Below are 174,801 nucleotides of genomic sequence, written 5' to 3'. Positions count from 1 at the left end.
GGTCAGTTGCGACAGCAGCGCGCGACGCCTGGCGTCGATCTCGTCGGGCGCGTCGGCCAGCGTCTCGCGCTCTGCCTCGGCTTCGGCCCTGCGCTCACCGAGCGAGGCGATCTGCGTCGAGGCGTTTTCGGCACGCTGCAGCCAGCTACTGCGCTCGGCGCCGATGGCATCAAGCCGGCGCGCGCGCGCCTCGGCCTCGCGGCGCAGGCCCTCATGCACGGCGCGCGCGTCGGCAAGGGTTGCGCGATCCCTGCCGACATTGGCGGCGGACTGTTCGAGCTGCAATTGCAGGTCGCCGAGATCGGGCGCGTCCTGCAGCAGCATTTCGGCCTCGGCAAAGGCAGCGGCCGTCTCTTCATGGCTGTCGACGATGCGCGCGCGCGCTTCGTCCAGGGCGGCGCGACGGCTTGCCAGTTCGCCGCCGGCCTTTTCGGCCTCGGCCAGCGCGTTGCGCGCGGCGTCCAGCCCGTGTTGGGCATCGCGGCCGGCCTGGCGGGCGTTTCGTTCGGCCTCGCTTGCCTGGCGCAGCGCCTGTTCGGCCTGGGCAAGGGCAGCTTCGGCCTCGCGCACGATCTGCGTCGCCTGCACCGCCTCGGCATCGAGTTCGGCCAGCCGGTTTTTCTGCGCCAGCCGCTGAGCGGCCGCGGTCGGCGCATCGGCGCTGGCGGTAAGCCCGTCCCAGCGCCACAGCGCGCCGTCGCGGCTGACCAGCCGCTGGCCGGGCGCAAGCAGGGCCTGCAGCCGGCGGCCGTCAGTGGCGTCGACAATGCCGATCTGCGCCAGCCGGCGGGCAAGCTGCGATGGCGCGCGCACCACGCTGGCGAGGCTCTTGATGCCTTCCGGCAAAGCCGCATCGCTTGGCTGGACCTGGCTTTCGCCCCAATGCACCGGCGCGCTGCGGTCGAGCGGCACGTCGAGGTCTTCGCCAAGGGCAGCACCCAGGGCTGTCTCATAGCCGCGTTCGACGCTGAGCTGTTCGAGCACCGAGGGGAAAAGATCGCCGCTGGCGGCATTGAGGATCTTGGCCAGCGTGCGCGCTTCGGTCTCGATCCCAGCGAGTTCTGACCTGGCGTCCTGCAGCGGCGGTCGGGCGGCACTCTCAGCCGCGCGCGCCTCGGCGACCGCCTGTTCGGCTGATATGGCGCCGGCCTCGGTCTCCTCCAGCCGGGCGAGCGCATCCTCGACCAGAGCACGCTTCTCGGCAGGGTCAGGCAAGCCCGCGACCTTGGACAGGATCTCGGACAATTCGCGATCGACGTCGGTGAGCTGCCGGCCAAAACGGTCGCGGCGTTCGGCGGTTTCGCGCAGCGTGCGCTCGATCTGGTTGCGCGAGGCGGCGGCCTCGGCCCGTTCGGCGGTCAGCGCCGCGAGTTTTGCTTCACTTTGGACGAGCGTCGCGCCGGCCTGCTCGAAAGCGGCCCGCGTGGTGGCTTCGCGTTCGGCAGCACCCGCATTTTCGGAATTGAGCGTGGCTTCTTCCTCGCGCAGGCGCTCGAGAATATCCGCATTGTCGCGCACCATGCGCTCTTCGCGGGCGATGTCGCCGTCGAGTTGCTGCAGGCGGCGCTCGAGCTCGGCCTGGCGGGCGCGGATGCGGCCGGCCTCCTCCTCGATGTGCGCCTTGGCAATCGACAGGCGCTGGAAGGCGGCGGCAGCGGCGGCTTCGGCATCGCGCAGATCGGGCAGCCGATGCGCGCCGATGCCTTGCTCACGGGCGGCGCTCATCTGCGCCGAAGCGCGGTCGCCGACCAGTGCGGTGGCAACGGCCAGCGCCGAGCGCGCCTCGCCTTCCTGGGTCTTGGCCAGCGTCCAGCGCAAATGCAAAAGCGTGGCTTCCGCCTTGCGGATATCGGCCGACAGGTTCTTGAAGCGCGAGGCCTGGCGCGCCTGGCGCTTCAGGCTTTCGATCTGGCTCTCCAGCTCGCCGACGACGTCGTCCAACCGCTCCAGATTCTGCTCGGCCGCCTTCAGCCGAAGCTCGGCCTCGTGACGGCGCGTATGAAGGCCGGAAATGCCGGCGGCTTCTTCGAGCAGCGCGCGGCGCGCCTGGGGCTTGGCCTGGATCAGCTCGCCGATGCGGCCCTGACCGACCATCGAGGGCGAGCGCGCGCCGGTCGACTGGTCGGCGAACAGAAGCTGCACGTCCTTGGCGCGGGCTTCCTTGCCGTTGATGCGGTAGAGCGAGCCGGCCTCTCGCTCGATGCGGCGCGACACCTGCAACTCATCGGCGTCGTTGAAAGCGGCGGGCGCCGTGCGGTCGCTATTGTCGAGGAACAGCGTGACTTCGGCGGTGTTGCGCGCGGGGCGCGTTCCCGAACCGGAAAAGATCACGTCGTCCATGCCGGACGCGCGCATATTCTTGTAGGAGCTTTCGCCCATCACCCAGCGCATCGCCTCGACAAGGTTCGACTTGCCGCAGCCATTCGGCCCGACAATGCCGGTCAGGCCGCGTTCGATGACGAACTCGCCGGGTTCGACGAAGGACTTGAAGCCAAGGAGACGAAGGCGCGAAAACTTCATTCGCGCCTGCCTACAGGTCGCAGAGGTGCGCAGTCGCCAAAGCGCAGTCGCTCCGGCGCCGCCTGGACGTCAGAGCAGAGGATCGATGATGGCCGATATTTCCTCAATCGACATCGCACCTTTGTAGGTCTTTCCGTTGATGAAGAAGGTCGGCGTCGAGTCGACCTTGAATTCATCGGCGCCGCGCTTCTGGACCGATCTCACATCGTCCAGAAGTTTCTGGTCCGTCAAGCAGGCCTCGAAGGACTCCTGTGTAAAACCGGCGAGCTTGGAGATCTGAAGCAGGGCATCCTTGGTGTTGTTGACGCCGACCCAGTTGGCCTGCTGCTTGAACAGCACGTCCACCATCGGGAAATAATTGTCCTTTGAACAGCGCGCCAGCATGAAACCGGCCTCGGCGCTCGGATCGAACGGGAATTCGCGCAGGATGTAGCGGGCCTTGCCGGTGTCGATGTACTTGGTCTTCAACTCAGGGAAGGTGGTCGCGGCGAAATGCGCGCAATGCGGGCAAGTCATCGAGGCATATTCGACGATGGTGACCTTGGCGTCGTCCTTGCCGAGCTGCTTGTCGGGCAGAGCGCCGGGCTTCAGCAGTTCGGCCATGTTGACGTCGCCCGTCGAGTCCGGCGCCTTGGCGGCGGCCGGCGTGGCAGGCGTCGCGGCTGGCACGGCAGGCGTTGCAGGCTTGACGTCCGCTGCCTTGGCGTCCTCGCTGGAGTCGCTGCATGCGGCGAGCAGTGCCACTGCCGGAATAACGGCCAGCGAAGACAGGAGGTTTCTGCGGGACAAGCTACGGTTCATGCGAATCACCTGACTATGGTTGGATTTTGCAATGCAAAGGCTAGAAAAGGCGAGAGTTGGCGGGAATTAAGGCATCGCTGTCCCCATTCCAATCGCCTAACTCTATATGCATCATCACGAATGCGCGAGATTGGTGACGGGTTCATGACCGGCTGACTACCCTGGCCGCTTCCTCTCGCCGAGAATGGTGGCGCCCAGCCGCTCCAGCGAGGCGCGCAAGCCTTCATCCTCAATCTTGCCGACCGTATCGGACAATTTGGCTTTTTCGACCGATGTCAGAGGCCTGGGAGCCGGTTTCGGCCGGGCTTTCTCCGATAGCACCGGCTTCTGCACGATCCTGATGCGGCCGATCGCGTTGAAGCCGAGGAAGGCGTTGACCCGATTGATGATTTCGCCGGTCTCGTGCTGCAGATGCAGTGCCGCCATGCCTTCGCAGGCGATAACCAGCGTCGCCGGCTCGAACGGATCATCTTCGTGCATGCGGCGCGGCCACTGGATTTTTTCAGGGCGCGAATGGCCGGCAAGCCTGGGGCCTGCGATCTCTTCCCACGACTGCACCAGCCCGATCGAAATGCCGGCCCGCTTGCGCAGCACCGGATCGAGAATCTGGGTCGCGAGATCGCTCACCGGAACGGGATTGCCGTAAGGCGTTCTCCCTGCCATGTACGTTCTCCAGCCACGCTCCTCACCAGCCTAGAGCCAGCCCGCGATCAATGGCACTGCACGAACAGACCCGCAAGGCCGCATCCGAGGACGGAGACGTCGCTTCGCGCCTGCTCGCTTGGTACGACGCACACCATCGCGAGTTGCCGTGGCGGATCACGCCGCGTGCGGCGGCCGGCGGCGCCCGGGCGGATCCCTATCGCATCTGGCTGTCGGAAGTGATGCTGCAGCAGACCACGGTCGAAGCGGTAAAATCCTATTTTCGCGCTTTCGTCGAGAAATGGCCCGATGTCGAGGCGCTGGCCGCGGCGCCGACCGAGGATGTGATGAAGGCCTGGGCCGGGCTCGGTTATTATTCGCGAGCCCGCAACCTTAAGGCCTGCGCCGATCTCGTCGCGAGCCAAGGCGGGCATTTTCCCGACAATGAAGCCGGATTGAGGGAATTGCCGGGCATCGGCGCCTATACGGCGGCGGCGATCGCGGCTATCGCCTTCGACCGCCCGGCGGCGGTCGTCGACGGCAATGTCGAACGCGTCATCTCGCGGCTTTATTCGATCGCAACGCCGCTTAGCGAGGCAAAGCCCGAAATTCGCGCGCTGGTCGAAGGACTGCTTCCGCAGACCAGGCCGGGCGACTTTGCCCAGGCGATGATGGACCTTGGCGCCACGATCTGCACGCCGAAGCGGCCGCGCTGCATGCTGTGCCCGCTGCGCGAGGATTGCACCGCCATCCTGTCGGGCGACCCCGAGCGCTTTCCGGTCCGCCTGCCGAAGACCGACAAGCCGCTGAGGCGCGGCGCCGCCTTTGTCGCCGAGCGCAGCGACGGCGCCATCCTGTTGCGCAAACGGCCGGACAAGGGCCTGCTCGGCGGCATGACCGAAGTGCCGACCACCGGATGGACCGCTCGGGTGGATGGCGCGACGACTGCGGAAGCGGCGCCCTTCCCCGCCGACTGGCGGCGCGCCGGTGAGATCGCGCATGTTTTCACCCACTTCGCGCTCGAGCTCGAAGTCTTTCATGCGCAGGTGAAAGGTGATGCTCCAGAAGGACATTTCTGGTCGCTGGCCCATGACATTTCCGGGGAAGCGCTGCCGACCGTCATGAAAAAGGTAATCGAAGCGGCGATACCGGGCGCGACGAAAGCGCGTCGCGCGTGACGCGATCGTACGCGACGCGCTTTGGATTCTTTGTTTTGTGCATGTCGTTTTCCTAAAACCGCCGCACACTTTTGGGCGACATGCAGGGAAAAGCAGCGTCCGCATTGAAGGGATAAAAATGACTGAAATCCGTCACATCGTGTTCGATATCGGCCGCGTGCTGATCCATTACGATCCGAGCATTCCGTTCAGCCGCCTCATCCCCGACGCGCAGGAGCGCAAGTGGTTCTTCGACAATGTCTGCACGCATGACTGGAACATCGAGCAGGACCGTGGCCGGACATGGCAAGAGGCGGAAGCGTTGCTGATTGCCGAGCACCCCGATCACGCTGAAAACATCCGCAATTTCCGCCGCTGCTGGCATGAGATGGTGCCGCATGCCTATGAGGACAGCGTCGCCATCATGCTCGGGCTGATCGAGAGCGGCCACGATGTGACCATGCTGACCAACTTCGCCGCCGACACGCTTGCCGAGGCGCGGCTGCGCTTCGACTTCCTCAGCCGCCCGCGCGGCGTCACCGTGTCGGCCGACATCCGTGAGATCAAACCCGACCGCGCCATCTACGACCACCACGTCGCCGCGTTCGGCCTTGAACCGTCAGCCACGCTGTTCATCGATGACAGCCCGAAAAATGTCGACGGCGCCAAAGCGGCCGGCTGGCAGGCTGTGCTGTTCACGGATGCCAAGACGCTTCGTGCAGATCTTGAGCGGTACGGCATCGCGGTGTGAACTGAACCGCCCGCGGTAGGCAATGGTCATCGAACGATTGTGTAATGTTGGCGCAGCCCCTCATTGTCCTGCCGGACATTTCTCCCCGTATAGTGACGGGGAGAAAGGGGCAGCCGAAACCCCGGCGCGTTCATCGCTAACGTTCGCGATTGGCGAAGTCGCTGACAACAGCGGCCCTCTCCCCGTCCTTAAACGGGGAGAGGATGCCGGCAGGCAGGTGAGGGGCAGCGCTGACGCGTTATAATTGTCAATTGCCGCTTTGATTGAATACGCTTGCGATCAGGCCCCTGCCCGCTCCATGCCGAGCCTGGCGATGCGGCGCAATTCGTCGATCGGAGTCAGGCCGCCAGAGCGCTCATAGTGCCAGAAGGTCCAGCCGTTGCAGGCGTCCAGCCCCTGCACTTCGGCGCCGATCTTGTGGATCGAGCCGGCGCTGTCGCCGATCGCCACCGTGCCGTCGGCGCGCACTTTTGCCGCCCAGCGCTTCTTGGAATCGTAAAGCGTGGCGCCGGGCTGCATCAGTCCGGTGTCGAGGAGGCTGACAAAGGCGACGCGCGGCTCGGCACGCTTGCCGGTGAGCACGGTGAGATCGGCGCCGTCCAGCGGCCGCACCGCATCGATGCGCTCATTGGCGGCGTCGATATAGGCCTGCTCGCGCTCGATGCCGACGAAATGGCGGCCCAAGCGCTTGGCGACGGCGCCGGTGGTGCCGGAACCGAAGAACGGGTCGAGCACGATGTCGCCCGGCTTGGTCGAGGCCATCATGATGCGGGCAAGCAGCGCTTCCGGCTTCTGCGTCGGATGCAATTTGTCGCCATTGTCGTTCTTCAGCCGTTCGCCGCCGGTGCAGATCGGGAACAGCCAGTCGGAACGCATCTGGATGTCGTCGTTGGAGGCCTTCATGGCTTCGTAGTTGAAGGTGTAGCCCTTGCCCTTCTGGTCGCGCGAGGCCCAGATCATGGTCTCATGCGCATTCTGGAAGCGGCGGCCGCGGAAATTCGGCATCGGATTGGTCTTGCGCCAGACGACATCGTTGAGGATCCAGAAGCCGAGGTCCTGCATCTTGGCGCCGACGCGGAAGATGTTGTGATAGGAGCCGATGACCCAGATGGTGCCATTCGGCTTCAGGACGCGGCGGGCCGCCAGCAGCCAGGCGCGGGTGAAGGCGTCATAGGCCTCGAAACTCTCGAACTGGTCCCAGTCATCGTCGACGGCATCGACCTTGGACTGGTCGGGCCGGTGCAAATCGCCGTCGAGCTGCAGATTGTAGGGCGGATCGGCGAAGATGACGTCGATGGATTTTTCCGGCAGCCGGTCGAGTGCGGCGACGCAATCGCCCTTGAGGATCGTATCCAGCCACTCGGATTGCTGGGGAGCGTGAGAGAGGTCGGCGAGAAGACGCACGGCAGACATTTTTACACCCAAAGCACGCGTTACTGTTTACTCCCCGTTATGGTTACCGATCAGCGTAAATATTCGGTGAAGGACGCAACCGACCCGGCAGCCCTGATGTCGTTAATTTGCGCAGCCCGGCCCGTTGGTGTATGTCGCGCCGCTTCAGCCCTGCCGGGCCTCCATCACCCTCGTTCCGGATTGCCATGCCCCAGCCAGATCTTGTCATCTTCGATTGCGACGGCGTGCTCGTCGATTCCGAAATCATAGCAGCCCGCGTCGAGGCCGAATTGCTGACGCTCGCCGGCTTCGAAATATCGGCCGAGGAGATCGCCGAAAGCTACGCCGGGCTGACCTTCAAGGACATCATGATGCGGGTCGAGGCGAAGTCGGCGATCCCGTTCCAGGCGTCGATGATCGACCGCGCCGAAGAATTGGTCGACCGCAAATTGCGCAGCGACGTGCGCGCCATTGACGGCGCGCGCGAGGCGGTGGCTGCGGTGACAGCGCCACGTTGCGTCTGCTCGAATTCACGCTCGGAGCGGATCGAATTCATGCTGGAGAAGGTTGGCCTGTTGCCGTTCTTCGCCGGCCGGATTTTTTCAGGCCTGGAGATACCGAGCAAGAAGACCAAGCCCGCCCCGGACGTGTTCCTGGTCGCAGCGGAAAAACTCAACGCCAATCCGGCAAACACCTTCGTCATCGAGGATTCGGTGCATGGCGTCGCCGGCGCCAGGGCTGCGGGCATGCGCGTGATCGGCTTCACCGGCGCCGCGCACAGCTATCCCGGCCAAGCCGACGCGCTGACCGAGGCCGGCGCCGAAACGGTCATCCGCCGCTGGGCCGAGCTAGGCGGCACGATTGCGGCGCTGTCGGAGTGGTCGGCCGACGCCTGAGAGCTCAGCCTTTGGCTTTGGCCGGTTTGGCTCGCGCCGGTTTCTTCTTTGCCCTGTTATAGGCGATCGCGGCGCGGACGAGCGCTTTCAGCGCATTCGCATCGATCTCCTCGCCCTCGGACACATCGATGGCTCGCCACACCTTGCCGTTGAGGCCGTTGTTGAACAGCTTGTCGGGATCCGGCAGGCTGGCGCCGTGCGAAAAGGTCAGCTTCACCTTGTCCTTGTGGGCGTTGCCGACGGCGATCATGCCGTCACGCGACCATACCGGGCTGCCCATCCACTTCCACTCCTCGATGATTTCAGGATCGGCGTCGAGGATGGTCTTGCGCAGGCTGGTGAGCGTCTTGCCGCGCCAATCGTCCAGCTCGCGGATTCGGGCATCTATCCGCTCGGAGGCAGAGGCGCCCGCTTCTGACTTGTTCGCACCGCTGGTCTTCATGGTCTCCTCCGTTCACATCTTCTCGCCGGGCAATTTACTGGCCTGTTTCACCCAGTTGGCAAACCTGGCCTCGTCGATCTCGTCGCCTTCACGAATGTCGAGATAGCGCACGTCCTTCTGTTTCGATCCGCCGGGAGGGACGGGATCCAGCGAGGCGCCGCGGAAGAAAGCGACTTTGACGTATCTGGTGAAGCAATGCAGGCTGAGGAACCAGCCCTCGGCCTCGATGCCATAGAACGGTGAGTTCCACTTCACCGCCTTGTAGACGGCGGGAACGGCGCCGACGATGAGCGCGTCGAGGCGGCGCCCGACATCGCTTTTCCAGCCCGGCATGGCCGCGATGTAGGCCTGCACGGGAGCATCCCCATAGGCCTTGGCGATCTGCGGGTTGCCGCCTGAAAGCAGGACCGGCTTGGCCGTGACCGGCTTTGCGGCCTTCGATTGTCCGGGCGTTTTGGCCATCGTCCCTACCCTTGCGCGCGCTGCTCGCCGTGCGGCCGGGCGACATAGGGCAGCACGAACATATAGAGCCCGCTGAACAGCAGCAGGAAGAGCGGCAGCAGCGGCGAATAGACCACCCATGCCGGAGGCTGCCCGAATGCCATTGTGATGAAATTGGCTGCCACGGTCAGCGTGAAAATGATCGACAGCCAACGATGGGTTTGGCGTATCCATTTGCTCAGGTTCATTGCCACCTCCTCTTGAAAACGAGCGCTTACCAGCGTGCCAGCTGGGTGATCTGGATGAGATTGCCGCAGCTGTCGTTGAGCTGGGCGATGGTCGAGCCGGTCACTTCGGTCGGCGCCATGGCGAACGCACCGCCGCGCCCCTTGATGCGCTCATAGTCGCCCTTGATGTCGTCGGTGAACAGCATAAGCGCGGGCTGGCCCTGCTTGAAGATTGCCTGCTGGTAGGTTTTGGCGGCCGGGTTGTCGTTGAGCGCCAGTTGCAGTTCGGTTCCCTCGGGTTCATCGGGTGAGGTTACGGTCAGCCAGCGAAAAGGCCCGTTGCTGAAATCGGCCTTCACGGCAAAGCCCAGCACGTCGGTGTAAAAACGCAGGGCGTTGTCCTGATTGTCCACGTAGACGCTGGTCAGCTTGATCTTCATCGATTTCTCCTTTGTTGCTTTCGGCGCCCTCGACGATCAGGGCATGGCGCTGACTTGTACCGGCAGGCTCAATCTGGCTTCGCCAGAAGCTGCTCCAGCTTGGTGAGGAATTGCTGCCACCCTGCCCTGGCGCCGCCATAGGCCTGTTTCTGATCGGGACGGAAGCCGGACTGCTCGACGCGCAGATGGGTCCCGGTGCTCGTGGGCGTGAGCGTGAACGTCACCACGCTTTTCAGATTGTAGGCGGCATCCTCGTGCGCAAAATCCCAGCTGTACGACAGCGTCCTGTTTGGTTCGATGGCCAGCACCTCGCAGTCGAGCACGCCGCCCCAGTCGCCGCGAAGATTGAAACTGTGGCCCACAGCGGGCTTGAAATCGTTTTTCATGAGCCACTCCTCGATCAGATGCGGCTGCGTCAACGCGCGCCAGATCTTTTCCGCCGGCCAGGATATTTCGCGTTCGACGACGACGGTGCGCGGTTCCGGCTTGCTCACTGGTCCATCCTTTTCAGCAGATCCTCGAGATGGTCGAAGCGGCTCTCCCAAAACCCGGTCATCTCACTCGTCCAGTCAGTCAGCGGACCAAGTGCTGCGGGCTGGGCGCTGTAGTGGGTCTGGCGTCCGGCGTGGCGGTCGCGCACCAGGCCGGCATGCTTCAGGACGCCCAGATGCTTCGACACCGCCGGCTGCGAGACTCCAGACTGCGCCGTCAGCGCTCCCACTGTCTGCTCACCCTGGCGGCACAGGCGCTCGAATATGGCCCGCCGGGTCGGGTCGGCAAGCGTTCTGAACAGAGTGTCGTGGGCGTCTGGCATCTGGATCAATAACCTGCGAGCTATTGATTGACGTATAACCGCCGAGATATGAATGAGTCAAGTGCGCCGGCGCAATGGACCAGGATCCAAAGCGCACACGCCCCCCCCTGCAGACGCATTCCTGCAGGGTCATGGTCAGATCGTTTGATCTTTCAAAGAGTTGACAGCCACCGCCGCAACAGCGACGACGCCCAAGTGCGGCTTAGTTCGCCGCCGGAGCTCGCTTCTTTTTCTTGCCGGACTTCTTGTCCGCCGCCGCCGGCGCGGTTTCGTCATAGCCGGCATATACCTGGTAGTCCTTGGCAGAGGGCTCGGGCACGACGACGTTGGAATCGGTGAAGACGAACTGGGTGGCGGTCGAGGGATCGCTGACCTGGATCTGATAGGGGTGGATCTGCGAATAAAGCACGTCGGTGCCATGCATGACGGCGATGCGGATAGGCATGGTGATGGTGCCGGGGGTGAACATCGGTCCCGGCACGACCTTGCCGGCAACGCCAACCTTCATCGTCAGCTGACCGTTGGCACGGCTGCAATCGCGGCTCACATCGCTGATCGAGGCCTGGTAGATGATCTTGGTCGGATCCTTGTTCGGGTCGACGATGGTGCCATCCGGCGCCGTCTGCGCGGCGGCAGCGGCCTCGGCATCCTGCGCGGCGTCGACCTTTTTCTTTTTCGGCTGCGACGCGCCCTTGGCGTAGGTGTTGAAATAGGCGGTGCCGTCACGCAACGTCACTTTCGGACAATAGGCCTGCAACTGGCTGGCGAGCACCTTGGGATCCTGCGGCGGGATTGGCGCATTCGGGTCGGTCTTCTTGCCCAATCCGAGGTTGAGGATGCCATTGTCGCTCGATTGGCAGCCGGCGGCGGCAAGCATAAAGCCGGTGAGCGCCAGACCCGCGACAAGGCGACGGTTGAACGAATAGAACGCCATGAAACTGCACTTCCCTCTCGCAAAGCTGGTGACGTATAGCAATGGCGCGGCAAAAATGCGACTGAGCCAGCGCAGAAATTAACCACTCTGTGGTGAACGGAAACGCCAAGCGGCAACGGGTCTGTGACATGCAATATGTGAGTACTCGCGGGGAAGCGCCCGCGCTGGGATTTTCCGACGCGGTGCTGGCCGGACTGGCACGCGACGGTGGGCTCTATGTGCCGCGAGAGTGGCCGCAATTTTCGGCAGCCGAGATCCGCGCCATGCGCGGCCTGCCCTATGCCGACCTCGCCATCCGCGTGCTGACGCCGTTCCTCGGCGGCGAGATCGCCGCACCCGTTTTCGAACGCCTGGTGCGCGAAGCCTATGCCACCTTTCGCCACCAGGCGGTCTGCCCGCTGGTGCAGACCGGTCCGAACACTTTCATCCTCGAGCTCTTCCACGGCCCGACGCTGGCTTTCAAGGACGTCGCCATGCAGCTGCTTGCCCGGCTGATGGACCATGTGCTGGCTGAGCGCGGCCAGCGCGCCACGATCGTCGGCGCCACCTCGGGCGACACCGGCGGTGCGGCCATCGACGCCTTTGCCGGCCGCGACCGCACCGATATCTTCGTTTTGTTCCCGCATGGCCGCGTCTCGCCGGTGCAGCAGCGGCAGATGACGACATCGACGGCGGCCAACGTCCAGGCGCTGGCCATCGAAGGCAATTTCGACGATTGCCAGGGCTTGCTGAAGGACATGTTCAACGATCATGCCTTCCGTGATGGCGTATCGCTGTCGGGCGTCAATTCGATCAACTGGGCCCGCATCATGGCCCAGATCGTCTATTATTTTTCCTCGGCGCTTTCGCTCGGCGCGCCAGACAGGCCTGTTTCCTTCACCGTGCCGACAGGCAACTTCGGCGACATTTTCGCCGGTTACGCCGCCAAGAAGATGGGCCTGCCGATCGAGCGGCTGATCGTCGCAACCAACGACAACGACATATTGGCGCGCACCTTCGCGACCGGCGAATACCGCACCAAAGGTGTGTTTGCGACGACCTCGCCATCGATGGACATCCAGGTGTCGTCGAATTTCGAGCGGCTGTTGTTCGAGACCTCCGACCGCAATGCCGAGACGGTGCGGCGCTATATGGCGGGGCTGAAACAGTCCGGCGCGTTCACCATCGAAACGGCTGAAATGGCCAGGATGCGGGCCGAATTCGACGCCGGCCGGGCTGATATGGATGAGGTCGCGGCCACCATCCGTTCGACGCTGGAATCAAGCAACTACCTGCTTGACCCGCACACCGCCGCGGCCGTGCATGTCGCCGCCGGCAAGGCTGACGGCGCCGTGCCGATGGTGGTGCTGGGCACCGCCCACCCGGCCAAGTTCCCGGCGGCTGTCGAAGCCGCCTGCGGCGTGTCGCCGGCCCTGCCTGCATGGCTGGGGTCCTTGATGTCAGCCGACGAAAAATACACGGTACTTCCATCCGACCTGAAAATGGTGGAAGATTACGTGAGCCGCCACTCAAGGGCAGCGCGTTAGGGAGTACTTGCCATATGGGTGTTGAGGTAAGCCGTCTGTCGAACGGCCTGACAGTCGCCACCGAAACCCTTCCAAGCCTCGAATCCGTTGCCCTTGGTGCCTGGGTCAAGTCGGGCGCTCGCAATGAGCGTGACGAAGAACACGGAATGGCCCATCTGCTCGAGCATATGGCCTTCAAGGGCACGAAAAGGCGTAGCGCCTTCGAAATCGCCTCGGAAATCGAGGATGTCGGCGGTGAAATCAACGCCGCCACCAGCGTCGAAACGACATCCTACTATGCCAGGGTGCTGTCCAACGACGTGCCGCTGGCGGTCGATATTCTTGCCGACATCCTGCAGGAGTCCGAGTTCGACCCGCAGGAGCTGGAGCGCGAGCAGCATGTGATCCTGCAGGAGATCGGCGCCGCGCACGACACGCCCGACGACATCGTCTTCGACCGTTTCACCGAGACCGCGTTCCGCCATCAGACGATCGGCCGCTCGATCCTCGGCACGCCGGAAACCGTCAAATCCTTCACCTCCAAACAGCTGCACGATTTCATCGAGCGCCAATATGGCGCCGAGCGGATGGTGGTCGTTGCGGCCGGCGACATCAAGCACGACAATTTCGTGCGCGAGGTGGAAAAGCAGCTCGGCGGCTTCCGCAGCAAGGCCGACAGCACCATGCCGCAATATGCGCAGTATGTCGGCGGCGATTTCCGTGAGGATCGCGACCTGATGGACGCGCAGATCGTGCTCGGCTTCGAAGGCCGCGCCTATCATGTGCGCGACTTCTACGCCTCGCAGGTGCTGTCGATGATCCTCGGCGGCGGCATGTCGTCCCGACTGTTCCAGGAAGTGCGCGAAAAGCGCGGCCTGTGCTATTCCGTCTATGCCTTCCACTGGGGCTTTTCCGACACCGGCATTTTCGGCGTGCATGCCGCGACCGGACAGAGCGACATTGCCGAACTGGTGCCCGTCATCATCGACGAACTGCAGAAGGCCGGCGAAAACATCCTGCAGGAAGAACTCGACCGGGCGCGCGCGCAATACCGCGCCGGACTGATCATGTCTGCGGAAAGCCCGGCCAGCCGCGCCTCGCAGATCGCCAGGCAGCTGCTTTTGTTCGGCCGGCCGATCGGCAAGGAGGAGTTGATGGAACGACTGTCGGCGCTGACCGTCGAGCGGCTGACCGACCTGTCGTCACGGCTGTTTTCGACCAAGCCGACGCTGACCGCCGTCGGCCCCGTGGGTACGCTCGCGCCCTATGAGGCGATCCTCGATTCGCTTGCGGGCACGCAGACCACGGCCCGCAAGCTCGCCGTCTAAGTCCCCTCAAGGCACGCCCCGTGTTCGCGCTCCCTTTCTTTCGCCGTGACCTGCCGGCACTGAAGGGCGACCGGGTCACGCTGCGCGTTCCCTACACCAACGACTATCGCGAATGGTCGGCGTTGCGCGGCGAAAGCCGCGGCTTCCTCGAACCGTGGGAGCCGCGCTGGACGCCCGATGAGCTCGACCGCACGGCCTGGCGGCTGCGCATCGGCCGCTACCGCGAAGATTATGCACAGGGCACCGCCATCGCCTTCTTCATCTTCGAGAAGGCGAGCGGCAAGCTCGCCGGCGGCATTACGCTGGGCAACATCCGCCACGGCGTCTCGCAGAGCGGCCATGTCGGCTACTGGATCGGCGAGCGTTTCGGCGGTCGCGGCCTGATGACCGACGCAGTCAAGGTGGTCTGCCGCTTTGCCTTCGATACGCTGAGGTTGCACCGGATCGAAGCTGCCTGTATTCCCGACAATGCCCGGTCGATCCGCGTGCTTGAAAAAGCCGGATTCCGGCGCGAAGGACTTTTGCGATCCTACCTCAGGATCAACGGCATCTGGCAGGACCATTACCTCTACGCCCGGATCGCGGACGATCCGCCGGGCGCTGGAACGAAGGACTGATTTTGACGAATTTCCTGCGAAACGGGTCGCTGTTGGCCTTTGTTCTGGCGGCTGTCGTCACGCTCTGCGCGGCGCTCCCGGCCTTCGCCGTCGAACCGATCAAGATTGCCCGCGACGATATCGCGCTCGACCTGTCGCGCGCCGTCGAGATCTACGTCAACCAGGGCGAAAACTTCCAGGTGTCGACCGCGCCCGGCCCCGACGGCATCGTGCGGCGCATCGAGGTCGAGGCCAATGACGCGCGCTCGAGCGGTGACTGGGCGGTGTTTGCGCTCGCCAACACCACCGACCAGCAGCTCGACCGCCTGATCGTGGCGCCGCATTTCCGGCTGGTGAATTCGGGCATCTTCTGGCCCGATCTCGGCGCCACCCGCATCGCCGCGATCACACCCAGCGAGGGCTTCGCGCTCGACCGCCAGTCAAGCTCCGACGCCGACGTGTTCCGGGTGACGCTGAACCCAGGAACGGTGATCACCTTCATCGCCGAACTCGCCTCGCCCAAGCTGCCGCAGGTCTATCTCTGGGAGCCGGAAGCCTACAAGGACTCGGTCAATTCCTACACGCTGTTTCGCGGCATCGTCATCGGCATTGCCGGCCTTTTGGCGTTGTTCCTGACCATCCTGTTCGTCGTCAAGGGAACCTCGATGTTCCCGGCGACAGCTGCCTTAGCCTGGGCGGTACTTGCCTATATCTGTGTCGATTTCGGCTTTTTAAACAAGATCATAGAGATATCGCCCGGCAATGAGCAGATGTGGCGGGCGGGAACGGAGGTGGCGCTTGCAGCGACCTTTGTGGTGTTCCTGTTCGCCTATCTCAACCTTAACCGATGGCACGGCCATTTCAGCTATGGCGCGGTGGTCTGGATCCTCGGCCTGCTGCTGATCGCCGGTGTCGCCATCGTCGATCCGGCCGTCGCCGCCGGCATTGCCAGGCTGTCCTTCGCCGCCACGGCACTGACCGGGCTCGGCCTGATCATCCTGCTCGGTATTCGTGGTTACGATCGTGCGATCATGCTGGTGCCGAGTTGGGTGATGGTGCTGCTCTGGCTATGCGGATCGTGGATGGCGATCACCGGCATGCTCGACAACGACATCGCCCAGCCGGCACTGGGCGGCGGGCTGATCCTGATCATCCTTTTGATCGGCTTCACCGTCATGCAGCATGCCTTTGCCGGCGGCGCGCTGCATCAGGGCTTGTTCTCCGACCTCGAGCGCCAGGCGCTGGCGGTGGCCGGCTCCGGCGACACGGTGTGGGACTGGGACGTGCTGCGCGACCGCGTCGTCACCAAGCCCGACGTCAGCATCCAGCTTGGCCTTGCGCCCAACAGCCTGGGGGGTGCGGCCCGCAACTGGCTGCCGGTGCTGCATGCTGACGACCGCGACACGTTCCGCACCACGCTCGACGTGGTGCTGGAACACCGGCGTGGCCGGGTGTCGCAGAATTTCCGCCTGCGCGGGGCCGACGGCCACTACCACTGGTTCTCGCTCAGGGCGCGGCCGGTGATCGGCTCGGACGGCGAAGTGATTCGCTGCGTCGGCACCATGGTCGACGTCACCGAGCAGAAAAAGTCCGAGGAAAGGCTGCTGCACGACGCCGTTCACGACAATCTTACCGGCCTGCCCAACCGCGAACTTCTGATGAACCGGCTTGAAGCCATCATCTCGATCGCGCGCACCGAAGAGAAGGTGCGCCCGACCGTCTTCGTCATCGACATCGACCGTTTCAAACAGGTCAATGACGGGCTTGGCATCTCGGCCGGCGACACCATCCTGCTCACCATAGCGCGCCGGCTGCACCGGCTGCTGAAGCCGAAGGATTCGCTGTCGCGCTTTGCCGGCGACCAGTTCGCGCTGATGCTGCTGTCCGAACAGGACCCGTCCCGCATCGCGGCGGTGGCGGACGCCATCAAACACGCGATCAACAATCCGATCACCTTCGCCAAGCGCGAGATCGTGCTGACTGCCTCGATCGGCCTGATCACCTGGACTTCGGCGCAGACTTCGGCCGAGGACATGGTCAAGGACGCCGAGCTTGCCATGCACCAGGCCAAGCGCTTCGGCGGCGACAGGATCGAGCCGTTCCGGCCGGCCTTCCGCACCGTCGGCACAGACCGTCTGCAGTTCGAATCCGATCTGCGCCGCGCCATCGAGCGGCGCGAATTCACCCTTGCCTACCAGCCGATCGTGCGGCTCGAGGACGGCAGCATTGCCGGCTTCGAAGCGCTGCTCAGGTGGGACCATCCGCGCCGCGGCATGATCCCGCCGGGCGATTTCATTCCGGTCGCCGAGAGCTGCGGCCTGATCGTGCAGCTCGGCCTGTTTGCCATGCAACAGGCGGCCGAGGACCTCGCCGGCTGGCAAAAGCAGATCGGCGACACGCCGCTGTCGGTGTCGGTCAATCTGTCCAGCCGCCAGTTAATCCGCCGCGACCTGGTCAGCGATGTCCGCTCGGTCATCGCGCGCGCCAATCTCAAGCCGCGCTGCTTCCGGCTCGAACTGACCGAATCGCTGGTGATGGACAATCCCGAGCAGACATCGCATGTGCTGACCAAGCTGAAGCAGCTCGGCATCGGCCTGTCGCTCGACGATTTCGGCACCGGCTATTCGTCGCTCGCCTATCTGACGCGCTTCCCCTTCGACACCATCAAGATCGACAAGAGTTTTGTCGACGACGCGACGCCGAAGCGTGCGGTGCTGCTCAAATCCATGGTCAATATGGCGCATGAGCTTGGCCTGTCGGTGGTGGCCGAGGGTATCTCGGACGAAAGCGATGCGCTGGAACTGCGCCAGATGGGCTGCGAATACGTCCAGAGCTTCATGTTCGGCGCACCGATGCCCGGCGACCAGGTGCTGAAGGCACTGAAGGAGCAGTATCCGATGACGCAGGCTTAGAGGCCGTTTGGCCTCTGGGTGGCTGCCAGGTCAGGCGTGCCCGGCCGCCAGGCTCAAATGCGCCAGGTCGATGCCGATGGACGCCAGGATGCGGTCGTATTTGCGTTCGATGTCGGCGTCGAACAGAAGCTCCGGCGTGGCCGGGCAGGTCAGCCAGCCATTCTCGGCGATCTCGGTTTCCAGCTGGCCAGCGCCCCAGCCGGAATAGCCGAGCGCCATCAGCGCGCGGCGCGGGCCGCGGCCGGACGAGATGGCGCGCAAGATGTCGACGGTGGCGGTCAGGCAGATATCATCGGAGACGGTTAGCGAGGATTCCACCCGGTAGTCGCCCGAATGCAGCACGAAGCCGCGGCTGCGGTCGACCGGGCCGCCATTGCGCACGACGAAGTCGCGCGCCTGCGCCGGCAGCCTGATCGCCTCCTGCTCGTTCATGATGCCGAGCTGCACCAGGAGGTCGGGAAACAGCATCTGCTGCGTCTGGTTGATGATCAGGCCCATGGCGCCTTCGTCGCTATGCGCGCAGATATAGATGACCGAGCGCGTGAAGCGGTCGTCCTTCATGCCGGGCATGGCAATCAGGAACTGGTCGTCGAGAAAGCCGCGTCCGCCGGCCGTCTTTTTGTGGCGCAACAAGTCCATGGAGCGGAGCGTAACGCGTTTCCGGAGCGCCGAAAAGGTGCGCCGCGCGCGATTCGCCCAAAGCCCAACAGCTGGAACAACGGATTCCTGACTACCAATTTCCCCCGACGGAATGCTTGAACTCGACTGTTCCTCGCCCAAAAGTCACGCAAATATGATACGCAGAGCGCCATGAAAACATTGCGCGGCCATGAACGGACGATCAAATCACCACCATGCAAAGCTTGAAAATCCTGCTGCTCGGCGCCGCCATCGGATGCGGAGCCGCCCTTCCCGCCGCGGCTTCCTCTTCGGACTGGTACAACAGCGAAGGCGGCAAGGTGCGGCTGGTGACATCAGGCAAGGCGGACGAGGCAGGCCGCATCCATGGCGTGCTCGACATTGCGCTCAAGCCCGGCTGGAAGACCTATTGGCGCGACCCGGGCGATGCCGGCGTGCCACCGCAGATCGATGTTTCGGCCAGCACCAACATCACCGATGCGGCGTTTTCCTTCCCGCCGCCGCAGCGCCATGACGACGGCTACGGCAAATGGGCCGGCTACAACCATCCGGTTTCGCTGCCGGTGACATTCACCCTGTCATCGCCTGGGGATGCGGCCGTCATCGATGCCGACATCTTTCTCGGCATTTGCGAGACGATCTGCATTCCGGTGCAGACGCGGTTGAGCGTCGATCCCGCCGCCGATCCCGACAATGCCGAGGATGCGGCCCTGGTGAAGGCGGCCCTCGCCACCTTGCCCGCCCCTGCCAAAGCCGATTTCGGCATCAAGATCCTGCCTGGCGACCACGAGACGCTGGTCGTCGAGGCGACCTTTCCCGGCGATCCGGAGGCGGCGGATTTCTTCGTCGCCGGCGAGCGCGACTACATGTTCGGGGCGCCTGCGCGCAGCGAAAAGGACGGCCGGCTGGTGTTTACCATACCGATCCTCGACCGACCGTCGGCGATACCGACCGATGGCGGGTTGTATTACACCCTGACAAGTGCGGAAGGCGCGGTCGAGGGCGTTCTGCCGTTCCCCTGATACAAGTCCCGATCCAGGCTTTCCCTTGATCCAGGCCTTGTCGGCGGTTGCGGGAGATGCCTGATTTCGCTATCGCAAGAAACCTTCCCTGCTTTCACACGAGAACCATCATGACCATTGCCGTTGGCGACAAACTGCCCGATGCGACCTTCAAGGAAATGACCGCCGACGGCGCCAAGGTGATCACCTCGGCCGAGATTTTTGCGGGCAAGAAGGTGGTGCTGTTCGGCGTTCCCGGCGCCTTCACGCCGACCTGCAGCAACAACCATCTGCCGGGCTATCTCGAGAACCACGACGCCATCCTGGCGCGCGGCGTCGACACCATCGCCGTCGTCTCGGTCAACGACGTCCATGTGATGGGCGCCTGGGCCAATTTCACCGGCGGTCAAGGCAAGATCCTCTATCTGGCCGATGGGACTGGCGACTTCGCCAAGTCGATCGGCCTCGATTTCATAAGCAACGATATGGGGTTGCGCGCGAGACGCTTTTCGATGATCGTCGACAATGGCAAGGTCACCGCGCTCAATGTTGAGACCAAGCCAGGTGTCGACACTTCAGGTGCGGCTCACATTCTGAGCCAGCTCTAACTTTTGGTGGCTGAGTCGGGTCATGAACGCATGGCCTGACCACGGCGCGCGTCCTGCCGGATTGCCTGCTTTTGGGGGACATCGACGATGTTTGACGTCATCTGGCGCAGTGTTGCGATCGGCATAGGCGCCACGGTGCTGATGGACCTGTGGGCGCTGTTCCTGCATCTGGCGCTCAGTCAGCCACGGCCGAACTGGGGGCCGCCCGGCCGCTGGGTCTGGCATCTCCGGGACGGCAAGGTTTTCCATGACGACATCGCCCACGCCGCGCCCTACGCGCATGAGACGGCGCTGGGCTGGGCCTTCCACTATTTCACCGGCATCGTCTACGGCATCATCCTGGTGGCGCTGGTGGGCAAGGCGTGGCTGGACGCACCGACCTTCCTGCCGGCCTTCATTCTCGGCATGGTCACTATTGGCGCCGGCTGGTTCCTGCTGGCGCCCGGCATGGGCGCCGGCTGGGCCGCTTCAAGACGCCCCAACCCGATGCAGATCCGCGCCTTCAACGTGATTTCGCACACGGTGTTCGCGCTCGGCCTCTACGGCACGGCCCTGCTGATCCGCTAACCCTATTCGCTGACGGTGCGTGGCTTCATCGCGGCGACAGTGCCGATGATTTCCTGACGCAGCGCATCTTTCTCCGCCTCGAATTGTTCCCGCGTGATGCTGCGCCCGCCGGTGGCGGTGACGCCGAATTCCTCCAGCACGGATTCATAGCGCGCCTTCCATCGGATCACGTGCCCGGTCATCGCCTGGGTGAGCGCCGGCACCGAGCCGGGATGCGCCGGCAGGCCGCAGGATTGCGTGGTCCGCGCATCCGCCGCCAGCATGACGACGTTCCAATCGTCGAAGCCGATGAGATCCATCTGGGCATAGAGGAACGCGCCATGCTCACCGTCCCAGGTCGGCTGGTCGATGACCAGAAAGGGCATGGCGCGGCAATAGCCATGGCGCGCCGCCATCTCGCTGTTGAAGGTCCCCGTGCGCACCTGAAGCCGGTATCTGGCCGCGGCGAAAAGAGCGATGTAGTCGTCCGCCGTGCGCATGATGTTGCGCTGATCGTCCGGCGCGAAGCCGGCTTCGCGCAGGAAGGCGCCGATCTTCGGATCGTCCCAGAGTTCCTTCGAGAAAACGCGCGTCACGCCATCGGCATCCGGCGTCGGGCGCATCATTTTCTTGAGATCGGCAAAGCTGTGCTGCTGCTTGCCGAAAGTCCTGCGTCCGAACATCGCCGCGCCTCATCGCCAAGGTCGATTGCGCCGTTCTATCACCCAGGGATGAAATCGACTTTAAGCCAAAGCCTAGAATTGCTGGCTTCTGGTCAGAACAGATGGCGCAAGTCTCTTCGCCCGTCCACGACGCGCACTATCTCGACGCACTCGACTAAGCCGTCGTCTGTATCCGGGATCGTTTCGTAAAGCAGCAGGAACGGCGCCTCGACCAGCATTCGGGTTGAGGGACGGATGTCGGGTCGCCTCACGCCCATGCGTGGCTGATCGGCCAATTGCATGGCCCGCGTCTCCAGCCGGTCGTAGTAGCGGTCGGCTTCTCGAAGGCTTTCGCCGCCTATTGTCAGATAGATGTCAATCAGGTCAGCTCTGGCCGCTGGCGACCAGACTACCCTAGCGGCCATTCGACGAGGCTTTCACCAGCCGCTGTCGAGCTTCCTTTCTCAGCGCGTCAAAGTCTACAGGCTCCGGCTTCCCGCTTGCCTTGCCTTCATCCCATAGCTGACGCAGCCGGCGCACGTCCTCTTGTCGAAGCTCGCGCTTGGTGAGCCAATCACGCATCGCCTCGCGCACGATCTCACTCGTGGTGGCGTATTCACCCGCTTCCACTGCCTCGCGCATGGTCGCCGCCTGTTGCGGCGTCACGGCCACGCTTATCTTTTCCACGTTTGCCATAGGATCTTACTCTTCCTCTAAGGTAGTAAATAATACTCCTTTTGCTCCTCCCCAACAATCCGATTGCTGCACTGCGGATTGCCGCTTCTGGCCGTATCAGCGGCCGTCGATCGGTCGCCATCCGTGGAGGATGCTGCGCGCGCCGATATCATAGGCGAAATAGTTGCCGCCGCCGGCCGGCTGATCCGCCTCGCGGCTGATCTGGCGATTGCTGAGTGAAAGCAGCAGCAGCGTTCCGACGCCACCATGGCCGACGAAAGCAATGTCGCCGCCAACGGCGGCGTCTAGTACAGCCTCGACCTCGCTCACAATGCGCTGCTGGGCATCGATGGCACGCTCCCAACCGCGAATGCTTTTGTGCGGATTGGCGAAGAACCGGTCGGCGACTGCCTCAAACTCCGGCGGTGGCAGGAAGCCGGTTGCCGAGCGGTCGTTCTCATGCATGCGTTCGCGCACCTCGACCGTGAGGCCAAGCTGCCTGGCCAGTATCTCAGCGGTTTCTATCGCCTTGCGCTCCGCCGACGAGACGACACGCCGGATCGAGCCGACCCATGGCTGCTCGAGCATGGCCAACGCCCTCGCCCGTCCGATCTCGGACAGTCCCCATTCCGGCACGGGAACGTTGGCATCGATCTGAACCTGGGGATGGGTGATGTAGTATGCAATCGGCACGGGTGAGGTTTCCTGCCGGGAAGCCTAAACTCAATAGCTCTGGGTCGAGCGCCGCGCTCTTGGGGTCGCCGGCTGCTTGGCCGGCGCGGCCGGCCTCAGCGCGGCTGCAGGCTTCGGGGTTGCAGATGCGGCCGAGCCCTTCTTGAACGGCGCCATGCCTTCCCTTGCGAGTTCGTCGGCGCGTTCGTTCTCGGTGTGGCCGGCATGGCCCTTGACCCAGTTCCAGGTCACCTTGTGACGCCGGTTGGCCTCGTCCAGCGCCTGCCAGAGCTCACCGTTCTTGACCGGCTTCTTGTCGGCGGTCTTCCAGCCGTTCTTCTTCCAGCCATGGATCCACTTCGAGATGCCGTCCATGACATATTTGCTGTCGGTGTGAAGCTCGACGGCGCACGGCTCCTTCAGCGCATTCAGTGCCGAAATGGCGGCCAGCAGTTCCATGCGGTTGTTGGTGGTCTCAGCCTCGCCGCCCGACAATTCCTTGGTCTTGCCGTTGAAGCGCAGGATGGCGCCCCAGCCGCCGGGACCGGGATTGCCCGAGCAGGCGCCGTCGGTGAAGATTTCAACCTGCTTGGTCATGTCAGTCCATATTCCGAAGGTGACCTGATGGCGCGGTGGAAGCGCATGCGGCGGATATATTCGGTCGGATCGCGCTTCATGACCAGCCCGCCATCGGGAACGGTCAGCCAGTCATAGAGCCGGGTCAGCATGAAGCGCAGCGCCGAGCCGCGCGCCAGCATCGGCAGCGCCGCCTTCTCACCATCGCTCAAGGGCCGCACGCTCTGATAGCCGGCCAGCAGCGCCGTGCCCTTGGTCAGATTGAAGGAGAAATCCTTCTCGAAACACCAGGCGTTGAGGCAGGTGGCGACGTCATAGGCGTAGAGGTCGTTGCAGGCGAAATAGAAGTCGATCAGGCCCGACAGTTTTTCGCCGAGGAAGAAGACATTGTCCGGGAACAGGTCGGCATGGATGATGCCCGCCGGCAGGCCCTGCGGCCAATGGCGTTCGAGATCGGTGAAATCGGCGTCCACCTCGGCGGCCAGTCCCGGCTCGACCTCATCGGCGCGCTCGCGTGAGGCGTTCCAGAGCTTGCGCCAGCCGTCGATGGCCAGCGCGTTGTCGCGCGTCATCGCAAAATCCTGGCCGGCGAGATGCAGGGCGGCCAGTGCCTTGCCGACTTCGCCGCAATGCGCCGCTGTCGGCCGCCGCAGCGACAGGCCTTCGAGAAAGGTGATGATGACCGCCGGGCGGCCAGCCAGCGTGCCGATGACAGTGCCGTCATGCGCGGTTACCGGCAGCGGGCAGGAAATGCCTTTGCGGGCGAGATGGCCCATCAGACCGAGGAAGAACGGCAGGTCGGCCTTGTCGACGCGCTTTTCGTAGAGCGTGAGGATGTAGGAGCCGCTCGATGTGTGCAGCAGAAAATTCGAATTCTCGGTGCCTTCGGCAATGCCCTTGTAGGACAAGAGTTCGCCGACCGGATAAGCCCTGAGGAACGCGCCGAGTTCGCCCTCGTTGACATCGGTGTAGACCGCCATGGGCTGTTCACGCGGCTCCGTTGACGAAGGCCATATCGGCCCGCGTCAGTTCGACATCGCGCAGAACCCGCATGACTGGAAAATCCTCCGTTTCGGTCGCGGTGATCGCAAGATCGATGGTCACCTCGAAGCGCTGGCGGAAAGCGTCGATGATCTCGTCGACGATGATCTCCGGCGCCGACGCGCCGGCCGACAGGCCGAGCGTCGAGATGTCAGCGATGTCATTCCACGGAATTTCGGAAGCGCGCTGTACGAGAAGCGACATGGTGGCGCCGGCGCGCTCCGCCACTTCGACAAGTCGGCGCGAATTGGAAGAATTCGGCGCGCCGACGATCAGATAGAGATCGGCGCCGGCGGCGGTGTCCTTGACCGCTTCCTGGCGGTTGGTGGTGGCGTAGCAGATCGATTCGGCGGCCGGCGCATGCAATTGCGGGAAACGCTCCTGCAGCGCCCGGATGATGCCGGCGGTGTCTTCGACCGACAGCGTCGTCTGGGTGACGAAGCCGAGCGCCTCAGGGTTGGCCGGCGCAAAGGTAGCGGCGTCGGCTTCTGTCTCGATCAGCGTCACGGCGCCTTCCGCCAGCTGGCCCATCGTGCCGATCACCTCGGGATGGCCGGCATGGCCGATCAGAAGCACATGGCGGCCGAGTCGCTGGTGGCGCATCGCCTGCTTGTGCACCTTCGACACCAGCGGACAGGTGGCGTCGAGATAGAAGAGTTCGCGCGCCTGGGCGTCGGCCGGCACCGATTTCGGCACGCCATGGGCCGAAAACACCACAGGCGACTTGCGATGCTCGGGCGGGATCTCCGACAGTTCCTCGATGAACACCGCGCCGAGGCTTTGCAGGCCTTCGACGACATAGCGGTTATGCACGATCTCGTGGCGGACATAGACCGGCGCGCCGTATTTCTTCAGCGCCAGCACGACGATCTGGATGGCGCGGTCGACGCCGGCGCAAAAGCCGCGCGGCTGGCAGAGCCGGATCGTCAAAGGAGGCTTGGTCTTGGTGTGAAGCATCTAATCCGGGCCGGTTGTTCAGAGGCGAAATGAGGTGTGCACCCCTGCCCTGTCAAGGGCAGCAGCGCATGACCCCGAAAATCGGAATCGATTTTCGGAAAGGATCATGCGCCAAACCAAAAGTGTTACAGCGTCCTTTGCGCGTCCAAAAGGACGCGCGGCGCTGTAATATCATTCAGGCTTTGCCGGGCGGCGCAACCTGATGACGAGAACCGCGGCAAGGGCGGCGGCAAGGCCATACCAAGTGAACGCATATTGCAAATGCGAGTTCGGCAGATCGATGATGGTGATGCCGCCGACCGGCAGCCCACCGGGGTTCGGCGTCTTGTCGGCGTCGATGAAGATCGGCACCAGCACGGCACCCGCGGGCAGGCCGGCGCTTGCCGCCATGACGTCGCGGTCCTTCCAGTAGAAGATGTTCTTGGCCACATCGTTGTCGGGCAGCATCATCGACGGCTTTGCCGGCAGCGGATTGCGCGCCAAGCCGGTGACCGTCACCTTGCCCGTCACCTGCCCTTGCGGGCGTTTGGCGGCGTCCTTGAGATCGTAGGGCACGAAGCCGCGGTTGATCAGCACGAAGCGGCCATCGTCGAGCGTCAGCGGCGTGTAGACATTGAAGCCGGCGTCACCGTCCCAGGTGGCGTAGAAATGCCGCTCGCCGGAATGCAGGAACGTCCCGCTGACGGTGACCGGCGTGTAGTCGACATCGCCGGTGGCGGCGAATTCCTTCTCGACGTCCGCCAGTGGCCGTGGCGCCGAGTGGGTGCGCTGGTCGATGGTCGCCAGCAGGCCTTCCTTCCAGTGCAGGCGCTGCACCTGCCAGGTGCCTAGCCCCAGCAGGATGACGAACAGCACCAGGCCGAGGCCGAGCAGCAACGCCGTCTTCGGCCGCGAACGGCCGGTGGTTTTGGCCAGCGCCTCGCTCATTGCTCGTGGTCCAGCCGGCCTTCAGCAGCCTTGTTGGTGTATTGCAGCGTCAGCAGCACGCCTTTGATCAGCCTCAGCGCCGTCAGACAAAGCGCCACCGCCAGCGGTATCCAGATGATGAAATGCAGCCAGAGCGGCGGGCTCAGCGTCACTTCCACCCACAGCGCCAGCCCAACGATGATGAAGCCGATGATCAGGATGACGAACACGGCCGGGCCATCGCCGGCATCGGCATAGGAATAGTCGAGGCCGCAATTCATGCAGCGCTTGCCGACGGTCAGGAAGCCGAAGAACAGCCGCCCTTCGCCGCAACGCGGACACCGGCCGTGCAGGCCGGCCGAAATCGGCTCGATGGGTGGCCAGATCGCCCTATCTTCACTCATGGATAGTGTCTTCGCTCATGTTCTACGGCTCAATTTCGATCGGCGTTCCATCCGGCACCATAGCCCAGATTTCATCCAGTCGAAGTCGGTAACCCCAATGCAGCCATCGGTCCAGTCGACCAATTGAAGCAGCCAGCCCAGCCAGCCGAAACCGCAGACCATGGATGGGCGCCAAAAAGAAGAAAGGCGGCCGCATTGCCGCGGCCGCCTTTCTGATTCCTTGGGATTGATTCCCCGATGAAAGCCGTCAGTGGCCTTCGATCAGCGCGCCGGCCGATCCCCAGACATAGATCGCGCTGAACAGGAACAGCCAGACCACGTCGACGAAGTGCCAGTACCAGGCAGCCGCCTCGAAGCCGAAATGCTGCTTCGGCGTGAAGTCACCCTTCATGGCGCGGATCAGGCAGACCAGCAGGAAGATGGTGCCGATGATCACATGGAAGCCGTGGAAGCCGGTCGCCATGAAGAAGGTGGCGCCATAGATGGAATCCTTGAAGCCGAACGGCGCGTGAATGTACTCGTAAGCCTGCACCATGGTGAACAGCATGCCGAGGCCGACGGTCAGCACCAGGCCGTTAATCAGGCCTTTGCGGTCGCCATGGATCAGCGAGTGGTGCGCCCAGGTCACCGTCGTGCCCGACAAAAGCAGGATGATGGTGTTGTAAAGCGGCAGATGGAAGGGATCGAGGACCTCGAGACCCTTCGGCGGCCAGACGCCGCCGGTAAAGGCGGTGCGGGCATATTGCTGCACCTCGCCCGGAAACAGGCTGGCATCGAAATAAGCCCAGAACCAGGCGACGAAGAACATCACTTCCGAAGCGATGAACATGATCATGCCGTAGCGCAGATGCAGCGACACGACGCGCGTGTGATGCCCTTCATGCGCTTCCTTGATCGTGTCCGACCACCAGGCGAACATGGTGTAGAGGACGATGACCAGGCCGATGAAGAACAGCCACGGATTGGCGATGTTGTGGCCGAAGACCGGGAAATCGCCATTCTTGAGATACTGCATCAGGGCAACGCCGCCGACGGCTGTGACCAGCGCGCCGATGGAGCCCAGGAAGGGCCACGGGCTCGGGTTGACGAGATGGTAGTCGTGTTGTGGTTTTGCGTGCGCGTCTGCCATATCAACCCCCGAGATTTGCTTCGGTATCTGAAACTTTGGTGGTGCTGTCCGGCGCCGATGAAGCGACCGGTTTGTTCTTTTCGACCGGGAACATGGTGTAGGACAGGGTGATCGTCTTCAAGTCCTTCAGTTCCGGCACGTTGACGATGTCTGGATCCACATAGAACACGACCGGCATGTCCAGCGTCTCGCCGGGCTTCAGTGTCGTGTCGGTGAAGCAGAAACACTCGACCTTGTTGAAGTAAGGGCCTGCCAGCTCCGGCTGCACGTTGAAGGTGGCGCGGCCGGTGACGGCGCGGTCGAACTTGTTGGTGGCGCTGTAATGCGCCTGCGTGGTCTCGCCGATCTTGATGGTGACCGAGCGGGCGACCGGCTGGAACTGCCAGGGAATGCCATTGGTGTTGGCGTCGAAGCGTACAGTGATGTCGCGGTCGAGGATGCGGCCGGCATATTGCTTCTCGGCGCGCTGCGTGGTGCCGCCATAGCCGGTGGCCTGGCAGAACATCTTGTAGAGCGGCACCGCGGCGTAGGCCATGCCGATCATGCCGCCGAAGAAGGCGACGCAGACGGCGGCGACCACGCGGTTGGTGTTTTTCTTCCCGGGGTCGGTCATGGTCTGGCGGGTCATCGTCGGCCTCACATCGATCCGGTATGGCCGAATTTGACGATGGTGATGACGTAGAAAACGACAACCAGCGCCGCCAGCGCCAGGCCGATCGCGGCCGAACGGTTGCGCCGCGCCTTCTGCTGGCGCTCGGTCAGCGTGACCAGTTCAAGCTTCTTGTCGATCATGGTCATGCTCCACCGATGGCCAGAGCGCGACCGACGACGCAGTCGGCCAGATAGATGGCGAAGATCGCAAACAGGTAGAGCAGCGAATAGGCAAACAGCGCCTTGGCCGGCTTCATGACGCGGTCGTCATCGGTCATGCGCAGCACTTTCCAGGCATACCAGACAAAGCCGGCGCCGAGCGCCAGCGAAGCCATGCCGTAGCCCGCGGTGGTGAAACCGAGCACCCAGGGCAGCACGCCGATCGGCGCAAGGATCAGCGCATAGGCAAAGATCTGGCGGCGTGTCGAGGCCTGGCCGGCGACATTGGGCATCATCGGAATGCCGGCCTTGGCGTAGTCGTCGGACTTGAACAGCGCCAGCGCCCAGAAATGCGGCGGCGTCCACAGGAAGATGATCAGGAACAGGACGAGGCTTTCGAAGCTGACCGTTCCGGTTACCGCCGCCCAGCCGATCACCGGCGGAATGGCGCCGGCGGCACCGCCAATGACGATGTTCTGCGGCGTCGAGCGCTTCAGCCACATCGTGTAGACGACGGCGTAGAAGAAGATGGTGAAGGCGAGCAGTGCCGCCGACAGCCAATTGACCAGCACGCCAAGCGTCATCACCGACAACGCCGACAGCACAAGGCCGAAACTCAGGGCTTCACCGGGCAGGATGCGGCCGGACGGGACCGGGCGGCCGGCGGTCCGGCTCATCACGGCATCGATGTCAGCGTCGTACCACATGTTGAGCGCGCCCGAGGCGCCGGCGCCAATGGCGATCGCCAGGATTGCGACCATCGCTATCAGCGGGTTGACGGTCACGGGCGCCGCCACCATGCCGACAAAGGCCGTGAACACCACCAGCGACATGACGCGCGGCTTCAAGAGGGCGAAAAAGTCGCCCGCCGTGGCTTCCGAAATTCGAAAGCCCGCTTCGTCAATCAATGGGTCGTCGACCAGGGCCATGCGTAGTTGAGTCCAATCATTCCGTTGGCCGAAACCGCCGGCGGGCCGGCGGTTTCGTATTCGGGCTGCCTTACTTGATCTTCGGCAGCTGTTCCCACTGGTGGAAGGGCGGCGGCGAAGGCAGCTGCCATTCGAGCGTGGTTGCACCCTCGCCCCATGGATTGGCGCCGGCCACCCGCTTCTTCTGGAAGGCTTCGAAGACGCCATAGAGGAAGATCACCACGCCGACGGCCGAGATATAGGAACCGTAGGACGACACCATGTTCCAGCCGGCAAACGCGTCGGGATAGTCGATGGTGCGGCGCGGCATGCCGGCGAGGCCGAGGAAATGCTGCGGGAAGAAGATCAGGTTGACGCCGACGAAGGTGACCCAGAAGTGGGTGTTGGCGATCACCGGCGAGTACATGTAGCCGGTCATCTTCGGGAACCAGTAGTACCAGCCGGCGAAGATGGCGAACACCGCGCCCAGCGAAAGCACGTAGTGGAAGTGAGCGATGACGAAATAGGTGTCATGCAGCGAGCGGTCGAGGCCGGCATTGGCGAGCTGGACGCCGGTGACGCCGCCGACCGTGAACAGGAAGATGAAGCCGAGCGCCCACAGCATCGGCGTCTTGAACGAGATCGACCCGCCCCACATCGTCGCGATCCAGGAGAATATCTTCACGCCCGTCGGCACCGCGATGACCATGGTGGCGAAGACGAAGTAGCGCTGCGTATCGAGCGACAGGCCGGTCGTGTACATGTGGTGCGCCCAGACGATGAAGCCGACGGCGCCGATCGCGACCATGGCGTAAGCCATGCCGAGATAGCCGAACACCGGCTTCTTCGAGAAGGTCGAGACGATGTGGCTGATGATGCCGAAGCCCGGCAGGATCAGGATGTACACCTCGGGGTGGCCGAAGAACCAGAACAGGTGCTGGAACAGCAGCGGGTCGCCGCCGCCATCCGGGGTGAAGAAGGTGGTGCCGAAATTGCGGTCGGTGAGCAGCATGGTGATGCCGCCGGCCAGCACCGGAAGCGACAACAGCAGCAGGAAGGCGGTGATCAGCACCGACCAGGCAAACAGCGGCATCTTGTGCAGCGTCATGCCCGGCGCGCGCATGTTGAAGATGGTGGTGATGAAGTTGATGGCGCCGAGGATCGACGAGGCGCCGGCAATGTGGATCGACAGGATCGCCAGATCCATGGCCGGTCCGGGCTGGCCGGAGGTCGACAGCGGCGGATAAAGCGTCCAGCCGCCACCGACGCCGTAGGCGCCGGGCGCGCTCGGCATGAAGGCCGAGGCGATGAGCAGGATGAAGGCCGGCGGAAGCAGCCAGAACGAGATGTTGTTCATGCGCGGGAAGGCCATATCGGGGGCGCCGATCATGATCGGCACCATCCAGTTGGCGAAGCCGCCGATCAGCGCCGGCATGACCATGAAGAAGATCATGATCAGCGCGTGCGCGGTGCCGAAGGCGTTGTACATGCTCTTGCCGCCGTCGATGGCGGCATCGCCGTTCATGCCGTAGACCATCTGCGCCAGGCCGGTGAAGATCTGGATGCCGGGCTCCTGCAGCTCCATGCGGATGACGACCGAAAGCGCCCCGCCGACGATGCCCGCGAAGATCGCGAAGATCAGATAGAGCGTGCCGATGTCCTTGTGGTTGGTGGAGTACACCCACCGGACCCAGCCATGATAGGGCTTGTGGTCGTGGTCGTCGTGAGCTGCAGCTTCTGCCATGGTCGGCTCCGTTCCCTAATTCTTGCTAACCCGCGGCATCAATTGCCGGCGGCCGCTACCTTGTTGGTACCGTCGACCTCGGCCATCAGCGCCTTGTTGGCGCCGGGAAGGTCGGTCTTGGCTGCTGCCAGCCAGGTCTTGTACTGCGCGTCGGAGACGACGCGGATGGCGATCGGCATGAAGGCGTGGTCCTTGCCGCAGAGCTGCGAGCACTGGCCGTAATAGAGGCCTTCCTTCTCCGCCTTGAACCAGGTCTCGTTGGTGCGGCCGGGGACAGCGTCCATCTTGATGCCGAAAGCCGGCATGGCGAAGGAGTGGATGACGTCGGTCGCGGTGACCAGGACACGGGTCATGGTGTTGACCGGCACCACCAGCTCGTTGTCGACCGCCAGGAGACGCGGATAGACCTTGCGGTCTTCCTTGCCGATCGCCGCGCGATCGGCATCCTGAAGGATGGCCGAGTTGAAGGAGAGCGTGTTCTCGGTCTGGTACTCATAGTCCCAGTTCCACTGATTGCCCGTCGCCTTGACGGTCAGCTTGGCCTCTTCCGGCGGCGTGTACTGCGCGGTCAGAAGTTGGAACGAGGGAATGGCGATGAAGAGCAGGATCACGACCGGCCCGACGGTCCAGATAACCTCGATCAGCGTGTTGTGGCTGGTCCTGGACGGAACCGGGTTCGCGCTGGCGCGGAACCTGAAGATGCACCAGGCAAGCAGAGCCAGAACCAGCACGGTGATCGGGACGACGAACCACATCGTGTAGTTCCCGAACCACTCGATCTGCCGCATCATGTCGGTCGCAGGCGGCTGAAAACTCATTTCCCATGGCTGCGGCTGGGCCGCATGAGCGGAGGCACCGGCGAAAAATGCGGCGGCAGCGCCTGCTGTTGCCATCAATTTGGCGCTTGTTGGGAATTTTCTCATCGCCGTCATCATCTCCCGGTTCCCTGCCGTCGTGGCGCAGGAATATCGTACATCGCCGGGATGGGAATCCCGGACAGTCCCAAGGCTGGTTCAAACCATACTCTATTTCCCTCCGCAAGAAAGGAGCGGCCAAAACCGTGCGGCATTTTTGCGCGCAAGCGCGAGCGCGCCGTTTCAACGGCCTCGCGGCTTGCGCGGATCGTCGACAGATGGGCTATGCGGGCTTGTGGCCGGAATGCGCCCGACGGTCGCAATTCGGGCGAATTTGCTAGGGAAAAGCGCATTATTGCGCTTGCCGGGGCTGACCGGCGGTCGCCCTATCCTTTACTTGGCCTTGGCGCGGCTTAAAGTGCCGTGATTCGCTAATGGAGCCGTCATGACCTCTTGGCTTTCGAGAAACTCCTGGCTTTCGAGAAGCGGGGCGAAGGTCATCTTTCTCGCCGCCCTGATCGGTATCGGCTCGTCCGCAACCGGCATCGCCAATGCAGCGCAGCCGAGCGGCACGGTCAAGTCGACGCATGGCGCGTGGTCGATCATCTGCGACACGCCGGCCGGCGCCACCTCGGAACAGTGCGTGATGATGCAAAACGTCGTCGCCGAGGATCGCCCGGAAATGGGACTTTCGGTCGTGGTGCTGCGCACCGCCGACAACAAGGCCGAGATCCTGCGCGTGCTGGCGCCGCTCGGCGTGCTGCTGCCCAACGGGCTCGGCCTCAATGTCGACGGCAAGGATATCGGCCGCGCCTATTTCGTGCGCTGCTTCCAGGACGGCTGCTATGCCGAGGTCATTCTTGAAAAGCCGCTGCTCGACACGCTGAAGACCGGGACGTCGGCCACCTTCATCGTCTTCCAGACGCCGGAAGAAGGCATCGGCATCCCCGTCGACCTCAAAGGCTTCGCCGACGGTTTTGCCGCCCTGCCGTGAGCCCAATTGTCCGTGGCCCTGAAGCTGCTCGCTCCCAACGATTTCGAGACCTTCAAGCGAATTCGCCTGGAGGCTTTGCGTGTTTGCCCCGAGGCCTTCGCCAGCAGGCTTGCGGATTGGGAAAGTCTGCCGGATGAGGAATGGCGGCAGCGCCTAACGAACAACCCGGTTGTCGTCAGCCTCAGCGGCGATGAACCCGTCGGCATAATGGGCCTGATGCGGCAGCAGGCCAGCAAGATGGCGCACCGCGCCACCATCATCATGGTTTATGTGCGCGACACAGAGCGCGGCGGCGGGCGTGCCGTTGCGATGCTCGATTTTTTGCTCGACCATGCCCGGAGATTGGGTATCAGGCAGGTCGAACTGGCGGTAAGCGCGGAAAATCCGGCGGCAACGCGATTTTATCAACGCGAAGGTTTTCATGAAATCGGCCGCATCCCCGCCGGCTTTCTTTACGAAGGCCGGGAGATTGACGAAATCATGATGGCGCGGCGGCTGACTTAGGGGCTTCTGTGTTTCCGTCGCGGAGATTGCCGAACAGCGCCCCGGCGCCTACATGCGGTGAAACCGTTGTTGAAGGATCCACCATGAACAGCCTGATCGGCCAATTCGACATTTCAGACGATCGCATCAAGCGGATCGTCGCCGACACCCTTAACGGCGCCGATGACGGTGAGCTGTTCCTCGAATACAGCGAGAGCGAAGCGCTGATGTTCGACAACGGCAAACTGAAGACCGCCAATTTCAACACCGACCAGGGTTTTGGCCTGCGCGCCGTGGCCGGCGAGGCCAGCGGCTACGCCCATTCCAGCGACCTCTCCGAAGCGTCGCTGCTGCGCGCGGCGGACGCGGTGTCGACCGTCAAGGGCGGCTATTCCGGCACCCTTGCCGCGGCACCCGCCCGCACCAACCGCCATCTCTACGGCGACGAGAACCCGATCCCCTCGCCTTCCTTCGAGGTCAAGGCCAAGCTGTTGCAGGAAATCGACGCCTGGCTGCGGGCCGAGGATCCGCGCGTACGCCAGGTGACGGCCTCGCTCGCCGCGTCCTGGCAGCATGTCGAGATCGTCCGCGCCGACGGCCAGATGGTGCGCGATATCCGCCCGCTGGTCCGCATCAACGTCTCCGTCGTGGTCGGCGATGGCGACCGCCAGGAAAGCGGCTCCTACGGCATGGGCGGGCGCAAGGCGTTCGGCGAGTTCCTGGTCGAGGACAGCTGGAAGCATGCGGCACGAGAGGCGCTCAGGCAGGCGCTGGTCAATCTCGAAGCCATCCCGGCGCCGGCCGGCACGTTCGACATCGTATTGTCCAGCGGCTGGCCGGGCGTCATGCTGCACGAGGCCGTCGGCCACGGGCTGGAAGGCGATTTCAACCGCAAGAAGACGTCGGCCTTCGCTGGCCTGCTCGGCCAGCAGGTGGCGGCCAAGGGCGTCACCGTCGTCGATGACGGCACCATGCCCGAGCGGCGCGGTTCGCTCACCGTCGACGATGAAGGCACGCCGTCCGCCCGCAACGTGCTGATCGAAGACGGCAAGCTCGTCGGCTACATGCAAGACCGCCAGAACGCCCGGCTGATGGGCATGAAGCCGACCGGCAACGGCCGGCGCGAAGGCTATGCGCACCAGCCGATGCCGCGCATGACCAACACCTACATGACGGCGGGCGACATGGAGCCGGACGAGATCATCGCCTCGGTCAAGAACGGCATCTATGCCGTCTCCTTCGGCGGCGGCCAGGTCGACATCACCTCAGGCAAGTTCGTGTTCGGCTGCACCGAGGCCTACATGATCGAGAACGGCAAGGTGACGCAGCCGATCAAGGGCGCCATGCTGATCGGCAACGGGCCGGACGCCATGCACCGTGTGTCGATGATCGGCAACGACATGAAGCTCGACAACGGCATCGGCATGTGCGGCAAGGCCGGCCAGGGCGTGCCGGTCGGCGTCGGCCAGCCGCATCTCAGGATGAACCAGATGACGGTGGGCGGCACCAGGGTTTGAGGTGCCAATCCGCCAGGCTGGAACAGCTGACGCAATAAGGATATCTTACCTTTGTCTTACACAAAGGCGTGCGCGATGGCTGCTACAGAAAAACTTACAACGACCGTCTCCACCAAGGGACAGGTAATCCTGCCCAGCGCGATCCGGAAGCGCAAAGATTGGGGTGCGGGCACACGCCTGCAGGTCGAAGATACGCCGGACGGAGTGCTTTTGAAATTGGCGCCGGCCTTTGCCCCGACGCGACCAGAAGATGTCTTCGGTGTCCTACCGCACAGTGGCAGGCCGAAGACTCTGGAGGAGATGGACGCGGCCGTCCTTGCGGAAGCCCGGCGGCGCAATGCTCGCGATTGATACCAACGTTATCGTCAGGTATTTGACGAACGACGATCCGGAGCAGTCCCCGCGAGCCCGGCGGCTGATCGATGGTCAACCCGTCTTTGTCGCCGTCACGGTAGTCCTGGAGGCCGAATGGGTGCTGCGCAGCGCCTATGGCTATGGCCAAGCCGCGATCGTGGGCGCGCTGCGACGGTTCGGCGGGTTGCCCACGGTTGAACTGGAAGACGCTGCGATTGTCTCCTCTGCGCTCGATCTGTCCGAAGCGGGAATGGATTTTGCAGATGCGCTGCATCTGGGGAAAGCAGCTCATTGTGCTGGCTTTGCAACCTTTGACCGCAGTTTCCTGAAGGCTGCAAAGGCGGCCGGACATGATGGCGTGCAGGAAGCATAGCAAAGATGCGCGCCGGTAGCGGCCTGCCGCTCGACGTCACCCTGAATGCGCGGGCTATTTTCCAACTTCAAATCTCAGCCGGCACCTTGAAGCGAACACAATTCACATTAGGAAATTAGTAACTGTTGAACTGCCTGGGTACGGCGTTTGTGCACAAACGCCGTACCCAGCTTCTCGTTGCGGTGTTGGTGATGGCAATGCGGCCCGGCGTCCTGGCTCTCCTCCTTGGCTTCGTTTCGTTGATTGGCGCGACAGCGCTGCATGCCGGCACGGCGGCGGCACAGTCGACATGGTTCAAGGCACGGTCGACGCAATCCGCCGCCGCCGTGGGCGGAAGCACCAGCGTCCCCTACGGCTGGGTCGATTTCTGCCATCGCCGGCCAAAAGAGTGCAAGGTGCCCGCTCTGCCGGCCGCCGACGTCAAGCTGACCGCGCAGAAGCTGAGCATCCTCAAGCGGGTCAATCAGAAGGCGAACAGGTCCATCAAGCCCATCAGCAATTTCGATCACTGGGGCACCATGGAAGACCACTGGGACTATCCTGTGGACGGCAAGGGCGACTGCAAGATCTACGCGCTCTACAAGCGCAAGCTTCTTCTGCAGGCAGGTTTCCCCCGGCAGGCGCTGTTGATGACGGTGGTGCGCGACCTCAACAATGAAGGCCACACCATCCTGACGGTGAAGACCGACAAGGGCGATCTTGTCCTGGACAATCTGGTCGATGAGATCAGGCCCTGGAACGCGACGGGCTATTATTTCCTGAAACGCCAGTCGCGGCAGAACCCAAACAATTGGGTGTCGATCAACCAACGCGGCGGCACGCCGAAGCGGATGTCGCCAAGCTAGGCTGCGGCTACCGCCGTCTCTTTGGCTTCTCCAGCAGCGCCACCGCCTCGACATGCGGCGACCAGAGGAACTGGTCGATCGGCGTGACGCTTTTCAGCACGTAGCCGCCATCCATGAGGATGCGTAAATCCCGGGCCAGCGTCACCGGGTTGCAGGAGACGGCGGCGACGAACGGCACGTCGGAGCGGGCGATCTGCTTCGACTGGTCTTCGGCGCCGGCGCGCGGTGGGTCGAAGACGACACCGTCGAAGGCGTTCAGCTCCTTGAACGTCAGCGGGCGCCGAAACAGGTCGCGGCGTTCGCCGGTTACCCGCTTCAGGCCGGTGGCGAAGCGTGATCCGCGGTCGAGAGCCGACAGGGCGGCCGCATCGCCTTCGACCGCATGCACCTCGGATTTCGCCGCCAGCCGAAGCGCAAAGCTGCCGCAGCCGGCGAACAGATCAGCGACTTTCTTGGCGCGTTTCAGATGTCCGCCAACGATATCGGCCATCGCCTGTTCGGCGGCTTCGGTTGCCTGCAGGAAGGCGCCGGGCGGTACGGCGACAGCGACTGTGCCGAACACGACCACCGGTTTTTTCGGCTCGATGACGATCTCGTCGTCGATCGAAAGCCGGGCAAAACCGTTGGCCATGACGAAGTTGGAGGCGACCCGGCGCTGGTTCTCACCCAGCTTGCCTGACTCATAGACCGCGACGTCGAGGCCCGAACCCGTCACCGTGACCACCATGCGGAACGACTTGGTGGTGGCACAAACCAGGTCGGCGACCGATCGCAAGCGATCGAGTGCTGCGACGATCTCCGGCAGCGAGATCGGGCATTCCTCGATGGGGATGATTTCCGGCGACAGATGGCGATGGAAGCCAAGCAGCATGCCGGTGTCGGTGCGCCGGGCGGCAAGCACAACGCGGCGGCGTGTGTGTGGTGCACACGGCACCAATGCGCCGATGTCGCCGGCAATGCCTTTCAAGGCGTGCACGACTTTGTCGCGTTTCCACTGGTGGTAGGCGTCGGCCTCGAGATGCTGGACGGCGCAGCCGCCGCATTCGGTGAAGTGCCGGCAGGCCGGGTCGATGCGCCGCGGCGAGGCTTCCAGCACCGCCATCAGCGTGGCGCGATCCCTCTCGCGCGCCGCGGTGACGGTTTCGCCGGGCAGCGTGAAGGGAATGAACAGCTCGCCGGTTTCCGTCTCGGCGACGCCATCGCCTTGCGAGCCCAGTCTCTTGATGGTGAAGCGCGTGCTCATCGGTCCTTGATCCCACCGAGCAGGAATTCGCGGTTGCCGTCGCCGCCTTCGATCGGCGACATGTGCAGACCCAGTGTGCGCCAGCCAGGGACGCCTTCGAGCCATTCCTGCAGCAGGCCGGCAACGCGGGCGGCGTCATAAGGGTCTTTCAACAGGCCGCCCTTGCCGATCGCCTCGCGGCCGGCCTCGAATTGCGGCTTGACCAGGAACACGGCACGCGCTCCCGGCCTGGCGATGGCAAGCGCCGGCGGCATCGCCAGTTTCAGCGAAATGAAGCTGACGTCGGAAACGATGAAATCCGGGATACGGCCGCCGAGATCGGCGGCCGTGAGCTCGCGGGCGTTCAAGCCCTCGATCACGGTGACGCGCGGGTCGGACGAGACATCGCGATGCATCTGGCCGTGGCCGACATCGATGGCCGTAACGTGGACCGCACCGCGCTCGAGCAGCACCTGCGTGAAGCCGCCGGTCGAGGCGCCGATATCAAGGGCTTCCGAGCCCGAGGGATCAAGACTGAAATGGTCGAGCCCCGCAATCAGCTTCAGCGCCGCGCGCGAGACATAGCCTTGCGCGGGATCGTCGATGACGATGAGGCATTGCGGCAGGACGGTCTGGCCGGGCTTGCGGGCGACCACGCCGTCGACTGAGACAGTTCCACGCTCGACCGCGTCGCGGGCGCGCGAGCGGCTTGCAAACAGGCCGCGCTGGACGAGCAATTCGTCGAGCCGCTGGCGTGTGCTGGCTGGCAGAGGGGAGTTCATCGGCCTTCATGGCGAAAGCCGGTCACGAAGGCAAGGACATTGGATGAGAGAGGCGAGAGAAGCTGGCCGGCCCGCCGCCGGTTGATAATCGCACCCAGTCCGGCAAGATGCCTGCTCGGGATGGCCCGGGCAATGCGGAGGAGGAGGAATGCTGACGGGAACCTGCCATTGCGGCGCCGCCCACTGGACCCTGGAGGGCGACCCCGGCCCGATCACCGCTTGCAACTGCACGCTTTGCCGCCGCTACGGCACGCTGTGGGCCTATGATTTTGTCGACGAGCGCATCCGCGTTGCGGGACCTCTGCGTTCCTATACGCGGGCCGGCAAGGAGACGCCGTCTTTCGAGATCCTGTTTTGCCCGACCTGTGCCTGTGTGCTTGCCTGGCGCGGCTTGCGCAGCAGCGACAGCGGCCGCACGCGGATCGCCGTCAATGTCAGGCTGGCGCCGCCCGAGGCGGTCGCGGACCTGCCGATCGATCATTTCGACGGGCTGGACACTTTTGACGATCTGCCGCGCGATGGGCGCTGTGCGCGATATGTGGTTCTAGAAAATGGTGCGCGAAACCTCACGCTCGACGGCGGGCGTCAGCCCGTCACCGGCGTCGCCGAAAGCCTGCTTGGGCGAGCTCTCGACGGGCGCAGCCGGTACGTCCGGCACGACGACGAGCTGCGGCACCTGCTTGTAGGAGAAGCCGCCCCTGATGTTGCCCATCTTGCCGGCGACGATCTCGACCACCGCCTGTTCGAGCTTGCGGTCATAGCGGGTTTCGGCCACGGCCGGCGCGGCGATGACAGCCAAAAGGGCCGCGCCGCACAGAAGCGTTCGCATTGTTTTTTAACTCCCTGCCTTGGTCGGGTTCTAGCAGGGCGGCGTTGAAAAACGGCCAAAAGACACGGTAAGCGAAACGCCAAACAGAAGCGTTAACAGAGCGTTACGGCTAGAGCGCTTGACGCAATTCCGGACGGAAAACCGCTTCACACTTTTCCTGGAATTGCTTTAGAAGCCGGCAAACCGCTTCAAAGGCGTGAGATTTTGATTCAGGCGCGCTGCGCGCGCGCGGAATGGCCGAGCGCAACGAACACGGTGCGCACAATGCCGGCGGCATCGAGCCCGGCGTCGGCATACATTTTTTCCGGCTTGGCGTGGTCGGTGAACTCGTCCGGCAGCACCAGCGGGCGCACTTTCAGGCCGCTTTCCAGCAGGCCTTCATGGGCGAGGAACTGCAGCACATGGCTGGCGAAGCCGCCGACAGCGCCCTCTTCCACCGTCACCAGCACTTCGTGCGAACGGGCGAGCCGGCGGATCAGATCCTCATCGAGCGGCTTGGCGAAACGGGCGTCGGCAACCGTCGTCGACAGCCCAGCAGCACCGAGTTCCTCGGCGGCGATCAGGCAATCCTGCAGCCTGGTGCCGAAGGACAGGAGCGCCACCTTGGTGCCTTCCTTGACGATGCGGCCCTTGCCGATTTCGAGCACCGAGCCGCGCTCCGGCATGTCGACGCCGACACCGTTGCCACGCGGATAACGGAAGGCAATGGGGCCTTCGTCGTAATAGGCGGCGGTGCGCACCATGTGGCGAAGCTCCGCCTCATCGGCGGCCGCCATGACGACGAAGCCCGGCAGCGTCGCCAGGAAGGTGGTGTCGAAGGCGCCGCAATGGGTGGCGCCGTCGGCGCCGACAAAGCCGGCCCGGTCGATCGGGAAACGCACCGGCAGTTTCTGGATCGCCACGTCGTGGACGACTTGGTCATAGGCGCGCTGCAGGAAGGTCGAATAGATGGCGGCGAAGGGTTTGTAGCCTTCGGTGGCGAGGCCGGCGGCAAAGGTCACCGCATGTTGCTCGGCGATGCCGACATCGAAGGTCCGGGCGGGAAACGCCTCGCCGAACAGGTCGAGGCCGGTGCCGTTCGGCATGGCGGCGGTGACGGCGACGATGCGGTCGTCGGCACGGGCTTCCTGGATCAGGCTTTCGGCGAACACCTTGGTGTAGGCCGGCGCATTGGCCGGCGCCTTGGTCTGCGCGCCGGTGATGACGTCGAACTTGTTGACGCCATGATATTTGTCGGGCGCGGCCTCGGCCGGGCCGTAGCCCTTGCCCTTCTGAGTCACGACATGGATCAGCACCGGGCCGTCGGCATTGTCGCGGACATTCTTCAAGACCGGGATCAGATGTTCGAGATTGTGCCCGTCGATCGGCCCGATATGGTAGAAGCCGAGCTCCTCGAACAGCGTGCCGCCGGTGACGTAGCCGCGCGCATGTTCGACCGCCCGCGTGATGGCGCGATCGGCGCGCTTGCCGAGATAGGAGGTCAGTTTCTTGCCGAAATCGCGCAGGCCGAGATAGGTCTTGCCCGACGCGAGCCGCGCCAGATAGGCGCTCATGGCGCCGGTCGGCGGGGCGATCGACATGTCATTGTCGTTGAGGATGACGATCAGCCGGGCATCGAGCGCGCCGGCATTGTTCAGCGCCTCGAAGGCCATGCCGGCAGACATCGCGCCGTCGCCGATGACGGCAATGACATTGTTGTGGCCGCCCGAGAGGTCGCGCGCCATGGCCATGCCGAGGCCGGCGGAAATCGAGGTCGAGGAATGCGCGGCGCCGAACGGATCGTATTCGCTCTCGGCGCGCCGGGTGAAGCCGGACAGGCCGCCCTCCTGGCGCAGCGTGCGGATGCGGTCGCGGCGGCCGGTCAGGATCTTGTGCGGATAGGCCTGGTGGCCGACATCCCAGATCACGCGGTCTTCCGGCGTGTTGAAAACATAGTGCAGCGCCACGGTCAGTTCGACGACACCGAGGCCGGCGCCGAGATGCCCCCCCGTATGCGAGACGGCATCGATCAGCTCGGCACGCAGCTCCGAGGCCAGCTGCGGCAGCTCGCTTTCGTCAAGCTTCTTCAGGTCGGCTGGAATGCGGACCTTGTCGAGAAGCGGCGTATGCAGCGTTGCGTTCACTGTTTAGGAGCCTGCCCAGCTATTTTCGTTCATGCGCGTTGATCATGGGCGAAATATGCCTCCGCCCGCCGAATGTAAATGCGTGTCAGTGACGCGGGTGTTGCTGGCGTTAATTGTCCGGTAACGGAATGAACTCTTCCTCATCTCCAGGAACGATATCGAAGCGGCCCGTCTTCCATTCCTGCTTGGCCTGTTCGATGCGCTCCTTCGACGATGAGACGAAGTTCCACCAGATGTGGCGTGGCGACCCCAGCGAAGCCCCACCAAACAGCATGAAATGGGCGCCGCGTTCGGATGAGACGACGATTTCGTCGCCGGGCCGGAACACCAGCAGCCGCTCGGCCGGAAAACGGTCGCCCGAGATCGAGACATCGCCATCCAGCGTGTAGATGGCGCGTTCCTCGGCGTCGGCTGGAATTTTCACGCTGGCGCCGGGCGCGAGGCGCAGATCGGCGTAGAGTGTCTCGGTGTCGGCTCTTACCGGCGAGCGCAAACCCTGGAAATCGCCGATCACCACGCGGCCGCTGACGCCTTCGGCGTCGATTTCGGGCAGAAGCAGCGCCGCGGTGTTCTCGAACACCGGCGCCACCTCCTCCTTGCCGTCGGGCAGCGCCAGCCAGGTCTGCAGGCCGGAGACCGACATCGGCGCGCCGCGCAGTTCTTCGGGCGTGCGCTCGGAATGAACGATGCCGCGGCCGGCGGTCATCAAATTCACGTCGCGCGGCTGGATGACCATCTCGTTGCCGAGCGAGTCGCGGTGCCTGATCTTGCCGTCGAACAGATAGGTGACGGTGGAAAGCCCGATATGCGGGTGCGGCCGGACATCGAGCGCCTGGCCGGCGCGCAATATGGCCGGACCCATGCGATCGAAGAAGATGAAGGGACCGACCAGCCGCCGCCTTGCCGTCGGTAGAGCGCGGCGAACCTGAAAACCGTCAATGTCCTTGGCGTTCGGAATGACCATCAGCTCAATCTGGTCGCTGGCGAAGGCGTCGCCAGGCTCAGGGTCCCGGCCGGGGAAAAAACTCATCTGGATATCCTCAGGCGAAGCGCAGCGCCGATTTGGCTTTTGCCTTGGCTGCCACCTCTTCGCGATTGCGCGGATGGTGTGTGGTTTCCAGCGAATGCAGCAATTCATGCGCCGATTCAGCAATCGCCTCGACGGCGCGGTCGAAGGCCGCCTGGTTGCGCTGCGAAGGGCGCGTCGTTCCGCTCAATTTGCGCACGAACTGAAGGGCGGCGTCGCGGATCTCGTCATGGGTTGCCGGCGGATCGAAGTTGAACAGGGTCTTGATGTTTCTGCACATGCTTGAACTCCTTACCTGCTTTCTCTGCCCGCCCCGTTTGACAAATTACTCCGCGTCGAGCGGCTCGGTTCCCACCGGCTTGCCGTCACGCGACAGCCTGATCTTCTCGACCTTGTCTTCGGCCGACTTCAGCAACCGGTCGCAATGGGCCTTCAGCGCCTCGCCGCGTTCATAGATCCTGATCGACTGATCGAGCGGCACGTCGCCGCGTTCGAGATCATCGACGATCTTTTCGAGCGCGTCGAGTGCCTGCTCGAAGCTCATCGCCTTGACGTCTTCATTTGCTTCGCCAGCCATACTCTATCCCTTCATCAGCCGCCCGACATGGGCGGCGACCGAAAATGCCAATCCCTGCAGATCGTAGCCGCCCTCGAGCAGGCTGACGAGCCGGTTGCCGCTGTGGCGCCCGGCGCGTTCCAGCAACTGGCCGGTCGCCCAGTCGAAATCGTCCTCGCCGAGATTGATCTCGGCCAGCGGGTCGCGATGGTGGGCGTCGAAGCCGGCGGAAATAATGATCAGGTCAGGCGCAAAATTGTCGAGCGCCGGCAGGACACGCGACAGCAAGGCATCGCGGAACATGTCCGAGCCGGTCTGTGGCGCCAGCGGCGCGTTGACGATGTTGCCGGCGCCGGTTTCGGTCTTGGCGCCGGTGCCGGGATAGAGCGGCATCTGGTGCGTCGAGCAGTAAAGCACCGACGGATCGTCCCAGAAAATGTCCTGCGTGCCGTTGCCGTGGTGGACGTCCCAGTCGACGATGGCGACGCGCTCGGCGCCGTGTTTCTTCTGCGCATAGCGCGCCGCGATGGCCGCGGTGTTGAACAGGCAGAACCCCATCGCCGTGGTCTTTTCGGCGTGGTGGCCAGGCGGACGCGCGGCCACGAAGGCGTTGGCGACACGACCCTCGAAGACGTCGTCGACGGCGGCATTGGCCGCACCGATGGCGGTGACCACCGCTTGCCAGCTTTTCGGGCTGGCGCTTGTGTCGGCGTCGATCGGGGCAATGCCACTCTCGGGGATCGCGGCGCGGACGCGGGCGACGAAATCCTCGGGGTGGGCATAGAGAATGGTGGCCTCGTCGCCTTGCGGCGCCGTGACCCGGTCGAGCGCCGCAAAGACCTCGTCGTCGAGCACGCGCTCGATGGCGCGCAAGCGGTCGGGCCGCTCCGGATGACCGGGCGGCGTCAGATGTTCGAGGAAGATCGGATGGGTGTAGAGCCTTGTGACCATGACCCGATATAGGCGCGCCCGGCCGCTTTGACCATGGTTTGACGCCGCGCCGCCCCGACGTTCAACAGGGTTTAGGTGCTTGGCTGCGTCCAGCGCGAGCCGCCGAATGAGGCCAGCGCCTTGTCCCTGAGCTCCCGGAACTTGGACGACGCCTCGGCCAGCCGCTGGTCCCATTCGGCGTTCGGCACCTGACCTTCAATGGTCTTGAAATAAACCTGCATCAGGCAGGCGATGGCGAAGGGTTCGATGAATGCCGCCTTGAAGGCCCAGGCCAGCAGGATCGCCAGCACGAAGGCCCAGCCGCCGAGCTGCCCCGGAATGAGCCACATGATGGCGGCGGCCGGCGCCAGCATCAGCAGGAAGATGACGAAGGACACGCCCCACATGATGACCGCCAGCCAGACGGCGTTCTTGACCATGGTCTTGCCGTTCTGGGCATAGAGCACGACGCCTTGCCGCGCCGTCTCGAAGGGCGAGGACGAGTTGATGCGGATGTTGTAGCCGAGGATGATCTCGTCGACATAGGTCAGCGACAGGCGGATGACCGTGTTGATGAAAGCGACCAGGCCGCCGAGACCCGGAATGGGCAGGAAGGTGGCGATGCCGCCGATCAGACCGGTGATGGCGCGGATGGCGCCCTTGACCAGCTGGTCGAGCACGAAAAGGATGTTGGCCTCGGCGAAGCGCTCCTTCACAACATCCTTGGCGTAGGCGATCTGGTCCTGGCCATTGGGAACGTCCCTACCGTCGATCAGATGGACCATGACGGCGATATGGCCGGCCTTGACGACGTAGAGGATGTATTCGCGGATCCAGTAAAGCGCGATCGAAACGACGCCAATGCCGACGATGCCGCCCCAGAGTGCAAAGGACAACGGCCCGTCGGGATCGGTGGAGATGTGGCCGACGCCATAGCCGACGGAGGCGCCGCTGCCGGTCGCCACGATATAGGCCAGCGTGATGCCGAAATAGACGATCATGCGAAAGACGATGAACGGCCATGTCCTGATCATGATGGACACCGACCTGCCGATTTCGAAATCCCACATGCGCCCGAATCTCCCCTCAGAGATGGCTGGGGAGGATGAGCCTGGGCCGAAAATTGTCAATCTCGGCAAATGCCGGGTCTCGGCGGTGAGATTTCAGACCGACTGCGGACCCTGCTTCTTCAGCAACCCTTCGAGCAACTGTTTGAAGGCCGCCACCACGGTCTTCGACGTCGCTTCGGGGTCGTTCGAATTGGCGATCCGCTGTGCTGCCTGACTGCTGGCGCCGTTGATCAGCCGCGCGGCGGTTTCGGGGTCGACGCCGGGGACGACCACCCCCTCCTGCTGCAGACTGGTCAGATGATCGGTCATTGAACCGACGCAGGCGTTGGCATTCGGCCATTGCGCTGGATCGCCGAGCACAGCCGGACCATCGCGGAACATGATGCGCTGGATTTCGGGCTCCAGCGCCATTTCGATATAGGTCGTGCATTCGTCGACGAAATGCTGCCAGCGGGTCGGCGCTTTCGACGCGATTTCATTTATGCGAACCGCCATCTCGCCGTCGATCTCGGCGATGACCGCCTGCAGCAGCCCCTTCTTGTCACCGAAATGATGGTAGAGCGCGCCGCGCGTCAGCCCGGCCGAGGCGGTGAAATCGTCCATCGACGCCTCGGCATAGCCGATCGTACCGAAGGCATTGCGGGCAGCCGTGATCAGCTTGGCGCGCGTTTCGGCGATCATCTCCTTGCGGGGTCTGTGCATGGTTCTGGCCCTATTCACATACGCATCGTATGCCAATTGACATACGTCGCGTATGCGCTATCTTACAATCATACGCATCGTATGTAATTGTTGAATTGGCCTTTGTCGAGGAGCCCGCAATGCAAAACCCCTACGCCGAAATCTTTCGTGCCCCCGGAGCCAAGGGCTTTGCCAGCGCCGGCTTCCTGGCGCGCCTGCCGATCGCCATGGCGCCGATCGGCATTGTGGCGATGCTGTCGCAAACGCATGGCGAATACTGGCTGGCCGGCGCCGTCGCGGCGACGTTCGCGCTGAGCAATGCTTTCGTTGCACCGCAAATCTCACGGCTGGTCGACCGGCTCGGCCAGACGCGTATCGTTGTTCCCACCACCATCGTCACCGTGATCGCCTTTGCGATGCTGATTGCGGCAGCCAATCAGGACTGGCCGCTATGGACATTGTTCGTGTCGGCATTGGCGGCTGCCGCCATGCCCAGCATGCCGGCCATGGTGCGCGCGCGCTGGACCGAGATTTTTCGCGGCCGGCCGCAGATGAACACCGCTTTCGCCTTCGAGTCGGCTGCGGACGAACTCGTCTACATCGCAGGCGCATCGCTGTCGGTGGGCTTGAGCGCCGCCCTCTTCCCCGAAGCTGGTGTTCTGGTGAGCACGCTGTTCCTCGCCATCGGCTCCACAGCTTTCATCCTGCAGCGCTCGACCGAGCCGCAAGTGCGGCCGGTGGATCATGTCACGAGCGGCTCGGCAATCCGGCTGCGGCCGGTGCAGATCATCACCTTTGCCCTGATCTTCGTCGGCGCCACCTTCGCCACGACGGAAGTGAGCACGGTGGCGATTACCAAGGAGCTCGGCCAACCGGGCGCCGCCAGCCTCGTTATCGGGGTCTATGCGCTGGGATCGTTCGTGCTCGGCCTCGTTGTCGGCGCGCTCAATCTGAAAGCACCGCTGCAGCGCCAACTGGCCATCGCGGTCGCTCTTGTCGCGCTCGGCACTTTGCTACCCCTGACGGCCGGCACCGTGCCGCTGCTGGCGCTGACCGTGTTCGTCAGCGGCGTGGCGATTTCGCCGACCTTCATCACCGCTTTCGGCCTGATCGAGCGGCATGTGCCGGAAGCGATGCTGACCGAGGGCATCACCTGGGTGATGACCGGCATCGGCATCGGCATGGCGCTGGGCTCGTTTGCCGCCGGCGCGGTGGTGGACGAGTTCGGCGCCCGGAACGGGTTCTGGGTTTCGGTCGCTGCCGGCACTATCGCTCTGGTCACGGTGCTCGCCGGACAGCGAAGCCTGGCCACCCATGAATGCGAGCTGGACGGATGCGACGCGGCCGCCGTTCCCGCGGAATAATGCGCTCGGTCCCTGTCGGGGCCGGGCGCTCGGCTCTATGCGGCGGGACCTGAAATACGGATCCAGCGCGGTCGTGCCAGCGCAAAAAGCATTGTTGGCGCGCCGTGCAACATCACCTCCTGCTCGAAGGCGAAGCCGCATTTCTCCAGCACCCGCCGCGACGCCGGATTGGCGGCGCGGGCGAGGCCAATGACCCGGTCGGCATGCAGAGGACCGAACGCGGCATGCAGGGCTTCCGTGACGAGTTCCGTGGCATAGCCATATCCCCAGCTTTCCGGATGAAGATGGTAGGACAGGTTCAGGCCGTCGAAATCCGCCGATAGCGTGACGCCGCCGAAGCCGACCAGCTTTCCATCAGCCTCGACCGCCCAGCGGCCATAGCCATGCTTGTCCCAATGGCCGATGTCGCGGGCAAGCCTGGCAGCGCTCTGCTGAGGTGTGTCTGCAACAGGAGCGGGGCGATGAGCGACAACTTCCCAGCGCGAAAAGAGATCGACCAGGAAATCCAGATCAGTCTCCACAGGCCTGCGCAGCAAAAGCCGTCCACTGCGGTGGCTCAGAGGCAATGACGTGTTCATGCCGTCATCTCCGGCAAAGCGCTTGGTTGGCCCTCAGAGAATCTCCGTCTTTGCGATGTGTATGCCAAAGCCTTCGAGGCCGACATAGTGGCGTTCGCGCGAGGCGATCAGATTGATCGACGAAATGCCGAGATCCTTCAGGATTTGCGCGCCGAGGCCGATTTCGCGCCATTCGTTCTCGCGGCGGCGCGCCTCTTCATGGTCCTCGCGGTCGCCGCTCTGCGGCCGCTTGCGCTCCTGATGGGCGACGCCGACGGAGCCTTCTCTGAGGTAGACGATGACGCCGCGCTTGCGCTCGCCCATGGCCTTCATGATGCCGTCGAGCCGGTGGCTGGTGCCGAACACGTCGGTCACCACATCCTCGGAATGCAGCCGCACCGGCACGTCCTCGCCATCGCGGATATCGCCGAAGACGATCGCTACATGGTGCATGGAATCCCAGGGCAATGTGTAAGTGAAGACCTGCGCCTTGCCGCCGAGCGTGTCGATTTCGGAGCAAGCGACGCGCTCGACAAGGGTTTCCTTGCGCTGCCGGTAGGCGATGAGGTCGGCGACCGAAACCTGCTTGAGGCCGTGTTCCTCGGCAAAGCTTGCCACCTGCGGACCGCGCTTGACGGTGCCGTCGTCGTTGACCAGTTCCGAGATCACGCCAACCGGCGGCAGGCCGGCGAGCTTGCACAGGTCGACCGCGGCTTCGGTATGGCCCGAGCGCATCAGCACGCCGCCTTCGCGGGCGATCAGCGGGAAGACGTGGCCGGGACGGACGAAATCCGAACCGCCGACATTGCCGTTGGCGAGGTTGCGCACGGTCAGCGTGCGGTCGTCGGCTGAAATGCCGGTCGTGGTGCCATGTTTGAAATCGACGCTGACGGTAAAGGCGGTGGTGTGGGCGGAATCATTGTCGGCGACCATCGGCGACAGGTTCAGGCGCTTCGCCTCCTCGCGCGGCATCGGCGTGCAGACGATGCCGGAGGTGTGGCGGATGATGAAGGCCATCTTCTCCGGCGTGCAATGCACGGCGGCAACGATCAGGTCGCCCTCATTCTCGCGTCCGTCATCGTCCATGACGACGACGATTTCGCCGCGTTCGAAAGCGCGGAGGGCTTCGACGATTTTCTTCTGGTCGTAAGGCATTGGCTCGCTTCGCTCGCAGGGAATAGGGGTTGGGCAGTAGGGATTAGGGAAGGAAGGTCGGGCTGGCCTATTGCCTATTGCCTAATCCCTACTGCCTACTCCCTTTCCCGTCTGTCCTCGATGCCGCAAATAGTGATCGGCGATCGCGCAGGCAACCATGGCCTCGCCGATCGGCACGGCGCGGATGCCGACGCAGGGGTCGTGGCGGCCTTTGGTCATGACATCGACGTCATTGCCGTCCTTGTCGATGGATTTGCGCGGCGTCAGGATCGACGAGGTCGGCTTGACGGCGAAACGGGCGATAATCGCCTGGCCGGTCGAGATGCCGCCCAAAATGCCGCCGGCATTGTTGGAGAGGAAGACCGGCTTGCCGTCATTGCCCATGCGCATCTCGTCGGCGTTCTGTTCGCCGGTGATACGGGCGGCCTCGAAACCATTGCCGATCTCGACGCCCTTGACGGCGTTGATCGACATCAGGCCCGACGCAATATCCTGGTCGAGCTTGGCGTAGATCGGCGCGCCGAGGCCGGCCGGCACGCCGTCGGCAACGATTTCGATCACCGCGCCCACCGAGGAGCCGGATTTGCGGATGCCGTCGAGATACTGCGTGAAGACCGGAACCGAGGCCGGATCCGGGGTGAAGAACGGGTTTTCGGCGTCGCCAATGAAATTCCAGTTCCAGTTGGCGCGGTCGATGGATTTCTCGCCCATCGAGACCAGCGCGCCGCGCACCACCATGCCGGGCACCACCTTGCGGGCAAGCGCGCCGGCTGCCACGCGCGCTGCCGTCTCGCGCGCCGAGGAACGACCGCCGCCGCGATGGTCGCGCACGCCGTATTTGACGTCATAGGTGTAGTCGGCATGGCCCGGCCGGTACTGGCGGGCGATCTCGCCATAGTCCTTGGAGCGCTGGTCGACATTCTCGATCAGCATCGAGACCGGCGTGCCGGTGGTGATCATCGTCTCGCCGTCGTCGTCGAGGATGAAGCCCGACAGGATCTTCACCTCGTCCGGTTCGCGGCGCTGGGTCACAAAACGTGACTGGCCGGGACGGCGCTTGTCGAGTTCGGCCTGGATTTCGGCCCGCGTGAAGCGGATACCGGGCGGGCAGCCATCGACGACGCAGCCGAGCGACGGGCCATGGCTTTCGCCCCAGGTGGTGACGCGGAAGAGATGGCCGAACGTGTTGTGAGACATGGAATTTTGCCCTGCCCGGCAGCGGAACCGGATCAAGGGTGCCTTCTATTGGCGTTTTTCACAGCGGTCAAACTGTGATCCGGCGGTTTTAGTTTTGACACATTCGGTTGGTTTCTGCTCTCTTCCATCCGCCCGTTGAAAGCTCGCCGCCACCTGTGCAGGCGCAATGACAAAGAGGACGACGATGCGTACCCTGATCGGCGCTGCTGCCGCCATGTTGCTGATTTCCACCGCCGCCTATGCCGGCCAGACCGAAGGCCTGATCAAGAAGGTCGACAAGGACGCGCTGACGCTGACGCTGGAGGACGGAAAGTCCTACAAGCTCAACGCCGAGACCGATCTCGACTCGCTGAAGCCCGGCATGGATATCGTGATCGCCTATGACGTGACGAATGGCGAGAACGTCGTCACCGACATGGAACTGCCTGATACTGAGTAAGGCCGGCACTGAGTAAGGCCGACACCGAATAGGACCAGCATCGAACAGGGTTTTTCGACCTGCGGACAAAACAGGACAGACGTCCTGTTTTGTCCGCAGGTCGATGCTCCGGCTATCTCTTTGATTCACGCAATTCCGGACGGAAAACCGTTTCACACTTTTCCTGGAATTGCGTAGCCTAAAGCCACTCCAGACGCCCGTCCTGCAGCCTAAGCACGCGGTCCTGCGGCACTTCCAGCCTCGCCGCTTCGTCTTCGGAAACACCTTCGACCATCCGAAACAGGGTCCGGACAACGCCGCCATGGGTGACGCAGACCGTCTGGCGGTCCAGCGCTTCGAACCACGGCTTCACCCGTTCGAGCAGCATCTGGTAGCTTTCGGCGCCCTCACCCGGGGGCTGGAAATTCCATTTGTTGCGCCGGCGCGGCTTGACCGAGCCGGGGCTACGCGCCTCGAGTTCGGCAAAGGTGAACCCCTGCCAGTCGCCGAAATGCACCTCGACCAGGCGCGGGTCGGTGCGAAAGGCGTCGGGATCGAGCTGCATTGCCAGGCGTAGCCGCTGCATCGTCTCGCGCGTCCGCTTCATCGGGCTGGCGACAAAGTCGAAATCTTCGGGCTTCTGGATCAGTTCGGCCAGCCGTCGACCGTTGCGGGTCGCCTGCTCGCGGCCGAGTTCATTGAGATCGGTGTCGGCCTGCCCTTGCAGCCGGAACTCGGCATTCCACTGCGTCTGGCCGTGGCGCACGATGTAGACGAGCGGAACCATCAGGTCTTCCGGAAAGCAGGACAGACGGGCAGAGATAGCGGCAGAACTAATCCTTGACGGTCGAAATGTCCGGCGCGTCGACCGCCTTCATGCCGACGACGTGGTAACCGGAATCGACATGGTGCACTTCGCCGGTGACGCCACGCGACAGGTCGGACAGGAAATAAACACCCGAATCGCCGACTTCTTCCTGGGTGACGGTCTGCTTCAGCGGCGAATTGTACTCGTTCCACTTCAGGATGTAGCGGAAATCGCCAATACCCGAAGCAGCCAAGGTCTTGATCGGCCCGGCCGAGATGGCGTTGACGCGGATCTTCTTGCCGCCGAGGTCGACGGCGAGATAGCGCACGCTGGCTTCGAGCGCGGCCTTGGCGACACCCATGACGTTGTAATGCGGCATCACTTTTTCGGCGCCGTAATAGGTCAGCGTCAGCAGCGAGCCGCCATCGGTCATCAGCGCCTCGGCGCGTTTGGCGATGGTGGTGAAGGAATAGACCGAAATGTCCATGGTGCGCAGGAAGTTGTCGCGAGTCGTCTCGACATAGCGGCCGGTCAGCTCGTCCTTGTCGGAAAAAGCGATGGCATGGACGAGGAAGTCGAGCTTGCCACCCCAATGGTTGGCGACATTGGCGAAAACCTCGTCGAGGCTCGCCGGGTCGGTGACATCGCAATGGCCGGCGACAAAGGCGCCCAATTCCGCCGCCAGCGGCTCGACGCGCTTCTTGAACGCCTCGCCCTGGTAGGTCAGCGCGATCTCGGCGCCATGGTCGACGCAGGCCTTTGCGATGCCGTAGGCGATCGATCTGTTGTTGGCGACGCCCAGTATAAGCCCGCGCTTGCCGGCCATAAGGCCCTGTCCACCCGCCATGTCAGCGCTCTCCGAAAGATTTTCTGCTTTGGAGTGCCTATCGCACAGGCAGAAAGGCGCATCAAGCGCAGACGGGGCGCGCGTTCAATTCAGACACTCGGCAAACAGCGATTAGGGGTGTGTAACGTGTTTGTGAGCTTCAATGCCTCACTGCGGCCAGCGCGCCTCGACGGCCCAGGCCCGCGACCGACCAGCGAATCGGCCGGTCGGCATCGGATGCGACCCTATTCCGCGACTTTGCGCCAGGGAATGAGCATGCCCACCTGCTTGCGGTAGAGGCGGTACTGATCGCCGAACATCGCGACGAGATCGCGTTCCTCGAGGAAGATGCCGAGCAGGATGTAGCCCGTGCTGCCCGCCGCAAACAGAAGATGGCCCCATGTCATGGACGGCGTCGCCCAGAAGGCCAGGAGAAAGCCGACATAGATCGGGTGCCGGACCCATTTGTAGAAAAGCGGCGTCCTGAACACCGGCTGCGGCAGTTCGGTCTTGCGCAAAGCCGCGAAAACCTGGCGCAGGCCGAACAGCTCGAAATGGTTGATCAGATAGGTGCTGATCAGCAACACAGCCCAGCCGAGCCAGAACACGCCATGGAGTACGGCGACCCACAACGGGTTTTCGACCGTCCAGACCGGGCTGGGGATCGGCCGCCATTGCCAGTAGAGCAAAAGCAGGATGAGGCTGGCCAAAAGCACATAGGTGCTGCGTTCGGCCGCGTGCGGGACAATCCGCGTCCACCAGCGTTTGAACACCGGCCGCGCCATGATGCTGTGCTGGGCGGCGAAAAGGCCGAGCAGCAGCGCGTTGACTATGACAGCTTCGACCGGGCTTCCCGCGACCCCTGAATCGATCGATTTCGGCACGGCAATGTTGCCGACGAAACCAACTGCATAAAGAAACGAGCCGAGAAATATCAGGTACGCGGCAACGCCGTAGATAAGGGTGATTACGCCCGCCATGACGGCCCCTCCCATGCAAGTATCACAAGTTCGGTCGGTCGACCGAATTTATGATCAAAAAGCACAAATTTAATAGCGAGTCAACTTGATCGGTCGCTCGACCGAGATATGGTGGCGACACGTCCAGCCTCGGACAGGAGAACCGATGACCCATTGTGTCGATTCCAACGGCAGGCACACCGTATGACGGACGCTGTCAAAGCCGTCGCCCCGCCCCAGAACAAGACAAAGCGCGACACGCGTGCCGAACTGATTTCGGCAGCCGAACTATGCCTGTATCGAGGTGGCTATGCCGATCTGTCGACGCGCCGGGTCGCCGAGATCGCCGGCGTTCCGCTCAGCCAGATCCACTATCATTTCGGCTCCAAGGAACGGCTGATCCTGGCCCTGCTCGACCATCTGAACGAAGGCCTGTTAAAGCGCCAGGCGGAGACGTTTGCAGCACCCATGCCGCTGTGGCGGCGTTGGGAGCGCGCCTGCGATTTCCTCGATGATGATCTGGCCTCCGGCTATGTCCGCATCCTGCACGAGATGATCGCTGCAAGCCTGTCGAGCCCCGAAATCGCCAAGGCGGTGCGCCGCGACCTGCGCGGCTGGTTCGAACTGCTGGACGGACTGGCGCAAGAGGCGGAGCGGCGGTTCGGCGGCCTCGGGCCATTCTCCGCCGCCGAAGTGACCAGCCTGGTCAGCGCTGCCTTCCTCGGCAGCGAGACGATGATCCTGCTCGAGATCGAGAGCCCGCATGTCCCGGTGCGCCAGGCCTTGCGCCGCTTCGGCGAAACTATCCGGCGCATGGAGGAAGCGGCCTCGGGCAGCTAGCAGGCGAAATGCAGCCGCGTCAGCCCTTGCGGCCGCGCATCAGCGCTTCGAGCTCGCTGTCGCCACCTACCGGCAGCATGATGCGGACATGGGCGTAGAGATCGCCATGGCCGCCGGTCTTTTCCGGCAAGCCCCTGCCCTTCAGCCGCAGAACCTTGTCCGAACTCGACCAGGCCGGGACATTGACCGCCAGCCTGCCGGTCGGCGTGTCGACCGGCACCTTGGCGCCCAGCACCGCATCGGCCAACGCTACCTCCAGATCGGCATGCAGATCGCGGCCCTCGATGCGATAGCGCGAGTGCCTGCGGATATGGATCTTGACCAGCGCATCGCCCGGCTGCCCCGGTCCCTGCTCGCCCTGGCCCTTCAGCCGGATGGTCTGGCCCTCCTCGACATAGGCCGGCAGCTTGACCGCGATCTTGCGGCCATCGGGGAACATGGCGGTCACCTTTTCGGCGGTCGCCATCTCCTCGATGGTGACGTCGAGCGTCACGTTGAGGTCCGCTGCCTGCACCGGCTGGCGGCGGTCGCCGGCGCCGCGCGCGCCGGAAAAAGCGTCGCCGAAGATCTGGCTGAAAATGTCGCTGTTGCCGTCGAACGGATCGCCACCCGGACGGCCCGAGCGGAATTCGAAGCGCGAGCCGCCGGCGCCCTGCTGGCGGCGAAAGCCGCCAAACGGATCGCCGCCACCAGCAGCACCCTCAAAACCCTGGAATTTCGGCTTGCCGTCGGCGTCGATCTCGCCGCGGTCGAACGCCGCACGGGTCTTCTCGTCGCCAATGACCTCATAGGCCTGGTTGGCGGCGGCAAACCGGTCCTTCGCCTTGGGATCATTCGGGTTCTGGTCCGGATGATGCTTCTTGGCGAGTTTGCGGTAGGCCGATTTTATGTCCTTGGCCGATGCGTTCTTGGCAACGCCCAGCACCTCATAGGGGTCGCGCATTCGTCCTGCTCTGGAAAAAGAGTGAATCCATGTTGCCCCCTATATGCGCTCGCATAGGAAGAAATTCCAGTGGCGGGCCGCCTATCCAACCAGAATACCACCGGCGTCGTTTTGAGCCACTCGTCCGAGTGCGTTTGCGATCTCTCGCAATCGTGACGAGACACCCCGACCATAAGCTGATTTTGCCCGCAAAAAGCCGCGATGGCGGCCATTGGTCTGCAACCGGAGGGCAGCCGGTTCAGCTGACGGAAGGGCATAGCAAACCATGCGCCTGCTTCTGGTTGAGGACGACATAATCCTCGGCTCTTCGCTGAAGAAGGCCCTCGAAAAGCATGCCTATGGCGTTGACTGGATTCAGGATGGCGAGGCCGCGATCGCGGCCCTTGAAAATCTCGTCTTCGAGGTGGTCGTGCTCGACATCAACCTGCCCGAGGTCAACGGGATAGAGGTCTTGCGGTCGGTGCGAAGAAAACGCAACGCCGTACCGATCCTCATGCTCACCGCCCGCGATACATCTCTTCAAAAGGTCGAAGGGCTCGACAACGGAGCCGACGACTATCTGGTAAAGCCGTTCGATCTGGATGAATTGCTGGCACGGCTGCGCGCCCTCATGCGCCGGCGGGAGGGCCGCACCGACATCATTCTGAAAAGCGGCGATGTCGAAATGGATCCGGCGGCAATGGTGGTACGCGGCGCCGAAGGCCAGATCACGATGACCGCCAAGGAATTCCGGCTGCTTAAGCTACTGATGGAGCGGGCAGGCAAATACGTCACCAAAAGCGACATCGAATACGCACTCTACAGCGCGGACAGTGCCGTTGAGAGCAACACGACCGAAGTGATAATCTACAATCTGCGCAGAAAGCTTGGCGCCGAGTTCATCCGGTCCATCCGGGGCGTCGGCTATATGATCGAGCCATGAAGCGCTGGCCCCTGACCTGGAAACTCTTTCTCCGGATAACGCCGACGATCCTCATCGCCATCGCCGTCATTGGGATTTTTGCTTTCCGCAGCGCCAAGCGGGAGATCGACAATATCTACGATGCAAAGCTGATCAATGACGCCAACGTGCTTTGGACGCTGCTGGAACATCAGATCGAAAAACCCGGCAGCCAGCCGCCTATCCAGGTCAAAGACATGGACTTTTCGATGGGCAATCAACTCGCCATAAACGATCAGGCGGACGACTACGCCGACGCGCACATATTCCGCCTGTGGAAAGACGGACAAATCCGGATATTTTCCAACGGGGCCTTCCCCGCGAGCATCCCTATCCAAAGGGCCGGCTTCACCGACCTGAAATATGCAAATGAGGCGTGGCTGGTCTATTCGCTTCCGATCCCGAATACCGGGATCGTTGTCGAGGTGGGAGAAAAGCGAACCCTGCGCGACACGCTTGTGTCGAATATTATGCTCAACCTCTTCTTCCCTCTGTTGGTGCTCGTGCCAGTCATCGGGCTTTTGGTCTGGTATGGAATAAACAACGGTTTGGGGCCCATTCACGGCCTGGTCCGTCAAATCCGCAGTCGCTCGCCCGACGACCTCTCCGTCATTCCGATGGATAAGTTGCCGCGCGACCTCTACCCGCTGGGCATGTCGGTGAACCAGTTGCTCACCAAGCTTGACCGATCGCTGACGGCGGAAAGGCGCTTCGCCGACCAGGCAGCGCATCAGTTGCGAACACCACATGCCGGCATAAAGCTGCTGCTGCAGATACTACGCCATAGCGACAGCGACACCGAACGGGAGACGATCCTTGCTGACCTGATGGCCAGCAACGATAAGGCTACCCGCCTCATCGAGCAGATGCTCCAGGCGGCGCGCATCAGCCATCAGCCGGTCGAGTTGAAAGCGGTGCGGCTCTATGAAGTCACCGCCTCGGTCATGGCCGAGTTCGGTGCGCTCATTACGCTCAAGCGGCACGATGTTTCGCTCGACGGCGACGAGTTGGCCGAGGTCAATGCGGACGAAGCCATGCTTCGCCTGTTGATAGGCAATTTGATCGACAATGCCATCAAGTACACGCCCGCCGGCGGTAAGATCAAAGTTTCGATCTCTCCCGAACCCGGCGCTTGGGGGCTCTCGATCATCGACAATGGTCCAGGCATCGCTGCTCAGCATCGGGAGGCGGTGTTCCAGCGGTTTTATCGCGCGAATACGCCTGAGGTGGAGGGAACCGGACTGGGTCTAGCCATCGTTTCGGGTATCGTCGAGCGTCTTTCCGCGCATCTCGAGCTTAGCCAGCCTTCGCCCGGTGGTGGCCTGCACATCGCGGTGACGTTGCCGCAAGCCTGAAGTCGCGGCCCTGCCCGTCATGCACGGCGCGACGCTTCGATTTCAGTTTCGCTTCATCGCGGCCTAATCGTGCTCTCAGCGACGGCTGGTACGCCTGATCCAATACCCCCTGGATCACGCGAGAGCATCCCATGCGACCAACTGTGTCCGTCCTGATCGCCGCCTACAACGCGACTCCGTTTCTGGAGCGCGCCGTCAATTCCGCCCTGGCGCAGGGTGATTTAGTCCTCGAAATCTTAATCATCGACGATTGCTCGACAGACGCCACCCACGAGGTTGCCGGAGCGCTGTCGCGGAAAGACAAACGCGTCGTCGTTGTTCGCTTGCCGAAAAATGGAGGACCCGCAGAAGCCCGGAATGCCGGCCTGGAAGCCGCGCGTGGAGACTGGGTGGCAATTCTGGATGCAGATGACGCATACGCGCCGGGACGGGTTGAACGACTTGTTGATATGGCTGCCTCGCAGGAAGCTGATATCGTAACCGACAAGTTCGCGTATTACGATCCGGCGAGCGACACGTCCTGGCCCGCGACCATCGGATTTACTAAAGACGTAACACTGATAGACATTGAGACCTTTTTGGCTCACGCGAGGCCCTTCGGCATGGATACGGACTGGGGACTGCTCAAGCCTATCTTCAAGCGGAAGTTCCTGACCGATCGATCACTGCGCTACCCGTCCTATTCTCGCCACGGAGAGGATTTTCTCTTCGTGACGGACGCACTTCTGGAAGGTGCAAGATATGTGGCTGATAACGCGCCTGGTTACATATACACCCACCGCCGATCGGGTTGGAGCAGGACCAAGGTAAACTACGATGGCCAGGTCGACCAATCGCACAGGCTTTTGCTCGATCGACGCCTGTCGGGCAATCTGAAACTCGTTTCGCTGCTGAAGGAGCGCATTAGCGCGATGAAGCGCCTCTCGGCGGAATACAAGGCTCAAGCTCTGATAAGGGAGCGCAAACTGGTGCCCCTTGCGATCGCAGGGATAACGGATTGGCGGATCGCCGCGTCTATCCTGAAAAAAGCCAAAGGCAAGGTTACGATGGCTCAAGCGAATTGAAATGGCGGCTCGCAAAAAATTTTCGTTTTCAGAAAGTCGCATGTCCCGAACGGAGCTGAAGGTCGCCTCGGTAAACGGGGCGGCCGTAAACTTCGTGTCTCAGGGACTCAAGTTCTTGATGCAATTCTGCTATCAAATTCTTATTGCTCGACTTCTCCTGCCTGAGGACTTTGGCATCGTGGCGATGGCGGCGCCATTGTTTGCGTTCGCAGCTCTGTTTACGGATTTTGGTTTGACGCAGGCTACAGTCCAACGGGCCGAGATTACCCAGGACCAGCTAAGCTTCATTTTCTGGATTAACGTCGGGCTGAGTGCGGCCGTCTGTTTAGCTGTGACAGCTCTCGCTCCGGCAGCAGGCGCTTTTTTCAAAGAGCCCCGCCTTGTGCCGATCATATTGGCTCTCAGCGCAACCTTCGTAGTCGGCGGGCTCTGCGCACAGCATATGGCCTTGCTAAATCGTCAACTGCTTTTTTCAAAAATCGCTTTGGTTGAACTGGGGAGTTTTTCGGTTGGAGCGGCGACAGGCCTCCTTTTCGCTTGGCATGGATCTGGCTACTGGGCGTTGGTCTACAGCCAAATCGCCGTGTCGCTGAGCACTCTCTTGCTGACTTGGATCCTTATCAGATGGATTCCCAGCAAACCCGTCCTCAATAGCGAAAATTTCAAGCTTTTGAATTTTGGCGCCAACATAACGTCATTTAATTTCTTGAACTTTTTCGCCAGAAATTTTGATAACATACTAATCGGCCGATATTTAGGTCAATCTCCACTCGGAATATACGACCGAGCATACAAACTTCTACTGATGCCACTGAGCCAGATAACCACACCGATAGCCAAGGTCGCCCTCCCGTCTTTGGCTAGAACGCGGAATGATCCCGACACGTACCGCCGCTTTTACTTCAGAATGTTGGAATTGATTATTCTTGCGACGTATCCCGTAGTCATATTTGCCATCATAAACAGCGAATTGCTCATCGTCACTTTGCTGGGGCAGAAATGGGCGGAGGTTTCGCAGGTGTTTTCGGTTCTTGCTTTTGGCGCAATTTTCGCACCGATCAGCAGCAGCACCGGTTGGCTCTTCATCAGTCAGGACCGGACCAAGGAAATGCGAAACTGGGGGGCCTTGAGCTCCACCTTGTTCGTCGCTTCATTCGTTTGTGGATTGCCTTGGGGAATTACCGGCGTAGCCGCTTTTTACATATGCGTGGGCACCATCCAGGGCCCTGTCCTGTGGTGGGGGGCAACAAGAAGAGGCCCGCTTACCTACAGGCAGCTTCTGGGGACACTGTGGCCGTACTTTTTTGCGGCGATAATAACCGGCGTTTCAGAGTATGGCCTGAAAGCATCATTGCCGGGTAATTTCGCGGCGCTATTCATCTCTCTCGTCGCGTCATATGGGATCTTCTTGGGAGTTGTCATGGTATTCAGCTCAAGCCGAAAAGGCATGGCCGACCTTGCTTTTGAGGGCCTCATATTTGCGGGTCGCTTCTACCGGAAATTCGCTCATTGAGGCCTCAGGGATAGAAAGCTCCCGGCCAACTTGTCATAACCGCCTAGAGCGCCTTGAAATCCTGCATGTGCCAGCCGCCGGCGCCGGCCATGCACAATTCTCCCTTGAACAAAGCGACGCCGTCGAAGCTTTCGCGCGAGGCGGTGAAGCTGCGGCAGGTCTGGCCATTGTCCTGCAACTCGGCGAGTTCCGTGATGGAGCCGCGCGAGCCGGTGCCGGCATTCGCCCACGGCACGGCCTGGCCGCGAAGCTCCTCTATGTCGGCTGAAGAGACCGCATTGCCGATCGTGGTCTGGTCGGAAGCGTTATCGGCGTCCGTCGATGTCGCCTGCGCCGGCGCACTCGAGGTGACGATGGAACGGTCGACCTCGGCTTTCTGCAGGCTGAAGCCGCCGGCGCCGCAGGCGGCAAGCGGCAAGGCGACGATCACGATCACGGCTTTCGAACTGGCCGAAGCGATAGCGCTCCATTGCCCGCTGTCAAAAGCTTGCGCGATACGCGACAATCGGCAACCTCCTGAGATTCGAGACAATTTGAGAAAAACTATGAGTGACACCGAGTTAACAACTGGTGACTTTACCGAGGCCGCCGAGCCGTTCCGGCTCTTTGCCGCCTGGCTGGAGGACGCCAAAAAAAGCGAAATCAACGATGCCAACGGCGTCGCGCTGGCAACCGTCGATGCCGACGGCATGCCGGATGTGCGTATGGTGCTGCTCAAGGGGTTCGATGAAAGCGGTTTTGTCTTCTACACGAATTTCGAGAGCGCCAAGGGCCGCGAGATTCTTGGCAGCATGAAGGCGGCGATGTGCTTTCACTGGAAATCGCTGCGGCGCCAGGTGCGCATCCGCGGGCCGGTGGAGATCGTCAGCGACGCCGAGGCGGACGCCTATTACGCGACGCGGCCGCGTGGCAGCCGCATCGGCGCCTGGGCTTCGAAACAGTCACGCCCGCTGGAAAGCCGCTTCGCGCTGGAGAAAGCGGTAGCCGAATACACCGCGCGCTACCCGATCGGCGAGATCCCGCGGCCAAAGCACTGGTCGGGCTTCCGCATCGTGCCGCAGGCCATCGAATTCTGGCACGACCGGCCGTTCCGGCTGCACGACCGCCTGCTCTTTTCGCGCAATGCCGAAGGCGGCTGGGACAAGACGCGGCTTTACCCCTGACGCTTGTGAAATAGCGCAGCGATCCTAAGCTGATCTGGCTGCAAAGGGAGAATCCAATGAGCCTGTTCCTGGCCTTTCTCGGTGTCTCTTTCATCGTGCTTGCGACGCCCGGTCCCGACACCGCCATCACCATCCGCAACACGCTGCTTGGCGGGCGTGCGGCGAGCGTCTTCACCGCGCTCGGTATCTCCAGCGGCCAGACGATCTGGGCGCTGGCCACCAGCGCCGGCATCGTCGCCCTGCTGGTTGCTTCGGAGCCGCTATTCCTTGCGGTCAAATATGCGGGTGCCGCCTATCTCGTCTATCTCGGCTTCAAGGCGCTGCAGGAGGCACTATGGCCCACCCGTCAGCAGGACATGGCTGAAGTCACGAGGCCGGCACGGCGGCTGACGGCGGCGACCGCCTACCGCCAGGGACTGATCAGCGATCTCGGCAACCCCAAAATGGCGGTGTTCTTCGCCAGCCTGCTGCCGCAATTCGTACCGCCCGGCGGGGAAAGCTTCGCGGCGCTGCTCGGTCTCGGCGTGGTGTTCGCCGTCATGACCTTCGCCTGGCTGGCGCTCTACGCAACGGTCGTCGCCAAAGCGGGGGATTTCCTGCGCCGGCCATCGATCCGCCGCACCATCGAAGGTGTAACCGGAATTGTGCTGATCGGCTTGGGCATCCGCATCGCCGCCGAACACCGGTAGCGGCTCAGCCGTCCAGGCGGCATCAGACGCCTATGACCATGCCACCATCTGCGGCAGGTTGAATGGTGTGATGACTTGCGGCGACAGCGCTGGGATCAGTCCTTCTCCAGCTGGAACAGCAGGAAATGCGGCCGTTCGCTGGCGACGCCGAGCGCCGGCCGTATCGTCTTGGTCGCCGCCTTCGGTCCCCGCCCGCCGGATTTGTGAGATAGGGCGTGAAAACCGCAGTGTACAGATCAAAAAATCGCGTCTGACGCGCGTTTCGCTCGAAGCTGCCACAAGCTGACAGTGCCGTGAGATCAGCTTGCTTTCTTGCGCGTCATGAACGCGGTCAGCGCGGCGCGCGCTTCGTCGGATTTCAGCCGATCGCGGAAATGCGCACTCTCCACCTTGATGCGGGCGAGAAGTTCGTCGCGCGGCGCGCGCATCAGGTCACGGGCGATCTTCAGCGCCTGCGGCGGCTTGGCCGCGATCTCGCCGGCAGCAGCCAGCACCGCGGTTTCCAGCGCGCTCTCCTCGACCACCTCGTAGATCAGGCCGGCAGTCTTGGCGCGCTCGGCGGAAAAGCCTTCGCCGAGGCCAAGCAGCGCGAAGGCGCCCTGACGGCCGAGGATGAGCGGCGCCAGCAGGCTGGAGCCGGCCTCCGGCACAAGGCCGAGATCGACGAAGGGCGTGCGGAACACGGTGCGCGGCGTGGCAAAGGTCAGGTCGCAATGCAGATTGAGCGTGGTGCCGATGCCGACCGCAATGCCATCGACGCCCGAGACCATCGGCTTCTCCGTTTTGGCCAGCGCCATCAGGAAGTCCCAGACTTCGTTGCCGCCCTCGCCGCCGGTGGCGATGACCAGGAAATCGGCGAGATCGTTGCCGGCCGAGAAGGCGCCGGGCACGCCGAGGAAGACATGGACGCGGACCGCCGGATCGGCGTCGCCTTCGGCCAGTGCCCTGGACATCGTCGCGTACATGGCGCGCGTCAGCGCGTTCTTCTTGTCCGGGCGATTCATGCGGATGATCTGAATGGCGCCCTGGCGCTCGACGAGAATATGGTCTGTCACGGTCATTTTTCCCTGGTGAGCGCTTTTTGTATTCAGGCTGATATCAGCGTCTTGCCGGCGGCGGCGAGGCTTTCGGCGCCATCGATGACGCAGTCCTTCAAGGCGCTGACTTCGCCAAGCAGGTTTTCGGCAAAGAAACGGCAAAGGGCGATGCGGTTTTGCTCGGCAAGTCCGCCGCGCGCCAGATAGGCGCCGCCGGCGGCAAGCGAGATCAGCCTGAGATAGGGCGTCGCGCCCGCCTGCGCTTCGTCGAGACGGCCTTCGGCCAGCAGCTTCTGCAGGAAACGCGTCGCTTCGGCGAGATCGTCCAGCGCCCGGTCAAGCGCCTCCGCAGTGCGGCCGAACCCCTCCAGATTCGAGGTGCGTACCTGATCGGCGACCACCTTCAGTTCGCCGATGTAGCCATGCACATGCTCGCCGCCGCCGAGCGGCAATTTGCGCGCTACCAGGTCGATCGCCTGGATGCCGTTGGTGCCCTCATAGATCGGCGCGATGCGGGCATCGCGATAGAGCGCTGCCGCGCCCGTCTCCTCGATGAAGCCCATGCCGCCATGCACCTGGACGCCGAGCGACGCGACGTCGACGCCGACATCGGTGGAGAACGCCTTGGCCAGCGGCGTCAGGAGATTGGCGCGGTCGCGCCAATGCGCTGCTTCCTCGTCCGATGAGACCCGCGCCAGGTCGATGGCATGCGCGCAGGAATAGGAGATTGCGCGGGCGATCTGGGTCAGCGCCTTCATGGTCAAGAGATTGCGCTGCACATCGGGGTGGTGGACGATCGGCGCCATGCCGGAGCCGGCATAGTCCGACGCCTTGCCCTGGCGGCGCTCATTTGCATAGGCGATCGCTTTTTGCGTCGCGGCTTCAGCCACCGCCACGCCCTGCATGCCGACGCAAAGCCGGGCGTTGTTCATCATGGTGAACATGCAGGCAAGCCCCTTGTTCTCCTCACCGATCAGCCAGCCGATGGCGCCCGGCGTCGTGCCGCCAAAACCGTCGCCATAGATCATGGTGCAGGTCGGCGAGGCATGGATGCCGAGCTTGTGCTCGAGGCCCGAACAGAAGACGTCGTTGCGGGCGCCGAGCGACCCGTCATCATTGACGAGGAATTTCGGCACCAGGAACAGCGAAATGCCGCGCGTGCCGGCCGGCGCATCGGGCAGCCTGGCCAGCACCAGATGGACGATGTTGTCGGTGAAATCGTGCTCGCCATAGGTGATGAAGATTTTTTGGCCGAAGATGCGATAGGTACCGTCGCCGGCAGGCTCGGCGCGGCTGCGCAGAGCGGCGAGATCGGAACCGGCTTGCGGCTCGGTCAGGTTCATCGTCCCCATCCACTCGCCGGAGACGAGCTTTGCCAGATATTTGGCCTTGAGCGCTTCGGATGCGTGCTTGTCGAGCGCCTCGACCGCGCCCATGGTCAGCGTCGGGCCGATGCCGAAAGCCATGGCGGCGGAGTTCCACATTTCGAGCGCCGCGACGCCGAGCATGGTGGGCAGGCCCTGGCCGCCGAACTCCTCCGGTCCCGACAACGCGTTCCAGCCGCCGTCGATCCAGTTGCGGTAGAGCGCCCTCCAGCCAGGCGGCGTGGTGACGGCTGCATCCTTTAGCACCGCGCCGTGCTCGTCGCCGATCTTGTAGAGCGGCGCGACCTCTTCGCTGGCGAAGCGGCCGGCCTCGGACAGGATGGCATCGACAAGGTCTTCGCCGAGATCGCCGAAGGCGCCGCTGTTCAGCGCCGGTTTGAGGCCGGCAACATGCTTCAGCGTGAACGAAATATCCTCGACCGGCGCCTTGTACATGCCGCTTCCTCCTCCGCTGTCCGCCCCTCGATCCTAGGACCCGGGACGACGCAAAACCATCCGCCTTTGGGCGGCCTCCGGCCTTCTTTTTACGTAAACGTCAAACTTTGTCACGCGGATTTTGCACTGAATTTCGTCATCCACGGGCGGAGCGGGAGCGAAGCGGACGCGCAGACCCGAGGATCCATGCCGCGACCTCGCGCGCAGGGCGCAGAATTCTGGACCGTGGCAACACCTTGAAGTCGCGGCATGGATTTTATGGTCTGCGCCGCGTCGCTTCGCTCCTTGCTTCGCCATAGAATGACGAAATCGCGAAAGCTTCGGCCAATTTTCAAGACCGGTATTACGCATCAAAATTTCTGCAGCAAGGAATGACATCCTGCTGTTATGATCTTTCCGGGCAGACCATAGACAGATTGGACCGGGCAACATGCTTGCCAGACCCGAGACATACCGTTGCATCGAATGCGGCCTGCCGTATCAGGCAAACGGCTTCTGGTATTATCATGGCGAGCCCGAAAGAGGCCCCGCCTACTGGACCGATCGCGGCATATTGTGCTCGCCCGAATGCTCGCTTGCCCATTACCGCAAGCGCGCCGCCGAAGGCACGCTGCCGCAGGCGCCGGCGCCCGATCCGTTAGAGGTTCAACCAATTGTGCCGTTGAGCACCGGATCAAGGGGTTACCGCAATGCCTAATCGACAGACCCATGCCCATAGCGAAGCGGCCCACGAAACAGAACAGTGCATTATCCAGCTGTCGATCGAGGATCAGCTTGCTTTGGCGACGGCTATTGTTGACCCGCCGGAACCGAATGAAGCGCTACGCAAAGCCTTGGACACCCATAAACGGCTTGTCAGGGAATCCAGATAAATTCGTTTCGATTGACGAGCCGTCTCAGCCGCCTCGCCCTTGCCACGACTGCCTGCAGCACTTCCTTAACCATACCGGTCCACCATCATCCCCTGGTCAGCGGGGACTCCCTGTTTGAAAACGCCGGCGCATCTTCTTCGCCGCTCAGCGATCGCTCTCGCGGCGATGATGGCGCTGGGATCGGCGACAAAAGCCTCGGACTTCTCCGAGCCCTGGCGGGATGGCGACCGCGCGCTCGTCATCGACGCCTATGAATACAATTCCATCGACTGGGCGCAGCTTGCCACCGACAAGCGCATTGTCGGCTTCATCAACAAGGCGTCCGACGGGCTGCCACCGCCCTATTTCTGCTATGGCGACGAAACTACGGTCAAACTCTGCAAGACGTTGTGGAAACGCCATGCGGTGACGCGCGAGTTGTTCCAGACGCGCAAGGTGGTGGCCAAGGCGCTCGGCCTGAAATGGGGCGCCTATCATCTTGCCCGCCCCGGCAATCCGGTCGAGCAGGCCAACAATTTCATCGATTTCGCCGAACCGTCGCCGGACGATCTCATGGCCCTCGATCTCGAAGGCAATGATCCGACACAGTGGATGTCGCTGGAGGATGCCGAGGAATTCGTGCGCCAGGTGCACCGGCGGCTCGGCCGTTTCCCGATACTCTACGCCAACGGCAAGACCGCCCAGTTCATCGCCGACAATCGCTATCAGTACCGTCTGCTGTCGCGGCTGCCGCTCTGGTATGCGCGCTACAAGCCCGACATAGACGTGCATTTTCCGATGGGCAACTGGCAGGGCTATGCGCTGTGGCAGTTTTCGGCGCAGGCCAATTGCGGCCGCCTGCGCTGCCCCTACCGCGTCGCCGGCACGCCCAACGACATCGATGTCAATGTCGCGCCGATGGATGCAGCCACGCTGCGCCAGCAATGGCCCTTTGGCGGCCTGATCGACGTGCCGGCCGACTATCTCGCCTCGATCCCGGTGCCGGTTTCGCGCGCGGCGGGGCTGGCCGGCAAAGTCACCATCACCTATGCCGACGTGGCGACGCCGCCGACAATCGAGGAGATGGTGGCGGTGCTGGGCGCGCGCTGGCAGACGTTTCGTGCCGCCTTCCGCATGCCGGTGGTCAAGACGGTGCCGCGCCGCGCGCGCTTCGGCATTGCCGAGTATGTCGCCTGGAAGCGGACCGCGTATCGCTCGGAGACCCTGCTTGAGGCCGTCTTCTCCCAAGCCGCCGACCCGGTCAGCACCGCTTCGACGGAACTCGTTCGCGAGCGCTGAGGTCTTTGTTTTACGCAATTCCTCAGGGAAAGCGCGCTATGCGCTTTTCCCGGGAAAACCGCTCCACACTTTTCCTGGAATTGCTTAGCTAGCCCCGGCCTTTTCCCGCGCCACCGCCTGCCAACCTATGTCGCGGCGGCAAAAGCCTTGCGGCCAGTCGATGCGGTCGAGCGCGGCGTAGGCGCGGCTTTGCGCTTCGCCGACCGTGTTGCCTGACGCGGTGATGTTGAGCACGCGGCCGCCATTGGCGACCAGCGCACCGCCATTGATGGCGGTGCCGGCATGGAAGATTTCAACGCCATCGCCGGCGGCTTCATCGAGGCCGCGGATGACCGAACCTTTCTCCGGCGTGCCGGGATAACCCCGCGCCGCCATCACCACGGTCAGCGCCGCCTCGTCGCGCCAGCGCACCGAGCTGTGTGCAAGCTGGCCGTCGACGGCGGCGTTAAGCAGCACCAGAAGGTCGTCCTTCAGCCGCATCATCAGCACCTGGCATTCGGGATCGCCGAAGCGGGTGTTGTATTCGATCAGCTTCGGCCCTTTGTCGGTGATCATCAGCCCGGCGAAGAGAATACCGGCAAACGGCGCGCCGAGCTCGGCCATGCCGCGCATGGTCGGCTCGACGATCTCGCGCATGGTGCGCTCGACCATCTCAGGCGTCATCACCGGCGCCGGCGAATAGGCGCCCATGCCGCCGGTGTTGGGGCCGATGTCGCCGTCGCCGACGCGCTTGTGGTCCTGCGCGGTGCCGAAGGGCAATGCTGTGGTGCCGTCGCACAGGCAGAAGAAACTCGCTTCTTCGCCGGTCATGAATTCCTCGACCACCACTTCGGCGCCGGCGTCTCCAAAGGCGCCGTCAAAACAGGCATCGAGCGCGGCGCGGGCCTCGTCCAGCGTCATGGCGATGGTGACGCCCTTGCCGGCGGCGAGCCCATCGGCCTTGATGACGATCGGTGCACCGACCTTTTCGACATAGGCCTTGGCTGCGGTCAGATCGGTGAAGCGGCCATAGGCGGCGGTCGGGATGTCGTATTTCGCGCAGAGGTCCTTGGTGAAGCCTTTCGAGCCTTCGAGCCGCGCTGCCCGCTTCGACGGGCCGAAGACGCGAATGCCCTGATCGCGCAGATCATCGGCAATGCCGGCCACCAGCGGGCCTTCCGGCCCGACAACGACGAGGTCGATCGCGTTGTTCTTGCAGAAGGTAGCGACAGCGGCATGATCGGCGATGTCGAGTTTGACCAGTTCGGCCTCGCGGGCGATGCCCGGATTGCCGGGCGCGGCATAGAGCTTGGTCAAGAGCGGCGAGGCCGCGAGCTTCCAGGCCAGGGCATGTTCGCGGCCGCCGGAGCCGATCAACAAAACGCGCATGCCGATGTCCCTTGTCATTTCACGACAGGGACTGCGCTATTGCGCCAAGCGCAGCGGGTCAAGAGTTTTACCTTGCGCGATGCCGGTTGCGCACGGGAACGTCGCGCTGAGGGCACAACGTTCCCGGCCGGATCAGCTCTGGTAGATGACGGGGAACCAGTCCTCGCGCAGTTTCTGGCCGGGCTTCATGTCATGGCCGGGATAGGGCGGCGAGGTGCGGCCGGGGCGCTCGACATAGCGCGCGTCATCGCCGACCCAGCGCAGCGACAGCGCCCGGCGTCGTGCCGCCGTCGGATTGCCGCGCGCGCCATGAGCAGTTCGGAAATCGAACAATATGGCGTCGCCCGGCTCCATCTCCCATTCCAGCACCTTCACAGACGGGTCCTTGTCGGGGTCGGGCACCGGCAGATAGTCACCTTCGCCGGCATAGAAATTGCTGTCGTCGAGCCAACGCACCGGCAGGATCATCTTGTCCCATTTGTGCGAGCCGGCGATCAGCCTCAGCGTCGCTTCCTTGACCGGATCGATCGGGATCCAGAAGCTGACGGTCTGGCTGCCATCGACGAAATAATACGGGATGTCCTGATGCCAGGGCGTCGGCTTCTGCGTGCCCGGCTCCTTGACCAGCACATGGTCGTGGAAGAACTGGGCGCTGCGCGACTGCATCGCCGCCGCTGCCAGTTCGGCGGCCGGCGAATTGCGCACGACATCGACGAATTCGGGGATGCGCTCCCAGTTGCAATAATCGTCGAAGAAGCTGCCCTTGCCATTGGCGATGTCGGACGCCGTGGCACTGCGATTTTGCATGTTGCGCTCGATGCCGGCGGCGATGGTGCCGACCCAGTCCTTGAAGGCGCCGCGTATGCAGACCGCGCCATCGCGCTGGTAATCGGCAATCGCTGCGGCATCGATATATCTGGCGGCCATCTCATGTCTCCCATGTTGGATGACCGACTATCGCAGCCGCCGCACATCGCGTAAAATAATAACTTCTCATCTCTCTTATAGTTTCGACCTATGAATGTGACTCTCACCCAGTTGCGCTATCTCGTCGCCGTCGCCCGCCACGGCAGCGTCACCGCGGCCGCCCGGATGCTGAACGTCTCACAGCCTTCGATTTCGGTGGCGATCGACAATGTCGAAGCGACGCTCGGCCAGAAACTGTTCGTGCGCCAGCGCGGCAGCGGCATCGCGCTGACCTCGTTCGGCCGCGGCGCGGTGGCGAAGGCGAAGCAGGTGCTGGCCGAGGCGGACGAACTGGTTGGGCTGGGGACGCGCGACGCCGATGTCGGCGGCGAGTTGGTGCTCGGCTGTTTCGAGGATCTCGCGCCCTATTTCGCGCCGGCGCTGATCCGCGCGTTTTCGCAGCGCTGCCCATCCGTCACGGTCGTCGTGCGCGACGAGACCTTCGAGACGCTGGGCCGGCGGCTCGGCGATGCGGCAATAGATCTCGGCCTGACCTATGATCTCGGCCTGCCCGTGCACTTCGCCCGTATCCTGCTGCATGAGCTGCGGCCGCATGCGCTTTTGCCGCAAGGCCACGCGCTGGCCAGCCAGGCGAGCGTCAGCCTGGCGGAGCTGGCGACCCATCCTCTCATCACCACCGACCAGCCGCACAGCTGGCAGCACATGCTGGACCTGTTCCTCAGCCGCGGCCTGTCGCCGGTCTCGCAATCGACGACGAGTTCGTTCGAACTGCAGCGCAGCATGGTCGCCAACGGCTTCGGCGTCGCGGTGAGCTACACCAGGCCCATTGGCGACAGGAGTTATGACGGCCTGCCGCTGGTCTGCAAGCCGCTGTCGGATCCACTGCCGATGCAGCGCATCATCCTCACCCATGACACAAGGCAAAGGCTGTCGAAGGCGGCGCTGGCCTTCATCGAAGTGGCGAAGGAATGGTTCGCCAGCCACGATGTTTTCACCGCCTGAGCGACAATGCGGCCGCTTGACGGCGCTCGCTGCTGCTGCCACTCCAGCACGATGGAAACCATCCAGTCGAAAGCGGCCCAGGGCCGCGTCGCCGACGCGCCGAGCGGCCATTGGGTCTACAAGATATTGCCGCGCTGGCTTTGGCCTTACGCGCAGCTTGCGCGCTGGGACCGGCCGATCGGCTGGCAATTGCTGCTATGGCCCTGCTGGTGGTCGGCAGCGCTTGCGGCCAGCGCCTATCCGCGCCCGACCGACCCGCTGCTGACGCTGCTGCCGTCGCCGTGGTTCCTGTTCCTGTTCTTTGTCGGCGCCGTCGCCATGCGCGGCGCCGGCTGCACCTATAATGACATTGTCGACCAGGACATCGACAACAAGGTCGAGCGCACGCGTTCGCGGCCGCTGCCGGCCGGCAAGGTGACCCGCCGCCAGGCCTGGGTATTCCTGGTCATCCAGGCGTTGCTCGGCCTTGTCGTGCTGTTGCAATTCAACGACTTCGCCATTCCGCTCGGCATCGTCTCTTTGGTGATCGTCGCCGTCTATCCCTTCATGAAGCGCTTCACCAACTGGCCGCAATTCGTGCTTGGGCTGGCCTTCTCCTGGGGCGCATTGATCGGCTGGGCGGTCGAGTTCGGCGATCTCGATGGCCCGGCCATCATGCTCTATATCGGCTCGATCCTGTGGGTGATCGGCTACGACACGATCTACGCGCACCAGGACAAGGAAGACGACGCCATTGTCGGCGTACGCTCGACGGCGCGGCTGTTCGGCGACAACACCAAGACCTGGCTGGTCGGGCTCTATGGCGGCACGCTGGTCTGCTTTGCCATCGCCTTTGCCGCGGCGCAAGCGCCGGTGGTGGCGCTGGCCGGGCTGATCGCCGCCGGCGCGCATATGGCGCGGCAGATTGCGGTTCTGGATATCAACGATCCCGACCAGTGCCTGCGGCTGTTCAAATCGAACAACCAGGTCGGCTGGCTGATCTTCCTGGGCCTGATCGGCGGATCGCTGTGGGTGGCGCTGAAGCCGCTGGTTTAGTCTCCCTTCTCCCCGTCACTATACGGGGAGAAGGTGGCGGCAGCCGGATGAGGGGCAGCGCCAAGCTTCGAGGCAAGGTGAAATTCGTTGAAGTAGAAAACCAGCGTGGTCAGCGCTGCCCCTCATCGCCTTGCCGGGCACTTCTCCCCGTATAGTGACGGGGAGAAGAAGGCTGTCATTGGCGGTTTCGCCAATCGCCGGCGCGTGTGAAGAGAAACTACTCCCGCGAAATGATCTCTTCGCCGTCGATGACCAGTCGCAGGCCGAGATCGCCGGCCCTGCGGCGGGCGAGGAAGCGCGGACGGCGCGTGGTCGAGACCCGGCCCTTGCGGCGATCCTTGGCCGGCAGCGCCTTGATGGCGGCGCCGAGCGATTCTTCGAGCGTGCGGGCAATACCGTCGGATTCGATCAGCAGCATCTGCAGCCGATAGGCATCGGCCCAGGCGCGCCAGTCGGCGGCGACGTCGTCGAGATCGTCGGCCACCAGCAGCGGCACCGACAGCATCGGGTCGTTGTGCAGGAGTTCCAGGGTTACCGTGACATTGCCTTCCGGATCCTCCATCGCGCGGGCAGCGACGCCGCGAAACGCATTGGCGGGCAGTGCGATGATCGCCGGCACGCCGCTCATCTCGAGCGTGCGGCGAATGACGGCGCCTCGTTGGTCGATGGTGAAGGTAACGTCGCCATAGTCGTCGCGCGTGGCATAACTCACCACTTGCGGCAGGCGGAATGGGTCAAGACGCATGTTGCGCCCGGCCCAGACGGGCTTCAGTACACTGTTCATCTACTGCCTTCCTGTGTTTCTCCTGAGAGCCGTTTTGCGGTTCTCACCGGGCCAGTTTTCCCGGCCTCGTTATGGCGAAACAGTAGCGCCGGCTCCTTACCGCTGCGCTTAAGAAAGTCGGTTAAATTTTGCTGATCTCAGTGGATGGTTATCGGAATGAGACCAGCCACAAGATGCTGAAAGGATCAGATAACCTTACCGGGATTCATGATCCCGGCCGGGTCGAAGGCGGCCTTCACCCGGCGCATCAGGTCGATCGCCATTGGCGGCGCGGTGGCGATCAGCTCATCACGCTTCAACTGGCCAATGCCGTGCTCGGCCGAGATCGAACCGTGGAAGGCGCGCACGACATCGTGCACGGCATGGTTCATGGCGTGATAGAGGCCGAGAAACGCTTCATCGTCACCTCCCTCCGGCCGGGAGATGTTGTAGTGGAGATTGCCGTCGCCCATGTGGCCGAAGCAGACGACGCGCGCCTGCGGGCTGACCGAGGCGACAGCGCCGGCAGCCTTGGCGATGAACGCCGGTATGGATGCCACCGGTACCGAAATGTCATGCTTGATCGAAGCGCCTTCGGGCTTTTGCGAATCCGGCAGCACCTCGCGAAAATTCCAGAAGGCGTCGCCCTGCGCCAGGCTTGCGGCGATCACCGCGTCGCCGACAATGCCTTGCTCGAGACCTTCCGACAGCACCTCCTCGATCAGCCCCCTGGCGTCCTCGGCCGAGCGGCCCGACGACACCTGCATCAGCACATACCAGGGCCAGTCCTCGGCCAGTGGCCGGGTGACGCCCTGCGCGTGGCGCAGCGTGAAATCATAAGGACGCTGGCCGATCAGTTCGAAGGCGGTGAGTGCCGCCCCTGCCCGATCCATGGCCAGGCTGAACAATGACAGCGCGGCTTCCGGCGACGACAGGCCGGCAAAGGCGACTTCACGGCCCTTGGGCTTCGGGAACAGTTTCAGCACCGCCGCAGTGATGATGCCGAGCGTGCCTTCGGCGCCGACGAACAGGTTCTTCAGATCGTAGCCGGTGTTGTCCTTCTTCAATTTGCGCAGATCGTCGAACACCTCGCCGGTCGGCAGCACCACTTCAACGCCGAGGCAGAGTTCGCGCGCATTGCCATAGGCAAGCACCCCGGTGCCGCCTGCATTGGACGAGAGATTGCCGCCGATCTGGCAGGAGCCCTGCGCGGCAAGCGACAGCGGAAACAGACGATCGGCGGCGTCGGCCGCTTCCTGCAGCGTCTGCAGGATGACGCCGGCCTCGACGGTCACCGTGTTGGAGAACACGTCGATCTCGCGGATGCGGTTCAGCCTCGACAGCGACAGCACGATCTCGCGACCGGACGCGTCCGGGACCTGGGCGCCGACCAGCCCGGTGTTGCCGCTCTGCGGCACGACGGGCGTTCCCGTATCGCTCGCCAGCCGCATGATCCGGCTGACCTCGTCGACGCTGCCGGGCCGCAGCACGAGCCCTGTCCTGCCGTGCCACAGGCCGCGACGCTCGGTGAGGTAGGGCGCGATATCGGCCTGGTCACGCAGTGCATATTTGTCGCCGACGATTGCGGCGAAGCGGTCGATGAGGGCGGGGTCGAGATCGAAGGGTGCGTCGTTCATGGGCAGAAACTATGGCGCTCAGTCGAGCTTGTCACGTGGGGCGGCGGCACGAATCAGCCGGTCGTTGATCGCCTCGCCCAGCCCATCGACCGGGATCGGCTCGACGGCGATCGTCGCCGCACCACTGCGGTCGAGCTCCTGCAGATGGGCGAAGAGATTGCTTGCGGCTTCGCGCAGGTCGCCTGATGCGGACAGGTTGCGCAAGGCGACGGCCGCTTGCCAGCCCTCGGCGCGGTCACCACCAAAGGCCAACAAGGCCTCGCCTTCGGCCACCTTTTGTGCATTGAGCCGCACCGATGCGCCCGGGGCATAATGCGACGCCAGCATGCCTGGCGCCTCGATGCCTGATATGGCGCCGCGCAGCAACTTGGTACCGACGGCCGTCTCGATGTCGGCGGCGGCGATGCCGCCCGGCCTCAGCAGCCGCACGATGTTGCCTTCGACCTTGACGATGGTCGATTCCAGCCCGACCGGAGTGGCCCCGCCATCGACCACCAGCCGGATTCTCGCACCGAGATCGGCCGCTACGGCTTGCGCCGTGGTGGCGCTGATCTTGCCCGAAGAGTTCGCGCTGGGCGCGGCCAGTGGCCGGCCGAGTCTTGCGATCAGCTCGCCGCCGAACCCCCTGGGCATGCGCAGCGCGATCGTATCCAGCCCGGCGGTGACCAGCGGATGGATGCCGTTACCGGCCTGCTGCGGCAACACCAGCGTCAGCGGCCCCGGCCAGAACATCTCGGCCAGGCGTTTCGACATCGGATCGAAGATCGCAATGCGCTCGGCCATGGCGAGATCGGCGACATGGGCAATCAGCGGGTTGAAGCGCGGCCGGCCCTTGGCTTCGAAGATGCGAGCGACGCCAACGCCATTGGTGGCGTCGCCGGCCAGCCCGTAGACGGTCTCCGTCGGGATGGCGACGACGTCGCCGCCCTCGAGCAGCGCCAGCGCCCGTTCCATCGCTTCGCCGACGGGTAGTATCTCAGCCACTCGCATCACCTCACAGGCGCCGGACCTAATACGGCAGTGATTTTCGGGCAAGCCGGCGTTGGCGAATTATCAATGCCTAAAATGTTATGTTTCCCTGCAAGCCGGCATCAATCCACTGGGGGTAAGGGTTTCTGAGTCAAGGCTGGCGGCTTGTTGGGCAAGGGGATGGTTTCGATGTCGATGCGTGTGCTTGGAGCGCTTGGTTTTACCCTGGCGGCGATGACCGGTGGGGCGCAGGCCTCGTCGATCGTCTTTCTCGGCGTCTCGAAATCCACGCCATCGGTCATCAAGGTCGGCACACCCGAACCGATGAAGATCGCCTCGTCGCCATCGATCGTCGCGCTTGGCGATCCGCAACCCGACGTAACCTATGAAAAGGTCGCGGCGATTCCCGAAAAGCCCAGGCATGGCCAGGCCCCGATGATCATTCGCGGCGGCATCGTCGGCGGCGCGTTCGCCGCGCCGGCACCGGCCAAGGCAACCGCCACCGCTACCGCGGCACCCACAGCGGATACGAAGCCCGCGGCAGAGACCGCACCCGCCGGGACGGCGACGGCGTCGAACGGCAAGCCCGAGTCGCAGCCGGCGGCGCCACAGCCGGCGGCAACGCCGCAGCAGCCGATCCAGGGCGTCGGCAAAGCCGAGTAAGCCATTCGGCCGAAACAGTCGGCCAGTCCGCTTGACGCCGATCGACGCCCCGGCGCACGATCGGCCTGGCGGCGGCGGCCCCAATTTCGCTAATCGGTTTTGGCACGAGCGCGCCGGGTTTCAAGTGAGCAAGGGGGTATCATGAACAAGGCGAAATCATTGACCGTGGCCGGCCTGTTGCTGGCGTCATTTCTGGGCGTCGGCAGCGCGCAGGCCGGTGACGACATGCTGGGGTCCTATGTCGCGCGTATTTCCGATCGCGACCACCATGCCAGCGACGGCTACGAGCTGAGCAGTGCGGCGCAGATGGTGCGGCAGGACCGCGCCAACTGGCACAAGTTTCACCGGCGCGACGCCGACGACCAGGGCGACGACTGGTTCGGGAGCAATGACGACCGCGCGTATCTGGAGCGCATGCTGAAGCGCAGCGGCGCCATGAGTTCCTCGACACGGCGCGCCATCGTCAACGGCGAGCCGCTGATCCAGGTCGACGTCTATTCAGACAGCGTGCATGTCAGCATTTTAGAGGATTGACTTCGTCAACCTCGGGAGGACTGACAAAGTCAGCCTCGGGAGGACTGACAAAGTCAGTTTCAAAAGGACCGACAAGGTCGGCCTCAAGAACAAGAAGGGCGGTGTGTGAACGCCGCCCTTCTTGCTTGATGCCAGTCGCCTGAAAGCTCAGGCAGCTTCCTTCTTGTCGTCGCCGTCTTCGGACTCTTCTTTGTCGTCGTCTTCGTCTTCGTCGTCTTCCTCGTCCTCATCGTCGTCGGAAGAAGCGGTGGTTTCGTCACCTTCTTCATCGTCCGATTCGTCGCTGTCTTCGTCATCGCTTTCCTCGTCATCCGACAGGTCGGCGGCCTCGATCGCCGTGGCGGCGGCATGGTCGAGAATGTTTTCGGAAGCGGATTCAAGCGCCTCGGGAGTGCCCGAGGTTTCTTCTGTCACTTCGATGTCGTGAGCGGAATTCATGGAAGCCTCCGTGGGGGTTGGGAACATGTCCTTTTTGCCACGGAGAGATCATCGCCATATGACTGTAAGCCGGCTCGAACGGCCGGCGGCGGAGAAAATTTTTGGCGTTATTCCCGCGCCTTTAGCCAGCTATTCTGGAGAAATCCGCGACCTGATCGGTGGCCGCGCGGATGCGGGCGAGCAGCGCCAGGCGGTTGGCGCGCATGGCCTGGTCTTCATCATTCACGAGAACGCGTTCAAAGAATGAATCAACGGGTTCACGCAACACGCTAAGCGCCAGCATGGCGGCGGAAAAGTCTTCGTTTTGAATCGCTTCGCCGGCTTGCTTCTCAGCCTGATTCACCGCCGCAAACAACGATTTCTCGGCCTCTTCGCGAAACAGCGTCGGCTCAACGGTTTCGGCGATGGCCGTTTTCTTCTTCTCCTCGGCAGCCAGAATGTTGGCCGCGCGCTTGGTCCCGGCGAGCAGGTTCTTGCCGTCCTCGGTGTCGAGGAAGGAGCCCAGCGCTTCGACGCGGCGCACGATCTGCAAGAGGTCGTCCGACTGCGGCGTGATGACCGCGTCGATAAGATCGTGGCGGGCGCCCTGATCGCGGAGATAGACCTTCAGGCGGTCGTGGAAGAAGGCGAGGAGATCGGAGCGATATATCTGCTCCGCCTTCACTTCCAGCGTTGCAGCAGCATTCTTATTGAGATAATTCGCCCACTCGTAAGCGCTCTCGAAGATGGATGTCAGCGCTAAACGGATACGGTTCTCAATCAATATTCTAACCACGCCCAGCGCCGCCCGTCGCAAAGCGTAGGGGTCCTTCGAACCGGTCGGCTTTTCATCGATCGCCCAGAACCCGACCAGCGTATCGAGCTTGTCTGCGAGTGCGACAGTGATCGAAACCGGATCAGCTGGTACACGGTCTGATGGGCCTTGCGGTTTGTAGTGCTCTTCAATGGCCGCAGCCACCGTCGGATGCTCGCCCTGCAGCAGCGCGTATTTGCGGCCCATGGCGCCTTGCAGTTCGGGGAACTCACCGACCACTTCGGTTGTCAGATCGGCCTTCGACAGCACAGACGCACGCCCGGCGAGCGCGGTAATCTCCCCCCTTGAGGGGGAGATGTCGCCGAAGGCGACAGAGGGGGTCGTCTCGCGTGAAGCGCTGACTCCCTCTTTCTTCGAGAGGCCAGACCGCGTCGCGGCAGCCGAAGCGACCCCCTCTTGCCTGCCGGCCATCTCCCCCTCAAGGGGGGAGATTGACTGCGCCACTGTTGGCGCCAGCTCTTCGGCCAGCCGCTTGATCCGCTCCACCCGCTCGCCTTGCGTGCCGAGCTTGGCGTGGAAAGTCACATTGAGATGGTCGAGGCGGGCCATGCGCTGGTCGAGCGGCTTTTTCAGATCGAGTCCGAACTTCTTCGCCGATGCCTCGAGCTGCTCCAGATCGGGCAGATCGCCCTGGTCCGTCCTCCAGAAATAGAGCGCGTCCGACAGGCGCGCGCGCACCACCTTGCCATTGCCGTGGGCAATCTCCTTGCCGCCATCCTTCGCCTCGATGTTGGCGGTGAGAATGAAGCGGTTGGAGAGGTTTTCGCCATCGCCCTGCGGGCGGGTGACAAAGCATTTCTGGTTGGCGCGGATGGTCAGCCGGACAACTTCAGGCGGAATGGCGAGAAAGGCCTGCTCGAATTCGCCCATCAGCACCACCGGCCATTCGACAAGGCCCGACACTTCTTCCAGCAGCCCTTCGTCCTCGACCAGATCGAGCCCGTTGGCGAAGGCGAGGTTGCGGGCGTCCGCCAGGATGATCTCCTTGCGGCGGTCGCCATCGAGCACGACCTTGGCCGCTTCCAGCTTGGTCACGTAATCGTCGAAGCGGCGCACGGTGATTTCACCGGGCGCCATAAAACGGTGGCCGTAGGTGACGTTGCCCGAGCGGATGCCGTCGATCTCGAAATCGACCACGACCGGCTCCTCGGTCTCGGGACCGAAAGTGCACAGGATCGTCTGCAGCGGCCGCACCCAGCGCAGCGAGCCGGGCTTGGCCGAAGCCGGCCCCCAGCGCATCGATGTCGGCCAGGGGAAGCTGCGGATGATGGCCGGCACCAGTTCGGCGATGATCACTTCCGCCGCCCTGCCCGGCTTCGAAATATGGGCGACGTAGAAATCGCCCTTCTTCGGGTCGGAATGGACATGGGCTTCGGCAACCGAGGCAAGGCCTGCCTTGCGCAGAAATCCCTGCACCGCCTGTTCCGGCGCCGTCGTCGACGGCCCCTTGATCTCTTCGTGGATATCCTTCGAACGCGCGGTCAGCCCCCTGATATCGAGCGTGAGGCGCCGCGGCGTCCAATATTCGCGCGCCGCGTCATAGGTCAGGCCCGCCTCTACCAAACCGTCGGTCAGCATCTTCCTGAGATCGCCCGCCGCCTTGCGCTGCATGCGGGCGGGTATTTCCTCGGAGCGAAGTTCTAAGAGCAAGTCAGGCATGGTTAAGCTCCCACCCTCCCCTTGATGGGGAGGGTCGGCGCGTAGCGCCGGGGTGGGGTGGCGACCTCTCAGCCGCCGATACCTTCGGCACCATCGCGCAAACGCAGGTGTGATTTCCGTTCTTCCACCGCCGCATAGATTGTATCGAGTACGGAATCCAGTTCGTTTTTGATTTCATGGTTCCAGAAGCGGATGACTCTGTAGCCCTGGCTTTCAAACCATCTGGTTCTCGCTTCGTCATGACTCTGTTGATCATCAAAACCGTGGTGGAAACCATCTACCTCGACGATCAGCTATCACCCCCACCCGCCGCTTCGCGGCGACCTCCCCCATCTAGGGGGAGGTAGGGGCGCACAGCAACTCGGCTGGTCGCTGTTTCCAGAAATTCTCAGCACCCTGTCGGGACGTGCCGACCCCGCCCGTCCTTGGATCAAAGATTTCCATGAACCAAATGCAGCGCTGAAGCGACCAACGCTCAGGCAGGGACCTATTGGCTGAACGACCATGAAAACGGCATCGAGACTTCTTCAGATCATCGCGCTCAGCGCCTGTTTCGCCGCGCAGGCCCATGGCGCCTTCTCGATGCCGGGCGTGCGGCAGGCCATGCGGACGATCGATAGCGCAAGCGCTCAAGGCGCAAAGCCGAGCGCCGCCACCATCCAAATCGCAGCCTTGAGCTAGGCCGCCAGTCCGCCGGCTTGAGTCAGCAAAAACGCCTCGCCGCAGGCTTTCGCCAGATTGCGTACGCGCAGGATGTAACTCTGTCGCTCGGTCACCGAAATCACGCCGCGCGCATCGAGCAGGTTGAAGACATGGCTTGCCTTGATGCACTGGTCGTAGGCCGGGAAGACCATGCGGTGCATCGGCAGATTGTCGTTCGAGGCCGGAGCGCCGGCCGCCAGCAGCGCCTTGCATTCGGCTTCGGCGTCCTCGAAATGCCGGAGCAGCATGGCGGTGTTGGCATATTCGAAATTGTGCCTGGAATATTCCTGTTCGGCCTGCAGGAAGACCTCGCCGTAGGTGACTTTTTCAGCACCTTCGCGACCGTTGAAGTTGAGGTCGTAGACATTGTCGACGCCCTGCACATACATGGCCAGCCGCTCCAGGCCGTAGGTCAGTTCTCCGGCCACCGGCGCGCATTCGATGCCGCAGACCTGCTGGAAATAGGTGAATTGCGATACTTCCATGCCGTCGCACCAGCACTCCCAGCCAAGTCCCCAGGCACCCAGCGTCGGGCTTGCCCAGTCGTCCTCGACGAAGCGGATGTCGTGCAGCAGCGGATCGACGCCGATCGCCTCGAGCGAGCCGAGATAGAGCTCCTGCAGATTCGGCGGGTTGGGCTTCAGGATCACCTGATACTGGTAATAATGCTGCAGCCGGTTGGGGTTTTCACCATAGCGGCCGTCCTTCGGCCGGCGAGAGGGCTGGACATAAGCGGCGTTCCAGCCGCGGGGTCCGAGCGCGCGCAACGTGGTTGCCGGATGAAAGGTGCCGGCGCCGACCTCCATGTCATAGGGCTGCAGGATGACGCAACCATAGGCGGCCCAGTAATTGTGCAGGGTCAGGATCAGCCCCTGGAACGAGCGGCTGGGATGCATATGGTCTGACGTCACGGCGGCCTCGCAAAGCGCGAAAAAGAAGACATTCCCTTAAAGCATGATCCCGAAAAGTGGAAACCGGTTTTCGGGATCATGCTCTAAAAAGCAACTGGATCAGGTCGACGATTCAACCGAACGTCGGCCCGATCCAGTTGCCGGGCCGGCAAGCGTCAAGGCAGCGCCTTACGCCGCCTTGCCCGAGAGGTTGAACGCTTTGCTTCTCGCTGGCCCATTGCCGGACGGCGCCGACGGCAGTCTGCTGAGCTCAGTTCCACCGACAAAGGTTCAGCCATGCAAGGCCAGTCCATCGTGCGCCCCGTCACGCGGCAGGATTACGAGCAATGGCTGCCGCTGTGGGACGGATACAACGCTTTTTACGGCCGCTCGGGAGAAACCGCCCTGCCCGGCGACATCACCGCAATGACCTGGTCGCGCTTCTTCGATGCCTATGAGCCAATGCATGCGCTGGTGGCCGAGAGCGAAGGCAAGCTTCTCGGCCTTGTGCACTATCTCTACCACCGCACCACTACGGCGATTTCGCCGAACTGCTATCTGCAGGACCTTTTCACCACCGAAGCGTCGCGCGGCAAAGGCGTTGGCCGGGCGCTGATCGAAGGCGTGTACGAGCGGGCGCAAGCCGCAGGCTCGGGCCGCGTCTACTGGCTGACGCACGAGACCAATCACACGGCGATGAAGCTTTACGACAAGATCGGGGAGCTTTCGGGGTTTGTCGTCTATCGAAAAATGTTCTGAAAATAAAAACGGGGCCTAGCGAGCCCCGTTTAATCAGACGTATGACTTGCCTCACCCCTTCGGCGCAGGCGCCGGTGCGACCGGCTTGACCTTCGGGGTTTCCTGCGCGGTGTTGGATTCGATCGGCGGCAGCCCCTTCATCAGTTTCTGCTGCAAGGTGGCAAGCACATCGGGATCGGGCTTCAAGTCACGCGCCTGGTTCCACTGGAAGGTGGCTTCGAGCTTGCGGCCGACGCGCCAGTAGGCATCGCCGAGATGGTCGTTGAGCACCGGATCTTCCGGCTTCAGCGACACGGCGCGCTCCATTTCGCGCACGGCGTCGTCGAACCGGCCCATGCGGAAATAGGCCCAGCCCAGCGAATCGACGATGTAGCCATCGCTTGGCCTGAGGTCGACGGCCTTCTGGATCATCGCCAGGCCTTCCTTGAGGTTCATGTTCATGTCGACCCAGGAATAGCCGAGATAGTTCAACACCTGCGGCTGGTCGGGGAACAGTTCCAGCGCCTTGCGGAAATTCGGTTCGGCCTTCGGCCATTCCTTCAGCCGCTCATAGGCGATGCCGCGCTGGTAATAGATGTTCCAGTTGGCATTGGTCGGCGTCTTCAGCACCGCGACCGCCTTATCGTAGAGGGTGGCGGCGGAGCGGAAATCCTCCTTCGAGGCATAGACCCCGCCCAGCGCCAGATAGGCGCGCATGTCGTCGGGGTGGGCGTCGACGAAGGCCTTCAGATGGGCGATCGCCTCATCGTGACGGTTAAGATCGGCAAGGTTGAGGCCGAGCTGCAAGTCGGAAAGCTCCTTCAGCGGCGAGGAGGCCGGAATACGGCGATAGAGCGCAATGGCGCCTTCGCCGTCCTTCAGCTGCTCCGCAACGGCGGCAAGCTGTACCAAAGCGGCGTCGCTGTCGGGCTTCAGCGCCAGCGCATATTGCAGATAGAGGCGCACGAAGGGCTCGCCGCCGCCGCGATTGAGCGCGATGGCGAGGTCAAGCAGGATTTCGGAGGCGCCTTCCGACGGGCTGGAGACGAAGGGCTCGATCTTGTCGCCCTTGGTGATCCTGTCGCGAAGCGCCTGGATGTCCAGCTTGCCGGGCGCGAACGCCTCGGCCTTGTCGAGCACGTAGAGCGCCTTGTTCTTGTCGCCCTTGCGGGCCAGGAAAGACGCATAAGCCTGGGCGTTGCGCATCCATGTCTCGGGCGCAGCACCGCCGGCCGTGGTGTCGGTCAGGGTCGCGTCATAGAGCGCATCGGCCTTGTCCGACATGCCTGAGGCATCGGCGATCAGCGCGCGGTGGAAGGACTTGAACAGACCGAACCAGTCAGGCCCCTGCAGCTTGTCGATGGAGGCCATCGCCTCGGTGGCATTGCCGGCGCCCTCTTGTGCCCAGCCAGACATGACGCCGGAAATCAACCGGTCGAGATCGGATTCGAGCGACAGCTTGAGCCAGTACTGCGCCTTGGTGAAATCCTTCTTGTGGAAGGAATCGACCGCCAGCGCCAGCCGCGAGAAGCGCTCGACATCGGGAACTTCCTTGAGCTTGTCGGCATAGACAAGCGATTCCTCGAAGCGCCCCTGCGCGATCAGCGACAGCATCAGGCTCTGCTGCAGCGAGGTGTCGCCGGGATTGAAAGCCAGCGCCTGCTTGTAATAGGCGATGGCATTGTCGAGGTCGTTGTCGCCTTCGGCGATGCGGGCGGCGAGATAGGCGCCCGAGAAGGATGTGATCTTGACCGGGTCGGTCGATTCCTTGGCGTAGGCGGGCAGCGGAGAAATCGCCATCCCTGCCACAATTGCCAGCCCCGCGAGCCAGCGCGCACGTCCTTGCCGCATCGTATCCCTTTCAGCCAGACGCGACCCGCAAACAGGCGGGACCGCCATAGACTCGATGTTTCCGGACAAAGCATGGCCTTTTTGGGGTCAGGCTTCAATCCGGGCCGAATTCACAATCGGGTCACCCGATTAACAAACCATGGCAACGCACACACTGTCGGTTCGGGATAATAGCAGATCAGGGTTGGGAGCTACACCCTGACATCGCGATATCCGCCTGCCGCGACAGTGCTGCACAGGCCGGCCCACTCGCAACCCTGGCAGGCCTCACGCGTCACGCCGGTTGAAAAGGCGGCGCGCAGGCTGGCGAGCGTTGCCGCGTCGAGGCTGAAGCTGGCGCCGGCCTGGATCGGCCGGGCCAGCAGTTTACCGACGTCGCGTGCCGCCAACTCGTCCCGGCCGGCGGCGCTTTCCCCCGAACAGTGGGATTCGGCCTCGCCGAGCATCGGCTGGCAGATGTCGTCTGGGCCGGAGACGATCAGAACATCCTCGCCCCGGCCAAGACGTTTCGCGATCGCGTCATAGTTGGCGATGAAAGCTGCGCTGTACCCTTTGCCGACATAGGTCAGCAGGCAAAGCAGATGATGGGAGCGCAGTCTGACGGTCATCGGTCCTTATGATGCCTTCCCAGCCGGTTCGGTCTTATTGCCGGAGAAGAGCTTGAGTGTCGCGGCGCCGAGCGCCGACTTCAGCAGACCGCCGACGAGGAACGGCAGGAAACCGAAGGTGATGGCCTGTTCGAGGCCGATCATGACGGCGAGCCAGGCGGTGCCGAGAACCAGACAGGCGAGGTTGCCGAGGACCATGGCGGCGAAGGCGAGCAGCACGCGGCTGCCATTCCAGCCACGCTCGGCCAGCCAGCCGACGAGCGCGCCGACAAGCGGGAAGGCGAAGAGATAACCGCCCGTTGGTCCGACGAAATGCGACGCACCCGCAGCCCCTCCGGCCAGAACCGGAAGGCCTACGGCGCCCTCGACGAGCCAGGCCGCAATGGTAATGGCGCCAAGCCGCCAGCCATAGAGCGCGCCGATCAGCGTCACGGCGAAAGTCTGCATGGTTACCGGGACCGGGACCATCGGCACTTCGATGTAGGACGACAGCGCCAGAAACAGCGTGCCGAGGACGACGGCTCCGACCTGCCAGCCAAGCGAGCGGGTCTGCAGGCGCAACGGGCTGAAGGAGGGCTTGGCGGGCGAAAAAGCGATGTCGGTCATGGCGGCTTCCCTGGCTGGTTTCAAATTATAGATAATTTTGTTGTTCGATCTATTATCGAATCCATATTTGCACGGGGATGGCAACCCCTCGCCCTGAAAAAGGCTGGGAGCCCATCCGAAATAGCGTTGATCGTAGATCCGCGTCCCGCGCGGCTAGCCGACGATGGCGAAGGCTTCGCGCATCTTGCCGGAGGCGGTCTTGACCGGCTTCTGGCCGATCCACTGCACGTGCCGGCCAAGGGTGGCAGCGGCCGATTCGATGTTGCCTTGCCTGAGGGCGTTGAGAATTGCGCGGTGATCCTGGTCGGTGCGGATTTCCCATTCCGAGCGCCAGGCGGCGAACAGGAAGCGCGCGCTTGCCGCATGCAAATCGTCGATGGTGGCGATGAGCCGCGGCATGCCGCAGGGCGCCAGGATCAGCCGGTGGAAAGTGCGGTTGGCCTCCTCCCAGGAGCGGACATCGCGGGATTTGTCGCCGGCCTTTGTGGCTTCTTCGGCAAGGTTGAGAATGGCCGCCGTCAGGTGCGGCGCGGCGTTGCGCAGCGCCAGAACTTCGAGCGCCGCCCGCATTTCGGCGACTTCCCTGACCTCGCCGAGGTCGAAAGCAGCGACGCGCACGCCTCGCCTGGGCTCGCCGATTGCCAGCCCCTGCGCCTCCAGACGCCGGAAGGCCTCGCGCACCGGGACATGGCTGGTCTGGAATTCCTCGGCGATGTGATCCTGCCGCAGCCGCGCCCCCGGCTCGATCGCGCCCGATATGATGCGGTCGGCCAGCACCTTGCTGATGCGCACGGCTATGGTGTCGTCTGCGGTCTTTGCCATGTTTTATAGATAATTTGCGGCGTGCCGCTTTGTCGAGCCGGCCGCTGTGCGATTTCGCGGCAAAATCGCTCGGCGCGCCAGGCGCCGGTCAGTTCACCCGGCTGATGCAGAAGTCGATGACGTCGATCAGCGCCGATTTCTGCGGCGTCGCTTCCAGCGGCGCCAGCGCGTCGCGGGCGATCTCGCCGAAATGGCGGGCTCGCCCGATCGTGTCGGCAATCGCGCCATGGCGGGTCATCAGGCCGATCGCCTTTTCCAGCCCGGCATCGTCGGTGACATTGTCCTCGATGGCGCGCTTCCAGAAGGTACGTTCGGCCTTGGTGCCACGCCGGTAGGCGAGGATCACCGGCAGCGTCACCTTGCCCTCGCGGAAATCGTCGCCGACATTCTTGCCCAGCTCCAGGCTGGAGCCGCCATAATCCAGCGCATCGTCGATGAGCTGGAAGGCAAGGCCGAGATTCATGCCGTAGGAGCGTAGTGCGGCGCGATCGTTGCGCGTCGCCAGCGCGATGACTGGGCCAACCTCGGCGGCGGCCGAGAACAGTGCGGCGGTCTTGGCTTTGATGACGGCGAAATGCTCGTCCTCGGTGGTGTCGAGGTTCTTGGCGGCGGCCAGCTGCATCACCTCGCCCTCGGCGATGATGGAGGCGGCGCTGGACAGGATGTCGAGCGCTTCGAGCGAGCCGACATCGACCATCATGCGGAAAGCCTGGCCGAGCAGGAAATCGCCGACCAGCACGCTGGCCTGGTTGCCCCAGATCATGCGGGCGGTCTTCTTGCCGCGGCGCATGCCGCTCTCGTCGACGACATCGTCATGGAGCAGCGTGGCGGTGTGCATGAACTCGACCGAGGTGGCGAGCTTGACGTGGCCCTCGCCGGAATAGCCGAACATCTGGGCGGCGGCGAGCGTGAGCATGGGGCGCAGCCTTTTGCCACCCGACGAGATCAGATGGTTGGCGACCTCCGGAATCATCTCGACGTCGGAGCCGGCCTTGGACAGGATCAATTCGTTGACGCGGCCCATATCGGCTGATGTCAGCTCGATGAGATCCTTGATGGAAGCGGGTTCCCGCTTCCCGTTTTCGATGTTGAGAACGACACCCACCAACAAACACTCCCGTCTTGATCACGTGTGCGACGGCACCCTGGTCCCACCCCGGACTCTAGGGCGGCACATACCGGCACGGCAAGAGGCGAATTGGCGCGGCTGCGGTGACGACGTGTCAACCCCTAGAGCCGCTTCATACTTTTCGGCACCATGCTCCAGCGTTTACATCAACGATGCAACCTGCGAACTTCGTCCGATGATAGAACTCGTCCGCACCAACGATGCCGTGATCATCTCCTTTGTCGAATCGCTGATGCGCGATGCCGGGATTGCCTGCTTCGTCGCCGATCAGAATATGAGCATTCTCGAAGGGTCGATCGGTCTTTTGCAGAAGCGCGTCATGGTCGACGCCGACCAGGCCGATCAGGCGCGGCGTATCCTGAAAGACGCCGGCATCGAGAACGAAATCCGCCAGAAATAATGGCTGAAGCGAGCGCCCTCGCCGGTGACACGCCGGCCCACACGGTCGATGCCTTCCATCGCGGCCGCTTCTGGCTGGTGCAGCCCACGACCGGCCATCGCGCCGGCATGGACGCCATGATGCTGGCGGCGGCGGTGCCGTCCGCCTTTGCCGGGCGGCTTGCCGATTTCGGCGCCGGCGCGGGCGCCGCGGGCCTGGCCGTGCTGTCTCGCTGCCCAGCGGCTGAGGTCGTGCTTGTCGAACGCTCGACCGAGATGGCGGGGTTCGCCGCGACGACACTCGCCCATCCCGGCAATGCACATCTCGGCAACCGCGCCTCGGTGTTGACAGCCGATGTCACGCTGTCGGGCCGGGCGCGCACGCAGGCCGGCCTTGCCGACAATTCCTTCGACTTCGTCATCATGAACCCGCCTTTCAACGGGGCGCAAGACCGCGCCACGCCCGATCCGCTGCGCCGGCAGGCGCATGTGATGGAAGACGGGCTGTTCGAGAACTGGATCAGAAGTGCGGCCGCGGTGGTCAGGCCGCGCGGCGGCCTGGCCGTCATTGCGCGGCCCGAACAGCTCGGCGACCTCCTCGATGCGATGTCGGGCCGCTTCGGCGACGCCGAGATGCTGGCCGTCCATCCGCGGCCGGAAGCAGCCGCGATCCGCATTATCGTCAGGGCAGCGCTCGGCGCGCGCGGCAAATTGTCGATCCGCCCGCCTTTGATGCTGCATGCCACGACAGGCGACGGCCCGTCGGAACGGACCGAGATGATCAACAACGGACTGGCATCGCTGTTCAGCGATTGATTTGGGGCTGAGCATGCCGTTGCCGCAAAGCGGCAGCGCGACATGCATTCGCCCCAAAACCGCGGCATTGCCGTTGGCCAGCAAATCCCTACATGCCCAGAGCAAGATCCGCGCCGCCCGAGGAATTTCTTCCAAAACTGATCTATCTTGCTCTTTTGCCACTGGAGACAGCCACCTCGTGAAACGCCTTTTCAACCGCCTGCTGCCGAAATCCTGGCGCTCCAGTGTCGTCACCATTCCCGTCATCAGGCTGCACGGCACGATCATGGCCGGTGGCGGCCAGTTCCGACCGAGCCTGTCGCTCGCCTCCACAGCCGCCCTCATCGAAAAGGCGTTCCTGTTCGACGCGCCGGCCGTCGCCATCTCGATCAATTCGCCCGGCGGCTCGCCGGTGCAGTCGCGGCTGATCTTCAAGCGCATCCGCGACTTGGCGGTCGAGAAGAACAAAAAGGTACTGGTCTTCGTCGAGGACGTGGCGGCCTCGGGCGGCTACATGATCGCGGTTGCCGGCGACGAGATCTTTGCCGATCCGTCCTCCATCGTCGGTTCGATCGGCGTGGTCTCGGCCTCGTTCGGTTTTCCCGAACTGATGAAGAAGATCGGCGTTGAGCGCCGCGTCCACACCGCCGGTCAGAACAAGGCGGTGCTCGATCCGTTCAAACCGGAGAAGAAGGAAGATATCGAGCGCCTGAAGGCGCTGCAGCTCGAAGTGCACGAGACCTTCATCGACCTGGTCAAGGAGCGCCGCGGCAGCAAGCTGAAGGACGATCCGGACCTGTTCACCGGCCTGTTCTGGACCGGCAAGAAGGGGCTGGAGCTTGGCCTTGTCGATGCGTTGAACGATATGCGAACCGTGCTCAAGACCCGTTTCGGGGCGAAAACCCAGCTTCGGCTGATCACGGCCCCGCGCGGCCTGTTCGGCCGCATCGGCCTGTTCGGCTCGAACTTTTCGGCGCCCGATATTGCTGCCGCTGCCGCCAGCGGCATGATCGATGCGGCGGAAGAGCGCGCATTATGGGCGCGCTTCGGGCTTTGAAAAAGCGGGGAAAGCGTCTAGCATGAGGGCTTGACAGTCTGCCTTGCCGCCTTGCGAGGGAGGAGTTTTGAGATGCCGCAGATCATTTTCTTCGCGATTGTCGGCGCCGCCGCCTATTTCGGCTACCGCACCTTCATCCGCGAGGCCGAGCGCGTGACCGCTAAGGTCCGGCGCACCGAAAAGCAGGCGGCCAACGGCGCCAACGGCACGCTGGTCAAGGATCCCAAGACCGGCGAATACCGCCTGGCCAAGGACTGAGCATCATCCCGTCAACAGCCGACACTGTGGATGCCGCAGCCCGGACATGGCTGGCACCCGCCAAGATAAATCTGGCGCTGCATGTCACCGGCAGGCGTGCCGACGGCTATCATCTGCTTGAGAGCCTGGTCGTTTTCACCCGCTTCGGGGACAGGGTCGAGATCGAACCTGCCGACAGCGACCGGTTCTCCGCAGCGGGCCGCTACGCGACTTCCGTGCCTGTCGACGACAGCAATCTGGTGGTGAGGGCGCGCGAGGCGCTGCGCAGCCGGGCAGGCCAGCAGAGCACGCCGCCGGTTGCCGTCCGGCTGGAAAAGAACCTGCCGGTCGCCTCCGGTGTCGGCGGCGGTTCGAGTGACGCCGCGGCGGCGCTGCGCGGTCTCGTCCGGACATGGGGGCTCGACATCGGCGAGGCCGAACTGGTGCGGATTGGTCTCACGCTCGGCGCCGATGTGCCGATGTGTCTTTCCGCAAAACCGCTTGTCGCGCGCGGTGTCGGCGACGAGCTGTCACTGGTGCCGGATTTTCCCGCGCTCGCTTTGGTGCTGGTCAATCCCGGGGTCGCCGTTTCAACGCCCGACGTCTTCAACGCGCTCGAGAAACGCGACAATGAAGCACTGCCGCCGTTGCCGCGCGGCTTCGACTTCCACAGCATGCGCAACTGGCTGGAGATCACCCGCAACGATCTCGGAGCCCCGGCGCAGGCGATCCAGCCGCCCATCGGCAGAGCGCTTTCCCTGTTGAACCGGGCCGGGTCGGGATTCTCGCGCATGTCGGGGTCCGGCGCGACATGCTTCGGCCTGTTCGAGACCGGCAATGTCGCCAAGCGCGCCGCCGCCGAGATCCGCAGCCGCGAACCGGACTGGTTCGTTGCGGCGACGCGCAGCATCGCTTCGGAGGGAATTGATGGCCAAAATTGACGAGAGCCGCCCCTTCATCCCGGTGCGCATCGCGGTGCTGACGGTTTCCGATACGCGCAGCCTCGCCGACGACAAATCCGGCCAGACGCTGGCCGATCGCATCACCGAGGCCGGCCATGTCCTCGCCGCGCGCGACATCGTCACCGACGATCGTGAAAAGATCCGCGATACGGTCCTGGCATGGTCCCGGGACAAGGAGATCGATGTCGTCATCACCACCGGCGGCACCGGCTTCACCGGCCGCGACGTGACGCCGGAGGCGCTGGAGCCGATCTTCGAAAAGCGCATGGACGGCTTTTCCGAAGTGTTTCATCGCATTTCCTACGACAAGATCGGCACCTCCACCGTCCAGAGCCGGGCGACCGGCGGCGTCGTCAACGCCACCTTCGTCTTCGTGCTGCCCGGCTCGCCCGGCGCCTGCAAGGACGCCTGGGACGGCATCTTGAAGCCGCAGCTCGACTACCGCCACATGCCCTGCAACTTCGTCGAGATCATGCCTCGCCTGGACGAGCATTTGCGGCGCGGCAAGGCCGGCTCGTAAAGCAAGGCGGATAGCGGTTCAGCGCTGCTTTTGTCAGGCGGAATGGCAGCTACGCCTTCGAGAGGTCATTTCCTGCGAGTTGCCGAAGGCGTAGTCTGCGGCCAAGTCACTCAAGGCGGAATGATCCGATGAGAACGTATCACGGCGGCTGCCATTGCGGCGCCATCCACCTGACATTCGAAACTGGCATCGAACCATCCGACATGGAGATCCGCGCCTGCCAATGCGCGTTCTGTGTCCGGCATGGCTCGCGCGCTGCCGCTGACCCGCAGGGACGGTTGATCGTCTCCGTCGAGGATGAAGCCCGACTGCACCGATACCGGTTCGGATTGCGCACCGCCGACTATCTCATCTGCCGCGACTGCGGCGTCTATGTCGCGGCAGTGACCACCGATGGTGGCGACCCGAGGGCGATCGTCATCGTCAATGCGCTGGACGACCGATTGCGGTTCAGCCGCGAGCCGGTTCCAATGGACTATGATGCCGAGAGCCGCGAGGGCCGCATCGCCCGGCGGCAGGCGCGCTGGATGCCGGTGGAGATCAAGGTCAGCGGATGACCGGTTCGCCGTGGAAGCGGCGGCGCGAGGGCGGCGATACGCCGAAGCCGACCTCCATCATCAGCCGCGGCGTGCGTGACGGCACGGTGCCCATGTGGAAGCCAAACGGGTCCTCGACAAAGCCGAGACCTGCCTCGCCGGTCAGCGTGACCGGGCTGTCGTCGCCATAGACCTTGAGCACCTCTTCCGCCGGATGGCCGACCAGCAGCGTCAGCTGGTGCTTGAGGCTGCGCATGTTGTGGCTGCCCCTCACGTACACATGCGGGCCCGTGCCGGCATCGCAAGGCTTCAGGTAGAAGAAGAATTTCAGCATCCGCCAGTCGTCGAGATCGAAATGGTATTTTCCGAGGGAGGCAAGGTTCTTGTCGGCATCGGAGGCCTCGCCGGTCGGAAAGCTCCACCAGACGCGCGTCGTGATCAGCTTTGCCTGCCCGCCGAGATAGTGCTGGGCGATGTCGAGCAGAAGCGGATCGCTCTGGATGGCGAGCGCCGCCTTGCAGCCGAGGATGCGCTCGAAATAGTGGCCGCTGAGCAAGGAGCGGTCGAAACGCTTCTCGGCCTCGCCATGATCCCCAGGCATGAATTCGAGCCGGCGATCGAAATTGCCGAAGCATGGCGTGCTTTGCGCGAAGCTGGCGATCTCCTCATGGATCGCCTGCGGCAGCATCAGACCAGAGAACAACCCATCGCTGCGCAGCGTTTCGACGATCGAGTTGAGCTCGACGCCCTTGAACATCGTAGCTCCGACACTCTGCGCCGGGCGCGCGGCTTTGGCGCCCAGCCAGTGCAGCTTGCGCGCCGGCATGGTGCGGGCAAGCACGAACATTGGCAGCCAGGCCGGGTTCTCGCGCATATCCTTGAGATAGGTCGGGATGCGCACGGCGATGCGGCGGAGCAGGCTGCCATTGCGGGCAATGGCTTCCAGGCTGGCGGCGCCGGATTTGTCAGGGGTCGAAAGGTTCATCGGGGTCCTCAGGTATGAGCGGCAGCCGACGAAAAAACGGTTTCTACCGCTCCCGCATTACCCAAACCCTGATATCCCGCATCGATGGAATGCTAATCCCACGTCAGATTTTGTGCAATGCACAATAGCGGCAGTCGCCGCAAAATTCGGTGTTATTTCTTCGGCGCCACCCAGATTTCGGCGTCCAGCCGCCTGGTGGCAAGACCGCGCGCAAGAGCTTCGGCGCTGTGCGCGTTCTTCGACAGGGAAGCGGCCTGCCGCTTGCTGATGACCAGCCCTTCGGCCAGCGCGCGGTTTCCCTGGAGAACCCGCGCCAGGAACGGTGTGCGGCTGCCGCGCGAACGGGAAAAGCGCGCCGGCATGGTTTGCCGCGCCGTGTGGGCGACAACGTCATCGGTCCAGCCTTCCGAAAGCCGCGCGCCAGGTTCCAGAAACAGCAGCCAGTCGCCTTTCGCCTGCCGGATCCCGGCTGGAATGCCGCCGGCGACGAAGTGACAGCCGGCGTGATCGGCGACACGATGCGTCTGGTCGGTCGAGCCGGTGTCGCAGACGATGACATCGCGCACCACGCCCTCGACCGCACCGCCGATCAGCGAGGCGAGCGTGCGGGCAAGGCCCTCTTCGTCATCTCGGGTTTCGATAAGAACGCTAAGCATATTTAGCCGAATAGCGGAAAGCCTGGCGCAGCGCCAGTTTTGCATTGCACAATAAAAAAGTTCTTGCTTTGTTCTCGTCGGCAAAATAGGATTATTTTCATGAACAGACCGAATCGACAGCCGGCCGACAGTCCCTGGGAGAGGGCGAAAATGGAACATATCGTGCGTGCGGACATTGCAGCCTTCGGGGCAGGAAGAGCCGAGATGGCCAATGCCATGATCGAACAGAGCGGCATGCGCGTCCGTCCGGACCGCAACCGCGGCCGTTCGGCCGGCATCAATCCATCCGGTCGCTTCGAGCCCGTCAGCCGGCATGTGTTCGACGATGGCTGGAATTCGCTGGAGGAACTGCCGCCGTTCAAGACCGAGGTGCAGGTCGAGAAGCCGCGCACGATCATCACCCGCAACGAATCGCCCGACATTTCCTTCGACCGTTCGATCAACCCCTATCGCGGCTGCGAGCATGGCTGTGTCTATTGCTTCGCCCGGCCGACCCATTCCTTCATGGGCCTGTCGCCGGGGCTGGATTTCGAATCGAAGCTGTTTGCCAAGCCGGATGCGGCGCGGCTGCTCGACAAGGAACTGTCTAAGGACGGCTACCAGCCGCGCACCATCGCCATCGGCACCAACACCGATCCCTACCAGCCGATCGAGAAGCAATACCGGATCATGCGCGAGATCCTCGAAGTGCTGGAGGCGCGCGGTCATCCGGTCGGCATCGTCACCAAATCCCATCTGGTGACGCGCGACATCGACATATTGTCACGCATGGCCGAACGCGGGCTTGCCAAGGTGGCGCTGTCGGTGACGACGATGGACCGCATGCTGGCGCGCACCATGGAGCCGCGCGCGTCAACGCCGACCAAGCGGCTGGAGGCGATAAGGCAGCTTTCGGATGCAGGCATTCCGGCCTCGGTCATGGTGGCGCCGATCATCCCCGGCCTGACCGACCAGGAGATGGAGCGCATCCTCGATTCGGCACGCGCCGCCGGCGCCCGCGAGGCCGGCTATGTCATCTTGCGCCTGCCGCTGGAAGTGGCGCCGATCTTCAAGGACTGGCTGCTGCGCCACTATCCCGACCGCTACCGGCACGTGATGTCGCTGATCCGTTCGATGCGCGACGGCAAGGATTACGATTCGGAATGGGGCAAGCGCATGAAAGGCGCCGGACCCTATGCCTGGCAGATCGGCCGACGCTTCGAGATCACTGCCAAGCGGCTCGGCCTCAATGCCGAGCGGCGAACGCTCAGAACCGATCATTTTGTCGCAGCCGCCAATGCAACCGAGCAACTGATGCTGCTCTGAAACCGTCGCCTGCCTGCTCTAGTGGCTGGCAGGAAACAAGAATTCCGTCCGGCCTGTCCCCCGGCCTGCAGACGGTGCCCTCCCGGTCTTGCCCCACCGGACCCTGGAGGGACTTGCGGAGAATCGGAGCCGATGCGAACCTCGCCGCAACATGGCTCGCGCCCGTTCCGATTCTCCGCTTCTTTTCGAAATCGTCGAGAAGCCCGACTTCTCCTTCGAGACGAAGGCGATGGCCGAAGGCCTGTGGCCTGTGGCAGGAATGGATGAGGCCGGCCGCGGTCCGCTGGCCGGGCCGGTGGTGGCGGCAGCGGTGATCCTCGATCCCGCCAACATTCCCGACGGCCTCGACGATTCCAAACGCCTCAACCATTTGCAGCGCGAGGCGCTGTTCCTGAAAATCCTCGGCTCCGCGCTCGGCGTGTCGATGGCCTCGGTGAGCGCCGAAGGCATCGACGGCAGCAACATCCTCAAGGCGAGCCTGGAGGCGATGCGCCGTGCCCTCGCCGGCCTGCCGATCCAGGCGAAGCTGGCGCTGGCCGACGGCCGCGACGTACCGCCGGGTCTCCTCTGCGAGGGCCGCGCGCTGATCAAGGGCGACCAGCGCTCGCAGTCGATCGCCGCCGCCTCGATCGTCGCCAAGGTGATGCGCGACCGCATGATGTGCGGTTGCGGCAGCCACCACGACCGTTACGGCTTCGAGGTCCATATGGGCTACGCCACGGTCCGGCATCGCACGGCGATCGAAGCGCATGGGCCGGTGGCAAGGCTGCACCGCGCGTCGTTCGCGCCGTTCAGGCTGGGCGGGGCTGAGGTGGCGGAAGAAGAGGGTTTTGCCGGGTTGGAATGAAGGTAATCTCCCCCCTTGAGGGGGGAGATGTCGCCAGAGGCGACAGAGGGGGTCGGTCCGACCGGGCGCGACGCCATTTTCAGCAAAGAAGGCCAGCGCTTGACGCGCGGCGACCCCCTCTGGCCTGCCGGCCATCTCCCCCTCAAGGGGGGAGATTACGCGCACAACCGCCTTCGCCAATCTCCTGCGCCGCGCCTCCAAAACAAAAAAGCCGCCAGGTTGCCCGGGCGGCTTCATGTCAGCGAGCTAACCCCGCTCAGTTCAGCTTGGCCTTCACGTCCTGCAGCGCGGACTTGAACAGGTCGGCGCCGGCCTTGGCATCGACCTTGGCCGCAAGCAGCGTGCGGGCTGCCTCGACGGCGATGTCGACGGCGCTGGCGCGTACTTCGGCGACTGCCTCGCGCTCGGCCTGGCCGATCTTTTGCTCGGCAAGCGCGGTGCGCCTGACAACATAGTCCTCGGTCTTCTTGTGCGCTTCGGCGGCAAGCATGTCTGCCTCGCGCCTGGCGGCGGCGACGATTGCCGCGGCCTCCTGCTCGGCTTCCTTGCGCTTCTTCTGGTACTGGCCGAGCAGCTGCTGGGCCTCTTCGCGCAGCTTGCGGGCTTCATCAAGCTCGTTGCTGATCTTGGCGGCACGGGCGTCGAGCGCCTTGGCCATTAGCCCCGGTACCTTGATGTAGGCGGCGATGCCGAGGAAAATGATAAGGGCGACGGTGGCCCAGAGCGTCGCTAGCGATGTGGCGTCCATGATGTGCTCCTCAGCGGGCCACGGATTTGACGGCCGCCGCGATCTCGGCCTTGCCGGTCTTGCCGCCGACAAGCGCTTCTACGATGGCCGAAGCGGTGTCCTCGGCGATCGTGCCGACTTCCTTCATGGCGTTGGCCTTGATGGAAGCAATGCTGGCCTCGGCCTCGCCGAGCTTCTTGTCGAGCGCGGCCTCGACCTTCTTGCGGGCAGCTTCGGCTTCGGCCTTGGCCGCGTCGTTGGCCTGCTGGCCGATCGTATTGGCCTTGGCCTTGGCTTCCGCCAGTTCCTGCTCGTAAGCAGCAACGGCAGCGTCAGCCTCGCCCTTCAGCCTGGCGGCCTGGTCGAGGTCCTGCGTGATGCGATCGCTGCGCACGTCGAGGATGCCGCCGAGGCGCGGCATCACCACCTTCTTCAGGAACAGGTAGAACAGCCCGAACGTGATCGCCAGCCACAGAAGCTGCGACGGGAACGTCGCCGGGTCAAATGGCGGGAACATGCCGTGCGCCTCAGCCGGCACGCCGGTGCCGGAATGCGTGTCGCCTTCCGTGCCGGTGTGGGCGCCTTCGGTGGCGGGTGCGGACTCTTGCGCAAAGGCAGATGTCACGAACATGGACTATCCCCTGATATCGGGCATGGCCGCAGGGCAGCGGCCGGCCTGTCCAATCTTCTCGAGTGCTCAGCCGAACAGGGCGAGAAGCGCGATCAGAAGCGAGAAAATGCCGAGAGCTTCGGTCACGGCGAAGCCGAAAATCAGGCGGCCGAACTGGCCATCGGCGGCCGACGGATTGCGCAGGGCGCCCGCCAGGTAGCTGCCGAAGATGTTGCCGAGGCCAATGCCCGCGCCGCCCATGCCCAGGCAAGCGATGCCGGCGCCGATGTACTTTGCTGCTTCTGCGTCCATTTTAAAACTCCTTTGGATCTGTAATTCCGTTGCAATTCCATCCGGCGAAGATGCCGGAAACTCTCGATTAGTGCCCGGGATGAAGGGCGTCGTTCAGATACATGCAGGTCAGCACGGCAAAGACGTAGGCCTGCAGGAAGGCGACCAGCAATTCCAGGGCGGTCAGCGCGACCGCCATGGCCAGCGGCAGCACCGAACCGGCGACGCCGACGGCGCCCAGCGCGCTGAGGCTGACGACAAAGCCCGAAAACACCTTCAGCGTGATGTGGCCGGCCAGCATGTTGGCGAACAGACGAACCGAAAGGCTGACCGGGCGCGAGACGAAGGAAATCACTTCGATCAGCACCACCAGCGGCAGCAGGAAGACCGGAACGCCATGCGGCACGAACAGCTTGAGGAAGCCCAGGCCGTGTTTCGTGAAGCCGTAGACAACGACGGTTCCGATCACAAGGGCGGCGAGGCCGAAGGTGACGATGATGTGGCTGGTGACGGTGAAGAAGTAGGGGAAAAGGCCAAGCAGGTTGGCGACAAGGACAAACATGAACAGCGAGAACACGAAGGGGAAGAACTTCATCCCTTGCGTTCCGGCGGCGTCGCGCAGCATGTTGGAAACGAACTCGTAGCCCATTTCCGAGACCGACTGCAGGCGCCCGGGAATAAGGCTGCGGCTGGAGGTAGAGAGGTAAAGAAACGCCGATGCGACGAGCACGGTCGCGACCATGAACAGAGCCGAATTGGTGAAGGACAGGTCATAGCCGCCGACGTTGATCGGAATCAGCTTGACGATATGGAACTGGTGGATCGGATCGACCTTGTCAGCAGCCATTTACATCCCCGTCAAAGCCGCGAACGGCCTCAGTGTCCTTATGCGCCATTAACGGCGCCGGTTCATTCTTTCGGATCGCGCGACTTCTCGCTTTTTCCGAATTCCGCCACAACACCTGCCGAACGCAGGACATTGAGCACGCCGGCGCCAAAGCCCAGCAACAAGCCGACGACCAGACCCCATGGCGAGGTTCCCGCCACACGATCCAGAAACCAGCCAAGGCCCACACCCACCACTATTCCGGCGATGAACTCGCTGGACAGTTTGAGCGCCTGGCCATATCCGGCCGTCGCCTTCGCGCCGTCATTCCCCTCTAGCCGATCCGGCCGTCTTGTCGCAAGCGATGCTCCAAGCTCGCGCCGGCGGCGCTCGAGTTCTTCGTCGCGGATGTCGGCTTCATGCTTGCTGCCGCGGCCGGTTTCTCCGGTTCCGTGTGGCCCATTCTTGTCGGCCATCGAACCCCCCTGCCCGGTCAGACCGTTACCGTCCGTCCGCTTCTAAAGTCGCCGGCAACATAGTTAGAGGGTCCGCGCCCGTCAAGCCACGGGCGGGACTTCAAAGTCATGTATTTTTTCTAATGAAATCAATCTCTTGCCGAGGTGCGACATCGTGCCCGGCACTATGGGGTCGGCACATGCCCCGAATCCGTCCGGCGACCGGCGTCCGATTACGGCGCCCGGCGGCTTTTGCGGCTCGTAACAGACGGCAGCCCGAACGGCTCAGCTCCAGCCGCCGCCATAGGTGCGGTAGAAGATATGCAGGCCGATCTTGGTCATCTTCTGCATCGTGCGGGCCCAGCCCGGATGGACGTAGTTGGCGTAGTAATGGGTCGATGAGCCGACTTCCGGAATGAAGATCTTGCCGGCGGTGACCGCCATGGCGACATCCTGCGCCACCTTGTAGTTGGCGGGGCTCTCGATGCGCTTCTTGCGGCCGTCGCAGGCGAAGGAGAACTGGCAGCGGTTCAGCCAGTTGTCGTTCTGGTAGACGACGCCGCAGATCGAATTCGGATAGGCCGGATTGCGGACGCGGTTGAGGATGACCTGCGCGACTGCGGCCTGGCCGCGTACGGATTCGCCGCGCGCCTCGAAATAGATGCCGTTGGCAAGGCAGGCCTGCTCCTTCTCGGAGAAGACGCTGGCCGGCAGCGGGTTCTGGATCCACGAGTGATCGCCCTTGGCCATCGGCGGAATGAAGCGCCCGCTGTTCGGCTCCTCGTCCTGCAGCAACGCCTCGAAGGGCGAGGCCTTGGCGTAGTCGGGTTCGGCCTGGGCATAGGCGGTGGCCAGCACGTCCGGCTTGTCATTGTTGACGAGGGCGGCAAGCATGGCCGGCACGCCGGGATCCGGCTTCTTGTCCACATTGGTATGGAAGGCCTGGGCGATCTGGATTTCCTTGCCCTTGATGCCGGGTTTGGCGAAGGCCAGCTTCAGGCCGCTGTCCATACTCGGCCGCAGCAGCGAAGAGGTGCGCTGGAAGATCGAGCCGGCATTGAAGTTCTTCGGCGGCGCAACCGGCGAGACCTGGATGATGCGGCCTTTCTTGTCGGCGCGCATGATGCGGTCCTCGTCGGGCGTGACGCCGGCGACATTGCCCTTGCCGCGAAACGAGACCTTGCCAACGCCGGGCAGGCGCACGCCCGAGCCCGAAAGCGAACCGGTGGTGACGGAATCGATGAAAGGCATTTCAGCGGCATGGACCGAACCGGCGACGGAACGCTCGACATAGGAATTCCAGCGGCTGCCCGACGCTTCGAGGCCGGAAATCAGGCTGCCCATGTCCTGGTAGGCCACGACGGTCGGAAAGCCGATCCAGATGCCGATCCCGATGACCAATGGCGATACGAACGAACGTTTTTTCTCACCGGCGGCGGCAGCCAGCCGCTTCAAGACACGTCGATGCACGGGGAACTCTCCAGAAACGCCACTGAGCCACTGGAGAGCCAAAATGAAGCATTAACCTTGATGCGGGGTTAACGTTAACGATGGTGTTTTTTCAAACTGCTCCGGAATGGAACGCCGTTCGCGGGTCCGTCAAAGTGGTCAGTTCGGCCGCAGCAGGATTGGCCAGGCGATGAGTGCGCAGAGCGCTCCGACCAGCCAGACGCCTGGCCACGACCAGACGAGCAGCAATGCCGGAATGGCTGTCGGCACCACGAAGAAGGCGATGAAGACGAAGCTGTTGGCAAGGCCGAGCGCGGTTCCGGCGCGGCTGGCGCCGGCCAGCGTGGCGAGCTCGGTGTAGGCGACGCCATGCCAGGCCGAGACCGAGATGCCGGCAACGACCAGCAGCACCGCGATCGCCGGCATCAGCGCAGCGTGCGCGCCCGGCGTGGCAGCAGCCGCCAGGACCAGCAGGCCGAGAGCCGCAAAGCCAAGCGCGCTCGTCATGCTGCAGAGGCGCAGGAACCAGCGGCGGTTGCCATGGCGGTCGGTGAAGCGACCGCTCCAGACGCGCATGACCATGGCGCCGGTCTGCACCGCGGCAAGGCTGGCGCTGATCGTCAGCGTGCCCATGCCGGCGAAGTCGTGCAGGAAGACGGAGGCGAAGGTCAGCACCGCCACCTGCGGAAAGCAAATCAGGCCGATGGCGGTGGCGATGCGCCAGACCTCGACATTGCGCAGCGGCGCCGGGCCGGCCGGCTTTGTCGTCGCAATGCCTCCGGCATTGTCGATCTCCGGGTCGGCTTCCGGCGGTTGATGCAGCCAGCGCCAGGCAAACAGCGCCGAGACTGCGTTCACGGCGGCCAGCAGCCCGAAGACCGCCGAGAAGCCATGGGCTGAGGCCAGCGACGGCAGGACCAGCGCGCCGAGCCCGCCGCCGAGCGGCACCGCCGTCTGCCTGATGCTCATCGCAAAACCACGCTCGCCCTCATGGAGCCAGGCCATGATGGCGCGGCCGCTGGAACCGTTGACGCTGCCGCCGAGCAGGCCGGTGACGAGAAGGCATGCGGCCAGCATCGCAACGCCAGGCAGATAAGTAGCCGACGGCACGATGAACAACGCCATCAGCGCAAGCCAGGCCGCCGTCGCGCCGAGCCCGGTCAACAGCACGCCGCGATCGCCCCAGCGGTCGGTGAGCAGGCCCCAGGGCAGTTCGCTCAAGGCGACGCCCAGGCCGAGGAGGCCGAGGACGAGGCCGAGATTGCCGTTGGAGAGCTGATAGCCCGAGCGCAGAAACACCGCTGCCGCCGGTATGCCGGCGAAGGTGGCGGAGAAACTGGCATTGGCGGCAACGCCGATGCCGAGCACCTTCCAGCGATGATTGGCGCGAAATCGTTCGGCCTTCGAAATGGCGGTGACGGCGGCTGCTCGACCAATCCGGCGTTGCTCACAATTTGCGTCGGCAATCGACATGGTGGAACTCCTGTAATGGCCCTTCCGAACCCTTGACGCCTCGTCTTTACCGCCATAACTTCATCCCGAATATCGGGAAGTTTTTGACTATTATTCCCGAAAAGCAGGATTGTTCCATGCGGCGCGTAACCTTCGACCTCGATGTCCTCAGAAGCTTCGTCACCGGCATGGAACTCGGCAGCTTCGCCAAGGCCGCCGACCGGCTCGGACGCTCGACCTCGGCGGTCAGCGCGCAACTGAAGAAGCTGGAGGAGCAGGCGGCGACGCCGATCTTCCGCAAGTCAGGCCGAGGCCTGGCGCTGACCGAAGCCGGCGAGACCATGCTCGGCTATGCCAGGCGGCTGCTCGAGTTGAACGACGAGGCGGCCTCCGCCATCCACGACGTCGAACTGGAAGGCTGGGTCAGGCTTGGCCTGCAGGAGGATTTTGGCGAGGCGGTGTTGCCGGAGGTGCTCGGGCGCTTCGCCCGCGCGCACCCCAAGGTCAAGATCGAGGCCAGGATTGGACGCAGCTATGAACTTGCCGAGAGGATCACATCAGGCAACCTCGACATTGCGCTGGCCTGGGACAGCGGCCAGGCGCTGCCCTACAGCCGGCATGTCGGCGATGCGCAGTTGCGCTGGATCGGCCCGGCCAAGCTGATCGAGACCAGCCTGCGCGAGGGCGAGGCGCTGCCGCTGGTGGCGCTGGAAGCCCCCTGCCTGTTGCGCACGGTGACGACGGAAACGCTGGACCGCGCCGGTCTGCCGTGGCGGATGGCCTTCTCCAGCCCCAGCCTCGGCGGCATCTGGGCGGCTGTGGCGGCGGGGCTGGGGCTGACGATCCGCACAGATATCGGCCTGCCGGCCAATGTCAGGGCGATGGCGCCGCAGCTGCTCGGTTTGCCCGCGCTGCCGACAATGGCGCTGGTGCTGCACCAGAAGGACGCCGAACTGGATCCGGTTGCGGCGCGGCTGGCGGACATATTGTTGCAGGCGGCGATAGAGGCGCTGCCGCAGGGTGCGCGGCTGAGGGAGGTCGCTTAGGCTCTTGGCCGAAACGCCCATCACTTCGTCATCCACGGGCGAAGCAAGGAGCGTAGCGACGAGGCGCAGACCCGAGGATCCATGCCGCGACTTCTGAACGATGCTGCGGTGAAGAAATTCTACTCCGCTGTATTCTTCGGCAAAGGTAACGGCATGGATCCTAGGGTCTCCGCGACGGAGCTTCGCTCCTGCTCCGCCCTAGGATGACGAAGCTTCGGCCAACCACCATCGCTCACTTGCGCTTGTTCGCTCTCCCCGCGAACGGGTTGTCCGAAGTGCGCAGCGCTATCCTGATCGGCACGCCCGGCATGTCGAAGGCTTCGCGCAGGCTGTTGGAGAGATAGCGGACGTAGGATTGCGGCATCGCGTCGGGCCGCGAGCACTGGACGACAAAGCCCGGCGGCCGCGTCTTGGCTTGCGTCACATATTTGACCTTGAGCCGGCGGCCCGCAACGGCGGGCGGCGGATGATGCGCCAGTATGCCTTCCAGCCAGCGGTTGAGCTTGCCGGTGGAAACGCGGCTGTTCCACACCTTGTGCGTCTTGATGACGGCATCCATCAGCTTGTCGAGGCCGCGCCCGGTCTCGGCCGAAACCGTCACCGCCTGGATGCCGCGTACCTGCGGCAAGAGCCGCCCGGTCTTTTCGCGCAACTCGGCCAGCAGCTCCTGCGGATTGTCGATCAGGTCCCATTTGTTGAAGGCGATGACCGGCGCCCTGCCCTCCCTGATGATCAGGTCGGCGATCTGCAGGTCCTGCTTCTCGAAGGGGATGGTGGCGTCGAGCACGATAATGACGATCTCGGCAAAGCGGATGGCGCGCAGGCCGTCCTGCACCGACATCACTTCCAGCTTTTCGTGGATCCTGGCCTTGCGGCGCATGCCGGCGGTGTCGAACAGCTTCAGCCGCCGACCATGCCAGTCCCAGTCGACAGAGATGGAATCGCGGGTGATGCCGGCTTCCGGGCCGGTCAGCAGCCGTTCCTCGCCGATCAGCGCGTTGATCAGCGTCGACTTGCCGGCATTGGGGCGGCCGACGACGGCGATGCGCATCGGCTTGGTGTCGTCATAGGCGGGCTCGGCATCGGGATCGGTGATGTCCTCGCCGATCAAAACCTCGCTGGCGGCGACCTCTTCCTCGGCGTCGTCCTCTTCCTCGTCGAATGCGCGCTTCTCACCAAGGGCTTCGATGACAGCGTCGCGCAGGTCGGGCATGCCCTGGCCGTGCTCGGCCGAGACCGGGATCGGCTCGCCCAGGCCCAGCTCCCAGGCTTCCAGCATACCGCCCTGGGCGCCCTTGGCCTCGGCCTTGTTGGCGACCAGCACCACCGGCTTGCCGGACTTGCGAACGATCTCGGCAAAGGTGCGGTCGTCAGGCAGCAGGCCGGACTTGGCGTCGATGGTGAAGAAGATCAGGTCGGCTTCGCGGATGGCGATCTCGGTCTGCGCCCGCATGCGGCCGGGCAGTGTCGAGGCGGCCGCGTCCTCGAAACCGGCAGTGTCGATGACATCGAAATGCAGGTCATAGAGTTTGGCCGCGTGGACGCGACGGTCGCGGGTGACGCCCGGCGTGTCGTCGACAAGCGCCAGCTTCCTTCCCACCAGCCGGTTGAAAAGCGTCGATTTGCCGACATTGGGCCGGCCGATAATGGCGACTTTGAAGCTCATCCGGCCCTCGTCATCCATGTCATCGCCCAAACCGCAGCGCACCCTTGGGTCAGGCCCGAGGGCAGGCTTTGGGCGAAGCGTATCATGACGCGCCCGAGCCGCGGATCAGTTCCGACATCAAGGTGGCCCGCTGGCGCGCATTGCGCGGGGCGCCGTCATCGGCCGCGATCTGGTCGAACAGTTTCAGTGCGTCCTGGGTCTTGCCTTCCTTCCAGGCGGCAAGGCCGAGCGCTTCGCGCGCCGTGTGGCGCAGCGTGTTGTTGTCGGCGGTGAGCGCCTCGACGCGGCTGGAGACGTCGGCGAAGGAGCCGTGGTCGACGAGCAGCAGGGCTGCCCGCAGGCGCGCCATGTCGCGAATGCCCTGGGGAATGGCGGTGTCGGCGGCGACGCCGTCGAAATCGGCGACGGCGGCGGCAAAGTCGCCCTTGTCGGCCTTGACGGTTGCCGCGCGCATGCGGGCGAGCAGCGGATAGGCGCCGTAGCCATCCTTTTCCAGCTGCTGAAGCGCGGTCAGCGCATCGTCGCTCTTGCCGTCATTGGCAAGCTTCAGCGCCTGCGAGAAGGCATCGCCGGAGCGGTTGGCGCGGCTCTCGTCCCAATAGCGGTAGCCGACGAAGGCGGCGGTGCCGAGCACCACCAGGATGGCAAGGCCAAGGATCGCCGGACCGAAACGGTCCCACAGCGCCTGCGCCTGCTCGCGACGGATCTCGTCGTTGACTTCGCGGATAAAACTGTCGTCGGACATCAATCAAAACCATTGCTGCCCCAACAGGGGCGCTTCTTGAGCCCGCGTTTTAGCGAAATTTTGTCGGCATGGAAGGGGCTGGGCAGGAAAATCGGCTAATCGCCGGGCAGGCGGCTGGAGCCTGTTCCATCCCGACGGGGTCGGGATGGGGCTCCATTTCCTTTTTTGAGCATGATCTTTTCCGAAAACCGGCCTCCACTTTCGGGATCATGCTCCGGGCACCGACCGCACCCACGCCACATTTTGCCGATAGCCGGCTTTGACTGCCTCCGATCAAGCCCAGAACAGCCGATGCCTCTTCTGTCCCGCGTTGTTGCGTTTTCCACAGCCGTGCTTGCCACGGCGGGCGCTGCTTTCGCCGACCCGCCGGCCGCACCCGTCCCGGCCAAGCCGAAGCAAGTAGTCATCATCTCGTTCGACAGCGCCCGCGAGATCTCGCAATGGCAGCGCAGCCGGGCGCTGGCCAAGCGCACCGGCGCGCATTTCACCTATTTTCTGTCCTGCGTCTTCCTCTTGTCGCAGCAGACGCGCGCCGAATACACGCCGCCGGGCAAATCCGCGGGCAAATCCAACATCGGCTTCGCCGCCTCGAAACAGGAGGTCGCGGACCGGCTGGACCAGATCGGGCTCGCCGCGTCGGAAGGCCACGACATTGCCAGCCATGGCTGCGGCCATTTCGACGGCAAGGACTGGAGCAAGGCCGACTGGCTGAAGGAATTCGCCTCGTTCGAGCGCATTCTGGAGAACGCCTATTCGATCAACGGCATCACGCCGGAACCCAACGGCTGGCACGATATTGCCCATGCCGTTGTCGGCTTTCGCGCGCCCTATTTGTCGACCAGCAAAGGACTCTATGAGGCCCTGCCTGAAGCCGGCTACCACTATGATGCCAGCGGTGTTTCGAAAGGTCCGGTCGAGCCGCCGACCGGCGGCCTCACCCGCTTTTCATTGCCGCAGATCCCGGAAGGCCCGAGTTCAAGGCCGGTGATCGCCATGGACTACAATCTTTATGTCCGCCATTCCGGCGGCTTCGAGCGACCGAGCCAGGCGGCCGAGTTCAGCGAGCGGACCTATCAGGCGTTCCGCGCCGCCTTCGACAAACAATATCAGGGCAAGCGCATTCCGCTGGTGCTCAGCTTCCACTTCACGCTGATGAATGACGGCGCCTACTGGAACGCGCTGGAACGCTTTGCCGGCGAGACCTGCGTCATGTCAGATGTCGAGTGCATCAGTTTTCGCGATTATGTCGCGCGGGAACCTGGCGGCGAGCGGCAGGCGGCGGTGGGCGGCTGAGCCGCCCACGTCCATCCAACGCCCACTTCCTCTCCGAAATGTGATCAGGCTGGATCCGGCTCCTGAGCTTGGCGCTCAGCGAAACGCCGATCGATGTCGGGGAGCGGCTCGCCATGTATCGTTGCCTCGAAGGCGCGCAGACGCTTGTAGATCGAGAGCAACTCGACAATCGTTGGCCAAGAGTTGACCAGATATTGGAACGAGGATCGAACCTGATCAAAGGAATTTAGAATTTGATTTAGAGCGCCAAGCTTAATCTTGCCGGCCACCATCGTTGGAACAAGGACAATGTATGGGAAAATATTGTCAATCTGAAGATAGAATATCCTAGCTACGTTGAAATATACATAGTGGAAGTATAGTCTGAAATAATTCTTTCGAACGTTACGAAACAACTCAACCACTGTTGGTGGCTGAGCGCGATCCATGTCATCCTCACCATATACCAGTTCTTTGCGATAGGCTGCCTCGACACGCTGATTGCGAAACTCAAGTCCCGGCAGCTTGATGCCGACCAATGCTAGGAAAGTTGTTCCGAAAAGTGACCAGAAGATAGCCACAACCACTAGGGAATAAGGCACCGCGCCGACTATCGGCAGCTCCGTGACATTCTCAGAAAGATGCAGCAGCACCGGCAGAAACGCGATCAATGTCATTACAGAGCTGACCAAGCTTACGCCCAAGCCTTCCATTGTAGTCGAGAACCGCATAGTGTCTTCTTGAACACGCTGTGAAGCCCCTTCGATACGCCTCAGTTTCTCCCAGTTAGCCATATAGTAATCATTCATCGCTGTACGCCAGCGAAAGATCCAGTGACTGACGAAAAACCGATTCAGAACTCCGACAGTCACCGCTAGAAGCGCAATCCAGGTAATCGTCAGCAATTGGCTATAAAAATCCCATGGCGTTGTTGAGTATGGCGTACCCAAAGCCTTCTGAATAAGATCATAGAAGGGCCCATACCAATCGTTAAAAGCAACGCTTACCTGAACTTGGTAGTAGGTCACGAATAGAATTAGCGAAGTTCCGAGGATCGACCAATTCAACCAGGGATGAGGTCGGTACCATGCCCAAAACCCATAAAAAATGAAGACGATAGCGGCGAAATATATATAGAACCATATGAAGGGCTTCGACCAAAACAGCGAGACGCCAACGATCTTATCAACCCCTTCGGCGGTGGGCGGCAGCCCGAAAACTGTGCCAAGTTGCTCACCTCCAAAAAACCACAACAGGATCGCGACAAGGCTCCAGAAGACCGCCGAGCTAAAAAATAGCTTCGGCTGCGGGAAGAAGGATACGAACACTGTGGCGATTTCCTCGGTCGATGCGCAAATCAGCGGGGTTGCTGGTTAGCGGGCATAAAGTCACACATTAGGTGCAAAGCAAATGCCCGTGCCCGATGCCCGGCATCGAGCAAGACCACAATCATGGCGATTTTGGCGCAGCCGACCAGGTAATCCCAGCAGATACCAGCAATACGGCAGCAGCTACGATCGAGGCGAGGAAGAAGTTGCCCGAGGCCTGCGCCAGAAGGCCGGCGACGATCGGGCCGACAATCTGGCCGATGCCGAAGGACGCAGTCATCAGCGCGAAGATGCGGCGCGGCGCCTGTGGCACGAGCAGCCTTGCTGTCTGCAGGCCGAGCGCGGTGATGGCGATGAAGGTGCCGCCGAGCAGGACGCCGCCGAGCAGCGGCCCGATGGCGCCGCCCATGGCGACGCTGGCGGTGACGCCGACCACCTCAACCAGGCAGCCCAGGGCATAGGCTGCGTAGAGCCCGATCCGTGCCGATATCTTCTGCCAGAGCCAGACCGAGGGAAAGCCGGCAAGGCCGGTGACCATCCAGACGGTTGCCTCGAAGACGCGGCCGCCGCCACCCTGGCGCACGATGGCGACGAGGAAGGTTGCCGTAACCACATAGCCGAAGCCGAACAGGCCATAGGCGATGATGACCTTCACCAGCGAGCGGTCCTTGGGCAGCGCCGGTTCGCGGCCGGCCACGCCACTGGCGGGCGCGGTGCCGCCAGCGAGCCAGGCGACCAGCGCCAGGCCGCAAGCGGAGATTGCCGCCGACCACAGCCAGCCCGCCGGCCAGCCGGCATGGTCGGTGACCAGAAGAGCCATCAGCGCCGAGGATGCCGCGATGCCGAGGCCAACGCCACCGAAATGCAGCGCCTGCAGATCGCTTCTGTTGGCGGCAGCCAGATGACCAAAGACGATGCTGGCCATGAACACCATGACGAAGGCGCTGGCCAGACCGGCGAGGAAACGGATGACGACAAAGGACGCCATCGTCTCGGTCAGCCCCATCAGGGCGGCGAGCGCAGCACTTGCGGCAAGGCCGCCAAACATCAGCATGCGCTCGCGCCCATGCGCCCAGCCGCCGGCCGCGGCAAGCGCGCCGACGAGGTAGCCGAGATAATTGGCCGACGCGATCCAGCCGGCATCGGGGGGCGACAGATGCAGTTCTTCCATCATGCCCGGCAGGATCGGCGTGTAGACGAAGCGGCCGATGCCCATGGCGACGGCCATGGCAATCATGCCGGCGAGAGCGAGGCGAAGGGGTGACGGCGCGGCATTCATTGCAGCGCACAATAAGGGTAGACGCAGCCGAAACAATGCGCCTGCGTTGGGCCAGCAGAGCGACGCAAGCGCCTCGAATGTCTTGGCCCTATAAGCGCAGAAATTCACAGCGCCTGCGCTGCCCCTCATCGCCCTGCCGGGCACTTCTCCCCGTATAGTGACGGGGAGAAGGGGCTGGCCGCAGCGTTGGCGCAATGCTTGCAACGCTGGAGATTGGCGAAATCGTGGACGAGAGCGCCCCTCTCCCCGTCACTAGACGGGGAGAGGATGCCGGCAGGCAGGTGAGGGGCAGCGCAAAGTTCTGGCAATTGGCCGTTTCAAGCGACCGCGCTCGTCTCATACGCGGTGCGCCGCGCTGTCAGTCGGAACGGAATGTCGCCGAGTTCGCGCTCCGACATGGTGTCGAGCACCGGATGAGACAGCGGATCGGTCGCCCAATTGACGGCATCGCCATTTTGGCGCGGGGCCCGCCGCGCGCCCACGGCCGCAAAGATCTTGAGCAATGACAGGATTGTCACCATCCTCGCCTCCTCGGTCTGACTGTCCCGCTAAAATCTGCCTTGTCGGGCTGTCTTTCAATTGAGATTTCAGCCGTAGCGGTTTAGAAAAACTGAAATGGCTATGCTGAACCGCGTCCATCTCAACGGCTTGCGCGCCGTCGAAACCGTTGCCCGCCTCGGCTCGCTCGCGGCGGCCGCCGGCGAACTCAACGTCTCTGTCAGCGCCGTCAGCCAGCAGATCAACCGCACCGAGAAGCAACTCGGACAGGCGCTGTTCGAACGAACGGCGAGCGGGCTGGTGCTGACCGAATTCGGCAGGGTGTTTTCCGCCAGGCTGGGCGCGGGTTTTCGCGAACTTGCGCAGGCGGTGGCGCTTGCCGACGAGGCAAACCAATGCACGCTGGTGGTTTCGGTAGCGCCAGCCTTCGCCTCGAAATGGCTGCTGCCCAGGCTGTCGCGGCATTTCGATCGGCACCCAAACGTGCTGTTGCGCGTCGACGCCTCGGTGCGGCTCGCCGATCTCGAGCGCTCCGACATCGATCTCGCCATTCGGCTCGGCGACGGCAAATGGCCGGGCGGGCGGGCGGAACTGCTGCTGCCGCAGGAAGTGTTTCCGGTCTGCGCGCCGGTGATCGCCAAGAAGCTGAAGTCGATCGACGACCTGGCGCAGACCTGCGCCATCACCGATGAGCGAGCGATGATCAGCTGGGAGAGCTGGTTCAAAGCCGCAGGGGCCGAACCGGTCACCTTCCGCAAGGGTGCGCGCTTCACCGACCCGATGCTGTGCCTGGAATCGGCGATCGCCGGGCATGGCGTGATGCTTGCGTGGCAGTTGCTGGCCGCTGACGCATTGGCCGATGGCCGGCTGGTCGCGCCTTTCGGCGTGCGGGCGCAGAGTGGCCTCGGCTACTGGCTGGTGACCTCGGCGACCAAAACCGAAAGCCGCAAGGTGCGGGATTTCAAGGTCTGGATCCGCGAGGAGATCGCGCAGACCATGGCGCAGTTCAGTGCGCTGGAGAGTGCGGCGTAAAGCTGGCTGCCGCGACGGTGCTGGAAAGCATAACCGCGCCGCTCTATGTTGGAAGCTTCACCCCAAGACCAAGGCAGGCAGGATCATGACCACACATTCGCGCGGCGTTTCCGCAACGATCGACCCGGTGAAGCTCGACAGGCTGGCGGAAGTCGCCATCAAGGTCGGGCTGCAATTGCAGCCGGGGCAGGATCTGGTGCTGACCTCGTCGATCGCCGCGCTGCCGCTGACCAGGCGCATTGTCGAGCATGCCTACAAGGCCGGCGCCGGGCTGGTGACGCCGATCTTCAACGATGACGAGATCACGCTGGCGCGCTTCCGCTACGGCGCGGACGCCGGCTTCGACCGCGCCGCCGGCTGGATGTATGAGGGAATGGCGAAAGCCTTTTCCAACAATGCGGCACGGCTGGCCGTGCGCGGCGAAGACCCGTCGCTGTTGTCGGCGCAGGACCCGGCCAAGGTGGCGCGCGCCAACAAGGCGAACTCGATGGCCTACCAGCCGGCGCTGGAGAAGATCACCGGCTTCGACATCAACTGGAACATCGTCGCCTATCCCGATCTCGCCTGGGCCAAGCAGGTCTTCCCCGGTGACGCCGACGATGTCGCCGTGGTCAAGCTCGCCGATGCCATCTTTTCGGCATCGCGGGTCGATGTGGAAGATCCGATCGCAAACTGGACGGCGCACAATGCAGCGCTGCGCGGCCGCACCGAGTGGCTGAACGGCCACAATTTCCATGCCTTGCATTTCACCGGCCCTGGCACCGACCTCACAGTCGGGCTGGCCGACGGCCATGAATGGATGGGCGGCGCCTCGACGGCCAAGAACGGCGTCACCTGCAACCCCAACATCCCGACCGAGGAAGTCTTCACCACGCCGCATGCACGGCGCGTCTCCGGACATGTCTCCTCGACCAAGCCGCTGTCCTACCAGGGCACGCTGATCGACGACATTTCGGTTCGTTTCCAGGACGGCAGGATCGTCGAGGCCAAGGCTTCGAAGGGCGAGGACGTGCTGAAGAAGGTGCTCGACACCGACGAGGGTTCGCGCCGTCTCGGCGAAGTGGCGCTGGTGCCGCATTCCTCACCGATCTCGGCCAGCGGCCTGCTGTTCTTCAACACGCTGTTCGACGAGAACGCCGCCTGCCACATCGCGCTCGGACAATGCTATTCGAAATGCTTCGTCAACGGCGCCTCGCTCAGCCAGGACGAGATCGCCCAGCGCGGCGGCAACAAGAGTTTTATCCACATCGACTGGATGATCGGCTCGGACAAGATCGACATCGACGGCGTCCACAAGGACGGCGCTCGCGTGCCGGTGATGCGCAAGGGTGAGTGGGCCTGAGCTTGCGGAGGGTCGGATGACCTTCGAACTGGCGGTTAAACGCGTCTACGAGCCACCCGCGCCCGATGACGGGCAGCGGGTGCTGGTCGATCGTATCTGGCCACGCGGGGTCAGCAAGGAGAGCGCCGCGCTGACGCTGTGGCTGAAGGACATCGCGCCGAGCGATGAATTGCGAAAATGGTTCGGGCATGAGCCGGCTCGGTGGGCGGAGTTTCGGAAGCGGTATGCGGTCGAGCTGGACGGGAACGGCGAGGCGGTGGCGCAGCTGCGCGGCTTGCTCGGCAAGGGCAAGGTGACGCTGCTCTACGGTGCGCATGATGAAGCGCACAACAATGCGGTGGCGCTGGCGGGGTATTTGCGCGGGACAGGCTGAGCCGATCGGAATTCAGAAGCCGGCGGGATAGCGCCCCCCTCTGTCCTGCCGGACATCTCCCCCACATGGGGGGAGATCAGACGTCACGCGAGCTTTCGCCAATCACCAGCGTTGCAGGATAAGCGAGGCGCCAATACCGCCAATCTCCCCCCTCGTGGGGGAGATGTCCGGCAGGACAGAGGGGGGCGCGAAGGATCGCGGCGGTGAAGATCTACTTCCCCACTTCCGCCTCATAAACATCGGCCTTGAACCCAACCAAAATCCGATCCCCCACCTCAAGCACCGGACGCTTGATCATGGTCGGCTTGGCCACCATCAGCTTCTTGGCCTTCTTCTCGTCGAGGCCGGCCTTGTCCTTGTCCGGGAGCTCGCGAAACGTCGTGCTGCCCTTGTTGAGAAGCTTTTCCCAGCCGACCTTGCCGATCCAGCCGTCCAGCTTGCCCGCGTCGATCCCCTCGGCCCGGTAGTCGTGGAACCGGTAGGGCACATCGTGGCCCTCCAGCCAGGTGCGCGCCTTCCTGATCGTGTCGCAGGTGGTGATGCCGTACATGGTGATCGTCAAAACACGCTTCCCAAGGCTGAGTGTCGAATCCGCCAGACAGCCTAAAACCGCCCTTCCCGCTTTGCCAGCATCCCGACCGCTACCAGCGCATTTTTAGGCCTTGCCAATACTAAGGAAATTTCCTAAGTGTTTGCGAAATCGGTAAAGGAAAAGCCATGGCAAGGATCGTTGTGTCGGAATTGATCTCCCTCGATGGCGTGACGGAAGCGCCGGGCGGCGAGCCGGGTTTCCGCCACACCAACTGGGTCGGCAAGCGCCACGAGGCCGGCATGATCGAATACAAATTCCAGGAGGTGCTCGACCACGAAGCGCTGCTCATCGGCCGGGTGACCTATGAAAGCTTCGCCGGCGCCTGGCCGACCTACAAGGGGCCATTCGCCGACCGGATGAACGGTATGGCGAAATATGTCGTCTCCTCGACTCTGAGGAATCCGGCATGGAACAACACCACCCTGCTGCAAGGCGATCCGATCGCCGCGATACGCAAACTCAAGTGGGAGATGAAAGGCGATATCTTGGTTGGCGGCAGCCGCAGGCTGGTCAACGCGCTCAAGCAGCACGATCTCGTCGACGAATATCGGCTGATGGTGTTCCCGGTCATCCTGGGCAGCGGCGCCCAGCTTTTCGACAGGACGGAGGACGCGACCGACCTCAAGCTTGTCGACACGCGTTCCTTCGGCAATGGCGCTGTGGTGCTCACCTATCATGTGGAGCGGGCGTCGTGATGACCAATCTGCAACCTGCTACTACAAGCCCTCCGCCGATCGATGGCATCTTTCGAGCGCTGGCCGACCCGACGCGGCGGCGCGTGGTCGAACGGCTGAACCGCAGCCCGGCCTCGGTCAGCGAACTGGCGCAGCCTTTCGAAATGGCGCTGCCTTCCTTCATCGAGCATCTCAAGGTGCTGGAAGGCTGCGGGCTGGTGCGATCGGAAAAGATCGGTCGCACCAGGACCTATCAGCTGGCGCCCGAGCCGCTGCAGCTCGCCGAAAACTGGCTGGCCGAACAGCGCGCGCTGTGGGAGCGCCGCCTCGACCAGTTCGACGCCTATGTGATGAGCCTCAAGGAGCAGGAAAAGTGAGTTATCCTTTCAAGCCCGACCCCAGACTGGATCTGACCCTTGAGCGCAAGCTCGACGCGCCGCGCGAACTCTTGTGGCGCGCCATGACGGTGCCGGAGCATGTCAAGCAATGGTTCACCCCAAAGCCCTGGCTGATCACCGATTGCGAGATCGATCTCAGGCCAGGCGGGCTGTTCCGGACACGCATGCAGTCGCCCGACGGCACAGAGGTCAACGACCGCCGTTGCTGCTATCTCGACATAGTGGAGAACGAGCGTCTGGTGTGGACGGACGCGCTGCTGCCGGGCTACCGGCCGTCGGGCGAGCCCTTCATCACCGCAGTCATTTCGCTTAAGCCGGACGGCAAGGGCACGCGCTACACCGCAACCGCCATCCACCGCGACGCGGCCACCCGCAACAACCATGAAGAGATGGGCTTCTTCGATGGCTGGGGCACGGTGGCCGATCAGCTGGCGCAATATGTGAAGACGATTTGAGTTTTTCGCCCGGCGGCCAGGACAGTGTCCCGGCCGCCATTCTTAAATCATGCAAGCGAACCGGGAGCCGGCGGCATTCCGGCCCTCAGTAGTAGAAGCGCTCTTCGGTGATCTTGCCGTTCTTGACCGTGTACACACCAACCTCGTCCATGGTGACACGCTCGCCTGTCGCCTTGGGCGTAATGTCAAACTTGAAGCGCACCGCGAACTGGTCGCCGTTGACATAGGGACCCTCGATCGAGCCGCCATGGACCTCATGGTTCGCTTCCCACCATTCGCCCTTCTGCTTAACGGCTTCCTTGCCGTTGCAGACAGCCATCGGCCCTTCCATCGCCTCATAGCTGACGATGTCGTCGGCATTGTATTTCGCGGCAGCGCTGTGGCTGTCGCCCTGCTTGAGGAGTTCGGTGAAATCCTTGGCAAGTTCCGCAGTGGTCATGATGTTCCTCCTGTTCAGACGCATCCCAAGTAGGGGGCCGCATGCCGGCATGCCACCGTTAGGACGCTCGGTAGCTGACAACTGGTGTCAGGACGATTGATATAGCGCGGCTATGTGACGACGAGTTGGGCGGCGGCTCACATGCCGGCCAAGGCATCGTCCTGACCGATCAGTTGCCAGCGCCCACGCTCCTTATAGACACTCTTGCCGATGAGACTGTGGATCAGCACAAAATCCCGGACTGTCCAGCTGACTGGATCAATCGACAGCTCCCGGACGGGGAACACGCGCTTCGTCGCGAAGCAGCGTGACATGCGGCTCAATGGAGTTTGTGAGAAAGCGTTTTAAGGGGCTGTCGGAAATCAGTGCGGTGAGGTTGCGCCAGAATTCTTGCAGCGCCGGATTGCTGCCACTGCCACCGCGAAGAACAAGCGAACCTCCGCCAAAAGCCGACAAGCGATCGAAAGAAACTTCGAACGCTTTCGCAACGATCATCGAACCTATGCGGCAGGCATCTTCTACCAGCGCTTCCGGAAATCCATCATGGTCGCCGAGACCGACGAGCGAGATATGGAGGTGGTCTTCCGGAACAAACCAGCTTTGCAATCCCAGTTCGCGATCCAAAGTGACGGCGTTCCGCGCGAGAGGACCAGCGATCGTCCTTTCGGTAAGGATAGCGAAGAATATTCGGTCCTCGAAATGTCGCTCCAAGTCTTTCCATTCGAAGAAGCGCTGGCCATTTTTGTCAGTCCCGAATGTAGGTAACTCACGCATAACCGATCTCACCCGGCAGATTGGCAAGATCGATCAATCTAGAACATAAAGAGAACAAATCAAGAGGCGAGCCGATTGCCGGAGTCGGCGCAGCCCCTCATCCGCCTGCCGGCACCTTCTCCCCGTATAGTGACGGGGAGAAGGAAGCTGGCCGCGACCTCGGCGCCTTTCCTGCGACGCTAGCGATTGGCGAAATCGCAGACGACAGCGTTTTTCTCCCCGTCACTATACGGGGAGAAATGTCCGGCAGGACAATGAGGGGCGGCGCCAACGCCCGACAGGTTCAAATTGCCTGAACCGTTTGCCGGTCGATACTGGCGTCGTCGAAGCCTACGTAGCCGCGGTTGAGACGCTCCGGCCGGCCGGGGCCACCGGTGACCAGCGTCGCGCCTTCCTTGATGCCGGCTTCGATCAGCCGCTGGATCTTGGGGCGGATCAGCTTGGCAGCATAGGGCAGTTGGCGCCACGGCGCAGACTGATATGCGCCACGTCGCCGACGCTGAATTGAAAGCCTTCGGACTGGCGCGGGGCGTCGATCACCACCGGCAGCCCCTGGCCGAGTTCGGCGTGCAGCCGCAGCGTGCGACCATGGAAGACGATGGAGTTGACGCGCGCCGGCGCGGTGCCGGCGGCGGCGTCGGTGGTGGCCAGCAGATCCTCGGGACGGACGCCGATGGTGCGTTCGGCACCCTCGGCGGGCATATCGCCGGTCTCGGATGTTGCTTCCAGCGAGAGCCCGCCGGCGGCGAAGCGCAGGCGGTCACCGTCGCGGCCGATGAAGCTCGACTTAAGCAAGTTCATCGTGCCGATGAAGCTCGCGACGAATGTCGTCGCCGGCCGGTCGTAGAGCGTCGCCGGAGGCGCGATCTGCTCGACGCGGCCCTTGTTCATGACGACGATGCGGTCGGAGATCGACAGCGCTTCGGTCTGGTCGTGGGTGACCATGACGAAGGTGGTGCCGAGGCGCGACTGCAGCCGCTTCAGCTCGACCTGCATCTGTTCGCGCAGATGCGCGTCGAGCGCCGACAGCGGCTCGTCGAGCAACAGCACGCGCGGCTCGCAGACAATGGCGCGGGCGAGTGCTACCCGCTGGCGCTGGCCGCCCGACAGTTCGGAGACGCGGGCGCCGAGCTTGTCGGCAAGGCCGACCATGTCGAGCGCTTCACGGACGCGCTTGGCCTGTTCGCTGCCTGAAAGCTTGCGCAGCGACAGGCCGAAGCCGACATTTTCGGCGACGTTCATATGCGGGAACAGCGCATAGTCCTGGAACACGGTGTTGACCGGACGGTCGAAGGGCCTGAGCGCGGTGATGTCTCGGCCGTCGAGCAGCACCTTGCCGCTCGACGGACTCTCGAAACCGGCAATGACACGCAGGCTGGTGGTCTTGCCACAGCCCGACGGTCCGAGCAGCGTGATGAACTCGCCGCTGATGATGTCGAGATCGACGGCATCGAGCGCGACAATGCCGCCGGGAAACACCTTCGAGACCTTGTCCAGGCGTACCAGAGCATCAAGCGCCATCGCGAACCTCGGACGGCTTGGTGGTGTTGACCCAGAGGATCTGGCAGCGCTCGGTGCCGGGATTGCGGAAGGCGTGCAGAAGCGTGCTCTTGAAGGCAAAGGAGTCGCCGGTCTTCAGCACATATTTTGTCGAATCCACCACCAGTTCGACCTCGCCCGACAGGACGTAGCCGAACTCATGGCCGATATGCGCATAGGCTTCCGCCGTGCCGCCGTCGGCTTCGACTGTCACCAGGAGCCCGGTCAGCGTCGCGCCCGGCGGCGACAGCAGCGCCTTGGCGATGCCTTCGGACTTGACCAGGAGCTGCCGCCTTTTGTCGGCACGCACGCAATAGAGATCGTTGCCAGCATCCTTGCCGTCGGTGATCAGCGCCGAGGGTTCTATGTCGAGGGCCGAGGCCAGCGGCCAGATCACCTTGACGCGCAAAGAGGACAGGCCGCGCTCGATCTGGCTCAGCGCCCCGATCGACACGCCGGCCTTGGCCGCAAGCTCGGCCAGCGACAGATTGCGCTCCAGCCGCAGCGCCCGCACACGGCGGCCGACGCGGATGTCGGCATCGTCTTTGGGCTTCTCGGTTGTCTCGTCAAGCATGTCCATGCGTGGGTCCTTGTTCTCTTCTCACATCGACGGGGCGCAGCGCCGCTAGGCTCCCCCTTTTCCCCTTGTGGGAGAAGGGGGAGCCGAAGGCGACGGATGAGGGGTGTTCCAGGGAACGCCAGCGTCTCACTCCGCTGGAGCACCCCTCATCCGTCTCGGCGCTGCGCGCCGATCCACCTTCTCCCACAAGGGGAGAAGGTGAGGTCTGCGCTGCTCAACCGCCAGCCTTCACCTTTTCGAACATCTTCGCCACATCGTCATTCTGCTTCATCGGTCCGGTGAAGATTGTCGACTTCAGCATCACTTCCGGATCCGCCGGCAATTGCAGCTTGTCCAGTTCGTCCTTCGCCACGCCGGCGAAGGCGGTGCTCAGCGAGCTGCCATAGCCGTAGGACTGGATCAGGTACTTACCCGAGTCGGCGTCGAGCCGGCTGTTAATGAAGTCGTAGGCGAGGTCGACATTCTTGGCGTCCTTCAGCATGACGAAGCCGCAGGCCCAGGTCAGCATGCCCTCCTTCGGCTTCATGAACTCGACCGGCACGCCTTGCTTCTTCAGCGAAGTGGCCGACGCGTTCCAGGTCATGGCGGCGACCAACTGGCCGCTGGCCAGCGCCTGTTCGACCGAGGTCATGTCGGTGGTGTAGCTGGACAGCAGCGGGCGCTGCTCGCGCAGTTTTTCCGCCACCTTGTCCATTTGCTCAGGCGTCATGTCGAACGGATTGACGCCGGCGAGCAGCGCGGCAACGATCGGCGTGTCATGCACGGCATCGATCGTCGCCATGCGGCCGGCATACTGCTTGTCCCACAGAAGGTTCCAGCTTGCTTCCGGGTTCTTGACCAGATCGGTGCGGTAAAGGATCGAGGTGTTGCCCCAGTCCCACGGCACCATCCAGACCTTGCCGTCGCCGGCCTGGATGTCGGGCAGGTTCTTGAACACCGGGAAAATCGAATCCCAGTTCTTGATGCGCTTGGTGTCGATTGGCTGCAGCAGGCCTTCCTTGTTCCATCGCGCCACCTTGTCGTAGCAGGGATGCGCGATATCGGGGCGAAAGCCGGCCTTGACCTTGGTGAAGGCATCGTCGTCGTCGCCGAAGATCGAGGCTTCGACGCCATCGGGATGCGCCGCGAGGAAGCTCTTGTTGAAGTCGGGCAGTTCATAGCCCGACCAGGTGAAATATTGCAGCTTGTCGGCGGCGAAGGCGACCGTCGACGACAGGACGATTGCAAGGGCGGCAAGCCCGGTGCGGGTTGTCTTTCCGGTGATCGATTTCAGGCCAGATGTCAGGTCGAATGCCATTTCAGTTCTCCTCTCTTGTTTTGTTGTCATCAGGATGGTTTCGCGCCGAGGCCACGGTGGCGCAGCAATTCGGCTGTGCCGGCAATGATGAAGGACGCCGCCAGGATCGCAGTCCCCAGCGCCATCACGGTCGGCAGCGAGCGGGGAAACCGCAACTGGCTCCAGATGTAGAGCGGCAGCGTCGGCTCGGTGCCGGCGAGGAAGAAGACGACTATGAATTCGTCGAAGGAAATCAGAAACGCCAGCATGAAGGCCGAAATGATCGCTGGCAGGCTGAGCGGCAGCATCACCCGCCGGAACGTGGTCCAGTCGGACGCGCCGAGATCGAGCGCCGCCTCGCGAATGGTTTTCGGGATGGCGGCAAAGCGGCTGCGCATGATCACCACTGTTGTCGGCAGCGCCACCAGTATGTGGCCGAGAACGATGGCGATGCGCGACGGGCCGAGGCCGATGAGGTTGACGAGGATGAGCAGCGATATGCCGACGATGACGCCGGGGATCAGGACCGGCAGCCGCGCGATGGCGCTGATGGTGGCGGCCAGCGGCGAGCGGCCATAGAGGTCCATGTAGGACACGGTGATGCCGCAGAGCGTGGCGCCGGCGGCGGCCACGACGCCGATGACGAGGCTGTTCAAAAGCGCGCCGGACAGCGCCGGATTGCCATAGAGCGTGACATACCATTCGAGCGTGAAGCCCTGCAGCGGAAACGCTGCCTGGATGGAGTTGTTGAAGGAAAACAGCGGGATCAAAAGGACCGGCAGGTAGAGAAAGACGAGATAGGCGATGACATAGACGCCAAGCCAGCGACCGCCATTTTCTGTCCGCGCCGCGCTCATGTGCGGCTGCCGAATTTGCGGTCGGCAGAGCGCGTGACCAGCACCACGCAAAGGATGACCAGCATCACGCAGACCGAGAGTGCAGCGCCGAACGGCCAGTCATTGGCCTTGCCGAACTGAGACTGGATCAGCGTGCCGATCATGGTGCTGGCCGGACCGCCGACCATGGCCGGCGTGACATAGTCGCCGACCGTCGGCACGAAGACGACCAGGGCTGCCGCCAGCACGCCCGGCATCGAATTGGGCAAGACAACGCGGCGAAAGGTAGTGAAGGGTCTGGCACCAAGATCGGACGCGGCTTCGAGCAGCGATTTCGGAATGGTGTCGAGTGCCACATAGATCGGCAGGATGGCAAAGGGCGCGTAGGCGTGCGCCAAGGTCACGACGACCGCAGCGGGCGTGTTGAGGAAGGCCAGCGTCGGTTCCGACCAGATGCCGCTTTGGATCAGCGCCGAGTTCAACACGCCGTTGTAGGCTAGCACGATCTTCCAGGCGAAGACGCGCAGGAGATAGCTGGTCCAGAACGGCAGGGTCACCAGGAACAGCAGCAGTCCACGGCGGCGGCCGGCATGGAAGGCGAGATAGTAGGCGACGGGATAGGCGGTGACGACAGTTGCCAGCGTCACCAGGCCGGCAATCACCAGCGAGCGCAACGTCACCGTCCAGTACAGCGGATCAGAGAGCACGGTGATGAAATTGCCTGCCGTAAAACCGGCGCCGAGCAGCGAACCGTCATTGCCGCGCAAGGCGAGGAACAGCACCAGGCCAAGAGCAAACAGGATCAGGAAGAAGGTGACCAGTCCGCCCGGCAGCAACATGGCAAAGCGGAAGCCTCGGGACGACCCGGACCCTGCTGGCGCTTCAGACGCAACGATGCTCGACATCGGACTGCTCAATGGAAATATGAAATCGGCTTAACTTTTTTCATATTCCTGAAACTGTCAAGCTGAATCCGCGGAGCCTGAACGGCCGGCGCACAATCAGCGCTCGAAGGCGTCCAGCATCCGGTACCAGGCAATGGTCGCTGCCACGCCGACCTGCCGGAAGGCATGAAACGGGATCGGCCGGATCGGCGACTGCGGGAACGGCAATTGCGCTGCATCACCGTTCGCCAGGTAGCCCGCCATGCATTTTCCCAGCGCGCTCATCAGGCCGACGCCCCTGCCCTGGCAACCAACCACGGCGAGCAAGCCTTTTTCAGGTTCGTGGATATGCGGCAGATGATCCGGCGTCATCGCCACGCGGCCGAACCAGCGCTTCTCGATTGGGGTATCGGCCAATGCCGGATAGAGCCTCACAAGTGCACGCTGCAGATGCGCCCAGTCCGCTTCGCTGGAGGGCAGCGTCATGCGGCCGCGCCCACCAAGCACCAGTCGGCCGTCGGCTGTCTTGCGATAGTAGACGAGGATGCGCCTGGAGTCGGACACCGCTTGCCCTTCCGGCAAGATCGCCGCTGCAAGGTTGGACGACAGTGGCACGGTCGCGATCTGGAAGGAATGCAACGGCACGATCGTCTCGGCGAGACCAGGCAGCAATTCATCGGAATAGGCATTAGTGGCCAGTACAACCGCCTTGGCCCGCACTTCGGCGCCGTTTGCGCTCGAAACACGCCAAACGCCGGCGTCCCTGGTCAGCTTCATCACCTTCTGCCGCTCGGCAATCCTGGCGCCGGCCGCGGCAGCGATGCGCGCCAGTTCCAGCGTATAAGCGAGCGGATCGATGATGCCGGCGCGGCGGTCGAGCCAGCCGCCGAGATAGCCTTGCGCGCCGGTCATCGCAGCGATCTCGCTTTGGCTGAGAAGCCGGACATCGGCGCCACGTGCCCGCCATTGGCGATCCCGGTTCGCTGCCGCTGTCAAAGCGGTTTCGGTGTGCGCAGCCTGGATCCAGCCATTGCGCGTGAACGGCACCGCCAGTTTTTCGTCACGGATGAGATTGAACACCGTATCCGCCGTCGAGGCGGCGAAATCGACCAATGCCTGGCCACGCTTGGGGCCGAAATGCTCCAGCAGCCATTCGGGATCATATTTCAGTCCGGGAATGACCTGGCCGCCATTGAGGCCCGAGGCGCCCTGGCCGATCTCGCCGGCATCCAGCACCTGAACGCCGAGACCAAGCCGGGCGGCATGCAAGGCCGTCGACAGGCCCATGAAGCCGCCGCCGACGATGACGACATCCACCAGCGTGCGATCCGGGACGAGCGACTGAAAGGTGGATGCGGTCTGCGGCTTTTGCCAGATCGGGACGGAAAACGGCGTGGGCAAGGCTTCACCTGGAGTATGGCGCAAAATGAAAATCCTAGTGCTAGTTTCATTTTTTTGAAAGAGATGGCTTCATGTCAGCACTGACAATTGGCTGCGCCACGGGATAGACCTTTGGCGTGAATCCGGTGAAAGTGCCGCGCCCTTCAGGCCAGCTCCCATTCGCGATCATTCAAAGGACCGTAAGCCATGACGAACCCAACGCAGCTTCCCGCCGACGGGCTCTTTATCGGCCGCGCCAAAGCGAGCGATGCCTCGCATCCGCTGGTGGTCACGGTGCGCGACGGCACTGTCTTCGACATCACCTCAAGCGCCGCGCCAACCGTGCGCGATATCTGCGAGATGGCCGATCCGGCGGGATATGTGCGCTCCGCCAAGGGCAAGCCGATCGGCGCGCTCGAGGCGATTGCCGCCAACAGCTTTCAGGCCACACGCGATCCGGCGCAGCCATATCTCCTTTCGCCCGTCGACCTGCAGGCGGTGAAGGCGTCGGGCGTCACCTTCGTGGTAAGCCTGCTCGAGCGCGTCATCGAGGAGCAGGCGCGCGGCTCGGCCGAAAAGGCCGACGCCATCCGCGCCGACATTGCCGGGCTGATCGGCCATGATCTGTCGAAGCTGAAGCCCGGTTCGCCCGAAGCGATGGAGATCAAGGCGAAGCTGATCCAGCGCGGCGCCTGGTCGCAATATCTGGAAGTCGGCATCGGGCCCGACGCCGAGATCTTCACCAAGTGCCAGCCGATGGCGTCGGTCGGCTTTGGCGCCGATGTCGGCCTGCATCCGGTGTCGACCTGGAACAATCCCGAGCCGGAGATCGCAATGATCGCGGCGAGCAGCGGCAGGATCGTTGGCGCCACCATCGGCAACGACGTCAATCTCAGGGATGTCGAGGGGCGTTCGGCGCTGCTGCTCGGCAAGGCCAAGGACAACAATGCCTCAGCTTCGCTCGGCCCGTTCATCCGGCTGTTCGACGACACCTTCGCCATCGACGACGTGAAGCAGGCCATCGTGCGGCTGAAAGTCGAGGGCGAGGACGGGTTCTCGCTGGAGGGCGCGAGTTCGATGGCCGAGATCAGCCGTTCGCCGGAAGAGCTGGTTGCCGCCGCCATGGGGCCACACCACCAATATCCGGACGGGCTGGCGCTTTATCTCGGCACCATGTTCGTGCCGTCGAAGGACCGCGGCGAAAAGGGCAAGGGGTTCACCCACAAGGTCGGCGACATCGTCACCATCTCGTCGGAGAAATTCGGCGCGCTGGTCAATCGCGTGCTTCTGTCGCCCGATTGCCCGCACTGGACCTACGGCGCCAGCCATCTCATGCGCGACCTCGCCAAAGCCAATCTGATTTAATTTCACGACCGTCTGGACGGCCTGATCTCCAGGCTGATCGGCGCCGTGATGGTGCTGGCGCTCGCGCTCGACCGCCTGATCAAGCTGTTGCGCAACCGCCGGGCCGAGCGCATTCCGGAAAATATGCACGCCTGAGTTCCGGCACCGCCTGCCTGCCCGGAAATATCTGTATCTCTTGATTTGACGCAATTCCCAAGGGAAAGCGCTGCGCGCTTTTCCCGGGAAAACCGCTTCACACTTTTCCTGGAATTGCTCGAACTGATGCGATCTGATGGGATCGCTGATGGCGTGTTGCATCGCGCCACCATCCATTGGGCGAATGGAGGCTTGCCATCTGCTGGAAAAGAAGATGCTCTGAGCATCCGGGCGGCGCTGGCAGGAGGAAATGATCGGGCATGGCCCGGATCATCGCCGGACGTGGAGGTCGTTTTTCAACATGGGAGGAAAGCAAATGCTGACGAGGCTACGATTACTCGTGCTTGGCTTGATTGTGGCGCTGGCCATTCCGGCGGCGGCACAGGCCAAGACGTTCTACTGGATTTCGCATGGCGGCCCGGCCGACCCGGTCTGGACCTACTTCCTGGCCGGCGCCAAGCAATGGGCGAAGGACACCGGCAACACCGTCAACACATCGTTCCACAATGGTGACGTCGCCTCGCAGCAGGAGGCCGTGCGCGCCGCGATCTCGGCCAAGGCCGACGGCATCGTCACCACCAGCCCCGATCCGGGCAGCCTGATCGAGATCACCAAGGAAGCCAACACGGCCAAGATCCCGATCATCAATTTCAACACACCCGATCCCAAGGCGAGCTTCAACGCCTATGTCGGCGGCGACAACGTCACCTTCGGCAAGCACTGGGCACAGTATCTGGTCGACAAGGGCCTGGTGAAGAAGGGCGACTTCGTCTGGATGCCGGTCGAAATCCCCGGCGCCACCTATGGCGTGCAGGAAGAGGAAGGCATCAAGAGCGTCTTCGAACCGCTCGGGATCACCTATGAGATCACCGAAGCGACGCTCGACCAGGCCGAAGCCATCAACCGCATGGTCGACTACCTCACCGCCAACAAGGCCAAGGTCAAGGCGATCATCGGCCTCGGCGACCTGGTCACCGGCTCGATCAAGCGGGTGTTCGACCAGGCCGGCATCAAGCCGGGCGAAATCCCGGTGGTCGGCTGGGGCAACTCACTCGACACCACGCAGGAAGTGCTGACCGGCTACGTCAATGCCGGCCAATGGCAGGACCCGCAGGCGACCAGCTATGTCGCACTGTCGCTCGCCAACATGGCAGCGTCGGGCATTCCTCCGGGCTTCAACGTCATCACCGGCGCGCTCTATGAAAAGGACACCGCGCAGGTCTACGACGACATCCTGTCCGGCAAATAACCTGGATATCCAACAGTCGCGGCCGCAGCCGCGGTCGCGACTGTCTTTTTCGCCGAACCTTTCGCACCATGTGCGGAGGTTCAGCCCTTCCCTTCCTGTCGCGGGTTATCAGTGGAAAACCGTTCGCTCCCCCAACGCCTGATCGCGAGGCCGGAATTCGGGCCCTTCGTGCTGCTCATCATCGAAATCGCGGTGTTCTGGAGCATCAACCGCGATTTCCTGTCGCCGCAGAACATCTCCAACACGCTGGCCTTCACCGTCGAACTCGGGCTGATCGCGCTGGCGATGACGCTGTTGATGACATCGGGCGAATTCGACCTTTCGGTCGGCTCGCTGTTCGGCTTCTCGCCGGTGCTGATGTGGACGCTGTTCAACAGCGGCCTGACCTCGCTGGAAGTCGGCTTCCTCGCCGCCCTGCTGGTCGCCGCCTTCATCGGCCTGGTCAATGGCTGGTTCGTCACGCAGCTCAAGATCCCGTCCTTCCTGGTAACGCTCGGCATGCTGCTGGTGGTGCGCGGCACGGCGCTGTTCGTCACCGACGGCTTTCCGCAACGCACCTGGAGCGCGGAGGGCAGCTGGCTTGCCGAAGCGCTGGTCGGCGATTTCTTCATCGGGCCGTTCCGCATCTACATGTCGCTGTTCTGGTTCATCGCGGCGGCCGCAATACTCGGCTACGTGCTGACGCAGAGCCGCACCGGCAACTGGATCCAGGCAGCCGGCGGCAACCCGAATGCCGCCCGCGCGCGCGGCGTCAACGTCAACGGCGTCAAGATCGGCCTGTTCATCCTGTCCTCGCTGATGGCATCGCTGGCCGGTGTCATCTCCTCGCTGCGCACATCGGCCGCCAACCCCAACAGCGGCACCGGCTACGAGCTCGAAGTCATCGCCATGGTGGTGATCGGCGGCACGGCGCTGACCGGCGGACGCGGCACCATCATCGGCACCGTGCTCGGAATCCTGATCCTGCGCGTCATGCGCAACGGCATCGTGCTGATCGGCGTGCCCGGCCTTGCCTACAACATCTTCATCGGCGCCATCATTCTCGGCATGATGGCGCTCCATTCATGGCTGGAACGCCGGCATCAGGCAGGGACGTGAACCATGGCTGAACCGCTCATCCGCATGACCAACATCAAAAAGTCCTACGGGCGCGTGCAGGCACTCGAGGACGCCAATTTCCACGTCAACGAAAGGGAGATTGTCGGCCTGCTCGGCGACAATGGCGCGGGGAAGTCGACGCTGATCAAGGTGCTGTCGGGCGCGGTGCCACTGACCAGCGGCGACATCTTCATCCGCGGCAAGAAGGTCAATCTGCGCTCGACCAGCGACGCCATCGCGCAGGGCATCGAGACGATCTACCAGGACTCGGCGCTGGTGACGCAACTGTCGATCGCCCGAAACTTGTTCCTCGGGCGCGAGCCCATCAAGCCACCGCGCTTCTTGAACCGCATGGACCAGGAGGCGATGAACGTGGTCGCCCGCGATCTGCTGAAGCAGGTCGGCATCTCCAAGAACATCCCGCCGACCACGCCGATCGGCTCGCTGTCGGGCGGCGAGCGGCAGGCGGTCGCCATCGCCCGCGCCATGCATTTCGACAGCGACCTGATCATACTCGACGAGCCGACCAACAATCTCGGCGTCGCCGAGACGCAAGGCGTGCTGAGCTTCGTGCGCAACGCGCGCGATTCCGGGCATTCCTGCATCTTCATCGCCCACAACATCCACCACGTCTTCCAGGTGGTCGACCGTATCGTCGTCATGCGCCGGGGCAAGGTGGTGGCCGACGACATCGACCCGAAGAAGACCACGGTCGCCGAGGTGGAGCGTGTCATCACCGGCATGTCGGACAAGGAAATCCGCGACGCCATCGTCGAAGGCAGGCCATCGCGCGGCTGAACCGTCTTCCTGCCGTCTGGCACATCAGCTCTAACTCTTTGTGGAGCATGATCTTTGGACAAAAGCGGTTCCCGTTTGTCCGACAAAACCGGTTCCCACTTTTCGGGATCATGCTCTATGACTGTGACCATGAAAGCCACCGTTGCTGACATCGCCAGAAGCTGCGGCCTGTCGACCGCGACTGTCGACCGTGTGCTCAATAACCGGGCCGGCGCCAGTGCCGCCAACCGGCAGCGGGTGATGGAGGCGGCCAAGCAGCTCGGCTATTTGCCGGTGGTCGACCAGGTGACGCTGCCATCGCGGCCGGCGCATCTCGAATTCTTCCTGCCTATCGGCGCCAACGGCTTCATGGTCGATCTGGCCGGGCATATCGAGGACTATGCGGCGCGCCTGCCGCTGGTCGCCTCCTGCCGCATCCACAACCTTGCCGGCATCTCGCCGGCCGCACTCCAGACGGCGGTCGAGAATCTGTCGCTCAAGGCCAACGGCGTCGGCGTCATCGCCGTCGACCATCCGCGAACACGCAACATATTGCGCGACGTCGTCGAGGCCGGCATCCGCCTGGTCACGCTGGTCTCAGACGTTCCGGCGGCCCCGCGCTCGGCCTATGTCGGCATCGACAACCGGGTGGCGGGGCGTACCGCGGCGCTGCTGATGGGGCGCTTCCTCAACGGCCATAAGGGCCATCTGGCGATGGTGGTGGGATCGCGCTCCTATCGCGGGCATGAGGAGCGCGAAATGGGCTTCCGCTCGGTGCTGTCGGAAGAGTTTCCCAATTTGACCGTCACCAGCGCCGTCGAGATCAATGACGAGCCGGAGGGCAGCTATGCCGCCACCATGCAGGCGCTGCACAACGAGCCGGACCTGCTCGGCATCTACTGCGTCGGCGCCGGACGCTCAGGCGTGGCCAGGGCGCTGCTCGAAGCCAGGCCGAAGAAGAAGCCGGTGTTCATCTGCCACGATCTGACGAAGGAAACGCGCGGCTATCTCGTCGACGACCTCGCCGATGTCGTCATCGACCAGAATGCGCGGCTGATCGCCGAGCAATCGGTGATCCGCCTGCTCGGCTCGATCGCGTCTTCCGCGCCCTATCTGACAAAGAAGTTCATCGAGCCGCGGCTGATCTTCAAGGAAAACGTGCCGGTGCAGTGAATTTTGCGCCGTGGCGGCTTTTCCTATTTGTCCGACAAGTCGGGGTAGCTGCCGCAAATCTGCACAGCAGCTATGCATCTTTTATGGTTGCCGAATCATTAAGCAACTCGTAGGTATTGGTGGTCGGCCATCTACTCCTCCCAGATGCGATGCCGGCGTTGAGTGCGGTGCACCTCCTCCCGCGCCGTATTCGAAATCAAGCCCGCTGCCACCTCCTCCCGGCAGCGGGCTTTTTCTTTTTTGCATGGATTCCAAGAGGATGGCCAAGGCCTCGCCAGCCGGGCCGGATGGCAAGTTCCCTCACCCGGATTTCCAACCGAATTGCGAAGGGCAATTCGGGACAATCCGACCTCTCCCCGAGGAGAGAGGAGGTGGTTGGCGCCGACGCTTCCTCTTTTCCCCAGCGGGGGGTGAGGCGCGGTCCGCGTAGCGGACGAAAAGCCAATTGCTTGGCTTTTCGAGCAACGAACGCCCGAAGGGCGGTGGCCGCGGAGCGGCCGGATGAGGGGCTCTTAGTCCAAGCTCAGTGCGCTGGAGCTCAGCGCGCCCTGAAAGAGCTGATCAGGCCTTCCGCCATGCGCACGAACTGTGTGCTGGGGCCCTGGCAGCCCATGGTCTGCACGCTGACACGCGCGCCCTCGAACAGCAGCGACAGCGTATCGGCGAGAAGTTCGGCCTGACCGATGCCAGCATCGCGGCACAGCGCAACGAGGCGATCGCGCTGGGCGCTCTTGAGCTCCTTGATCACGCTCCTCGCCGGATGGTTCGGCTCGGTCAGTTCGACGGCGGCGTTGGCCATGTCGCAGCCGCGACCGTCGGCGGCAAGCATGTCGGCGACCTTGTGGACCCAGGCATGCAATTGCGCCAGCTTGTCGCCGGGGTGCTCCGCCTCGAACTCATCCCATATCGCGGCGCCCTTGGCCGCCGAAGCGCGCAGGCACTGGATGATGAGTTCGTCCTTGGACTCGAAATGACGGTAGAGCGTCATCTTGTTGGTGCCGGCGGCTTCCGTAATGGCGTCGACGCCGACGCCCTTGATGCCATGTTTGTGAAACATGTCCTGCGCCGTCTCCAGGATTCGATCCCGGGGACGCACGCGATCCGTAATGCCGTCTGCCATCGCAGTCTCCTTGTCTCCCTAAATTTTCGGCCCACCTCTTGACTAGGGTGTTACCGGTCTGTAACTATCAGAATGTTACTTACTGGTAACACCTATGTAGCCTTCCGTCAATAACAAGGCCGTGAACTGGTCCTGCCAGATCACAAAGGGTGACAATTGCGGTTCATGCGGCTCCGGCCGGTGAAGAGATGAAAACCGGTTCGCGATCATCCGATGCGAATCGCTGGAATGGAGACGCTCCAATGTCGCAGCGCAAGGATTTGACCATCGATGAAGCCATCCGGGATCCGATGATCCGGCTGGTGATGAAGGCGGACCGCGTCAACCCGCGCGCCTTCGAAGCGATGCTGAGGACCGTGGCCGATGAGCAAGGTCTCAGCGGCGCGGCGCCGTCTTCGTATTTTTTGCAGGACCCGGGTTCGGCGCGCAGCCGGCGGCTGTCCCGGTCTGCCCATTCATTTAAAGAGGCATGCGTGTCGTGGTAAACTTTTTCATCCATCGTCCGATCTTCGCCTCGGCGATCGCCATCATCATGGTGCTCGCCGGGACGATTTGTTATTTCCTTTTGCCGGTCTCGCAGTTTCCCGACATCACGCCGCCGCAGGTGGTGGTCAGCGCCCACTATCCGGGCGCCAGCGCGCAAGTGGTCGCCGATACGGTGACGACGCCGCTGGAGCAGCAGATCAACGGCGTCGAAGGCATGACCTACATGTCGTCGTCGAGCTCCAATGACGGCTCCTCGACAATCACCATCACCTTCGATGTCGGCTACCCGCTGAGCACCGCGGCCGTCGACGTGCAGAACCGCGTCTCGCAAGCCGCCTCGTCGCTGCCGGCGATCGTCAACCAGGGTGGTGTGACGATCAAGAAGCAGAATCCGAATTTCGTCCTCATCGTCAACCTGACCTCGCCCGACAGTTCGGTCGATCCGGTGGCGCTGAGCAACCTTGCCTATCTGCAGGTCGTCGATCCGCTGAAGCGCCTGCCCGGCGTCGGCGATGTGCAGATCTTCGGCGAACGGCGCTATTCGATGCGCGTCTGGCTCGACCCTGACAAACTCGCCAATCTCGGCATCACCGCGGTCGACGTCCAGAATGCCATTTCGGAACAGAACGTCCAGGTGGCGGCCGGCAAGATCGGCCAGTCGCCGGCGCCCGCCGGCACCGCCTTCGAAATGCAGGTCAACGCCGTCGGACGCCTGAGCGACCCGAAGGAATTCGGCGACATCGTCGTGCGCGCCAATACGGACACCGGTTCGCTGGTGCGGCTGCGCGACGTCGCCCGCATCGAACTTGGCGCGCTGCAATATTCGTCGTCGGCCTTCTTCGGCAAGGACCCGACCGTGGTGCTCGCCGTCTACCAGATGCCGGGTTCCAACGCGCTCGATCTGCAGCAGCGCGTCAAGGACAAGATGCAGGAGCTGTCGGCGCGTTTCCCCAAGGGCGTCTCCTACGCCATGCATTACGACACGACGCGCTTCGTGTCGGCCTCGATGCATGACGTGCTGATCACGCTCGGCGAAGCCCTGGTGCTGGTCGTGGCCGTGGTGTTCATCTTCCTGCAAAGCTGGCGCACGACGATCATCCCGACCATCGCCATTCCGGTGTCGCTGGTGGCGACGATGGTCGTCATGGAGATGATGGGCTTCTCGCTCAACATGCTCTCTCTGCTCGGCATGGTGCTGGCCATCGGCCTTGTCGTCGACGACGCCATCGTGGTGGTGGAAAACGTCGAACGACAATTGGAGGCGGGCCTCAAACCGCTGGCGGCGACCAAGGCCGCGATGGCCGAAGTCACCGGACCGATCATCGCCACCACGGCGGTGCTGATGGCGGTCTTTGTTCCGGTGGCCTTTATTCCCGGCGTCTCCGGCAAGCTCTACAACCAGTTCGCGCTGACGGTTGCGATTTCCGTCGGCATCTCAGCCTTCAACTCGCTAACGCTCAGCCCGGCGCTGAGTGCCGCCTTCCTGCGCCATCGCGGCGAGACGCAGTTCGCGCCTTTCCGCTGGTTCAATGCCGGCTTCGACAAACTCTCGCATCTCTACGCCCACGGCGTGCGCATCCTCATCCGGCTGCGCTGGATCATGCTCGGCCTGTTCGCGGCCGGACTGGTCGCCACCTACTTCGTCTGGCAGAAGCTGCCTTCGACCTTCCTTCCGGTCGAGGACCAGGGCTACTTCTTCGTCGTTATTCAGCTGCCCGACGGCGCTTCGCTGGAGCGCACCGACGCGGTGGCGCAAAAGGCGCGCGACATATTGCAAGCGACGCCCGGCGTCGACATCGTCGGCTCGATCAGTGGCCTGAACTTCCTCACCAGTGCAGCGCAGTCGAACTCGGCGGTCGAGTTCGCCATCCTGAAGCCCTGGGAAGAGCGCGGCCCCGACCAGAGTGCGTCGAAGCTGGTCGCCGACGTGCGCGGCAAGCTGATGCAGATTCCGGAAGCCTTCGCGCTGTCTTTCGATCCGCCTTCGATCCCGGGTATCGGCACCACGGGCGGCTTCGAATTCGTCGTCGAAGACCTTACCGGCCGTGGCAGCATGGCCCTCAACGACGCGACGCAAGCCGTGATCGCCGAGGCGCGCAAGCAGCCGGAAATCAATCCGCAACAGCTGTTCTCGCCGTTCTCGACCTCGACGCCGCAGTTCAACTACGACCTCGACCGCAGCAAGGCCAAACTGCTCGGCCTCAACCTGCCCGACGTCTTCAACACGCTGCAGATCTATCTCGGCTCGCTCTACGTCAACGACTTCAACCTGTTCGGCCGCACCTTCCGGGTGACCATCCAGGCCGACAAGGATGCACGTGCGGGTGCGGCCGACATTTCGCGGCTCTATGTGCGCAATGCGTCCGGCGGCATGGTGCCGCTCTCGACGCTGGGCAAGCTGGTGCCGTTCGTCGGCCCGGAAACCGTGCCGCACTACAACAACAACGCCTCGGCCACGATCAATGGCGGTGCTGCCCCCGGCTTCTCGTCGGGCCAGGCGGTCGCCGCGATGGAGCGGGCCGCTGCCACCGCGCTGCCCAGGGATTTCGGTTTCGAATGGACCGGCATCACCTTCCAGGAGCTCAAGGCGGGATCGATCGCGTCGGTCGTGTTCGGCCTCGCCATCGTCTTCGTCTTCCTGATCCTGGCGATGCAGTATGAGAGCTGGGCAATGCCGTTCATGGTGCTGCTGGCGGTGCCACTGGCCCTGTTCGGCGCCTTCGCAGCCCTCTTCCTGCGCGGCATGCAGATCGACGTCTACTCGCAGATCGGCTTCGTCATGCTGATTGGCCTGGCGGCCAAGAACGCGATCCTGATCGTCGAGTTCGCAAGGCGACGGCGCGAGGAAGGCTTGAGCATCGTCGACGCGGCGATGGAAGCCGCGCGGCTCAGGCTGCGGCCGATCCTGATGACGGCCTTCGCCTTCATCCTCGGCGTGCTGCCGCTGATGTTTGCGACGGGTGCTGGTGCAGCAAGCCGGCAGTCGATCGGCACCACCGTCTTCGGCGGCATGGTCGCCGCGACCATCCTGTCGCTGGTGTTCGTGCCGGTCTTCTACGCGGTCATCGAACGGCTGCGCGAAGGCCGCGAGCGCAGCGAACCCGCCGCACATGACCAGGACCACAGTGACCAGGACAACAATGAACCGACTGCCGACCCAGCGCTCGTGCAACTGGCCGAAGCAGCCGAATAGAATTGGAGACCAAAATGCGTAAATGGAAAATAGCTTTGGGAACGGCCGTCGCCCTGGGGGCGATCTCGGTAGCAAGCGTTCACTTCCTCGACATGGGCAATCTCAGCCTCAATGCCGGCACGGCGGCAGCGACGCCCGCGCCAGAGGCATTCGTCATGCCGGTGCCAGTGGCGAGCGTGGTCAAGAAGACCATCCCGATCTATCTCGACTACGCCGCCCGCATCGAGGCGATCCGCAGCGTCACGCTGCAGGCCCGCGTGCCCGGCTATCTCGAGGAGCAGACGGCTGAAGACGGCGCCGATGTGCGTCAGGGCGACCTGCTCTACAAGATCTCGCCCAACGACTTCCAGGCGGCTCTCGACCAGGCCAAGGCCGCAGTGCAGCGCGACCAGGCGAGCCTCGACTATGCGCGCTCCAATCTCGGCCGCGGTTCCGAACTCGCCAAGAGCGGCTATCTGGCCAAGGACGGGTTCGACCAGCGCACCAGCACGTTGCGCCAGGCCGAGGCGTCGCTTGCCGTCAACCAGGCGGCGGTGCGGACCGCCGAGCTCAATTTGAGCTACGCCGAAATCCACGCCCCGTTCGCCGGCCGCGTCGGCCGCAACCAGGCATCCGTCGGCACGCTGGTCAGCGTTGCCGGCACGGTGTTGAACACGCTGGTGCAGCTCGACCCGATCTACGTCACCTTCAATCCGAGCGAGACGGACCTGGCCGAAATCGAGCAGGCCCGCGCGGCCGGCCCGATCGAGGTCGAGGTGCTGCTGCCCGGCGAGACCAAGGCCAGCCAGAAAGGCGAACTCACCTTCATCGACAACACGGTCGACCACTCGACCGGCACGATCACGGCGCGCGCCACCATCGGCAATGCGAAGTTCTCGCTGCTGCCGGGCCAGTATGTCCGCGTGCGGCTGCACATCAGGCAGCAGCCCGATGCACTGATGGTGCCGCAGGTGGCGCTGGGTTCGAGCCAGCTCGGCAAATATGTCTATGTCGTCGGCAAGGGCAACACGGTCGACCAGCGCATCGTCACGCTTGGCGCGAACAGCGGCGATCTGGTGGCCGTGCTGACCGGCGTTGCCGAAGGCGACCAGGTGATAACGGGCAATCTGCAGAAGATCGGACCAGGAATGCCGATCTCGCCGTTGCCTCAGGAAAAACCGGCCAGCTGATAACCCCCATCAGCCCCGGTTCTGTGGCGCCCTCGGCACCCACGCCGAGGGCGCCGTTTTCGTGAGCAGCTCTACCGGGAGTCTAAAATCAATGGTGACTCAAGCGGACTTTCGCCTGGATCGTCAAGAACCGCTCTTCAGGCGATGGCGGTGAGCCGATCGCTGCTGATCAAGCACGCTTTTTGCAGCGCTCGACGCCCTTTGCCGCCAAGATGTCATCAACGGCTGTCGACATCAGAAATTCCGACAGCTGCCTGACGGCTTCTGCGTCCGTTAAATCGGCGCTGATGCCAATAGCGAAGTCAATGTAACTTTGGAGTTCTGCCGGAAACTGACCGACAAGCATGACCTCGGGAGCGGCGGCGAGAATCGAAGTCACGGGAACGACCCCCAACTCGGCTTCCCCACGACCTACGGCCGCTGCTGTCTGCCCCCCTGGTATAGCCACTAGCTTGGGCTTGACCTCATCCGCTATTCCCAAGCGTTCCAGCAAACCGGAGAAATAGCCGCCGCTGGTTCCTTCACTGGCGTAGGCGATTGATCTGGCGCTCTTCAATGCATGTTCGAATGCTTCCACGGATCCAATGTTGAGCGGTCGACCGCCTGCCTTGGCCGCCACCCCCATTGCTACCCGGCCAAACGCCACCTGGCTTCCCGCCTTGACCTTTCCCAAGGCGGCCAGATCCTGAACCAGGTTCGGATTGATGATGACGAGGTCAAAAGGTTCCCCAGCCTCAATCCGCTTCTTTACTGTCGGATTGAGCTCCCACTTGACCGCGACTGTGAATCCTGTGGTCGTTTCGAACTGAGATATGAGAGCAAGGACGGCGGGGCGGACCGCAATGGCGCCAAAAACCCGGATATCTTGAATCATGGCCTAAACCTGAAATCGGTCGAAACGAGCTTCCTTATCATACGCCTGGGGCGCCGTTTTTCGTAAGCAGGTCCACCAGAGCGGCGATATCGGCGCGGTCGGCCTTGGCCGGCGGCATGAACGCGCAATAAGGATGCCCGAGACGCATCGAGACGGACGAGAGTGCGATCAGTTGCGCGGCTTCCAGATCGGCGCGCGCCATGACTCGCTGACGAAGGGCAGTGCCCAGCCCGCGCAGCATGAGGCCGAAAGGCTGACACGCCACCCGCTACAAGAATCCGGAAGGGCCTCTTGTAGGATTGTCGACAATCTGCTTGTCTTGTTCCAGGCTCTCACTGGAGTGGCGACATGGCCAAGCTGGATTTCGGTCCGATCGCGGACACGACACGCCGCGCCGAGATCGTCGCGCTGCTCAGGCGCGCGATCCTGACCGGCCAGCTGGAACCCGGGCAAAAACTCAACGAACTCAGGATCGCCGAGCAGATGCGGGTCAGCCGCGCGCCGCTGCGCGAGGCGATGCGCGAGCTGGTGCAGGAAGGCATTCTCACCAGCATTCCCTATGCCGGCACGTTTGTGATCGATGTCACCGCCAAGGACATTGACGACGCCTATTCGCTGAACAAGGTGCTCGATGAATTCGCCATCGAACGCACCTGGAAGCTGCGCGACCAGCGCTTCTTCGACGAGCTCGACAGCCGCCACGAGGCGGTGAAGCAGGCGACGCGGGCGCTCGACACCACGCGCCAGATCGAAACCGCGCTGCAACTGCACGGGCTGATTTATGAATGGGCCGACAATTCGGTGCTGCTGGAAACCTGGCAGCGGCTGATCAGCCGGCTGCAAATGTACTTTGCCCTGCACCAGCGCGCCCGCAACGAGCCGGTGCCGGCGGAAGATGTCCACGAGACCTATGTGCGGCTCTTGAAAGGCGCCGACATGCGCGCCGCCCAGCGCCATGCCCGTGAGCACATCGACCTCGATTTCGAAGAGCTGCTCGCCTACGCGCGCGGCCTCGAACAGCGCACATCGAAGGGCTGACCCTCCTCAACACCAAGCGACAACGGACAGACAACGTGCAGATCAAAACCATCAAGGCTTATCGCGTCGTGCAGCCCTTCGTGGACGGGCCCTACCGCATGTCCAAGGGGCGCGTCGCCGACTGCTTCGACGCGGTGATCGTCGCCATCACCTCCGACAGCGGCGTGACCGGCTGGGGCGAGATGGCGCCGCTCGGCAATTTCTATTCGGCCGCCTTTCCGGCCGGCACGCGCGCCGGCGTGGTAGAAATCGCGCCGCACCTCATCGGCCAGGATCCACGCGGCCTCGCCGGCATCGGCCGGCTGATGGACACGGTGTTCAAGGGCCATCCCTACATCAAGTCGGCGCTCGACATGGCCTGCTGGGACCTGGCAGCCCGTGCCGCCGACGTACCGCTGGTGACGATGCTTGGCGGCCGCGAGAGCGACATGGCGGAGACCTACCGCGTCGTCACCCACGGCACGCTCGACCAGATGGCGGCATTGGCCAAGAGGATTATCGCCGAGGGTTGCCGCCGCCTGCAGGTCAAGGTCGGCGGTAACGTGCATGACGACATCGACCGGGTGACGGCCGTCGCTTCTGCCGTGCCGAAAGGCACGGTCATTTTCTGCGACGCCAATGCCGGCTGGACGCCCTACCAGGCACGGCAGTTCGCCGATGCCACGCGCGGCATCGACTACACATTCGAGCAGCCCTGCACGACGATCGAGGAGAACATGTCGGTGCGCCGCATGCTCGACAAGCCGATGGTGCTCGACGAGAGCGTCATTTCGCTCGAGGCTATGCTGGATATTTACCGCCTGGGCGCGGCCGACGGGCTGACGCTGAAGATCTCGCGGCTGGGCGGCGTGACCAGGACCCGGCAGATCCGCGACGGCGCCGTCGATCTGGGCTTCATGATCACCGTCGAGGATACGGGCGGCGCCGAGATCGATACCGCGGCGATGGCACATCTGTCGCTGTCGACGCCGGAAGAACGCCGGCTGCACGCCATTGCCTTCCACGAATGGGTGACGGTGCGCACAGCAAAAAACGCCCCGCCGGTCACCGGCAGTCATATGGGCATTCCCGACGGACCCGGCCTCGGCATCGATGTCGACCCGAGCCTGCTTGGCAAACCATTCTTCGAGATCGGCTGAGATGAAGATCAAACGCGTCAAGGCAAGGCAGATCAACTACCGGCTGGAAGCCCTTTACGTCTGGGCGATCGGCTAACTCGACGGGTTCTCGCCGACCCCTCGTCGAGGTCAAGACTGAGGGGCACTTCTCGCCGGCGGTGCGAAATAACCGCCGTAGCGATCCTTCGCGCCCCCTTATTCCCGCCAGCATCAAAGGTTCTCACCACCACGAACCCTTCGTGGGAGATTTTGAGTCCCTGCAGCCATTACCCCATTTGCCGGTTGAAATATTTTTCAAATGGAAATAGGAATGTTCAAAATGATGATTTGACGCTGCGGCGCGTCATGACTGGAGAAAGCGATATGGCCCATCCGCAATTTGCAGCGGAACTTCTGCAGCGCGCTGAAGCCCAAGGGCCAATCACCATCGGTCTCGCCGGCGCCGGTCAGATGGGCACCGACATCGTCGTCCAGGTGGCGTTGATGCCGGGCATGCGGATCGGTGCCATTTCCGAGGTTCGGCCACAGGCGGCGATCGATGCCGCCCTGCTTGCCGGCCATGACCGCTCCGACATCGTCCAGGCGGCCAATGCGTCCGCCATCGACCGCGCCATCGAGGCCGGCAAGATCGCTGTCACCGAGGATTTGCACGCGCTGGCCGCGGCCGGCCGTATCGACGTCATCATCGACGCCACCGGCAATCCCAACATCGGCACGCTGTTTGCCCTCGAAGTGATGAAGAACGGCAAGCACATCGTCATGCTCAATGTCGAAGCCGACATCACCATCGGCCGCTTCCTGAAGGAAGAGGCGCGCAAGGCCGGCGTCGTCTACACCGGTGCTGCCGGCGACGAACCTGCCTGCACGTTGGAGATCATCGGCTTTGCCCGCAGCCTCGGCTTCAACATCATCGCCGCCGGCAAGGGCAAGAACAACCCGCTGAAGTTCGACGCCATGCCGGCCGACTACGCCAAGGAAGCAGCCGAGCGCAACATGAATGCGCGCATGCTGGTCGAGTTCGTCGACGGCTCCAAGACGGCGATCGAGATGGTGGCGATCGCCAACGCCACGGGGCTGGTGCCCGACGTGCCGGGCATGCACGGCCCGACGGCAACGCTGGAGGAACTGGCCAGCGTGCTTTGCCCGCGCGAAGATGGCGGCGTGCTGCACCGCAAGGGCGTGGTCGACTATTCCATCGGCAAGGGCGTAGCGCCCGGCGTGTTCTGCGTCATCGAAACCCGGCATCCGCGCGTCATGGAGCGGATGATCGACCTCAAGGTCGGCAAAGGCCCCTATTTCACGATCTTCCGGCCCTATCATTTGACCAGCCTGGAAGTGCCGCTGTCGGCGGCGCGCGCCGTGGTCTACAAGCGCGCGGATATGGAACCGCTCGACCATCCGGTTGCCGAAGCGGTGGCGGTGGCCAAGAGCGATCTCGGCACGGGCCAATCGCTTGGCATGATCGGCGAGACCGACTATCGCGGCTTCGCCATGACCTGGGAGGACGCGCGCGCCAAGGGGGCGCTGCCGCTCGGGCTTGCCGAACGCGCCAAGGTGGTCAAGCCGATCAGAAAAGGCGACTTCCTCACCTATGAAAATTGTGTACCCGACGATTCGATGGTGATAACGCAGATCCGCCGTCGTCTCGACCAGTCGGACGGACGGTTCGTGACCAACGCTGCCTGAACCTTCGGGAATAGCTGTGATGGACGATGTCGTTATCGGGATCGATGCCTCGACGACGGCGGTGAAGGCGATTGCTTTCGCGCGCGACGGCACGGAGCTTTTCCAGGCGCGCGAAACCTATCCGCTTTCAAATCCGAAGCCCGGCCATTTCGAACAGGATGCCGAACATTGGTGGGCAGCCCTCATCAGTGCGCTGCAGCAGGTCACCGACAAGATAGGAGCGGCGCGCATAGCAGCGATCGCCATCGCTCATCAACGCGAGAGCTTCACCCTGATCGATCATGCCGGCAAGCCGCTCATTCCGGCGATCCTGTGGCTTGACGAGCGCGCGCGGCCGCAGGTCGCTCGACTGTCGGCCGAGCTCGGCCGCGAAGCGATCCGCGACTGGAGCGGCAAGCCGCCGGATCCCACACCGGCGCTCTATGCCATCGCCTGGCTGGCGGAGCACCAGCCGCAGGTGCTCTACAGCGCCGCCGCGCTCGTCGACGTTCACGGCTTCTTCGTCCATCGGCTGACCGGCCATCTCGTCACCAGCACGGCAAGCGCCGATCCGCTCGGCCTGCTCGACGTCGCGACAGGAGAATGGCGCCCTGAACTCACCGCGGCCGCGGGACTCAGACCCGAGCAGTTGCCGGCGCTGATTGGCCCCGGTGAAATTTGCGGCGGACTCGCCGAAAGCATTGCGCAGCTGACTGGCTTGAAGGCCGGTACGCCAATCGTCGCCGGCGCCGGCGACGGCCAGGCTATGGGCCTCGGCATGGGTGTCTATGGCGCCGGCAAGAGCTATCTCTCGCTCGGCTCCGGCGTCGTCAGCGGCTGCTATTCCGGCGCGGTCACCACATCGGACGCGTTTCGCACGCTGGTCTCGCCGACCGGCTCCGGCTTCATGCTGGAGACCGTGCTGCGCTCGGGCATGCAACTGGTCGACTGGATCGTGCGCACCACAGGCGCTTCTTCCGCGGCAGAACTGGAGAAGCTTGCGGTCGATGTCGCGGCCGGCAGTGACGGGCTGCTGGTCATGCCCTATTGGGCCGGCGTGATGAGCCCCTATTGGGATGGCGCGGCGCGAGGCGCTGTCGTCGGCCTGTCGCTCAACCATGAGCCCAGGCATCTCTTCCGCGCGACGTTGGAAGGCATCGCTTTCGAGCAAGCCATTGCCAGCGAGGCGATGGAAGGCGAGAGCGGCGGCAAGCCTACGGAGATGATTGCCGCCGGCGGCGGCACCAATTCGGGGCTGCTGATGCAAATCATGGCCAGCGTGCTCGAGCGGCCGCTTCTCGTGTCGCCGGTCAACGAGGCGGCCGCACTTGGCGCGGCCATGCTGGCGGCTTCGGCGATCGGCTGGTTTGCCTCACCGGAAGACGCGGCCAAGGCGATGGCGGCGGCGCCCGCCAGACGTGTCGATCCGGACATGGCGCTGTTACCGGCTTACCGGGCGCGCAGGGCGATCTATCGCGACCTTTATCACGCGACGCGCGATATTCATGCGCGGCTTGGCGCGATTTGAGGTCGACCTGTCGCTTCCGGGTCGACCTGTCGCTTCCGGGCTGAAGCTACCGGATTTGCGTCTTGTCTGGCCAGTACTAAGCTCAGCGGGCTCATGAAAGCAGCGTTCCACCTTGCGGCCCTGCCCTTGATCGTCGCTGTTGCGACAGCTCCAACGGCGGCGCGCGCAAGACGAACCGTCTCTTGAGGTCTCCGTCGACCTGGACAATGACGGCCGTACGGACCGGGCCGTCATCGCGCAAGATACCAACAGCGGGCAAGCGGATCTCTCGATCTATCTTGCCGCCGGTGACGGCAGGCTCGACCCTTCGCGCAAGCCGAGTTTCGTCAAGAAGGCGCTGACGGAGGACCGGATTCTTGCGCTCGAAGGAAAGGCAAGGGATCGCTTGTCATCACCTCCTGCTTCGGCTGCGGCGCCAGCAAATCTACGGAAGAGACGCTGACCGTCGTTTATCGCCGCGGCAAGTTCCTGGTCGGCGGCTACAGCCGAAGCTGGGACTCGGGCGAGCAGAAAGCCGACGGGACCGTCGAGACCACGCTGGGCGGCTGCGACATCAACTATCTCACCGGCAAGGCCACCGTCTCCAAGGACCTGGAGGCCGGCCGGCCGATCAAGGGCAAGTTCAAACCGGTGCCCTTGAAGGACTGGTCCTACGAGAAGCGCCCCAAGGCTTGCGAATTCTGAAAAGACTTTTTTCTCAGGTTCCTGACGGAAAATCGCTGCCACTGTTCCGGGGCATCGAGGATCAGCGATTGAGCAGGCCCTTGGCGGCGTCCTCGTCGGTGATCAGCACCGCGATCTTGGTGTTGGCCAGCGCGGCGCGCATGATGGCCACCTTTTCCTGCCCCCCCGAGACCAGGATGATGTTCGGGATGTCCGACAGTTCCTGCAGCGGATAGGCGCAGACGCGGCGGTTGACCTCGTGGTCGACCGGGCGGCCCTCGGCGTCGATGAAGTGACAGAGGATGTCACCGACAGCACCCGCCGCCTGCAATTCCTCGAGCTCGCTCGGCTTGATGAAACCGTAATTGGCGATCGGGCTGTCGTTGGAGAACGAGCCGACGCTGAGCACGGCAATGTTGGCCCGACGCGCGCGGAAGACGACGTCCTGGACGCTGCGCTGGCTCATGAAGGCATCGCGCTGCTCGGGCTTGTCGGCATAGACCGGCACCGGCAGCAGGAAACATTCCGCGCCGATCTTTTCGGCGAATTCCCAGGCGCTTTCGGTCGGGTTGAGCGGCTGTGCATGGGTGAGGCCGCCGAGCATCGAGACGACGGTGGTTCTGGCAATCGGTCGCCTCGGCAACTCGTTGATGGCGAATTTCAGCGTGCGGCCCCAGCCCAGAGCAATGACGTCGCCGGCATTGACGTTGTCGGCGAGATAGGCGGCGGCGGCGTGGCCGATCATCAGCGGCGCGTTGCTGCGGTCGGCGGCCGACGGCACCACGACGGCCTGGCTGAGCCCGAAGCGCTGCTTCAGACTTTCCTCAAGCTGCACGCATTCGACGACACTGTCGCGAATGCGGAACTGGACAATGCCCTCCTCGCGGGCGGCGGAGAGAATGCGGTGCACCTTGATGCGGCCGACGCCGAGGATCTCGGATATCCGCTCCTGCGTCAGGCCTTCGACATAGTAATGCCAGGCGGCACGGGCCTTCAGCTCGGCATCGGGGAAGCGCGGGGCCTTCTCGTTTTCGACGGTTGCCATCTTTTTGCCCTCCCACGGCAGATTCGGAATCTTTTCCGCAGAGTGCCGCCCCTGGCCTTCCCTAGGACAAACCCCCAGGTGGCGCAAACCGTCTGCATGGCGCGACGGCACTTGACAATTTTCTAACGAAAAGCTTAGCTGAACAAAATTGCATATCAAAGATAAATTGTTCACAGGGAGGTGCCTGGTGAACAAGAGCGGACGGCAGGCCATCGCCGTTTCGCTGACGGAGGAGACAAAGTGGCCGTGAGCAATGATGCAAGCGAGTCGAAGGCTGGCGAGTTGAAAGCCGCGCCCGGCGCTCAAGGCGCGACGGGTACAAAGCTTTCGGCGCTGTTCGCCGGAACCATGGGACCGTTGATCGGACTCGCGCTGCTTTGCCTGGCGTTGACGCTGACCACCGACACATTCCTCACCGTTCGCAACATCCTCAACGTGCTCGACCAGATCACCGTGCTTGGCATCATGGCGATCGGCATGACGCTGGTCATCCTGATCGGCGGCATCGATCTCTCGGTCGGCTCGGTGCTGGCGCTTGCCGCCATGGTGATGGGCTTCGTCGCCCACCCCGACTATCTCAATCTCGGCCTTGCGGCCGGCGTCATCGCCGGACTGGTCGTCGCCGGCCTTTGCGGACTGGTGTCCGGCCTGCTGGTGACCGTCACCCGGCTGCCGCCCTTCATCGCCACGCTGGCGATGATGTCGGTGGCGCGCGGTCTTGCCAACATGATCACCGACGGCTCGCAGATCGTCGGCTTCCCCGACTGGTTCACCAACTTGTCGATCATCCGCCATTTCGGCTTCCTGTCGGTCACCGTCGGGTTGATGATGGTGCTGGCGATCATCTTCGCCATCTTCCTCAACTACCGCGCCACCGGCCGCAGCCTTTACGCCATCGGCGGCAGCGCCGAGGTGGCGCGGCTCTCCGGCATTCCGGTGAAGTCGCTGACCAACTGGGTCTACGCGATCTGCGGCGTGCTCGCCGGGCTTGCCGGCATCGTGCTGGCGGCGCGGCTCGATTCGGTGCAGCCGAGCTCCGGCCTCGGCTATGAGCTCGACACCATCGCCGCCGTAGTGATCGGTGGCGCCAGCCTGTCGGGCGGCGTCGGCTCGATCGGCGGCACCGCGGTCGGCGTGCTCATCATCGGCGTGCTGCGCAACGGGCTCAATTTGCTCGGTGTCTCGCCCTTCATCCAGCAGGTGGTGATCGGCGTGGTGATCGCGCTGGCGGTCGCGACCGACACCTGGCGTCGGCGAGCTCAATGAGGAATTCGCCCGGAGCGTCCGGGCGATAGACGGATCGGTCGATCCGAAACTGGGATGTTCCAAGGGGCGCGATGCGCTGGCGGGACAGTTTGACTATCAACGGAGGAAACACATGCTGACCAAACGTTCACTGCTGCTTGCCGCGGCCGCAATCATTCCGCTGCTCGGCCTGACTGACATGGCCTCGGCCAAAGAGGCCAAGAAACTCGGCCTCGCTGTCGCCAATTTGCAGGCCGACTTCTTCAACCAGATCAAGCAGTCGGTCGAAGCCTACGGCAAGGAGAAGGGCATCGAGATCGTCACCGTCGACGCCAAGGGCGATTCGGCAACGCAGGTCAGCCAGGTGCAGGATTTGATCACGCAGAACATCGATGCGCTGATCTACATTCCGGCCGGCGCCACCGCCGCCACCGTGCCGACCAAGACCGCCAAGGCCGCCGGCATCCCGGTGATCAATGTCGACCGCAACGCCGACGGCGCGCCGGGCGACACCTTCATCGCCACCAACAGCGTCGCCTCGGCGCAGGCCGTGTGCGACTACATCGCCAAGCAGGCCGACGGCAAAGGCGAGCTGATCATCATCCACGGCCAGAAGGGCACGACGCCGGAAGTCGACCGCTCGAAGGGCTGCGGCGAAGCGCTCAAGGCCTATCCCAACATCAAGGTGGTCGGCGAATTGTGGAGCGAAGGCTGGCACCAGGACGAAGGTTTCAAGCTGACGCAGGACCTTTTGCAGTCGCATCCCGATGTCTCCATCGTCATCGGCCAGGCCGATGCGCTGGCGCTGGGCGCGGCACAGGCGGTCAAGGTCGCCAATCCCGGCCACAAGGTCTGGGTTGCCGGCTTCGACGGTGACGTGGCGGCGCTGAAGGCGCTGAAGGACGGCGTGTTCGACGTCACCGCGACGCAGCAGACGCAAGGCATGGGCAGGCTCGCCGTCGACGCGGCGATCAAGCTGGTGGCTGGCGAAAGCATTCCGGCCGAGCAGTTGCAGGATGCGACGCTGACCACGAAGGACAATGTCGAGCAGTTCATCGCCAAGCACCCCTAACAGCTCGCACCGGTCAAGAGAGCGCCACGATGTCCACTGCCCCTCGCCACAGCGAAAGCCCGCATAACGGGCTCTTCGTCAACGGCCTCTGCAAGAGCTACGGACCGGTCCAGGTCTTGGCCGATGCGAGCTTCGAGGTGCGGCCGGGCGAGGTCGTGGCGCTGCTCGGCGAAAACGGAGCCGGCAAGTCGACGGTGTCCAATATCATCGCCGGCTCGATCAGACCCGATGCCGGCACCATCATCTGGCGGGGGAAACCCTACTCCCCCGCCTCGCCTGCCGCGGCAATCGATGCCGGCGTCGGCATGATCCATCAGGAACTGAAGCTGCTGCCGGATCTGTCGGTGGCGGAAAACGTCTATGTCGGGCGCCTGCCGATGCGCGGCGGCCGCATCGACCGCGCTGAGATGAACGCCAAGGCGTCGGCGCAGTTGAAGCGCCTTGGCCTGGACGTCTCGCCCGAGCGCAAGGTGCGCACGCTGCGCATCGCCGCCCAGCAGCAGGTCGAGATCGCCAAGGCGCTGACGCTGAACGCCGAACTGCTGATCTTCGACGAGCCGACGGCAGCGCTTGGCGGTGAGGAAACGGAGCTTTTGTTCCAGCAGATCCGCAAGCTCAAGGCCGAAGGCATGTCATTCATCTACATCAGCCACCGTCTCGATGAGATCGCGCAGATTGCCGACCGCGTGGTGGTGATGCGCGACGGACGCATCGTCGCCCGCCACGAACGCTCCGACATTCCCGTGCGCACCGTGGTCGAGCAGATGGTCGGCCGCTCGGTCGAGCGGATGTTTCCGCATCTGTCGCCGCCGCGGGAGGAAACACTGCTCGAGGTCGAGAACCTGTCTTCGCCGGAGAGAAGTTTCAACAATGTCTCCTTCACGGTCAAAGCCGGTGAGATTCTCGGCATCGCCGGGCTGATTGGCGCCGGCCGCACGGAACTGGTGCGGGCCATCGCCGGCGCCGATCCGATCTCGTCGGGCTCGGTGCGGGTTGCCGGCAAACCGGTGCATCTCAGCGGGCCGGCGGCGGCGATCAAGGCCGGCGTCGTGCTGGTGCCGGAAGACCGCAAGGCGCAGGGCGTAGTGCTCGACCAGACGATCGGCGAGAATCTGGCGTTCGGCAATTTCGACCATGTCGCGCCGAAGGGCTGGGTGTTTCCGAAGGCGGTGCAGAAATTTGCCGAGGCAGGCATCGCCAGGCTCGGCGTCAAAGGCAAGCCTGGCCAGGCGGTCAGCAAGCTTTCCGGCGGCAACCAGCAGAAGGTGATCATCGCCAAATGGGTGTCGCGGCCGCCAAAAGTGTTCATTCTCGATGAGCCGACGCGCGGCATCGATGTCGGCGCGCGTGCGGCAATCTACGACGTCATTGCCGATCTCGCCCGCTCGGGCATGGCGGTGGTGGTGGTGAGTTCCGACCTCGAGGAAGTGCTGGGACTGTCGCACCGCGTGCTGGTGCTGAGCCGCGGCCGCCAGCGCGGCATTCTCGACCGCAGCGACGCCAGCAATGTCGCGGTGATGGAACTCGCCACGAGCTAGAATAACGCGCAGCAGGTGATATCCTCCCAAGGATCGACCGCGCGGGGCGCCAGCAAGGACTGGCGCCCCTTCATTTCAGACGGCCGGTGGTTGGAGCAGAGGGACCGACGAATGAAACTATTCGATCTTCACGGAGACGTCGCACTGGTGACAGGGGCCGGCAGCGGCATCGGGCAAGCGATCGCAATCGGTCTGGCTGAAGCAGGCGCCGATGTCGTCTGTTTCGGTCACACATCCAAGGGCGGGCTCGACGAGACGGCACACAAGATTTCAGCACTTGGCCGCAAGGCGCTGGTGCTGACCGGCACTGTGACGTCGGAGGAAGACCTGGCGTCGGCGGTCGCGCGCACGGAGAGAGAACTCGGCGCGCTGACCATTGCCGTCAACAATGCCGGCATCGCCGGAGCCGAACCGGCCGAAACGCTGCCGCTGGAAAAATGGCAGAAGATCTACGACGTCAATGTCAGCGGCGTGTTCCTGTCCTGCCAGGCGGAGGCGCGCGCCATGCTGGCCCGGCGCAAGGGCTCGATCATCAACATCGCCTCGATGTCCGGCTCGATCGTCAATCGCGGGCTCACCCAGGCGCATTACAATTCGTCGAAGGCGGCCGTCATCCACATGTCGAAAAGCCTCGCCATGGAGTGGGCCGATCGCGGCCTGCGCGTCAATGTGGTGAGCCCAGGCTACACGCTGACGCCGATGAACAAGCGGCCGGAGGTCGCCGAACAGATCAAGATATTCAAGCGCGATACGCCGATGGGGCGTATGGCGACCCCGGAAGAGATGGTCGGCCCGACCGTGTTCCTGGCCAGTCGCGCCGCGAGTTTCGTCACCGGCATCGACCTGATCGTCGATGGCGGTTTTGTCTGCTGGTAGGAGAACAAAAGTGCCGAAGCGTTTTGAAGGCAAGACGGCTGTCATCACCGGGGCCAGCGGCGGCATCGGCGCGGCAATGGCGAAGCGCTTCGCCGCGGAAGGTGCTGCGGTCGTGGTCAGCGCCATCGATGCCCGCGTCGAAGAGGTCGCCGCCAGCCTTAAAGCAGCGGGCGCCAAGGTCGCATCGATGCGCATGGACGTGACCAAGAAGGATGAGGTCACCGCTCTTTACGACCTCGCCGAGAAGGAGTTCGGCCGCGTCGACATTTCGGTGCAGAATGCCGGCATCATCACCATCGCCCGAATCGAGGCGATGACCGAGGCCGAGTGGGACAAGGTGATGGCAGTCAACACCAAGGGCGTGTTCCTGTGCTGCCAGGAAGCGATCGCCCGGATCCGCAAGCATGGCGATGGCGGCCGGCTGATCAACACGGCATCAGGCCAAGCACGGCAAGGCTTCATCTACACGCCGCATTACGCGGCGTCGAAGTTCGGCGTCGTCGGCATCACCCAGAGCCTGGCCAAGGAAGTGGCCAAGGAAAAGATTACCGTCAACGCGATCTGCCCCGGCATCATCGACACCGACATGTGGGCCTATAACGACGCCGCATGGGGCAAGCTTATGGGCGATTACAAGCCCGGAGAGTTGATGGCCGAGTGGGTGAAGAATATCCCGATGGGCCGCGCCGGCAGCGGCGAGGATGTCTCCGGCCTGGTCAGCTTCCTCGCCAGCAACGACGCCACCTACATCACCGGCCAGACGATCAATGTCGATGGCGGCCTGATCATGTCGTGAAGTCAGCTCTGGCGGTTGGCAATCGACCAGTCTGAAATTCCGCAGTGCACGAGCCGTCAGCCGTTGCGCCGCATGAACGTTGGTATATATAATTTCATCCCATGAAACGGCCTTGGTGGGGATGGGGCTCGCCGGCCGAGATCATGGGACCTTGATGGCTCTGAAGTCACAGAGCGCCGCCGGAGCGGCGATCGATTCGTTGACGATTGCTCGCGCAGCAATCCATGCGATGCCATGACGCGGGCCTATCCAGCACCATACCACCACCAGATTGAGCACCATCTCGCCTGCGCCGGTTGCGGCCATGGAGATGGTATGGCGCAAACGAGCTTGCGTAACGACCCGCCTTTCCAACACAATCAAGAAAAGACGCAAGAAGGGAACGACTAAGAACTTCCACATGGTTTGACAGGAGAACAAGCATGTCATTTCGCAGTGTGATTTCGAGACTATCAATGGGAACCTTCGCACTTGCCTCGGCAAGTGTACTGACACCGGCGGCGCAAGCGGCCGCGCCTGAATCCAACGACCCGATCAAGATCGCGCTGTTCGACTGGACCAGCGTCAACCTCAACGCCAAGATCCTTGGCGGCATTTTGGAAAAACTCGGCTACACCGTCGAATATCCGACCGCCGACTACCTCTCCAGCCTGACTACCGGCCTCACCAATGGCGACATTGATGTCGGCCTGGAATTCTGGGACACGACGGCCGGCGAAGCGATGAAGGCCTCCGACGCCACCGGCCAGACCGAGCGGCTCGGCAAGCTCGGACCGAAGGCCAAGGAAGAATGGTGGTTTCCCGAATACATGAAGGAGAAATGCCCGGGCCTGCCGAATTGGGAAGCGCTGAAGGACCCGAAATGCGCCGAGGCCTTTTCGACAGCGGAGACCGCACCGAAGGGGCGCTATCTCGGCGGCCCGGTGACCTGGGAAGGCTTTGACGACGAGCGCGTCGAGGCGCTGAAGCTGCCCTTCACCGTCATCCATGCCGGCACCGACGCGGCGATGTTCGCCGAACTGGACTCGGCCTATCAGCGCAAGGCGCCGATCATGCTGTGGATCTATTCGCCGCACTGGGCGCCGGCCAAGTACAAGGGCGAATGGGTGCAATTCCCCGAATACACGCCGGAGTGCTACACCGATCCGAAATGGGGCACGAACCCCGACGCCAAATATGATTGCGGCAAGCCGCATGGCGAGATCTGGAAATACTCCTGGTCGGGCATGGAGGACAAATGGCCGGTCGCCTACAAAGTGGCCAAGGCCTACACGGTCGACACCGACGAGCTCAACAAGATGAGCGGCGAGATCGACCTCGGCGGCAAGACGCCTGAAGAAGTCGCCGCCGCCTGGATCGCCGCCCATGAGGCCGACTGGAAAGCCTGGGCGCAGTGATCGTTCCGACTGGAAGCCAGACCCGGCCGTAGCGGCCGGGTCTATTTCCCTATTTTCCAGAAGGACCATTGGATGACGGAAGCGACTGAACCGCAGGCAGTTGGCACGCCAAAGGATGCGCGGCCGATAAAGCTTGCCTGCCGCAATGTCTGGAAGCTGTTCGGATCGAACGCCGCGAACTTCATTCGCGAGCGCGACGGCAAGGCCAGCATGGCCGATGTCACTGCCGCCGGACTGGTCGGCGCGGTCCGCGCCGTCGATCTCGAAATACGCCAGGGCGAGATCTTCATCATCATGGGGCTGTCGGGCTCCGGCAAGTCGACGCTGGTGCGCTGCATGTCGCGGCTGGTCGAGCCGACCCACGGCAAGGTCGAGTTCGAAGGCAACGATCTGCTCAAGATTTCCGATGCCGCGCTGATCGAACTGCGGCGCCATCGCATGGGCATGGTGTTCCAGAATTTCGCGCTGCTGCCGCATCTCAATGTGCTGGAGAACATCGCTTTCCCCTTGAGTATTCAGGGCCAGGATCGGCCGACGCGGGAAGCGCGGGCGCGCGAGGTTATCGAACTGGTCGGCCTGCGTGGCCGCGAGCATTTTTATCCGCGCGAGCTTTCCGGCGGCCAGCAGCAGCGCGTCGGCATTGCCCGCAGTCTCGCGACCAAGCCGGAGATCTGGTTTCTCGACGAACCGTTCTCGGCGCTCGACCCGCTGATCCGCCGCGAGATGCAGGATGAGCTGATGCGGCTGCAAACCATGCTGCACAAGACCATCGTCTTCATCACCCATGATTTCGACGAGGCGATCAGGCTCGCCGACCGCATAGCCATCATGAAGGATGGCGAGGTCATCCAGATCGGCACGCCGGAGCAATTGGTGGTCAATCCGGCGACCGACTATGTCGCCGAATTCACCCGCGACGTCGACCGCGCCAAGGTGATTTCCGCCCGCAGCCTGATGCGTGCCCTGGATGGCGCCGAACATGGCGGGACGGTTTCGCCGGATGCCAAGATCGCCAGCTTCTCGGCCAGCATCGTTGCATCGGGCAAACCGTTCGCCGTGGTCAACGGCACCGGCAAGCCAATCGGCGAAGTGACGCCGCAAGCGGTGATCGGGCTGCTGGCCGGTCTGGACAAACCGAGAGCCGGCGCATGACGGTAACGGCAAGCGCCAGCGAAACGAGGCCGCCGGTTCAGCGCTGGCTGCTGGTCTGGGCGCTCGCGCTTGCCGCCGTGCTGGTGGTGTTCCTGCTGCAGGACCAACTGCCCTGGGCGGTCAATTATCCGGCCGAGGCGGTTGTCCCGGTCGCCGACTGGGTCAGCGCGCTGATGCGCTGGATCAAGTCGAACTTGTCGTGGCTGACCCGCTCGATCACCGCGGTGCTCGGCGTTCCCCTCGATTTCGCGCTCAATCTGCTCGCCAAGAGCTTCAAGATCGGCCACGGCGCCGACGCCTATGTGCTGCCGCGACTGTCCTGGGTCGGCGTCTGTGCTGTCGCCTTCATCGCCGGCCATGCCGTCGGCGGCCGCAAGCTCGGCATTCTGGTCGGCGGCTGTTTCCTCTACATTGCGTTGTTCGGCCAGTGGACGAGCGCCATGCTGACGCTGGCGCTGATTTCCATCGCGGTGCCGTTCTGCATCGTCACCGGCCTGTTTGCCGGCATCTGGGCGTGGCGCAAGCCGTGGGCCGAGAGGCTGATCGTCTCCCCTGCCCTTGATCTGATGCAGACCATCCCGACCTTTGCATACCTCATCCCGATGCTGCTCCTGTTCGGCAATAGCCCGGTGTCGGCGATGATCGCCACCGCCATTTTTGCCACCCCGCCGATGGTGCGGGCGACGATGCTGGGTCTGTCGCGCGTGCCGTCCGAGATCGATGATTTCAGTGAGATGGCCGGTTGCACGGCGCGGCAGAAATTGTGGCGGGTGCTGCTGCCCTCGGCGCGGCCGACGCTGATGGTCGGCGTCAACCAGGTGATCATGCTGGCGCTGAACATGGTGATCATCGCCTCGATGATCGGCGCCGGCGGCCTCGGCTACGACGTGCTGCTCGCGCTGCGCGCGCTGAAGGTCGGCGAAGCGATGGAAGCCGGCCTTGCCATCGTGGCTTTGGCTATCGCGCTCGACCGGCTGAGCCAGGCCATCGCCCACAAGCAGGCGAAAGGCCAGACGCATCAGGCGGTGAGCCCGGTCTTCTGGCGGCGCTATCCCCATCTGACGCTGGCGCTCGCCATCCTTGCCGCCACCACGCTGCTCAGTCTCTATGTGCCTGCCTTCGCGGCGGTGCCGAAGGCGATCACCTTCACCACCGCGCCTTTGTGGAAGGCGGCGGTGAACTGGATAACGATCAACTTCTTCGACGTGATCGAGGCGTTTCGCGTGGCGCTGATCCTCAATGTGCTCAACCCGCTGCGCGCCTTCTGCGAAGGCTTTCCGTGGCTGGGTGCGGTGTTCCTGCTCGGCCTCGCCGGCTATCAGCTCGGCGGCCTGCGTCTGGCGGCTCTCGTCGCTGCGCTGACCGCTTTCTGCGCCATCACCGGTCTCTGGGAAAAGACCATGGCGACGGTCTATCTCTGCGGCATCTCGGCCTTCATCGCCTGCCTGATCGGGATTCCGATTGGCCTGATGGCCGCGCGCAGCGACCGTTTCGAAAAGATCGTCACGCCCATCATCGACACGCTGCAGGTGCTGCCGTCCTTCTGCTTCATCATTCCGGTGGTGATGCTGTTCCGGGTCGGCGACGTCACCGCCATGATCGCCACAATCGCCTTCGCCGTGGTGCCGGCGATCCGCTACACCAATCACGGCATCAGGCAAGTGCCGCCTGCGCTGATCGAAGCGGCGAAGGTTTCGGGCTGCACGCCGCGCCAGACCTTCTTTCGCGTGCAGCTGCCGCTGGCGCTGCCGGAGATCATGCTGGGCGTCAACCAGACCATCCTGATGGCGCTGGCGATGATCATCATCTGCGCCATGGTCGGCACGCGCGATCTCGGCCAGGAGGTGTTCATCGCGCTGTCCAAGGCCGATTCTGGCCGTGGCATTGTCGCCGGTCTCGCCATCGCCTTCATCGGCATCGTCGCCGACCGGCTGTTCAACGCCTGGACGGCGAAGGCGCGGGCGAGGCTGGGATAGGCAGGGCGATACCGCCTCTACTCGGCCGCCACCCCTTTGACCTCGAGATAGCTCTCCATGGAATCGTCCAGCGCCTGCAGCCAGGGCGTATGATGCAGCGGCGCCATGGTGCCGGTCATCAGCGAGCGGTAGGCGTGGTCGCGGAAGCTCATAATGTCTTCGGCCTTGTGGTGCTCCCACTCCATGAAGGTCTGGTTGACAGCCTCGACGTCGAAGCCGGGATAGTCGGTCTGGTCCATCAATTCCTTAGTGTAGTCGCCCTGGAACCAGATCATCTGTTCGGCGTCTTCGAGCGTCTCCTCACGGGCGCGCCATTTTGCGCTGTGCTCGGCCATCGCCTGCGACGACGGCAGCTTGATGCGGCCCATGATGACGTCGCGGGCGAACCACGCCTGGGCGTCGAACATGTTGAAAGTGTAGAACTGGTCCTGCATGCCGATATAGGACAGTTTCGGGTTCTTCTCCCAGACGACGCCCTCATAGAGGTCGAGCGGCCACATGCGATTGGCGGTCTTGAGCTTGAGATCGTCGGTGAGGAAGGGGAAGGAATGCAGATAGCCGGTGCACAGGATGATGGCGTCGACGTCCTTGGTGGTGCCGTCCTTGAAGTGCGCGGTCTTGCCGACGACCTTCTGCAACAGCGGCACCTCTTTCCAGTTCTCCGGCCATTTGAAGCCCATCGGCTTGGAGCGGTAGCTGGAGGTGATCGATTTGGCGCCGTATTTGTAGCATTGCGAGCCGATGTCCTCGGCCGAATACGAACGGCCGATGATCAGGATATCCTTGCCCTTGAACTCCATCGCGTCGCGGAAATCATGGCTGTGCAGGATGCGGCCGTTGAAGGTCGAAAAGCCTTCGAAATAGGGAACGTTGGGGACGGAGAAATGCCCGGAGGCGACGACGACATTGTCGAATTCTTCGGAGTAGGTGACGTCGTTGGTGCGATCATGCGCGGTGACGGTGAATTTCTTCGTCACGTCCGAGAAGGTCACCATGCGCACCGGGCTATTGAAACGCACCCATTTGCGCAGGCCCGATTTCTCGACGCGGCCCTTGATGTAGTCCCACAAAACGGCGCGCGGCGGGTAGGAGCCGATCGGCCGGCCGAAATGCTCCTCGAATGTGTAGTCGGCGAATTCCAGACATTCCTTCGGTCCGTTCGACCAGAGGTAGCGGTACATCGAGCCGTGGACAGGATCGCCGTGTTCGTCGAGGCCGGTGCGCCAGGTGTAGTTCCACAGGCCGCCCCAGTCGGACTGCTTTTCGAAGCAGACGATTTCAGGAATGGTGGCGCCCTTGTCTTCGGCCGACTTGAAGGCCCTGAGCTGGGCCAGGCCGGAGGGCCCGGCTCCAATGACGGCAACGCGAGTGTTCATGGCAGGCCTCCCGGTCTCATTTCAACTTTTGACGCAATTCCTGCGGGAAAACCGTTTCACGCTTTCCCAGGATTGCTCTTACGAAACAAATTTCACTCACAGTGACAGTAATTGCCCCTTCGATGCTGTCAACAGGGCTTGTGGCGAAACCGCGTTTCGTCCCAGCGGATTTTCGGCAAAAACCGATGGCAGCGCAAATCCGGACCCGACACCATTCGACTTAAGGGCTTGCTGTCGCGGTTGCGTTTCTGTATCGGCAGCGAATATGTTCACCTTGAGTGAAATAAATCTGCGATTCCTGGGAGCGGCGACATGGCGAAGACAGCATCCGATCTCAAGCCCGGCGCCGATCCGGCCAAGGCAAAGCCGCTGGCGAAAGTCTCGGTGGACGGGAAGACCATCCGCACGCCGCTGACACAGAATCCGCATGCCGTCCGCGACACACGCGAAAAGGTGCTGGAGGTGGCGATCGGCCGCGAGGTGCGCGCCTTCCGCAAGAAGCTCGGCATCACTGTCGCCGATCTCGCCGTTGCCACCGACATTTCGCTGGGCATGCTGTCGAAGATCGAAAACGGCATCACCTCGCCGTCGCTGACGACGCTGCAGGCGCTGTCCAGAGCGCTTGGCGTTCCCGTCACCGCCTTCTTCCGCCGCTTCGAGGAAGAGCGCAGCGCCGTCTTCGTCAAAGCCGGCGAAGGCCTCGATGTCGAGCGCCGCGGCACGCGCGCCGGCCACCAGTACAATCTCTTGGGGCATATCGGCTCCAACACCAGCGGCGTCGTCGTCGAGCCCTATCTGATCACGCTGACCGAGGATTCGGACGTGTTCCCGACCTTCCAGCATGAAGGCATGGAGTTCCTCTACATGCTGGAGGGTGAAGTGGTTTACCGCCACGGCAGCAACCTCTATCCGATGAAGCCGGGCGACAGCCTGTTCTTCGACGCCGACGCGCCGCATGGACCGGAGCAGCTGACAAAGCTGCCGATGCGGTACCTGTCGATTATTTGTTATCCGCAGAATAGTGCGGGGTAGCGAAGCCCCCCTCACCCGGATTGCCAACCGAATTGCAAGAGCAATTCGGGGCAATCCGACCTCTCCCCGAGGGGAGAGGAGGCGGCGCTGGCGATCTCTTCTCCCCTCGGGGAGAAGGTGGCCGCGAAGCGGCCGGATGAGGGGGTCTTTTAGTCCGGCCCAAACCCCGGGCTCGTCGCGCTGCCATCATCCAGCTTCGACAGCCATTCCACCAGCGTCGGCCTGTACCGCGTCAGGCCCTTGTAGGTGGCGAGCTCTTCCGGCAGGTCGCGGAGGACGCGGTGCAGGCGCCGCGCCCATTTCGGCTGCGTCACCAGCTCGTCCATCTTGATGAGGTAGCAGCGGATCGGGAAGACGATGCCGTTGGAGCGCGGCAGGCGCCAGAAGCTCTGCAATTCGACGCGCAGATGCACCTTGTCGCCGACATTTTCGGGCGTCACCGTGGTGCGGTCCGGTCCCCATTTGTGATAGTTTTCCGGGCTGGTGTCGAGGCGCGGATTGATGGTCATCGTCCAGTTCAGCCGCCGCGCCGGCTTGCCCTGCTGGATGTTGGTGAGGAATTTCAGCGCCCTGACGAAAATCCCCTTCTCATGCGCCAGCGGCACCGGCGCATGCCATTCGAAGAAGTTCATGCCGATGTCGAAATCGAGCGACCAGTCGGCCTGGGTGGTGACCATGCCGGCGTCCATCCACAGATTGCCGTCGCGCTGGTCGAGGATGCAGAAATCGCCCTGGCTCTGGCGGGTGATGTACTCCATCGGCCCGTAGGGCAGCGTCGAGGTGTCGCCGAAGGTGAAGGTGTCGTCGATGCCGAGCGGCCGGTTGATCCAGCGCCAGCGGTCGCCGTCGCGGGTCAGCGTGAAATGCTCGGGATAGCCGAGCGCCTGCTGCTCCATCAGGAGTTCGAGCAGGTCCCAGCCGGCCAGCGTCATATGCGGCAGCGACTGACAGCGCAGCGGGTCCTCGGCCAGCACCAAAGCGCGGTCCTGCATCTCGGCGACATAGTGCTCGTCGACGTCGATCAGGTTTTCCAGCACGCTGCCCTTGGGACCGACGACATGCGGCTCAATGTTGACCGCATACATGTAGCTGTCTTCGTGGAACGGAAACGGAAACCGCCTGATGTGCTCCGGGCTGTTCTTGAAGGTGAAATCGTCGCGAAACGTTTCCTTGCGAAAGGTGATGCCCATGATTTCCTCCTACCGCTCCAAGACCAGCGACTTGCCTTCGAAGCGCGACACGCACGGCATGATCTTGCAGCCGGAGCGATGGTCTTCCTCGCCCAGCCAGTGGTCGTTGTGGATGAACTTGCCGTCATACGAGATGACATTGGTCTCGCACTGGCCGCAGACGCCGCCGCGGCAGAGATAGGGCGGATCGACGCCGGCCGCCTCGATCGCTTCGAGCAGGCTCTGCTGCTCGCCGACGCGGATAGTCTTGCCGCTGACGGCAAGTGTGACGTCGAACGGCAGGCCGGGCTGCGGTGCCGCGAAATGCTCGTAGTGCACGGTCTCCGGCGGCCAGCCCAGTTCTGCCGCGCGGGCTCGTACCCAGTTGATCATGCCGGCCGGGCCGCAGACATAGAGATGCGTTCCAAGCGGCTGGGAGGTCAGCAGCCGGTCGAGCTCGATGCGCTCCTCGCGGTCGTCGTGGTAGAGCCGAATGCGGCGGCCATAGCGCTCCTGCAGCACATCGGCATAGGTGCCGAGCGACGCGGTACGGCATGTATAGTGTAACTCGAAATTGCCGCCCGAGCCCGCGAGCTGCGCGGTCTGCGCCATGAACGGCGTGATGCCGATGCCGCCCGCAAGCATCAGGTGCTTCTTTGCCCGGAGGTCAAGCGAGAACAGATTGACCGGATAGCTGATCACCATCTCCAGGCCGGCGTGGACCCTGCTGTGCATGAACAGCGAGCCGCCACGGCCGGCATCGACGCGGCGCACGCTGATCGTGTATTCGCGCGTGTCGAGCGGCGAGCCCATCAGCGAATAGGGATTGAGCCTGGTGCGGTCGCCGTCGCGCATCTCGACCACGACATGGGCGCCGCCCGAAAAGGTCGGCAACAGCTCGCCGTCACGGCGGCGGAAATGGAAGCGGGTGACCAGATCGTTGACCGGGACGACATCGCTGACCACGACATCGAGCTTGGTGGTGCCGGTGCTCATGGGAAAGCCTCCTCCATCGGAGGAATTTCTGAGCGATCCTCGGCGTTGATGCAGACGCCTTGGAAGGCGGCGAGGCGCCTTGAATAGTGGTCGCGCACCAGAAGCAGCAGGCCGCAATGCGAACAGGTCGCCGGCTGCGTCGTCACGTTTTCGGTGATGCCCTTGCAGTGCACGCACTGCATGCGCCGCGCCAGCGAGCCGCGATGCTCGGTCTGCATGGAGGTGTGGTCAATGCCGGCTTCGAGCGCCACCTGCATGGCCTGGCCGATCAGTCCTTCAGTGCCAGCGAGATAGAGGCGCAGGCCCATATGAGCGTTGGCCAGCGTCTGCTTCAGCCTCGGCAAGAGGCTGGCGAAGGACGGCGCGACGTGAAATTGCGCGGGCTTCAATGCCTCAAGAACGGCAACGTGCTTGCCGTCGGGACCAGGAATGAAGACGATCTCGGCCCCATCGAAGAAACCAAGCGGGGCCGTCTTTGCCATATCAACGATCGCCAGCGCGCCTTCCGCATCCGCCAGAAAAAGATGATGCTTGCCGGGCTGCGGAGACAGGGTTCCGTAAATGGGCCGGCTGATGATCGTCTTGGCTGCCATTCTCTCTTTGTGCCCTAAATCCCCTCGCTGTCGATAATGCCTCAGCCCTTGGCGGTGCGCTTGGTTTTCTTCGGATCGTCGAAGGGCAGCGGCTGCGCCGTCGCCTTGATCGAACCGCTCTTGTTGCGGATTTCGAGCTTGGTGTCCTTGACCGCGCAATCGACGTCGAGGCGAGCGATGCCCATCGATTTCTTGACCAGCGGCGAATACATGGCGCAGGTCACCACGCCGACCTTCTTTCCGTCGCGATAGACCGGCGCGCCCTCGTCGGCCGGCTCCTTGCCGTCGAGCAGAACGCCATAGATCTTGAAGCGTTCCTTGCCTTTCAGCCGATAGTGCTCCTCGGCGCCGCGGAAACCGGTTTTCCCCGGGCTGACGGTGAAGTCGAGGCCAAGTTCCCATAGCGTGTCGCCGGGGCCTTCGTTCTCGAAGGGGTATTTCTGCGAATTGTCGTAGGGATAGAACAAGAGGTAGCTTTCAACGCGCAGCATATCGAGCGTGGTGAAGCGGCAGGGAATGATGCCGGCGCTCTTGCCCTCGTCGAGAATCCTGTCCCAGATCGTGCCGGCATCCTGGCCGCGGCAGAAGATTTCGTAGCCGCGCTCGCCGGTATAGCCGGTGCGCGAGATCATCACCGGAAAGCCGAACAGCTGCGTCTGCATGTGATGGAAGTAGTTGAGATCGCGGATGCCCGGCACGTGCTTGGCGAGGTAATCGACCGCCGTCGGCCCCTGCAGCGACAGATCGTGCAGATTGTCGTCGAAGCGCAGCGAGACGTCGCGGCCGACGGAAGCGCGCTGCAATTCCTCATGGCCGGTGCCCGAGCCGTGCACCACCATCCAGGCGTTCGGGCCGGTGCGGTAGAGGATGCAGTCGTCGGTGAATTTTCCGGCCTCGTTCAGCATGCAGGCATAGGCCGACTTGCCGGGATAGATCTTTTCGACATCGCGCGTGGTGGCGAGATCGATGAGGTGCGAGGCATGCGGCCCGGTGATGTGGACCTTCTTCAGGCCCGACACATCCATCAGCCCGGCTTTGGTGCGGATGGCGGTGTATTCCTCGTCGGCATCCTTGTCGTAGGTCCAGGCGGTACCCATGCCGCTCCAGTCTTCGAGCTTCGAGCCGAGCGCGCGATGGCGATCCGCCAGGGTCGAAAATCTCCAGGATGCCGTCATCCGCTAATCCTCCGTTCGAAAATTCAATTGTGTTCCCTGCCCCCTGCGCTGCGGCGGGAGCTTTGAGCGAATATTGATCGCAAACGTTCGGGCGCTGCAATACCCGTAAGCAAATAATTTCATTGTCAGGCAAAATTTGCCACACCAAATGACCGGTTAACCAAACGTAAATTCGTCTTGACAATTCCGCAAATCGGATTGAATTTATGAAAAAAATTTCACTCTCTTGAAAGAGGGCAACGATCGGCCAATTCGGAAGCCGGCGTTGGAATAAAGGGGAAAACCGATGTCAGACCTGCAGCAGCGCATCGAAGCGCTGTACCGTTCCGACGTGCGCGGATCCGCGCTCCTGATCGTCTGCCTGTGGGCGACGATCCTCTTCGTGCTCATCATGACATGGCCCTACATCCCCGACAGCGGGATCAAGATCGTCGTCGCCGTCGCGGCGGCCGCCGTGCTGATCTTCAACACGGCCGCCATTCTGGCGATGATCAATCACTACAAGGAAGACAAGGACTTCATCTACGGTCTCGACATCAAGAACGCCGACGCGGCCCGCAACCGCAAGTCCTGAAAATAGAACGTCCTGAGGGGTAGAAGACATGTCGCGCTACACGCCGCCGGAACAAGGCAAGGCCGGGCAGATTTTCGATATCGTCGTCGTCGTGGTCGCTATTTTCGTGGCGCTGTGGCTGCCGCTGAAACTGGGCCTCGCCGGTGCTGCAAAATCCATCGACGCGCTCGACGCCAAGACCTGGGAGGCGCTCGGACAGAACCCGACCATGGCCTCGATCTGGGAAAAGCTCGGCTATACGCCCGAGACCGCGCACGACATCATCCAGAACCGCTTCCACTACATCATCGACTGGCCGACGCTGATCATCATGGCGGCGGTGCTGATCGGCTATTTCGTCTTCCTGTTCCGCGCCTCCGACCGCGAATACCGCGACGTCATCAACGAAAAATTCGACGACAAGTAACGCCAGAGATTTTGGGGACGCACCATGTGGATGGCTCTGTCTTATGCATGCTGGGGTATCTCGGTCGTGCTTGCGCTGTGGATGCTCTACGACTGGTTCAAGATCGACACGACCTACTCCGAGGAGGTGCTGACCTCCTCGCGCGAAGGCGAGCTTGAAGCCGTTTCCGAAAAGCACCGGGTCTAGGGGAAAACAATGGCGGTCGCGGCTGAAACGATAATTACGGCAATCCACGGCGACAGGGTTTCGCTGCTCAGGGTGCTCGGCCCGGCCCATGTCTGGGCGCTCGGCGTCGGCATCGTGCTGGTCGGCGAATTCACCGGCTGGAATTTCTCGGCCGACAAGGGCGGCGCGCTGGCAGCACTCATCGTCTGCTGGGTGGTCGGGCTGCTCTACACCTCGGTCGCCATGATCGATTCCGAAGTGACATCGACGGTGGCTGCCGCCGGCGGCCAGTACGCGCAGGCCAAGCACATTGTCGGTCCGCTGATGGCCTTCAACGTCGCGCTGTTCCTGGTCTTTGCCTACACCATGCTGGAGGTCTCGGATGCCATCCTGCTCGGCGACACCATCGTCGCCAAGGCCGGCGTCGAGGGGCTTACTCACAATTCCTTCATCGCCGCCACCATCGTCGTATTGGCGTGGCTGAACTATCGCGGCGTGCTGATGACGCTCAACGTCAATTTCGTCATCACCGCCATCGCCTATGTCTCGATCGTCATCCTGTTCTTCTCGGTCAGCCCGTGGACGCAAGGCGCGGTGCTGAAGCTCAACGAGCTGGTCACACCCGGCAATGCGCTGCCTTACGGCTGGATCGGCGTCATCGCCGCCTTCCAGTTCGGCATCTGGTACTATCTCGGCATCGAAGGCACCACGCAGGCAGCCGAGGAAGTCCGCTCGCCGGCGCGCTCCCTGCCCTACGGTACCATGGCCGGCATGATCACGCTTCTGATCGCCGCCGCCATGACTTGGTATGTCTGCGCCTCGCTGATGCCCTGGGAATATCTCGGCATCACCTATTATCCGCTTTGGGATGCCGGCAAGCTGACGGGGAGTGCGCTGCTCGAAAACCTGCTGTTCATCGCCACGCTGCTGGCGGCACTCGCCTCGGCCAATGGCTGCATCAACGACGCGGCCCGCGCCTGGTTCTCGCTCGGACGCGACCGCTATCTGCCGACCTGGTTCTCCGCCGTGCATCCGAAATACCGCACGCCTTACCGCTCGATCCTGTTCCTGCTGCCGATCGCGCTCGCCTTTGCCTTCATCGCCGACCTCAACCAGGCGATCACCTTCTCGATCCTGTCGGGCGTGCTGCAATACACCTTCATGAGCATCAACATCATGATGTTCCGGAAGAAGTGGCCTCTGGGCACCATCCGCCGCGGCTACACGCATCCCTTCCATCCGCTGCCGGCGATCGTTTTGTTTTGCCTGTGCGTGGTGACCTTCTTTGCGATCTTCCTCGGCTTCGGTTCGCAGTTGATCGCGATGACCATCTTCTATTTCCTGATCTCGCTGTGGTTCCATTTCTACCGCTACCGCTATGTGCGCCGCGGCGACCAGTTCACCATGCCGTGGCCGAAGCCACAGGGTTATTGACAGGAGAGGGCCTGCCGGTTTGGGCAGGCATTGCGTGACGAGTGTCTGACGTGACGACAGCATTGCTGGCCGGGGCGATAGCCTTGGCTCTCGTCCTGCACCTCGCCTGGCTTGCGCGCGCCAGCCGCAACAGGGCCAAGGCTGCTCTTGCCGCCGAGGTTGCAAGCATCCGAACCGTCATCGCAGATGCCGTCGATATTTCAGATGGCACGGTTGGCGTCGTCACGTGGGTGGGTTCGTGGAACGAACGGCGCGTGCAAGTGCGCACCATCGTCGACACGCTGGCGACGCGAAAACTGCCGGCGCGCTGGCTCAGCGTTTCGGTCACCGAACCGGTTGCGGTGCCGGCGACCTTCGACATGATGATGCGGCCGGGATCGCCGACCACCTTCTCCAATTTCGATCATCTTCAGCACACGCTTCCGAAAGCTCCGGGTTTTCCGGCCGAAGCCGTGTTGCGAACAGACTTAAGGGGCGCGCGCTTTCCGCAGAACCTGATCGCCAGTCATCTGGACATCTTTGCCCAAGGCCGCGCCAAGGAACTTTTGATCACGCCGAACGGTGTGCGCATCGTCTGGCTGCTGGCCGAGGCCGAACGCGCCCGCTACGGCGTGTTCCGGCAGGCTGCCTTCGGCACAAGACTCGAACCGGCGCTGGTCGAAAGGTTGCTCGCCTCGGCGTCGACGCTGCGCGATGCCATCAACAGACAGGAAAGGCAGGTGGCATGAGCGCACCCGCACCGACAAATCCTTATCTGGTGCTTGGCGCCGCAATCGTCCTGCCGGCAAGCGGCCATGTCATTCTGGGCGTGCCGGTGCGCGGCCTGCAATTCCTGTTCTTCATGGTGATCCTGGCCTGGGTGACGGCCAAGATCGCGCCGGCCGACGCCAGCTTTGTCGGCCGCCATGCCGGCGGCTTCCTGATCTATGCGCTGTCGATCCTGGATGCCTACAGAATCGCCCGTGTCCGCACCGCCACATGGGTTCACAGCGCCCGCGCGGGCAGCGATAGCGCACAAAGCGGCATTGAGCCGCATACGTAACTAGAGGAAAATTTTTTTCATATGATTGAATTCGGACAACGCATTCGATACATCATCTCTTAGCTGCAAACGCCGGGAGGCTGACATGTGTGGAATCGTCGGACTTTTTTTGAAGGACAAGTCGCTTGAGCCGCAACTCGGCTCGATGCTGTCGCAGATGCTCATCTCGCTCAGCGATCGCGGCCCCGACAGCGCCGGCATCGCCATCTATGGCGCCACTTCCAAAAACGAAGCCAAGATCACCATCCAGTCGGCCAAGCCCGAGCGCGATTTTCACGGCCTGGATGCCGAACTTGCCAAGGCCATCGGCGCACCGGTAAGCATCGCGGTGAAGTCGACGCACGCCGTACTCAGGACCGCGCCCTACAAGGTCGACGCCGCGCGCGAAGCGCTGCAGTCGATCCGGCCCGACGTGCGCATCATGGGCGCCGGCGAAGCGGTGGAGATATACAAGGAAGTCGGCCTGCCGGAGGCGGTGGTCGACCGTTTCGACGTCCGCTCGATGACCGGCACGCATGGCATCGGCCACACCCGCATGGCGACGGAATCGGCCGTCACCACGATGGGCGCGCATCCGTTCTCGACAGGCGCCGACCAGTGCCTGGTGCACAATGGCTCGCTGTCCAACCACAACAATGTGCGGCGCGAATTGCGGCGTGAAGGCATGACCTTCGAGACCGAGAACGACACCGAGGTGGCGGCCGCCTACCTCTCTTCGCAGATGGCGCATGGCAAGAATCTTGGCGAGGCGCTGGAAGGCACGCTTTCCGACCTCGACGGCTTCTTCACCTTCGTCGTCGGCACCAAGAACGGCTTTGGCGTGGTGCGCGACCCGATTGCCTGCAAGCCGGCCGTCATGGCCGAGACCGACCAGTATGTCGCCTTCGGCTCGGAATATCGCGCGCTGACCAAGCTGCCCGGCATAGACAATGCGAGGGTCTGGGAGCCAGAGCCCGCAACCGTCTATTTCTGGGAGCATTGAGCCCATGCCGGCAACCAAACTTTCGAAGGTGGCGCAAGACCAGGCGTCCCGGGTCTTCGATCTCGATGTGTCGTCGCTGCGCGAGCTCAACCAGGCGCTGCACAATCTGACGCCCGGCTCCAACGAGACGGCGTGGGAAGTGCTGCACCCGAAGGGCAGCCATTCGGTCGCCGTCGGCGTCGACCAGCCTGTCACCATCGATGTGCGCGGCAGCGTCGGCTATTACTGCGCCGGCATGAATGACGGCGCCACGATCACCGTGCACGGCTCGGCCGGCCCCGGCGTCGGCGAGAACATGATGTCGGGCTCGATCGTCATCAAGGGCGATGCCAGCCAGTATGCCGGCGCCACCGGCAGGGGTGGACTTCTGGTCATCGAGGGCAACGCATCCTCCCGCTGCGGCATCTCGATGAAAGGCATCGACATCGTCGTGCATGGCAATATCGGCCACATGTCGGCCTTCATGGCGCAATCCGGCAATCTGGTGGTGCTGGGCGATGCCGGCGACGCACTGGGCGATTCCATCTACGAGGCGCGGCTGTTCGTGCGCGGCAAGGTCGAAAGCCTGGGCGCCGACTGCATCGCCAAGGAGATGCGGGCCGAGCACATCGACCTGTTGCAGGGCCTGCTCGACCGCGCCGGCGTGACCGGCGTCAAGCCTTCGGAATTCAAGCGCTACGGCTCTGCGCGCACGCTCTACAATTTCAATATCGACAACGCCGACGCGTATTGAGGCAGCATGACCTACAAGAACCCGCCGACGACGCCGCGCAAATCCGCGACCTTCGACGACTACACGCTTTCCGAAATCCGCCGCGCCGCGGCGACCGGCATCTATGACATCCGTGGCGCCGGGGCCAAGCGCAAGCTGCCGCATTTCGACGACCTTTTGTTCCTCGGCGCCTCGATCTCGCGCTATCCGCTCGAAGGCTATCGCGAGCGCTGCGACACATCGGTGGTGCTGGGTTCGCGCCATGCGAAGAAGCCGATCGAACTGAAGATCCCGATCACCATTGCCGGCATGAGCTTTGGATCGCTCTCCGGTCCCGCCAAGGAAGCATTGGGCCGAGGTGCTTCGCTTTCCGGCACCTCGACGACCACCGGCGACGGCGGCATGACCGAGGAAGAGCGCGGCCATTCGAAGACGTTGGTCTATCAATACCTGCCGTCGCGCTATGGCATGAACCCGCGCGACCTTCGTCGCGCCGACGCCATCGAGGTGGTGGTCGGCCAGGGCGCCAAGCCCGGCGGCGGCGGCATGCTGCTGGGACAGAAGATCTCCGACCGCGTCGCCGAAATGCGCACGCTGCCGAAAGGCATCGACCAGCGCTCGGCCTCGCGTCATCCCGACTGGACGGGACCGGACGATCTCGAGATCAAGATCCTCGAACTGCGCGAAATCACCGACTGGGAAAAGCCGATCTACGTCAAGGTCGGCGGCGCCCGCCCCTACTATGACACGGCACTTGCGGTGAAGGCCGGCGCCGATGTCGTCGTCGTCGACGGCATGCAGGGCGGCACCGCGGCGACCCAGGAAGTGTTCATCGAAAATGTCGGCCAGCCGACGCTTGCCTGCATCAGGCCGGCGGTGCAGGCGCTGCAGGATCTTGGCATGCACCGCAAGGTGCAGCTGATCGTGTCGGGCGGCATCCGCAATGGCGCCGATGTCGCCAAGGCGCTGGCGCTCGGCGTTGACGCGGTTTCGATCGGCACGGCCGCCCTTGTCGCGCTCGGCGACAACGATCCGCGCTGGGAGGCGGAGTACAATGCGCTTGGCACCACCGCCGGCGCCTATGACGACTGGCACGAGGGCCGCGACCCCGCCGGCATCACCACGCAGGACCCCGAACTGATGAAGCGGGTCGATCCGATCGCTGCCGGGCGGCGTCTCGCCAACTATCTCAAGGTGATGACGCTGGAGGCGCAGACGATTGCGCGTGCCTGCGGCAAGAACAGCCTGCACAATCTCGAGCCCGAGGATCTCGTCGCGCTCACCATCGAAGCCGCCGCCATGGCCGGCGTGCCGCTGGCCGGCACCAACTGGATACCGGGGAAGAACGGCTTCTAAGACAGCATCCAAAATACCATAAGCGAGGAACTATAATGGGGAACGATCTCGCCGCATTCGCCAAAGAGAACGGCGTCAAATATTTCATGATTTCCTACACCGACCTGTTCGGTGGCCAGCGCGCCAAGCTGGTGCCGGCGCAGGCGATCGCCGACATGCAGAAGGACGGCGCCGGCTTTGCCGGTTTCGCCACATGGCTCGACCTGACGCCGGCGCATCCCGACATGCTGGCGGTGCCGGATCCGGATTCGGTCATCCAGCTGCCGTGGAAGCCCGATGTCGCCTGGGTCGCCGCCAATTGCATCATGGACGACAAGGAAGTCGAGCAGGCGCCGCGCAACACGCTGCGCCGTCTGATTGCGGAAGCCGCCATCGACGGCATGCATGTCAAGACCGGCGTCGAGGCCGAGTTCTTCCTGATCTCGCCGGACGGCAGCGTCATTTCCGACAAATACGATACGGCCTCGAAGCCCTGCTACGACCAGCAGGCGGTGATGCGTCGCTACGATGTCATCGCCGAGATCTGCGACCATATGCTGGCGCTGGGCTGGAGCCCCTACCAGAACGACCATGAGGACGCCAACGGCCAGTTCGAGATGAACTGGGCGTTCGACGATGTGCTTGCGACCGCCGACAAGCACTCCTTCTTCAAGTTCATGGTCAAGTCTGTCGCCGAAAAGCACGGCCTGCGCGCCACCTTCATGCCAAAGCCCTTCCAAGGCCTGACCGGCAATGGCTGCCACGCCCACATCTCGGTGTGGGACAAGGCGGGGAAGACCAACGTCTTTGCCGACAATGCGATGGAGCTTGGCCTTTCAGCCAAGGGCAAGAATTTCCTCGGCGGCATCATGAAGCATGCCTCGGCCCTAGCAGCTATCACCAACCCGACGGTCAATTCCTACAAGCGCATCAACGCGCCGCGCACCATTTCGGGCGCCACCTGGGCGCCGAACACGGTGACCTGGACCGGCAACAACCGCACCCACATGGTGCGCGTGCCCGGACCCGGCCGCTTCGAGCTGCGCCTGCCGGATGGCGCCGCAAACCCCTATCTGCTGCAGGCCGTCATCATTGCCGCCGGTCTCGACGGCATCCGCTCCAAGGCCGATCCCGGCAAGCGCTACGACATTGACATGTACCAGAACGGCCACACGGTGAAGGGCGCGCCGAAGCTGCCGCTCAATCTGCTCGACGCGCTGCGCGAGTTCGACAAAGACAAATCGCTGAAGGCGGCGCTGGGTGAGGAATTCTCGTCGGCTTACCTAAAGCTGAAGCACCAGGAATGGAATTCCTATGCTTCGCACTTCACGCAATGGGAGCGCGACCACACGTTGGACATCTAACCGTCCTAGCGGTGCGAGCGACCTCGGAATGAACGTATGAAATATTCGATCTTCTCGCTCGCCCGCGCCGCTCTTTCCGGTCACAAGAACTGGCAGCGCACCTGGCGCGATGCCAGCCCGAAAGACCACTACGATGTGGTGATCATCGGCGGCGGCGGCCATGGGCTCGCTACCGCCTGGTTCCTCGCCAGCGAGTTCGGCATCAGAAACGTCGCGGTGCTGGAAAAGGGCTGGATCGGTTCCGGCAATGCCGGCCGCAACACCACCATCATCCGCTCCAATTACGGCCTGCCCGGCAATACCGGCTTCTACGAACTGTCGATGAAGCTGTGGGAGCGGATGGAGCAGGACCTCAACTACAATTCGATGGTCAGCCAGCGCGGCGTCCTCAACCTCTACCATTCCGACGCCCAGCGCGACGCCTACGCGCGGCGCGGCAACACCATGCGCATCAACGGCATCGATGCCGAACTGCTCGACCAGGCGGCGCTGAAGAAGCTGCTGCCGTTCCTGAATTTCGACCATGCGCGCTTTCCCGTGCAGGGTGGCCTTCTGCAGCGGCGTGGCGGCACGGCGCGTCATGACGCGGTGGTGTGGGGCTATGCGCATGCGGCGAGCGAACTCGGCGTCGACATCATCCAGAATTGCGAGGTGACCGGTTTTGTCCGGGACGGTAACGGCAAGGTCACCGGCGTCGAGACGTCGCGCGGCAAGATCGGCGCTGGCAAGGTCGGTATGGCTGTTGCCGGTTCCTCCTCGCGCGTCGCGGCGATGGCGGGCCTGCGCCTGCCGATCGAAAGCCATGTGCTGCAAGCCTTCGTTTCGGAAGCGATCAAGCCGCTCATTCCCGGCGTCATGACCTTCGGCGCCGGCCATTTCTATGTCAGCCAGTCGGACAAGGGCGGGCTGGTCTTCGGCGGCGACATCGACGGCTACAATTCCTACGCCCAGCGCGGCAATCTGCCGGTAATGGAAGATGTCTGCGAGGGCGGCATGGCGCTGATCCCGATGATCGGCCGCGTGCGGCTTTTGCGTCAGTGGGGCGGCATCATGGACATGTCGATGGACGGCTCGCCGATCATCGACAAGACGCCGGTCGACGGGCTCTACCTCAATGCCGGCTGGTGCTATGGCGGCTTCAAGGCGACGCCCGGCTCAGGCTTTGTCTTTGCCCATCTGCTGGCGCGCGACGAGTCGCACAAGGAGGCGGCGCTGTTTCGCCTCGACCGCTTCCAGCGCGGCGCCATGATCGACGAAAAGGGCCAGGGCGCCCAACCGAACCTGCACTGAGGACAGCTCGATGCGTATTGTCTGTCCCTTCTGCGGCGAACGCGAACTCGGGGAGTTCAGCTATCTCGGCGACGCCAAGCCGGTGCGGCCCGCCGCGGACGCCGGCGAAGAGGCCGTCTACGAGTATGTCTATCTGCGCGACAACGTCGCCGGCGTGATGAGTGAGAACTGGTACCATGGCGGCGGCTGCCGATCCTGGCTGAAGGTCACCCGCAACACGCTGACGCACGAGATTTCGGCGGTGGAAGCAGCGGCGGGCGCCGGTGCGAGGCAGGTTGCGAAATGAGCTATTTTGGCCACGTCAGCGCTGCCCCTCACCTGCCTGCCGGCATCCTCTCCCCGTATAGAGATGGGGAGAGGGGCGCTCTCGCCAACGGTTTCGCCAATCATCAGCGCAGCAAGAAGAAGGGCGGCGTTGCGGCCAGCCCCCTTCGCCCCGTCACTATACGGGGAGAAGTGCCCGGCAGGGCGATGAGGGGCAGCGCTACCCTTCGCGATGACATCAAATCGAGAGGCTGGACATCGTGACCTCTCAATCCCATCGCCTCACCTCCGGCGGCCTCATCGACCGGTCCACGCCGCTCAACTTCCGCTTCGACGGCAAGACATTCTCCGGCTTCCAAGGCGACACGCTGGCATCGGCGCTGGTCGCCAATGGCGTCAAGCTGGTCGGCCGCTCGTTCAAATACCATCGCCCGCGCGGCATTCTCACCGCAGGCTCGGAAGAACCCAACGCGTTGGTCGAACTGCGCACCGGCGCAAGGCGCGAGGCCAACACCAAGGCGACTACGGCCGAACTCTATGAGGGGCTCGAAGCGGCCAGCCAGAACCGCTGGCCGTCGCTGCGCCACGATGTGATGTCGGTTAACCAGCTGTTCGCGCCGATCTTCGTCGCCGGCTTCTACTACAAGACCTTCATGTGGCCGGCGAAGTTCTGGGAGATGGTCTACGAGCCGGCGATCCGCCGCGCCGCCGGCCTCGGCCGTGCTGCGGTAGCCCCCGATCCCGACCACTACGACAAAGCCTGGGCGCATTGCGATGTGGTGATCGCCGGCTCCGGCCCGGCAGGTCTCGCCGCCGCGCTCGCAGCTGGTCGCAGCGGCGCCCGCGTCATTCTGTGCGAAGAAGATTTTGCGCTCGGCGGTCGGCTCTTGTCGGATGGCGGCATCATTGACGGCCTGCCGGCGGCCGACTGGATTGCACGCACGCTGGCCGAACTCGGCTCGATGCCCGATGTCCGCATCATGACGCGCACGACGCTGTTCGGCGTCTATGATGGCGGCACCTATGGCGCGATCGAACGCGTCAACGACCATCTGCCGACGCCGCCCGAGCATCAGGTGCGGCAGCGGCTGTGGCGGATCGTGGCCAAGCGTTGCGTCGTCGCGGCCGGCGCGATCGAACGACCCATCGTCTTTGCCGGCAACGACACGCCCGGCGTGATGATGGCCTCGGCGATGCGGACCTATGTCACACGCTATGCCGCCACGCCGGCAAGACGGATCGCACTGTTCACCAACAATGAGGATGGCTGGCGCACGGTCGAGACCGCACTCGCAGCCGGATTGCAGATCGCGGCGGTGATCGACGCACGGCCGGATGTATCGCCGGCGCATCGTTCACTCGCCTCCACGAATGGCTTCACCGTGCTGCACGGTTCGGTCAGCGGCGTCGAGGGCGGCAAGGACGGTGTGCGCAAGATTTCGGTGTCGCTGACCGGCGGTGCACGCGCCGAAGTCGAAGCCGACGGGCTCGCCGTTTCCGGCGGCAGGAACCCAGCGGTCGGGCTCACCTCCTATCATCGCGGCCGGCCGAAATGGCGCAACGACATCGCCGCCTTCGTCCCTGATGGCGCGCCTCCCGGCATGGTCGCCGCAGGTGCGGCCAATGGCGATTTCGGTCTTGGCGCCTGCCTGCGTGACGGTTTTGAAGCCGGTGCGGCCGCCGCGCGTGATGCAGGGCGGATCGGCAATGCGGGATCGACGCCTGTCGCCGACGACGAGGCTTTCTCGCTCACGCCCCTCTGGCATGTCACCGGCAAGGGCAAGGCCTTCGTCGACCAGCAACATGACGTCACCGCGTCCGACATCGAACTGGCACAGCGCGAGGGCTTTGAATCGGTCGAGCATCTGAAGCGCTACACCACGCTCGGCATGGCGACCGACCAGGGCAAGACCTCCAACGTTGCCGGCCTCGCCATCATGGCGGCTGTGACCGGCAAATCCATCCCCGAGACCGGCACGACGATCTACCGGCCGCCTTACGTGCCCGTCGCCATCGGCGCTTTCGCCGGCCATCATCGCGACGAGACTTTTCACTCGACGCGGCTGACGCCCTCGCATCACTGGGCCGCCGAACAGGGCGCGATCTTTGTCGACACCGGCCTGTGGAAGCGCGCGCAGTGGTATCCGCGCGCCGGCGAGAAGGACTGGCTGGAATCCGTGACACGCGAGGTCAAAGCGGTGCGCTCAGGCGTCGGCTTCTGCGATGTCTCCACCCTCGGCAAGATCGACGTGCATGGCCCCGATGCCGGCGTGTTTCTCGACCGCGTCTACATCAACACCTTTTCCAACCTCGCCGTCGGCAAGGCGCGCTACGGGCTGATGCTGCGCGAGGATGGCCTAGTCTATGATGACGGCACCACGTCGCGGCTGGCCGAAGACCATTATTTCCTGACCACCACTACAGCGAAAGCCGGGCTGGTAATACAGCACCTCGAATTCTGCCGCCAGGTGCTGTTCCCAGAACTCGACGTGCAGTTGACCTCGGTCTCCGACCAGTGGGCGCAGTTCTCCATCGCCGGGCCGAAGACACGCGATCTGCTGAAGGAAATCGTCGATCCGGCCGAGGACCTGTCCAACGAAGGTTTTCCGTTCATGGGCGCGCGCGAAGTAGCGCTGCGCGGCGGCATCAAGGCGCGGCTGTTCCGCATCTCTTTCTCCGGCGAGATGGCGTTCGAGATTTCGGTGCCGGCCCGCTACGGCGAGGCGATGGCGCGCAATCTGATGATTGCGGGAAAACCGTTCGGCGTGACGCCCTATGGCACGGAGGCGCTCGGCGTGATGCGCGTCGAAAAAGGCCATGTCGCCGGTCCGGAGCTGAGCGGAACGACAACCGCAGCCGATCTCGGCCTCGGCAAGATGATGTCGACCAAGAAGGATTTTATCGGTCGCGTCATGGCCGGCCGCGAGGCGCTGGTGGCGCCGGACCGGCAGGTCGTGGTCGGCATAAAGCCGGTCGACAAGGCAAGGCGCCTGCGCTCCGGCGCGCACATCATTCCGAAAGGGCAGACACCCGGCCCCGACAATGACCAGGGCTACGTCACCTCGGTCTGCTTCTCGCCGACACTCGACCAGTGGATCGGGCTTGGCCTGGTCGAACGTGGCCGCGAGCGCATCGGCGAGATCGTGCATGCGCACGACCCGCTGCGCGGCGAGGACTATGATGTCGAGCTCTGCAATCCCGTCTTCTACGATCCGGATGGAGGGCGCCAGCGTGGCTGAGTTTTCCTGGGATGTTCGAAGCCCGCTCGACCGGGCGCTTGTTGCCGGCGCTTATGGTGCACGGGGCGATGCCGGCGTGTCACTGACCGAGATCCGCGACTTCGATCTCGTCCAGGTGATGGCGCGGCGCGGCAAGGCGGTCGACATGGCCAAGGCAGCGAAGGCACGCTTCGGTGTGGCGGCTCCGCAAACACCGAAGGCGGTCGAGACGCCCGATGCAACGCTGATCTGGTCGGGACCGGATCAGTTCTTCGTGCTGTCGAAGGGTGGCAAGCATGCGGCGCTTGCCCCAGCCTTCGCGCAATCGGCGTCGCTCTCCGATCAATCGCATGCGCGGGTGCTGATCAGCATCTCCGGCGTCAAGGCGCGGACGATGCTGGCGAAGCTGTCGTCGATCGATTTGCATCCCGATGCATTTCCGGTTGGCGCGGCGGCCGCGACCTCGATGGACCACACCAGTGTCACGCTCTGGCGCGAGAATGATCGGGCGGATGGGCTGGCGGTGTTTAATCTCCTGGCGTTTGCGACTTTTGCCGAGAGCCTTTGGCACACGATGTTGGATTCGGCTGCGGAGTACGGTGTGGCGATTGGCCATTCCGAGGAACTGGCGTAGCGCTTGTGCGCGCCCTTCCCTTCCCCCCTTGTGGGGTGAGAAGCGGTCCGCTTTAGCGGACGAAAAGCCAATTGCTTGGCTTTTCGAGCTTCGAACGCCCTGAGCTTGCGAAGGGCCGGGCGGTGGCCCGATCCACCTGCCGGGTCCCCGCTGCTTCGCAGCGTCCCGACGTTCGCCGGCCTCCATCGTGCCACTGGCACGATGAATTCGCCTTCGGCGAACCGGCTGCTCACCCCACAAGGGGAGAAGGCAAGAAGCACTCCCCCGCCTTGCCAAACCCAACCGCGCTGCTATTCTTACAGCTAAAATAATTTCACACACAGGCAAACTTGTTTCTCGAACCGCAAGGCTGAGATGAGCCAGTCGCCCTACCCCACTATCGCAGCCGGACCGCCCCGACCGAGCCTCATCCTCCGGCCCAGCCAGATCGCGCTGCCGCCCGGCATGGAGCGTTATACGATCCAAGGCAATGGCGCCGTGCTGATCGAGGTCGAGGCTGGGGACACGTTCACCGTCCGCAATGTCGAGGGCGGCCAGGCTTGCGAGCTTTTGGCCTGGGACAAGTCGGGCGCCACCGACCCTTCCATCTTCGGCGAAAAATCCAACAGCAATGCCGCCGGCATCAAGGCGCTATTGGCCGAGGGCGATGACAGCCTCGCCTCCGTGCGCCGCGGCCTCGAGCGCCGCCAGGTGCAGATCGACCAGGCCAAGGCGGTGCGCGTGTTCGGCGGCGCGACGCCTGCCGGCACCGAGCAGGCGTTCACTATCGCGCGCGACGGTGCGATGCTGATTGCCGCCCCCGGCGGTCCGATGCTGGTCGATGGCCACGATACGGCCACGCCGCTCACCGTCATCGTGCGCCGCGCCACGGTGCGCCTGAAAACGAAATCGCAGCTTGCCGATCCGCTCGCCGATCCGGTGCTCGATCTCAGGGTGCATTCAGCGACCGCCGAATCCTACTTCGTCAAGGCCGGCGACTATCTGCAGATCATCGATGTCGACGGCCGCCAGTGCACCGACTTCCAGTGTTTTTCGGCACGCAAGCTGGACAAGGGCCGCGACCACCCGCTCGACGTGACGACGACGCGCACGCTGATGGGATCGAGCTATCCGATGCCCGGCCTGCATTCGAAATATTATGACCAGGACATGGAGCCGCTGGTCGAGGTGGTGCAGGACACATGCGGCCGGCACGACGCCTTCGCGCTCGCCTGTGCCGCCAAATATTACGACGACATCGGCTATCCCGGCCACACCAACTGCTCGGAGAACTTCAATCGCGCGCTGGCCGACAAGGGCGTGACGCCGCGCGCGGGCTGGATGGCGATAAACTTCTTCTTCAACACGGCGATCGACGCGCATGGCGTCATGGTGTCCGATGAGCCGTGGTCGCGTGCCGGCGACTATGTGCTGCTGAGAGCGCTGACCGACATCGTCTGCGTCTCCTCCGCCTGCCCCGACGACACCACGCCGGCCAATGGCTGGGACCTCACTGACATCCATGTGCGGACCTATTCCGGCCAGCACAAATTCTCGCGAGCGATCGCCAGACGCATGACGCCCGATTCGGAACCGAAAATGACCCGCGAGACCGCCTTCCACTCATCCTTCGCCAAGCACACCCGCAACTTCGTGGAGTACAGGGGCTATTGGCTGGCCAACGCCTTCGCCAAAGAGGGGCCGATCGCCGAATACTGGGCCTGCCGGCAGGACGCGGTGATCATGGACCTGTCGCCGCTGCGCAAGTTCGAGGTCACTGGCCCGGATTCCGAAGCGTTGCTGCAATACACGCTGACCCGTGACGTCAAGAAACTCGGCGTTGGCCAGGTGGTCTATTCCGCCATGTGCTACGAGCATGGCGGCATGATCGACGACGGCACGCTGCTGCGGCTCGGCAAGGACAATTTCCGCTGGGTCGGCGGCGACGACCTGTCGGGCGAATGGCTGCGCGAGACCGCATCGAGGCTCGGCCTCAACGTGCTGGTGCGCTCATCGACCGACCAGATGCACAATGTCGCCGTGCAAGGACCGAAGAGCCGCGACATCCTCAGGGAAGTCATCTGGACCTCGCCGCTGCAGCCTTCGATCGACGAACTCGAATGGTTCCGCTTCGCGGTCGCCCGCATCGGCGGCGGCAACGGCATCCCGGTCGTGGTGTCGCGCACCGGCTATACTGGTGAACTCGGCTACGAGATCTGGTGCCATCCGCGCGATGCCGAGAAAGTGTTCGACGCCATCTGGGAGGCCGGCCAGCCGCACGGGCTGAAGCCGATGGGCCTGCAGGCGCTCGACATGGTGCGCATCGAGGCCGGGCTGATCTTCGCCGGTTACGAGTTCTCCGACCAGACCGATCCGTTCGAGGCGGGCATCGGTTTCACCGTGCCTTTGAAGACCAAGACCGACGACTTCATCGGCCGCGAGGCCCTGATCCGGCGCAAGGAACATCCGCAGCACAAACTGGTCGGCCTCGACATCGACAGCAATGTCGCGGTCGGCCATGGCGACTGCGTACATGTCGGCCGCGCCCAGATCGGTGTCGTTACCTCAGGCATGCGTTCGCCGGTGCTGAACAAGAACATCGCGCTGGCGAGACTCGACGTCACCCATGCGGCCATCGGTACTGAGGTCGAAATCGGCAAGCTCGACGGCCACGCCAAGCGCCTGCCGGCGCGGGTCGTGGCCTTCGCCCATTACGATCCGCAGAAGACCAGACCGCGTTCCTGACGAGAGGCAATCGCTCCAGGTTTCGATTTTCCAAGCGTTGGCGCTGCCCCTCACCTGCCTGCCGGCATCCTCTCCCCGTATAGTGACGGGGAGAGGGGCGCTGTCTCGCCGATTTCGTCAACCATCGGCGTCGCAAGAAGAGTGCCAGCGTTGCGGCCAGCCCCCTTCTCCCCGTCACTATACGGGGAGAAGTGCCCGGCAGGGCGATGAGGGGCGCCGACTTTCGATAATTGGTGGCCTCCAACACTGGCCGGAATCTCACCTTCGCGTGATGCGATGCCTTGGCTCATGACGGCGGCCTCAAAGTGATGCTGATACTGGGCCTGCCGCACACGCGCGCAAGCGTGATGTGCACGACATCACAAATCGCTTGACGTGAAAGCGCGTCGGATCAATCTTCACTGTTAAGAAAAAAATACGACTGAGTGGAAACACCGGAGTCGTGAAGGTCGTTTGCCGGGGAACAAGCTTCGCGCAGTCGAGGCATCGCCGGCGGGAACAGCGAAAAAGGGGAATTCACAGACATGAGCTCCATTAGCACGGCCCTCGAGCAGCCTGCCGAAAGCAAGCTGCTCAGGCATATCGACTGGCGCGGCGCCTTCTGGGTGGCGAGCGGCGTTCCGGCCCTGGTCCTGTTTTCGATCGGCGGCATTGCCGGCACGACCGGAACGCTGGCCTTCCTGATCTGGACGGTGTCCATGATCATGGGCTTCCTGCAATCCTTCACCTATGCTGAGATCGCCGGCCTGTTCCCGAACAAGTCGGGCGGCGCCTCGATCTACGGCGCCACCGCCTGGCTGCGCTACTCCAAGTTCATCGCGCCGCTGTCGGTGTGGTGCAACTGGTTCGCCTGGTCGCCAGTGCTGTCGCTCGGCTGCTCGATCGCCGCCGCCTACATCATCAACGCGCTGGCGCCGGTCCCGCTCGTCACCGAGGCCTCGCCCGACGTCGTCGCCTATATTGCGGCGCATGCCGGAACGGCGCCCGCCGACGCCATCGCCGCGGTGACCGCGGCGGCAACGCCGGCGATCCGCACCTGGTCGCTGTGGAGCCACACGCTGGGGCCGGTCTCCTTCACCTTCAATGCCACCTTCTTCATCGGTGCGGTGCTGATGCTGATCATCTTCTCGATCCAGCATCGCGGCATTCTGGGCACCGCCAATGTGCAGAAGTATATCGGCCTGCTGGTCATCATCCCGATGCTTATCGTCGGCGTCGTGCCGATCGTCACCGGCCAGATCAACTGGGCGAATTTCTCGCCGCTGGTGCCGCTGGCCGCAGCCTACGCGCCGGAGCCTGGCTCGTGGAACATTCCCGGCTGGACGTTGGTGCTCGGCGGCATGTTCATCGCGGCGTGGTCGACCTACGGCTTCGAAACGGCTGTCTGCTACACCTCTGAGTTCAAGAACCCGGGCACCGACACCTTCAAGGCGATCTTCTATTCCGGCCTGCTCTGCATGCTCCTGTTCATCCTGGTTCCCTTCACCTTCCAGGGCGTGCTGGGTTTGAACGGCATGCTGGCGACGCCGATCGTCGACGGCTCCGGCGTCGCCGATGCACTGGCCGGCATGGTCGGTGGCGGCGCGCTGATCCACAGCCTCCTGGTGATGCTGATGATCCTGGCACTGGTGCTGTGCATCATGACGGCGATGGCCGGTTCGTCGCGCACGCTCTACCAGGGCTCGGTTGACGGCTGGCTGCCGCGCTATCTCAGCCACGTCAACGAGCATGGCGCGCCGACGCGGGCGATGTGGACCGACCTCGTCTTCAACCTGATCGTGCTGGCCATCGCTTCGGCCGACGCGACGAGCTTCTTCTTCATCCTCGCCGTGTCGAATTGCGGCTACATCATCTTCAACTTCCTCAACCTCAATGCCGGCTGGATCCACCGCATCGACAACGGCCACATCAACCGGCCTTGGAAGGCGCCGAGTTGGCTGCTCGGCGTCGGCGCCATCTTCGCCTATGTCAACGCCATCTTCATGGGCGCCGGCGCCAAGGTGTGGAACCCGATGGCGCTGTGGGCCGGGTTGATCACGGCTGCGTTGATCATTCCGGTGTTCTGCTACCGGCACTACGTCCAGGACAAGGGCAAGTTTCCCGACCACATGCTGGCCGACCTCGGCATGGCGGGCGCCGACCTGTCGGTCAAGAAGGCGGGCATGCTGCCCTACCTGACGCTTGTCGCCGGCGTGGTGGTGATGCTGCTCGCCAACTGGTACTTCGTCATCTGAAAATGACGGCTTGAACAGAAAGGGCGCGCCTCGGCGCGCCCACAGACTGCTGACAAACCCCTGGCATTTGCCGGGGGTTTTTGATTCACTGGGTCATGTTGAAGCGACCCGCCCCTGAACAGACCGCACTTGAGATGGTAACGTTGGATCAGTTGGTTCCGGCTGATCA

At 63.2% G+C, this 174,801-nt stretch carries 181 protein-coding genes and 2 pseudogenes; 88 read left to right on the top strand and 95 right to left on the bottom strand.

Annotation, left to right across the window (positions count from 1 at the left end):
* From JQK88_RS19205 to JQK88_RS19195, 3 genes are all read right to left on the bottom strand, one after another.
* Positions 1 to 2,520, bottom strand: a 2,520-nt coding sequence (locus JQK88_RS19205; RefSeq protein ID WP_203279109.1) for an AAA family ATPase, incomplete at its 3' end; no start/stop codon positions are given.
* Positions 2,521 to 2,589: 69 nt separating this feature from the next.
* A complete protein-coding gene (locus JQK88_RS19200) occupies positions 2,590 to 3,321 on the bottom strand; it encodes a DsbA family protein (protein ID WP_192256385.1) in 732 nt (243 codons plus the stop codon).
* A 156-nt stretch (positions 3,322 to 3,477) separates the two neighbouring features.
* A complete protein-coding gene (locus JQK88_RS19195; protein WP_112563941.1) occupies positions 3,478 to 3,984 on the bottom strand; it encodes a DUF721 domain-containing protein in 507 nt (168 codons plus the stop codon).
* Positions 3,985 to 4,034: 50 nt separating this feature from the next.
* Here JQK88_RS19195 and mutY point away from each other — a divergent pair, with 50 nt between their 5' ends.
* Complete coding sequence (gene mutY, locus JQK88_RS19190; RefSeq protein WP_192256383.1) at positions 4,035 to 5,141, top strand: A/G-specific adenine glycosylase; 1,107 nt, start codon at positions 4,035 to 4,037, stop codon at positions 5,139 to 5,141.
* 118 nt (positions 5,142 to 5,259) lie between these two features.
* Positions 5,260 to 5,871 carry an HAD family hydrolase gene (locus JQK88_RS19185; protein ID WP_192256381.1) on the top strand — a complete coding sequence of 204 codons (612 nt, stop codon included), beginning with the start codon at positions 5,260 to 5,262 and terminating at the stop codon, positions 5,869 to 5,871.
* Positions 5,872 to 6,150: 279 nt separating this feature from the next.
* On the opposite strand, the gene JQK88_RS19180 is transcribed toward JQK88_RS19185, so the two are convergent.
* Positions 6,151 to 7,284, bottom strand: a complete 1,134-nt coding sequence (locus JQK88_RS19180; RefSeq protein WP_203279108.1) for a site-specific DNA-methyltransferase — start codon at positions 7,282 to 7,284, stop codon at positions 6,151 to 6,153.
* A 185-nt stretch (positions 7,285 to 7,469) separates the two neighbouring features.
* Between JQK88_RS19180 and JQK88_RS19175 the strand changes: the two genes are divergently transcribed.
* Entirely contained in the window at positions 7,470 to 8,159 is a 690-nt protein-coding gene (locus JQK88_RS19175; RefSeq protein WP_192256377.1) for an HAD family hydrolase, read from the top strand.
* Between the two features lie 4 nt (positions 8,160 to 8,163).
* Here JQK88_RS19175 and JQK88_RS19170 read toward each other — a convergent pair whose 3' ends face one another.
* The 7 genes from JQK88_RS19170 to JQK88_RS19140 all read right to left on the bottom strand — a co-directional run bounded on the left by JQK88_RS19170 (position 8,164) and on the right by JQK88_RS19140 (position 11,457).
* Positions 8,164 to 8,601 carry a DUF1801 domain-containing protein gene (locus JQK88_RS19170; protein ID WP_192256375.1) on the bottom strand — a complete coding sequence of 146 codons (438 nt, stop codon included), beginning with the start codon at positions 8,599 to 8,601 and terminating at the stop codon, positions 8,164 to 8,166.
* A 12-nt stretch (positions 8,602 to 8,613) separates the two neighbouring features.
* Positions 8,614 to 9,063: a DUF1801 domain-containing protein gene (locus JQK88_RS19165; protein ID WP_192256373.1), complete on the bottom strand. Its 450-nt coding sequence runs from the start codon at positions 9,061 to 9,063 to the stop codon at positions 8,614 to 8,616.
* 5 nt (positions 9,064 to 9,068) lie between these two features.
* A complete protein-coding gene (locus JQK88_RS19160; protein ID WP_192256371.1) occupies positions 9,069 to 9,290 on the bottom strand; it encodes a hypothetical protein in 222 nt (73 codons plus the stop codon).
* Between the two features lie 26 nt (positions 9,291 to 9,316).
* On the bottom strand, positions 9,317 to 9,709 hold the full coding sequence (locus JQK88_RS19155; RefSeq protein WP_112564249.1) for a VOC family protein: 393 nt from the start codon (positions 9,707 to 9,709) through the stop codon (positions 9,317 to 9,319).
* Positions 9,710 to 9,777: 68 nt separating this feature from the next.
* A complete protein-coding gene (locus tag JQK88_RS19150) occupies positions 9,778 to 10,203 on the bottom strand; it encodes an SRPBCC family protein (protein WP_192256369.1) in 426 nt (141 codons plus the stop codon).
* Positions 10,200 to 10,523 (bottom strand): ArsR/SmtB family transcription factor, encoded by a 324-nt coding sequence (locus JQK88_RS19145; protein ID WP_203279107.1) that lies wholly within the window; start codon positions 10,521 to 10,523, stop codon positions 10,200 to 10,202. The genes JQK88_RS19150 and JQK88_RS19145 overlap by 4 nt, the downstream gene beginning before the upstream one ends.
* A gap of 202 nt (positions 10,524 to 10,725) precedes the next feature.
* The gene (locus JQK88_RS19140; RefSeq protein ID WP_203279106.1) at positions 10,726 to 11,457 is read right to left on the bottom strand and encodes a hypothetical protein; all 732 of its coding nucleotides are present in this window, start codon (positions 11,455 to 11,457) and stop codon (positions 10,726 to 10,728) included.
* A gap of 128 nt (positions 11,458 to 11,585) precedes the next feature.
* Here JQK88_RS19140 and thrC point away from each other — a divergent pair, with 128 nt between their 5' ends.
* The 4 genes from thrC to JQK88_RS19120 are packed head-to-tail and all read left to right on the top strand — an operon-like array spanning position 11,586 to position 17,798.
* Positions 11,586 to 12,983, top strand: coding sequence for a threonine synthase (gene thrC / locus JQK88_RS19135; protein WP_192256364.1), 1,398 nt, complete (start codon positions 11,586 to 11,588; stop codon positions 12,981 to 12,983).
* A 14-nt stretch (positions 12,984 to 12,997) separates the two neighbouring features.
* The gene (locus JQK88_RS19130; RefSeq protein ID WP_203279105.1) at positions 12,998 to 14,290 is read left to right on the top strand and encodes a M16 family metallopeptidase; all 1,293 of its coding nucleotides are present in this window, start codon (positions 12,998 to 13,000) and stop codon (positions 14,288 to 14,290) included.
* A 20-nt stretch (positions 14,291 to 14,310) separates the two neighbouring features.
* Entirely contained in the window at positions 14,311 to 14,907 is a 597-nt protein-coding gene (locus tag JQK88_RS19125) for a GNAT family N-acetyltransferase (protein ID WP_192256360.1), read from the top strand.
* A 2-nt stretch (positions 14,908 to 14,909) separates the two neighbouring features.
* Positions 14,910 to 17,798, top strand: coding sequence for an EAL domain-containing protein (locus JQK88_RS19120; RefSeq protein WP_203279104.1), 2,889 nt, complete (start codon positions 14,910 to 14,912; stop codon positions 17,796 to 17,798).
* A gap of 30 nt (positions 17,799 to 17,828) precedes the next feature.
* Here the strand turns inward: JQK88_RS19120 and JQK88_RS19115 are convergent, their stop codons facing one another.
* The gene (locus JQK88_RS19115; protein WP_023668405.1) at positions 17,829 to 18,437 is read right to left on the bottom strand and encodes a YqgE/AlgH family protein; all 609 of its coding nucleotides are present in this window, start codon (positions 18,435 to 18,437) and stop codon (positions 17,829 to 17,831) included.
* 215 nt (positions 18,438 to 18,652) lie between these two features.
* On the opposite strand from JQK88_RS19115, the gene JQK88_RS19110 reads away from it, so the two are divergent.
* The 3 genes from JQK88_RS19110 to JQK88_RS19100 all read left to right on the top strand — a co-directional run bounded on the left by JQK88_RS19110 (position 18,653) and on the right by JQK88_RS19100 (position 20,613).
* Complete coding sequence (locus JQK88_RS19110; protein WP_192256356.1) at positions 18,653 to 19,459, top strand: protein-disulfide reductase DsbD domain-containing protein; 807 nt, start codon at positions 18,653 to 18,655, stop codon at positions 19,457 to 19,459.
* A 110-nt stretch (positions 19,460 to 19,569) separates the two neighbouring features.
* On the top strand, positions 19,570 to 20,046 hold the full coding sequence (locus tag JQK88_RS19105; RefSeq protein ID WP_192256354.1) for a peroxiredoxin: 477 nt from the start codon (positions 19,570 to 19,572) through the stop codon (positions 20,044 to 20,046).
* An 87-nt stretch (positions 20,047 to 20,133) separates the two neighbouring features.
* Positions 20,134 to 20,613 carry a DUF2938 domain-containing protein gene (locus JQK88_RS19100; protein ID WP_192256352.1) on the top strand — a complete coding sequence of 160 codons (480 nt, stop codon included), beginning with the start codon at positions 20,134 to 20,136 and terminating at the stop codon, positions 20,611 to 20,613.
* 2 nt (positions 20,614 to 20,615) lie between these two features.
* Here the strand turns inward: JQK88_RS19100 and JQK88_RS19095 are convergent, their stop codons facing one another.
* The 16 genes and pseudogenes from JQK88_RS19095 to coxB all read right to left on the bottom strand — a co-directional run bounded on the left by JQK88_RS19095 (position 20,616) and on the right by coxB (position 32,011).
* Entirely contained in the window at positions 20,616 to 21,275 is a 660-nt protein-coding gene (locus JQK88_RS19095) for a hypothetical protein (protein ID WP_192256350.1), read from the bottom strand.
* A gap of 92 nt (positions 21,276 to 21,367) precedes the next feature.
* Complete coding sequence (locus JQK88_RS19090) at positions 21,368 to 21,679, bottom strand: type II toxin-antitoxin system RelE/ParE family toxin (RefSeq protein WP_203279103.1); 312 nt, start codon at positions 21,677 to 21,679, stop codon at positions 21,368 to 21,370.
* Positions 21,669 to 21,950 carry a ribbon-helix-helix domain-containing protein gene (locus tag JQK88_RS19085; protein ID WP_112563904.1) on the bottom strand — a complete coding sequence of 94 codons (282 nt, stop codon included), beginning with the start codon at positions 21,948 to 21,950 and terminating at the stop codon, positions 21,669 to 21,671. The genes JQK88_RS19090 and JQK88_RS19085 overlap by 11 nt, the downstream gene beginning before the upstream one ends.
* A gap of 96 nt (positions 21,951 to 22,046) precedes the next feature.
* Positions 22,047 to 22,622, bottom strand: coding sequence for a histidine phosphatase family protein (locus tag JQK88_RS19080; RefSeq protein WP_203279102.1), 576 nt, complete (start codon positions 22,620 to 22,622; stop codon positions 22,047 to 22,049).
* Between the two features lie 30 nt (positions 22,623 to 22,652).
* A complete protein-coding gene (gene rnhA / locus JQK88_RS19075; protein ID WP_203279101.1) occupies positions 22,653 to 23,198 on the bottom strand; it encodes a ribonuclease HI in 546 nt (181 codons plus the stop codon).
* Positions 23,195 to 24,157: a homoserine kinase gene (locus tag JQK88_RS19070; protein WP_192256343.1), complete on the bottom strand. Its 963-nt coding sequence runs from the start codon at positions 24,155 to 24,157 to the stop codon at positions 23,195 to 23,197. Before JQK88_RS19070 ends, rnhA begins: the two co-directional genes overlap by 4 nt.
* Positions 24,158 to 24,164: 7 nt before the next feature.
* Entirely contained in the window at positions 24,165 to 25,175 is a 1,011-nt protein-coding gene (ispH, locus tag JQK88_RS19065) for a 4-hydroxy-3-methylbut-2-enyl diphosphate reductase (protein WP_192256341.1), read from the bottom strand.
* 171 nt (positions 25,176 to 25,346) lie between these two features.
* Positions 25,347 to 26,102 (bottom strand): SURF1 family protein, encoded by a 756-nt coding sequence (locus tag JQK88_RS19060; protein ID WP_192256338.1) that lies wholly within the window; start codon positions 26,100 to 26,102, stop codon positions 25,347 to 25,349.
* On the bottom strand, positions 26,099 to 26,485 hold the full coding sequence (locus tag JQK88_RS19055) for a DUF983 domain-containing protein (RefSeq protein WP_203279100.1): 387 nt from the start codon (positions 26,483 to 26,485) through the stop codon (positions 26,099 to 26,101). Before JQK88_RS19055 ends, JQK88_RS19060 begins: the two co-directional genes overlap by 4 nt.
* 22 nt (positions 26,486 to 26,507) lie before the next feature.
* Positions 26,508 to 26,638 (bottom strand): annotated as a pseudogene (locus JQK88_RS37805) (L,D-transpeptidase family protein); the annotation flags it as partial.
* Between the two features lie 94 nt (positions 26,639 to 26,732).
* Positions 26,733 to 27,614 (bottom strand): cytochrome c oxidase subunit 3, encoded by an 882-nt coding sequence (locus JQK88_RS19050; RefSeq protein WP_142866750.1) that lies wholly within the window; start codon positions 27,612 to 27,614, stop codon positions 26,733 to 26,735.
* A 1-nt stretch (position 27,615) separates the two neighbouring features.
* Complete coding sequence (locus JQK88_RS19045; protein WP_142866751.1) at positions 27,616 to 28,242, bottom strand: cytochrome c oxidase assembly protein; 627 nt, start codon at positions 28,240 to 28,242, stop codon at positions 27,616 to 27,618.
* 8 nt (positions 28,243 to 28,250) lie between these two features.
* On the bottom strand, positions 28,251 to 28,412 hold the full coding sequence (locus JQK88_RS19040) for a cytochrome c oxidase system small membrane protein (RefSeq protein WP_488551028.1): 162 nt from the start codon (positions 28,410 to 28,412) through the stop codon (positions 28,251 to 28,253).
* Positions 28,409 to 29,353 carry a heme o synthase gene (locus JQK88_RS19035; protein ID WP_192256332.1) on the bottom strand — a complete coding sequence of 315 codons (945 nt, stop codon included), beginning with the start codon at positions 29,351 to 29,353 and terminating at the stop codon, positions 28,409 to 28,411. Before JQK88_RS19035 ends, JQK88_RS19040 begins: the two co-directional genes overlap by 4 nt.
* Positions 29,354 to 29,423: 70 nt before the next feature.
* Positions 29,424 to 31,076 carry a cytochrome c oxidase subunit I gene (gene ctaD, locus JQK88_RS19030; protein ID WP_192256330.1) on the bottom strand — a complete coding sequence of 551 codons (1,653 nt, stop codon included), beginning with the start codon at positions 31,074 to 31,076 and terminating at the stop codon, positions 29,424 to 29,426.
* 38 nt (positions 31,077 to 31,114) lie between these two features.
* Positions 31,115 to 32,011, bottom strand: coding sequence for a cytochrome c oxidase subunit II (coxB, locus tag JQK88_RS19025; RefSeq protein WP_203279099.1), 897 nt, complete (start codon positions 32,009 to 32,011; stop codon positions 31,115 to 31,117).
* Between the two features lie 364 nt (positions 32,012 to 32,375).
* On the opposite strand from coxB, the gene JQK88_RS19020 reads away from it, so the two are divergent.
* The 6 genes from JQK88_RS19020 (at position 32,376) to JQK88_RS18995 (ending at position 36,496) form a co-directional block, all read left to right on the top strand.
* The gene (locus tag JQK88_RS19020; protein WP_192256326.1) at positions 32,376 to 32,924 is read left to right on the top strand and encodes an invasion associated locus B family protein; all 549 of its coding nucleotides are present in this window, start codon (positions 32,376 to 32,378) and stop codon (positions 32,922 to 32,924) included.
* A 6-nt stretch (positions 32,925 to 32,930) separates the two neighbouring features.
* Positions 32,931 to 33,428 carry a GNAT family N-acetyltransferase gene (locus JQK88_RS19015; RefSeq protein ID WP_203279098.1) on the top strand — a complete coding sequence of 166 codons (498 nt, stop codon included), beginning with the start codon at positions 32,931 to 32,933 and terminating at the stop codon, positions 33,426 to 33,428.
* Between the two features lie 83 nt (positions 33,429 to 33,511).
* Positions 33,512 to 34,924, top strand: coding sequence for a metalloprotease TldD (gene tldD / locus JQK88_RS19010; RefSeq protein WP_203279097.1), 1,413 nt, complete (start codon positions 33,512 to 33,514; stop codon positions 34,922 to 34,924).
* 75 nt (positions 34,925 to 34,999) lie between these two features.
* Positions 35,000 to 35,275: an AbrB/MazE/SpoVT family DNA-binding domain-containing protein gene (locus JQK88_RS19005; RefSeq protein WP_142866757.1), complete on the top strand. Its 276-nt coding sequence runs from the start codon at positions 35,000 to 35,002 to the stop codon at positions 35,273 to 35,275.
* Positions 35,262 to 35,651, top strand: coding sequence for a type II toxin-antitoxin system VapC family toxin (locus JQK88_RS19000; RefSeq protein ID WP_192256321.1), 390 nt, complete (start codon positions 35,262 to 35,264; stop codon positions 35,649 to 35,651). Before JQK88_RS19005 ends, JQK88_RS19000 begins: the two co-directional genes overlap by 14 nt.
* Positions 35,652 to 35,842: 191 nt before the next feature.
* Positions 35,843 to 36,496 (top strand): transglutaminase-like cysteine peptidase, encoded by a 654-nt coding sequence (locus tag JQK88_RS18995; protein ID WP_376740433.1) that lies wholly within the window; start codon positions 35,843 to 35,845, stop codon positions 36,494 to 36,496.
* A gap of 7 nt (positions 36,497 to 36,503) precedes the next feature.
* On the opposite strand, the gene JQK88_RS18990 is transcribed toward JQK88_RS18995, so the two are convergent.
* Complete coding sequence (locus JQK88_RS18990) at positions 36,504 to 37,739, bottom strand: class I SAM-dependent RNA methyltransferase (protein WP_203279096.1); 1,236 nt, start codon at positions 37,737 to 37,739, stop codon at positions 36,504 to 36,506.
* A complete protein-coding gene (locus tag JQK88_RS18985; RefSeq protein ID WP_203279095.1) occupies positions 37,736 to 38,500 on the bottom strand; it encodes a TlyA family RNA methyltransferase in 765 nt (254 codons plus the stop codon). Before JQK88_RS18985 ends, JQK88_RS18990 begins: the two co-directional genes overlap by 4 nt.
* 148 nt (positions 38,501 to 38,648) lie before the next feature.
* Between JQK88_RS18985 and JQK88_RS36305 the strand changes: the two are divergent.
* Positions 38,649 to 39,048: pseudogene (locus JQK88_RS36305) on the top strand (GFA family protein).
* Here the strand turns inward: JQK88_RS36305 and JQK88_RS18980 are convergent.
* The 8 genes from JQK88_RS18980 to JQK88_RS18945 form a co-directional block, all read right to left on the bottom strand.
* A complete protein-coding gene (locus tag JQK88_RS18980; protein ID WP_203279094.1) occupies positions 39,045 to 39,329 on the bottom strand; it encodes a hypothetical protein in 285 nt (94 codons plus the stop codon). The pseudogene JQK88_RS36305 and the gene JQK88_RS18980 overlap by 4 nt on opposite strands.
* A gap of 209 nt (positions 39,330 to 39,538) precedes the next feature.
* Positions 39,539 to 41,452, bottom strand: a complete 1,914-nt coding sequence (gene dxs / locus JQK88_RS18975) for a 1-deoxy-D-xylulose-5-phosphate synthase (protein WP_203279093.1) — start codon at positions 41,450 to 41,452, stop codon at positions 39,539 to 39,541.
* 109 nt (positions 41,453 to 41,561) lie between these two features.
* Positions 41,562 to 42,482: a pirin family protein gene (locus tag JQK88_RS18970; protein ID WP_203279092.1), complete on the bottom strand. Its 921-nt coding sequence runs from the start codon at positions 42,480 to 42,482 to the stop codon at positions 41,562 to 41,564.
* 10 nt (positions 42,483 to 42,492) lie between these two features.
* A complete protein-coding gene (locus tag JQK88_RS18965) occupies positions 42,493 to 42,759 on the bottom strand; it encodes a DUF2277 domain-containing protein (RefSeq protein WP_181058335.1) in 267 nt (88 codons plus the stop codon).
* A 45-nt stretch (positions 42,760 to 42,804) separates the two neighbouring features.
* On the bottom strand, positions 42,805 to 43,056 hold the full coding sequence (locus JQK88_RS18960) for an exodeoxyribonuclease VII small subunit (protein ID WP_142866766.1): 252 nt from the start codon (positions 43,054 to 43,056) through the stop codon (positions 42,805 to 42,807).
* A gap of 3 nt (positions 43,057 to 43,059) precedes the next feature.
* Positions 43,060 to 43,986: a histone deacetylase family protein gene (locus JQK88_RS18955; protein WP_203279091.1), complete on the bottom strand. Its 927-nt coding sequence runs from the start codon at positions 43,984 to 43,986 to the stop codon at positions 43,060 to 43,062.
* Positions 43,987 to 44,057: 71 nt separating this feature from the next.
* Entirely contained in the window at positions 44,058 to 45,035 is a 978-nt protein-coding gene (locus JQK88_RS18950; protein ID WP_203279090.1) for a hypothetical protein, read from the bottom strand.
* A gap of 93 nt (positions 45,036 to 45,128) precedes the next feature.
* Positions 45,129 to 45,737 carry a TetR/AcrR family transcriptional regulator gene (locus tag JQK88_RS18945; RefSeq protein WP_203279089.1) on the bottom strand — a complete coding sequence of 203 codons (609 nt, stop codon included), beginning with the start codon at positions 45,735 to 45,737 and terminating at the stop codon, positions 45,129 to 45,131.
* A gap of 119 nt (positions 45,738 to 45,856) precedes the next feature.
* On the opposite strand from JQK88_RS18945, the gene JQK88_RS18940 reads away from it, so the two are divergent.
* Entirely contained in the window at positions 45,857 to 47,080 is a 1,224-nt protein-coding gene (locus JQK88_RS18940) for an MFS transporter (protein ID WP_203279088.1), read from the top strand.
* Positions 47,081 to 47,115: 35 nt separating this feature from the next.
* Here JQK88_RS18940 and JQK88_RS18935 read toward each other — a convergent pair whose 3' ends face one another.
* From JQK88_RS18935 to aroC, 3 genes are all read right to left on the bottom strand, one after another.
* Positions 47,116 to 47,658: a GNAT family N-acetyltransferase gene (locus JQK88_RS18935; protein ID WP_203279087.1), complete on the bottom strand. Its 543-nt coding sequence runs from the start codon at positions 47,656 to 47,658 to the stop codon at positions 47,116 to 47,118.
* Positions 47,659 to 47,691: 33 nt separating this feature from the next.
* The gene (gene ribB, locus JQK88_RS18930; protein ID WP_192256299.1) at positions 47,692 to 48,792 is read right to left on the bottom strand and encodes a 3,4-dihydroxy-2-butanone-4-phosphate synthase; all 1,101 of its coding nucleotides are present in this window, start codon (positions 48,790 to 48,792) and stop codon (positions 47,692 to 47,694) included.
* An 81-nt stretch (positions 48,793 to 48,873) separates the two neighbouring features.
* Positions 48,874 to 49,989 (bottom strand): chorismate synthase, encoded by a 1,116-nt coding sequence (gene aroC / locus JQK88_RS18925; protein ID WP_192256297.1) that lies wholly within the window; start codon positions 49,987 to 49,989, stop codon positions 48,874 to 48,876.
* Positions 49,990 to 50,173: 184 nt separating this feature from the next.
* Between aroC and JQK88_RS18920 the strand changes: the two genes are divergently transcribed.
* Complete coding sequence (locus tag JQK88_RS18920; RefSeq protein ID WP_023747552.1) at positions 50,174 to 50,428, top strand: DUF1344 domain-containing protein; 255 nt, start codon at positions 50,174 to 50,176, stop codon at positions 50,426 to 50,428.
* Positions 50,429 to 50,606: 178 nt separating this feature from the next.
* Here the strand turns inward: JQK88_RS18920 and JQK88_RS18915 are convergent, their stop codons facing one another.
* From JQK88_RS18915 to mddA, 3 genes are all read right to left on the bottom strand, one after another.
* A complete protein-coding gene (locus JQK88_RS18915) occupies positions 50,607 to 51,194 on the bottom strand; it encodes a histidine phosphatase family protein (RefSeq protein ID WP_203279086.1) in 588 nt (195 codons plus the stop codon).
* Positions 51,195 to 51,240: 46 nt separating this feature from the next.
* A complete protein-coding gene (gene fabI / locus JQK88_RS18910) occupies positions 51,241 to 52,062 on the bottom strand; it encodes an enoyl-ACP reductase FabI (RefSeq protein ID WP_203279085.1) in 822 nt (273 codons plus the stop codon).
* Between the two features lie 224 nt (positions 52,063 to 52,286).
* Positions 52,287 to 53,021, bottom strand: a complete 735-nt coding sequence (gene mddA, locus JQK88_RS18905) for a methanethiol S-methyltransferase (RefSeq protein ID WP_203279084.1) — start codon at positions 53,019 to 53,021, stop codon at positions 52,287 to 52,289.
* A gap of 183 nt (positions 53,022 to 53,204) precedes the next feature.
* Here mddA and JQK88_RS18900 point away from each other — a divergent pair, with 183 nt between their 5' ends.
* The gene (locus JQK88_RS18900; RefSeq protein WP_203279083.1) at positions 53,205 to 53,840 is read left to right on the top strand and encodes a TetR/AcrR family transcriptional regulator; all 636 of its coding nucleotides are present in this window, start codon (positions 53,205 to 53,207) and stop codon (positions 53,838 to 53,840) included.
* A 19-nt stretch (positions 53,841 to 53,859) separates the two neighbouring features.
* Here JQK88_RS18900 and JQK88_RS18895 read toward each other — a convergent pair whose 3' ends face one another.
* Positions 53,860 to 54,783 carry a DnaJ C-terminal domain-containing protein gene (locus tag JQK88_RS18895; RefSeq protein WP_203279082.1) on the bottom strand — a complete coding sequence of 308 codons (924 nt, stop codon included), beginning with the start codon at positions 54,781 to 54,783 and terminating at the stop codon, positions 53,860 to 53,862.
* Between the two features lie 265 nt (positions 54,784 to 55,048).
* Between JQK88_RS18895 and JQK88_RS18890 the strand changes: the two genes are divergently transcribed.
* The 4 genes from JQK88_RS18890 (at position 55,049) to JQK88_RS18875 (ending at position 59,655) form a co-directional block, all read left to right on the top strand.
* Positions 55,049 to 55,705: a response regulator transcription factor gene (locus JQK88_RS18890; RefSeq protein WP_192256285.1), complete on the top strand. Its 657-nt coding sequence runs from the start codon at positions 55,049 to 55,051 to the stop codon at positions 55,703 to 55,705.
* On the top strand, positions 55,702 to 57,078 hold the full coding sequence (locus JQK88_RS18885) for a sensor histidine kinase (protein ID WP_203279081.1): 1,377 nt from the start codon (positions 55,702 to 55,704) through the stop codon (positions 57,076 to 57,078). The genes JQK88_RS18890 and JQK88_RS18885 overlap by 4 nt, the downstream gene beginning before the upstream one ends.
* A 143-nt stretch (positions 57,079 to 57,221) precedes the next feature.
* Entirely contained in the window at positions 57,222 to 58,142 is a 921-nt protein-coding gene (locus tag JQK88_RS18880; RefSeq protein WP_203279080.1) for a glycosyltransferase family 2 protein, read from the top strand.
* A 1-nt stretch (position 58,143) separates the two neighbouring features.
* Positions 58,144 to 59,655 carry a lipopolysaccharide biosynthesis protein gene (locus JQK88_RS18875; RefSeq protein WP_203279079.1) on the top strand — a complete coding sequence of 504 codons (1,512 nt, stop codon included), beginning with the start codon at positions 58,144 to 58,146 and terminating at the stop codon, positions 59,653 to 59,655.
* Between the two features lie 43 nt (positions 59,656 to 59,698).
* Here the strand turns inward: JQK88_RS18875 and JQK88_RS18870 are convergent, their stop codons facing one another.
* Positions 59,699 to 60,160: an RT0821/Lpp0805 family surface protein gene (locus JQK88_RS18870; protein ID WP_192256277.1), complete on the bottom strand. Its 462-nt coding sequence runs from the start codon at positions 60,158 to 60,160 to the stop codon at positions 59,699 to 59,701.
* A 40-nt stretch (positions 60,161 to 60,200) separates the two neighbouring features.
* On the opposite strand from JQK88_RS18870, the gene pdxH reads away from it, so the two are divergent.
* Both pdxH and JQK88_RS18860 read left to right on the top strand, forming a co-directional pair.
* Positions 60,201 to 60,818: a pyridoxamine 5'-phosphate oxidase gene (gene pdxH, locus JQK88_RS18865; protein WP_192256275.1), complete on the top strand. Its 618-nt coding sequence runs from the start codon at positions 60,201 to 60,203 to the stop codon at positions 60,816 to 60,818.
* Between the two features lie 56 nt (positions 60,819 to 60,874).
* Positions 60,875 to 61,507, top strand: a complete 633-nt coding sequence (locus JQK88_RS18860; RefSeq protein ID WP_203279078.1) for a LysE family translocator — start codon at positions 60,875 to 60,877, stop codon at positions 61,505 to 61,507.
* 299 nt (positions 61,508 to 61,806) lie between these two features.
* Here JQK88_RS18860 and JQK88_RS18855 read toward each other — a convergent pair whose 3' ends face one another.
* Positions 61,807 to 62,562 (bottom strand): crotonase/enoyl-CoA hydratase family protein, encoded by a 756-nt coding sequence (locus JQK88_RS18855; protein WP_192256271.1) that lies wholly within the window; start codon positions 62,560 to 62,562, stop codon positions 61,807 to 61,809.
* Positions 62,563 to 62,594: 32 nt separating this feature from the next.
* Entirely contained in the window at positions 62,595 to 64,364 is a 1,770-nt protein-coding gene (locus JQK88_RS18850) for an acyl-CoA dehydrogenase family protein (RefSeq protein ID WP_203279077.1), read from the bottom strand.
* Positions 64,365 to 64,794: 430 nt separating this feature from the next.
* Between JQK88_RS18850 and JQK88_RS18845 the strand changes: the two genes are divergently transcribed.
* The 3 genes from JQK88_RS18845 (at position 64,795) to JQK88_RS18835 (ending at position 66,514) form a co-directional block, all read left to right on the top strand.
* Positions 64,795 to 65,061: a hypothetical protein gene (locus JQK88_RS18845; protein ID WP_192256267.1), complete on the top strand. Its 267-nt coding sequence runs from the start codon at positions 64,795 to 64,797 to the stop codon at positions 65,059 to 65,061.
* Positions 65,054 to 65,236 carry a type II toxin -antitoxin system TacA 1-like antitoxin gene (locus JQK88_RS36970; RefSeq protein WP_192256265.1) on the top strand — a complete coding sequence of 61 codons (183 nt, stop codon included), beginning with the start codon at positions 65,054 to 65,056 and terminating at the stop codon, positions 65,234 to 65,236. Before JQK88_RS18845 ends, JQK88_RS36970 begins: the two co-directional genes overlap by 8 nt.
* 165 nt (positions 65,237 to 65,401) lie before the next feature.
* On the top strand, positions 65,402 to 66,514 hold the full coding sequence (locus JQK88_RS18835) for a glycoside hydrolase family 25 protein (RefSeq protein WP_203279113.1): 1,113 nt from the start codon (positions 65,402 to 65,404) through the stop codon (positions 66,512 to 66,514).
* 84 nt (positions 66,515 to 66,598) lie between these two features.
* On the opposite strand, the gene purD is transcribed toward JQK88_RS18835, so the two are convergent.
* Complete coding sequence (gene purD, locus JQK88_RS18830) at positions 66,599 to 67,882, bottom strand: phosphoribosylamine--glycine ligase (RefSeq protein ID WP_203279076.1); 1,284 nt, start codon at positions 67,880 to 67,882, stop codon at positions 66,599 to 66,601.
* A gap of 132 nt (positions 67,883 to 68,014) precedes the next feature.
* On the bottom strand, positions 68,015 to 68,809 hold the full coding sequence (locus JQK88_RS18825) for a phytanoyl-CoA dioxygenase family protein (protein ID WP_203279075.1): 795 nt from the start codon (positions 68,807 to 68,809) through the stop codon (positions 68,015 to 68,017).
* A gap of 90 nt (positions 68,810 to 68,899) precedes the next feature.
* Here JQK88_RS18825 and JQK88_RS18820 point away from each other — a divergent pair, with 90 nt between their 5' ends.
* Positions 68,900 to 69,811 (top strand): LysR family transcriptional regulator, encoded by a 912-nt coding sequence (locus tag JQK88_RS18820; RefSeq protein ID WP_203279074.1) that lies wholly within the window; start codon positions 68,900 to 68,902, stop codon positions 69,809 to 69,811.
* 51 nt (positions 69,812 to 69,862) lie between these two features.
* Complete coding sequence (gene ubiA / locus JQK88_RS18815; protein ID WP_203279112.1) at positions 69,863 to 70,846, top strand: 4-hydroxybenzoate octaprenyltransferase; 984 nt, start codon at positions 69,863 to 69,865, stop codon at positions 70,844 to 70,846.
* A 217-nt stretch (positions 70,847 to 71,063) separates the two neighbouring features.
* On the opposite strand, the gene JQK88_RS18810 is transcribed toward ubiA, so the two are convergent.
* The 3 genes from JQK88_RS18810 to JQK88_RS18800 all read right to left on the bottom strand — a co-directional run bounded on the left by JQK88_RS18810 (position 71,064) and on the right by JQK88_RS18800 (position 74,230).
* The gene (locus tag JQK88_RS18810; protein WP_192256257.1) at positions 71,064 to 71,630 is read right to left on the bottom strand and encodes a DUF6101 family protein; all 567 of its coding nucleotides are present in this window, start codon (positions 71,628 to 71,630) and stop codon (positions 71,064 to 71,066) included.
* Between the two features lie 185 nt (positions 71,631 to 71,815).
* Positions 71,816 to 73,246 (bottom strand): FAD-binding oxidoreductase, encoded by a 1,431-nt coding sequence (locus JQK88_RS18805; RefSeq protein ID WP_192256255.1) that lies wholly within the window; start codon positions 73,244 to 73,246, stop codon positions 71,816 to 71,818.
* Positions 73,247 to 73,264: 18 nt separating this feature from the next.
* Positions 73,265 to 74,230 (bottom strand): L-threonylcarbamoyladenylate synthase, encoded by a 966-nt coding sequence (locus JQK88_RS18800; protein WP_312037303.1) that lies wholly within the window; start codon positions 74,228 to 74,230, stop codon positions 73,265 to 73,267.
* Positions 74,231 to 74,404: 174 nt separating this feature from the next.
* Here JQK88_RS18800 and JQK88_RS18795 point away from each other — a divergent pair, with 174 nt between their 5' ends.
* Together JQK88_RS18795 and JQK88_RS18790 are read left to right on the top strand one after the other, a co-directional pair.
* The gene (locus tag JQK88_RS18795) at positions 74,405 to 74,878 is read left to right on the top strand and encodes a hypothetical protein (protein WP_192256253.1); all 474 of its coding nucleotides are present in this window, start codon (positions 74,405 to 74,407) and stop codon (positions 74,876 to 74,878) included.
* 141 nt (positions 74,879 to 75,019) lie between these two features.
* Positions 75,020 to 75,412: a hypothetical protein gene (locus JQK88_RS18790; protein ID WP_192256250.1), complete on the top strand. Its 393-nt coding sequence runs from the start codon at positions 75,020 to 75,022 to the stop codon at positions 75,410 to 75,412.
* 147 nt (positions 75,413 to 75,559) lie between these two features.
* Here JQK88_RS18790 and JQK88_RS18785 read toward each other — a convergent pair whose 3' ends face one another.
* From JQK88_RS18785 to JQK88_RS18770, 4 genes are all read right to left on the bottom strand, one after another.
* On the bottom strand, positions 75,560 to 75,850 hold the full coding sequence (locus tag JQK88_RS18785; protein ID WP_192256248.1) for an ATPase: 291 nt from the start codon (positions 75,848 to 75,850) through the stop codon (positions 75,560 to 75,562).
* 121 nt (positions 75,851 to 75,971) lie between these two features.
* Positions 75,972 to 78,323, bottom strand: coding sequence for a glycine--tRNA ligase subunit beta (gene glyS / locus JQK88_RS18780; protein ID WP_203279073.1), 2,352 nt, complete (start codon positions 78,321 to 78,323; stop codon positions 75,972 to 75,974).
* Between the two features lie 68 nt (positions 78,324 to 78,391).
* Entirely contained in the window at positions 78,392 to 78,613 is a 222-nt protein-coding gene (locus tag JQK88_RS18775; RefSeq protein WP_312037304.1) for an endonuclease domain-containing protein, read from the bottom strand.
* Positions 78,614 to 79,000: 387 nt separating this feature from the next.
* A complete protein-coding gene (locus JQK88_RS18770) occupies positions 79,001 to 79,921 on the bottom strand; it encodes a glycine--tRNA ligase subunit alpha (RefSeq protein ID WP_192256837.1) in 921 nt (306 codons plus the stop codon).
* Between the two features lie 291 nt (positions 79,922 to 80,212).
* Between JQK88_RS18770 and JQK88_RS18765 the strand changes: the two genes are divergently transcribed.
* The gene (locus JQK88_RS18765; protein WP_203279072.1) at positions 80,213 to 80,674 is read left to right on the top strand and encodes a GNAT family N-acetyltransferase; all 462 of its coding nucleotides are present in this window, start codon (positions 80,213 to 80,215) and stop codon (positions 80,672 to 80,674) included.
* A gap of 51 nt (positions 80,675 to 80,725) precedes the next feature.
* On the opposite strand, the gene JQK88_RS18760 is transcribed toward JQK88_RS18765, so the two are convergent.
* The 5 genes from JQK88_RS18760 to JQK88_RS18740 form a co-directional block, all read right to left on the bottom strand.
* Positions 80,726 to 82,504, bottom strand: coding sequence for a tetratricopeptide repeat protein (locus tag JQK88_RS18760; RefSeq protein WP_203279071.1), 1,779 nt, complete (start codon positions 82,502 to 82,504; stop codon positions 80,726 to 80,728).
* 191 nt (positions 82,505 to 82,695) lie between these two features.
* Complete coding sequence (locus JQK88_RS18755; protein ID WP_192256240.1) at positions 82,696 to 83,112, bottom strand: DUF1284 domain-containing protein; 417 nt, start codon at positions 83,110 to 83,112, stop codon at positions 82,696 to 82,698.
* Between the two features lie 6 nt (positions 83,113 to 83,118).
* The gene (locus JQK88_RS18750; protein WP_203279070.1) at positions 83,119 to 83,718 is read right to left on the bottom strand and encodes a biotin transporter BioY; all 600 of its coding nucleotides are present in this window, start codon (positions 83,716 to 83,718) and stop codon (positions 83,119 to 83,121) included.
* Between the two features lie 153 nt (positions 83,719 to 83,871).
* Positions 83,872 to 84,540 carry a GntR family transcriptional regulator gene (locus JQK88_RS18745; protein ID WP_203279069.1) on the bottom strand — a complete coding sequence of 223 codons (669 nt, stop codon included), beginning with the start codon at positions 84,538 to 84,540 and terminating at the stop codon, positions 83,872 to 83,874.
* Between the two features lie 88 nt (positions 84,541 to 84,628).
* On the bottom strand, positions 84,629 to 85,645 hold the full coding sequence (locus JQK88_RS18740) for a polyprenyl synthetase family protein (protein WP_192256836.1): 1,017 nt from the start codon (positions 85,643 to 85,645) through the stop codon (positions 84,629 to 84,631).
* A gap of 199 nt (positions 85,646 to 85,844) precedes the next feature.
* Here JQK88_RS18740 and JQK88_RS18735 point away from each other — a divergent pair, with 199 nt between their 5' ends.
* The 7 genes from JQK88_RS18735 (at position 85,845) to JQK88_RS18705 (ending at position 90,175) form a co-directional block, all read left to right on the top strand.
* Positions 85,845 to 86,069, top strand: coding sequence for a putative signal transducing protein (locus JQK88_RS18735; protein ID WP_112567065.1), 225 nt, complete (start codon positions 85,845 to 85,847; stop codon positions 86,067 to 86,069).
* A complete protein-coding gene (locus JQK88_RS18730; protein WP_192256236.1) occupies positions 86,069 to 86,863 on the top strand; it encodes a tRNA1(Val) (adenine(37)-N6)-methyltransferase in 795 nt (264 codons plus the stop codon). The genes JQK88_RS18735 and JQK88_RS18730 overlap by 1 nt, the downstream gene beginning before the upstream one ends.
* Positions 86,864 to 87,041: 178 nt before the next feature.
* On the top strand, positions 87,042 to 87,899 hold the full coding sequence (locus tag JQK88_RS18725; protein WP_192256234.1) for a S49 family peptidase: 858 nt from the start codon (positions 87,042 to 87,044) through the stop codon (positions 87,897 to 87,899).
* 72 nt (positions 87,900 to 87,971) lie between these two features.
* Positions 87,972 to 88,157 (top strand): hypothetical protein, encoded by a 186-nt coding sequence (locus JQK88_RS18720; protein WP_112567004.1) that lies wholly within the window; start codon positions 87,972 to 87,974, stop codon positions 88,155 to 88,157.
* Between the two features lie 26 nt (positions 88,158 to 88,183).
* A complete protein-coding gene (locus JQK88_RS18715; protein WP_203279068.1) occupies positions 88,184 to 89,077 on the top strand; it encodes a 4-(cytidine 5'-diphospho)-2-C-methyl-D-erythritol kinase in 894 nt (297 codons plus the stop codon).
* Entirely contained in the window at positions 89,064 to 89,618 is a 555-nt protein-coding gene (moaB, locus tag JQK88_RS18710; RefSeq protein WP_112567011.1) for a molybdenum cofactor biosynthesis protein B, read from the top strand. Before JQK88_RS18715 ends, moaB begins: the two co-directional genes overlap by 14 nt.
* Positions 89,619 to 89,746: 128 nt before the next feature.
* Positions 89,747 to 90,175 (top strand): GFA family protein, encoded by a 429-nt coding sequence (locus JQK88_RS18705; RefSeq protein WP_192256228.1) that lies wholly within the window; start codon positions 89,747 to 89,749, stop codon positions 90,173 to 90,175.
* Here JQK88_RS18705 and JQK88_RS18700 read toward each other — a convergent pair.
* Complete coding sequence (locus JQK88_RS18700) at positions 90,165 to 91,139, bottom strand: hypothetical protein (protein ID WP_192256226.1); 975 nt, start codon at positions 91,137 to 91,139, stop codon at positions 90,165 to 90,167. The genes JQK88_RS18705 and JQK88_RS18700 overlap by 11 nt on opposite strands.
* A 152-nt stretch (positions 91,140 to 91,291) precedes the next feature.
* The gene (locus JQK88_RS18695; protein WP_192256224.1) at positions 91,292 to 91,795 is read right to left on the bottom strand and encodes a glycosyltransferase; all 504 of its coding nucleotides are present in this window, start codon (positions 91,793 to 91,795) and stop codon (positions 91,292 to 91,294) included.
* 150 nt (positions 91,796 to 91,945) lie between these two features.
* On the opposite strand from JQK88_RS18695, the gene JQK88_RS18690 reads away from it, so the two are divergent.
* Both JQK88_RS18690 and rnhB read left to right on the top strand, forming a co-directional pair.
* Positions 91,946 to 93,100, top strand: a complete 1,155-nt coding sequence (locus JQK88_RS18690) for a PA0069 family radical SAM protein (protein ID WP_181058382.1) — start codon at positions 91,946 to 91,948, stop codon at positions 93,098 to 93,100.
* 151 nt (positions 93,101 to 93,251) lie between these two features.
* The gene (gene rnhB / locus JQK88_RS18685; protein ID WP_192256222.1) at positions 93,252 to 93,947 is read left to right on the top strand and encodes a ribonuclease HII; all 696 of its coding nucleotides are present in this window, start codon (positions 93,252 to 93,254) and stop codon (positions 93,945 to 93,947) included.
* A 256-nt stretch (positions 93,948 to 94,203) separates the two neighbouring features.
* Here the strand turns inward: rnhB and JQK88_RS18680 are convergent, their stop codons facing one another.
* From JQK88_RS18680 to JQK88_RS18650, 7 genes are all read right to left on the bottom strand, one after another.
* Positions 94,204 to 94,695: a F0F1 ATP synthase subunit B gene (locus JQK88_RS18680; protein ID WP_203279067.1), complete on the bottom strand. Its 492-nt coding sequence runs from the start codon at positions 94,693 to 94,695 to the stop codon at positions 94,204 to 94,206.
* A gap of 10 nt (positions 94,696 to 94,705) precedes the next feature.
* Positions 94,706 to 95,305, bottom strand: coding sequence for a F0F1 ATP synthase subunit B (locus tag JQK88_RS18675; RefSeq protein ID WP_192256218.1), 600 nt, complete (start codon positions 95,303 to 95,305; stop codon positions 94,706 to 94,708).
* 66 nt (positions 95,306 to 95,371) lie between these two features.
* A complete protein-coding gene (locus JQK88_RS18670) occupies positions 95,372 to 95,596 on the bottom strand; it encodes a F0F1 ATP synthase subunit C (RefSeq protein WP_006206606.1) in 225 nt (74 codons plus the stop codon).
* 67 nt (positions 95,597 to 95,663) lie between these two features.
* Positions 95,664 to 96,422, bottom strand: coding sequence for a F0F1 ATP synthase subunit A (locus JQK88_RS18665; protein WP_192256216.1), 759 nt, complete (start codon positions 96,420 to 96,422; stop codon positions 95,664 to 95,666).
* A gap of 62 nt (positions 96,423 to 96,484) precedes the next feature.
* Positions 96,485 to 96,877, bottom strand: coding sequence for an AtpZ/AtpI family protein (locus tag JQK88_RS18660; RefSeq protein WP_112567037.1), 393 nt, complete (start codon positions 96,875 to 96,877; stop codon positions 96,485 to 96,487).
* Between the two features lie 264 nt (positions 96,878 to 97,141).
* Positions 97,142 to 98,326, bottom strand: coding sequence for a cell wall hydrolase (locus JQK88_RS18655; protein ID WP_192256214.1), 1,185 nt, complete (start codon positions 98,324 to 98,326; stop codon positions 97,142 to 97,144).
* A gap of 138 nt (positions 98,327 to 98,464) precedes the next feature.
* On the bottom strand, positions 98,465 to 99,778 hold the full coding sequence (locus JQK88_RS18650; RefSeq protein WP_203279066.1) for an MFS transporter: 1,314 nt from the start codon (positions 99,776 to 99,778) through the stop codon (positions 98,465 to 98,467).
* Between the two features lie 116 nt (positions 99,779 to 99,894).
* Between JQK88_RS18650 and JQK88_RS18645 the strand changes: the two genes are divergently transcribed.
* Complete coding sequence (locus tag JQK88_RS18645; protein ID WP_192256210.1) at positions 99,895 to 100,803, top strand: LysR substrate-binding domain-containing protein; 909 nt, start codon at positions 99,895 to 99,897, stop codon at positions 100,801 to 100,803.
* A 232-nt stretch (positions 100,804 to 101,035) separates the two neighbouring features.
* On the opposite strand, the gene der is transcribed toward JQK88_RS18645, so the two are convergent.
* Together der and JQK88_RS18635 are read right to left on the bottom strand one after the other, a co-directional pair.
* Positions 101,036 to 102,469 (bottom strand): ribosome biogenesis GTPase Der, encoded by a 1,434-nt coding sequence (gene der, locus JQK88_RS18640; protein WP_192256208.1) that lies wholly within the window; start codon positions 102,467 to 102,469, stop codon positions 101,036 to 101,038.
* Between the two features lie 82 nt (positions 102,470 to 102,551).
* Complete coding sequence (locus JQK88_RS18635) at positions 102,552 to 103,214, bottom strand: tetratricopeptide repeat protein (RefSeq protein ID WP_192256206.1); 663 nt, start codon at positions 103,212 to 103,214, stop codon at positions 102,552 to 102,554.
* 291 nt (positions 103,215 to 103,505) lie between these two features.
* Between JQK88_RS18635 and JQK88_RS18630 the strand changes: the two genes are divergently transcribed.
* Positions 103,506 to 104,507 (top strand): polysaccharide deacetylase family protein, encoded by a 1,002-nt coding sequence (locus tag JQK88_RS18630; protein ID WP_192256204.1) that lies wholly within the window; start codon positions 103,506 to 103,508, stop codon positions 104,505 to 104,507.
* Between the two features lie 44 nt (positions 104,508 to 104,551).
* On the opposite strand, the gene sbmA is transcribed toward JQK88_RS18630, so the two are convergent.
* From sbmA to JQK88_RS18615, 3 genes are all read right to left on the bottom strand, one after another.
* A complete protein-coding gene (gene sbmA, locus JQK88_RS18625; protein WP_192256202.1) occupies positions 104,552 to 105,814 on the bottom strand; it encodes a peptide antibiotic transporter SbmA in 1,263 nt (420 codons plus the stop codon).
* Between the two features lie 121 nt (positions 105,815 to 105,935).
* Positions 105,936 to 107,093 carry a YbfB/YjiJ family MFS transporter gene (locus JQK88_RS18620; protein ID WP_246749916.1) on the bottom strand — a complete coding sequence of 386 codons (1,158 nt, stop codon included), beginning with the start codon at positions 107,091 to 107,093 and terminating at the stop codon, positions 105,936 to 105,938.
* Positions 107,094 to 107,410: 317 nt separating this feature from the next.
* Positions 107,411 to 107,614: a hypothetical protein gene (locus JQK88_RS18615; RefSeq protein WP_203279065.1), complete on the bottom strand. Its 204-nt coding sequence runs from the start codon at positions 107,612 to 107,614 to the stop codon at positions 107,411 to 107,413.
* 94 nt (positions 107,615 to 107,708) lie between these two features.
* Between JQK88_RS18615 and JQK88_RS18610 the strand changes: the two genes are divergently transcribed.
* The 3 genes from JQK88_RS18610 to JQK88_RS18600 all read left to right on the top strand — a co-directional run bounded on the left by JQK88_RS18610 (position 107,709) and on the right by JQK88_RS18600 (position 110,338).
* Complete coding sequence (locus JQK88_RS18610) at positions 107,709 to 108,623, top strand: LysR substrate-binding domain-containing protein (RefSeq protein ID WP_203279064.1); 915 nt, start codon at positions 107,709 to 107,711, stop codon at positions 108,621 to 108,623.
* A gap of 85 nt (positions 108,624 to 108,708) precedes the next feature.
* Positions 108,709 to 109,965, top strand: a complete 1,257-nt coding sequence (locus tag JQK88_RS18605) for an aminopeptidase (RefSeq protein WP_203279063.1) — start codon at positions 108,709 to 108,711, stop codon at positions 109,963 to 109,965.
* Between the two features lie 16 nt (positions 109,966 to 109,981).
* On the top strand, positions 109,982 to 110,338 hold the full coding sequence (locus JQK88_RS18600) for a DUF488 domain-containing protein (RefSeq protein WP_203279062.1): 357 nt from the start codon (positions 109,982 to 109,984) through the stop codon (positions 110,336 to 110,338).
* 211 nt (positions 110,339 to 110,549) lie between these two features.
* On the opposite strand, the gene JQK88_RS18595 is transcribed toward JQK88_RS18600, so the two are convergent.
* Positions 110,550 to 110,900, bottom strand: a complete 351-nt coding sequence (locus JQK88_RS18595) for an ArsC family reductase (RefSeq protein WP_192256185.1) — start codon at positions 110,898 to 110,900, stop codon at positions 110,550 to 110,552.
* A gap of 155 nt (positions 110,901 to 111,055) precedes the next feature.
* On the opposite strand from JQK88_RS18595, the gene JQK88_RS18590 reads away from it, so the two are divergent.
* Genes JQK88_RS18590 through JQK88_RS18580 form a run of 3 tightly spaced genes read left to right on the top strand, consistent with a single transcriptional unit; the run spans position 111,056 to position 112,457 of the window.
* Entirely contained in the window at positions 111,056 to 111,625 is a 570-nt protein-coding gene (locus tag JQK88_RS18590) for a dihydrofolate reductase family protein (protein ID WP_192256183.1), read from the top strand.
* Positions 111,625 to 111,981: an ArsR/SmtB family transcription factor gene (locus tag JQK88_RS18585; protein ID WP_203279061.1), complete on the top strand. Its 357-nt coding sequence runs from the start codon at positions 111,625 to 111,627 to the stop codon at positions 111,979 to 111,981. Before JQK88_RS18590 ends, JQK88_RS18585 begins: the two co-directional genes overlap by 1 nt.
* Positions 111,978 to 112,457 carry an SRPBCC family protein gene (locus tag JQK88_RS18580; protein ID WP_192256181.1) on the top strand — a complete coding sequence of 160 codons (480 nt, stop codon included), beginning with the start codon at positions 111,978 to 111,980 and terminating at the stop codon, positions 112,455 to 112,457. The genes JQK88_RS18585 and JQK88_RS18580 overlap by 4 nt, the downstream gene beginning before the upstream one ends.
* Positions 112,458 to 112,542: 85 nt before the next feature.
* Here JQK88_RS18580 and JQK88_RS18575 read toward each other — a convergent pair whose 3' ends face one another.
* The 8 genes from JQK88_RS18575 to JQK88_RS18540 form a co-directional block, all read right to left on the bottom strand.
* Positions 112,543 to 112,896 (bottom strand): nuclear transport factor 2 family protein, encoded by a 354-nt coding sequence (locus tag JQK88_RS18575; RefSeq protein ID WP_203279060.1) that lies wholly within the window; start codon positions 112,894 to 112,896, stop codon positions 112,543 to 112,545.
* Between the two features lie 258 nt (positions 112,897 to 113,154).
* A complete protein-coding gene (locus JQK88_RS18570) occupies positions 113,155 to 113,670 on the bottom strand; it encodes a 2'-5' RNA ligase family protein (RefSeq protein WP_246749914.1) in 516 nt (171 codons plus the stop codon).
* Between the two features lie 435 nt (positions 113,671 to 114,105).
* Complete coding sequence (locus tag JQK88_RS18565; protein ID WP_203279059.1) at positions 114,106 to 115,191, bottom strand: ABC transporter ATP-binding protein; 1,086 nt, start codon at positions 115,189 to 115,191, stop codon at positions 114,106 to 114,108.
* Positions 115,181 to 115,789, bottom strand: coding sequence for a helix-turn-helix domain-containing protein (locus tag JQK88_RS18560; RefSeq protein ID WP_192256175.1), 609 nt, complete (start codon positions 115,787 to 115,789; stop codon positions 115,181 to 115,183). Before JQK88_RS18560 ends, JQK88_RS18565 begins: the two co-directional genes overlap by 11 nt.
* A 214-nt stretch (positions 115,790 to 116,003) precedes the next feature.
* Complete coding sequence (locus JQK88_RS18555; protein WP_192256173.1) at positions 116,004 to 117,086, bottom strand: ABC transporter substrate-binding protein; 1,083 nt, start codon at positions 117,084 to 117,086, stop codon at positions 116,004 to 116,006.
* Positions 117,087 to 117,115: 29 nt separating this feature from the next.
* Positions 117,116 to 117,922, bottom strand: coding sequence for an ABC transporter permease (locus JQK88_RS18550; RefSeq protein ID WP_203279058.1), 807 nt, complete (start codon positions 117,920 to 117,922; stop codon positions 117,116 to 117,118).
* Positions 117,919 to 118,806, bottom strand: coding sequence for an ABC transporter permease (locus JQK88_RS18545; protein WP_192256169.1), 888 nt, complete (start codon positions 118,804 to 118,806; stop codon positions 117,919 to 117,921). The genes JQK88_RS18550 and JQK88_RS18545 overlap by 4 nt, the downstream gene beginning before the upstream one ends.
* 96 nt (positions 118,807 to 118,902) lie before the next feature.
* The gene (locus JQK88_RS18540; RefSeq protein WP_203279057.1) at positions 118,903 to 120,186 is read right to left on the bottom strand and encodes an NAD(P)/FAD-dependent oxidoreductase; all 1,284 of its coding nucleotides are present in this window, start codon (positions 120,184 to 120,186) and stop codon (positions 118,903 to 118,905) included.
* A 186-nt stretch (positions 120,187 to 120,372) separates the two neighbouring features.
* Between JQK88_RS18540 and JQK88_RS18535 the strand changes: the two genes are divergently transcribed.
* The 5 genes from JQK88_RS18535 (at position 120,373) to JQK88_RS18515 (ending at position 125,962) form a co-directional block, all read left to right on the top strand.
* Complete coding sequence (locus tag JQK88_RS18535; RefSeq protein ID WP_203279056.1) at positions 120,373 to 121,530, top strand: fumarylacetoacetate hydrolase family protein; 1,158 nt, start codon at positions 120,373 to 120,375, stop codon at positions 121,528 to 121,530.
* Between the two features lie 451 nt (positions 121,531 to 121,981).
* Positions 121,982 to 122,914 (top strand): substrate-binding domain-containing protein, encoded by a 933-nt coding sequence (locus tag JQK88_RS18530; RefSeq protein ID WP_203279055.1) that lies wholly within the window; start codon positions 121,982 to 121,984, stop codon positions 122,912 to 122,914.
* 111 nt (positions 122,915 to 123,025) lie between these two features.
* Positions 123,026 to 124,012 carry an ABC transporter permease gene (locus tag JQK88_RS18525; RefSeq protein ID WP_192256165.1) on the top strand — a complete coding sequence of 329 codons (987 nt, stop codon included), beginning with the start codon at positions 123,026 to 123,028 and terminating at the stop codon, positions 124,010 to 124,012.
* 3 nt (positions 124,013 to 124,015) lie between these two features.
* Positions 124,016 to 124,810 (top strand): ATP-binding cassette domain-containing protein, encoded by a 795-nt coding sequence (locus JQK88_RS18520; protein ID WP_203279054.1) that lies wholly within the window; start codon positions 124,016 to 124,018, stop codon positions 124,808 to 124,810.
* Positions 124,811 to 124,939: 129 nt separating this feature from the next.
* Positions 124,940 to 125,962 carry a LacI family DNA-binding transcriptional regulator gene (locus JQK88_RS18515; RefSeq protein WP_192256161.1) on the top strand — a complete coding sequence of 341 codons (1,023 nt, stop codon included), beginning with the start codon at positions 124,940 to 124,942 and terminating at the stop codon, positions 125,960 to 125,962.
* Positions 125,963 to 126,500: 538 nt separating this feature from the next.
* Here JQK88_RS18515 and JQK88_RS18510 read toward each other — a convergent pair.
* Entirely contained in the window at positions 126,501 to 127,082 is a 582-nt protein-coding gene (locus JQK88_RS18510) for a TetR/AcrR family transcriptional regulator (protein ID WP_192256160.1), read from the bottom strand.
* Between the two features lie 242 nt (positions 127,083 to 127,324).
* Here JQK88_RS18510 and JQK88_RS18505 point away from each other — a divergent pair, with 242 nt between their 5' ends.
* Genes JQK88_RS18505 through JQK88_RS18495 form a run of 3 tightly spaced genes read left to right on the top strand, consistent with a single transcriptional unit; the run spans position 127,325 to position 131,930 of the window.
* Positions 127,325 to 127,567 (top strand): hypothetical protein, encoded by a 243-nt coding sequence (locus JQK88_RS18505; protein WP_192256158.1) that lies wholly within the window; start codon positions 127,325 to 127,327, stop codon positions 127,565 to 127,567.
* Positions 127,561 to 130,761 (top strand): efflux RND transporter permease subunit, encoded by a 3,201-nt coding sequence (locus JQK88_RS18500; RefSeq protein WP_512699813.1) that lies wholly within the window; start codon positions 127,561 to 127,563, stop codon positions 130,759 to 130,761. The genes JQK88_RS18505 and JQK88_RS18500 overlap by 7 nt, the downstream gene beginning before the upstream one ends.
* Before the next feature lie 14 nt (positions 130,762 to 130,775).
* On the top strand, positions 130,776 to 131,930 hold the full coding sequence (locus tag JQK88_RS18495) for an efflux RND transporter periplasmic adaptor subunit (protein WP_192256154.1): 1,155 nt from the start codon (positions 130,776 to 130,778) through the stop codon (positions 131,928 to 131,930).
* Between the two features lie 169 nt (positions 131,931 to 132,099).
* On the opposite strand, the gene JQK88_RS18490 is transcribed toward JQK88_RS18495, so the two are convergent.
* Together JQK88_RS18490 and JQK88_RS18485 are read right to left on the bottom strand one after the other, a co-directional pair.
* On the bottom strand, positions 132,100 to 132,804 hold the full coding sequence (locus tag JQK88_RS18490) for a molybdate ABC transporter substrate-binding protein (protein WP_192256152.1): 705 nt from the start codon (positions 132,802 to 132,804) through the stop codon (positions 132,100 to 132,102).
* 37 nt (positions 132,805 to 132,841) lie between these two features.
* Positions 132,842 to 133,006 (bottom strand): hypothetical protein, encoded by a 165-nt coding sequence (locus JQK88_RS18485; RefSeq protein ID WP_246501734.1) that lies wholly within the window; start codon positions 133,004 to 133,006, stop codon positions 132,842 to 132,844.
* Positions 133,007 to 133,152: 146 nt separating this feature from the next.
* Here JQK88_RS18485 and JQK88_RS18480 point away from each other — a divergent pair, with 146 nt between their 5' ends.
* From JQK88_RS18480 to JQK88_RS18465, 4 genes are all read left to right on the top strand, one after another.
* A complete protein-coding gene (locus JQK88_RS18480) occupies positions 133,153 to 133,842 on the top strand; it encodes a GntR family transcriptional regulator (protein WP_203279052.1) in 690 nt (229 codons plus the stop codon).
* Between the two features lie 35 nt (positions 133,843 to 133,877).
* Positions 133,878 to 134,981 (top strand): mandelate racemase/muconate lactonizing enzyme family protein, encoded by a 1,104-nt coding sequence (locus JQK88_RS18475; RefSeq protein ID WP_203279051.1) that lies wholly within the window; start codon positions 133,878 to 133,880, stop codon positions 134,979 to 134,981.
* A 342-nt stretch (positions 134,982 to 135,323) separates the two neighbouring features.
* Complete coding sequence (locus JQK88_RS18470) at positions 135,324 to 136,646, top strand: NAD(P)H-dependent oxidoreductase (RefSeq protein ID WP_203279050.1); 1,323 nt, start codon at positions 135,324 to 135,326, stop codon at positions 136,644 to 136,646.
* A gap of 19 nt (positions 136,647 to 136,665) precedes the next feature.
* Positions 136,666 to 138,153 carry a xylulokinase gene (locus tag JQK88_RS18465; protein WP_203279049.1) on the top strand — a complete coding sequence of 496 codons (1,488 nt, stop codon included), beginning with the start codon at positions 136,666 to 136,668 and terminating at the stop codon, positions 138,151 to 138,153.
* 745 nt (positions 138,154 to 138,898) lie between these two features.
* Here the strand turns inward: JQK88_RS18465 and JQK88_RS18460 are convergent.
* Positions 138,899 to 139,861 (bottom strand): sugar-binding transcriptional regulator, encoded by a 963-nt coding sequence (locus JQK88_RS18460; RefSeq protein WP_192256140.1) that lies wholly within the window; start codon positions 139,859 to 139,861, stop codon positions 138,899 to 138,901.
* A gap of 282 nt (positions 139,862 to 140,143) precedes the next feature.
* On the opposite strand from JQK88_RS18460, the gene JQK88_RS18455 reads away from it, so the two are divergent.
* From JQK88_RS18455 to JQK88_RS18435, 5 genes are all read left to right on the top strand, one after another.
* Positions 140,144 to 141,127 carry an ABC transporter permease gene (locus JQK88_RS18455; protein ID WP_192256831.1) on the top strand — a complete coding sequence of 328 codons (984 nt, stop codon included), beginning with the start codon at positions 140,144 to 140,146 and terminating at the stop codon, positions 141,125 to 141,127.
* 112 nt (positions 141,128 to 141,239) lie between these two features.
* Positions 141,240 to 142,178 (top strand): sugar ABC transporter substrate-binding protein, encoded by a 939-nt coding sequence (locus tag JQK88_RS18450; protein ID WP_203279048.1) that lies wholly within the window; start codon positions 141,240 to 141,242, stop codon positions 142,176 to 142,178.
* Positions 142,179 to 142,207: 29 nt separating this feature from the next.
* Complete coding sequence (locus tag JQK88_RS18445; RefSeq protein ID WP_203279047.1) at positions 142,208 to 143,716, top strand: sugar ABC transporter ATP-binding protein; 1,509 nt, start codon at positions 142,208 to 142,210, stop codon at positions 143,714 to 143,716.
* A 90-nt stretch (positions 143,717 to 143,806) separates the two neighbouring features.
* A complete protein-coding gene (locus JQK88_RS18440; RefSeq protein ID WP_281401924.1) occupies positions 143,807 to 144,592 on the top strand; it encodes an SDR family oxidoreductase in 786 nt (261 codons plus the stop codon).
* Between the two features lie 10 nt (positions 144,593 to 144,602).
* Positions 144,603 to 145,388 (top strand): SDR family oxidoreductase, encoded by a 786-nt coding sequence (locus JQK88_RS18435; RefSeq protein ID WP_312037301.1) that lies wholly within the window; start codon positions 144,603 to 144,605, stop codon positions 145,386 to 145,388.
* A gap of 141 nt (positions 145,389 to 145,529) precedes the next feature.
* Here the strand turns inward: JQK88_RS18435 and JQK88_RS18430 are convergent, their stop codons facing one another.
* Positions 145,530 to 145,712, bottom strand: coding sequence for a hypothetical protein (locus JQK88_RS18430; RefSeq protein ID WP_192256130.1), 183 nt, complete (start codon positions 145,710 to 145,712; stop codon positions 145,530 to 145,532).
* Between the two features lie 98 nt (positions 145,713 to 145,810).
* On the opposite strand from JQK88_RS18430, the gene JQK88_RS18425 reads away from it, so the two are divergent.
* The 3 genes from JQK88_RS18425 (at position 145,811) to JQK88_RS18415 (ending at position 149,913) form a co-directional block, all read left to right on the top strand.
* The gene (locus JQK88_RS18425; RefSeq protein ID WP_203279046.1) at positions 145,811 to 146,785 is read left to right on the top strand and encodes an ABC transporter substrate-binding protein; all 975 of its coding nucleotides are present in this window, start codon (positions 145,811 to 145,813) and stop codon (positions 146,783 to 146,785) included.
* Between the two features lie 72 nt (positions 146,786 to 146,857).
* On the top strand, positions 146,858 to 147,937 hold the full coding sequence (locus JQK88_RS18420; RefSeq protein WP_112565734.1) for a quaternary amine ABC transporter ATP-binding protein: 1,080 nt from the start codon (positions 146,858 to 146,860) through the stop codon (positions 147,935 to 147,937).
* On the top strand, positions 147,934 to 149,913 hold the full coding sequence (locus JQK88_RS18415; protein WP_203279045.1) for an ABC transporter permease: 1,980 nt from the start codon (positions 147,934 to 147,936) through the stop codon (positions 149,911 to 149,913). The genes JQK88_RS18420 and JQK88_RS18415 overlap by 4 nt, the downstream gene beginning before the upstream one ends.
* Before the next feature lie 17 nt (positions 149,914 to 149,930).
* On the opposite strand, the gene JQK88_RS18410 is transcribed toward JQK88_RS18415, so the two are convergent.
* The gene (locus tag JQK88_RS18410; protein WP_192256125.1) at positions 149,931 to 151,289 is read right to left on the bottom strand and encodes a trimethylamine monooxygenase; all 1,359 of its coding nucleotides are present in this window, start codon (positions 151,287 to 151,289) and stop codon (positions 149,931 to 149,933) included.
* A 312-nt stretch (positions 151,290 to 151,601) separates the two neighbouring features.
* On the opposite strand from JQK88_RS18410, the gene JQK88_RS18405 reads away from it, so the two are divergent.
* Complete coding sequence (locus JQK88_RS18405) at positions 151,602 to 152,321, top strand: helix-turn-helix domain-containing protein (protein ID WP_203279044.1); 720 nt, start codon at positions 151,602 to 151,604, stop codon at positions 152,319 to 152,321.
* 149 nt (positions 152,322 to 152,470) lie between these two features.
* On the opposite strand, the gene JQK88_RS18400 is transcribed toward JQK88_RS18405, so the two are convergent.
* From JQK88_RS18400 to JQK88_RS18385, 4 genes are read right to left on the bottom strand one after another with little or no spacing between them, the layout of a single operon-like run.
* Positions 152,471 to 153,511 (bottom strand): heme-dependent oxidative N-demethylase family protein, encoded by a 1,041-nt coding sequence (locus JQK88_RS18400; RefSeq protein WP_203279043.1) that lies wholly within the window; start codon positions 153,509 to 153,511, stop codon positions 152,471 to 152,473.
* A 9-nt stretch (positions 153,512 to 153,520) separates the two neighbouring features.
* Positions 153,521 to 154,486, bottom strand: coding sequence for a PDR/VanB family oxidoreductase (locus JQK88_RS18395; protein WP_203279042.1), 966 nt, complete (start codon positions 154,484 to 154,486; stop codon positions 153,521 to 153,523).
* Entirely contained in the window at positions 154,483 to 155,079 is a 597-nt protein-coding gene (locus tag JQK88_RS18390) for a dimethylamine monooxygenase subunit DmmA family protein (RefSeq protein WP_192256117.1), read from the bottom strand. The genes JQK88_RS18395 and JQK88_RS18390 overlap by 4 nt, the downstream gene beginning before the upstream one ends.
* Positions 155,080 to 155,120: 41 nt before the next feature.
* Entirely contained in the window at positions 155,121 to 156,254 is a 1,134-nt protein-coding gene (locus JQK88_RS18385) for an aminomethyl transferase family protein (protein ID WP_027041338.1), read from the bottom strand.
* A 286-nt stretch (positions 156,255 to 156,540) separates the two neighbouring features.
* On the opposite strand from JQK88_RS18385, the gene JQK88_RS18380 reads away from it, so the two are divergent.
* The 16 genes from JQK88_RS18380 (at position 156,541) to JQK88_RS18305 (ending at position 174,632) form a co-directional block, all read left to right on the top strand.
* Entirely contained in the window at positions 156,541 to 156,828 is a 288-nt protein-coding gene (locus JQK88_RS18380) for a hypothetical protein (protein ID WP_192256115.1), read from the top strand.
* A 28-nt stretch (positions 156,829 to 156,856) separates the two neighbouring features.
* Positions 156,857 to 157,234, top strand: a complete 378-nt coding sequence (locus JQK88_RS18375; RefSeq protein ID WP_023668545.1) for a hypothetical protein — start codon at positions 156,857 to 156,859, stop codon at positions 157,232 to 157,234.
* Positions 157,235 to 157,258: 24 nt separating this feature from the next.
* Positions 157,259 to 157,420 carry a hypothetical protein gene (locus tag JQK88_RS18370; RefSeq protein WP_112565760.1) on the top strand — a complete coding sequence of 54 codons (162 nt, stop codon included), beginning with the start codon at positions 157,259 to 157,261 and terminating at the stop codon, positions 157,418 to 157,420.
* Positions 157,421 to 157,429: 9 nt separating this feature from the next.
* Entirely contained in the window at positions 157,430 to 158,833 is a 1,404-nt protein-coding gene (locus JQK88_RS18365) for an APC family permease (protein ID WP_192256113.1), read from the top strand.
* A gap of 41 nt (positions 158,834 to 158,874) precedes the next feature.
* Complete coding sequence (locus tag JQK88_RS18360) at positions 158,875 to 159,561, top strand: hypothetical protein (protein ID WP_203279041.1); 687 nt, start codon at positions 158,875 to 158,877, stop codon at positions 159,559 to 159,561.
* The gene (locus tag JQK88_RS18355) at positions 159,558 to 159,875 is read left to right on the top strand and encodes a hypothetical protein (RefSeq protein ID WP_203279040.1); all 318 of its coding nucleotides are present in this window, start codon (positions 159,558 to 159,560) and stop codon (positions 159,873 to 159,875) included. The genes JQK88_RS18360 and JQK88_RS18355 overlap by 4 nt, the downstream gene beginning before the upstream one ends.
* An 85-nt stretch (positions 159,876 to 159,960) precedes the next feature.
* On the top strand, positions 159,961 to 160,857 hold the full coding sequence (locus tag JQK88_RS18350; protein ID WP_192256107.1) for a class II glutamine amidotransferase: 897 nt from the start codon (positions 159,961 to 159,963) through the stop codon (positions 160,855 to 160,857).
* A 4-nt stretch (positions 160,858 to 160,861) separates the two neighbouring features.
* Entirely contained in the window at positions 160,862 to 161,590 is a 729-nt protein-coding gene (locus tag JQK88_RS18345) for a GltB/FmdC/FwdC-like GXGXG domain-containing protein (protein ID WP_192256105.1), read from the top strand.
* 6 nt (positions 161,591 to 161,596) lie between these two features.
* On the top strand, positions 161,597 to 162,925 hold the full coding sequence (locus tag JQK88_RS18340; RefSeq protein ID WP_192256103.1) for an FMN-binding glutamate synthase family protein: 1,329 nt from the start codon (positions 161,597 to 161,599) through the stop codon (positions 162,923 to 162,925).
* Positions 162,926 to 162,960: 35 nt separating this feature from the next.
* Positions 162,961 to 164,268, top strand: coding sequence for a type III glutamate--ammonia ligase (gene glnT / locus JQK88_RS18335; protein ID WP_192256101.1), 1,308 nt, complete (start codon positions 162,961 to 162,963; stop codon positions 164,266 to 164,268).
* A 36-nt stretch (positions 164,269 to 164,304) separates the two neighbouring features.
* A complete protein-coding gene (locus JQK88_RS18330; protein ID WP_192256099.1) occupies positions 164,305 to 165,558 on the top strand; it encodes a sarcosine oxidase subunit beta family protein in 1,254 nt (417 codons plus the stop codon).
* Between the two features lie 10 nt (positions 165,559 to 165,568).
* Positions 165,569 to 165,844 carry a sarcosine oxidase subunit delta family protein gene (locus JQK88_RS18325; protein ID WP_192256097.1) on the top strand — a complete coding sequence of 92 codons (276 nt, stop codon included), beginning with the start codon at positions 165,569 to 165,571 and terminating at the stop codon, positions 165,842 to 165,844.
* A 238-nt stretch (positions 165,845 to 166,082) separates the two neighbouring features.
* A complete protein-coding gene (locus JQK88_RS18320; protein ID WP_376740432.1) occupies positions 166,083 to 169,061 on the top strand; it encodes a sarcosine oxidase subunit alpha in 2,979 nt (992 codons plus the stop codon).
* On the top strand, positions 169,054 to 169,674 hold the full coding sequence (locus JQK88_RS18315) for a sarcosine oxidase subunit gamma (protein WP_203279039.1): 621 nt from the start codon (positions 169,054 to 169,056) through the stop codon (positions 169,672 to 169,674). The genes JQK88_RS18320 and JQK88_RS18315 overlap by 8 nt, the downstream gene beginning before the upstream one ends.
* A gap of 354 nt (positions 169,675 to 170,028) precedes the next feature.
* Positions 170,029 to 172,398 carry a trimethylamine N-oxide demethylase gene (locus JQK88_RS18310; RefSeq protein ID WP_203279038.1) on the top strand — a complete coding sequence of 790 codons (2,370 nt, stop codon included), beginning with the start codon at positions 170,029 to 170,031 and terminating at the stop codon, positions 172,396 to 172,398.
* A gap of 524 nt (positions 172,399 to 172,922) precedes the next feature.
* Positions 172,923 to 174,632: a trimethylamine N-oxide permease gene (locus JQK88_RS18305; RefSeq protein WP_203279037.1), complete on the top strand. Its 1,710-nt coding sequence runs from the start codon at positions 172,923 to 172,925 to the stop codon at positions 174,630 to 174,632.
* The last annotated feature ends 169 nt before the right edge of the window (positions 174,633 to 174,801 follow it).

The organism is Mesorhizobium caraganae (assembly GCF_016836705.1).
GTDB lineage: Bacteria > Pseudomonadota > Alphaproteobacteria > Rhizobiales > Rhizobiaceae > Mesorhizobium > Mesorhizobium caraganae.
This window is presented reverse-complemented; position numbering and strand designations above follow the sequence as displayed.

What these genes read in the sequence shown, in the direction of transcription:
- rnhA (WP_203279101.1), bottom strand. Translation starts at nt 23,198, where the DNA reads ATGACCAAGCAGGTTGAAATCTTCACCGACGGCGCCTGCTCGGGCAAT.
- JQK88_RS18365 (WP_192256113.1), top strand. Translation starts at nt 157,430, where the DNA reads ATGGCGGTCGCGGCTGAAACGATAATTACGGCAATCCACGGCGACAGG.
- JQK88_RS18885 (WP_203279081.1), top strand. Translation starts at nt 55,702, where the DNA reads ATGAAGCGCTGGCCCCTGACCTGGAAACTCTTTCTCCGGATAACGCCG.
- JQK88_RS18555 (WP_192256173.1), bottom strand. Translation starts at nt 117,086, where the DNA reads ATGGCATTCGACCTGACATCTGGCCTGAAATCGATCACCGGAAAGACA.
- JQK88_RS18495 (WP_192256154.1), top strand. Translation starts at nt 130,776, where the DNA reads ATGCGTAAATGGAAAATAGCTTTGGGAACGGCCGTCGCCCTGGGGGCG.
- JQK88_RS18955 (WP_203279091.1), bottom strand. Translation starts at nt 43,986, where the DNA reads ATGGTCACAAGGCTCTACACCCATCCGATCTTCCTCGAACATCTGACG.
- JQK88_RS19170 (WP_192256375.1), bottom strand. Translation starts at nt 8,601, where the DNA reads ATGAAGACCAGCGGTGCGAACAAGTCAGAAGCGGGCGCCTCTGCCTCC.
- JQK88_RS36970 (WP_192256265.1), top strand. Translation starts at nt 65,054, where the DNA reads ATGCCTAATCGACAGACCCATGCCCATAGCGAAGCGGCCCACGAAACA.
- JQK88_RS18995 (WP_376740433.1), top strand. Translation starts at nt 35,843, where the DNA reads ATGGCAATGCGGCCCGGCGTCCTGGCTCTCCTCCTTGGCTTCGTTTCG.
- JQK88_RS18415 (WP_203279045.1), top strand. Translation starts at nt 147,934, where the DNA reads ATGACGGTAACGGCAAGCGCCAGCGAAACGAGGCCGCCGGTTCAGCGC.
- JQK88_RS18600 (WP_203279062.1), top strand. Translation starts at nt 109,982, where the DNA reads ATGACCTTCGAACTGGCGGTTAAACGCGTCTACGAGCCACCCGCGCCC.
- JQK88_RS18795 (WP_192256253.1), top strand. Translation starts at nt 74,405, where the DNA reads ATGTCGATGCGTGTGCTTGGAGCGCTTGGTTTTACCCTGGCGGCGATG.
- JQK88_RS18410 (WP_192256125.1), bottom strand. Translation starts at nt 151,289, where the DNA reads ATGAACACTCGCGTTGCCGTCATTGGAGCCGGGCCCTCCGGCCTGGCC.
- JQK88_RS18560 (WP_192256175.1), bottom strand. Translation starts at nt 115,789, where the DNA reads ATGGACATGCTTGACGAGACAACCGAGAAGCCCAAAGACGATGCCGAC.
- JQK88_RS19165 (WP_192256373.1), bottom strand. Translation starts at nt 9,063, where the DNA reads ATGGCCAAAACGCCCGGACAATCGAAGGCCGCAAAGCCGGTCACGGCC.
- JQK88_RS18720 (WP_112567004.1), top strand. Translation starts at nt 87,972, where the DNA reads ATGCCGCAGATCATTTTCTTCGCGATTGTCGGCGCCGCCGCCTATTTC.
- JQK88_RS18670 (WP_006206606.1), bottom strand. Translation starts at nt 95,596, where the DNA reads ATGGACGCAGAAGCAGCAAAGTACATCGGCGCCGGCATCGCTTGCCTG.
- JQK88_RS19185 (WP_192256381.1), top strand. Translation starts at nt 5,260, where the DNA reads ATGACTGAAATCCGTCACATCGTGTTCGATATCGGCCGCGTGCTGATC.
- fabI (WP_203279085.1), bottom strand. Translation starts at nt 52,062, where the DNA reads ATGGCGGGTGGACAGGGCCTTATGGCCGGCAAGCGCGGGCTTATACTG.
- JQK88_RS18400 (WP_203279043.1), bottom strand. Translation starts at nt 153,511, where the DNA reads ATGGGCATCACCTTTCGCAAGGAAACGTTTCGCGACGATTTCACCTTC.
- JQK88_RS18810 (WP_192256257.1), bottom strand. Translation starts at nt 71,630, where the DNA reads ATGAACAGTGTACTGAAGCCCGTCTGGGCCGGGCGCAACATGCGTCTT.
- JQK88_RS19000 (WP_192256321.1), top strand. Translation starts at nt 35,262, where the DNA reads ATGCTCGCGATTGATACCAACGTTATCGTCAGGTATTTGACGAACGAC.
- JQK88_RS18610 (WP_203279064.1), top strand. Translation starts at nt 107,709, where the DNA reads ATGGCTATGCTGAACCGCGTCCATCTCAACGGCTTGCGCGCCGTCGAA.
- mutY (WP_192256383.1), top strand. Translation starts at nt 4,035, where the DNA reads ATGGCACTGCACGAACAGACCCGCAAGGCCGCATCCGAGGACGGAGAC.
- JQK88_RS19005 (WP_142866757.1), top strand. Translation starts at nt 35,000, where the DNA reads ATGGCTGCTACAGAAAAACTTACAACGACCGTCTCCACCAAGGGACAG.
- JQK88_RS19050 (WP_142866750.1), bottom strand. Translation starts at nt 27,614, where the DNA reads ATGGCAGACGCGCACGCAAAACCACAACACGACTACCATCTCGTCAAC.
- ribB (WP_192256299.1), bottom strand. Translation starts at nt 48,792, where the DNA reads ATGCCTTACGACCAGAAGAAAATCGTCGAAGCCCTCCGCGCTTTCGAA.
- JQK88_RS18735 (WP_112567065.1), top strand. Translation starts at nt 85,845, where the DNA reads ATGATAGAACTCGTCCGCACCAACGATGCCGTGATCATCTCCTTTGTC.
- JQK88_RS18750 (WP_203279070.1), bottom strand. Translation starts at nt 83,718, where the DNA reads ATGACCGACATCGCTTTTTCGCCCGCCAAGCCCTCCTTCAGCCCGTTG.
- JQK88_RS19160 (WP_192256371.1), bottom strand. Translation starts at nt 9,290, where the DNA reads ATGAACCTGAGCAAATGGATACGCCAAACCCATCGTTGGCTGTCGATC.
- JQK88_RS18375 (WP_023668545.1), top strand. Translation starts at nt 156,857, where the DNA reads ATGTCGCGCTACACGCCGCCGGAACAAGGCAAGGCCGGGCAGATTTTC.
- JQK88_RS18590 (WP_192256183.1), top strand. Translation starts at nt 111,056, where the DNA reads ATGGCAAGGATCGTTGTGTCGGAATTGATCTCCCTCGATGGCGTGACG.
- moaB (WP_112567011.1), top strand. Translation starts at nt 89,064, where the DNA reads ATGGCCAAAATTGACGAGAGCCGCCCCTTCATCCCGGTGCGCATCGCG.
- JQK88_RS18875 (WP_203279079.1), top strand. Translation starts at nt 58,144, where the DNA reads ATGGCGGCTCGCAAAAAATTTTCGTTTTCAGAAAGTCGCATGTCCCGA.
- JQK88_RS18845 (WP_192256267.1), top strand. Translation starts at nt 64,795, where the DNA reads ATGCTTGCCAGACCCGAGACATACCGTTGCATCGAATGCGGCCTGCCG.
- JQK88_RS19105 (WP_192256354.1), top strand. Translation starts at nt 19,570, where the DNA reads ATGACCATTGCCGTTGGCGACAAACTGCCCGATGCGACCTTCAAGGAA.
- JQK88_RS19100 (WP_192256352.1), top strand. Translation starts at nt 20,134, where the DNA reads ATGTTTGACGTCATCTGGCGCAGTGTTGCGATCGGCATAGGCGCCACG.
- JQK88_RS18545 (WP_192256169.1), bottom strand. Translation starts at nt 118,806, where the DNA reads ATGTCGAGCATCGTTGCGTCTGAAGCGCCAGCAGGGTCCGGGTCGTCC.
- JQK88_RS18950 (WP_203279090.1), bottom strand. Translation starts at nt 45,035, where the DNA reads ATGTGGGATTTCGAAATCGGCAGGTCGGTGTCCATCATGATCAGGACA.
- JQK88_RS18305 (WP_203279037.1), top strand. Translation starts at nt 172,923, where the DNA reads ATGAGCTCCATTAGCACGGCCCTCGAGCAGCCTGCCGAAAGCAAGCTG.
- JQK88_RS19175 (WP_192256377.1), top strand. Translation starts at nt 7,470, where the DNA reads ATGCCCCAGCCAGATCTTGTCATCTTCGATTGCGACGGCGTGCTCGTC.
- JQK88_RS18380 (WP_192256115.1), top strand. Translation starts at nt 156,541, where the DNA reads ATGTCAGACCTGCAGCAGCGCATCGAAGCGCTGTACCGTTCCGACGTG.
- JQK88_RS18965 (WP_181058335.1), bottom strand. Translation starts at nt 42,759, where the DNA reads ATGTGCAGAAACATCAAGACCCTGTTCAACTTCGATCCGCCGGCAACC.
- JQK88_RS18535 (WP_203279056.1), top strand. Translation starts at nt 120,373, where the DNA reads ATGACGAACCCAACGCAGCTTCCCGCCGACGGGCTCTTTATCGGCCGC.
- JQK88_RS18510 (WP_192256160.1), bottom strand. Translation starts at nt 127,082, where the DNA reads ATGGCAGACGGCATTACGGATCGCGTGCGTCCCCGGGATCGAATCCTG.
- ubiA (WP_203279112.1), top strand. Translation starts at nt 69,863, where the DNA reads ATGGAAACCATCCAGTCGAAAGCGGCCCAGGGCCGCGTCGCCGACGCG.
- ispH (WP_192256341.1), bottom strand. Translation starts at nt 25,175, where the DNA reads ATGCTTCACACCAAGACCAAGCCTCCTTTGACGATCCGGCTCTGCCAG.
- JQK88_RS18355 (WP_203279040.1), top strand. Translation starts at nt 159,558, where the DNA reads ATGAGCGCACCCGCACCGACAAATCCTTATCTGGTGCTTGGCGCCGCA.
- JQK88_RS19140 (WP_203279106.1), bottom strand. Translation starts at nt 11,457, where the DNA reads ATGGCGTTCTATTCGTTCAACCGTCGCCTTGTCGCGGGTCTGGCGCTC.
- JQK88_RS18860 (WP_203279078.1), top strand. Translation starts at nt 60,875, where the DNA reads ATGAGCCTGTTCCTGGCCTTTCTCGGTGTCTCTTTCATCGTGCTTGCG.
- JQK88_RS18515 (WP_192256161.1), top strand. Translation starts at nt 124,940, where the DNA reads ATGAAAGCCACCGTTGCTGACATCGCCAGAAGCTGCGGCCTGTCGACC.
- JQK88_RS18405 (WP_203279044.1), top strand. Translation starts at nt 151,602, where the DNA reads ATGGCGAAGACAGCATCCGATCTCAAGCCCGGCGCCGATCCGGCCAAG.
- JQK88_RS19200 (WP_192256385.1), bottom strand. Translation starts at nt 3,321, where the DNA reads ATGAACCGTAGCTTGTCCCGCAGAAACCTCCTGTCTTCGCTGGCCGTT.
- JQK88_RS18570 (WP_246749914.1), bottom strand. Translation starts at nt 113,670, where the DNA reads ATGCGTGAGTTACCTACATTCGGGACTGACAAAAATGGCCAGCGCTTC.
- JQK88_RS19115 (WP_023668405.1), bottom strand. Translation starts at nt 18,437, where the DNA reads ATGGACTTGTTGCGCCACAAAAAGACGGCCGGCGGACGCGGCTTTCTC.
- JQK88_RS18970 (WP_203279092.1), bottom strand. Translation starts at nt 42,482, where the DNA reads ATGAGTTTTTTCCCCGGCCGGGACCCTGAGCCTGGCGACGCCTTCGCC.
- JQK88_RS19090 (WP_203279103.1), bottom strand. Translation starts at nt 21,679, where the DNA reads ATGGCCGCTAGGGTAGTCTGGTCGCCAGCGGCCAGAGCTGACCTGATT.
- JQK88_RS18465 (WP_203279049.1), top strand. Translation starts at nt 136,666, where the DNA reads ATGGACGATGTCGTTATCGGGATCGATGCCTCGACGACGGCGGTGAAG.
- JQK88_RS18370 (WP_112565760.1), top strand. Translation starts at nt 157,259, where the DNA reads ATGTGGATGGCTCTGTCTTATGCATGCTGGGGTATCTCGGTCGTGCTT.
- JQK88_RS18680 (WP_203279067.1), bottom strand. Translation starts at nt 94,695, where the DNA reads ATGGACGCCACATCGCTAGCGACGCTCTGGGCCACCGTCGCCCTTATC.
- JQK88_RS18915 (WP_203279086.1), bottom strand. Translation starts at nt 51,194, where the DNA reads ATGGTTCCGCTCGTCTACATCGTGCGCCACGGCCAGACGCAGTGGAAT.
- rnhB (WP_192256222.1), top strand. Translation starts at nt 93,252, where the DNA reads ATGGCTCGCGCCCGTTCCGATTCTCCGCTTCTTTTCGAAATCGTCGAG.
- tldD (WP_203279097.1), top strand. Translation starts at nt 33,512, where the DNA reads ATGAACAGCCTGATCGGCCAATTCGACATTTCAGACGATCGCATCAAG.
- JQK88_RS18550 (WP_203279058.1), bottom strand. Translation starts at nt 117,922, where the DNA reads ATGAGCGCGGCGCGGACAGAAAATGGCGGTCGCTGGCTTGGCGTCTAT.
- JQK88_RS19055 (WP_203279100.1), bottom strand. Translation starts at nt 26,485, where the DNA reads ATGAGTGAAGATAGGGCGATCTGGCCACCCATCGAGCCGATTTCGGCC.
- JQK88_RS18690 (WP_181058382.1), top strand. Translation starts at nt 91,946, where the DNA reads ATGGAACATATCGTGCGTGCGGACATTGCAGCCTTCGGGGCAGGAAGA.
- JQK88_RS19130 (WP_203279105.1), top strand. Translation starts at nt 12,998, where the DNA reads ATGGGTGTTGAGGTAAGCCGTCTGTCGAACGGCCTGACAGTCGCCACC.
- JQK88_RS18615 (WP_203279065.1), bottom strand. Translation starts at nt 107,614, where the DNA reads ATGGTGACAATCCTGTCATTGCTCAAGATCTTTGCGGCCGTGGGCGCG.
- JQK88_RS18450 (WP_203279048.1), top strand. Translation starts at nt 141,240, where the DNA reads ATGCTGACCAAACGTTCACTGCTGCTTGCCGCGGCCGCAATCATTCCG.
- JQK88_RS18395 (WP_203279042.1), bottom strand. Translation starts at nt 154,486, where the DNA reads ATGAGCACCGGCACCACCAAGCTCGATGTCGTGGTCAGCGATGTCGTC.
- JQK88_RS18630 (WP_192256204.1), top strand. Translation starts at nt 103,506, where the DNA reads ATGCCTCTTCTGTCCCGCGTTGTTGCGTTTTCCACAGCCGTGCTTGCC.
- JQK88_RS18940 (WP_203279088.1), top strand. Translation starts at nt 45,857, where the DNA reads ATGCAAAACCCCTACGCCGAAATCTTTCGTGCCCCCGGAGCCAAGGGC.
- JQK88_RS18785 (WP_192256248.1), bottom strand. Translation starts at nt 75,850, where the DNA reads ATGAATTCCGCTCACGACATCGAAGTGACAGAAGAAACCTCGGGCACT.
- JQK88_RS18980 (WP_203279094.1), bottom strand. Translation starts at nt 39,329, where the DNA reads ATGCGAACGCTTCTGTGCGGCGCGGCCCTTTTGGCTGTCATCGCCGCG.
- JQK88_RS18470 (WP_203279050.1), top strand. Translation starts at nt 135,324, where the DNA reads ATGGCCCATCCGCAATTTGCAGCGGAACTTCTGCAGCGCGCTGAAGCC.
- der (WP_192256208.1), bottom strand. Translation starts at nt 102,469, where the DNA reads ATGAGCTTCAAAGTCGCCATTATCGGCCGGCCCAATGTCGGCAAATCG.
- JQK88_RS18480 (WP_203279052.1), top strand. Translation starts at nt 133,153, where the DNA reads ATGGCCAAGCTGGATTTCGGTCCGATCGCGGACACGACACGCCGCGCC.
- JQK88_RS18730 (WP_192256236.1), top strand. Translation starts at nt 86,069, where the DNA reads ATGGCTGAAGCGAGCGCCCTCGCCGGTGACACGCCGGCCCACACGGTC.
- JQK88_RS18490 (WP_192256152.1), bottom strand. Translation starts at nt 132,804, where the DNA reads ATGATTCAAGATATCCGGGTTTTTGGCGCCATTGCGGTCCGCCCCGCC.
- JQK88_RS18770 (WP_192256837.1), bottom strand. Translation starts at nt 79,921, where the DNA reads ATGCATCCCAGCCGCTCGTTCCAGGGGCTGATCCTGACCCTGCACAAT.
- JQK88_RS18650 (WP_203279066.1), bottom strand. Translation starts at nt 99,778, where the DNA reads ATGTCGATTGCCGACGCAAATTGTGAGCAACGCCGGATTGGTCGAGCA.
- JQK88_RS18705 (WP_192256228.1), top strand. Translation starts at nt 89,747, where the DNA reads ATGAGAACGTATCACGGCGGCTGCCATTGCGGCGCCATCCACCTGACA.
- JQK88_RS18505 (WP_192256158.1), top strand. Translation starts at nt 127,325, where the DNA reads ATGTCGCAGCGCAAGGATTTGACCATCGATGAAGCCATCCGGGATCCG.
- JQK88_RS18835 (WP_203279113.1), top strand. Translation starts at nt 65,402, where the DNA reads ATGATGGCGCTGGGATCGGCGACAAAAGCCTCGGACTTCTCCGAGCCC.
- JQK88_RS19145 (WP_203279107.1), bottom strand. Translation starts at nt 10,523, where the DNA reads ATGCCAGACGCCCACGACACTCTGTTCAGAACGCTTGCCGACCCGACC.
- JQK88_RS18805 (WP_192256255.1), bottom strand. Translation starts at nt 73,246, where the DNA reads ATGAACGACGCACCCTTCGATCTCGACCCCGCCCTCATCGACCGCTTC.
- JQK88_RS18900 (WP_203279083.1), top strand. Translation starts at nt 53,205, where the DNA reads ATGACGGACGCTGTCAAAGCCGTCGCCCCGCCCCAGAACAAGACAAAG.
- JQK88_RS18420 (WP_112565734.1), top strand. Translation starts at nt 146,858, where the DNA reads ATGACGGAAGCGACTGAACCGCAGGCAGTTGGCACGCCAAAGGATGCG.
- glnT (WP_192256101.1), top strand. Translation starts at nt 162,961, where the DNA reads ATGGGGAACGATCTCGCCGCATTCGCCAAAGAGAACGGCGTCAAATAT.
- JQK88_RS19195 (WP_112563941.1), bottom strand. Translation starts at nt 3,984, where the DNA reads ATGGCAGGGAGAACGCCTTACGGCAATCCCGTTCCGGTGAGCGATCTC.
- JQK88_RS19180 (WP_203279108.1), bottom strand. Translation starts at nt 7,284, where the DNA reads ATGTCTGCCGTGCGTCTTCTCGCCGACCTCTCTCACGCTCCCCAGCAA.
- JQK88_RS19110 (WP_192256356.1), top strand. Translation starts at nt 18,653, where the DNA reads ATGCAAAGCTTGAAAATCCTGCTGCTCGGCGCCGCCATCGGATGCGGA.
- JQK88_RS19085 (WP_112563904.1), bottom strand. Translation starts at nt 21,950, where the DNA reads ATGGCAAACGTGGAAAAGATAAGCGTGGCCGTGACGCCGCAACAGGCG.
- thrC (WP_192256364.1), top strand. Translation starts at nt 11,586, where the DNA reads ATGCAATATGTGAGTACTCGCGGGGAAGCGCCCGCGCTGGGATTTTCC.
- JQK88_RS18760 (WP_203279071.1), bottom strand. Translation starts at nt 82,504, where the DNA reads ATGCGGCAAGGACGTGCGCGCTGGCTCGCGGGGCTGGCAATTGTGGCA.
- JQK88_RS19060 (WP_192256338.1), bottom strand. Translation starts at nt 26,102, where the DNA reads ATGAGCGAGGCGCTGGCCAAAACCACCGGCCGTTCGCGGCCGAAGACG.
- mddA (WP_203279084.1), bottom strand. Translation starts at nt 53,021, where the DNA reads ATGGCGGGCGTAATCACCCTTATCTACGGCGTTGCCGCGTACCTGATA.
- JQK88_RS18350 (WP_192256107.1), top strand. Translation starts at nt 159,961, where the DNA reads ATGTGTGGAATCGTCGGACTTTTTTTGAAGGACAAGTCGCTTGAGCCG.
- JQK88_RS18765 (WP_203279072.1), top strand. Translation starts at nt 80,213, where the DNA reads ATGCAAGGCCAGTCCATCGTGCGCCCCGTCACGCGGCAGGATTACGAG.
- JQK88_RS18645 (WP_192256210.1), top strand. Translation starts at nt 99,895, where the DNA reads ATGCGGCGCGTAACCTTCGACCTCGATGTCCTCAGAAGCTTCGTCACC.
- JQK88_RS18485 (WP_246501734.1), bottom strand. Translation starts at nt 133,006, where the DNA reads ATGGCGCGCGCCGATCTGGAAGCCGCGCAACTGATCGCACTCTCGTCC.
- glyS (WP_203279073.1), bottom strand. Translation starts at nt 78,323, where the DNA reads ATGCCTGACTTGCTCTTAGAACTTCGCTCCGAGGAAATACCCGCCCGC.
- JQK88_RS18945 (WP_203279089.1), bottom strand. Translation starts at nt 45,737, where the DNA reads ATGCACAGACCCCGCAAGGAGATGATCGCCGAAACGCGCGCCAAGCTG.
- JQK88_RS18575 (WP_203279060.1), bottom strand. Translation starts at nt 112,896, where the DNA reads ATGACCACTGCGGAACTTGCCAAGGATTTCACCGAACTCCTCAAGCAG.
- pdxH (WP_192256275.1), top strand. Translation starts at nt 60,201, where the DNA reads ATGAGTGACACCGAGTTAACAACTGGTGACTTTACCGAGGCCGCCGAG.
- JQK88_RS19020 (WP_192256326.1), top strand. Translation starts at nt 32,376, where the DNA reads ATGACCTCTTGGCTTTCGAGAAACTCCTGGCTTTCGAGAAGCGGGGCG.
- JQK88_RS18960 (WP_142866766.1), bottom strand. Translation starts at nt 43,056, where the DNA reads ATGGCTGGCGAAGCAAATGAAGACGTCAAGGCGATGAGCTTCGAGCAG.
- JQK88_RS18825 (WP_203279075.1), bottom strand. Translation starts at nt 68,809, where the DNA reads ATGGCCGCCAGATATATCGATGCCGCAGCGATTGCCGATTACCAGCGC.
- JQK88_RS18700 (WP_192256226.1), bottom strand. Translation starts at nt 91,139, where the DNA reads ATGAACCTTTCGACCCCTGACAAATCCGGCGCCGCCAGCCTGGAAGCC.
- JQK88_RS18330 (WP_192256099.1), top strand. Translation starts at nt 164,305, where the DNA reads ATGAAATATTCGATCTTCTCGCTCGCCCGCGCCGCTCTTTCCGGTCAC.
- JQK88_RS18520 (WP_203279054.1), top strand. Translation starts at nt 124,016, where the DNA reads ATGGCTGAACCGCTCATCCGCATGACCAACATCAAAAAGTCCTACGGG.
- JQK88_RS18345 (WP_192256105.1), top strand. Translation starts at nt 160,862, where the DNA reads ATGCCGGCAACCAAACTTTCGAAGGTGGCGCAAGACCAGGCGTCCCGG.
- coxB (WP_203279099.1), bottom strand. Translation starts at nt 32,011, where the DNA reads ATGATGACGGCGATGAGAAAATTCCCAACAAGCGCCAAATTGATGGCA.
- aroC (WP_192256297.1), bottom strand. Translation starts at nt 49,989, where the DNA reads ATGTCTCACAACACGTTCGGCCATCTCTTCCGCGTCACCACCTGGGGC.
- JQK88_RS19155 (WP_112564249.1), bottom strand. Translation starts at nt 9,709, where the DNA reads ATGAAGATCAAGCTGACCAGCGTCTACGTGGACAATCAGGACAACGCC.
- JQK88_RS18935 (WP_203279087.1), bottom strand. Translation starts at nt 47,658, where the DNA reads ATGAACACGTCATTGCCTCTGAGCCACCGCAGTGGACGGCTTTTGCTG.
- JQK88_RS18635 (WP_192256206.1), bottom strand. Translation starts at nt 103,214, where the DNA reads ATGTCCGACGACAGTTTTATCCGCGAAGTCAACGACGAGATCCGTCGC.
- JQK88_RS18890 (WP_192256285.1), top strand. Translation starts at nt 55,049, where the DNA reads ATGCGCCTGCTTCTGGTTGAGGACGACATAATCCTCGGCTCTTCGCTG.
- JQK88_RS18385 (WP_027041338.1), bottom strand. Translation starts at nt 156,254, where the DNA reads ATGACGGCATCCTGGAGATTTTCGACCCTGGCGGATCGCCATCGCGCG.
- JQK88_RS18445 (WP_203279047.1), top strand. Translation starts at nt 142,208, where the DNA reads ATGTCCACTGCCCCTCGCCACAGCGAAAGCCCGCATAACGGGCTCTTC.
- JQK88_RS18340 (WP_192256103.1), top strand. Translation starts at nt 161,597, where the DNA reads ATGACCTACAAGAACCCGCCGACGACGCCGCGCAAATCCGCGACCTTC.
- JQK88_RS19045 (WP_142866751.1), bottom strand. Translation starts at nt 28,242, where the DNA reads ATGACCCGCCAGACCATGACCGACCCCGGGAAGAAAAACACCAACCGC.
- JQK88_RS18565 (WP_203279059.1), bottom strand. Translation starts at nt 115,191, where the DNA reads ATGGCGCTTGATGCTCTGGTACGCCTGGACAAGGTCTCGAAGGTGTTT.
- JQK88_RS18675 (WP_192256218.1), bottom strand. Translation starts at nt 95,305, where the DNA reads ATGTTCGTGACATCTGCCTTTGCGCAAGAGTCCGCACCCGCCACCGAA.
- JQK88_RS18310 (WP_203279038.1), top strand. Translation starts at nt 170,029, where the DNA reads ATGAGCCAGTCGCCCTACCCCACTATCGCAGCCGGACCGCCCCGACCG.
- JQK88_RS19070 (WP_192256343.1), bottom strand. Translation starts at nt 24,157, where the DNA reads ATGGCGGTCTACACCGATGTCAACGAGGGCGAACTCGGCGCGTTCCTC.
- JQK88_RS19095 (WP_192256350.1), bottom strand. Translation starts at nt 21,275, where the DNA reads ATGTTCGGACGCAGGACTTTCGGCAAGCAGCAGCACAGCTTTGCCGAT.
- JQK88_RS18820 (WP_203279074.1), top strand. Translation starts at nt 68,900, where the DNA reads ATGAATGTGACTCTCACCCAGTTGCGCTATCTCGTCGCCGTCGCCCGC.
- ctaD (WP_192256330.1), bottom strand. Translation starts at nt 31,076, where the DNA reads ATGGCAGAAGCTGCAGCTCACGACGACCACGACCACAAGCCCTATCAT.
- JQK88_RS18585 (WP_203279061.1), top strand. Translation starts at nt 111,625, where the DNA reads ATGACCAATCTGCAACCTGCTACTACAAGCCCTCCGCCGATCGATGGC.
- JQK88_RS18990 (WP_203279096.1), bottom strand. Translation starts at nt 37,739, where the DNA reads ATGAGCACGCGCTTCACCATCAAGAGACTGGGCTCGCAAGGCGATGGC.
- JQK88_RS18390 (WP_192256117.1), bottom strand. Translation starts at nt 155,079, where the DNA reads ATGGCAGCCAAGACGATCATCAGCCGGCCCATTTACGGAACCCTGTCT.
- JQK88_RS18755 (WP_192256240.1), bottom strand. Translation starts at nt 83,112, where the DNA reads ATGACCGTCAGACTGCGCTCCCATCATCTGCTTTGCCTGCTGACCTAT.
- JQK88_RS18695 (WP_192256224.1), bottom strand. Translation starts at nt 91,795, where the DNA reads ATGCTTAGCGTTCTTATCGAAACCCGAGATGACGAAGAGGGCCTTGCC.
- JQK88_RS18660 (WP_112567037.1), bottom strand. Translation starts at nt 96,877, where the DNA reads ATGGCCGACAAGAATGGGCCACACGGAACCGGAGAAACCGGCCGCGGC.
- JQK88_RS18790 (WP_192256250.1), top strand. Translation starts at nt 75,020, where the DNA reads ATGAACAAGGCGAAATCATTGACCGTGGCCGGCCTGTTGCTGGCGTCA.
- JQK88_RS18620 (WP_246749916.1), bottom strand. Translation starts at nt 107,093, where the DNA reads ATGAATGCCGCGCCGTCACCCCTTCGCCTCGCTCTCGCCGGCATGATT.
- purD (WP_203279076.1), bottom strand. Translation starts at nt 67,882, where the DNA reads ATGCGCGTTTTGTTGATCGGCTCCGGCGGCCGCGAACATGCCCTGGCC.
- JQK88_RS18605 (WP_203279063.1), top strand. Translation starts at nt 108,709, where the DNA reads ATGACCACACATTCGCGCGGCGTTTCCGCAACGATCGACCCGGTGAAG.
- JQK88_RS18895 (WP_203279082.1), bottom strand. Translation starts at nt 54,783, where the DNA reads ATGCGCGACCCCTATGAGGTGCTGGGCGTTGCCAAGAACGCATCGGCC.
- JQK88_RS18850 (WP_203279077.1), bottom strand. Translation starts at nt 64,364, where the DNA reads ATGTACAAGGCGCCGGTCGAGGATATTTCGTTCACGCTGAAGCATGTT.
- JQK88_RS18920 (WP_023747552.1), top strand. Translation starts at nt 50,174, where the DNA reads ATGCGTACCCTGATCGGCGCTGCTGCCGCCATGTTGCTGATTTCCACC.
- JQK88_RS19040 (WP_488551028.1), bottom strand. Translation starts at nt 28,412, where the DNA reads ATGACCATGATCGACAAGAAGCTTGAACTGGTCACGCTGACCGAGCGC.
- JQK88_RS18425 (WP_203279046.1), top strand. Translation starts at nt 145,811, where the DNA reads ATGTCATTTCGCAGTGTGATTTCGAGACTATCAATGGGAACCTTCGCA.
- JQK88_RS18325 (WP_192256097.1), top strand. Translation starts at nt 165,569, where the DNA reads ATGCGTATTGTCTGTCCCTTCTGCGGCGAACGCGAACTCGGGGAGTTC.
- JQK88_RS18745 (WP_203279069.1), bottom strand. Translation starts at nt 84,540, where the DNA reads ATGGCAAAGACCGCAGACGACACCATAGCCGTGCGCATCAGCAAGGTG.
- JQK88_RS18530 (WP_203279055.1), top strand. Translation starts at nt 121,982, where the DNA reads ATGCTGACGAGGCTACGATTACTCGTGCTTGGCTTGATTGTGGCGCTG.
- JQK88_RS18460 (WP_192256140.1), bottom strand. Translation starts at nt 139,861, where the DNA reads ATGGCAACCGTCGAAAACGAGAAGGCCCCGCGCTTCCCCGATGCCGAG.
- JQK88_RS18985 (WP_203279095.1), bottom strand. Translation starts at nt 38,500, where the DNA reads ATGAACTCCCCTCTGCCAGCCAGCACACGCCAGCGGCTCGACGAATTG.
- JQK88_RS18665 (WP_192256216.1), bottom strand. Translation starts at nt 96,422, where the DNA reads ATGGCTGCTGACAAGGTCGATCCGATCCACCAGTTCCATATCGTCAAG.
- JQK88_RS19035 (WP_192256332.1), bottom strand. Translation starts at nt 29,353, where the DNA reads ATGGCCCTGGTCGACGACCCATTGATTGACGAAGCGGGCTTTCGAATT.